Source organism: Archangium lansingense (genome assembly GCF_026626635.1).
GTDB classification, from domain to species: Bacteria; Myxococcota; Myxococcia; order Myxococcales; family Myxococcaceae; genus Archangium; species Archangium lansingense.
In genome coordinates this window covers 1,778,162-2,008,847 of record NZ_JAPNKA010000001.1, presented here as the reverse complement: position 1 = coordinate 2,008,847, position 230,686 = coordinate 1,778,162, and the positions used below count along the sequence as shown (strand labels likewise).

Genomic DNA, 230,686 nt, shown 5'->3' with positions numbered 1-230,686 from the left:
GGTTGACGAGCGCGAAGTCGGCCCGGCCCAGGGTGGTGCCCAGGCCATTGTCGAGGCCCGTCCACGAGCGGCCCACCGCTACCTCAATGGAGCGGTCGAGCTGGTCCACGGTGAGCCGGCGAGCGGAGCGCCCCACCCGACCATCCTGCAGCTCGGGGTCCGGCAGGGGGTCGGCCATGTCCCCATGAGGGTTGGCCACTGGCTCGAGCTGTCCATCCAGCGGGGGCGGAGCAGCGGGGGTCTTCTCACACGCGGCTGCGCCGAGCGCGAGCAGCGCGAACAGGAGCAGGCGTCGCATCAGTCGATCCTCCGGTAGGCGTCCGACATCAACACGCGCTCGATGAGCGCCTTGAAACGGTGGCCGTCCCGCGCGAAGTCGTCGGCGAGCGGCTGGAGATAGAGGCGCTGCTCCTCCACCGACATGGGCCGGCCGAGGAACTCCTGCCAGACGCGCCGCACGGTGCAGCGCTCCAGGTCGCCCGTCTGCAGCATGCGCTGCACCAGCAGGGCGGGGCCGCTCTCGATGTTCTTCTCCTCGTCCGCGGTGCGGTAGAGGTACGTCTTGAGCAGACCCAGCGAGTTGGCGCCGTCGCCGTCATACGCCTGCATCACGTACTGGCCGCACTCGCCACCGCACGAGGTGTTGCCCGAGAGCGCGCAGTCGCGGCACTTGGGATCGTAGCGGGGGAACTGCTCCGGCTGGAGGAAGAGCGCGGCACGCTCGGCGTAGCGGCCCCAGTGGGCGCCGGTGGGCTCGATGGTGGCGTGGCAGTAGTTGCAGCCACAGCGCTTGGCCAGGTTGTTCTCCCGGTTGCACGCATCCTCGGCGGGCGGCAGGTTGGCGTTGTCCGGCGGCGTGAAGGCCTTGCAGAGGAAGGCCGCGTAGAAGTGGTTGACGCGCGCGCGCTGGGTGGGGAAGCGGTAGAGGAACGAAGCCGTGGTGAGCACACCCGAGTGCTCGCTGTCACGCACGTACTCCTTCCAGGTGTCCGCCTGTGCGAAGGGGAGGTTGGGCAGCACCTCGGGAGTCGCCGGAGCCGTCGCGCTGAAGACGCCCACGGCCTGCTGCGGATCCCTGTACATCTCCGACAGCGGGCCGTTGAGGAAGGAGCGGCGCGTGGTGAGGATGTTGAAGTAGGGCTCGTCGCGGCGCACCACCGACTCGGCGATGAGCTCGGGCTCCGCGCTGATGGCCTTCACGCGGGCATCGTGCGTGCTGCCATTGGTCGCCTCGCAGCGGCGCATGCCCTCGCCGCAGCCGCAGCTCCGGTCCCCGTTGAAGCGCGCGGTGGTGCAGGGCTCCAACGTCCACGGGTTGGCCGAGCGCGTCTGCGCCTCGATGGCACACACCCTCACGTCCGCGGTCCCGGCGTTCCAGAAGGGAGCGGGCCGCGTGACGTAGCCCTCGCGATGGACGCAGCCGCGCTGCGGCTCGTAGGAGCCCTTGATCTCCACGCCATTGCTGGCGCGCTTCTGGCCGAGCGTCAGCCCGCAGCGCTTGAGCGGGGCGTTGGACGTGACGGTGGGATCCTCATAGGAGGTCACCCGGTTGCCGTCCGCCGCGTCCGCGACCGGCTGATACGTGGCCGTCCTGGGCTTGCACTCGTGCGGAACCAACGTCGGCACCGCCGGGCTGCCAACGTTGATGCGCCGCATGTCGCAGAAGTAGATGCGCTCCCCGTTGTCGCCGAGGCGCTTCGCGGCGGCCGCCTCCTGGCAGGTCTTGACGGGGGTGCCGTCCGCCAGGTTCTGATCCACCCGGGTGCAGTTATAGAAGTTGGTGTCGTAGTCCCAGCTCACCGGCTTCGGCACGCCGCGCTCGTCGTAGCGCTCGGCTGAGCAGGCCGCCGTCGTAGCGGGGAGCGCGGGGTCCGCATGCGGATCCTGCCGGGCGTTGCACACGTCCTGGGCCATGTAGCTGTCACAGCCCTGGCCGTTGGCACCGCGCAGCGGGCGGCTGCTGTTGCCGCGCAGGGAGAAGGCGTCCGTGGCCGAGCCCGCACCGCTCAGGCGCGAGTTGCCGTTGTTGAAGACGCTGGCGCTCACGTTGCTCCACAGGAGCGCGCGGTGGTAGCCGCGGATTCGCGCGTAGAACTCCTCCTTGTCCATCAGCGCGCGGACATCCTCGACCGACACCTGGCCCTTGGCGCGGGCGGCCTGGTACTCCTCATAGGTGGGGGGGCGGCCGAGCAGATCCAACGTGAGCTGGCGCAGGTGGCGCTCGAGCGGAACCTTCGAGACCGGGGCACACACCGGTTCTTCCGCGAGGGCAGGGAGAGAAGCCAAAAGAACAGCTGTCGCCAGGGGGGCGAGGAAGCGTCGTGCGAATCGCACGGGTACCTCCGGGAAAGCGCAGCGGGGGGACTGCATTTCCCCTTATGCCAGGAATTCCCACGAATGGCTACACGCTTGCTCATGCAACAGAGAAGCAAACTTCGCGAGTTGCATGCGGGGCACAGTCGGGACAGAAAGCTACGCCATGTCTGACGCCACGACTGCCCCGCTTTCCCGCGTGAGCGACCGCGGATTCTACGTATTCACCGCGGTGGTCTCCGCCGCTGCTCTCTCATTTCTTGCGTACATTCTTCTCATCCGCCGAGGAGGCGCGGTGGGCGGAGTAGACCTGCGCTTCCTGCCTGCGGTGAACGCGAGCTTCAACGCGCTGGCGGCGGCGTTCCTGACGGCGGGCTGGGTGGCCATCCGCCGCAAGGCGAGGCGCGTGCACCAGTACCTGATGGTGTCCGCCTTCGCATCCTCGGGGCTCTTCCTGGTGTGCTACCTGGCCTACCACTTCGTCCACGGCGACACGCGCTACGCGGGCACCGGCGTGATGAGGACGGTGTACCTCACCATCCTGGCCAGCCACGTGCTGCTGTCGCTGTTCGTGGTGCCGGGCGCGCTGCTGGCCTTCTACTTCGCGTGGCGCAAGGCCTTCGAGAAGCACCGGAAGGTGACGCGGTGGCTGGCGCCCATCTGGCTCTACGTATCCGTGACGGGCGTGGTCATTTTCTTCATGCTGCGCGGCAGCCTGCCCGCGGTGCACTGAGGCCCCTGTCCCGGAGTCCAAGCACCTGGGACGCTCCGTGCGAAATGTCTGACACCCATCCTGGTACTTCATAGGGACAACGTCAGCGTGTCGTCGTAGGGCCAGAGGTCATTGTCCGCCTTCCGTGTCCGGACGAAACACCGGTGGACGAGGAGCTCCACCCGCTCCTCGGGGGTGAGGCCTCCCAGCCGCTCGGCATCTTTGGCGGTGAGTGGTGCATGGGGCGCGAGACGACCGTCCACGTTGAAGCAGACCGTGCCCCCGCGCCGGTAGTCTCGCCGGAACTGCGTGCGCCACTGCGAGTTGCTCCCCCAGCCGACGGAGAGGTCAGTGGTGGGGCGATTGGCTCTCCGGTGCGCCCAGTACAGGGGCGAGCTCTCGGCGATGGCAGGCACGAGTTCCCGCGCGCCCGCACGGGCCGTCACTCCGGCACGCGAGAACATCAGGTCGCCGAGCATGAAGCAGGGCCACCTCGACTCCACGAGCGCGATTCCGTCCACGGGCTGCTCGGACGCCTGCACCGAGACGATCTCGTGAAAGAACGGGTGGAAGCCCCCGTGCTCGACGCGCACGAAGCCGAGCGCCTCCAGGAAGGAGATGTACTCCTCCAGCCGCAGATCGAGCCCGTGCCAGCCCTCGCGCCGGAGCGGCTGGAAGCGCAGGAGCAGGACGTCATTGACCCGCGACACCGCATAGAGGCGGCAGAGGTCCTCGTCGCTCATGGTCGGCCAGGGCTCACCGGGGCGGGCCCCGAGTTCGCGGAGCCACGTGCGCTCCGCGCCGTTCCGCGCGAGCCACGGGCCGAGCACCTCGTCCGAGACGCGCCGTCCCTCATACGCGAGGAGGGACTCGTAGAGCGCCCTGAAGGGCCGCTGGCTTTCGAACATGCGCCAAAGCTACCCCAGGTGGTGGGAGCGCGCCCCGAGAGCATTCCACTCAACCACCTCTCGCACCAGACAGCCTTCCACCCTTGATTCGTTGGTCATGAGAGCCATCCTCATTCCCGCCTCATGCGCTGAAACCGTCCATCGCGCGCAGCCATTTCCAATCCACCTCCAGGTGGTGGATATCTTCTGGAAGATGTGCTTCCTCTGCTGCTGGTAGCAACCCGGCAGCAGCGCGAAGACTGATATACGCAACTCCCCTGAACTCGGAGGCCGCGCTTTCATCCAACGCGACACGCGCAAGCGACTTGAACGACTGTTCATCAGGTTGGCCACATCGCTGGACCATTGAACCCACGGAACGGGCAACGATGATCTGCACCTCAAGATCCGTCTCCTGTCCCTCCAGCATTGACCGCAGCATGGGGAGCGTGCGCATGTCTCCCCAATGGAGACACAGGGCCCAAACGGCCTCATACCTCGTCTCGGGATCAGGGCTCTTCATCAACTTCAGCCCGGCATCCACAACCTCTTCGGATGGTGGCGTCTCCTTATCCAGCTTCAACTCCCGAAGGGCCTCCAAGACCTCTTCACGGTCATGAGAAGCCAGGTGCCGTACTCGCTCTCTATTGTCCACGCGGCTCTCCTCCGGAAAGAGCTTCCTCCATACGGGAGATCATGGCACGGGCCTTGTCTATCGCCCTCTGTACATATGAGCGAACGACAGATGAGTGTGCCGGACTCTCCAGGCTGCCCTCAAGAGCCCTGACGTGCCTTTTGAGATCCCTGATGGACTGGAGCATCTCGCGCCGATGATCCCAGTAGCCGCCACCAGGCTTTGGAAATTTCTGACCAGCAAGCTCTTTGGCGACCCCTTCAAAATCACTTGGCTTGGCGTGATCGCGGATAATATTTTCTATTTTCTGGATATGTTTGGCCTGCGAATCAAGCAATGCCTGCGGAGGTTGCGCATCGAGACTGTCGTTGGCCTGTAACTTCTGGTCGGGTGGCAAACTGCCCCCCGGCCCCATGGCCTGGGAGGCCACCGCCGTGGGCGCCAGTCCCACCACCAGTTCCCTGGCGCCCAGCACCACCGTCCTCACCTGCCCCGCCGCCTCCAGGCTCACCCGCGTGCGCACCGGAGAGGCCAGTGCCGCCTGGCGGAATCCGGGCAACTTCGGCCCCCTGCCCACGAAGCGCGTCTGGCCCCCGATGGCCGCCGTCGCCAGCAGCAGGAACACGCGCATCCCGTTGTCCCCCAGCACCCGGCCAAAGCGCTGGCCCGCCCCCCTCACTTCCTCCACCGTCCTCGCCCGCCCGGCCTCCTCCAACAACACCCACCCCGCCTCCACCATGGACCATACCGGCCCCAGCCCCAGGTAGGCCACCAGGTACACCGTGAGCACCGCCGCCAGTCCCTTCGTCACCGGGTCCGGCAGCATCAACGTCAGCAGATACGTGCTCAGCGCCGTATAGACCATCACCTTGAAGGCCAGCGGATCGACGTACTCGCTGAGCGGAACCGCCGCCCCTTCCCAGATGCTGTCCATGGCGAACGAGAGCGCCAGCCGCAGGCGCGCCAGCGTCTCCGGAGGCGGCGCGTTGCCCGGCAGCACCAGGCACCCGTCCTCCGGCTCCGAGGGCGCGCACTGCCCGCGCAGCCGCTGCTGCACCCCCTCCTCCTCCCCTCCCCACGAGGCGAGCACCACCCGGCCCGCCCTCCGCGGCAGGGAGAGCTTCAGCGGCATGTGCAGCACCAGCTCCGTCAGGGCCCCCACGAGCTCCTCCATGCCGACCTGCACCGGCGGGGGCTCGGTGGCCGGGGATACATGGACGATGGGCGGGCCCTCGCCCGTCTCCAGCCGAACCCTCGGCCCGCTCACACAGCCCGCCAGCCAGGGCACCAGCAGCAACAAACCGAGTCCACGCCATCCGTTGCGCATGTATGACTCCCCGCCCCTATTGGGTAGGCAATGTGATGCAGGACTCTAAAGAGCACCTCCGACATGACATGCGCTGGGAATTCGCGCGAACCTCGCCGCCCTACCGCGAACGTGCTATCGCCAGAATCGCAATGGAAACCTGAAGGGACGTCCTCCATAAGAGGCACCCGGCCCTGGGAGGAAACCATGAAGCAGGAAGACAAACCCTCGAGCGGAGAAACGCTGGGGCCGTATCACATCACCCGGCGCTACCGCGGTATCGGCGGAGGGGTGGGGCGCCTGTACGAGACTCGCAACAACGAGACGGGCAACGCGGCCCTGGTGCTCTCACCCGGACCAAAAGGAGAGCTGCGGCCAGAGAATGTCTGGCAGGTGCGCGCCATCTCCAGCGTAACACCCCCCTACCTCGCGCTTGAGGTGGAGCATGCACCCGAAGGAGGTCAGGTCACGCAGCTCGCATGGATGCTCGACCGGTGGACGACGGCCCTACTGCGCCTCGATGAGCGGCCCGAGGCCCAAGCCCACTTGACCGGAGGCCCGAAGGAGCCGCGGTCTCGTCCGGGTGGATGGCTCCGTTCACCCCGTATTGGTCTGGCGATGGCCGCGCTGCTTGCGCTCCCGGTGGTCCTCTGGCCACGGTCCACCGTGCATCACCAAACGGTGAACGCCATGGTGGAGCGGCCAGTCTTCACCCGTCCGAGCGATGAGTCCGCGACAGGGATTCAGGGCTTCCCCATGCCCAGCAAACCCTTCGAAGGGCAGAAGAAGCCTCCGTGCGATGCAAAGCGTGCCGAGGTGGAAATCCACGGAGGCTGCTGGATGGAAATCGCCAGACGCCCGCCCTGTTCCGAAGGCGCTGCCGATTACCAGGGTAAGTGCTACGTAGCGGTGGGAACCGCGCCGCGTGTGCCCACCTCCATCGGCCCCTGAAGCGTCAGGCCGACTGCTCCACCTGGGACTCGCGCGCGCCCATCCCTCGTGGCAGCCGCACGGTGAAGGTGGAGCCCTTGCCCTCCTCGCTCTCGACGGTGAGGGTCCCGCCGTGCAGTTCCACCAGCCGGTGCGCGCTCGCCAGTCCCACGCCACTGCCGGAGATGACCGGCGCCACGTTCCGGCCCCGGCGGAAGCGCTCGAAGATGTGCGGCAGGTCCGCCGCCGGAATCCCCATCCCCTGGTCCTGCACGCGCAGCCGCACCCAGCCCTCCGGGCCTGGAGACTCCTCGCTCAGCCACACGTCGATGGAGCCACCCCGCGGGCTGTACTTCACGGCGTTGCCCAGCAGGTTGTCCAACACCCGCTCCAGGCTCGGCTCGTCCCAACTGCCCTGGAAGTCCGTGCCCTCCACGTGCAGGTGCACCGGGTGCGTGGCCATCAACGGCCCCAGCTCGCGTACCTTGGCGCGCACCAGCGCGAACAGGTCCACCGGCTCGCGCTTCAGCGGCTTCTCCCCTCCCCGCGTCACCTCCAGGAAGTGGTCGATCAGCTCGCCCATGCGCTGCGTGCCACGCAGGATCTGATCCAGCCGCGTCTTCACCCCGGCCGTCTGCGCCTCCGGGGGCAGCTGACGACGCAAGAGCTGGGTACTCAACAGGATGCTCTGCAGGGGCCCCTTGAGATCATGGGTGGCGATGGCGAAGAACTCGTCGCGCACCGCGAGAGCCTCGCGCGCCGCCCGCGCAGCGCTCTCCGCCTGGCGGCGGTGCTCCTCCAGCTCGCGCACCATGCGCACCGCCTCCACCGCATTGTGGAGGCTGTGGCGCAGGCGCTCCGGCGAGAAGGTCTCCTTGAGGAGGTAGTCGTGGGCCCCTGACTTCATCGCCTCCACCGCCACGGCCTCGCTGCCGCTGCCGGTGTACACCACCACCGCGGGCATGCGCGCCTTGCACCGCTCGCGCAGCTCGCGCAGCAGCGTCACCCCATCCATGCCCGGCAGGTGGAAGTCCAGGACGAGCGCGTCGGGCACCGGCTCGTGCCGCATGCGCTCCAGGGCCTCCTCGGCGGAGCTGGCCAGCTCCACCTCCCACTGCACCTCCGTATCCTTCTCGAGCGCCCTTCGCAGCCCCCGCTGATCCGCGAGGCTGTCGTCGACGAGCAGCACACGCAAGCTCATCCCTGGGGCTCCTCCAGTCCGGGAAGCAGCACCGCGCTGACCGTGTCCTCCACCAGCAGCAGGGGCCGTTCCATCAACGAGGCCTCTCTCCCAGCGTGAAATAGAAGGTGGAGCCCTGGCCGGGCGAGGACTCTACCCACAGCTCGCCCCCGTGCAGCCGGACGAGCCGCCGTGCGATGGTCAGGCCCGCCCCGCTGCCGCCCCCATAGGAATGGGCAGGGTGCAGCCGGCGGAACATCTCGAAGATGTCCTCGTGGAACCGCTCCGCGATGCCGATGCCGTTGTCCCGCACGTAGAAGACGTATTCATCCGGCCGCCGCCGCGCTGGGGAAGAGAGGGGCTCGCCCGGGCCATAGAAGCCCAGCTCCACCCAACGCGGCCCGCCCGTCTGGTGGTACTTGGCGGCATTGGTGAGGAGGTTCGCCCAGACCTGCTGGATGCGGACCCCATCACACTCCACCCGAGGCAGCGGCCTGGGGGTGCGCACCTCCACCTGATTCTCCTGCAAGCGGGCGGATACGGTCAGCAACACGTCTTCCACCAGACCCTGCATGTCCACTTCGCCCCAGGCCAGCTCCACACGCCCAGCCCGGCTGTATTCGAAGAGGGCATCCATCTGGCCTTGGGTGCGTCCGGCCAGCCACCGCACCTCCTCGAGCTGCCTGCGCCCGTCCTCGCCGAGCTGCTCGCCGTAGTCCTCGAGCAGAAAGCCCGCGTACTGCTGGATGCCGCGCAGCGGCTCCTTGAGGTCGTGCGCCACGGTGCCGCTGAAGGCATCCAGCTCCACGTTGGAGCGGGCAAGGGCGACGGCATGGCGCAACAACACGCCCACCAACGCCCCGCGGAAGCCCATGGCGGCGGCCACGTCCTCGGGAGTCCAGGGACTGCTCGCCCCGCGCACCGTCTCCTGCCAGGCGTCGAAGGAAGCGCGCGGGTGGAGGCGGCTGGCACCGGGCCCAGACACCACGGGCTTCTGGGGATTGCCGGCCCAGGTGACGGTGCGCGCCACCTCCGGGCGGAACCAGAGGACGAAGCGGGGCGTGACCGCATCCAGGCGCACCGCGAGCAGACCGCTGGCCACGTCCGCGTACTCGGCAGCCGGCGGGTGGAGCCGGCCGAGCCGCTCCGTGTGAAAGGTGCCGTCGAAGTGCTGCCCGGCGAGCCAGGCGGCCAGCTCCACCACGTCCTTGGAGGAGGGCGTAGCGCCCAAGAGCACGGGGGCCTCGCCCAGCAGCAGCGCCGCCCCACCCGCCCCGGTGATTCCGAGAAGGAGGTCCGCCTCTCGGGAGAGCGCCGAGGGCAGCGTCCCCGCCTGCTCGGAGAGCCGCTCCACCAGCCGTGTCTGGAGGTGGGCACGGCGGGCGAGCTCGGCGGACACGCTGGCGCGCTCCTCGGCGGCGAGCTGCAGCGACACCAGCCGGGACAGCACGTCACAGGCGCGGCGCGTGGCGGCCGGTACGAGGAGGGGCGTGCGGTGGTGGCACGCAATGAGGCCCCACAGGCGGCCGTCCCGCAGCACGGAGATGGACATGGAGGCGCCCACCCCCATGTTGGCGAGGTACTCCAGGTGCACAGGGGACACGCTGCGCAGGGCCGCGCCGGACAGATCCAACGGACGCCCCAACGAGGGCAGAACGGAGGGCACCAGCGACACGGGCGCGGCGCGCGCATCGGCGATGAGCCGCAGCGTGTGACGCGTGTAGAGGGCGCGGGCCTGGGCGGGGATGTCGCTCGCGGGGAAGTGCAGGCCCAGGAAGCCGTCCATGGCCTCGTCGCGGCTCTCCGCCACCACCTCACCATGCCAGTCCACGTCGAAGCGATACACCATCACCCGGTCGAAGCTGGTGAGCGCGCGCACCGCCTCCGCCGCCGCCTGGAGCAGCCCCAGCGGCCCCTGAGCGCGGGCCAGCGGCGAGAGGAGCAGGTCCACCATGCCCAACGCCTCCTCCTCGCTGAAGTCCGCCTCGGTGGGCTCCAGCTCCAACACCGCCAGTTCGTCGCTCCGGTGCAGCAGACCCATGAAGAAGCGACCCGCGGCCTCGAGGCGCAGGGTACCGTTGACGGGCTGGGACAGCGCCCGGGTGAGCAGGACGAGAGAGGAGAAGTGGAGGACTTCTGCCAGCGGCCGACCCAGAAGTGCCTGCGGTGGGCGCCCCAGCCAGGCCTCGGTGTTGGCGCTCACCAGCCGCAGGGTGAGGTCCGGCTCCGAGAAGGCCAGCAACACTCCATGGGGTTGAATGCCCCCCAGCAGGTGGATGGGCTCACGCTCGCACTGGGAGAGGTCCGCTTCAGAGACTGGAGGGCGCATCGGCGTGGACCTCACGGAGCCAGGCCTCGAAGGCCTCGAAGGTGTCCTGGGCGCCCCTCACCACCCGGGGAGTCAGTACCGGGTCCGGACAGGCGCACAGCAGGGCCTCGCCGAAGGCTCTCCACATGGGCCCTACAGACTCTCCATAGGCCCGGAAGAAGGAGAAGCCACCCGCGGCCCCCCGCTCGAAGTGGCGCGTGAGGTGACGAAGGATGAGCTGCCCACCGAGCGTCGCGCCCTCCAGGACGTACAGCGTCCCGAGCGCTTCGGGCACTCCAGGCAGCGCGGGCGGGCAAGAGTAGACCGGCAGGCGAGCCAGCGAAGCATCGTCATGGCCGAGTGCCCGGAGGTCCGCCTCCAGCAGCGGCAACTTCCACCGATCGGCGAGGCGCAGCGCGGGGAAGAGGCCCTCCAAGCATGAAGCGAGGGCGGCTTCCAACGGCGCGTAGAGGCCGTAGAGGGCTTCCAGGTGACGACGGTAGCCGGACAGGGTGAGGTCCGGTGACAGCAGGCGCACCACGCGCTCAGCGCGCTCATGGTGGGGGCGGGTCTCCGCCTTCAAGGTCTGTAACAAGGTGCGGGGCTCTGGGGGAAACAAGGCGTCTCCGAGCATGTCCATCGTTCCCCGATGCGGGGAACGAAGAATGCATCCGAGTGTCAACCTTCCGCCAGCCCGGAGGGCAGGCGAGCAAGGGGGAACAGGCCCCTGCCGCCCTGTCCGTGTTCTCAGAGACAGCCGCGCGGGGGACCCGGCCTCGGACAACAGCCGGGTCACCCCTCATCCTCCCGTCAGGGGATGTCGCACGCCCCGCCGCCAGTGCCGTCGTCGTAGCAGACGTAGCCCGAGCGGCACGTGCCCTGGCCACCAACGCCCGTGCAGGTGGCGAAGCAGTAGGCCGCAGTCTCCGCGGTGTTGAAGTAGCACTTGGAGCCCGCCGGGCAGCCAGAGGAGAGGCAGTCCTGCGTGCAGTACCCCCCGGGGTAGCCCTCGGAGGCCGGCACGCACAGGCCCGCCGTGCCGCATTGCGCGTTACTGGTGCAGGGCTGTCCCACCGTCGAAGTCGGCTCCTCCTCAGTGGACCTGTAGGGCACCAGGGTGAAGCTGATGTCCTTCACCACCTGGTCCTTCTTCACCTCGATGGGCTCGAGCTCGGTGGCGTCGCGCCAGAAGCCCACGCGCTCCCCCTCCTCGAAGAACTCGCCATCCTCGTCATCGTCGATGGTGGCCAGCGCGTAGTAGGTCCGCGAAGGGAGCTCGAGGGCGTAGCTGTAGCCGCTGTCCGCCGGCACCAGCGCCACCCCCTCTTCATCCACCTTCCACTCCCCGAGCAGGTTCTTGTAGGCGAAGGCGATGACGGCGTCCTTGTCCTGCGAGGCACCCACCCGGAACTTCACCAGCACTTCGGCGGAGCCCGTCCCGGTGGTGGCCTTGAGGGTGAGCTGGGCCACGTAGTTGCCGTTGGACAGCGCCCCCGGGTTGACGTTCACCGTGAGCGGGACGGACTTGTAGGCGGGAATCGACAGCGTGCTGTTGGAGAGGGACACCGCGGAGGCCTGCGCCCCGGCGACGCTCGCGCTCACCTGGAGCGTGCCGCCTCCCACGTTGCGCACCGTGAGCTGCTGGGAGCCGTTGCCCGTGAAGGAGAGCTGGGTGGTGCTCACGCCGAGCTTTGGTGGCGCACTGGGGTCCGAGGCGCCCTTGGCCCGCAGCACGGCGGCCTGGGCGTTGACGAGGCCCGCGCCACAACCCTCGGTGCACTGGCTGGCGGTGTCGGCCGTCTCCTTGAGGATGGACTCCACCTGGGCGGAGGTGAGCGACTCGTTCACCGCCAGCATCAGCGCCACGATGCCCGCTACGTGAGGGGCCGCCATGCTCGTCCCGTTGTACCAGTCGTAGCCGGGCTGATTCCGGGCGTCCGGCAGGGTGGAGAGCACGCCGTCCGGGTAGCTGTCGCCGTTGCGGTCCTCACTGGTCTGGCCACCCGTGGCCATGACGTCCACCGGAGAGCCGTAGTTGGAGAAGCTGCTGCGCTTGCCGTTGAAGCGCACCGAGCCCACGCAGATGACATTCTGCATGTTGCACGGGAAGGTGTTGGTGGCGTTCTGGTTCTCGTTGCCCGCGGCGATGACGAAGATGGAGCCCCGCGCCACGCCGGCGTTGACGATGTCCTGCACCGACTGGGGCGCGGTCCCTGTGCCACCCAGGCTCAGGTTGACGACACGCGCGGGCGAGGTGTTGGCGGGCACGCCGGGTACCGAACCGCCCGAGGCCCAGTTCATCCCGGCGGCGATGTCCGCCAGCGAGCCACCCGAGGTGCCCAGCACGCGCACCGCCTGCAGCTTCCCCTTCCAGGTGACGCCGGACACGCCCAGCCCGTTGTTGGACACCGCGCCGATGGTGCCGGCCACGTGCGTGCCGTGGAACGAGGAGCCACCGTTGGGCGAGTCCTTGCCCATGTCCGTCGGGTCGTTGTCGACGCCGTTGCCATCCCCCGCGTTGGTGGAGTCCGAGATGAGGTCCATGCCCGGAATGATGCGGGAGTCCAGGTCCGGGTGCCGGACGATGCCGGTGTCCACCACCGCCACCACCATGGAGTCATCACCGGTGGTGATGTCCCAGGCGGCCGGCAGGTTCATGTTCGGGTAGTGCCACTGCCGGGAGTAGAGCGGATCATTCGGGACGGAGAAGGCCTTCACGCGCAGGTTGCTCTCCGCGTAGCGCACCCCAGGAATGGCCGAGAGCCGCTGGACGAGCGAGGTGTGCTCCGCGCTCGTCAGGGCGCGCACGGGTGCCGAGCCCTGGGCGCCGGACTGGGCCTGCACCCCCGTGGGCTCGTAGCGGATGACATGCAGGTGCTCGCTGATATAGCCCTTGTGCACGGCGCGGTAGCCAGAAGCCCGCACCCGCTCGAGGACCGTCTCCGCGGGCAGGTTCGCCTCGTTGAAGCGGACGATGACTTCTCCAGTGATGATGGACTCCTGCGCCGAGAGGGGGCTCGCCGGGTAGCCCGTGCGCAGCACCCCCTTGGAAGCCAGGGCGCTGGCAACCGCCCGCGACAGTTCCCGAGCCCCCGCTTCCTCCAGAAGAGGGGAACGGGTGATGTGGACCCCAGCGGACTGCCCCTGGAACGGGGTGAGGGCTCCCTGCACCGAGCCGGAAGACACGGGCAGCGGGATATCATCATCGTCATCGATCTCGATGAAGGGACAGGCCGTGAGGCCCAACAGCCCCAGGACAGCAAGGCGGCGGATCATTCGGGTTCCTTGGATGAAGGAGAGGTGTTTCAGGCCGGACGCTAGAGTGCCGTGAGGCAGCGCGTCCAGAGCACCCCCCCCAGCTACCGGCGCTGCCCGCTCTCCTGATGCTGGACCCGGCGAGAGCCTTCTCCCTACGATGCGCCCGCGGTCACTCACGGCGTAGCGCATCGAGGGGAAACACCGGGTGAGGCACGGCATCGAGCTGGAGAACGTCACACGCGTGGTGGAGGGAGAGACACACCTCGCGGACATCCACCTGAAGCTCGAACCCGGCACCTTCCACATCTTGCTGGGTCGCACACGCGCGGGAAAGACGTCGCTGCTGCGCCTGATGGCGGGGCTCGACAAGCCCACCACGGGGACGCTCCGCGCGGACGGGGTCGACGTGACGCGCGTAGACGTGCGCCACCGCAACGTGGCCATGGTGTACCAGCAGTTCGTCAACTACCCCTCGCTCACCGTCTACGAGAACATCGCCTCGCCGCTGCGGCTGGCGGGGAAGCTCAGCAAGCAGGAGCTCGATCGGCGCGTGCGCGAGACAGCCGCCGCCCTCCGCCTGGAGCCCTACCTGGAGCGACTCCCCTCGGAGCTGAGCGGTGGGCAACAGCAGCGCACGGCCATGGCCCGCGCCCTGGCCAAGGACGCCTCGCTGCTGCTGCTGGACGAGCCCCTGGCCAACCTCGATTACAAGCTGCGCGAGGAGCTGCGCACGGAGATCCGCCAGCTCTTCCGCAACCGCCCCGCCGTCGTGGTGTACGCCACCACCGAGCCCACCGAGGCGCTGCTGCTCGGCGGGAGGACCACGGTGCTCCACGAGGGCCGCGTGCTGCAAACGGGCCGCACCCTGGAGGTGTACCAGTCCCCCGCCACCGAGCGCGTGGGGCAGATCTTCAGCGATCCGCAGATGAACCTGTGGGACGCCGAAGTCTCCCCGGACGCGGGAGCGCGCCTCTCGCCTGAGGTGGCCTTCCCACTGTCCGGGCACCTGCAGGGCCTCGCGCCCGGCCGCTACCGCCTGGGCGTCCGCGCCCACCACGTACGGCTCGCGCCCAGCACCCCCGGGGACATCCGCATCCCCGCGCATGTGGAGGTGGAGGAGGTGAGCGGCTCCGAGACACTCGTGCATGCGGCGCACGGCTCGCTCGCGCTCACCGCGCAGGTAGAGGGCGTGCACCGGCACCCGTTTGGCGCGCCGGTGGAGCTGTTCGTCTCGCCGTCCCGGATGTTCGTGTTCAGCGCTGAGGGCCGGCTCGTGGCCGCGCCTTCCTTCACTTCCGAGGAGCCCGCGCATGGCCAGGATTGAGCTCCGCAGCATCGCCCACGCCTATGTGGCCGTCCCCGCCTCCGAGCAGGATTACGCGCTGCGCCCCCTGGAGCTGGTCTGGGAGGACGGCGGCGCCTACGCGCTGCTGGGGCCCTCGGGGTGCGGAAAGACGACGCTGCTCAACATCATCTCCGGCCTGCTGCGGCCCACCCGGGGACAGGTGCTCTTCGACGGCGTGGACGTCACCGAGGCCCCGCCGCAGCGGCGCAACATCGCCCAGGTGTTCCAGTTCCCAGTCATCTACGACACGATGACCGTCTCCGAGAACCTGGCCTTCCCGCTGCGCAACCGGGGCCTGGGGGCCAGCGAGACGCGGGCGCGGGTGGAAGAGGTAGCGGAGCTGCTGGAGCTGACTCCGGACCTGCGGCTGCGAGCCAGCGGGCTGTCCGCGGACATGCGCCAGCGAATCTCCCTGGGCCGAGGGCTGGTGCGCCGGGACGTGGCCGCCATCCTGCTGGACGAGCCCCTGACGGTCATCGACCCGCACGTGAAGTGGCTGCTGCGCCGCAAGCTGAAGCAGGTGCACGAGCAGTTGAAGATGACGCTCGTGTACGTGACGCACGACCAGGTGGAGGCGCTGACGCTCGCGGACCGGGTGGTGGTGATGAACCAGGGGCGCGTGGTGCAGGTGGGCACGCCGCAGGAGCTCTTCGAGCGCCCGGCGGACACCTTCGTCGGCTACTTCATCGGCAGCCCGGGGATGAACCTGCTGCCGTGCACGGTGGAGGACGACGCGGTGGTGGTGGAGGGGCAGCGGCTGGCCCTGGACGCGGGCGTGTGCGCACGGGCGCGGTCGGCCGGGGGTGAGCTGCGGCTCGGCATCCGTCCCGAGTTCCTCCGGCGCGTCCCCGAGGGTACGCCGTCCTCGGTGCGCGTCGAGGTGACGCAGGTGGAGAACCTGGGGCGGCACAAGCTGGCCACCGCGAAGCTGGGAGCCCAGGCCCTCAAGGTGCGGCTGCCCGAGGAGGAGCGGCTCGCGCCCGGAGAGAGCTGCTGGCTGGAGCTGCCGCCTCGCTGGACGACGCTGTACGCCGGAGGCCGGGCCATCCCATGAGCAAACCCACCAATCAGAAAGCCTGGCTGCTGGTGCTGCCCGTGCTGGTGGCCGTCGCCTTCAGCGCCATCATCCCGTTGATGACGGTGGTGAACTACTCGGTGCAGGACATCCTCGGACCGGACCAGCGTGTCTTCGTGGGGACGGAGTGGTTCCGCAAAGTGCTGAGGGACCCCGAGCTGCACGGAGCCCTGCGGCGGCAGCTCGGCTTCTCCCTGGCGGTGCTGGCCTTGGAGATTCCCCTGGGCGTGGCGCTGGCACTCGTTCTCCCGAAAGAGGGGCGCGCCGCGTCCTTGAGCCTGGTGCTGCTGGGCCTGCCCCTGCTCATCCCCTTCAACGTGGTGGGCACCATCTGGCAGATCTTCGCCCGCGGTGACATCGGCCTGCTGGGCGTGGTCATCACCGAACTCGGCTTCCAATACAACTACACGGCCAACGCGCTGGATGCCTGGCTCACGGTGCTGCTCATGGACGTCTGGCATTGGACGCCCCTGGTGGCCCTGCTCTGCTACGCGGGCCTGCGCGCCATCCCCGAAGCCTACTACCAGGCGGCTCGCATCGACGGCGCCTCGGCCTGGGCCACGTTCCGCTTCATCCAGTTGCCCCGGCTGCGCGGAGTGCTGACCATCGCCGTGCTGCTGCGCTTCATGGACAGCTTCATGATCTACACCGAGCCCTTCGTCCTCACCGGCGGCGGACCCGGCAACGCCACCACCTTCCTGAGCCAGTACCTCACGCGGCTCGCGGTGGGCCAGTTCGACCTGGGCCCCGCGGCCGCCTTCTCGCTGGTCTACTTCCTCGTCATCCTGCTGCTCAGCTACATCTTCTATACCGCCATGACGGGCTCGACGGGCTCCAAGTCGGGCTCGCAGGAGGCGCGATGAGACGCCTCGCAGTTCCCCTCTACCTGCTGCTGAGCTTCGTCCCCATCTACTGGCTGGTGGGCATGTCGTTGAAGACGAACGAGGAGATCTTGGGAGGCTTCACGCTCTGGCCCCGCAATCCCACGTTCGCCAACTACGTCACCATCTTCACCGACCCGGACTGGAGCAACGGCTACATCAACTCGCTCACGTACGTGGGCATCAACACCGTGCTCTCCGTACTGCTGGCGCTGCCCGCCGCCTATGCCTTCTCGCGCTACCGCTTCCTCGGTGACTCGCACCTCTTCTTCTGGCTGCTGAGCAACCGCATGTCGCCCCCCGCCGTGTTCCTCCTCCCCTTCTTCCAGCTCTACTCGAGCATCGGCCTGTTCGACACCCCGTGGGCCGTGGCACTCGCGCACATGCTCTTCACCGTGCCCCTGTCCGTGTGGATTCTGGAAGGCTTCATGTCCGGCGTGCCGCGCGAAATCGACGAGACCGCGTACATCGACGGGTACAGCTTCCCCCGCTTCTTCGTGCGCATCTTCCTGCCCCTCATCCGCTCGGGCGTGGGCGTGACGGCGTTCTTCTGCTTCATGTTCTCCTGGGTGGAGCTGCTGCTGGCGCGCACGCTCACATCCGTGGAGGCCAAGCCCATCGTCGCCACCATGACGCGCACCGTGAGCGCCGCCGGCATGGACTGGGGCCTGCTCGCCGCCGCCGGAGTGCTGACGCTCGTGCCGGGCGCGGTCGTCATCTACTTCGTGCGCAACTACATCGCCAAGGGCTTCGCCCTGGGAAGGGTGTGAGCCACCATGGACCTGGAATGGATGGCCTGGACCGCGCCCACGGCCGGCTTCTTCGTGGTCATCGCGCTGCTGCTCGCCGCCTATACCGTCTGGGGAATCCGCTCCCCTTCCCTGCCCCGCCGCGGCCTGCTGCCCATGGCCACCACCCGCGGAGACCGCCTCTTCGTCGGGCTGATGGGCAGCGCCTTCATCCACCTCGCGTGGGTGGGGCTCACGGATGCCTCTGTCTGGTTCGCCGTAGGTCTGTCGTTGCTGTTCATGCTCTTCATTGCTCGCTGGGGGTAACCCGTTGAAGAACGCGTTGAGATGGACGCTGGCATTGGCCGTGGCAGTCCCCGTCGTCGGGTGCAAGAAGGAGTCGAAGCCGGAGGACGGTGCGAAGCCCGCCACCACCGCGCAGCAGGTGGACGTCGCCGCGCTGGAGAAGGCCGCCGAGAAGTGGGTGGACCAGGAGTTCACGCCGAGCACCCTCACCCGTGAGCAGCAGCTCGCGGAGATGAAGTGGTTCCGCGAGGCCGCCGCCCCCTACCGCGGACAGACGATCAACGTGGTCTCGGAGACGATCGACACACACGTCTACGAGGCCAAGACGATGGCCAAGGCCTTCGAGGAGATTACCGGTATCAAGGTCAAGCACGACCTCATCCAGGAAGGCGATGTCATCGAGAAGCTGCAGACCCAGATGCAGTCGGGCCGCAGCATCTACGACATGTATGTGAATGACAGCGACCTGATTGGCACCCACGTCCGCTACGGACACGTCGTGCCGCTGTCAGACTTCATGGCGGGCGAGGGCAAGGACGTGACGCTGCCCACGCTCGACATTGACGACTTCATGGGCAAGAGCTTCGTCACCGGCCCGGACGGGAAGATCTACCAGTTGCCGGACCAGCAGTTCGCCAACCTGTACTGGTTCCGCCAGGACTGGTTCAGCCGGCCGGAGCTGAAGGAGCGCTTCAAGAAGAAGTACGGCTACGAGCTGGGCGTGCCGGTGAACTGGTCCGCCTACGAGGACATCGCCGAGTTCTTCACCAACGACGTGAAGGAGCTCGATGGCGTCCGGGTGTACGGCCACATGGACTACGGGAAGAAGGACCCGTCCCTGGGGTGGCGCTTCACGGACGCGTGGCTGTCCATGGCGGGCGTGGGCGACAAGGGCCTCCCCAACGGCAAGCCGGTGGACGAGTGGGGCATCCGCGTCGAGGGCTGCAACCCCGCGGGCGCCTCGGTGGCGCGCGGTGGCGAGGCGAACGGCCCCGCCGCAGTGTACGCGCTCACCAAGTACATCGAGTGGTTGAAGAAGTACGCGCCGCCCCAGGCCGCCGGCATGACGTTCTCCGAGGCGGGCCCGGTCCCCGGCCAGGGCAACGTGGCCCAGCAGATCTTCTGGTACACGGCCTTCACCGCGCCGCTGACGAAGGCGGGGCTGCCGGTGGTGAACGCGGACGGCTCGCCCAAGTGGCGCATGGCGCCCTCGCCCCATGGCCCCTACTGGGAGGAGGGCACGAAGCTCGGCTACCAGGACACGGGCTCGTGGACGATGCTCAAGAGCACCCCGCTGGAGAAGCGAAAGGCCGCGTGGCTGTACGCGCAGTTCACGGTGGCCAAGAGCACGTCGCTGAAGAAGTTCTTCGTGGGCCTGACGCCGATTCGTGACTCGGACATCCGCTCCGAGCACGTGACGAAGGTGGCGGACCGGTACGGCGGCCTGGTGGAGTTCTACCGGAGCCCCGCTCGCGTGGCGTGGACACCGACGGGCACCAACGTGCCGGACTACCCGAAGCTGGCGCAGCTCTGGTGGCAGAACATCAGCCTCGCCGTCGAGGGCGAGAAGACGCCGCAGCAGGCCATGGACTCGCTGGCCGAGCAGATGGATGACGTGATGGGACGGCTGGAGCGCGCGGGTATGCAGAACTGCCCGCCGAAGCTCAACCCGGTGAAGGACGCGAAGACCTGGTTCGACGCTCCGGGCGCACCCCATCCGAAGCTCGCCAACGAGAAGCCCAAGGGCGAGACCGTGCCCTATGAGCAGCTCCTCCAGGCGTGGAAGGAAGGACGCGTGAAGTAGCGCGCAGTCCTGCTGGGGAGCGCGCATGCCATGAACGTGTGCGCTCCCCATTTCCCCCGAGACTTGGAAGCCCGGCCGGTTCGCATACACTGGTGCTCTCGATCGCCGTTCCACGGCGGAGAAGCGAATCGCATCCGTGAATGCTTTGGCCGTCCTCGTCTCCACCATCCTGGTCGCGCAGACCTCGATGGTCTCCGTCTCGTTCGACCTCCGCTCGCTGTCCGAGAAAGACTATCGGCAGCTCGACGGGCTCTCCCTCGAGCGCAAGGTATCGCTTCGCCTGACCCAGGAGGGGTTCGCGGTGGTCTCCCCGGACCACCCGGCCGCGCAGATTCGCGTGAGGGCCCGCCGGGTCGAGAACAGTCTGGTGGTCGAAGCGCTCGGGCCGGCCGGGAGCCTTCAACGGGTGGTCCGGCTCGATGCGGGCTCACTGGACGCGCTTCATTTCGAGGTGACCCAGAAAGTCGCGGAGCTGTCGCGAGCGATGGACGTGCCATCACCCGAGACAACTCCTCCGCCGGTGACGGCTCCTGCTGCGGAACGCGGCTCGCCGCTCGAGTTGTCACTCGGCGCGGGTGCCCTCTGGCGCACTGGCGCCGTGGACCCGCTCCTGCTCACCTCCGCACGCCTGGGGCTGGGGCGAATCGGCCTGGACCTCGAGGCGGGCATCTCCGCGTCGCGCGGGCTGGACATGCACGTGTTCGAGACTCAGGGGAGCGTGGGGCTGGGTTACCGGTTCGCGCTTGCCGGCCCCTTGCAGGTCGAGCCCAGCGCCGCGTTCGGCCTGGTGTTGCACGGCTACCAGGTGACGGACCCGTTCGCGGCCGCCAGCGGGGGCACCCTCGTCGGGCCCGCCGGCTGGGCCCGGTTGCGGGCGCGCTGGGCCGTCGCAGCGCGCCTCTCCCTGGAACTGCGCCTCGCCCTCGGCCTCTCCACGCCGATCGAACATGTGAGTGAAGGGATGACGCTATGGACGAGAGGCGGTCTCCGGGGGGAAACAGTCTTGGGCCTGACGTGGGCGCCGTAGCCGGGCCCACTCCAGGCGGCCCCGAACGTGGTACCTTTTGCTGAAGGTGTCGCCCGCTTCTCCTGCCGGAAAAATGAGTCCAGGCCCGCCCGAGGGAGCGGTCTCCTTCGAGGCGCTCTACGACGAGCACGCGGACCAGGTGTTCGTCTGGGCCATGCGCTATGCGCAAGGCCGAAGAAGCTGGGCCGAGGACATCACTCACGACGTCTTCGTCAAGGCCTGGGAGCATCGCGCCTGGCTTCGCGAAGAGGACGTGCGGGGCTGGCTGTTCCGGGTGACCCAGAACGTTGCCTTCACCGCCCTCCGGAGGGAGAGCACGCTTGCGGGCCGGCTTCAGAGCGCGGTGGACTCGCTGCTGCGTCCCGCGACGCCCTCGACCCCCGAGGAGCTCCTGGCGCGTCGTCAGACGATGGACTCGGCCACCAGCGCGCTCGAGCGGCTGCCCCCCCAGGAGAGGGTGGTCATGGCCCTGAAGACGATGGACGACCTGAGTCAGAGAGAGATCGCTCAGCTCCTGTCCCTCTCGGAAGGTTACGTCTCCAAGCTGCTGGGCCGGGCCAGGGCGCGGCTCACGTCATGGGGTTGGAGGGTGGATGATGTCGCACCGTGACTTTCGCGCCGAGCTGAAGCAGGAGGAGACCCTCCGAGCCACGCAGGGAATGCCGGTCCCGGCACGCCACGCGGTACGCCTGCGCCTGCAGGGCACGCTCCAACCCCGGGCCAGGCGGACCGTACCCCGTTGGATATGGGCCGGGGCGTTCACCATGGCGATGGTGGTGGTGTTGTTGGTGTTGGGGAGGGCTCCCCCCACGCCGGAAGCGCTCGGGCGATTCCAGATCGTGTCGGCGTCCCGCGAGCTGACGACCCGTCAGCACGCGGAGGACCTCGAGATCGAAAAGGGCCAGGCCACGCTGGTGGACGCCGAGAGCGGCGTCACGGTGCAGAACCTGGGGCCGCTGGTCTTCCGACAGGAGTCCGGCGGGCTTCGGATTGTACGCGGAGGGGCCGAGCTGTCGGTCACGACGCGCCTCGAGGGCTCGGCCCCCGCCGTGGTGCGGGTATCGGACGGGGAGATCCAGGTCCTGGGAACACGTTTCACGGTCCAGCAGGGAGAAGGCAGAGGGACGGTCACGCTGCACGAGGGCGCCATCCGCTTCGTTCCGGCGCGGGGGGGCTCCGAGGTCCGGCTCCAGCCGGGGCAGAGCTTGGATTGGCCGTTGCCGGAGGAGCCGGCCGTGCCGGGCCCGCCGCCCCCCATCAGTACGCTCCCCGCTCCTCCGTCCAATGGGCCGCGGTCCTCGAAAGCCAGGCCACCGGGCGAGCCCAAGACTCCGCAGCTCTCGGCGGAGGAGTTCCTACGGGAGGTGGACGTGCTGCGCAGCCGGAAGGAGTTCGAGGGCGCGGCCCGGCTGCTCGGGGAGGGCCTGCGAACCCAACCGCCCGCCATGCGCGAGCTCCTCAGCTTCGAGCTTGGCTCGCTCCTGACCTATCAGCTCCGCGACCCCCGGCGCGCGTGCACTCACTGGGCATGGCATGGGCGCCAGTTCATCCGCGGCCGGTACGATGCCGAAGTGAGCCGGGCCCAAGCCGTTCTCGACTGCCCGCGGGATGGGCAAGAGCGCGAACCATGAGGCTCCAGAGATGGAATCTGGCCTGGGCGCTGCTGGGCTCGCTCACCGCCTGCGATCCGGCCGTCGTCGACCACTCCCCCACGTCCAACCTGCTCGACGCCGAGACCGCCTCGCTCGAGGCGGGGGTGGGCCACTGGACGGCCTGGTACGGGACGAAGATCTCGCGCGCCCCGGGCGCCGCCAGGCAGGGGGAAGCGAGCCTGCGAATCGAGCTCACCGAGCCCTACGGCTGGGGAGTCGCACTCGACAACTACCCGGGCTTTCCCGCCACGCCGGGAGCGCACCGGGCGACGTTCTGGGCCCGAGCCGTTCGAGGAAGCTCGCTCAGGGTCGAGATGAGGGTGAGCTGGCGCGACGCGAGGGGGGAGGAGCTCCAGGCGCACCGGCTGGCCGGCCCGGTGTTGGGGGCCGACTGGGCGAACGCCCGTCTGGAGATGGTCGCACCCGCCAACGCCGAGCGCGTCAGCGTGGACCTGACCGGGAGCGAGGGAGACCCCGGCGACGCCCTCGAGGTGGACGGGATCTCCATCCACTCGCAGCCTGACCGCTAGGCCCGGAGGTACGGGAGCACGTCCCCCGCCGCGGACCAGACGCTGTCCGGCCAGGCCTGCGCGCCGGTGTAGCGCCCGTAGGGGTTGTCCGGGTTGTCCTTGGTGGTCTGGACGTAGCGCTTGCCGTAGCCGTCGTGGTCCGGCTCCTGGTACTCGGTGCGGGGCACGCCCATCGCCTGGAGGCTGGTGCCCATGAGCTGGTTCCAGGTGAGGCCCGGCGCCATCCCCACGGAGCTGTCGATCACCTTGCTTCGGTTCCGGTAGTCACAGTAGCTCCCGGTCCGGAGGAAGCCTCCGGCCCTGCCCACGGTCACCACCGGAATGTTGAATCCCTCGTGGGCCAACGGCCCGTGCTCCTGCATCCAGAGGATCAAGCTCTGGTCGAGCAAGGTGTTTCCGGCCCCGTCGCTGAGACCTTCCAGCCGGGTCGCCAGGTCCATCACCACGCCCGAGAAGAATTGTCGCTGCGCCGCGACCAACCGTTCCTGCCCGGTGGCGGTGGTCTCCGCATGCGCGACCTCTTCGTGCCAGAGATCCCTGGAATAGGCGTAGAAGGTGTTGACGTACGCGTCCCCCATCACCGACGCGACGCGCGTGACCCCACAGTTGAAGCCCAGCGCGATGACCTCGTTGAGGAGCTGGAAGTACCTGACCTGGGTGTCCGGGTTGAGCTGGTACGACGAGGATGGGTTGCCCAGGGAGCCGCCAAGGAGCGAATGATTGCTCTGGGTGGGGCGCGGAGCCGAGCCGCAGGACACGGGCACGGTCGCCAGGCGGCGCTCGAGCTCGTGGACCCGTTGAACGTGCTCGTCGAGCCGCTGCTTGTCCGCGGCAGAGAGCCGGGAGTTGGAGCGGAGGCGCGAGTAGCTTCCCAGGACGAGATCGACGATCGGCTTGCGCGTCGGCTGCGTTCCGCCGACGTTGGGGAAGAGCCGGTCGAAAATCTGGAGAGAGCTGCTCTGGTCGGAGACCGGTTGAATTCCGCCGCTCCGGCCGATGGGATCCGCGTACTGGTACGAGAAGACGCTGTTCTGGGTGGCGACGATGGAGCGCTGCCGGACGCCGGTGAGGTTCGGGTAGAAGGCGCTCGACCAGGCCATCACCTGATCGATCGACGGGCGCGGAAAGCTCCGCATCGGGTGGGGGTCGTTGGTGGCGGCCAGGTTTCCCAGCGAAGCCATCCCGTAGTGGTGGGCGATCAGGAAGGTAATGTCCAACCCGCGCAGGACGTTCAGCTTGGAGACCAGGTTCGGACTCAGCAGCGGGCTGGTGAGGACCGGGCTCAGGGCGGTCGAGCCGGTGTTGAGCGCCCCCCGGTAGATGGTGTGCCCCGCGTAGGACATGGATTCCGTCAGCGTGGCGTCCGCCGGGAACATGTTGCCCGGCTGGATTCCGCCGTGCAGGGTCATGAACCCCACGAAGCACTTGTTGGCCGTCGCCGCCTGGGCACGCGCCTCCGAGGTGCTGAGCAACGAAGGCAGCACGGGCAGGGCGAGCACGGCGCCGCCCGCGCCCTTGAGGAAGAATCGCCGCGTCGGGCGGAAGGACAAATCACTCACGGGAATGACCTCTTCTTGAACTGCTCCAGGAAGGCGACTTCGCGCCAGATTTCCATCAGCGGCCGGTTCTCCAGCGTGAGACTCTCGAGCCGGGACAGGCTGCACCCATCCCCGTCCTGCTCTTTCCGCCCGAAGCTGAAGCGAAAGGCCATGCGGGCAAAGCAGCTATGGACGTGCCCGCTCTCGTCGAGCAGGCGAGCGACGTCGGCGGCTCCCTCGGACGGCGTCACGTCACCGCTGAGGATCCGCGGCACGGAGTCGGTGCGCACCGGGCGCTCCGCCACCTTGTTCCCCGCATCGTCGAAGATCGCTTCCGAGGTTCGCTCGCGCCCGAGCCCGTCAAAGGCCTCGGTCGCGAACCCGAGCGGATTGATCCGGCCCATGTGACATCCCGAACAGCCGGAGCCGGGGGATTGGGTGACCAGCTCGACCCTCTCACGTGTCGTGGCGTCCGGACTCGGGTCCACCGGGACCGACGTGGCGTCCGCGGGAGGCGGAGGCAGAGATTCGCACAGGAGATCCTGACGTATCGTCACCCCCTTCATGATGGGGCGTGTCTTCGCGGCCCCGGTCATCAGGAAGGCCGCCCGGCCGATGAGGCCGGGGCGTGCCTGCGAGCCGAATGCCGGAGGGGCGCTGGCTCCGTCCCAGACTGGCGCTCGATAGATGCGGGCGAGCAGGGGATCCTGGGCGAACGAGTACCGGTTGTTGAGGAGGTCCGAGAGGCTCCCCTGCCGCCTGGCCTCGTAGCGCACGGCGGCGAGCACGTCCTCGATCACCGCCTCCCGGGTGTCGGGGCCCGGGGCGTCCGGGCCAGCGTAGGCCGCGAACTTGGGCGTGACCAGGAGGAGATCCAGCTCGGGGAGGTTCTCGAGGTGGAGCCAGTGTTTGAAGAAGTCGTCCATGGCCACGAAAGCGCGCGGCGAGCTCGAGAGCCGCTCGACCTGAGCCCGGTAGCCGGCGTCGGTGAGGAGCTCACCGCTCGCGGCTGCGTCCCACAGGGTGTCGTCCGGTGGCGCTTGCCAGAAGTGGTACGAGAGGCGGCTGGCGAGCTCGTAACCGTTCAGGTCCGCCTCGGCGCCCTCCTGCCCCTGCTCGACGAAGTAGAAGAACTCCGGCGATTGGACGATGAGGCTCACCACGTCAGCCAGGACGGCGGGAGCGACAGCGGACGTGTCCGCGGGCCTCTTGGCGGTCCTGAAGAACTGGACCTCCTCGGAGGTGAGCGGACGCCGCAGGGCGCGCGCGCCAAAGCTCTGGATGAAGTTGCTCAGGCAGCGCTCATCGTCGCTGGTGTCGGCGTTGGTCGCGCAGGCCTTGAAGACCTCCGTTCGCCGCGCCGTGGTCCGGGTGAACTCCGCGCCCAGAACACCGCCCAGATCATAGAGCGCGTCGGCGTGCTCCTGCTGTACGGCTTGATCGAACTGGGCGAAGCCGCCGTGGGACCGGATCGAGCCGCTGCGGAGATCCTGGGGAAGGCGATTCAACGCGGTCCCCATCGCCGTCCACACCGTGCCAGCGGAGGTCGGAGCGAACTTCGAGCTCAGCTCCTGGAAGGTGTTGCGGACCTGGGCCCGGGTCATTCGCCGGAGCGGCTGAACCGGGGGCGCCTGGGCCGGATCGCACTGATAGAGCGGCGCCCGGGCCACGTTGTTGAGGGAGGGATCTCCTATGACGTCGCCATTGGGGCCAGGGGCATTGGGGCCGGGGGCGTTGGGGTCGGGGAACCCCCCCACAAAGCCCGCGTCACACCCGGAGGCCAGCACGGCGAGCGCCGCCCAGCAGGCGTTGATGAGCTTCCTATCGAACCGCATTCGAGCAGTCCTTCGTCGAGAGTGCGGTGTCTCTACGAACGAGGCCCAACAAACTTTCCAGGGAATTTCGGCCATGGCCGCCCTGGGGTGATGGTCCACCCTCCTTTAGAGGTGGAGGTGGTGAAGTCAGTTGGTCTGGGCCGTGTCGCCGGGGCTGGACTCCTCCCCTTCCTCGTCGTCCCCTTGCGCGTCGAAGCCCTGCGGCACTCCGTCCACGTAGGTGACCACGTTCCCCACTGTCGCCGCCACTCGCGGGCCCGGCGTCACCACGCCCGTGAGGTTGAGCGGATCCACCGCCGACAGTTGTACTCGCACTCCCGAGGGCGCCTGCCGCCGCACCGCTCGCGCCACGTCCACCGCCTCCGGGAGCGCGAACTGCTCTCCCACGAAGCCCGCTACGAAGCGGCCTCCTCGGATTTCGCCTCGCGCCTCCATCCGCCGGTACACGTACAGCAGCTCGCGCCAGGTGGGGGCCAGCGACTCGCGCATCACCAGATCCCGCCAGACGATGCCGTAGCGCTGGAGGAACAGCCGCGCGAGGGACTCACGGACTTCGTCCTCGCCCTTCGGCTCCGAGGGCACCAGTAGGCTCCACCGGCCCGGGCCTCCTCGCTGCAACAGCTTCTGCCGCTTGCGCTGCGCAGGGCTCTGCAGCACTCGCAGGTTCTGCACCGCGTCCGCCGTCACGAGTCCTCGCGCCACCAGCTCCCAGAGTGCGTCCTCCACCTCCGCGGGCAGACGGCGTGAGCGCGAGCACAGGTCGTTGAAGAAGCACGCGCCTCGCTGCTCCAGCACCGACACCACGTCCTTCGCCGGCCCCGACAGGTCCGGTGGCACCCAGACGCCACCGTCCGAGAGCACCGCGTTCGGCCTCGCCGCCGAGAGCATCCAGTCCAGGTCCTCCCGGCGTACGAACGTCAGGCTCGCGTTCCGGTTCGGTGTCGCCGCTCGGGACCGGGGGGCCTCGGGCTCGGGCGGGGTTGCTGGGGCTCCCCGGCGCGGGCCGGGCACGGGCTTCGCGTCCTTCTGCGTGAGTCGGCCCCACGCGACTTCGCCCGAGTAGCAGGCTCGCTCCAGCAGGTCTCCCAGGTACCCCTTCATTCGCGCGGGCAGCAGGTAGCGCTCCCATGCGGAGGCTGGCGCTTCGTACCCTTGCAGCAGGCTGATGGCCTTGGAGAGTCCCGTCGAGCCTCGCAGCGCGTCCAGCTCCTCCAAGTGGTGCCACCGGAAGAGGAAGCGCATGAAGTCCTGTGCACTGAGGGGCTCGATCTCCTTGCGCAGCCGTCCCACCGTGAGCCGGTGGATTCGCTGCAGGAGGCGCCGATCGCACCACTCCACCACGGCCGGGGAAGAACTCGAGGTCTCCGACACCCTCACCCCGTCCCTCTCCCAGGGGGAGAGGGGATCTGTCTGTGGTTGGGGCTGAGGCTGGGTCCGTGATTGTTGGTGGTGATGGTGGGAGGGAATGACCGGACGGAAACGGCCTCTCAGGATTCCTCCCGTTGCCTCCAGCTGGTGCAACGCCATGAAGACCTCGGACTCGTCCAGCGCCGTCTGCGCCGCGAGCTCCCCCGCCGTCGTCGGCCCCAGCAGCTCCATCCACCCTCGCACCACTTGCTGCACCGCCGCATCCCGCTCCACGGGTTTGTCCCCAGGCAACGGCTGCAGCTCCGGTTGCAACGGCACCTCGGGGAAGAGGACCCGGATTGCGCTCTGCCGCTCCGCTGGCACCAGGAACCGCGTCCCGCCCGCCTCCAACCACGCCACTCGCCGCTGCGCCACCAGGCTCGCGACGAAGTGCCTCGGCACCTCCCTCTCCGGCAGCAGCACCAGTTGCAGCAGCGCGTCGTGCAGCTCGTCCTCGTCCCGCATCGGCGGCGCCGCGTCCTGCACCACCTGCTCGATGGCGTCCGCGTCCAGCGCTCCGAACGACGCCGCGTCCTCCGCCGGCAGCGTCCGCCGCAGTACCACGTTGCGCACCCGACGCTCCTCCGCCGGAGCATCGTCCAGGAACGTGTACGGCTGGCTGTTCACCATCTGGTGCGCGAACACGCTCGGCTCCGGCACGTCCTTGGCCACCAGCTTGATGCGCCCGTCCTTCATCCTCCTCAGCACCTCGCGCAGGCCCTCTACGTCCATCGCCTCGCGCAGGCAGTCCTCCATCGTCTGCTTCACCAGCGGATGCTCTGGCAGCTCGACATCCGCCCCGCCGTGGTTGTCCTGGCACCCCACCTGCGCCGGGAACACCGCCGCCAGCAGGTCCTCGCTCCTCGCCCGCTGGAGGTTCGGCGCCACCCGCTTGCCCCCTGAGAAGCGCGACAGCGACAGCGCCCGCGTCGCGTTCCACCGGAACCGAGTCCCGAACAGCGGGACCTGTAGCACCGCCTGCACCAGCACCTCCTCCACGTTCTCCGGATTGAGGAACTGGAAGATGTCCTCCAGCGGGAACGAGTGCTGCTCGCCCAGCGACAACAGCAGCCCGTCCTCCGTCGCCGCCGCCTGCAGCTCGAAGTCGAAGGTGCGGCAGAAGCGCTTGCGCAGCGCCAGTCCCCACGCCCGGTTCACCCGGCTCCCGAAAGGCGCGTGGATGATGAGCTGCATCCCGCCCGCCTCGTCGAAGAAGCGCTCGGCCACCACCGTGGTGTTGCTCGGCACCGTCCCCAGCACCTGCTGCCCCGCTCGCAGGTACGCCAGCAGCGCGTCCACCGCCGGCGGTGGCACCCTCAGCTCCTTCTCCAGGAACAGCGCCGCGTCCTTGCGCGCCGTCAGCTCCTCACGCAACCGCCCCACGTGCACGCTCAGCTCGTCCGTGCGGCCCGGGGCCTCGCCTCGCCAGAAGGGCACTGTCGGCGGCTGACCGTGCGCGTTCTCCACCATCACCGACGCCCCCATCACCCGCTGGATTCGCCACGCGGTCGTCCCCAACAGGAAGATGTCTCCGGGCGTCGACTCCACCGCGAAGTCCTCGTCCAGCGTCCCCACCACCTTGCCCTCGGGCTCCGCCACCACGTTGAAGGTGAACGTGTCCGGAATCGCTCCCCCGTTCGTCAACGCGGTAATCCGCACGCCCCGGCGCGCCTTCAGCCGCTGGTTCACCCTGTCTCTGTGCAGGTGCACCCCCGCCCGCCCCCGCCTCAGCGACACGCCCTCCGAGAGCGTCTCCAGCACCTTCTCGTACTCCTCGTACGTCAGGTCCCGGTACGGGTACGCCCGGCGGAACAGGCTGTACAGCGCCCGCTCGTCCCACTCCTCGCATGCGCACGCCGCCACCACCTGCTGCGCCAGCACGTCCAGCGGCTTCTCCGGCATCCGGATCGCGTCCAGGTCCCCCTCTCGCACCGCGTTCAGCAGCCCGACGCACTCCATCAGCTCGTCGCGCGTCATCGCGATGAGAATCCCCTTCGAGATTCCTCCCTTGTAGTGGCCCGCACGGCCCACCCGCTGCAACAGCACCGCGATGGAGCGCGTGGTCCCCAGTTGCACCACCAGGTCCACGTTGCCCACGTCGATGCCCAGCTCGAGCGACGCCGTCGCCACCATCACCGAGAGCTGTCCCCCCTTCAGCCGCTCCTCCGCCGACAGCCGCATCTCCCTCGACATGCTGCCGTGGTGCGCCGCCACCTTGTCCGTCCCCAGCCGCTCGCCCAGGTCGTGCGCCACCCGCTCGGCCATCTTCCGCGTGTTCACGAAGACGAGCGTCGTGCGGTGCTCCCCCGCGAGCTGCACCAGCCGGTCATACACCTGGCCCCACATCTCGTTCGTGGAAAGCGAGCCCAGCTCCGCGTCCGGAATCTCCACCCTCAGGTCCCACGGCCGCTGGTGCCCCACCTGCACCATCCGGCACTCCCCCGCCCTCTCCCCCGTCAGGAAGCCCGCGATGGCTTCCAGCGGCTTCTGCGTCGCCGACAGGCCGATGAGTTGCGGCCTCACCTCCGTGAGCGCCTTCAACCGCTCCAGCGACAGCGCGAAGTGACTGCCCCGCTTGTCCCGCGCCAGCGCGTGGATCTCATCCACGATGACCGTCCGCACCGAGCGCAGCGTCGCCCTCGCCCGGTCCGCCGTGAGGTACAGGTAGATGGACTCCGGCGTGGTGATGAGGATGTGCGGCGGCCGGCGCACCATCTGTGCGCGCTCGGAAGCAGACGTGTCCCCCGTGCGCACCTGCACACGCAGCTCCTGCGGCGAGAAGCCCGCCGCGCGGGCCCGCTGGAGCAGTTCCTCCAAGGGCTGCAGCAGGTTCTTCTGCACGTCGTTGCCCAGCGCCTTGAGCGGCGACACGTACAGCACCTGCGTCTGGTCCGGCAGGCTCCCCTCCAGCGCCAACCGGAAAAGCCGGTCCAGCGCGGCAAGGAAGGCGGTGAGCGTCTTGCCGCTGCCGGTGGGCGCGGCGATCAGCACGTCCTGCTGCGCCTGGATGAGCGGCCAGCCCTCCACCTGGGGGCGGGAGGGCTCGCCGAGCCGCTCGGTGAACCATCGCTGCACCACCGGGTGGAACGACTCGAGGGCCGGGTGAACGGGCTGCTGGGACGACGGGACGAAATCGAGGGCAATCTGGGGGGCCATGGCGCTCTCTTCCTCAGACTGAACACCGGTTTAGGGGGAGCGTCAATGTGAACGCCCGCACGTGGGGTGGGCAGCCGGCAGGAAGTGGGGGCCGTTCTGGAAGTGGTAAGCCCCGCCTAGAAGGCGGGGATCACCGCGCCGCCGTAGGTGGACTCGATGTGACGCCGCACCTCCTCGGAGCGAAGCGCCTTCAGCAGCGTCTGCACCTCGGGCCGTGACTCGTCTCCCTTCCGGACGACGAGCACGTTGGCATAGGGGTTATCCTTGGCGGACTCGCGGGCGAGCACCTTCGCATCCAGCTTGAGATTCTTCTGGGCCTCGAGGAAGTAGTTGCCGTTGATGACGGCGGCGGCCACGTCCTCCAGGGTGCGGGGCTGCTGCTCGGCGTCGATCTCCCGCAGGTCCAGCTTCCGGGGGTTGTCCACCACGTCCTTCACCGTCGCGGCGACACCCACGCCCTCGCGCAGGCGGAGCAGCCCCTGCTGGGCCAGCAGGTGGAGGGCGCGGCCCGCGTTGGTGGGATCGGCCGGGATGGTCACCCGAGCGCCCTCGGGCAGCTCCTCGAGGCGCGCGTACCGGGTGGAGTAGAGCGCCAGGGGCTCGAGGTGGACCGCGCCCACGCTGGCCAGCGCGAGCTTGCGATCGGCGCTGAAGATCTCGAGGTAGGGCACGTGCTGGAAGTAGTTGGCGTCCAGTTGCTTGTCCGCCAGGGCGATGTTCGGCTGGATGTAGTCGGTGAACTCCACCACCTCGACGCGGACGCCCTCGCGTGCGGCCAGGGGGATGGCCACGCGGAGGATCTCCCCATGGGGAACGGGGTTGACGCCCACCTTCAGCGTGAGGACACCCGGAGTCCGCTGCTCGGCGGGGGCATCGGACTTCTTGCAGCCGGGCAGCAGCGCCGTGGCGGAGAGCAGGAGGGCGAGGAGCAGTGTCTTGGGAGGGTGCTTCATGGTTTTGGAATCTCCAGGAAGGAATCAGTCGCGCGAGCGCGCGGAGCGGGAGGCCGTATGGTCGAAGCGGGCGGCGAATCCATCCCCGATGAGCTGGACGAGTTGCACGAGCACCAGCAGCACCACCAGACAGCCCAGCATGACGTCGGTGCGGAAGCGCATGTAGCCATACTTCACCGCGAGGTCGCCCAGGCCGCCGCCGCCCACCGCACCCGCCATGGCGCTGTAGCCCAGCAGGCTGATGATCACGAGCGCCTGGCCGCGGATGAGCGACGGCAGGGCCTCGGGGATGAGCACGCGGAAGATGATGCGCGAGTGCGTGGAGCCCATGGCGACGGCGGCCTCCACGAGTCCGGGCTCGACCTCCCGCAGGCTCTGCTCCACCACGCGTCCCATGAAGGGGATGGCCGCCACCACCAGGGGCACGATGGCGGCGGTGGTGCCGATCGTGGTGCCCACCAGCAGACGGGTGAGGGGGACGATGGCCACCATGAGGATGATGAACGGGACGGAGCGGCCCACGTTGACGAGCGTCCCCAGTCCCCGGTTCAGCATCGGCCGCTCCCAGAGCCCACCCCGGTCGGTGACCACCAGCAACACGCCCAGGGGCAACCCGGCCAGCAGGACGAGCACCGCGGCCACCGACGTCATGTAGAGCGTCTCGCCCGTGGCGACCCACAACGAATGCAGCAGCTCGTCAGACATGGGCGCGCTCCTCGGGTGACAGGCCCTGCTCCTGGAGGAAGGCGAGTGCCTGCTCCACCGCCTCCGGTGCGCCGGTGAGCTCGAACAGCAGCCGGCCCATCCGGGCTCCGGCCACCCGCTCCAGCGAGCCCTCCAGCAGGTTGGCGTCCACGCCGAAGCGGCGCGCCATGGTGGTGACAACGGGCTGGGTGGCGCTCTCACCCTGGAAGTTCACCTCCACCAGCCGGCCTCCGGGGCTCACCCGCCAGTCTCGCGCGGCGAGCGGCGGGTAGCACAGCTCGTGCAGTCGCGTGCCGGGCCGGGCGAGCAGCTCGACGACCTTGCCCTGCTCCACCAACCGCCCCCGCTCCAGCACCGCCACCGAGTCGCAGATGTCCTTCACGACCTCCATCTGGTGGGTGATGAGCAGGATGGTCAGTCCCAGCTGGCGGTTGATGTCGCGCAGCAATCCCAGCACGGAGCGGGTCGTCTCTGGATCCAGCGCGGAGGTGGCCTCGTCGGACAACAGGAGGCGGGGCCGGGGAGCCAGGGCCCGGGCGATGCCCACCCGCTGCTTCTGACCGCCGGAAAGCCGCGCGGGGTAGGCGAGGGCCTTGTCCGCCAGCCCCACCAGCTCCAGCAGCTCGCGCACGCGCTCGCGGATGCGCTCGCGCGGCCAGCCGGCCACCTCCAGCGGGTAGGCGATGTTGCTGGCCACCGTCTGCGAGGAGAAGAGGTTGAAGTGCTGGAAGATCATCCCGATGCCCTGCCGGGCCAGGCGCAGCTCCCGAGGACCGAGCGCCATCATGTCGCGGCCGTCCACCCGCACTTCGCCGGTGGTGGGACGCTCCAGGAGGTTGATACAGCGGATGAGGGTGGACTTGCCGGCGCCGCTCTGGCCGAGCACTCCGAACACCTCACCGGGAGCCACTCGCAGCGACACGTCGCGCAGTGCCGCCACCTCCCGCCCGTCCTGCCCATACACCTTGCTCACGTCACGAAGCTCGATCACACACCACGACCACTCCGGCTCCCGCACGGTCGTCGAGGCCCAGGTGATGACGAGGCCTCTCGTCGCCAACGCGCAGAGGGGAGCCGGAGGGGGCTGCGCGGCTGGAACGAAAAGGGGTTTGGGCACAGTTGCCGTCATGCCGCATGATGTCAAGACAGGTGGGACGAGGCGGTCGTCCGCTCGGATGGGCCGTGGCGGACCTTGAGAACGCCGCGCCCTCTTCTCGAGACGGGGTCTGTTCGTTGGGGGCCATATCGATAGGACCGCGAAGCGGCCGCGTGGCTCGGGGTGCTTTCGATGCCCGGTGGATCAGTCGAGAGGCTCCGCGGGTTCAACCATGGCCCTCACCGCCAGCAACAGCTCGAAGCCGCCCATCCCCAGTAGGACCACGCAGAGGACTCCCATCATGTAATCCCCGGGGACGAGACCCGAGTAGGCGTTGGGGTTCCTGCCGCTCCTGTCGAACACCTGCTCGGCGAGCCGGAGCCCCCAGCCCAGCTTCGCCATGCCCACGAGCAGCCCCAGAATGATGGGTACGGGCCGCCGGTACTCCCGGTGGTTCATCATCAGGGTCACCACGCCCACGATGCCCAGCACCAAGAACATGAGGGTGCCAACGGCCAGGTCGACCAGGAACCCGACGGCGTTCTCCGTGCCCTGTGCCCAGGCCCGGGTCGCCAGCAGGAGCACGGCCCCTCCCAGTGCCAGCGGGAGATGGGAGCTCGCGCCCCTCCTGGAAAGGCCGGAGCGTGGGGCGGCGAGTGAGCGCGCGTGGCGCTGACGGGGTGACAACAGGCGCATGAGCAGGATGCTAGACGCCGCGAGCCGAGAAAACGATCTCCGCAGCAGGTTCAGAAGCCCGGCAGACTGCCACGGGCGTGTCCGGCGGCCGGGGCGCCCCGCCGCCCGGGTCATCGGGTGCCCGTGCCCACCAGGTCGATGACGGCGATCTCCGGCCGGCAGAGGAAGCGGAGGCGGGGCACATGTGGCTCGACGCCGATGCCCCGGCTGACGAACAGCGCCGTGCGCTCCACCTGGTACAGCCCCATCTCGTACTTCTTGTCGAAGCGGGACAGGGTGAGGATCGCGCCGTAGATGGGCATGCGCACCTGTCCTCCATGGGTGTGGCCCGCGAGGTAGAGGTCCGGTCCCAGCGGGGCCAGCTCCTCCACGAGATCCGGTGTGTGGTAGGCCACGAGGCGCAGGCCCGCGGGCTGGGTGGCCCGCAGGCAGTCCTCGATGAGTCCGGGCTCGCCATAGGGCGCGCCACAGAGCACCACGCGCCCCTCGGCGCTCACGCGGGCCTGGCCCCGGAGCTCCTCCGCCACCCCTCCCCCGAACAGGTCCAGCGCCCCCCAGCGTGCGACGTCATGGTTGCCCTGGACGGCGTACCGCCCGTAGCGCGTCTGGATGCGCGAGAGCACCTCCCGGAGCACCGGCAGCCCCTCGGGCGCATTGAGCGAGTCCCCCGTGAAGACGAGCAGATCCGGCTGGAGGGCATTGACCTCGTCCGGCAGACGCTCGAGCCCCCGCGTCCAGCCATCGACGTGGAGATCCGACAGGTGGACGACGCGTAGCGAGCGGCCCTCGGGCAGCTGGTCCGTCCGCACCTCCACCCGTGTCACCTGGAGCCAGTCCGGCTCGAGGACGAACGCATCCACCAAGGCGACGAGGCCCGCGAACAGCAGACCCGTGAAGAGGAGCAGCAGCCCGCGCGGCACGCGACGCCGGCGCCCCTTCATCACGAGCAGACACCTCCCCAGCCCGAGCCACGCCCCCACCGCGAAGAACACGAGCAGGCCGAACACGAGCAGCCGCTGTTGCTGAAGCTGGATGACCTCGTCCATGGGGCGCCTCCCGGCGGAGCGCGACTCTACCCCGCACTCAGGACAGGACTCCCACCTCATCTATCATTCGGAGTGGAGTGAACCTGCTGGCGTGGACCACCTGTCGTGCTGATCAGCACCGTCTCTTATTGAGCTCAGTGGGCCGGGGTGATCTTCAGGCGAGAGCCCGTGGCCGCGTCGAAGAACGCCACCAGCGACCGGGCGATGGCCTCCGCGCGCTGCACGGCTCCGAGAGGGTGTCAAAGAATTCGCGCGACACGACCCGGCACGACACGCGGCGGGAAGGAGTAGAGAGGAAAGCTCGCCGAGAAGTCCCCCCGTCTCCACCGAGCCGCGAGCGCGGCCCCCCCGCGCCCACACCAGCAGGTGGAAGTGGTTGGAAGCGAAGGTGAAGGCGTGCAACCGCACGTTACCGGCGCTCTGCTGGACGGCTCTCGCCAGCACCCCACCCACTACAGAAAGACTTGGGAGTCGGTAGGTTCACCCGTCCATGCCGCGTCTCATTCTGGCTCGAGTCCTTCGGCTCGAGTCCTTTGACACCGTCTCCGGCTTCCAAGTGCAGGTGCAGTAACCCCGCCGCACGGGTGCACGCCCCTTCTCCCCTGGGCTCCTCCAGCGGATGATGCGGGTCATGACACAGACTCAATCCGTCGCGGTCATCGGCACGGGGAACATGGGGCGCGGACTCGCCCGGATACTCGCCGCCGCGGGCCATGACGTGTTCCTCGGCTCACGGGAACCCGTGCGGGCCCGTCAGCTCGCCACGGAGCTCGGCGCCGGACGCGTGCAGGGAATGGGCAACGTGGAAGCCGCCTCGCGGGCCTCCCTCCTCTTCCTCGCCTACCACTCCAACGACACCCTGCTGGAGGAACTCGCCCCCGTCACCGAGGGCAAAGTGGTGGTGGACATCTCCACGTACCACGAGGAGCCGCCCTCCGACTTCAACCCGCTCACCCAGGTGCCCTCCTTCGAATCCCCCCAGGAGCGGACCGCCCGGCGGCTGCCTCGCGCGCACGTGCTCGGCGCCTTCCAGGTGACGTGGGCCCAGCTCTTCGACGCGCCCCTGCTGGACGGGTGCAAGACTCCCGTCTTCGTGCTCGGAGATCATGTGGGCGCCAAGGCCGAGCTCCTGGCGCTCATCCGCACCCTGCCCTTCGAGCCGGTGGACGCCGGAGGGTTGCGGCAGGCGCGCACCGTCGCCGCCATGTACTTCCTCGTCACCCGGCTGGCCCACCAGTACGGCTTCCGGGAGCACGGCCATGACTGGCGCACCAGCGTGCGCGCGCTCAACACGCTCCTGCCTCCCGCGCTAGGGCTCGCGCCCTGACGGCCCCCCACGCCATCGCCGAGTTGAGCAGCCAGGGCACCTCGCGGCGGGCTGCTACGCAGGACGTTCGCGCTGGATGTGTTCGCCTGCCCTCGGTGTGGAGGTCGGCGCAGGGTGCTGGCGTACTTGACGGCCCACGGTGGAGTGCGCGCCATCCTGGAGCACACTCCTCGTCCGTCAGTTCCCCTCTACCCACCGCACTCATGGCAACTTAAACGGTGGGCGCGGCTGTACTGCGTTGCAAATAAGCCCCAGGCGTCAGGGCTGGCTCTGGCCGGAGTAGTTCATGCCCCAGCACGCGACCGTTCCATCCACCTTCACGCCACAGGTGTGGAACGCGCCCGCGCTGACCCGCGTGAAGCGGCCCGCCGGAGCCGAGGACTGGCCGTCCGCGTTGGCTCCCCAGCAGCTCAGCGTCCCGTCCGTCCTCACTCCGCAGCTATGTGACCAGCCCAGGCTGACCTGGGTGAAGGTGCCCGCGGGCGGTGAGGATTGACCGTCGGAGTCAGCGCCCCAGCACGCCAGCGTGCCGTCCGTCTTCACTCCACAGCTGTGGCTCGCGCCCGCGTTGACCAGGGTGAAGGTGCCCGCGGGCGGTGAGGATTCACCGTGGTAGTTGTATCCCCAGCACGCGACCGAGCCATCCGTCTTCACTCCACAGGTGTTGCTCATGCCCGCGCTGACCTGGGTGAAGGTGTCCGCGGGCGGTGAGGCTTCACCGTTGTAGTTGTATCCCCAGCAGCTCAGCGTCCCGTCCGTCTTCAGTCCACAGCTGTGGTACGAGCCCATGCTGACCTGGACGAAGCTCTCCGGCGGCGGCGTGCTCTGACCATCGCTGTTGTCTCCCCAGCACACGAGGGCTCCGTCGCTCTGGATTCCGCAGGCGTGAGAACCGCCCGCGCTGAGCTGCGTGAAGCTGCCCGTCGGCGGCGAGGACTGGCCGCTGGGATTGTCTCCCCAGCACGCGATCGTCCCGTCCGTCTTCAATCCGCAGCTGTAGAAATAACCCACCTCCACCTCCGTGAAGAAGGAGGGGGCCGAAGCCTGCCCCTGCTCATTGAAGCCCCAGCAGGCGACCTCTCCGTCCAGCGTGACGGCGCAGGAGTGTGTCGAGCCCGCGCTGAGCTGGGCAAAGGTCCCCGCGGGTGGCGAGGTCTGGCCGAACCACCCATCCCCCCAGCAGCTCAGCGTCCCATCGGTCTTCAACCCACAAGTGTACCAGCCGCCCGCTTCGACCTGGGTGAAGGTGCCCGTCGGCGGAGAGGACTGACCGTCGTAGTTGAACCCCCAGCAGCTCAGGGTCCCATCGGTCGCGATCGCACAGGTGTGCCCGCTGCCCGCGTTGACATGGATGAAGGTGCCCACCGGCGCGGAGAGTTGACCTACGTCGTTGTAGCCCCAGCAGGAGATAGACCCGTCCGTCTTCAACCCGCAGGTGTGGTCCGCCCCTGCGCTGACCTGGGTGAAGAGACCCGCCGGTGGCGAGGTCTGGCCATAAAAGTTGGAGCCCCAGCAGGCGAGGGTTCCGTCGCTCTTGATGGCGCAGGTGTGCATGCCGCCCGCACTGACCTGGAGGAAGGTGTCCGTGGGCGGAGAGGACTGGCCGTCGTCGTTGTACCCCCAGCAGGCCGCGGTGCCGTCATCTCGCAGGCCACAGGTGTGCCTCCAGCCCGCGCTGACCTGGGTGAAGGAGCCCTCGAGGGGAGAGGCCTGGCCCCAGGCATTGCTCCCCCAGCAGAGCACCTGGCCATTTCTCACCATGCAGGTGTGCTCGCTGCCCGCGCTGATAGAAGCGCTCTGGGTGAGCAGGCCCGCCTTCGAGAGGCGCCGCGCTTCTCCCTCTGACTCCGCTGGTGCTCCTCCCGAGCCGCATCCCAGCAGTTGAAATGCACCCACCAGCGCCAGCAGGCACAGTCCCTGGACCGTGCCGGGTGTGGATGAAAACAGGCTCTTCGGACATAGCTCCCGCATCAGCATCAGCTGCATCTCCTTTGGACCCATCGAGTTGTCGTATGGGAATTCCGGCTTCCGGCCCAGCAGGTGGATACGGCGAGCGAGGGACGGGCGGTCGGTCTTCTTATTCAAGCTCGAGTTGCAATAAGGGCTCGGGCCGCGGCCGCACAACGTCCGTGGAAAAGTCTAGCAACCCCGTGAGTTGCCACACTCACTTCGGCTCTGGCCCGCAGGCCCTACGCGCTCCCCTCAGCACCGGGCTTCAGGCGCTCCGCGATGCGCGCGAATTCCGACTTGGGACACGACACATGCGCACCCGCTGCCAGGAGAGCGGCATTGCCCTGCTCGTGCGAGGAGATGCCCACGATGCGTCCTCCGAACCCCGAACTCTTCAACTCCCGGACGAGAACATCTCCTTTCCCGTCATCCAGGTCGAAGTCGACGAGAACTCCATCGAACAAGCCTCCCCGAAGCCGCTCCCGTGCTGCCGCGAGGCTCGGGACAATGACCACCTCGTGCTCGCCGAGGAACTGACGGCTGACGATCGCGGCAAACGTCGCGTGGTTTTCCACCATCAGCAGCCGCACATCGCCTCCTCGATTCCGAGCCCAGAGCATGCTCCCCTGCAGTCCGGACTCCAACCGCTCGCGCAGGGGGGCAGTGGAAGAGTGTGGCTGGCGATGCGCGAGAGTCCGAGGAGGCGCGCTACACTGTTCCGGAAGGTCCTCCCCACGCCTCCCCCGGAGATATCGATGCCGCGTCACTCCCGCTGCCTCGCCGTGCTCACAGCACTGGTTTCCCTCGCCGCTTTGGATGTCTCCGCACAAACCCTCCAGGACGGGCCACCGCCGCAGCACCGGTTCGTGTACCGCAATTTGATGGTGGCCCGCCTCAATCCCCTGGGCCTGCTGGACGAGGCGCGGATCAGCTATCGCTACCGGCTCTACCGCAGTGAGTCACTCGCGCTGCGCGACAACTTCGTGAGTGTTGGCCTCGCGCCCGCCCTCAGCCCCGCGTTCGGACGGCTCGGGGTGGTGGTGGAGCTCCAGCCGCTCAGCATCCTCCAGGTCTGGGGCATGTATGAGTTCATTGGCAACTTCGGCTCCTTCCGGCAGCTGCAATCCTTTCCCTCGGCGCATTCGAACTTCAGCGACACGGAGCTGAATGCCCTTGACGTGCTCCCATCAGGAGACACCCGGCGGCCCTATTCCAATATGGGCTCGCAACTCACGCTCGGCGCGACACTCCAGTTCAAGGTGGGTCCGGTGGTTGCGCGCAGTCTCTTCCGTCTGGTCCGCCCCGACATGGTCCTGCGTGAGGGAAACCGCGTCTTCTATGACATCTATTACGACGTGCTCGCCCCCAACCAGGGCTGGTATTTCGTCAATGACGCCGACGTGCTGTACCAGACGGGGCGTGGCCTCACGCTCGGGCTCCGATGGGCGTCCTCGCACGCCTTCTACGGTCCGAGCCACTTCTCGCCCGGCGAGTCCCAGGCGAATCTCAACACGACCCACCGCCTGGGCCCCGTGGTGGCCTATACCTTCGCGGAGCAGGACGGCGCGCGCTTCAACTCGCCCACCGTGCTGCTGATGGTCAACTGGTGGCTCGCCCACCGCTACCGCACGGGCGTGGACTCCTCTCCGTTCTTCCCGTATCTGGCACTCGGATTCTCCTTCTCCGGCGACCTGATGCCCGTGCCCTCGCCCGCGGAACGGTAGAGTGGGCACGGTGGTGTGAGCCGGAGAGGGTGTGTCTGCCGAGAGGGTGTCAAAGAATTCGTGCGACACGACTCGGCACGACACGCGGCGGGAAGGAATAGAGAGGAAAGTTCGCCGACACGCCGATGTTGTGGAACTGGTCGTCGCTCAGCATGGGGCCCTTGTGGCACGCGCTGCACTGGGCCTTGCACACGAAGGTCTTCAGTCCCAGGTAGGCCGGGTCCTCCTCCGCCTTGCCGACCTCCACCGCCTGCAGGAAGCGGAGGACGTCCTGGTCGAACGGAGCGTCGTGGCGGTTGAGAGTGCGCGCTCGTACGCGGCGATGGCCTTGCCGAAATGGGCCAGCAACTGGTTGTCGTCGGTTTCCTCCGAGGGCAGCTTGCCGAAGATGGCGCGGTACTCCTCCTCGTACTCCGCGGACAGCCGGGCGAGCAGGAGGCTGGCGTTGGAGTTCATTTCCACGGGGTTGAGCAGCGGCAGCAGGGCCTGGTTCCACAGTCGGTCCGCGCGCCCGTCCCACATGAGCCAGGTGCTGTCGCCCGCGTTCAACACCGTGGGCGGGTTGCACCCGGTGAGCTTGCCGTCACAGGCCTCGGCCACGGCCGTTTCCACCGAGCGGCCCTCGCCGTCTCCCCCAAGAGGGAGCGGAGCCGAAGCCGCAAGAGGCGAGCCCTTCGCCAGAGGCAGCGGCGAGGGCGAAGCCGAAGAAGGAGCGGACGCCACCAGTGGATTGGGCCGGGCTGATACTCAGGACGTTCGCGCTGGATTGTTCGCCCGCCCTCGGTGTGGAGCCAGGCACAGGGTGCTGGCGTACTTGACAGCCAAAGGCGGGGGGCTCGCCCTCCTGGAGCACCTGCGACTGCCCACGCGGCCTGCTCAACTGGTCGCGGCTCGAGGGACACCCCAATGCGCCTGGTGTTGAGCCCGAAGTAGCAATTGCCCTCAGACCCAAGCTTGCTGTCGCTCTACACCTGTCTGTCCCATGTTCCTCAGCAACTCCCCTGTCTGTCCTATGCGCCCCTGAGGTATCTTGGCGGTGGAGCGGAATCTCTGTAAGGATTCACTCAGGGTGCCACCTGCGCTCTGGGGCGAACCCTCCTGGGGCTTCACGGCAGGGGCGGGGAGTGCGGTTTGAATCTCATATCTTCGAATCTCTCGTTCTTGGAGCACGGGCTTCCCGCGTTCGTCCTCCGATTGCTGCTCGTGGCTATCCTCGCGGTGGAGAGCACCGGGTGCGATGAACCCGACCCGGTCCCACGCCCAGTCTCACTCAAGGCGGTGAACATCGGCTTCCCGCCGAATGTAGGGGGAATGGGCTCGTTCGCCGTGTCGCCCGGGGGGCGCGTCTTCGTGCTCATGTCCACCCTCACAGCCAGCAGGTTGTCGGAGCTCGAGGGCTCGCTCGAGGAGGACTCCCAGGTCTGGGTGCGGCGCGAGCAACCCGTCATGATGTCGCGCTTTCTCCGCGGCTTCGTGGAGGGCCTGGGCCTCATCGGGGCCGGCATCCGCGACGGCAGATGGGCCCACCTCGCCATCACCGATCAGGGCACCACGCAACTGCCCGGGCTCGCGGACGGCACGCAGATCCAGCCCCTGCTGGTGGCGGAGAACGGCGCGGTGATTGGCGTGCCGGAGCCGGAATACGGCAGCACGAACTCGAAGCTTCTGCGACTCGCTCCGGGAGCATCGGCGTGGGTGGAGATTCCCGGCACCGATCCGAGCACGAGGTCGGGGCCGGCGCCCGCGAGCGCCGTCCGGCATCCCAACGGGAAGATCTACGCCATGAACGGCTCTCGCATCTTCGAGCTCGCGGGGGACCTGTCGAGCGCGACGACGCTGTTCGATTGCGACACGCGCGAGCTCGGCCCCTGCGGCGAGAGCTGGCTGCTCGTCACCGGGGGACTCCGGCTCGGAGGAGATGGCGTGCTGACGTTCGGGAAGACGAACGACGAGCCGGAGCTGTACTCGTTCCGGCCGGGAGACAGCGAGCTGACGAAGCGCGCGGTGCTCCGCTCGCCCATCAACGAGCAGGGGTACTTCGGTAGGCCGCAGGGACTGGTCGTCGACAGCGAAGGCACCGCCTACGTGGTGATGCGCACAGAGGAGCTCGGTGGTGAGGGGCACGTGCTCGCCCACCGCAGCGGCGATGCGCCGGACGAGTGGGTGACGGTGGTGACCGGGCTGCCGAGCGCGCTGCAACTGCAGATAGACGGCAAGGACGGCATCTGGCTGTGGGGGCACAGCAGCGAAACCTATACGGGCCTGTGGAAGCTGGTGCCCTCGTCGACGGAGTGCCCCAGGTGTGCAGGGGGAGACGGCAGCCGGTGAGCGAGAGGGTGTCGGTGACCTGAGGCATCCCCTCATTTTCGCAAGTGCCCGTAATTGCCGGGGATTTCCGCGGCATGTCTGGTTTGTAAGCCTTTGAAATCACTGGGCTTCGTCGAAATGAGGGGATGGTTCAGGGCAATCACCGGTGGGCTGCGGGGATGGGCGCTGTGCAGGCTCGGGCAGACACGGGAAGGCATCGAGGCCCTACGCCATGGCATCGAGCTGATGAGGAAGTTGGGCGCCAGGATCTTGCTGCCCTATCACCTCCACCTGCTCGCAGACGTGTCCGTCCTGCTGGGGCAGGTGGAGCAGGGACTGGCCGCGGTGGGGGAGGCACTGGCGCTCATCGAGGAGACAGGGGCGCGCGTGTTTGAGTCCGAGCTGCGCCGGCTCCAGGGGGAGCTGCTCCGAATGGCCGGAAGGGAAGAGGAGGCCCTGCTCAGTTCGCTCCGGCCTACTCCAGACTCTCCACCGAATCCCCCTCGCGAATCTCCCCCAGGCGCCGCACGATGACGTTCTGGCCGAAGGCAAGGACGCTCGCCTCTACACGGTGGGCTTCGACTTCACGGATCCGAACCTGAGCGGCGCGGTGTTGCGCTTCAACGGACGCACCAACATGCCGCTGCCCTCCCACGGCAATCCTGGCGCCCTCTTCGTGCTCCCCACGTCGACGCTCGTCCGCCCCATCGGCATCGTCTACTCGGCGCGGTAGAGGGCCATCCCGGGCGGGAGGCAGTGGACCCGCTCAGTTCGTTGGGACGCTGGCCGATTCGCGGAGACGAGGTGTCGGAACGAGTCCTTTGACAGCTTCCCCGGGCTATCGCCCCCGCCTGGTGACCCCGGACACCAGGTGGTGAATGCCGTCACCATGCCGCGCGATGCGGGAGGACGGGCGTGCTCGTCCCAAGTGACTGATTTTCCGAGAGGAGGGGGCCCGGGCATGCGCGGGCGGAGGGGGCAGAGGGCTGGCATGCGTCCTGCTCCTGGTCCTCTCATGTCTATCTGCTCCGTCTCCCACCGTCCCGTCATTGCCCCCCGCCTCGAGCCTGTGTCCTCGCCAGTCCAGCGGGTGGCGAGCACCCCCGTGTCGCGGCCTGGGAATGACCTGCGGCAGAAGCTCATGACCGACTCCTTCGAGCAGGGCCCGAGCAGGCTGGGCGGGGTCTCGGGTGCCTTCACCAAGTCCTTCGCGGGTCCCGGGTTCGGCGCGCCATCCGCCGGGTCCACCGAGCCGGTGAATCCGAGCGAGCCCTGGCTGGCCAAGAACAACGTCGGCTCGCCCTACAACAGCAACATGCTGTTCATCGAACCGAGCCAGAAGAGCCAGTTCAAGTACACGAACACGTTCACCAACAACACGAACCAGCCGCAGACCATCACCCTCTGGAACAAGACAGGCGAGAACGGCAACCCGAACGACGGACAGAACTTCGACAAGAGCACGCCGAAGACGTTCACGCTGCAGCCCGGTGAGTCGCAGCTCGTGGCGTTCGACAACAACAGCAGTGTGGCGTGGTGCGCATCGAAGGACGGCACGGCGAAGCCGGGCGCGAACTCCGGGCAGACCTGGGGCGAGGCGACGTTCGCGAACGCCGCCACCGGTTGGAGCGGATACGACACCAGTCAGATCAGCCCCGCGGGCCACAATGGCAAGATGTCCATCACGAACGAGGCCACGGGCCATACCGTGACGGAGACCAACGCCTGGCAGACGCCCTCGGATGACCCCGCGGGCCGCGATGTGGGTGTCCCCGCCGGCCCGCTGAACCTGGTCACGACCCTTGGCTAGAAGTAGCGGGTAGGCTCCCTCGGGTCAGACGAAGGCAAACATCGGCTCAATCGCGCGTTCCCTGACCACCACCTTGTACGACGTGTAGCGCGGCGCCTGCGCTTCCCACAGGCTGAAGCCGAGCGTCGCGTACCGGACGTCCCGCAGCCAGCGATGGATGCGCAGGTCGGTCCGAGCTCCGCTCCCGAGCAACCTCGCCAGCTGGTCGAACTCGATGATCGCCTCGTCATGCCTGCGGATCAGCACCTGGATGGCCTCCTCCACCGACAGGCCACGCTCCGCCATCAGCGTCGACACGAGGTTGGGCTGCCGCTGCGCCTGGTCCTTCGCGAAGCTGAAGATGTCGTTGCCCACTCCCACCAGCTCGTTGGCGAGCAGATTCAGCCGCCGCACCGTCGGCTGCTGGTGGAACTTGTACGGGAGCTCGGTCTCGTACCCGCTCTCGAGCAGATACAAGGTCACGTACATTCCGATGGTCGCGCTCCGCAGCTCGAGCTGCCGCTCGAAGCGGGGAGGGACTCCAGTCTCGCCATAGTGCCGCATGGCGGTGGCCTCCTCCACGGCGGCATCGCTCCAGGTGGCCATGGCCTGACAAATACCCCGGCTCCACCTGGCGCTGCGCCCAGCGGCGAGCTCCTCGAAGAGCTGCCACCACCCCTCGTCGAAGCGGGTCATCTCCGGTGGGCGGCGCCCGGTGAGCACGTGCTCGGCTCCGATCCTCCAGCGGTGCTCCAGGTTCTCCACATGCATGTCATCCCAGAGCAACCAGAGGGAGAGGAACCTGGCGAAGAGGACCGTCTTCTCCTGAGAGAGCATCGGGAACGGCACGCCGACGTAGCCCGCGATATCGAACGCCCTCGCTCTTTCGAGCTCCTCGGACGTGCAGCCGAGCGCGGCGAACCACTCGAGCACGCGCCCCTGGGCCTCACCGGCGAAGGGATTCCGGGCGACCGGTGACCGCCATGCTTCCGGCACACGAAACTGGAGGCGCGCCGAGTCGTCGCGCGGGAGGCTCGCCGCCGCCTCGGCGGAGACGATGGTGAAGGAGCCGCCCATCGGCGAGCGAATCCGTCCAGGAGAGATGTTCGACATGGGCTCGCCCTTCGTCTTGTTCATCTCGACTTCACAGACAAGCACGGCAAGTCCAATTATTAACACGTCCAGACCCTGCCTTACGCATCCAGCCCGCCAGTTCCAGTCAGAAGGGCATCTTCCAATCACGGTCAGCATTCACTCCCTGGGACTCTTGGTGTCAGCGGTGAACCTTGCCCAGTGCGTCAAGAAAGTGGCTATCATTGCGCCAGGGCCGTGGCCTGCCGTCCCGCATGCGGCATGGCGGTATCATTCTCCCCGGAGTACGCATGAGCGACAGCGATACCGCACGGGATGTTGTCCTTGAGTTCGGCTCGCGCGAGGAGTTGGCTCAGCGCCTGAGCCTGGCCCCTCCCAGAGACATGGCGCGAGGCTTCATTTTCACCACCACCCTGAACGCAGTGCGGAACGAGGCGGGGGAGGCCGTGCTGAAGCGCTGCACCGAGGCGGCCGAGGGGGAGACGTTCATCCCATTCTTCAACTACCCCATTCGCTCGCTGCTGCGGCTGTTCTACACCGCGGCGTGGGAGCTGGGCGCCAGGCACGGGGGATTCGAAAGGGCGATGTGGCATCTGGGAGCCAGGTCGGCTCCGGAGTTCTTGCAGTCCGTCGTGGGCAAGACGCTGCTGTCCCTAGCAGGCGCGAACGTGAAGCGGCTCGTCGACGGCATCCCGGTGGCGTACCCGACAATCTATAGCCATGGCTCGTGCTTGCTGAGCTGGACGGAGGAGAACAGCGGCCAGCTCCGCCTCCACGGCAACCTGCTCCCTGCTCCATTCATCGAGGGAGCGGTGTTCCATGTGCTCCGGGCCCTCCACCCCTCGGCACTCTTCGTCCAGGTGCGGCGCACAGCCCCCATGGAGAACGTACTGACGCTCTCCTGGGAGTGAGCGCCGCGGACCGCCCAATCGCTCACGTCGCGAGCGTCACTGCATCTTCTCTCGCAGGTAGGCCTCGAGCTCGGAGATGGCAACACGCTCCTGCGCCATGCTGTCACGGTGGCGCACGGTGACCGTGTTCTTGAGCGCCGCGTCCTTCCCCTCTCCGAGCGTGTCGAAGTCGACCGTGATGCAGAACGGTGTGCCGATCTCGTCCTGGCGCCGATAGAGCTTTCCAATCGCTCCGGTGTCGTCGTAGACGATGCGCATCGCGCCGGTGGACTGGAGCTTCCTCCGGATGCTCTTCGCGGTGCTGACGATCTCCGGGTGGTTCTTCTTGAGCGGAAGCACCGCCACCTTGATGGGCGCCAGGTGCGGCTTGAAGTGCAGCACCGTCCGGTAGAACTCATCGATTACCGGGTCCACCTGACCGCGCAGCTTCTTCGCCACCTCGATGCCCTCCGCGCCGGGCATCGACAGGAGCCCCGCGATGGACGGGAGCCGCTCGCCCAGTGACTGGGCGATCCGCTCACCCTCGGCGAGGAGGGCCTCCTTGGCCTGGGCTGGAAGCTTCTCGTTGCGACCCACCGACTTGAGGAACGTGCCGAGCGCCTCTTCCACCGGCTTCAGGCGGTCCACTGGGGCGGGCTTCACCTGCTCCTCCGCGTAAGCCTCACTCAAGAGCGCGAGCACGCCGCGGTCTACTCCCGCCGACGGCTCGATCACGAAGGGCACCACATGCTGCTTCGTCTCGGGGTCGAAATAGGTGAGCTTGTCGGTGCTGTGCGAATTGGGGCTGACGCGCGCCTTCAACCCGAGCGAGCCCTGGTCCTTGCTGTGCGACCCCAGATCGTAGTCGGTGCGGTTGGCGATGCCCTCGAGCTCTTCCAGGCCATGCGGGAAGCGGTAGAGCAGGTCCACCGTCGCCTTGGCGTAGTGGGCAAGCTCGTTGGGCTTCTGGTGGTACGGCTCGAGGTTCTCCCGGGACAGGCCCACGGACAGCCACCAGTTGATCCGATCCTCCACCCACTTCTTGTGCCACGCCTCGTCTTCGCCCGGGCGAACGAAGAACTCGATCTCCATCTGCTCGAACTCGCGAACCCGGAAGATGAAGTTGCGCGGGGTGATTTCGTTGCGGAACGCCTTGCCAATCTGCGCGATTCCGAACGGGAGCTTGCGCGAGGTGGAGTCGAGGACGTGCTTGAAGTTGACGAAGATGCCCTGCGCCGTCTCCGGCCTCAGGTACGAGAACGACTCGGGGTCCGGCACCGGCCCGATCTGGGTCTTGAACATCAGGTTGAACGGACGCGGCTCGGTGAGCTCCGTCGACGCGCAGTTGGGGCACTTGCCGGAGATCTGATCCGCACGCCACCGCATCTTGCAGTTCTTGCAGTCGACCATCGGGTCCACGAAGGTCTCTTCGTGGCCGGAGTAGCGCCAGGTCAGCTTGTTCATCAGGATCGCCGCGTCGATCCCCTCCATGTCCTCCCGCTCCCAGACGTTGGCGCGCCACCAGGCAAGCTTGAGGTTGTTCTTCAGCTCGACGCCGAGCGGACCGTAGTCGTAGGTGCCCTGAAGACCGCCGTAGACCGCCGAGCCAGGAAAGATGAATCCCCGGCGCTTACACAGGGAAACCAACTGCTCCATCGTCTGCGCGGCCATCGCTGTATCGCTCCTTCACATGCCAGATTGGCAAGGGGTGGCAGCGTACACCGATTGAAAGGCGAGAGCAGGCGGGAACAGTGAAGCGGTAGACAACCTCCGGGTCGCCCCTGCTGAAGCCCTTGAGCACCTCGTGCGGAGTCTCCTTGCCGCTCAGGTAGGTGAGCCCGCCGGACGCGAAGCCCATCACCGACAGCTCGAAGTAGATGTGTGGCCGGGGCACGCCCGTGATGCGCAGCTCCACCACGTTGCCGTGGAACTGTGCCGACAGCTCGCCCTCGGTGAAGTAGCCCTTCCAGATGCCCGGGGTGAACAGCGCGAAGCGCCGGTGCTCCCCCTTGCTGAAGATCGCCTTGAGCTGGCCCTGGCTCAGCGCGTACTCGGCAGACTTCAGGCCGTATTTCCAGTAGGCCTGCGGCTCCCCCGCGTAGAGAGGAACCCACCGCCACCCGGTAATTCATTGGGCGGTTCGTTCGGCGCCGCAGCTCCAGCTCGGTGTGAGCTTCTGAAGCCACCTGGCGGCACAAGCTGTCCGCCTGCGCCGCCGGACACCAGGCAGCCGGACAGCGCCTCGCAACCCCTCTGTCCTGGAAGGCCGCACAGGCGATGCACTCCGCCAGGGGCATGGGCTCGCGGGGCCGAGAATGGCAAGGCACTGTGGGAATGCTCACGATAGGAGCAGCGGCAAGCGCTGAGATTGAGCAATCGGTGCGGAATGGGAGAGGTCCGCCCCATGATCGATTTCGATATGAGGCTTCTTGGGATGAGGGAGCCCCTCGTGGTCGTCCTCGACCCCGATGGGCGGATCCTCCTCTGGAACAGGGCGTGCTCGGAGGTGTCCGGGTATGACTTCGAGGAGGTCCGGGGCCGGAAGGCCGGGGAGCTCAAGCCCTCCTCAGAGGGAGCCGAGACCACCAGGCGGATGCTCGCCCAGATCCTGAGCGGCAAGCCCATCCCTCCGGAATCCCTCGTGGTCACGAAAGAGGGGGAGCACCGGTGGATTGCCTGGTCGGCGCAGGTGTCGAGGCTCCCCGATGGAAGGCCGGAGTTCATCTATCTGGTAGGCGTTGACCGGACGGGCGCCAAGCTCGCGGAGGAGGCGCTGCGCACATCGGAGGCGACGTTCGCGGGGATCGTCTCCATTGCCCTGGACGCCATCATCTCGGTCGATGGGGAGCAACACATCGTCATCTACAACGAGGGCGCCGAGAGCATCTTCGGCTGGCGGCGTGACGAGGTCCTCGGGAAGCCGCTCGACCTGCTGATCCCAGCGCGTTTCCGGGACATCCACCGGAAGCACATGCATGAGTTCGCGGCCGGGCCCGAGAGATCGCGGCGCATGGGCGAGCATCGCCCCTCCATCTTCGGCCTGCGCAAGAATGGCCAGGAGTTTCCGGCGGAGGCCGCCATCTCGAAGATGGAAGTCGGGGAGAAGGTGTTCTTCAACGTCGTCCTGCGCGACATCACCTACCGCGCCCGCCTCGAGCGCAACCAGCGATTCCTGGCGGAGGTTGGAACCGTCCTCTCCACGACCCTGGACTACCAGGAGGTCCTCACCCTCATTGCCCAGCTCGCGGTCCGCTTCCTGGCGGACACCTGCATCCTCGACCTCGAGGAGGAGGGGCTGGTCCGCCGGCTCCGAGTCGTTCACCGGGACCCTGCCAGGATGCAGCTCGCCACCGCGCTCGAGCATGTGCCTCTGGACCGCTCCCGTCCTTCTCTCGACTCGCAGGTCTTCGAGACGAAACGACCGATGCTGGTGACCAACGTCTCCGCGGAATTCCTCCAGTCCGTTGCCCAGGGGCCCGAGCACCTCGAGCTGCTCCGCCAGCTTCACCCCGCCTCCCTCATGGGGTTCCCGCTCCTGGCCCATGGGCGATTGCTGGGAGTCCTCCTGCTCGTTTCCTCGAACCCGCACTGCCACTACGAGCCGGAGGATCTCAGGCTCGGCGAGGAACTGGCCCACCGTGCGGCCCTGGCGGTCGACAATGCGCGCCTCTACCGGGCCGCACAGCAGGCCATTGCCGCGAGAGACGAGGTGCTCGGTATCGTCGCGCATGACCTTCGCAACCCGCTCCACGCGGTCGGGCTCGCCGCGGCGTCGCTCCGGCACAAGGTGCCGCAAGACGGCATGGGGAGAGCCATCCACAAGACGGGGGAGTCCATCCAACGCTGCATCGACCAGGCGAATCGCCTCATCGAGGATCTGCTGGACGTGGCGCGAATCGAGCAACAAGGGCTTCACATCGAGCGTGGTCGCGTGGCGCCGGGGGAGCTGATGGCCGAGGTGACCCCGTTGTTCACCGCGGCGGCGTCCAACGCCTCTCTCGAGCTGTGGACCGAACTGCCGGAGATGCTTCCGCAGGTCATGGCGGACAGGGACAGGATTCTGCAGGTCTTCTCGAACCTCCTCGGCAACGCCGTGAAGTTCACGCCCCCTGGCGGCCGCATTCGCGTCGGCGCCGAGCTCCGCGACAGCGAGGTCTGCTTCCTGGTCGCGGATACGGGCAAGGGAATAGCGCCAGCGCACCTCTCGAGGCTCTTCGACCGATTCTGGAAGGAACGGCCCACGGACCGGCGAGGCGCCGGCCTGGGACTCTACATCGCCAAGGGCATCATCGAGGCCCATGGGGGACGCATCTGGGCGGAGAGCACGCTCGGGCAGGGCACTACGTTCTTCTTCACCCTTCCTATCGCACCCGGCATCGAGCGGAACGAGAAGGTCCCCGCCTCCATGCGCGCCCCCCGCTGAGCGAGGCACCGCGGGCCCAGGCATGAGGCCTGTCTCAGAGCCTGCTCGGGTCAGCGCGGCCCAGACGACCCGGGGCCATCGCAATGGACCGCGCCGCCCCCTGCGAGGTTGTGCGACGCCCCCCGAGCGCCCCAGAATCGTCACCTTGCGAACGTGGCGCCCCCCTTCGTGGCTCGTGCTGCTCGCGCTCGGCACGGCCGCCGGCTGCGCGAGGAACCTCGCCCCGGTCCCATCCGAGAGCGCAGTGGCGAGGCGCTTACGTTCCTGGCCGCCGATGGCGTCACGCCTCTCCATGGCGTGCTCTACAAGCCACGCGATTTCGATCCCACCCGGCACTATCCGGTCATCGTGTACATCTACGCCGGACCGTTCATCACGGCAGTGCCCTGGAACTTCATCGGCAACGCCATGTCGCGCATCGCCAACGCCATCGCGCAGATGGGCTTCGTCGTCATGATGCTCGATGCCCGGGGCACGCCGGGCCGGAGCAAGGCCTTCCTGGATGTGAACCATGGCCGGGTGGCTGGTGGACGCCTACGCCCGCTATCAGCGCATCACACCTCGAGCCGCGGGCACGGTCTTCTCCAGGCTTTCCCAGCGTCAGGTGGTGGCATCGCCGCAGCTCGAATCCGCCCCTACGGTGCAGCCGAAGCAGTGACATGCCCCCCCTGGAGCGGAGGGGTGCATATCCCGCCGCTCCATCCTCGCGCCCCTACCCCACGAGCCTCTGTCACCGAAGGCCCCGGGGCCGGAAGAGAAGTAGGACCATCCGGGTACTCAACAAGGTACTCCGGCAGCTCCTAAGCGCCCGGACATCAATTCTGTCTACCTGCCCCGCCCCCTGCGAGGTAGCGCAGCAGGAGCCTCACGCCGGAGGTGTACAACATTCATGTCCGGGCGCTTAGGCGTCAGGGCTGGCTCTGGCCGGAGTAGTTCATGCCCCAGCACGCGACCGTGCCATCCGCCTTCACGCCACAGGTGTGGTACGCGCCCGCGTTGACCCGGGTGAAGAGGCCCGCCGGAGCCGAGGACTGGCCGTCCGCGTTGGCTCCCCAGCAGCTCAGCGTCCCATCCGTCCTCACTCCACAGCTATGTCCCCAGCCCAAGCTGACCTGGGTGAAAGTGCCCGCGGGCGGTGAGGATTGACCGTCGTAGTCGGCGCCCCAGCACGCCAGCGCCCCGTCCGTCTTCACTCCACAGCTGTGGCTCGCGCTCGCACTGACCTGAGTGAAGGTGCCCGCGGGCGGTGAGGCTTGACCGGAGAAGCTTTCCCCCCAACACGCGACCGAGCCATCCGTCTTCACTCCACAGGTGTAGCCCATGCCCGCGCTAACCTGGGTGAAGGCGTCCGAGGGCGGTGAGGATTGACCGTGGTAGTTGTATCCCCAGCAGCTCAGCGTCCCGTCCGTCTTCAATCCGCAGCTGTGGTACGAGCCCACGCTGACCTGGACGAAGCTCTCCGGCGGCGTGCTCTGACCATCGCTGTTGTCTCCCCAGCACGCGACGGCTCCGTCGCTCTTGATTCCGCAGGCGTGATGACCACCCGCGCTGAGCTGCGTGAAGCTGCCCGTCGGCGGCGAGGACTGGCCGTGGGAATTCTCTCCCCAGCACGCGAGTGTCCCATCCGTCTTCAATCCGCAGGTGTGCCAGGCGCCCGCTTCGACCAGGGTGTCAAAGAATTCGTGCGACACGACCCGGCACGACACGCCGAGAGGGTTTCAAAGAATTCGTGCGACACGACCCGGCACGACACGCCCGAGAGGGTTTCAAAGAATCCGAGAAGGTGTCCGAGAAGGTGTCAAAGAATTCGTACCGGGTGCCGGACTCGATTTACCTGTTTAGATCGATTTGCATGTTGACAACCCGGTTTCGGCGCTCGCAATGTGAGCCCGTCGCCGAGGCTGGCGACAGGGAGCGCGCGCACGGCGCGCATCGAGGCCACCGCGTCCATGACGCTCATCGCAGGGGATTTCACAATGCCGAAGTCGAAGAGCTTCTTGTCCTGCATCCGTTCCGCCCGCCAAGCCTGGCCGAGGCTCACCGCCCTTGCCTTGGCCGCGGCCACGTCGGCCGCCCATGCCGATTCGGCGGTCTACGGCGGCGGCCCGTTCTATTCCGGCGGCACCGCGGTGATGGACGACCTGCGCAACTCGGGCTTCACCACCGTGATGTTGTGGAGCTTCCACATCGAAGACAACGGCGACCTCGTCTACAACGACATCCCGGTGGTCAAGAACGGCGCCTACGTTGGCGACCCGGCCTGGCCGGCGCGGCTGGCCACGCTCAAGACCGCGCCGACCTCGGTCAATCGCATCGAAGTATCGATCGGCGCCTGGGGCGTTCCCGATTTCGAGCGCATGATCAAGCTGGTCAACGGCACCGCCGCCGGTTGCGGCAGCACCCTCGTCTGCGGCACCGGCAGCAACAGCATCCTGTACCGCAATTTCCAAGTGCTGAAGACCGTCACGGACGCCACCGCGGTCAACTTCGATGACGAGAGCGCCTACAATCTCGCCCCGACCACCCAGTTCGGGCAGATGCTGATCGGCCTGGGCTACAAGATCACCTTCGCGCCCTACACCAATCAGAGCTTCTGGAGGAGCCTCAAGGACAACCTCGGCAGCGCGGTCGATACCATCTACCTGCAGGTGTACGACGGAGGCGCCGGCAACAACCCGGCGAGCTGGAACACCGCGATGGGCATGACCGTCGACCCGGGCCTGTGGTCGCGTCACGGCTCCGGCTGCAGCAGCGGCGACAGTCCGGCCACGGTGCAGAGCAAGATGAGCAATTGGAAGGCCTCCGCCGGCATCTCTGGCGGCTTCATGTGGCTGTATGACGATATCCAGGCGTGCGGGTCTCAGGGTACGGCCGCGCAGTACGCGGCGGCGATCAACACCGCTGTCAGCGGCAACACCCCGCCAGTGGCCAATTTCGGCGTCACCGTGAGCGGATTGACCGCGACCTTCAGCGATGCCTCTAGCGACAGCGACGGCAGCATCACCTCGCGCAGCTGGAATTTCGGCGACGGCAGCGGCTCGACCGCGACGAATCCCAGCCGTGTCTACGCCAGTGCCGGCAACTACAACGTCAGCCTGACCGTGACCGACAACGGCGGCGCTAGCCACACCAAGACCCAGACCGTCTCGGTTGGTGCTGGCTACGCCAACCTGGCGCTCAACAAACCGGCGACCGGCTCCACCGCCTGCAACAGCAGCGAGACGCCGGCCAAGGCGGTCAACGGCAGCGTCTCCGGCGGCACCACCGACAAGTTCTGTTCATTGAGCTCCCCGTCCTGGCTGCAGGTTGATCTCGGCTCGGTGCAGACGGTCAGCAGCTTCGTGGTCAAGCATGCTGGCGCGGGCGGTGAGTCGAGCACCTGGAACACCAAGGCCTTCACCATCCAGACCTCCAGCAACGGCACGACCTGGAGCACCCCGGTGACGGTGACCAACAACACCGCCAGCTCCTCGACCCACTCGATCAGCGCTACCTCGGCGCGCTACATCAAGTTCAACGTGACCACCCCGTCCCAGAACGGCGATCCCGCGACGCGCATCTACGAGTTCGAGGTGCGCTGACCCCACCGATGTCTTCAACCGCTCGCTGGGTGGATGCCCTACCCAGCGAGACCTCGCCCCGCCTCACTTTTCAGCCAGCTGAGAACCTCCGAGCCGCCCGGTGAGCAGGACGCTGTGTACTCCCTGGGCAAAGGGTGTACGCACGTACAGCAGCACACAGCGCCCACCCAGGACTGTCACCTCCCCATCCATTCCCAGCTCGGCGTGGGGGTGGCCGCGCGACCCGCCTGGAGGGCCCGTGCTTTCGTGCGGGGTGAGGAGTCCCGCATGCACCCCCCGAGCAGCCGCTATGCCTTCGAGGCCCTCAACCCGGATGGATTCCTCGCCCTTCGTCCGGAGGGAGAGGGAACCGGGGCACCCGAGGACTTCGTCTGCGAATACGCAAACCCGGCCTCCGAGACACTGCTCGAGGAGAACCTGACGGGCCGGCGATTGCTGGTGCGGCGGCCCGAGCTCTCCGAGGTGATGGGGAGTTGGGGCCAGGTGCTGGCCACGGACGCACCCAGCACGAACATGCTCGCGCTGGGCCGAGGCCTCGCAGCGCGCCGGGTGCTGGCCCGAGCAGTGCGCGTCGAGGACGGACTGCTCGCGGTGTGGCTCTCCGACGTGACGGACACCGAGCGCTTCGTGAGTGAGACGGCTGCCTTCGAGGAGCGGATGCTCTCCTTCATGGAGTGCATGCCGGAGCCCTTCCTCGCGCTGGATCGGCAATGCCGCTTCTTCTACGTCAACCGCGCCGCGGAGCGGCTGCTGGGCAAGCGGCGCCAACTGCTCGTGGGGCGCAACCTCTGGCAGGAGTACGCCGAGGAGCCCGGCTCCGTGCTGCGCGCCCAGGTGCAGCGAGCACTCGCCACCGGCGCCCCTGTGGACTTCGAGGAGCGCTTCAACTCCCTGCACCTGGAGGGTACGGCGGTGCCCTCGGATAGCGGGGTGCTCGTCTACTTGCGCGACATGACCGCGCACCACCGGGCCTCGGAAGTCGCGCGGCGCGCCAGCGCCCTCTTCAACGCCGTGCTCCAGGGCGCCACCGACGCCATCTACACCAAGGACATGCAGGGCCGGTACACCCGCATCAACGCGGCCGGCGCACGGCTGATGGGCAGGCCCGCCGAGGCCATCGTCGGCAACACCGACGCGCAGCTCTGGTCGCCCGAGGCGGCGCGCGCCACCACCTCCCATGACCGAGAGGTGCTCGCCTTCCGGCAAACCTTCACCTACGAGGAGTCCGAGTCAGGGCCCGTCAAGCGGGTGTGGTTGTCCACCAAGGGCGTGCTGCGCGACGAGACGGGCGTGATGTTCGGCCTCTTCGGCATCTCTCGAGACATCACGGACCTGAAGCTGCTGGAGGAGGCCCTGCGGCAGAACGAGGCGCGGGTGCTGGAGGCCCTGTCCGCCGCGTCGATGACGCTGTGGGACCTGCGGCTGCCAGAGGGGCGCCTGCGCTGGGAACGCGGAGCCTCAGCCTTCTTCGCGCTCAAGGCGCTGGGCTCCGAGGAGCCGCTGGAGACCTTCCTCGCACGGGTCCACCCGGAGGACCGGCTGTCAGTGACCGAGGGCCTCGCGCGCTGCGCCACGAGCACGGGTGAGGTGTCACTCACGTACCGCGTACTGGCCCCGGATGGCTCGGAGCGGCGGCACGCGCTGCGGGTCCGCGCAGGCACCGGCAACGAGCGCCGCGGCCGGATACTGGGCGTGCTGGAGGAGCTGACAGGCCGCATCCCGGCCCAGGAGTCGGTCTCGCAACCCCGTCCCCCGCGCAACGTCGTGCGAGCGGTGCCCAGCGAGCCAGGTCTCCACGGCCACCGACCCAGCCCCGTGCAGCAGGAAGAAGCCCGGAAGGGCGAGCATGGCGAGCGGGATGATGTTGGCCTGATCGGCAGTGCCGCGATGGGTGATGGATAGACCCGGGAGGAAGGGCTCGTCAGCCGCTCCGGAACTCACCTATGACCTGTCCCCCAGGGAGGATTCCGGAGTGAGCCAGATGAACCTCGAGCAGGTGAAGCAGGTGGCCGAGTACGCCAGTGCCGCGAGGCAGAAGTACGCGCAACCCGCCAGTGAGCACGTCTCGCTCGGGAGCCAACTTCGCCTGGTGGTGTTCCTCGTGATGTGGCTGGTGCTCACCGGGCTCTTCACCCTCCTGGGCGGAGCGTTCGGGGGTGCCGCGGGCCTGGGGGTGGCGCTGCCCCTGGGAATGGTGCTCGCGGCCATCCCCGCGTTCCTCATCAGCCGCATCGTGCGTGTGGCCGCTCAATGGGAGCGCGCCGTCATCCTCCGGCTCGGCCGCTTCCATGGCATCAAGGGCCCGGGCATCCTCTTCGTCTTCCCGGTGGCCGACTACGCGCGCTTCGTCGACACCCGCCTGCTCACGCTCGACATCCCCCACCAGCAGGTCATCACCCGCGACAACGTCCCCGTCCAGGTCGATGGCGTCATCTTCTTCCAGGTGCAGGATCCGGAGCGCGCCGTCGTCACCGTGCAGGACTACCGCTACGCCATCAGCCAGTACGCCCAGGCCAGCCTGCGCGACGTCATCGGCAGCATGACGCTCGACGAGCTGCTCTCCGAGCGCGACCAGATTCAATCGCGCATCGCCCAGGCGGTGGAGGAGCGCAGCCGCTCGTGGGGCATCCACGTGGACTCCATCCGCCTGCTGGACATCAACATGCCCGAGGACCTCAAGCGGATGATGAGCCGCCAGGCCTCGGCCGAGCGCGAGAAGCGCGCCACCATCACCAAGGCCGAGGGCGATCGCGAGGCCGCCATCAACCTCGCCGCCGCGGCCGCCACCATGGCCCAGAGCCCCGGCGCCATGCAGCTGCGCACCCTCCAGACGATCGACGGCCTGGGCTCCTCGCCATCCAACACCGTGCTGCTCGCCGTGCCAGTGGAAGTGTTGGAGCTGGCCAAGACGCTGGCCACCGGAAAAGCAGACGCCCGGGACCTGACCGTGCTCAGCGCCGCGTCAGCCCCACCGCGGCCGGCCGAGTAGCAGCGTGCGTCCAGGTGAGGCGGAAGGTGGCGGCCGTGCCGTCGAAGGCCACCGGGTGCACGGAGATGTCACCGGCCCCAGCCGCGCGCAGCGTCTCGGAGAGGAAGCCGCAGGCGAAGAAGGGGTTGTCCGCGGCCACGTCCTTCATCCACAGCGTGGCCGCGTGCGTGCCCAGCTCATCCACCCGCACCTCGTTGAAGTTGTTGCCAGCCCGCACGTTGTGCGGCACGCGCTCCAGCGTGTGCCGGGGCCCCAGCCGCGTGACGAGCGACATGCTCGCCCGCCCCTGCGCCGTCTGCCGGTAGCCCTGCAGGTAGCGCTCGCCCAGGCCACACCACGCCTCCTGCGGCGAGGCCGCCGGGAAGACGTCGCTCACCGCCACCCGTAGGAAGCTCTTCCACAGCTCCAGCCCATAGGCCGGCCGCAGCGGCTCATTCAAATCCAGCCCCACGTCCTTCAGCCGGCGCCGCCCCTCCCGCGTGAGGTGCGGCCCCAGGGCACGCACGAAGAGGGCATCCACGGACTGCGCGAAGACGAGTTTCTCGGTGGTCGGCGTGGGACGCATGCCCGCAGGGTGACAATTCCCCCCGACTTCCAGCCATGCCTCCTCCTGCGAGTCTGTGCGCTGGTGGAAACTCGGGGAGCCGGAAGGTCCCGGATTGTCCGCTGGTGCGCAGGAGCCGCGCTCACACCTGCATCTTCAGCCGCGTCTCCTGCACCTCCGCCGAGGTGGCCACCTTCTCGCGCTCGGCCTGGCGCAGCAGGCGGAGGATGGGCGGGCCGAGCACGTCCACCTCGGTGGAGGCGAACGTCTCGGAGCCGAAGCGGCGGATGGTCTCCGTCTGGCGCTCGAGGATGCGCGCGTCCTGCCCGAAGATGTGCAGGGCCACCGGGGTGATGAAGGGCTTCACCAGCCAGTGCGGCAGGGGGATGCGGAAGGTGACGACGGCGTACACCACCGTGTCCCAGTCGTCCGCGGGCGTCATCGCCGAGGTGATGATGACGTGGCTGTCGTCACCGAGCCGGTACTCCACCTGGGCGATGGAGGGCAGCAGGAAGCGGTCGAAGTGCTGCACCACGCCGCCCCCCGGGGCCAGCAACCGCGCGGCGAGGCCTTCCGGACGGGGCTCGCCGATGTACTCGGCCTCCACCCGGTCCGCGCCCCGGCGCACCACCACCTCGATTTCGTTCTTCTTCTTCTCGGTGCGGAACAGGCCGCCGTGGAGGAAGGACGTATGGGGCACATCCAGTGTGTTCTCCAGCAGGGCGTGGAGCGAGCCCTTCGCGCGCAGCACGCGGCGCACGGTGCTGTAGCCATGGGCGTCCAGCAGGGGGAAGCGGTAGGGCTCGGACGTGGGCTCGACGCCGGGGGTGGAGTACACCCAGACGAAGCCGTCCTGCTCGCGCGCGGCGTGCCAGGAGGCGCAGCGGGACTTCGCGCCCGGCTCGCCAATGAGGCCGGGGATGGCGCGGCACTGGCCCGTCGTGTCGAAGCGCCAGCCGTGGTAGCCGCACTGGAGCTGGCCGCCCACCACCCGGCCCATGGACAGAGGCACGTTGCGGTGGGGGCAGCGGTCCACCAGCGCTGCGGGCTTGCCGGCCTCGTTGCGGAAGAGGACGAGCGGCATGCCCTGCAACATGCGCGCGAGCGGCTTGCGTCCCAGCTCGCGCGAGGAGCAGAGGATGAACCAGCTCTGGGGGAGCCGGACCACCGAGACGAGTCCTGACGGCGCGGCGGGGCCCCGCCCTTCCTCACGAGAAGAAAACATGGCCCCAGTCTAATGGGACGCCCAAGGAGTGCACGCTTCCCGGCAGGTGAAGCCCTCAGAAGGCGCTGACCGCCCTCTTCCTCATTCCAAGGCCCACGAAGCACAGGACGCTTCCCAGCAGAAGGGGCAGGAGCGCCATGAGGCACCCGTCCCAGAGCGCTTCCACGGCGACACGTTGGTGGAAGGTGTCGGCATCGAAGAAGGCGGGGGAGTAGATGGGCACCAGGAGGAGAACGGGCACGATATGGGCCGCCACGAGGGGAATCACCCACCACCGGCTCCCACTCCGGCTCAGGAAGAAGAGCAGTGAGGCCAGCAGCAGCGTGAGGAAGCCCACCTCGGCGAGGAAGTACAGAGGGACCCGGTTACTCGCGAAGGAGACCGGCCGATCCGCGAGGAAGGACGGTTGGACGTCCGCGTCCGTCAGGGGACGCCCGAGCTCCTTCTCCAGGGGCGCCCTGTCGAGGCGGTGCTCGGAACAGGCGGAGCTCCAGTTGGCGGAGATCAGGCCATACGTCTTCCCCGCCCAGTTCACGGTCCCCGCCCGCTCGGGGCCCCCGGCTCCAGGCAGCAGGTAGTAGCCCGTACGCAGGACGACGGTGTCCGCATCCATCCGCACGAGCGCCGCACCAGGGCGCCCATCCAGCTGCCAGGAGGACAGGAGCGCGGCGGCTTCCTGTGCCGTCGGAGCCCGCAGGGGGTGGTAGGCGTCATGCGCCGTCCGCGCCCCTTCCCAGCGCAGCGGCACGAACGCGGCGACGAGCAGCAGGGCCGCCGGAAAAGCCATCAGGAGTGCTCGGTGGGGCCGGAGTCGTCGTTTCAGGAACATGAGGGCAGGGCCCAACCTACCGCCAAATCCGCGCAGGTGCGGCGGTAGCCCCGCCCCGGTTGTCCACCTCGAACCATCTCCATTGCGCTTAATTCTTGATTTTGATTCTCATTATCAATATCTCCCCGTGAACTCAGTTTTCCGGAGCGTGTCGTGACCGTAGCCCTCTCATCTCGGCGGGAGCACTGGGTGCTCTTGCTACTGGCCGCCGTGCAGTTCACCCACATGATGGACTTCATGCTCGTCATGCCGTTGGGGCCGGAGTTCATGCGGCTGTTCGGCATCTCGGCGGCGAGCTTCGGCGTGCTGGTATCCGCGTACACGCTGGCCTCGGCGGGGATGGGACTGCTCGGGGGATTGTGGCTGGATCGCTTCGATCGCAAGCGCACGCTGCTGGTGCTGTACGCGGGCTTCCTCGCCGCCACGCTGCTGTGCGGCGCCGCGGACGGGTACTTCGGGCTGCTCGCCGCGAGAACGGTGGCGGGGGCCTGCGCGGGACTCATGAGCGCCGTCATCCAGGCCATCATCGGAGACCTCATCCCCATGGAGCGCAGGGGCCGAGCCATCGGAACGGTGATGGCGTCCTATGGGCTGAGCGCGGTGGCCGGGGTGCCCTTGGGGCTCGGGCTCGCGACTCAGTGGGGGTGGCGCTCGCCCTTCTGGGTCATTGGTGCGCTGTCCGCGGGAGCGTGGCTGGGACTGCTCGTGCTCCTGCCCGCGGTCAATCGCCACCTGTCCCCGGCTCGTGAGGCCTCCAGCTCCGCTGTGCCCGCTCCCGCGTGGACGCCCGGGCTCGCGCTGGGCTGGGTGTTGACGTTCAGCGTGGTGTTCTCCGGCTTCCTGCTCATCCCCTACCTGAGCCCCTTCATGGTGGGGAACCTGGGCCTGCAGCTGTCGGATCTCTCCTGGATATACCTGTGCGGTGGCGCGGCCTCGCTCGTGAGCGCGCGGGGCATCGGCCGCCTCGTGGACCGCTACGGCCCGGCCCGCATCCTGGGGGCGCTGCTCGTCGGCACGATGGTGCCGCATCTGGTGTTCACACACCTGTCCGCGTCACCCCTGCCCGTGGTGGCGGGAGTCTTCGTCCTCTTCATGGGCCTGACCTCGGGCCGAGCCATTCCCACCATGGCCCTGGTGGCCTCCCGCGTGCCGCCCGCGCTGCGCGGCCGCTACCTCGCGATGAACATGGCGGCCAGCGATGGTGCATCCGGGCTCGGCGCGTGGGTGAGCGGACTGCTCATCACGGTGGCACCGGACGGCGCGCTGGTGGGTTTTGGTTTCGTGGGATGGATCGCCGTGGGAGTCACCGGCTGCGCGCTCTTCACCCTCTGGGTGTTCACCCGGCGCGCCGTGGCACTGAGCCCCGCTCCGGCCTGAGAGCGCTCCCCCGGTGACCGCCCCCAGAGCATCCGGTGAGGGCCGGGTGCTCCGGGGGCGGACCGTCAAGGGCTGGAGAGCCCTACTCCATCAGCCCCGGCGGCGGCGCGGAAGCCAGACGGCTCCGGCCAGCGCGAGGGCCCACACGGACGAGTTCCCCGCCGTGGAGCAACCACCACGAGGCGGATCTTCGGGCTCGTCACCCGTGCCAGCATCGGGCGTGCCCGCATCAGGCGTGCCCGCGTCGGGTGTGCCCGCGTCGGGCGTGCCGTTGCCCACCACCACCTGCCACTTCGAGGTCGCGGCGCGATCGCCACTACCGCGCTGGTCCCCGTCGGCGGAGTTGCCAGCGCCGAAGAGCGTGAGGGTGACATCCCTGGCGGGCGCAACGAGGGAGAAGTCGAAGCGGAGCTCGTTGCCCTCGAAGTCCCTAGGCTCGGAGTGGCTGAGCTCCACGCCCAGCGTCTTCGTGCCCACGCCCGGCTGGAGGAGGGCATCCGAGTGGCTCACGGCGATGTCCACGCCGCCCTTCTTCGCGGGCCCTCCCCGAATGATGAAGCTGTACTGACCCGTGGCACCGGGCACGAGCGCCGAGGGGCCCGTGAACTCGACCTCCGGCGACGTGCCACCCTTGTGACAAGTGTTGCAGGTCAGCCCGTCCTTGCCGGACTGCCCAGAGATGCCCGTACTGGTGGCGAGGGCCGGAGTCGACAGCAGGCAGACGACGGCCATGCCCGCGGAATGGAAAACGAAACGCATGGGATTTCCTGAGATGGGGGCGGCTAGCGCAGCTGGAGGAAGGAGAAGGACAGGCCCTGCGTGGTCACGGTGGCCCTGCCGTTGTCGCCCAGCACGTGCAGCGTCGTCGCGGAGGAACCCGCCGCGAACTCGGAGTAGAGGATCTGATTCTCCGACTCAAAGAGGAACACGCTGCCCGTGGTGGACGGGAAGGCCGGCATCCGGGTCGCGGTCAGGGTGTCGAGCTTCAGCTGCCACCACTGCCAGCCGGCCCCGCTCGCCACGAGGCGCGGATGGGTGCCCTCGTTCACGGGGGCCACGGCCTCGTCGAGCACGCGCACGTAGGCCGTCCCCTGGGGACCGGGGATGAGCGCACCCGCGGTGCCGCCACCCACCAGCTCGCTCAGCGTCTTGTAGAAGGAAGGATCGAAGGTGCGCGTCTGGGGATCAAACTTGAGCAGGCAGGGCGCCGGCGTGTCCTCCCCATGCTTCACCCGGTACACCGCCGCCCCGTAAGCCTCCGTCGCGATGTAGACCTTGCCGTCAGGGCCCACGGCGGCGTCGTGCGTGTAGCCGCACCGGTCATCCGTCGCGATGGTGGCCACGTCGGTCTGGGTATCGATGGAGACGACGGCCGCCTTCTTGGTGATGCCCACGCCCGTGGCCGGGCGCCAGCCCACGGGCATGATGACCTGGTTGGTGAGCTGCACGGTCGCTCCCGAGAAGGACAGGGTCGCTCCCGCGATGGCCAGCGAGTCCAGGGGGATGCTGCCCGTGACCGTCATCTCGGTGGGATTCCAGATGATGACCTGGGGGGTTTCACCATCGAAGTAGTACGCCTTGGTCGCCGAGACGAACTGGAAGTTGTTCTGGTACTCGCCGAGCGACGAGACGCCCTTGCCCGCGAAGCTCACGGTTCCCGACTTCTCCAGGGTGCCGCTGCTCGTGAGGGTATACCGGACGACCGTCGCGTTCTCGTCGGTCACCACGTAGAGCGAACCGGACTTGGGAATGCCCACGCCGAGCGCGCGTCCGGGCACCTCGATGGCGTTGTCCAGAGAGAGCGTGCCGGCCTCCTCCGCCTTGTCCGTCACGATGATGTAGCTCTGGGGCGTGTCGGTGGTGAGCAGCTGCGTGGTGATGGCGTACAGCGGCCCGTCGCCATTGCCATCCGGATCGACGGGGTCCTTCTCGCAGCCAGCGAGCAGGGAGAGAGCGAGGAATGAAATGAGACGCTTCATGGGTACGGCCTTTCTGCTTGGGGGGAAATGGGGGGTCAGTGCTCCACCAGGAGCTTGGCGAAGAGACCTCGCCCGGGGCGTTGCACACCGAAGAAGTCGTACGCGGGGGTGTCGGTGAGGTTCTCCACGTCCACCGTCCAGCCCAAGGTCACGGCCGCACCTCGGATGACGTAGGAGAGCGCCAGCGAGTGCAGCAGTTGGGAGGGAATCACCTGCTTGGAGTCCTTCTGGCCCACGCCCTCCCAGGACCGGAAGAAGGCGTGCACGTAGCGCGCATGCCACGTCAGGGACAGCTCGTCCCGGTCACTCATCACGCCACTCGCCTGGAGCCGAGCGCTTCCATGGGCCTGCAGGTAGGGCCGGTTGGGAATGCGCTGACCCTCGAAGAAGCCGAACGCTCCCTCGCGCGAGGTGTTGCGGAAGTCCTGCCAGGTGACATTGCCTTCCAGGGTGAGGTACTGCCCCGGAGAGGTCCACGCGCCCGTGCCCGCGACACCCAAACAGCGGGCCTCGAAGACGTTCTGGTAGGTGAAGAAGTTCTCACGTCCGATGAGGACGATGAGCTGGTCGGCGAGCCGTCCGAAACCCACGAGGCTGGCGCGCACCGCCCCCGCGCGGCCCGGCGCGCCCTCGAAGGCCAGCTCGAGGTTGAGGTTGTGGCTGCGCTCGGGCTGCAGGTCGAGGTTGTCATTGACGAGCAATCCATCTCCGAAGAGCTCGCCCGGGCGGGGCAGGCGGGTGGCGAATTCGTAGGAGGCCTTCGCGTACAGCCCGCGCACCAGCCGTACCCGCACGCCGTCCCCCACGCCCACGCCATGCAGGTCCCGGTCGATGGGTAAGAAGACGCCGCTGGGCAACAGCTTCTGCGCGCTCGCCAGCTGCAGGTAGTCCTTGAGGAAGACGATGTTCTCCAGCCGGTCCTCGAGCGCGGAGAGCGTGTACTCCACGCCCGTGACGAGGGAGAACAACCCGCGCCCCGGAGCCAGGGGATCCACCTGTCCCAGTGCGGTCAGCTGCCGGTCCTCCCCTGTGCGCGTCACGGCCGTCGGCGCGAGCGAGAGCCGGAGCGTCTGGGTCTCCGAGGGCGCCCATTCCAGATGGAGCCGTGCGAAGCCGGTGCCCTGGTTCACCCGCCGCTCCACCGCCCGCGCCCCAATCTCCCCCGGTTGGGACCGCTGCCGCACGCAGCGGCCATACCAGTCGTAGGAGCACGTACCGAGGTCGTCGAAGCGCGTATGCCGGAAGGTGTAGCCCCCCACCACTTCCGCGGACAGCCCTCTCGAGAACCCCTGCGCATAACGGAGGAGAGCGCCGGCCGATGACGCTCTCGTGTTCACCGCCCCGTAGGGGACCTCCATGGTGATGTTGTTCTGCAGTTCCTTCTCGTAGTCGTTCGCGAAGACACGCAGCAGCAGCCGCCGCGCCCAGGGCTTGTCCAGGAAGCCCCCTTCGAGGCTCGCTCCCCACGCACGGTAGGCATCGTGGAAGCGGTGCACGCGCGCCGGGAGCAGCCTCCCAGAGTCGTCGGGGACCTCGACGTCGATGGAGTAGTCGTTCTGGGTGCTGTCGAGGAAGGCTTGGGCCCGGAGCAGCAATCCACTCGGAGCATCCAGGTGACGTGCGCTCGCGGTGAGGCGATGCGTGTCGAAGGAGCCCACCGCGTAGGAGGCGGCGGCGCCCGTGCCCTGCACCCGTGAGTCGGTGAGCAGGTGCACGGCGCCTCCCAGTGCATCCGTTCCGAACCGGATGGGCACTACCCCCTGGTAGATCTCCACCCCCTGCACGAGGTTGACGGGCACGTTGGCCAGCTCGGGCCCCAGGCCCGCCAGCTCCAACGGCACCCCATCCACGAAGAAGCGCACCTGCTCGTCCGTGAATCCGGTGAGCGAGAAGCGCGTGGCGCTGCCGAGCCCTCCCGCGCGCCGCACTCCCACTCCCTCGGTGCGCGCCAGGGCCTCGCCCAGGTCCGCCGCCTCGCGCTGGACATGCTCCGTGTCGAGCACCTGGACCGACTCGGCCGACTCGCGCCGGCGCTGCTCCACGGACGTGCCCTCGACGGAGATCTCGATGGCCTCCTCCGCTTCGCCAGTGGGCTCGGACGTCTCTTGCGCCCACCCTGCCCTGGCTCCGGCCAGAAGGCAGAATATGAAAATGATAACCATTCTCATTTTCAAATTGTGTTACGACCAATGGCGGGCGCTGTCAAGATCGATGCTCAGCGGTGGCCACCGGCCGGAGCGAGGCGGAGGTACACCATGCCGCCCACCGGAGTGCGGCTGCCGTAGAAGGGTTCGAGCCCCTCCGGCACTACGCTCAGCGCGCCGCGTACCCCGACCCCCGGACGCACCGGTCCGAAGGGGCCAAGGTTGTAGACGTAGCCCAGCACCAGGTTGCCTACGTCGAAGACGGAGTGCTCCAGCGCCTCGGACAGCACCAGGTCGTGCCCCGCCTTCTGCACGTACTCCGCCCGCCCGAAGACGACGTGGTGCCCGTCCAGGTCCAGGCTGCTCTCCAGGAGGAATGCGTTGGTCGGCACCTCCTCGCTCTCCACGTTGCGGCCAAAGACGGCCGTGGTCGCCCAGAAGCCGTTGCTTCCAAAGCGCGCGTGGTACGTGGCCGACGCCGTGAGCCGGTGCACCGACACGTCCGGCTCGAGGAGCTCGGGGCTCTTCAGGTAGCCGTAGGACACCTGCGCGCTCACCCGCGCCGTGGGATTGGCCGACAGCCGCAGGGAGAACGAGTCAGGCACCCGCAGGTCCAGATCGTAGCGGTCCTCGTCGGGCTCGCGGCCGTTGAACCAGGAGACCTCCAGCTTCGCCTTCGGCGTGAGGATGCCCGCCGTCAGCACCCCAAAGGAGATGTGCGTGGCGTCCTGCCAGTGGTGCCCCAGCGCCGCCAGCGGGTCGTACCAGGCCGACACCCGGTGCGGAAAGGCCACGGGGCCCAGTGCTGGCTCGCCCGCGGGCGCCGCGTAGAGCATCAGCCCCCAGGTGTCCGAGAAGTAGTGCGAGTACGAGACGGCCAGCTCCATGAACAGGTCATGCGGGTGCTGCCGGTCTCGCAGCGGCTCCCCGTTGTAGGTCTCTCCCGTCTGGAGCAGCAGCGGGTAGCCACCGTCCGCGCCCGCGGTAAAGGGCTCGGGGCTCAGCATGACGCTCGCAACGAACTGCCCCGAGGGCAGCTCTCGGTTCGCCATGAGCATCAGCCAGCCGATCCCCGCGAGCGCGCTGTCCCCCCGGGGCCCGCCCTGCACGTCGTAGCCTCCGAAGAGCACGCCCTGAAACATGAGGCCCCACCCGGCCACGTCCCAGTGCAGCATCGACCCCGGGATGAGGTCCGGCTGCCAGGACGTGCCCGAGCCCCGCCGCATCAAGGGAATGTCCCGAAGCGACTGGACCTCGCGAGCCTCCGCTCCCGCATGCCCCATGTGACCGGTGCTGTGCTCGCCTGGGGCAGCGGGCTCACCGGGAGCTTCGTGCTCGCCCTGGGCCGGAGGAACACCATGCGCTTCGTGTCCGTGCTCCGAGTCCTGCGTCTGTGCTTCTCCAGGAAGAGCCAGGAGCAGGCCCAGAAAGAGGAGCGGCGTGCGCATATTCCACCTCGCCCCGAGACGCTGGTGCTCGCCTCGTCGAAGCGGGAGGTACCGGGCTCATCGCCAGCCCGTGGAGAGAGCGAGCGGACAAGCCATCCCCCCACCCCTCACCCGGCCCACGCGCCTCCATCACATCTCGCCTGGACGGCCTCCTCCTGACGTGGGTCTTCGCACCCGACCCCCCAGGGACCGTCCATGTCGAACAAGAAACTCCTCCCGCTCTCCCTCGCCGCGCTGGGCCTCGTCCTATCGACGGCGGCCCTCGCGTCGCCGCCCGCCATTCAAGAAGGTCACCTCCGGGATGCCACTTCCGGCCAGGTCCTCGAGGTGCGGTACACCGATGACCGTGGCCTGGCCATCCTCGAGGACGACATCGTCCTGGGGCCCACTCGGTTGATGGAGAAGGCCGAGGAGCGGGTCCGCGCACCTACGAACCGCTCGTCGCGCTTGGAGGGCATGGGCATCCTCTCCATCCGCCAGCCCTGGCCCGAGGGCGTCATCCCCTACACCGTATCGCCGGACCTGCCCCACCCGGAGCGCGTCACCGCCGCCCTCCAGCAGTGGCAGCAGCAGACGGGAATCCGCTTCGTCCAGCGGACCCATGACAACGCCTCGCGCTATCCCCACTACGTGGCCATCACTCGTGGCGAGCACAGCCAGTCCTACGTGGGACGCGCCGGCGGCGAGCAGCCCCTCACCCTGACGGACACCTCCGGCACAGACGACGTGCTCCACGCCATCGGCCACACCATCGGCCTGGGGCATGAGCAGGTCCGGGTCTCCGACGGGCACCTGGACGGCGGCTCCATCGAGGCAGTCGCCCTGCTCTACGCCCGTAAGTGAGCACCGCTCGGGGTCGCGCCCTCAGTGCTTGCCGAACTCCAGCGGCACGCCCTTACGCTTCGCGTAGATGTAGGCCTCCATGGCTCGCATCTTCGGGTCATCGTCTGCCAGCGGCTTGCCGCGCACCGGGTTCTCGATGCACCAGTTGATCATGTCCCGCAGCAGCGCCACGCGACCGAACTGGACCTGGTACTTCGGATAGGTCTCCGGGTGCGTGTTCGCCGCATCTGGGTGGCACATGTCACAGGACACCGCCACCTTGCTCCCGAGCGCCTCCGCGTCGTGGAAGACCCGGTTGCCCTCTTCCACGAAGGCCTGTGTAGAGGCGGCCCAGATCTCCTCGTCCCGCTGGCTGAAGGCGCCGTAGGTGTGACCCGTCTGGACGTTGGCGTCCTTCCCCGCCGCCACCCCCTTGGCACCCGAGGACGTAGTGGGGCCCTCCGCCTGGTTCGTCTTGCCCGCGGAGGGTTTCTGCGGCGTCTGCGGCACCGCGGGCGGGCTGCGTGCGCCCTGGGGATTGGGGCTCGGCGGCGGAGTAGGCGCGGGAGCCTGCGCCACCACGTCCCAGCGCGCATCCGGGTTCTTGCGGCGCCACTCCTTCATCAACTGCGCGGTCACTTCCAGCGCCTGCTCCCGTGACAGCGCCTCGCCCTCCTTCACGCCCTTCACCTCCAGGGACGTCTCGCCGTCGCACAGGCCGAGCACGAGGTTGCCATCCTTGGAGGGCGGCAGGACGTGGCGGGGGCGCTCGCCAGGAGCGGAGTCGGTGGCCAGCGCCGCGCCGCCCACTCCGGACAGCAGCGCGCACAGGCCGATGAGGAGCTTCTTCCGGTAGGTCATGGCTTCCTCTCGGGGGTACTCGCTAGTAGCTGGGCAGCGTGGGGCGGGGGGGCGCGTCCTTCTTCCCGTTGGACGCGAGGTAGCTCGCCTTCACGGAGATGGGGGCTCGGTCCCACAGCCTGTACAGCTTGTCGACAGCGCCGGACTCGAGCACATCCACCCGCCCCGTCCCCATGCCATCGAAGTTGCTGAAAGGATCCGGACGGTTCATCTGCACGGTGAGCGAGGGCAGGCCCTCGGGCGCATAAGGCCAAGGCCATGCGGTGCTCAGCATCCCGTGGAAGTCGATGTTGCCGATGCGGTTGGTGAGCAGCTGGTGCGTGTGCCCGTGGATGACCGTGACTTGCTGGAAGGGACGCAGCAGGGCCTGCACCTCGTCCGCGTCATCCGTCCAGAAGTTCCACGGCCGGTAGTATTTGTAGAGCGGCGAGTGGCTGAAGACGATGACGGGCGTCTTCTTGTCCACCTTGGCCAGGTCCTGCTTCAACCACTCACGCTGCTCGGGGCCCACCTCGAAGCGGGACTGGATGGCGTTGTCCAGGCCCGCGACGATCTTCATGCGCTCCATGGGCGTGTAACCTGGCTTCGTCCAGAAGTCCTTCTCCAGAATGGAGTTGAGGACCACGAAGTGCACGCCCTTGTGGTCAAACGAGTAGGTGGGCGCGCCGAATAACTCGCGCCACGTCTCGCCCATGTCGAGGAACCAGTCGTGCTCGCCCACCATCATCTTCACGGGCGCCTTGACGGCCTTGAGGATCTCCGCGCCCAGCTTCAGCTCCTCGCGCTGGCCGAGCTGCGCCAGGTCCCCTCCGAAGAGGACGAAGTCCGGCTGGGGATCCAACCCGTTGACGTCGTCCACCGCGCGCATGATGGAGCGCACGAAGCGGTCATTGAGCTCCTTCGTGTAGAGGTGCGTGTCCGAGATGTACGCGAAGCTGAAGCGCTGCTTGGAGCCCTGCGCCTCGGCGACGCGGACGAGCTGGAAGCCGTGCGGCGTCACCAGCCCCATGCCCGCGGCGATGCCGGCGGAGAGTCCCGCCACACGCAGGAAGGCCCGGCGGTCCAGCTTCCCCAGCTCGTCGAAGAAGGCGGCGCGCTCCTCGTAGTACTTCGTCTCGATGCTCTTGTGTCTCTTGCCCATGAGCCGTGCGCCTCCTACTTCGCCGGTGCCTTCGCCTTGTCCGCTACCTTGCCCGCCTCCGTCTCGCCGCCGTACGCGCCGACCTCCGCGGGATTCTTCACCTGCACGTTCGGGCTGAAGCCGATGTCCCCCAGGTTGCCCTTCTTGCCCATGGCCAGCGCGGTGTCTCGCTCCGGGCGCACGTTCTTGCGCGCGCGCTGCCTCGCCTGCTCCTTCGCATTGAGCTTCGCGAAGCGCTCGTCCGTGAGGGTGAAGAGGAAGGCCACCACATCGTCGATCTCCTGCTCGGTGAGGCCCAGCCGCTGCATGCCCCCGTCCAGGAAGGGATTGGCAATGCCTCCCTTGTTGTAGTGGTCCATCACGTCCCACAACGTGACCAGCGAGCCGTCGTGCATGTAGGGGCCGGTAATGCCCGTGTTGCGCAGGGTGGGCGTCTTGAAGCTGCCCACGTCGTTCTCGTGCTTCGTCACCAGGAAGCGGCCCAGCTCGGAGAACTCCGTCTGGATGGCCAGCTCGTCGATCTGCTTCTCGTCCCCGGTGCGCACCACCCGGAGGCCCTGCTGCGCGAGCTTCACGAAGTCCTGCTTGTGCGCCGCGATGCCAATGTTGTGGAACTTCTGATCCGAGAACAGCGGCGAGGTGGCGTTGGCCGCGTGGCACTGGTTGCAGCGGGCCTTGCCGTTGAAGAGCGCCCAGCCGCGCTTCGCCGAGGCATCCAGGGCCTTCCCGTCCCCCTGGAGGAGGAACCGGTCGAAGGGCGCGTTGCCGGAGAACTGGGTGCGCTCGAAGGCGGCGATGGCGGAGGCCAGATCGTCGTAGTTCACCTCGCGCCCGAAGACGCGCTGGAACTCCGTGGCGTACTCGGGAATGCCACGCAACCTGGCCACCACCGCCTCGGGCGAGGGCATGGCCATCTCCACGGGGTTGAGGATGGGAAGCTTCGCCTGTTCCTCCAGCGTGGCCGAGCGCCCGTCCCAGAACTGGGTGGCATTGAACATGGCATTGAGGACAGTAGGGCTGTTGCGCATGCCCTTGCGCTTCTCGACCCCCTCGGAGACGGTCTTGCCGTCCACGAAGCCCTTCTCCGGGTCATGACAGGTGGAGCAGGAGACGGAGTTGTCGAGCGACAGCCGCTTGTCGAGAAAGAGCTTCTCGCCCAGGGCCACCTTCTCCGGAGTGGGTTCGGAGCCAGGAGGCACGGAGACCTTGTACAGAATGGCGGAGACACCGGGAGGCAGCTTCGGAGGCGGAGCGCCCTTGGGAGGCTCCTCCGCGGAAGCTGCCCCGGCGAACAGCAGGGCAGCGATCATCCAGGAAACACGGGCCCCGGGCCTCATCGACGTCCCTCCAGTCGTGCGCGTCCGCTGCGCACCGCCAAGCACGGCTCAAGCAATAAACCCGAGCAGCGAAGGCTCCAACCACGGAACGATGGCGATGTTCAGTGTCAGGTGCTGTCAGCGAGACGACACGGCACCGGATGAGGGGCACGACAGGGGTTACAGCTCCAGCTTGCGCAGCCGCAGGGCGTTGGCAATGACAGACACCGACGAGAGGCTCATGGCCGCCGCCGCCAGCATGGGGCTCAGCAGCAGCCCGAAGAAGGGGTACAGCACGCCCGCTGCGATGGGCACGCCCAGCGTGTTGTAGATGAAGGCGAAGAAGAGGTTCTGCCGGATGTTGCGCAGCGTCCCCCGGCTCAGCTTTCGCGCCCGGGCAATCCCTCTCAGGTCCCCCTTCACCAGCGTCACCGCCGCGCTCTCTATCGCGATGTCCGTTCCCGTCCCCATTGCGATGCCCACGTCCGCCTGCGCCAGCGCCGGCGCATCGTTCACCCCATCCCCCGCCATCGCCACCGTGCGGCCCTCGGCCTGCAACCGCTTCACCACGTCCCCCTTGCCCTCGGGCAACACCTCCGCCACCACCTCGTCGATGCCCAGCTTGCGCGCCACCGCCTCGGCCGTGGTGCGGCTGTCCCCTGTGAGCATCACCACCCGCACGCCCTCGCGGTGCAGCGTGGCCAAGGCCTCGGGTGTCGTGGCTTTAATGGGGTCCGCCACCCCGAGCAGCCCCGCCGGCTTCCCATCCACCACCACGTACATCACCGTCTGCCCCTCGCGCCGCAGCTCCTCCGCGCGAGCCCGCAGCCCCCCCGCGTCCACGCCCAGCGCTTCCAGCAACGCCAGGTTGCCCAACGCCACCTCCGAGCCTCCCACGCGCCCCGTCACCCCCTTGCCCGTCACCGAGCGGAAGCCCTGCGCCGCCGACAGCACCGCCCCGCGCTCCTCGGCCCCCGCCACCACCGCCGCCGCCAGCGGGTGCTCGCTGCCCCGCTCCAGGCTCGCCGCCAGGTGCAGCAGCCGCGCCTCGTCCATCCCCTCCGCCGCCACCACCGACACCAGCCGCGGCTTTCCCTCCGTCAGCGTGCCCGTCTTGTCCACCACCAGCGTGTCCACCTTCTCCAGCAGCTCCAGCGCCTCAGCGTCGCGAATGAGCACGCCCACCCCAGCACCCTTCCCCGTCCCCACCACCACGGACATGGGCGTGGCCAGGCCCAGCGCGCACGGGCAGGCGATGATGAGCACCGCCACCGCGTTCACCAGCGCATGCGCCAGCCGCGGCTCGGGCCCGACGAGCGCCCAGACGAGGAAGGTGAGCACCGCCACCGCGATGACCGCCGGGACGAATACCGCCGCCACCTTGTCCGCCAGCCGTTGAATTGGTGCACGAGAGCGCTGGGCCTCGCTGACCCGCTGGACGATGCGCGACAGCAGCGTGTCTCGCCCCACCCGCTCAGCCTTCATCACCAGGCTGCCCGTGCCGTTGACGGTGCCACCCGTGACGCGGGCTCCCGGTACCTTCTCCACCGGAATGGACTCCCCCGTCACCATGGACTCGTCCACCGCGCTCTCCCCCTCCACCACCACGCCATCCACCGGCACCTTCTCGCCAGGGCGCACGCGCAGCGAGTCCCCGACCTTCACCTGCTCGAGGGAGATGTCCTCCTCACGACCGTCCTCGCGCATACGCCGGGCCACGGACGGGGCGAGGCTGAGCAGCGCACGCAGAGCCCCCGAGGTCGCACGACGGGCTCGCAGTTCCAGCACCTGCCCAAGCAGCACCAGCGTGATGATGGTTGCCGCCGCCTCGTAGTAGACGGGCGCAGCGCCACCATGGCCGGTGAAGGCATGCGGCAGCAGCCCCGGCGCCAGCGTGGCGAAGACGCTGAAGAGGTACGCCGCCCCCGTGCCAATGGCGATGAGGGTGAACATGTTGAGGTGCCGATTCCTCACTGACGCCCAACCACGCTCGAAGAAGGGCCAGCCGCCCCAGAGCACCACCGGGCTCGCCAACGCGAATTGCACCCACGCCAGCACCCGCGGGTCAAAGGCGCGCTGCACCGGTTGGCCGGGAATCATCTCGGACATGCCCAGGAAGAGCAGCGGCAGCGTGAGGACGACGCCTACCCAGAAGCGCCGCGTCATGCTCAACAACTCGGGGTCCGGTTGCTCCTCGGGCAGCACCGTGCGCGGCTCCAGTGCCATGCCGCAGATGGGGCACGCGCCCGGCTCGCTTCGCACGATCTCCGGGTGCATGGGGCACACCCATTCAGTACGAGCCGTCAGCGTTACCGGCTGCTCGGGCTCCAGCGCCATGCCGCACTTGGGGCAGGCACCCGGATGGTCCTGGCGGACCTCGGGGTCCATCGGGCAGATCCACATCGTGCCCGGAGGGGCCGCCACAGGCTCGGGCTCCGCCTTCTTCGCCTCGAGGAACTTCTCGGGCTCGGCGGCGAAGCGCTCACGGCATTTCGGGTTGCAGAAATGGTAGGTCGCGCCCTTGTGGACGTGGCTGCCACCTTTGGCGGTCGCGGGGTCCACCGTCATTCCGCAGACCGGGTCCAGCACCTTGCCTTCACCGGTAGAAGGAGGGCCAGGCGGGTAGGCAGCAGGGGAATGGTGCAAGTGGGTGTGCTCGTGGGCCATGAGAAGGGACTGCTCCTTTCACCCGGGCTGACGGAGCTCCCGCCAGACCCTTACAGTGGTCACGCTCCGCGGCCCGGCTCAGACAGGTGGGTCACCGCGGCCCCCTGCCCATCAAGCGGGCGGCTTGCCACTGCGTCCCGGCTCGCCAACCGTGCCACCGGAAGAGTCCGCGGACTCTTCTGTCCCGAAACAGCGCGGGCGCTGGGATTGAGACGCCTCAGGGGCCCGTCCGTGGATTGCCCCACCGGCATCTCTCTTGATATCGACTCCACCATGGCCATCCAGCGCGCCCTGCTCCTCATCGCGGATATCGGTGGATACACGCGCTTCCTGAAGACTCACTCCATCAACCTGGCCCATGCCCATGACATGGTGACGCAGTTGCTGGAGGCGGTGATCGACGGTGCGGCCTCGCCGCTCAAGCTGGCCAAGCTGGAGGGAGACGCGGCCTTCTTCTACGCCCCGCTGTCCGAGGACTCCCGGGTGGACGTGGCCCCCGTGGTGAACGCCATCCGCTGGGCCTTCGAGCGCCGCAAGGAGCAGCTCCGCATCGACCGGTCCTGCACCTGCGAGGGCTGCACCCAGGTGGAGCAGCTCACCCTCAAGTTCGTCGTGCACCAGGGCGACGTGGCCTTCCAGCGCATCAAGCGCTTCACCGAGCTGGGTGGCGTGGACGTCATCGTCGTGCACCGGATGCTGAAGAACACGGTGCCCATCCGCGAGTACGTGCTGATGACCGACACGCTGGCCCGCCAGCTCACGCCCGAGCTGCGGGAGCGGGCCCTGTCCATCCAAGAGGACCTCGAGGGCCTGGGCCAGTACACGCTGCGCTACGTGCCGATGGCCGCCATCGAGCCGTCGCAGGTCCTGTCGCTCCAGTCGTCCTCCCTGAAGCGGGTGGTGGCCTGGACGCGGATGACGTGGCGCTCGCTGCCGTACATGCTGAAGCTCAAGCGGCCCTGTGTTGGCTTCCGCAACTTCGACGTGCAAGCCGAGAGCGTGGTCGGCGCCCTCCAGCCCTGACGCCCCCCGTCACGCCGACGGCTTGCAGCCCCCACCCGGCTTGCCGCACGTGCAGTCCAGACACCCATGCGCCGCGCAGGTGCCGCAGCTCCGCTCGAGCTGCTTCTTGAGGGCCTGCCGCGCCCGGTGCAACCGCACTCCCGCGTTGTTCGCGGTGATGCCCGCCTCCCGGGCCACCTCGGGGACGCCCCGCCCCTCCAGGTCCACCTGCCGCACCATCTCCGCGTACTCGGGCTTGAGCGCGGGCAACAGGTCGTGGATGCACGCGCAGACCGTCTGCGTCAGCTCGGGGTCCGGCCCCAGCTCGGAGACCTCGCGCGCCTCTCGCTCCAGGGCCCGCCCCTCGGCCCCCTGCCGGCGGTAGTGGTCCACCAGCGCGTTGCGCAACAGCCGGTAGAACCACGCGACGGCTCCCTCGCCCTCCTCCAGCTCCCCGCCCTTCTCCAGGGTTCGCACGTAGGCGGACTGGAGAATCTCCTCGGCCTGGGCCCGGCTGCCTACCCGCCTCTCGAGGAAGCTCAGAAAGCGCCGGTGGTTCCCCACCAGCGACTCCACCACCGCCGGATTCAACACCCCCTCGCCAATGTCTTCCCGCATGCCGTGCCTCGGACGCACCGGGCGCGCACCTCGCGCAACCCGTCTCCCGTCTACTACCCGAGGCACGCCAGGATTCAACCCGTCAGAACAGGCGGTTGAGGCCGTTGAGCGCCGCCACCCGGTACGCCTCGGCCATGGTGGGATAATTGAAAGTGGTGTTGATGAAGTAGTCGATGGAGTTACCCGGCCCCTCCTGCGACATGATGGCCTGGCCGATGTGGATGATCTCCGAGGCGTTGTCCCCGAAGCAGTGGATGCCGAGGATCTCCCGCGTCTCCCGATGGAAGAGCATCTTGAGCATCCCCACCGTGCGGCCTGTTATCTGCGCGCGCGCCAGGCTCTTGAAGAAGGCGTGACCCACCTCATAGGGCACCCCATCCCGCGTGAGCTCCTGCTCCGTGCGCCCCAGGCTGCTGATCTCCGGGCTGGTGTAGATGCCGGTGGGCATGTCCTTCACCAGCTTGATCTCCAACCGCCCCTCGACGATGTGCGTGGCGGCGAAGCGCCCCTGGTCATATGAGGCGCTGGCCAGCGAGGGGGCTCCCACGACGTCTCCCACGGCATAGATGTGGGACACGGCCGTCTGGTACGCGTCGTTCACCGGGATGTTGCCACGCGAGTCCGGCTGGACGCCCAGCGCCTCGAGCCCCATGTTCTGCGTGTTGCCGGTGCGCCCGTTGGCCCAGAGGAAGATGTCCGCCTTCAGCCGCTTGCCGCTCTTGAGGTGCAGCACCACGCCGTCCTCGCGCGTCTCCACCCGCTCCATCATCTCCTGGTGGCGGATGAGCACGCCCTGCTCGCGCAGGTGGTAGGAGAGCGCGTCGGAAATCTCGTCGTCCAGGAAGGACAGCAACCGCTCGCGCGTGTTGATGAGGTCCACCTTCACGCCCAGCATGCGGAACATGGACGCGTACTCGCAGCCGATGACGCCCGCGCCATAGATGATCATCGTCAGCGGCGTCTCACCCAGCGTGAGGATGGTGTCCGAGTCGAAGATGCGCGGGTGTTTGAAGTCCAGGTCCGGAGGGCGGTAGGGGCGCGAGCCCGTGGCCACCACGAAGGCCTTGGCGGACAGCAGCTCGCTGGCGCCCCGGGACTCGCTGACCTCGACCGTGTTGGCATCCACGAAGCGCGCCTGCCCCACCACCAGCTCCACCCGGTTGCGCTCGTAGAAGGTCGTGCGCAGCCGCACCTGGCGCGACACCACGGACGTGGCCGTCCGCATCATGTCCTTGAACTTCCAGCTCTTGGCCAGCTCGACGCGCAGCTCGGGATGGTCCACCTGCACGTCTACCAGCCGCTGGATGGCGTGACGCAGGGCCTTGGAGGGGATGGTGGCGGTGTGGGTGCAGGCCCCGCCCACCAGCGGGAGCCGCTCCACCATGCACACGCGCTTGCCGGACTTGGCGGCCTTCATGGCGGCCCCCTCGCCGCCCGGTCCCGAGCCAATCACCACGATGTCGAATTGCCGCACGCTCATGGCCGGATTCTCTCCAGCCCGGGCGACGGGGGAAGAAATCACCCGGCCGAGAATGGTGTCGAGAATGGCGAGAATGGTGTCCGAGAATGGTGTCAGACGACTCGTAGGGACGACTCGGATACCCCGAAGTGTCGAAACGAGTTCTTTGACACCTCCCGCGGTGAATTTGACCTCCCCGCAGCCCCACATGACGATGCCAACCGAGCCTGAATGGCATGTTGTGGCGGCACGAACAGCTTGAGCCATGGTGCCAACCACCCGCCTCATCACCCTCCAGACACACCAAGGCACGCTCGATGGACCAGAACCCGCGACCCACATTCGCTCGGAACCCGCCCCTCAACCGCCAGGGCGCTCCGGGGGCACCGCGAGCAGGCGTGCACATGTCACGCTCTTCCGTCCCTCTGCCTTCGAGTGTGCTCGGCCAGCTCCAGCCCGGGAGCGGCAAGCCGCTGCCGCCCTTGCTCCTACGTCATATGGAGTCGTACTTCGGGGCGGACTTCTCTGGGGTGCGCCTTCACCTGAGCCCCGAGCCGAAGCGGCTCGGGGCGCGGGCGTTCACACTGGGCTCCCATATCTTCATCGACCCGCAGCAGTACCAGCCGGACACGGCTTCCGGCCGCGAGCTCCTGGCGCATGAGCTCGCGCACGTGTTGCAGCAGCGCTCCGGCCGCGTGTCTGTCCCCGCAGGGGTCTTGCCCATCGTCTTCGAGGACCGAGCCCTGGAGGCGGAGGCCGCCTTCATGGGAGCGCTCGCGGGAACGCTCCGCCCCGCCCCCAAGGCCTTCGCCACGCCCCGTGGGGACTCGTCGCGGCGAGCAACCGAAGCCACGGGCATCCCAGCCGGCGTGGTGCAGATGGCGCGGTTCTCCGCCGACGGGTCCCTGCTCAACTCCTTCTCGAGCAAGGTGTACAGCTACCACGACACCGAGAGCCCCAAGGCGTTCGGTGCCTGGATCGACTACCTGCAAGCCCAGAACGCCCAGCAGACCCTTCACAAGCTCCGCACCTCCCTCGCCCAGCTCCGAGGGGGGACTCGGGGCGAGCGCATCGCCGCGAGCCGGGTGCAGCACGCGCTCGACGTCCTCAGCTGGGCCCCCTTGAACGGTGGTTATTCCGCCCTGGCCCGACTCCCCCGGCGGCGGTGGTGGAAGATATTCATCGAAGGCAGGCACCACGCCGAGCCCAACGGCCCGCTCTACTTCGATCTCGATCAATCTCCCGGCTTCTACGACACGATGACCCGTGCGTTCGAGCAGGAGCTCCTCCCGAAGCAGGGGAACTCGCTCATTGACGCCAAGAAGTATGACGAGCTCCACCGGCTGGTCGTGGATGGTGTCCTGCGCAGCACCGACTCGAAGAAGACGAACTTCGAGCCGGTGCCGCACCAACAGAGCAGCAACTCCACGACTTTTCCGATGACGTTGCCGCCCCAGGTGCCGAACGCGTTCGGGCTCCAGGAGATGGAATTGGCCGGCGAGTTGGGCAAGAAGTCCTCCAGCACGACAGCCACGTCTCTCTACGAGAAGGTGCTGACGAGGCAGGGGGAGCAGTATGTCATCCAAACCAACTACCGGGCGAGCGAGATGCCCAGGAAGGTGCAGGCCCTGCTCGACCGGTATTACAAAGATCTCGAAAGCGCGGCCTCGACTCGCGACCTCGTGAAGAGGGTGCAGGAGCTGAAAGCACAATCACGGACGCTCTACCAGAGTTCGAGTTTCTTCAGCAGAACCCTGAGCACCTTGAGTAGCACCTTGAGCGGGCATGACGAGAAGGATGACAAGGAGGAGAATGAAAGGCAGCTCAAGAACGCCGAAGAGGATTACTCTCGCAACGTCCTTCGCGCCATCGTCCGCCTCGTCCGCGCTCTGCACGTGGGGCACTTCTACACGGACGCGAACGGTCGCCTCAACACGATGCTCCTGCTGAACAAGCTCCTGCTGCAGAATGGCTTCTCGCCGGTCATCCTGAATGACAACGCGATCTTCGGCGGGAGAATGAACATCGAGCAGCTTCGACTCCAAGTGGAAGCCGGCCTCAAGGCCTTCGACGATGAGGTCAAAGACGCCAGCACTGAGTTGCAAGTGCAGCTCGTCGCGGGTGAGGTCGCGGCTACGCAATCACTGCTGCGCCAGGTGGGGATCAATGTTGGCGTGCCGGTGCTCGGGGTGTTGGTCACGTACTACTTCTGGCCGTCTTGAACCCAGGCACGCTCCTCGCGTGCATTCCCCATGAGTCGCCGGCCGTGTGAGAAGTCCCTCTGGTTGCTGGCCGTCTAGAACATGCCTAGGCCCAGGCCCAGCCCACGTGCCCATCCGGGCGGAGCAGCAGTCCGCTCAGCCCACGGAGCTCCTCGCAGTCATCGCCTGGATGAGCCTGAACGACGTTCGTCCAGCCCTTCCACGCCGGGTCCAACGAAACGTTGGGGCCGTGGCCGCCCCGGAGCTGCAGCACCAGCCACTTTCCCTCATGCATGAAGGAGTAGAGCCTCCTCACGACCCCATCGAGCAGCTTCAGCTCCAGGTCGGGGAGCCTCTTACCGGTCAAGGCCGTCACGAGCCCTCCCTCGAAGCGGGGAGCGGGCACGTCCAGGTCCGGATAGACCACGTCCATGGCTCCCAGACGCTCCGCCAGGGAGCGATTCAAGGCCGGGTCCTTCAAGAAGCCCGACAACATGTCGCGCAAGGCCAGGACGGAGGGTGAACAGGCCATGAGGGCGGTCTGCGCCTCCGTGTTGCGCGTGAGCGCATGGCCCACCGGGTAGCGCTCCCGGTGGTAGCTATCGAGCAGCGACACCGGGGCCCGATCTCGCAGCACTCCGGCGAGCTTCCAGCCGAGATTCATGGCGTCCTGCAAACCGACATTGAGGCCCTGCCCTCCAGCAGGAAAGTGGATGTGCGCGGCATCGCCAGCGAGCAGCACGCGGCCGGCCTTGTAGGTTTCGGCGATCCGCGTCTCGTTGCCAAAGCGAGACAGCCACTGGGGGTCCCTCATCCCGAGGTCGGTGCCACAAATCCTCGTGACGCTCCGCCGCAGCTCGTCGAGCGTGACGCCCTCCTTGACCGGCACCTGCATGCGTTCGGGGTCGAAGAGGATGAGCCGGTGGATGCCGGGGCTGAGCGGGACGATCATGATGCCGCCCCGGGTGTTGATGGTGGAGAAGGCAGGCGTCGAGGGGGGTTCGGAGAGGACCACGTCGCCCAGCATGGCGGTGACCGAGGTGTCCGTTCCCACGAAGCCGATCCCCGCGAGCTGCCGGACGATGCTGCGCGCCCCATCCGCGCCAACCACATAACGCGCGCGGCAGCGGAAGGCCTGACCCGAGGCCGCTCCAACGAGGTCCACACCTTCGTCATCCTGCCGCAACTCCCGCACCTCGTATCCGCGCCGGATGTCCACCCCGAGCAAACGGGCGCGCTCCTCGAGCAGCATCTCGGTGACGGCCTGGGAGATGAACAGCGTGAACTTGAAGGCCGTGTCGAGCGCCGAGAAGTCGAGCCGCGTGTCGAGCATGCCGAAGTGGCCGGTCGGCAGGGGCTTGCCGCGCTCCAGGAAGGGCCCCTCCCATCCGCGCAGCGCCAGGACCTCGAGCGAGCGCGGATGGAGCGTCAATGCGCGCGATTGCTGGACCGGCTCATTCCTGCGCTCGAATACCGTCACGGCAATGCCCGCCAGGGCCAATTCACAGGCAAGCATCAATCCGGTCGGTCCACCGCCAACGACGGCGACCTCGATGACATCCTTCATGTTCAGCTCCATGGCAATGATTGTTCATGCATCACCATAGGGCCCGGCATGTGTGGCGTGGTAACGTCATCCAGCCAAAGAATACCGATCTTCCGCCAACATGCCGAAGCCGAGTGCGCACATCATCGCTGCCATCGAGCGTCCGGACGAACCGACGCTCATCGCCATTCCCATCCACTCGGGCCAGGAGCCCGAGCTTGCCCGGCACCGCCATGAGAGGGGACAGCTGTTCTCCATCCAGAACGGGCTGCTCGTCATCCATACCTCGCGCGGCAACTGGCTCATGCCTCCGGGAATGGCCGGCTGGATTCCTCCCGGCACATGGCACTCGGCGCAGTGGCACGGCCCAACGAGCGGATGGAGCGTCTATGTCTCGGCCCGAGCCTGTGAACGGCTGCCCGGGGAAGCCCGTGTCGTGCGGATGTCTCGGGTACTGGAGGCCGTTGTCGAGCGAGCCACGGACTGGGAGCCCGGTGCGCCGCTCAGCCCGCCTCAGGCCCGTCTGGCGGAGATCGCCATCGACGAGCTCCAGGTCGCGGAAGAGGAGCTGGCGCTGCGTCTACCCATGCCGAGAGAGCGGCGGCTCGCCGCCATCGCCCGGGCGCTCCTCGCGAATCCGGCCGACGCGCGAAGCATTGGAGCCCTGGCCTCCTGGGCGGGCATCAGCGAGCGATCCCTCACGCGCCACTTCAAACAGGAGACGGGCATGACCTTCGTGCACTGGCGGCAGCAGGCGAAGCTGGCGCGCGCCCTCGCGCTGCTGTCAGAGGGTGAGCCTGTTGGGAACGTGGCCTTCGCCCTGGGCTACGAAAGCGTGAGTGCGTTCATCGCCATGTTCAAGCGGTTCCTCGGCACGACCCCGGCACAGTGCATGGCCAGGCGGCGGAGCACTTCTATTTGATGCTGCCACTGGTGCAACGGGAGAGGATTCCACCTGGGATACCTCCGCTCCCCTGCGTCTCAAAGCCCCACGAACGGGTCGAAACGCGTCCCCTGGGGAGCCCAGCTCACCTCGACACCTTCCGTACGTCCGCGCTCGCGAAGAAAGCGCATGGTGACATCGAGGTCATCGAGCAGGCGAGGAAAGGGAACCAGCGGCTCGTCGAGGGGCCCGAGAGAGTGTCAAAGAACTCGAGCCAGCGAGAGAGTGTCAAAGAACTCGAGCGACGCGACCCGGCACGACTCGCGGAGGAAAGGAGAAAAGCGGAAAGGGCGCTGAGAAATCCCCCCGCCTCCACCGAGCCGCCGCCTCTCGGAACGCCGCGACGAAGGCACCGTACTGCTCACGCAACTCCCGCAACGCCTGGCGCGTGGAGGCATGCCCCAACGGCCGCGGGCTGCGCTTGAGATGTTCGGGCCGGGTATGCGGGTGCTGTACTCTCACGGCGCGCTCCCCAAGCACTGGCTTGTCGCGTGCGCGCGCCTCAGCTTCTACCTCCTCCACCAATCCCTGCACCGCACGCCGCCTCGACTCCTCCCCCAGTCCGTTCCAACACGGAAGGGGCGCCACCTCCAACTCCACAGGCTCGGCCCATTGCTGCGCGAAGCGCTCCTGCGCTCCAGCCATGTCTTCGCTCCCCCTCTTGTTCCAGCGCTTCGTCCAGTTGAACCACTTGAACAGTCGCCGCGCCGGACCCAGCAATTGTGGCAGACACGTGAGGCCCGGCCACTCGGCGCACCTTTCCACCAGTCCCTCTTTCACCCCATGGGCGAGCACGTAGCGTAGCCGGCCCACCAGTGCTGTGTCGTCCAGCACCGGCTCCGCCGAGTAGCGCCTCTCCCAGAACCCCCCACTCCAGTCCACCAGCCTGCCTACCTTCTTGGACAAATTGGAGCGCAGGTACTGCATGAAGGACGCAAGCGCGGCACCGCGCGCCCACACCAGCAGGTGGAAGTGGTTGGATGCGAAGGTGAAGGCGTGCAGCCGTATGGTGCCGGCACTCTGCTGGACGGCTCGCGCCAACACGCCCCCCACCACCTCATTGACCTCCGCGCTAGGACGCAGCAACAGACGTCCCTGGAAGCACCTGGACGTGACGAAATAGAGCCCCTCCTCTTGGAACATCCTCAACGGCCAGCCCATCCCCATCCCCTGCGTGCGTTACGCCTACGCCAGGAGGAATGCACCCTGTGGGCCAACTCCAAGTCCTCAGAAAGACTCGAAGCGCGGTCGGTGACCCATCTACGCCGAGTCTCATTTCTCGTTCAAGAACCTCGTTTCGAGTCCTTTGACACCATCTCCGGGAATCCTTTGACACCGTCTCCGGTCTCCGGTCGTGTTGAGTTCGCGCGCGCAGCCGCAACTGAGGAGTCATCATGCATGGAGTCAGGAAGTTCGCTGTTGCAATGGTGTTGGGAGGGCTCATGGCTTGCACCGCCGGGCCCAAGGGTGAGCCGGGACCGGCCGGTCCGGACGGGCCCGCTGGCACCGCCGGCCCGCAAGGGCCCACTGGCCCCCAGGGCCCCTCGGCCACTTCTCGTCCCGCCGTATGGCGGGATGCGAACAACACGTACGTCGGCCCGGTCCTCACGAACGAGGAGGTGCTCTACTTCGATGCCGGGGGGCGTGTCTGGTTCGTGGATCCGTCTACCGGACAGCTCCAGGCTGAATCCCTGGACATCAAATACGACGCGGCGGACTGCACGGGCAATGCCTATGTGAACGCCACGCTGCCTCGCCTTGTCTTCCAGGTACCTGGCGATTCCGCTGACACGCTCCGGACCCAGTCCGACACGTACACCGCCACGAATCTCCAGCTCAAATCCACCCGGACTGGCACGTCGTGCTTCAACACCGGCCATGAGCAAGCGGTAGTGCCTCTGGCAGACACGCTGCCCACCACGCCCATCGTCAAGCCCGCCGTCACCTTCGTGGGCCCCCTCCATCTGGCCTTGCAGTAGCCCCGAGTGTGTTTCAGGAAACCCATGTCTTGCCGCGCTGGAGGAGTCCGATGCGGGCTCTCGCGCGCAGCCTTCACTAAGGAATCATCATGCGTAACGTCCATTCATTTGCTGGGGTGATGTTGTTGGGGGCGCTCATGGCCTGCACGGGTGCTCAAGGGCCCAAGGGAGACCCGGGGCCCACTGGTGCGCAGGGGTCCACTGGTGCGCAGGGGCCCGCTGGCCCTCAAGGGCCCGCCGGCCCTTCGGTCCCCACCGCCGTGTGGGAGGATGCGAACAACACGTTGGTCGGCCCAGGCGTGCTCTTGGATGATGGGGCGGCCTACTTCGATGCCAGGGGCTTCATCTGGACCTTGGACATGATCACCGGCCAGTTCAGGACCGACAAGATGACCATCCACTACGACGCAGCCGACTGCACGGGCAATGCCTATGTGGGCCGCAACCTGTCTCGCCTTGTCATCCAGGTGCCTGGCGATTCCGCTGACACGTTCCGGGCGCTGCCCGACACGCTCACCCTCACCACGGTCCAGCTCAAATCCTCCCGGTACGACGAGAAGACGTGCTCGAACAACAACAACGAGCAAGGGGTGATTCCTCTGGCGGACACGTTGCCCGCCACGCCCATCGTCAAGCCCGCCGTCACCTTCGTGGGCCCCCTCCATCTCACCATGAAGTAGATGACGGGCGTCTTCATCAACGGCTTCATGCACTTCGAACGACGAAAGCCACCGGCTTCACCAGTTTGAGCGGCTCGACGGAGGGGTGCAGCACCGTCCCGTTGGCGACGCGAGCTGGAATCCTCAGCCAGAAGGACACCAGCTCGCGCTCACGACCGGTGCCGGCGCACCGCTCACAGCCACTCCCGCGAGTGGCCGTGCAGCGCTGACAAACAATGTCGGTCTCGAATGAGAGGGTCGCCGCGCCCCCCTGTCAGAGCTTCATCCTCCTGGTTTTGCCGCACAAGAAGTGCTCGGTTGTGCGGCTGGACCTCAGTCCCGCTGGCGGCAGCCAGCACCCTGTCCCCGCATCGCAGTCCTGGGTGCTGGCCGGCGCGCCTCGTTCTACTTCAGCGGCAGAGACACATAGGACGGGCTGCTCGACGGCGAGGAGAACGTCAGCGTGGAGAGGGCCGGCGCCTTGTCTGCGTAGAGCGGATCGACAGTATCGATGACGAGCGAGAGGCGATGGCCGCTCGGAACGTCATAGGCCGTCGCCGGGAAGTCCACGTCCACGGCACGGGGCTGGCCGGCAACGGCGTCTCGGAGCGTGACCGCGACGTGCGTGACGAGGCTCCCCGTCCCTGCCCAGTCCGTATCGAAGAGGTAGGCGATGACCGTCGTCTGCCCGGAACTGCCCGGAGTGACGGTCAGGCGCAGGTGCGGGGACCCGCGCACGCGTCGCGAGCTCGTCAGCCAGTCCGACTGCCAGACGGCCGCGTTCGACCGGTCCACCACCGGAATCCATGCCGTGGGCGGCTCACCCGTGATGGCCTCCACGCCGTTCGTCAGCAGCACCACGCCTCCGTTGGCGACAGTGTCAGCGCCCGCGAAGATCGTCGCGCTCCAGCCCGTCTCCGAGCCCGTCTTGAGGTCGCCCTCGTTGTTCCACCAGTGCACATCGCTCAGGTTGTAGCGCGCGGTGCTCGTCGAGACGGCGCCCCACGACGGGAATGACTCGTAGGAGCCCTGGCCCCGGATCTGAAGCTGAACCGGATTCTCCGCGGCAATGCCCGTGTTCACGCCGCGCAGGTACTGGTCGAACCAGCGGCGCGTGCTCGTCCAAGCGTCGTTGGGAATGCCCAAGATGCCGGTCAGCTCGGGGATGGCGTGGTCACCCGGACGGAGCTCGAGCCGCTTCGGCCCCGACAGCCGGGTAAAGAAGTCAGCAAGCTGATTCGGCTCGAAGAAGGTATCGCCGTAGGCATTGGCCATGAGGATGGCGGGACGGCTCGCGTTGACGCGATCCAGGTACGTTGCGGCACTGCGGGCCTGAGCGTAGGAGATGACGCCATCCAGGTTCTGGTTGGCGAAGAAGTCCGAGAGGGCCTGCCGCAGCTCCGCAGAGGGCTTCCCGGTCAGCTCCGCCGAGAGCCACAGCAGCCCGGCGCTCTGTAGATGGCGCGTCTGGTTCGCGAACAGCGAGTTCGTCAGATCCGTCCAGCAGCTCAACGCGGCCACGGCGCGAATGCGCGAGTCAAACGCCGCGCCGATCAACGAGATGCCCGCGCCATAGGAAACCCCCGCCGCACCGATGCGAGCCGGATCTGCGGGAGTATTGGCCAGCGCCCAGTTGATGACCTCGGTCACATCGCCGATGTCCTTGGGGCCAGCCGTGTCGATGGCTCCCCCCGAGGTCCAGAAGCCTCGCGGGGTGTACGAGACCACGACGTACCCGGCATCGGCGAACTGCTGCGCCTGCGCGAGGTACTCCAAGCTGGGCAGCGCCCAGCTGGTGATGAAAATGATTGCCGGATATCGCCCCGGCGTATCTGGCGTGAAGACGTTGCCCTTCAGGGTCACTCCATCACGCGTGGTGATGTCGATGAGACGGAAGGACGAGGAAGCGGACGCAGGACCAGCAATGACGCACAACGACAACACTGCGGATACAGCGATTGCTCGTAGCCAGGACAAAGCGCTCCTCCTGCAGAGGGGGTGTCCGGGAACGATAAATAATGATTAAAACTAATGTCAAGAATAAGCTGCTTAAATATTGTGTAACAAAGAGGTTCCGACCCCTTCCCTGTCCCCGCGAAGCCTCCGCCCTTCGTCAGTTCGTCTGCTGCGCGGGGGCGCACAGCCGCTCGCGCAGCGTGGCCACGGGGGTCTCCCAATGGTGCTCGAACCAAACGTCGAGAAACTGAGGGGACGCGCGGCCACGGCGGTACGCGGCCCACAGCCGCCGCAGGTACTCGGACCCCCCGATGCCAGACCGCACAACATTGAAGAGCTGAAACGAGCTCATCAGCAGGATGAACGCCGCGGTCCGAATTCCCAGGTTGCCCAGGGCGTACGCCTGCAGCTCCATCTCGCCCACCTGGTCCGTGGCGTAGCCCGTCAGCACGTGCAACAGGTCATGCGTCTCGCGGTAGCGCTTGCCGATGTAGTCGATGTCGCTCTTGAGCTCGAGCGTCGTCTCGAAGGGCGAGATTTTGTTGTCGCGGTAGTAACGCGCGAACTCATAGCCGAGCGTTCCCTCGGGCAGGCTCTCCAGCACGGCCAGGTCCAGCACCTTGCCCTGAAGGGACGGGCGCTCGGACAGCAGGCGTCGTCCCCCCTCGCTGTGCTGGAACTGCTGGACGATCGAGGCGTAGACGTTGAGGTCCAGGCAGATGTTGATCAGCTGGCCGCAGTTGGGATTCGTCGGGTCGTCCTTGAGCACCTCCAGGCACTGGCTCGCCACGCGCAGGCGGGTGAACAGGGAGGGGTCGTCGGGCAGGGACAGGGTGTTGGGGTCGACCATGGGAAGCGCTCCTTCCTATTGCGGCAACAGGGCTCTCATCTGATTGAGGATGAACCGTGCCGCGCGCTCGGGGTGCAGTCTGTAGACAGCGTCCATGAGCCTGGCGTCGGAGCCCACCAGGACGCGGTAGCGGTTGTTCTCGATGCCGTCGAGGACGATCCGCGCGGCCTTGTCAGGGGTCAGCATCTTCACCGGCGGCGCCTCCCCGGCCTTCATCTGCAGGGTATTCATCACCCCCGAGTTCTCCGCGATGTTCGTGCCCATCGCGCCCGGGAAGACCACCGTGACCCGCACGTTCGTCCCCTGCAGCTCCGAGCTCAGACCTTCCGTCATCAGCTTCACGGCCGCCTTGGAGGCTCCGTAGATGGTCTGTCCCGGCACGGGCAGGAAGCCGCCCATGCTGGAGATGTTCGTGATGTGCGCTTCCGGGCGCGCGAGCAGGTGCGGCAGGAACGCCTTGATCATGTAGAGCGTTCCGAACAGGTTGACGTTCATCACCCGGTCGATTGCCGCGTAGTCGAGGTCCTTCAACTTGACGAAGGGTTGAATCACGCCCGCGTTGTTGATGATGCCGTCGACAGCCCCGAAGCGGGAGATGACCTGCTGGGGGAGCGCATCCACCTGGGCCCGGTCCGCGATGTTCACGGTGTAGGTGGCCAGGTTGGCGCTGTTCATCCCCGCCAGCTTGACGGTCTCCTCGAGGGCAGGCGCGTTGATGTCCACAGCGGCGACGCTCGCCCCCCTCGACAGCAGAGCGAGGACGAGCTCCCTGCCCAGACCACTTCCGCCGCCGGTCACGACGACGATCTTGTTCTGGACCTTCATGGCTGTGCCTTCTCCGTGACGGGGGCTGACGCGGGAACGAACCGGTAGAGGGCGCTCTCCACGTCGGACGACAGATAGATGGTCCCCGAGCCGCCCACGGCGACCCCCGTGGGGATGTACCCTGGCGGAAAGCCCTTGCTCTCGGGCAGCCCGATGCGCAAGCCGCTCGCGATGACAGTGGAGCGTCCCGTGGCCGGATCGATGCGCACCAACCGCTTGCCGCCCACCTCGGCGACAATCAATCCACCATCGGGATGCCGGGCAATGCCCTCCGGTGCCTTCAGGCCCTTGGCCACCGTGCTCCGAGCCCCATCCGAGAGGCGCACCCGGGTCACCCGCCCCGAGCGCACCTCGGTGACGTACACCCCCGGCTCCTTCGCCTCCGTGTCAGCCACGAGCCCCACCGGTCCCTCGAGGCCCTCGGTCAGCACCGTGGTCCCCGCGGACTCGGAGGCATCCACCCGAACGAGCCTGCCCGTGGTGCCCTCGGCGAGGAGCAGCGTGCCATCAGGGAGCTCGATGGCGCCCTGGAGGCCATTCTTGTTGGGAATCGTCCGCAACACCTCTCCGGAGGCCCGATCCAGGACCTGCACACCGCTCAGGTCTCCCAGATAGCTGGTGCTCAGCACCACGTGCTTCGCGCCCACGCTCACGTGCATCGGGAAGGCCACCCGGGAGGAGAGGACACGGGTCGTCTGGGCAATCTTCCCATCACGCCCTCCCACCCGGCGAAAGGCATACACATCCGCCACGTACACGTTCTCGTCCGCATCATCCGGCGCGACGGCGATGCCAGAGGGCACGCTCAAGCGCGCCTCGACGAGCGGCCGGATGGAGCCATCCGCGGGATTCACCACGCGGATGTCGTTGTCCACCATGTTGGACACGTACACCTGGTCGTCGGGGCCGACCGTCAGGTTGTCGAGCCCGGTGGGCAGCTGCGCGACGACCGTCTTCTCTCCCGTGGCCACCCGGACGCGGACCAGTTGGCCCAACACCGAGTCCACCACGTAAAGATTCTCGCGGCTCGAATCGAAGTTGGTGGCGACCGGCATCCCGAAGCCTTCCGCCACGGTCTCGATGGCCCCCGTATCCACGTTGATACGGGCAATCTGCCTCTTGAGCAGGAGCGGGCCGTACAACTTGTCGTCCGGGCCGAACTCGAAGCCGTTGAGGAAGCCGTGCCCGGAGAGGATCTGCCGCCGAGGCTTCTTCCCGTTCGGATCCACCTCCCACAGCACGTCATCGCCCCGGCCGAGCTGGGTGACGTAGAGCCTGCCATCGCGGCGGAAGGCCAGCGAGTTGAGGCCCGGCAAATCCTTGGCGATGACGCGCGTCTTTCCATCCGGGGTGCGCCGCATCAACTGCCCGGAGAAGAAACCCGTCCAGTAGATGGAGCCATCCGGGCCCAGGGCCACGTCATCCGCGCCGCCCATCGGCGGCCCCACCAGGGTGCTCACCGCGCCGGTGCTCAAGTCGATGGAGTGGACAGACTGGCCGAGCAGATTGCTGGCCAGCAGGTGCCCCTTGCCATCGAGCGCCAGCCCATGGACGCCCTGGAAGGGAGAGGCGGCCACCACCACCTCCTGCCGATAAGCGGAAGGAGGGGCGGAGAGCGCCTGGCCGCTCACCAGCAGCAGCCCGGCCGCCAGGGTCTTGGAGAGGAAACGCGGCATCACGGGTTGTTCCCTCCCCGGGTGAGCTCCAGGCCCGAGAGCTCACCGCCATCGCGCCACTTCCGCAGGATGTCGATGAACCCGAGCGTGCCGCCCGCGAAACCCGCGCTGCGAATCAGGCTCAAGTCAGGCTTGGCGCCCTCGTTGTTGATGTAGCCAGGCGTGCATTCGGCACCGCCAAAGGCGTGACCCCCCTGCTGGAGGCTCGCCATGATCGTCGCCCACCACTGCTCCTGCGCCTGCTCCGTCGGTTCGAGCGCCTCGACGCCCCGCTTCAGGCTCTGCTCGATGAGGTAGGCGGCGTGCCGCGCCTGCTCGCTGAGGATGTGGACGAAGTTGATCGCCCAGCTGCTCTGGATGAGGCTGATCATCAAGAGGTTCGGATACCCGCGGCTGGTCATGCCGTGGAACGTCGAAGGACCGTTGGCCCAGGCGTCACGCAAGGACTTGCCGCCGCGCCCGCGGATGTCGAAGCCCAGCTTGCGGGTGTAGTCGCCCGTGACCTCGAAGCCCGAGGCGTAGACGAGGCAGTCGACCTCGTATTCCTTGCCATTCACCACCACGCCGGTGGGAGTAATCCGCTCCACGCCCTTGCCGTCCGTATCCACGAGCTGGACGTTGGGGCGGTTGAACGTGTTCAGGTATTCGTCGTGGAAGCAGGGCCGCTTGCACAGAGGATCGTAGTAGGGCTTGAGCGACTCGGCCGTCACCGGATCCTTGACGATGGAGGCCACCCGCGCGCGGACCTCTTCCATCTTGCGGTAGTTGGCCATCTGGTGAATCTCAGCCGCCTCCTCGGGGCTCTTGGCGCGGCGAGTCTCGGAGGCATCGAAGAGATAGGTCCACCCATCCCGCACCAGGTCGACATCCGCCTGGAGACCGGAGACGAGCGCGGTGAAGTTGCGGATGCGCTCCTCCTGCCAGCCGGGCTTGAGCGACTTCGCCCAGGCCTCGTCGGTGGGCTGGTTGGCCCGCACACCCACGCCCGAGGGCGTGCGCTGGAAGACGTACACCTGCTTCGCCGACGCACCGAGGTGGGGGATCGCCTGGACCGCGGTCGCGCCCGTGCCGATGATGCCCACCCGCTTGTCGGCCAGCCGGGTCATGGGGCTCGTGGGGCCACCGCCGGTATAGCCATAGTCCCACCGGCTCGTGTGGAAGCTGTGGCCCTTGAAGGTCTCGATGCCCGGGATGCCAGGCAGCTTCGCCTTGTGCATGATGCCACCAGCGATGACCACGAACCGCGCCGCGAGCTTGTCGCCCCGGCTGCTCGTGACGTTCCAGCGCCGGGTGTTCTCGTCCCAGTCCATCTGCTCGACCTGGGTCTGGAACAGCGCCGCCTTGTAGAGGTCGAACTGCCGGCCGATCCGCTGGCAGTGGGCGAAGATCTCCGGCGCCTTGGCGTACTTCTCCGTCGGGATGTAGCCGGTCTCCTCGAGCAGCGGCATGTAGATATAGGACTCCACGTCGCAGGCGGCGCCCGGATAGCGGTTCCAGTACCAGGTGCCACCGAAGTCGCCGCCCTTCTCGATGATGCGGAAGGAATGGACTCCAGCCTGGCGCAGCCGCACCGCCGCCAACATGCCGCCAAAGCCGCCGCCGACAACCAGCACGTCGATCTGCTCGGTTAGCGCCGGACGGGTGAAGCCGGGCTCGACGTAGGGGTCCTTGTCGAAGTCCGCGTAGAGGCCGCTGAGGTCGCGGTACTGGGCGTTGCCGTCAGCACGCAGCCGCTTCTCGCGCTCGAGCCGGTACTTCTCCCGCAGTGCTTCCGGAGAAAAAGAGGCCTCACCCTTCTTCGACGCAATCATCCGTACACGTCCTTTCGACCTGACAGCCGCAGCGCATGTACACGGCTGTGTACATGTCTGGACATAACTCAATTCCTGTCGTAAGTAAACGGCCGTGTACATGTCCGGCCCAACCGAGCCCAAGAGATTGACGCGCCAGCGCGATGCCGAGCGCACGCGTGCTGCGATCCTCACCGCCGCACGAACCCTGTTCTCCACGCGGGGCTACGCTCACACCGGCGTGCGCGAGGTGGCGGAGCTCGCCGGGGTGAACTCCGCGCTCGTCGGCCGCTACTTCGGTTCGAAGCTGGGCCTGTTCCGGGCGACGTTGGAGGTGCTCGACATCACCCCGATGTTCCAGCTGGAGCGGCACCGCTTCGGCGTGGCCATGGTGGCGGCCTTCTTCGACTCACCGGACGCACCGGGCCCGCTGGCGATGATGCTCCTCTCGGCGGCCGACCCCGAGGCGCACGCGGCGAGCGTCGAGTTCCTCCAGAAGAAGGTGCTCACCCCGTTGGCCCGGTGGCTGGGTCCCCCGGACGGCGAGGGCCGTGCGGCGAAGCTCAGCATCCTCTGGAACGGCTTCCTTACCAGTTGGAAGCTGCTGCCCCTCCCGGCGCTCACCGGGGCACGCCTCGCTTCTACCCGCCGCTGGCTGGAGGCTCAGACGCAGGCAATCGTCGACGAAGGCGAGGCCTGAGCTCCACCGCCTCCCCCACCCGCTCCCACGGAGGCGTGCCCGCGTACCGCTCCACCAGGAAGGAGACGAAGGCCCTCACCTTCGAGGGAACCAGCCGCCCCGGCGGATGCACCGCGAAGATGCCGGTGTCGGGCACGGACCACCCCTGCAGCACCCGCACGAGCCGCCCGGCGCGTAGATCCTCCGCGATGAGGAACGTGGCCAGCACGGTGACGCCACAGCCCGCCACCGCCGCCTGCCGCAACGCCTCGGCGTTGTCCGCGACGAGCACCGGGCGGCCTCGCGCAGTCACCTGCTCCTCCCCTCGCTGGAGGTCCCACGCCCGACCGCCCGACAGCGGGCTGAAATAGAGGCAGGCGTGGTGCGCGAGGTCCTCCGGCTTCGCCAGCGCCCGCCGGCCCCGGAGGTAGGAGGGGGCCGCGACGAGGAGGCGGTGGTTCGTCGCGAGCCGGCGCACCACGAGGCTGGAGTCCGTGAGCGCACCGATGCGGATGGCCATGTCGAACCCCTCCTGAACGAGGTCCACGTAGCGGTCCATGAACGAGAGCTCCAGTCCGATGCGCGGGTAGCGGCGCAAGAAGTCCGGCAGAAGCGGCGCCACCTGGAGCTGGCCGAACAGGTTGGGCACGGCCACCCGCAGCCGCCCCCGGGGCTCCCCCGCCAGGCCCGAGACGAGCGCCTCCGCCTCCTCCACGCGGGTGAGCACGTCGGTGCACCGCTCCAGGTACAGCGTCCCGGCTTCCGTCAGCGACACGTGGCGCGTGGTGCGCCTCAGGAGCGCGGTGCCCAGCGCGTCTTCCAGCCGGGCGATGCGCCGGCTCAGGGCGGAGGCGCTGATGTCCAGTTCGCGCGCCGCGTCCGCGAAGCACAGCGTCCGCGCCACCGCCGTGAAGCTGAGCATGTCCTCCAGCCTGTCCCTCAGTGCCACGCGCTCCATGCCCTGCGCCTCCGCATTGTTGCGTGCGGTGCAAGAGTCTAGTGCGGCGCCCCGCGATGACGGGACGAAAGCCCTGCGCTACTCATGCACCGCACGCCACGGAGAGCACGGGGGCCATCCGGGCCGCGTGTGTTTCCGGGCTCCCACGGAGTGCAGGCACCATGGCAGACACGAAGGGTTCGAAGTCGTTCCAGAAGAAGATGAGTGGCCTGCGCGTCCTGGGAGCCGCCCTCACCGCTGCGCTGCTGACTGCCGCATCTCCCGCACAGCCCCATCGCGAGCGGTTGCCGCTGCCCGAGGGCTTCACGTACCCCAATGGCATCGCCCACGCGGAGGACGGGACGCTCTTCATCGGCTCGGTGTCGAACGGGCGCATCCTGCGCCGGACCCCGGGAGGCGAATGGACGGTGCTGTTCCCTGGCTCCGAGGAGCTCTTCGCCGTGACGAGCCTTCGGCTCGATGCGCCGCGCGGCCTGCTGTGGGGCACCTCGCCCGACGTCATGGGACTGCTGCGTCCGGATGGCACCCTGGGGAAGCGTGCGCCCCGGCTCTTCGCGGTGGATGCGAGCACGGGCGAGGTCCGGCGCATCGTCCCCGTACCGGAGGGAGGCCTGGGCAATGACATCACCGTCGCTCTCGATGGCGGCCTGTATGTGACGGATAGCTCGCGGGCCTCCGTCCTCTACCTGCGTCCCGGGGGTGAGCAGTTGGAGACCTACGTGTCCGATGCCCGCTTCGCGTCCAAAGCGGCGGGGCTGTCTGGCGTTGGCCCCGCCGGCATCGCGCAGGCACCAGATGGGCGGACGCTTGCCATCAACACGTATGGGCCGGGCCGGCTCTTCCTCGTGCGTCCGGGAGCGGAGGGAGCGACCCCTTCCGTGAGCGAGGTGGAGCTGCCGCGCCGGCTGGAGAATCCGGATGGAATGCGCTTCGCGCGGGATGGCCGGCTGATCGTGCTGGAAGGGGCGGCGAACAGTGGCGATGGGCGCGTGGTCCGCATCGACGTGCTCGGAAAGGCCTCCGGCCCGAGGCCCATCGAGGTGCTGGCCTCCGGGATGGAGTCTCCCGTCAACCTCACGGTGGAAGCGAACGGCCGCGTCTGGGTGACCGAGGCCAGGCTGCGCGACAGATTGCTGAAGGGCGCGGCGGCGAAGGTGCCGGACACGTTCTGGGTGACGAAGCTGGTGCTCGGAGATTGAGCCGAACGCCTCGAGGGGCTCCTCGGGGTGTCACCGGAGTGAGGCCCCAAGGGCCATCACTTCAGCAGCGGCGCCAGCGCGGGCCAGACATGGTCGCGCAGCTTGGGCTGCACGGCGGCGACGGGGTGGATGTTGTCGGCCTGAAAGGAGGCGCGGTCCATGGCAATAGGCTCCAGCAGGAACGGGAGCAGGGCCACCTGGTGCGCCTCGGCCACGGTCCGGAAGTTGGCCGAGAAGCCCTCCGTGTAGGCCTTTCCCAGGTTGGGCGGCATGCGAATGCCCACCAGCAACACCCGGGCACCAGCGGCCTTTGCCGCGCTCACCATCTTCTCCAGGTTGGCCCGAGTCTGCTTGAGCGGCAGACCCCGTAGCCCGTCATTTCCTCCCAGGGCGATGACCACCACCGCAGGCTTGTTGCGCGCGAGCTCGCCTTCGATTCGCGAGGCGCCTCCCGCGGTGGTCTCACCGCTGACGCTGGCGTTCACCACCCGCCAGCCAGGCGTCTCCTTGGCCATCCGCTCTCCCGTCAACGCCACCCAGCCCTCCTCCGGCGCGAGCCCGTAGGCAGCGGACAACGAGTCCCCCATCACCAGCACCGTCCGCACGGGCCCGGCCTCCGCGGTCGATGCGCCCAGCGCGGCCAGCCCCACGGCCAGTGTCACCACCAGGTAACCGAGCACACCGGCGGTCCGGGTGCGCTCCCTCATGTATCCTTGGCTCATCCGCTGAAACTCCTCCGGGCCGCCGTTACAAGCCTGCTCCTCGAGCAGACGCTCCCCTGACGAAGAACTCAAATATGCCCCACGACCTCGCGATGCACACCAAAGTCCAGCCCGACCCCCAGCGGTTGGCCCTCCAGGTGTCGGAACTGGGCAAGCGCGTGCCCCTGCCGTCCGGCGCGCTCACCATCCTCGACGGAGTGGGCTTCTCCATCTCCCATGGCGACACCGTGGCCATCGTCGGGGCCTCCGGCTCGGGAAAGAGCACGCTGCTGTCGCTGATGGCCGGGCTGGACACGCCCAGTTCCGGGAGCGTGCTGTTGGACGGCGAGCCGCTGTCCGCCCTGGACGAGGACGGCCGTGCACGCGTGCGCGGCGAGAAGGTGGGCTTCGTCTTCCAGAGCTTCCAGTTGCTGCCCTCGCTGACGGCGCTGGAGAACGTGATGCTGCCGCTCGAGCTGCGCGGAGACGCGGACGTGGAGACGCCCGCTCGGGCCATCCTCGACAAGGTGGGGCTGGGCGAGCGGCTGGGCCACTATCCGCGCCAGCTGTCAGGCGGAGAGCAGCAGCGCGTCGCCCTGGCGCGTGCCTTCGTCACCCGACCAGCGGTGCTCTTCGCCGACGAGCCCACCGGCAACCTCGACACCCGCACCGGCCAGGCCATCGTCGAGCTGCTGTTCTCGCTCAACGCGGAGGCTGGCACCACCCTGGTACTCGTCACCCATGATGAGCACCTCGCGGCGCGCTGCGGGCGGCGGCTGCGGCTCGACGGGGGCCGCCTGGTCACATCGGAGCGGCAAGCATCATGAGGCTGCTCAAGATGGCCTGGCGCCAGCTGCGCCGTGACTTCGCCGCCGGCGAGCTCCGCATCCTCCTCGGTGCCCTGGTGCTCGCGGTGTTGGCCGTGACGGCCATCGGCTTCGTCACCGACCGCGCCGAGCGCGCGCTCGCCCTCGAGGCCAACCGGCTGCTCGGCGGTGATGCGGTGGTGCTCGGCGACACGCCCCTCGGCGGGGGAGTGCGCGACGCAGCGGGTGCGCCCGGGCTGCGAAGCACCGAGACGCAGGAGCTGCCCAGTATGATTCGGGTCGGCGACGCGGACGACGAGCGGCTCAAGCTCGGTGAGCTCCGGGCGCTCGGAGAGGGCTTTCCCCTGCGGGGTCGCTTCCGCATCGTGGAAACAGCTGGCGGCCCCGAGCACGACGCCATGGGCATTCCCGAGCGGGGCAGCGTGTGGATGAGCCGCGCTGGCGCGGACGCGCTGGATGCCAAGCTGGGGGACATGATTGGCATTGGCGAGTCGCAGCTGCGGCTCGCCGCGCTGGTGGTGCAGGAGCCGGACGCGGCCATCGACTACTTCAACATCGCTCCCCGGGTGTTCCTCAACCTCGCCGACCTGCCCGCGACAGGGCTGGTTCAGGAGGGCAGCCGGCTCCGCTACCGCCTGGTGGTTGCTGGAGAGCCGGACGCGGTGGAGCGCTTCGTGCGCACCGCGCAGGAGGGACTCGCACGTGGCCAGCGTCTGGAGACGGTGAAGGATGCACGTCCGGAGATGCGCTCCGCGCTCGACCGGGCCGACCGCTTCTTGAGCCTGGCGGCGTTGGTGTCGGTGGTGCTGGCAGCAGTGGCCGTGGCCATGGCCGCGCGCCGGCACAGCGAGCGGCACCTGTCGAGCACCGCGGTGATGCGGTGTCTGGGCGCGAGCCAGCGCACGTTGGTGGCCACCCACGGTGGCGAGCTGCTCCTCCTCGGGCTCATCGCGAGCTCCATTGGCGTTCTGCTCGCCTTCTTCATGCAGTGGCTGGTGGGCAGGTGGCTCTCCGAGGCGCTGAAGCTGGACATCCCGGCGGCCGGCTGGGTGCCCGCGGTGCAGGGGTATGGAGTGGGCCTGGTGGTGCTGCTGACCTTCGGTGCACCCCCCATCCTCGCGCTGCGCCGGGTGCCCGCGCTGCGCGTGTTGCGGAGGGACCTCGACCGCACCGAGCCGAGCTCCTGGCTGGTGGGGCTCGCGGGCGTGGCGGGGCTGGCCGCACTGCTGTGGTGGAAGGCCGGCTCGGCGAAGCTGGCGGCCACGATGCTGCTCGGCCTCCTCGCCACGCTGGGCGTGCTGGCCGTCCTGGCGTGGGGACTCATCTCCGTCGTGCGGCGGCTGCGCTCGCGGCTGCGCGGGAGCCTGCGCTATGGACTGGCCAATGTGAGCCGGCGCGCGGCCACCAGCGTCGCGCAGGTGTCGGCGCTCGGCCTGGGGCTGATGGCGCTGCTGCTGCTCACCTTCGTGCGCACCGACCTGCTCGACCGATGGCAGGTGGCGCTCGCCAAGGAGGCGCCCAACCGCTTCATCGTCAACGTGCAGGAGGATCAGCAGGAGCCGGTGCGTGCGTTCATGGCCGAGCAGGGATTGCCCGCGCCGGACCTCTTCCCCATGGTGCGCGGCCGCCTGGTGGCTCACAACGGCGAGCCGGTGAAGGTAACGCCCGCCGAGGGTGCGCCCAGCTCCGAGGAGGAGCGTCGCGGACAGCGGCGGAGGGACCGCGAGTACAACCTCTCCAGCGCCGCCACGCTTCGCGACGACAACCGCGTCACCGCGGGTACTTTCTGGGGACAGCAGCGCCCGGAGAAGCCAGAGCTCTCGGTGGAGGAGGGCTTCGCCGCCGCCATGGGCTGGAAGCTCGGTGACCGCGTGGCCTTCGACATCGCGGGCCAGCAACTCGAGGCCACCGTCACCAGCCTGCGCAAGGTGGAGTGGGAGAGCTTCCGGCCGAACTTCATCGTGCTGGTGTCGCCGGGCTCGCTCGCGGGCTATGCGGCCAGCTACATCACCGCGGTGCACGTGCCCCCCGAGCGCACGCGCTTCACCTCGGAGCTGGTGGCCCGCTTCCCCAACCTCTCCGTGGTGGATGTAGATGCGCTGCTCAAGCAGGCGCGCAGCACCGCGGACCAGGTCTCCACCGTGGTGGAGGTGGTGTTCTACTTCTCGCTGCTCGCGGGCTTGTTGGTGCTGATGGCCGCGGTCAGCGCCAGTCAGGACGAGCGACTGCTGGAAGGTGGAGTGATGCGGGTGCTGGGCGGCAGCCGCCGGCAGTTGCGGCTCGCGCAGGCCTCGGAGTTCGCGGCCATTGGCCTGCTGTCGGGCCTCACCGCGGCGTTCGCCGCCTCCGTCCTCGCCGGGGTCATCGCCACGCAGGTGTTCGAACTGCCGTGGCAGGCGGACTGGCGGATGGTGGGAGTCGGTGGCGGGTTGGGGGTGCTGGCGGCTGTCAGCGCGGGGATGTTCGCCACCCGGCGGGTGCTGGACGCGCCGCCCTCGGTGACGCTGCGGGAGTTGCAGAGCTGAGTGGTGGGAGCGGCGGGAATCGACCCCGCCGCTCCGGCCCGTCGATGAGCCGCGGTAAGCGAGCCCTCAGTCTCGCTGGCGGTAGAGGCGCACGGGCGTCCCCGGGCCCCCGCTCACCGGGACATAGAGGAAGCCGTACTCCCCGGCAGCCACGGTGGTGGCCTCACCAAGCCGCGTGTTTGCCCTGGGCTGGCCGAAGCCATTGCGCCCCAGGCCCTCGCAACGCGCAGTGGTCGCCACGCACCAGTCCTGACCCGTGAAGTCCGAGCGGCTCGCCGGCTCGTCCACCGCCGTGCGGTACACGACGACCCCGTCCACCGCGTTGTCGAAGCCCACGTACAGGGCTCCACCGCTGACGGCCAGCAGCGTCAGCCGGGTGTTGTGCGGGTTGTCGAACTGGGTGAGTTGCACATCCCCCTGCCCGTTGGCGGCGACGAGCACCCAGTCCCCCGCATCGCAGTCCTGGGCGCTGGCCGGCGCCGGGCCGGAGACACGGGCAGGGTCACACCGCCAGAGCTGCGGGCCCGCGGTGGTGTTGCGGCCCAGGTACACGTGGCCGTTGAAGACAGCCATCCGCGACCAGGCCCGGTCAGACGGATCGAGGTCCAGGTCCGTGTCCGTGGTGATGGACTGCTTCGCGCGGTACTCCGGCGCGCTCGGGGTGATGGACACCCAGTGCGAGGGCGAGCTCTCGTAGTCGAGCGGCTCCTCCACCGTGGCGCGGACGAGACCTCCGTTGTTGCCCAGGTAGAGCTTGTCATTGAACTCGCCGACGAAGTCGATGCCTACCGTGTGCGCGGGGTTGGCGGGAGAGCCCGCCGCGCCAATGCCCGGCATCCGGTGCGCCGCCAGGTTGCACAGCTCGTGCGTCGAGGGATTGCACCCCCCCACCGTGGTGCTGTTGCTCCGGGCCTCCAGGCCCTCGGCCGTCTCCGCCGGAGCGCGCAAGAGCGCGAGGAGCTCGGGCCGGCGCGTCCCCCCCGTGATGGGAACGCCCAGGTAGGCCCGGCCCCCAAGGAAGCCCAGGGCGGAGAAGCTCCGCGCCGACGTCCCGTCCAGCGCCTGCCCCAGGTCCACGTACTTCAGGTCCAGCGTCGCGTCGTCGTCCCGGGACATGTACACGTAGTCGAGCCCTCCCCCGCTCCGGGTGCCGCTGACCATCAACCACTCGGTGCCACTCAGGGTGCCGGAGGCGAAGAGGGCACGGCCGTCCTCGTTGTCCGGACCGCACTGGTACGAGTTCTCCTGGCAGCCGGCGAAGCCGATGGACGGGAAGGGCGCACCGACGGTGTTGGAGCTGCGCGCGCCGGAGAGTCGCTGGGTGTCCTTCCGGAAGCGGAAGGCCAGGTCATCGGGCCGGACACCATCCTGGTCCATGCCCACCGCGCGCGTGCCATTGGCATTGGGGCCCACGTACACGCGGCCCCGGTACGCGACAACCGACGTGGAGGCGACGCCATCCGAGAATGGATCTACCTGCACCGGCCCCTCCTCCACGGTGCTCACGAGTGGGCCGAAGCCAGTGAAGGTGACCCGGTCCAGCGGGGACGCACCCAGGCGCTCGCCCCATACGGATTGCAGCCCTTCACCGCCCTCCACGTTGGCAGCGAGGACGGTGTACTGCCCGCCGCGCTGGAAACCCTCGTGCGTGAGAACCACCTCGTTGTCACTCAGACGGTCAAGCACCTTGGCGGAGAGCACGGCGCCCAGCGAGGTGGAACCCGTCAGCCGATAGCGCGAGGTACAGGTGGCAAGCGAGGTGCAGCCAGCACTCCCCGAGACATCCGGCCCTGGCAGCAGGGGACGGGAGAAGGTGAGCACGACGCGGTTCCGCCCCAGGGAGGTGGCACTCAGAAGGCGCAGCGGCCCCCCTACCTCGAAGTCCGCCTGGCGCGGCCAGCCCAGCTCGTTGTCGGCGCGGTCCACCATGCCGGACACATGCACGGTGTACCGGCCCCCTCCCGGCGCGAAGGGCAGCTCGATGTCGACGGTGCTCGGGTCCACGACGGTGAGGACGCTGCCCAGCCAGAAGGCATCCGAGGGCGTGCACTCGTGGGGCGTCTCGTCCGTCAGCTCCACGCAGTAGTTGTCGGGGTTGAGCATGCTGGCGGCGGAGTCGTCCTGCCGCATGGGCTCGGAGAAGCGCACGCGGAGCACCGTGCTGCCCGGCAAGAAGGCCAGCTGCACCCGAGGCGAGAAGTCGTCATCCTCGCAGCCGCCTGCCCGACACTCGAAGCCGGGCGCGCACTGCGCGCTCTCCGTGCACCTCGCGCACATGCCCTCGAGGCACAGGAGCGCGGACTTGCAGTCAGCGTTCCCCCCGCAGGTCGCCCCCATCGAGCACACGGGGCAGGAGCCGCCACCGCAGTCCACGCCCGTCTCTGTTCCGTTCTGAACTCCGTCCGTGCACGAGGGCTCCGCGCACGAGTTCCCCGTGCAGCTCGCCGGCTCCGGCTGGCAGACGCCACTCCGGCACCCGCCACCCGGGCAGTCCGCGTCGTCCTGGCAGAGGTCACCTCGGCCGCCGGGCACGCCGCTACCCGGCATGCTGTAGGTGACAGGTGGATCTCCACACCCGCTGCAACCCATCTGGACCAGAGCAACACCCCACGCCAACGCCACCACCAGCAAGCGACCAAGTCGCATGGCTCCTCCAACCCTTCCTTCCCCTTCCCACGGTGGGAATTTGTCTTCATCCCGAGGCGCCCGTGCACGGGGGCTCGCCCGCATCTGGTCAGCAGGCGAAAGAAGGGAGGTCGCCGGTGTCCCCATTGGACAGTCCTCCAGTACCCCGAGTGAGCAAACGCGTTCCCACATCGTCCTTGCATCCGAGGCCAGCACCGGAACAAGACAGGGCATGGGCCCCCTTCGCCCGGGCCCGCGGGAGAGCCTCATGGCCGCACGCTTCAAGAACCTGGATGGCAGCCTCCCCCACCCCCTCGGCAACGTCTTCAAGTGGGCCGTGGGGGACAAGCTGGCAGGCAAGCGTCGCAAGAGCCCGGACACCTGCCCGATGCGCCGCGTGGAGCCGGACCTCGCCGCACTGGCCACCCCGCCGGCCCCTGGAGAGGGCGCGCGCCTCACCTGGCTGGGTCACGCGAGCTGGCTGGTGCAGCTCGATGGGGTGTCGCTGCTCATCGATCCCGCCCTGCGCGACACCATCACCGGCTTCATCCGCCGCAACGTGGCCCCAGGCATCCCCCTGGAGAAGCTGCCCTCCATCACCGCCACCCTGGTGTCGCACAACCACTTCGATCACCTGGACATGCCCACCGTGCGCCAGGTGGGCGCCCCCGTCATCAGCGGCCTGGGCATGGCGCGCTACTTCAGCCCCGGCTCGCCGCCCGTCACCGAGCTGGACTGGTGGGGCACCACGAAGGTGGGCTCGGTGACAGTGCACTTCGTCCCCGCCCAGCACTGGAGCCGCCGCGGCCTCAACGACGTCAACGAGACACTCTGGGGCGGTTTCGTGGTGGAGGGCTCCAGCGCGAGCATCTACCACTCGGGCGACACCGCGTACTTCGACGGCTTCAAGGAGATTGGCCGGCGCTTCCCCGGGTTGGACGCGGCCATGCTGCCCATTGGTGCATATGACCCGGGCTGGTTCATGGAGAAGCAGCACATGAACCCCGAGCAGGCAGTGCGGGCCTACGAGGACCTCGGGGCCCGGCGCTTCCTCGCCATGCACTGGGGCACCTTCAAGCTCACCGACGAGCCCCTGGACGAGCCGCCCCAGCGGTTGGACGCCGAGTGGGGCCGCCGGAAGCTCCCCCGCGAGCCACTCCATGTGCTCGCCGTGGGAGAGAGCCTCGCCGTCCGCCGCGCGGGATGACGCTCCAGGGTTGAGGGTGGGCGAACGGTGTGCTGTGAGGGGGGTGCCATGCTCCTGCCCGCCCTCCTCGCACTCACCCTCCACCAGGCTCCCCTCACCACCGTCGCCGAGCAGAGCGGCTGGGCTCGCACCGGCCGCTACGCGGAGGTGGAGTCCCTGTGCCGCGCCTTCCCCCAGCGCTACCCCGGCAAGGTGCGCTGCGACACCTTCGGCACCACCCCCGAGGGCCGCCCCATGCTCGCCCTCGTTGCCAGCGCGGATGGCACCCTCACCCCTGCCGCCGCCTCGAAGAAGGGCCGCCCCGTCGTCCTCTTCCAGGGCGGCATCCACTCCGGGGAGATCGACGGCAAGGACGCCGGCTTCTGGCTGTTGCGCGACCTGCTCGACGGCAAGGCGCTGCCGGGTGTGCTCAAACAGGTGACGGCCGTCTTCGTCCCCGTCTTCAATGTGGATGGCCACGAGCGCTTCGGCCCCAACAACCGCCCCAACCAGGTGGGCCCCGAGCAGATGGGCTGGCGCGTCACCGGGCAGAACCTCAACCTCAACCGCGACTACGTGAAGGCCGATGCCCCGGAGATGGTGGCGCTGCTCAAGCTGCTGCACTCCTGGGACCCGCTCTTCTACGTGGACCTGCACGTCACCGACGGCGCCAAGTTCGAGCACGACGTGAGCGTGCAGATGGAGCCGCAGGTGGTGGGCCCGGAGGCGATGCGCACCCTGGGCGTGAAGCTGCGCGAGGAGCTCTTCACCGAGCTGGAGGGCAAAGGCCACCTGCCCCTGCCCTTCTACCCATCCTTCCGGGAGAACGATGACCCCACCTCGGGGGTGACCTACGGCGTGTCGCCCCCGCGCTTCAGCCACCAGTACTGGGCAGCCAACCGGCGCTACGGCGTGCTGGTGGAGACACACTCCTGGAAGCCCTACGCGCACCGCGTGGCCACCACGCGCCACGTGCTCGAAGGCCTGCTGCGCCTCACCGCCCGGGACAACCAGGCGCTGTTGTCGGCCGTGAAGGCCGCGGACAGCGAGGCCACGTCCGGCAAGGTTCGCGAGGTGGTGCTCACCTGGGACAACACGGAGAAGCACCGCCCCTTCGCCTTCCGCGGCTACGCCTACGAGCGCTCGCCCTCCGAGCTCACCACCCTGCCGTGGATTCGCTACGACGACACGAAGCCCCAGGTGTGGACCATTCCCTACTACGAGGAGCTGCGCCCGGTCCTCACCGCGGCGCTGCCCGCGGGTGGCTACCTGATTCCCCCGGCTCACGCGGGGTGGGTAGCGGAGAAGCTGACCACCCACGGCCTGCGTTTCCAGCGAATCGGCCAGGACCTCCCCTCGACCACGGTGGAGGTGTTCCGCGCCACCGAGGCGAAGTTCCGCCCCTCCTCCGTCGAAGGCCACCAGGCCTTGTCGGTGATGGGCAGTTGGAAGAAGGAGCCGCAGCCGCTGCCCCGGGGAACGATCTACGTCCCCATCGCACAGACGAACGTGCCCCTGCTGGCGCACCTGCTCGAGCCGCTCGGGCCGGACTCGCTGCTCGCCTGGGGCTTCTTCAACAACCACTTCGAGCAGAAGGAATACGTCGAGGAATACGTGCTGGAGCCCTTCGCACGGGAGCTGCTCGCCAAGAACCCCGCCGTGAAGGCCGCCTGGGAGGAGAAGTTGAAAGACCCGGAGTTCACCAAGAACCCGCGCGCCCGCCTGCGCTTCTTCTACGAGCGCCACCCGGCCTACGACTCACGCTTCAACCTCTACCCTGTCTTCCGCACGGACTCGGCCCCCGCGGGCCTCTCTCCAGTGCGCTAAGGGCGCTCCTCACTCCATGTAGGTGGCAGGCCCTGATCCTCCCCGTTATGCTGGTGGGTCGAGAGCCGGTCATGTGGTGAAATACGGCCCATGCCGGCTCTGGGAGGACGATGAGCAAAGAACGCGACCTGCTCGAGCAGGGCATGGCCATGCTGGAGGCCCAGCGCCCCATCTTGGGCCATGAGGCCACCGAGGCCGCGCTCGCGGCTCTTCGCGCACGGCTCGCGACCCTCGCCTCCCGCGTTCCCCTGGAGCGCCGACACGTCACGGTGCTCTTCGGCGACCTCTGCGGCTTCACCGCCATGAGCGAGCAGATGGACCCGGAGGACGTCAGCGAGCTGATGAACCAGCTCTGGGCGCGCGTGGATGCGGCCATCGTCCGGCACGGGGGGCGCATCGACAAGCACATCGGCGATGCCGTGATGGCGCTCTGGGGCGCGGACGGCGCGCGCGAGGACGACGCGGAGCAGGCCCTCCACGCCGCCCTGGACATCCAGGCCCAGCTCGACTCCTTCCTCGCCGGCCCCCCCGAGGGCCTGCGCATGCGCATCGGCATCCACACCGGCCCTGTCCTCCTGGGCGTGGTGGGCACACTCGGCGAGCTCACGGTGATGGGAGACACCGTCAACACGGCCAGCCGCCTGGAGCAGGCCGCCCCCGAGGGTGCCATCCTCATCTCCCACGCGACGTACCGCCTCGTGAGCGGCGCCTTCGAGTCCGAGCCCCGGCCGCCCCTCCGGCTCAAGGGCAAGCAGGAGCCGCTCCAGGTGTACCGGGTGACGGCGGCCCGGCCGCGCACCTTCCAGCGCCAGGGGCGCGGCCTGGACGGCATCTGGGCCCGGCTGGTGGGGCGCGAGGATGAGTCGCGCCACCTGCGCACGGCCCTGTCCGCGGCGCTCTCCGGGGAAGGTTGCCAGCGCGTCACCCTCACCGGCGAGGCGGGCATCGGCAAGTCCCGGCTCCTCGGCGAGTTCGAGACGTGGCTGGAGTCCCTGCCGGAGCCGCCTCTGTGTCTGCGCGGCCGCGCCAGCCCGGAGATGCGCAGGCACCCCAACGCCCTGCTGCGGGACTTGTTCTCCTTCCACCTCCAGGTCCAGGAGAGCGACCTGCCCAGCGTGGTGCGTGCCCGGCTGGAGGAGAGCTTCTTCGAGGCGCTCGGCCCGGAGACCTCCAGTCGCTTCCGCGCCCACCTGGCGGGCTCCCTCATCGGCTTCGACTTCAGCGACAGCCCCCTCTTGAAGGGCACGCCCCTGGACGAGCAGGGTCTCCGGGCCCGCGGCCTCGTCGCCCTCAGCGAATACTTCCAGGCCCTGCTCAGCCGCGAGCCCATGGTCCTCTTCCTGGAGGACATTCACTGGGCCGACGACAGCGCGCTGGACTTGCTGGAGCGCCTGCTCCAGACGCTCGCGCCGGCGCGGCTCCTCGTGCTGTGCACCGCGCGGCCCGAGTTCTTCGAGCGGCGTCCGCAATGGGCCACCGCCCCACACCACGTCCGGCTCGAGCTGCGGCCGCTCTCCCAGCTGGACAGCCACCGGCTCGTGGCGGAGCTGCTGCGCAAGGTGGAAGCCATCCCTCCTGCCCTCCACGAGCTCGTGGTCTCGCGCGCCGAGGGCAATCCCTTCTACCTCGAGGAGCTCATCCAGATGCTGCTCGAGGAAGGCGTCATCCTCACGGAGGGGGAGCGCTGGCGCGTCGAGCCACGCCGGCTCACCTCGCTCAAGGTGCCCTCCACGCTCAGCGGCGTCCTCCAGTCCCGGCTGGACAGCCTTCCTGCCCATGAGCGGGAAATCCTCCAGCGGGCCTCGGTGGTGGGACGCATCTTCTGGGACGAGGCGCTCGAGCGGATGGGCCAGGGCGAGGAGCCCCACATCCCCGTCCACGAGGCCCTGGCCGCCCTCCAGGAGCGCGAGCTCATCTTCGAGCAGTCCACTCCCGCCTTCGCCGGGGCACGCGAGTACATCTTCAAGCACGCCATCGTGCGCGAGGTCACCTACGACACGGTGCTCAAGCGCGAGCGGCGTACCTTCCATGGACGCATCGCCGAGTGGCTGCTGGCCCGTGGAGGCGAGCGCTCCCGGGAGCACCTCGGACTCATCGCCGACCACCTGGAGGCCTCCGGACAGGGAGCCCGGGCGGCCACCTACCTGCGGCGCGCAGGAGAGGAAGCGCTGTCCCTGTTCGCCAACGCGGAGGCACGCGCCTTCCTGGACCGGGCCCTGGACGTGACGTCCGAGGCGGACCTCCCCGAGCGCTACGCCATCGTGGCCGCACTCGAGAAGGTCCACGGCGTGCTCGGCGAGCGACAGGCGCAGCGGCTGGACCTGGAGCTGATGGAGGCGCTGGCCGAGCTGCTCGGCGACGTGCGGCGGCAGACCGAGGTGGCCCTGCGCCGTGCCCTCTATGCCGCGGAGATTGGGGAGGTCACCGAGGGCGTGGAGGCGGTGCGCAAGGCCATCCAGCTGGCCCAGGAGACAGGGGACGTGGCCAGCGAGGCACTCGCTCACCTGCGGTGGGGACGGATGCTGCGCCACCACCAGGGGGACTTCGAGAGCGCCCGGACCCAGTTCGAGCGAAGCCTGGCACTCGCCGAATCCACGCGGCTCGAGCAGATCGAAGTGGAGAGCGTGCTCAACCTCAGCGCGACCCTCAACGAGCTGGGAGACCTGGAGCCGAGCCTCAGCTACATCCAGCGGGTGCTCCCCTTCTGCCGGGCCATGGGCAATCGCTGGCTCGAGTTCTCCGCCATGCGGCACCTGGGGTATGTGCGCAAGACCCTGGGCGACTTCTCTGGAGCCAGGGCCGAGCTCGAGCAGACCCTCCAGTTCAGCCGCGTCATCGGCTACCGCTTCTGGGAGTGTGTGGACCTCAGCATGCTGGCGCTCATCCTCCACCACTTGGGGGATGCTTCCGCCACGCTCGAGACCGCCGAGCACGCCCTGCGCATCAGCCAGGAGGTTGGCAGCCCTCGCTACCAGGGCTATGCGTGGATGTGCCGAGGCCATGCGCTGTTCTCCCTGGGGCGACTGCCCGAGGCCCGGGAGTCGTACCAGCAGGCCCGTCGAATCCGGGTGGAGACGCGCATGCGGCACCTGGAGATGGAGTCTGTCGCGGGCCTGGCCGCCGTGGCATTGGCAGCCGGCGAGCAACAAAAGGCGCGAGAGTACGCCGAGGAGCTCCTCACGCACCTGGAGCAGGGCCCCCTCCGCGGGGTGGAGGAGCCCTTCGGGATGTGGCTGACGTGCTTCCGTGTCCTCCGGGAGTTGGAGGACACCCGCGCGGCCCGGCTCCTGGAGACGGCCCATCGTCAACTCCAGGAATGGGCGGAGAAGATTCACGACGAAGGGCTGCGGCGCTCGTTCCTGTCCATCCCCGCCCACCGCACGCTCATGGAGGAGGCCAGCCGGCACACCGAAAGCTCGACGCGTCAGGGAGATAGACTAGCGTAGGTGCTCCTCTCACCGAGGACACACTCATGCTCAAGAACGCCCTGAAGCTCCTGCTGCCTGCCCTGCTGCTCACCACCACCGCCTACGCCGCCGAGGCCACCGTGAAGGTCGGCACCGGGGTCGAGAAGTACGAGATCGTCGGCACCTCCGACAGCTTCACCGTTGCCCCCAACACCCGCATCTACGCCGCCACCAAGCTCACCGACGTGGAGCCCGGCACCGTGAACATCATCTGGTCCAAGGACGGCAAGGAAGTCTCCAAGACGGAGCTGAAGGTGCCCCGTGCCTCGTACCGCACGCACGCCTACCGCACCTTCCGCGCGGGTGACTCCGGCGCCTGGACGGCGAAGGTCGTTGGCACGGACGGCGCCGAGCTGGGCAGCACCAGCTTCCAGGTGCAGGTCCAGTAACACCCCTCGGCCGCACGGAAGAGACCGCTTCTCCCCTGGACTCCCCCAGGGGAGGATGCGGACCCCGCCCGGCTTCACTCCCTCACTTGCCGGCCACGCGCCGCCCGCGCACGTCGACGACGAAGTAGAGCTCGTCCTTGTTCTTGAAGAGCCCGCCCATCATCGAATAGGGCTCGAAGCCGAAGTCCGAGTGGCGAGTCGTCAGCACGCCCCGGGCCGCCACCTGCTCCTCGTCCACCGCCACCTCCAGCGGCAGCTTCACCTCGCGGGTGACGCCACGCAGCTTCAGCTCTCCCGTCACCTCCACCCTCGAGAGCCCGGCCGCCCCCTTCTCACCGGTGAGCGCACAGGACTTCGAGGTGAACTCGAGCGTCTTGTGCTCCTCCAGGTTGAGCTGGTCCTTGGCCCTCAGGTGCTCGCGAATCTGATCCCGGTCACTCTGGGAGACGCGATCCTGTCCCGTCAGGTCCCGCATCTCATCACGCTCGGGCTCGAGCCCCTCCACCTGCACCGTCACCGAGACAGCACAGCCAGACAGGTTGGCCGGGTCAAAGGCAAGCGAGCCCCACCAGTCCGTAGCGCGGACCACGTGGTCATGCCCGAGCGAGGCGCTGAAGATCTGCACGTAGAGGTGGCTCCGCTCCAGGCCTGGATCGAACGTATAGGTGCGCGAGAGGGAAGACAGGGCATCCACGCTGCTCAGTCCCGGGAAGTCGTCGCGTGCGGGGAAGGTGACGCGCTCCAGATCTTCGGCGGGGGTGGTGCCACAAGCGGACAGGGAGGCCGCGCCAAGCAGCGTCGCAGCCAGGGCGAGGGGAAATCGGCTCTGCATTGATGAGCTCCGTAACAGAGTGGGGGGCCGGGCTTCCGGCGCGGGTGACTCTAACAGCCCCGGCACATGACTTTCCCGTCGGCTATGGTCACGCCCGCACCCGCCGTGCGGGAGAGGGAGGAAGACATGAGTCACGAAGCGGAGCCGACAGTGCCCAACACGGGCCGGATGTTCGACTACTGGCTCGGAGGCAATCACCACTACCCCGTCGACGTGGCGGCGGCGAAGGCCTTCGAGGCTGTCTTCAAGGACTTCCGTCCGGTGTTCCGCGCGTTGAGAGGCTTCATCGGGCGGGCCTCGCGCTACATCCAAGCCCAGGGTGTGGATCAGTTCCTCGTGCTGGGCGCCGGCCTGCCCACGCAGGGCAATGTCCACGAGACAGTGCCCGGAGCGCGCGTGCTGTACACGGACATTGATGACTCCAACGTGGCGCTGGGCCAGCGCATCCTCGCTGGCGTGCCGGGCACGGGCTACATCCGGTGCGACGCCACGAACCTGTCCACGCTCGACCTGGGAACGGTGAGGCAGGTGCTCGGCCCCCTGCGCCGGCTGGGCATCATCGTGGTGGGCGTCGAGGCCTTCATGACGGACGAGCAGGTCCGCGCCTCGTTCCAGCAGCTCTACGACCTGGCGCCGCCGGGCAGCTTCATCGCCTTCGACTGCGACAGCCCCAAGGCCCTGGATCATCCCGAGCTGGTGAAGATGATGGGCCCTGGCTTCCACATGCGCACCGCGGAGCAGCTCGCGGCGGTGCTCGGGCCGTGGAAGCTCACCGAGGACGGCATCCAGCCAGTCGCTGTCTGGCGCAACCCGGAGCCGCCCGCCGACATGCCCCCGTACATGAATGGCGGAGTGGCGACGAAGCCCTGAAACACCGCGGGCCGGAGACCGCTGAGCTTCAGCGGCTTCCGGCCCGGTCTCTGAACACCCCGGCGAGCGATGAGCCCGCCGGGGCTGCTCCTCGAGGGAGCGCTCAGTTCAGCTTCGGCTCGCAGCGGCAGAGGCTCTGGCTGCAAGCCAGGCCCGGACCGCAACCACCGCAGTTGTCCTTGCAGACGCAGGCGCAGGCGTTGGCGTCGGCCTGGTAGGTGGCGCCGCAGTTGAGCGCCCCCGTGTCACAGACGCAGCCGCAGGCCGCCGGGTCGAACTTGAAGCCCGGCGCGCACGTGGCGCTCTGCACGCACTGGCAGCTGCACGTGTTCATGTTGCACGCCTGGAAGCTGCCGCAGGTGCCACCGCAGTCCGCTGCGCAGGTGAAGTCGCACACGTCCTTGCTGGTGTTGCACACCTCGCTCGCCGAGCCGCCACCGCCGCAGTCCGAGGGGCACTCGCACCGGTTCGTCTGCCGGTTGCACGTGAGGTTGCCCTTGCAGAAGTCCGCCTGCGACGGGTCGTAGTAGCCCGTGTCCGTCGAGCAGGGCGGCGGGTTGCCATCCTTGTTCGGCGTGAGGTCGCTCCAGTAGCGGTAGGAGATGGCGGCCTTCGTCGTGCCCGCCGTGGCCGGACGGCACGCGCCGTAGAAGGCCAGCGCCCGGCTGACGCCGTCCACGTCGAAGCCGTTGACGCGGCTGCGGGGCAAGTCGCCCGGCGGGCACAGCGTGGAGTTCTGCACCGCCTCCATGGCCACCCGCACCGAGGCACCAATCGGCGGCTTGAGCGTCCGGTAACCCGTGGAGCCAATCACGCTGTCCATGATGGCGTTGATGGTGTTCTGGATGGACGTGGTCGTGCGGATGCTGCCCACGAGGCCGCCCGTGGCCTGGATGACCTCCACGTGCCGGAGATCATTGATGGGCTCGCCCGGGTAGCACTCGCCGCCACCGGCGGGGTCACAGATGATGCCGTGCATCGGGATGAGCTGGGTGATGGGGTTGGCGCCCATGAAGTAGTCGATGTACGTGCTGACGGGCGTGCTGTCGCCCGTGTCGCGCACGTCGGTGAGGATGATGACCACCAGCCGGGCCCCGGGGCGGTACCTCTTGGCCGCGGGCGTACTGGCGTTGGTCATGTAGTCCACTGCGGCGCGCGCACTTTGCAGGGTCCGCTCATCGCTGGAGCCGTTGGTGCCAATCCAGCAGCCCTGGGTGGGGTCGGGGCATGGAGGCGTGGGGTTCTCCTGCAACCACGCCTTGAACTGATTGATGTTGGTGGTGAAGCCCCGGAACACGTTCGAGTTGGCAGCCCCCGACTGCGTATAGGTCGAGGTCACCATGGCGATGCGCCAGTCGAGCGTTGAGTTGCCCAGCCGGTTCTCCACGGCGTTGGCGGCGTCGCCCAGGGCCTTCTGGGACGTCGCCATGGAGCCGCTGTCATCCACCACGAAGAGGAAGTCGGCCATGCCGTTACCGGTGGTGAAGGTCTCGCACTGCACCGCGTCCGCGTCACCGAACTGGGCCAGCGCCGTGCCGCCCGAGGTGTCGTTCATGACGAAGAGCCCCGGCTCCTTGAAGAGGTCACGGTTGGTGATGGCCACCACCACCAGCACGCTCGAGTTGGAGCGGTGGACATACTGCACCTGGAGCTTGTGCGGCCCGGCCACGTTCGAGCCACCCGTGAGCGTCCCGGCCCCCGCGCCGACGAGATCGTTGGCCACATCGTTGGCGTAGTCGCGCAGGTTGGTGCCCGCGCTCTGGTCGTAGACGGCCTGCAGCGCGGGATGGCCGTCCCAGGTGGTGAAGGTCTGGGTGGTGGCCGACGTCACCGAGGGAGAGAACTGAGCGCGCACGAACGCTTCGTCACCCACCACCGTGGTGGAGGATCCCGCCTGGCCCCGCTTGTAGGCAACGAAGGCCACCTTGTTCGTATCGTCGTAGCCGACGTAGCCACGGCTATTGCCGCCGATGACGATCTGCTTCACCTCCTGGAAGGTGGGCCGGAGCGCCAGGCGGATGTCCGCGCCGCTGTCCTCCTTGAAGACGACCTGCCGCAGGTTCTGCGCCGCGCAGGCCTGGCCGGCCGGGGTGGTGGGAGCACCGTCGGAGCCGTTGCGCGGATCCAGCTCGCCCGGATCCTTCTGGCCGTTCTGGTTCGAGTCCTCGGCGCCATCGGCGATGCCGTCGTTGTCCGAGTCGGCGTCCACCGGATCCGTGGTGGTGGTCGGGTCCACGTCGCCCGGGTAGCCGCAGGTGGTGATGGGCGCCGAAGCGGCGGAAATGCCGCGCTCCACGCCATCCAACAGGCCGTCCCCGTCCGTGTCGCGATTGGCCGGGTCCGTCTCGCCCGCCTCACGCGTGCCATTGCCGTTGGTGTCCTCGCCCTTGTAGGAGGCCTGGTCCGCGCCGTCGAGCAGACCGTCGCAGTCCGTGTCCTTCAGGCGCGGGTCGCTCTCGCCCGAGTCCACCAGGCCGTTGCGGTTGCGGTCCTCCACGCCGTCCTTCAGGCCATCCCCGTCCGTGTCCGCGTTGTTGAGGTCGGTCTCGGTCCCGTCCTTCACGCCGTTACCATTGGCGTCCTCGATGTGGTCCGGCACGCCATCGCTGTCCTTGTCCTGGGAGGCGCTCCCGCCGCAGTCGTTGCTATCCAGCGGGTTGGTCTCGCCCGAGTCCTTCTGGCCGTTGCCGTTGATGTCCTCGGCACCGTCCCGGCACGAGTCCCCATCCGTGTCGGCGACGAGCGGATCCGTCCCGGTGATGTTCTTCTCGATGGAGTCCGAGAGGCCATCACCGTCCGTGTCGCGCATGCGCGGGTCGGTCTCGGTGGAGTCCTTCTGGCCGTTCTTGTTGGCGTCCTCCACGCCATCCACCAGACCGTCACCGTCCATGTCGCGGTTGGCCGGGTCCGTCTCGGCCGAGTCCACCTTGCCGTTGCGGTTGCGATCCTCCAGACCGTCGAACAGGCCGTCTCCATCCGTGTCCAGGATGGTCGGGTTCGTCCGGCTCGACGGCTCCGTGTCCGCGAGGAAGATGGCCTGGCACTCCGCGCTCCCGTTCACCGTGGAGGTGCGGCCCGCCTCGACACCATCGCGAATGTTGTCGCCGTCGGTGTCCCACTTGCTCGGATCGGTCCTCAGACCGCCGGGATAGACGTTGCCGTACTCCTCCTCGTCCGTGAGACCGTCGCAGTCCGTGTCGATCCCTCCGTTGGTGGGATTCTTCGGGCCCGGAGGGTCACCGAACGGATCCTCCGGAAGCGGATCCGGATTCACCGGGTCGCCACCGCCGCCATCGCCGCCATCCGTACCGCCATCGCCATCGCCTGTACCGGCGTCACCTCCTGCATCCACACCAGCGTCTGGCTGAGGGTTGGGCGTACCACCACAGTTACAACCCGTGACAAGAGCGGCCATGAGCAAAGCGGCCGCGAAGAATCGGGAATGAGTACTCATGGCAATCAACATTAGCTGAAAGGGGGAGAAATGGGCCCGCGAAGCTGGGATGGAGTTCCCCCGTTACCCAGGTGGGAGTCTAGGCGCACTGCTCCGCTTTGACCCGGGCCGAACGGAATGCGTCCAGGCAGCCCCCAAGTCTCTTGTGCCCGCCTGCTGGCGAAGCGTTCAGTAGTGGGAAATGCACGATGGTTGACCCACCCCAGGGCGGGCTCGGCTATTGTCCGTCGACGTGCCTGTGTTCGGTCTCGCGGCGTTGTGGAATGGCTCAGCCCGTGCAGAGCGGGTGAGAGAGCTGGTGGAGGGGTTGGGGGCGTTGCTGCCCTCGCCGAAACCGCCGGGCATCCTCGTGGCCTTGAGGGAAGCCGAAGCCACCCTGGAGTTGAAGCTGGAGGCACCCAGCTACCCCCGCACCGCGCTGGAGTCGCTGAGCCAGCAGGTGCAGCAGAGCGGTGGCACCCTGGTGGAGCTGTGGCGCCTACCCAAGGCGGTTCGTGACGAGTTCCGCACACACTCGCTCACAGGCCCGGACACCCACGAGCTGGAGGACTTCGAGGCCGCGGCCATCGTGCTGCACGGACACCTGCAGCAGCTCGCCGTCCGGGAGCCCGTTCCCGAGGGGCCACCGTCAGGGCCTGCTTCCGTCACCATCGACTTCTTCGCCAAGGGGGCTCAGGCCCCTGCACAGCCCGAGACGGCCAAGGAGCCTGAAGCTCCCGCCCCCGCCCAGGTGGAAGAGGAGGACCAGGAGGGCACCCGGACGTACGAGACGTTCGACACGCAGCGGCAGGGGCGCCGCTTCGCGGTGAAGCTGGAGATGGAGTTCCGCACGGAGCTGGACTTCGTGCGCGAGCACGCGACGAACATCTCCAACGGGGGCCTCTTCGTGCGCACAGCGCACCGCCCTCCCGTGGACAGCGTGGTGACGGTCCAGGTGAAGCTGCCCAACGGCGAGCGCCTGCAAGGAGACGCGCTGGTGGTGCACGTCGTGGATGATCCGTACAAGGGAGGCGTGGGGCTCGCCTTCCTCAACGACGAGCCCACCTTCGCCGAGACGCTGGACCGCTACCTGGCGAGCCTGGCCAGCACCCCGGCGAGCTGAAGCCCTACCCCACCGACGCCGTAGGCCGTGACTCGGGGGCCGAAGAGTCCAGGAGGCCCGCCTCTCCCATCACGACGAGCCGGCTGCGTCCGGCGCCCTGCTTCACCACGCGCACCTGCGCGCCGATGCGCTCGGCGAGCCCGGACACGTGGGAGATGATGCCCACCTGCCGGCCGGTGGCCTGGAGCGCGTCGAGCGTGGCCAGGGCCATCTCCAGGGTTTCGGGGTCCAGTGTGCCGAAGCCTTCGTCGATGAAGAGCGTCTCCACCTGGGTCGTCTCCGAGGAGAGCGAGGCCAGGCCCAGGGCGAGTGCCAAGGAGACGAGGAAGCTCTCTCCACCCGAGAGGCTGGAGACGCCGCGCACCTCGTCGCCCATGTCGCCGTCCACCACCTGCAGGTCGAGGTCGTACTTCGGCACCCGCATGAGGCGGTAGCGCGGGGCCAGCTCCTCGAGGTGCGCATTCGCGTAGTGCAGGAGCGCGTCCAGGGTGAGGCTCTGGGCGAACACCTTGAACTTGCGTCCATCGTGCGAGCCAATGAGCTCGCTGAGGGTGCGCCACACGCCGCTGGCGCGCTGCTTCTCCTCGAGGAGCCGAGCCTGCTCACCGTGGCGGCGACGGGCCTCGTCATCCTGGTCGAGCTGGGCCTTTATCCTGGCAGCGGCCTGGCGTCGGGCCTCGGTATCGTCGCGGGCCTGCTGGCAGGCGGCCGGGGCGTCCACCTCGGCGATGGAAGGGAGACCGGAGGCTTCATGCCGGGTGCGCTGCGCCTGGCGCTCCGTCAGCACGGCCTGGGCGTGCTCCTGTGCCTGACGAAGCGCCGACAGGGCACGCTCCTCGGCCTCGCACCAGGCGGCGTCTCGCGCGAGCAGGAGACGCGTGGCCTCCAGCGTGAGACTCCGTGCCGACAGCAGCGCCGAGAGCGCGGCCTCGGCTTCGGCCTTGGCGGTGCCCGCGGACTCACGGGCTTGCTCCGCGCCCTGAGCACGCGCAGCGGCGGCGGCGGCCTCCTGCTTCGCCTGCTCGGCCTGGGCGCGTACGGACTCGAAGGCCTGGGACGCGTCCTTCAGCTCCCGGTGGAGCCCATCACGCACCTCGGCGGTGGGACGCCCACCGAGCACCGCCCCACGCGCGGTCTGCTTCTCCCGCAGCGACTCCCGCGCCCGAGAGAGCGCCTGGGCACAGTCCTCGGCCTGGGTGTGTTTCAGTCCGGCAACCGCCTCCTCGGAAGACCGCTTCTCCTTCGCCTGTGCGACGCGGGCCTCCGCGTCCTGCGCTGCCTGCTCGCGAGCGTTCCACTCCCCCACCCGCTTCGCGCAGTGCGCACGGAAGTCCCCCGGCTTCGCGGCCAGCGACTCCTGCCAGCGCGGCAGTTCCTTGAAGGGAGCCGCCAGCACCTCCAACACCTCCTGGCGGACGCGCGCGGCCTGCTCCACCTCGCGCCCGGCGGCGGACTCGGCCTCGGTATTCTTGCGCAGCGCCTCCTCGGCCTGACGCAGGGCCTTCTCCACCACCTCCAGGCGCTCGAGCGCGGCGGTGAGCGCGGTGCGGGCTTCCTTCGCAGCACGCTCCAGCTTCTCTGCCGCCTCCTCCTCGGCATTCAGCGCGGCCTGCAGCGCCTTCACTTCCGCGAACGCCGCCTCCAACCAGGCCTCGAGGCCCTCGGCCTCTACATCCTCCGGGGGCAACGTCCCCGAGAGCTTCGCACGGGCCTGACTCCACGCCGTGCGCTGCTGGGCTCGCTGCTTGGCCGCAGCCTCTCTCCGGGCGTCCGCCTGCGACGTGCGAGGGCCTGCCGCCGCCGCCCGTGCAACGGCCTCGGCCTCCGCCCGGGTCACCACCGCGGCCTCCCCTTCCAGCTCCTCCACCCGCGCCCGCGCCTTCGTGGCGAGCCCCTCCAGCGCGGTTCCAGTCTGGCGATAGGGATGCTCGGTGGCACCACAAAGCGGACAGGGCTGTCCCGCCCGCAGCTCCGCACGGTGCTCCGCGAGGTCCAATGTCGCCCGCGCCTCGGCGAACGCCCGCCGTGCCTCCTTCAGCGCGGCTTCCCGCTCGAGGCGGCGAACCTTCGCGGCCTCAGCCTCGGCCGTCGCGGACGCCTGTTCCGCGCGGGCCTTGCCGGCCTCCTCGGCAGCCTCCTGCTCCGCCCGAGCCGCCTCACTCGTGCCCCTGCGCGCGTCCGTCAACGCCCGCAGCCCCTCCTGCCGGGACTGCAGCTCCACGCGACGGGCCCGCCGTTCCGCACCGGCCTCCTTACCCTGCGCAGCCTCGACCTCGACCACACGGGCCTTTGCTGCCTCCAGGGCTTCTCCCGCCTTGCGCTGCTCCTCGCCCCGGCGCTCGAACTCCGCGCGCAGCGCTCCGGCGCGCGACTGCACCTGCACGAGTGACTCGCGCGCCTTGGCTTCGTCCTGGGCCGCGCGGCCGTAGCGGACGAGCTCCGCCTCCCACCGAGGCCACTCGCGGGCCATCGCCTCCAGGCGCCCGTTCTCGCTGAGCCACGCCCGCGCCGTCTCCACCTCCGCACGCGCGGCCTCCTCTTCCCGGGCCACTCGCGCCAAGGACTCTCGGGCCACTCGCTCGGACTCGCGGGCGGTCTCCAGCTTGCGCGCCGCCTCCTGCTCATCGTGCTGCGCCCGCCCCAGCTCACCGTCCAGCTTCAGCGCCTCTTCCAACGCCGGGCGCGCGGCCACCTCCGCATCCACCGCCGCAGTCCGCCGCGCATCCGCCTTCGCCCGCGCCTCCTCGCCCACCTGCGCCGAGGCCCGTGCCGCTTCCGCCTCCGAGCGCCGAGTCACCAGCGCCGCTTCCGCCGCCGCCAGCCTCCGGGACTCCTCATCCGCCCGATTCAGCGGGGCCCGCAGCACCTCCGCCGCCCGCACCCGCTCCAGCTCCGCCTTCCGAGGCTCCGCGGCCTCCAGTGCCTGCACCGCACGCTGACGCGACTGCTCCGCCTCGGCCTCCTGCGCCACCAGCCGCGCGCGCTCTGTGTACCAGTGCTGCGCCTGCTCGGCCCGTGCCTGCACCGCCTGCGCCTCGCCCAGCGCCGCCTCCTCACGCCCCCGCCCTTCTTCCGCCGCCGCGCGCTCCTCGTCAGACAGCCGGGGAATTGCCGCCACGCCCTGCTCCAACTTCGTCAGCTCCTCCTGCACCTCCTTGTGGCGCTGGTGCGCGGCCATGGACACCCGGCTGTACACCTCCGTCCCCGTCATCCGCTCCAGCAGCTCCGCACGCTCATTGGCGTCCGCGCGCAAGAAGGCGGCGAACTCGCCCTGCGCCAGCAGCGCCGAGCGCCGGAACTGGTCGAAGGACAGGCCCAGCCGCTCCTCAATCGCCTTGAGCACCTCGGACTTGGTGCGCCCAAACTGCTGCTGGGTGGCCACGTCCGTGAGGGTCATCTCCTGCGGCCGGAAGCGCCCCTCGGCGAGCTTGCGCGCACGCCACACGGACCAGCGCGCGCGGTAGCGCCGGCCGTCCCTGCCCAGGAAGTCCACCTCGGCAAAGCCCTCACCCGCCCCGCGTCGCAGCACGCCGCGCACGTCGTTGGCCATCAGCCGCGCCTCTTCGTCCTCATCCGCGCGGCCCACCGGGACGCCCCCGCGCTCGCCCAGCCTCGGGGTGCGGTCGAAGAGGGCCAGGCACAGGGCATCCAGCAGCGTGCTCTTGCCCGCACCGGTGGCACCAGTGATGGCGAACAGCCCCATCTTGTCCAGCGGCGGCTGGTCCAGCTCCAGGGCGAAGTCACCCGCGAGGCTCGTCAGGTTGCAGCCACGAATGGCGAGAATCCTCATGACGCGTCCTCCTGCACCTGGGTGAGCAGCGAGTGGAAGGCCTCGAGCAACGCGGGCTCCAGCGGCTCGGTGTAGTCGCGAGCGTAGCGAGCACGGAAGACGTCCTCGGGGGTGCGCTCCTTCAAGGAGACGCCCGGCCGCGTTTCCGCGAGCGTGTGGCCGCTGCCGGTATAGGCGGGAGTGAGCTTCACCAGCCGCGCGGCTTTGCCCTCCAGGGCGGCCTCCACCCGTCGGCGCAGCGCGGGCTCGGGGCGAGGCAGCGCGATGCACACCTCCAGATAGGGGCGCCGCCAGTCGGGCGCGTCCTTCTCCAGCTCGGGCAGCGCCTCCAACATCTGCACCACATCATCCAGCGTGGCCGCATCGCGCTGGGGCACCCGCTGAATCTCCACCCGGCGCGGCACGTGCAGCGGCCGCACGGAGGAGAGCTGCTCGCCCTCCAGCTCCACCAGCAGCACCTGGTGCGCATAGCTGGCCTCGGAGAGCGACAGGGGAATGGGCGAGCCGCTGTAGCGCACGCCCTCGCGTCCTCCCACCCGCTGCGCCTTGTGCAGGTGTCCGAGCGCCGCGTACGCCACCTCCTCGGGGAAGATGTCCACCGGGAGCGCGTGCTGGTTGCCACCGAGAATCTTGCGCTCGCTCAGCGCGGACAGCTCGGTGCCCACCATGTAGCAGTGGCCCATGGCTACCAGTGCCTGGCCCGGCTTGCGCTTCGCGCGAGCGGCCTCCAGCACCTCGGCGTATACCGAGCGCACGCCCTCGACGAGCTTGTCCCCTGCTTCATCGGAGACGAGCGGCAGGTCCGCGGGCCGCAGGTACGGCACCGCCGCCACCCATGCGCCCACCTTGCCCTGGGCGTTCTTCAGCGGCACCAACAGGCGCTCCAGGTCCACCGAGCCCCGTGCTTTGGGCAACCCGCCCACCACCCGCACGTCGAGCGCGGCGAAGAGGGGGTCGGGCGCATCCAGCCGGGCCGCCGAGTCATGGTTGCCGCCGATGACAACGAGATCGAGCTTGGGGCAGCGAATCCGGGCCTGGGCGACGAACCGGTACCAGGCCGCCTGGGCCTCGGCGCTGGGGTTGGCGGTGTCGAAGATGTCGCCGGACACCAGGAGCGCATCCACCTTGTGGGCCTCGAGGGTGTCGAGCAGCCACTCGAGAAAGGCCGCGTGCTCGGCCTCGCGCGAGGTGTCGTACAGCGTGTGCCCCAGGTGCCAGTCCGACGTATGCAGCAGGCGCATCCGTGCGCTCCCCTCCTGTGTCCGCTACGAGCACCGGAGAGGAGCCCTCCCCCTGCTCGTACGTTCAGGCGGCGCGCAGTCTGCCCGCTGGGGGGCGCGGCGCCAACAAGGGGGATGACACCTACATGGAGAACCCGTCGGGGAGCGGGCGAATGCAGGCGTTCTGTAAAAGTGCCGCACAGCCGCCCGAACAGTTTCACTTCTCGCCGGCGAGAAGTGGAATGCGCCTCCCCCCGCATTCCGGTTGTCGCCGACGACAAGTGGAATGCGCCTCCCGCATTCCGGTTCTCGTCGGCGAGAAGTGGAATGCGCCTCCCCCCGCATTCCGGTTGTCGCCGACGACAAGTGGAATGCGCCTCCCGCATTCCGGTTCTCGTCGGCGAGAAGTGGATTGGGCCTACAGGGTGATGTGGCCTTCGAGGTACAGCACGGCCTGGCCGGAGATGCCCACGCGCTCGCCGCGGTCCTCGCACTGGAGCACGCCGCCACGGTGGGAGATCTGATGCGCCAGCAGCTGCTTCTTGCCCAGCTTCTGCGCCCAGAAGGGCACCAGCGTGCAGTGCGCCGAGCCCGTCACCGGATCCTCCGGCACGCCCACCCGAGGCGCGAAGAAGCGCGAGACGAAGTCCGCCTCCGAGCCCCTCGCCGTCGCCGTCACCGCGAAGTACTCCAGCTGGGCCAGCTTCCCCATGTCCGGGGCCAGCGCCTGCACCTGCGCCTCGGTATCGAAGACGGCCAGCAGGTCTCTCGACAACAGTGTCTCACGCGGCTCGGCGCCCAGGGCCTCCACCAACCCCTCCGGAATCGGGCACGGCTCCGGCGGACGCGAGGGGAAATCCATCTCCATCCACTCCCCCTCCTGCTGCGTCACCACCAGCGGCCCCGAGCGCGAGTTGAATTGCGCTCGCTCCAGTCCCGGCGCCAGGCGCGTGAAGAGGATGTAGGCCGCCGCCAGCGTGGCATGACCGCATAGGTCCACCTCCTGCGTGGGGGTGAACCAGCGAATCTGCCAGCCGCGCACCTCGTCGCGCAGCACGAAGGCCGTCTCGGAGAGGTTGTTCTCCGCGGCAATCGCCTGGAGCACATCGTCCGGCAGCCACGCGTCGAGCGGGCAGACCGCGGCGGGATTGCCTCCAAAGACCTGGGAGGAGAAGGCATCGACCTGGTAGAGGCGCAGGCGGGTGGGCATGGGTGACCTCTTTCTTTAGCTCAACCCGAGGAGTCCTGCGAAGCCAGGGCCTGGAGGAAGAGGTCGCGTACCCGGTCCGCCAGCGCCCCGTCATCCCCGCTGAAGTCCTCCGGACGCACCGGCGGTAGCACCCGGATGCTCACGCGCGCATGGGGGTTCATCCACGGGCCGTCTCCCTCCACCAGCTCGGTGGTGCCTCGCAGCAGCACCGGCACCACCGGCACCCGCGCATCCAGGGCCAGCCGGAAGGCGCCTCGTCGGAAGGGCAGCAAGCGACCTTCCTCGGCATAGGTGCCCTCGGGGAAGATGAGCACCGGCATGTCCCGGTTCAGCCACTCGCGGCAGACGTCCATCATCCCGCGCATGGACTGGAGCCTCCCGCGCTCCACGCGCACGTAGCGCAAGAGGCTCATCATCCACCCCAGCAGGGGTATCCGGAAGAGCGAGGCCTTGGAGACGAACTTGAACGGGTGGAACAGGCCCATGGCGGCGAAGATGTCCGCCATGGACTGGTGGTTGGCCACCAGCACGCATGCGCCTCGGGGCAGCAGCTCGCGGCCCTCCACCCGCGCACGCCACCCCGGCCAGACGCGCAGGTACTGAAAGCACCAGCGGCACACGTACGCGTGCAACACGCGCCGGTCCGGGTCAAACGGCAGCAGAACGAGCCACAATGCCACGCCCACCAGGAACCCCGGCACCAGGGTGATCCCGAAGACGACCCAGAACCAGAGCGTGGCCAGATACCTCACTTGCCGGATTGGGTGAGAGCGCTGGCGAACTGCATGGCGTAGTTCACCTCCAGCCCTCCATCCACCACCAGCGTCTGACCATTCACGTACGAGGAGCCCTCGGAGCACAGCCACTCGATCGTCTTGGCGATCTCATCCGCACTGGCCACGTAGCCCACGGGCACGCTGTCCTTCACCTTGGCCTCGAGCGCAGCCCAGGCCTCGCCCATGTAGAAGCGGCTGGAGTCGGTGTCGATGTAGCCCGGGTTGACGGCGTTGACGCGCACGCCGGAGGAGGCCAACTCGGCGGCCAGGTACTTCACCAGAATCTCCATGGCGCCCTTCATCGCCCCGAGGAAGCCGTGGAAGGGCAGCGGCATGCGCGAGTCCATGCCGGACACCATCACGATGCGGCCCTTGCGGCCCTCCATCAACGGCGCCGCACGCTGGGCGCCCAGCAGGAAGCTCTTCACCGTGACGTTGAACGTCTTGTCCATCTGGTGCAGCTTCATCTGCATCAGCGGGGTGAAGGCGGTGGAGGCCGCATTGGCCACGAAGACATCCAGCCCGCCGAACTCCTGCTGGACCAGATCGAAGGCGGCATGGAGGCTGGCCGGCTCGAGCTGGTCGGCGATGACGGAGCGGCAGCGACGGCCGAGCGTCTCCACCTCCTTGACGAGGTCGGCAGCGGCCTCGGCGTCACGCCGGTAGGTGGAGACAATGTCGTAGCCCGCCTTCGCGAGCCGCAATGAGAGGGCGCGGCCCACGCCTCGCGAGCCGCCAGTGATGAGCGCCACGGGTGCAGTCATAGGCCTGAGGGCATACCACCTTCCGGGTGGGGCGCGCCTCCCGGCCATCCACGGGGTGTCCTGCTTCCAATCACCCTCGCGCCTCGCTGTCCCAATCCGAGACAGGGCCGTGCTCGGTTGATTTCCAGAGGGAATCCCTGTGGTTGAGCCCCAGAGTGCATGGCCGCTTTACAAAATCTCTGCGCCACCATGTTCCAGGCGCTCCAGGGCCGAGCCGGCCCGTGCGAGGAAATCCGGGCACTTGGAGGTTGGCACGGCCGGTGCTCAAGGAGAGCGCGTCAGTCTGTGATTCGCGTCGCGCGTAGCCGCTGACGCGAGCTGGAGGGCTCCGGGTTTCCCACCAACCCGGGGCCCTCGTCCTTGCGGGGGATAGAGTGCGCGGGCATGAACGTCCCCCCTGGCCCGTCCTCTCCTGCCGGCCCCCGCTGGCTCTATCTGCATGGCTTCGCCTCGGGGCCCCAGTCCGCCAAGGGCGTGGCGCTCGCCGAGCACTATGCGCGCCAGGGCATCCACCTGGAGCGGTTGAACCTGCGGCAGCCCTCGCTCGAGCACCTGAGCTTGAGCGCGATGATGCGCACGGTGCGTGACGCCATGGGCAGCGAGCGGGACAGGGCCATCGTCTTCGGCTCCAGCCTGGGCGGGCTGACAGCCTGCCGCGTGGCGGAGGAGGACGCACGGGTGTGCGCGCTGGTGCTGCTGGCTCCCGCCCTGCGAGCCCCGGAGCAGATGCGGCGCACCGTGAGCGAGGAGGGCATGCGCCGCTGGCAGGAGACGGGCTGGCTGGAGACACAGGACTACGCGGAGAAGCGCAAGACGCGCGTGCACTTCGGCCTCATTCACGATCTCGACACCATTGAGGCCCGCTCCGGAGGCTGGCCGGACGTGCGCGTGCCCACGCTGCTCATTCACGGGCGCCGGGACACGACGACGGACATCCGCTACTCGCGCGAGTGGGCGCGCGGCAAGCGCCACGTCCGGCTCGTCGAGGTGGATGACGGACACGAGTTGGTGGACTCGCTCGGGCGCATCGCCGCCGAGGCGGATGATTTCCTGCGCCCCTTCCTCGTCCAGACCTCGCCCTGACACCCGAGGGGCAGGAATCCCGGCAGGACAGCAGCCGGGCACCCGGAGCGTGAGGCTCCCTCAAGGAATGCCTGGGGAACGCCTCCGTTGGTGGCCCCACGATGCACAAACGAACCCGATTGCTCTCATCCTCGTGTCTGTTGGGCGTCCTGCTCATCACGGCCTGTGAAGCCCCCTCCATCCCTGCTCCCTCGGCGGCCCCCGAGGCAGAGGCCCCTTCGACCCCGGCACAGCCTCCGGCTGAACCGCCCTCTACCAACGCGCCCGCGACCGATGGCCCCGCCGGGAACCTGGGCAGCGCCGAGTCCGCACTGACCGTGACCAACTGCCGCACGCTCACCACCACCCTGGCGACCGCCAGCGGTGATGACGGCACTGGCAGCGTGGCCGCCAATACCCAGGATGACAACCTGGCCACCCGCTGGAGCGGCCCCGGCAAGGGCGCGTGGCTCAGGCTCGACCTGGGCAGCTCGCAGTCGCTCGCCGGTGCCGCCATCGCCTGGCACCAGGGCGACACGCGCCAGAACCACTTCACACTCGAGACCTCCGAGGACGGCACCACCTTCACCCAGGCGTACGCGGCCGACAGCGCGCTGACGACCACGGCCCAGACGTACCGCTTCACCGGCACGCGCAAGGCCCGCTACCTGCGCGTCACCGTCAACGGCAACACCGTCAACGACTGGGCCTCCATCACCGAGGCGCGCGCCTGTGGCGAGGACACCACCACGCCTCCTCCAACGCCGACGCCGCCCACCACGGACTCGGGCCCCGCACTGCCGCGCCTGCCGTACCTGCAGAGCGTGAGCACCACCAGCGCCCTGGTCGCCTTCCGCACCGGTGTGTCCTGCACGCCCTTCATACGCTTCGGCGAGGGCTCGGACATCTCGCGCACCGCCACGGCCACGGCGGCCGGGTGGCAGCACGCGGTGAAGCTGACGGGCCTGCTCCCGGGCCGGACGTACAGCTACGTCGTCGAGGCCTGCGGCTCCGTCACCGGCGTGCGGCGCTTCCAGACGGCCACCGGCCCCGAGACGAAGCGCGTGCACTTCACCGCCATGGGTGACTTCGGCACCGGAGGCACCAACCAGACCAAGGTGCTCCAGCAGCTCACCCCGGCGCGCGCCGGCGAGTTCCTCCTCACGCTCGGCGACAACGCGTACTCCTCCGGCACCGAGGCCGAGTTCCAGAGCAACATGTTCAAGCCCATGGCGGCCCTGCTGCGCGAGGTGCCCCTCTTCCCCACGCCGGGCAACCACGAGTACGTCACCAGCGCGGCCAAGCCCTACCTGGACAACTTCTACCTGCCGGCCAACAACCCGGCGAAGAGCGAGCGCTACTACTCCTTCGATTGGGGTCCGGTGCACTTCGTCTCGCTCGACTCCAACTGCCGCAGCTTCACGATCGCCGACTGCACCACTGCCCTGCAGAAGGCATGGCTGACCCAGGACCTGGCCGCCACGAGCCGTCCCTGGAAAGTCGTCTTCTTCCACCACCCACCCTGGTCCAGCGGCGAGCACCTCTCGAGCACCGCCATGCGCCGCGACTACAGCCCCATCTTCGAGCAGTACGGGGTGGACCTGGTCCTCACCGGCCATGACCACAACTACGAGCGCTCCAAGCCGATGAAGGGAGACGTGGTGGCCCCGGCGGGAACGCGCGGCATCCCCTACATCGTGGTGGGCAGCGGTGGCGCCACCCTGCGCCCCTTCCCTGGCTCGCAGCCGAGCTGGTCGGCCTTCCGCGACAACACCAACATGGGCTACCTGGACGTGGTGGTGGACGGAGGCACGCTGACCGCGAAGTTCCTCAACACCAGCGGTGCGGTGCGCGACACCCTCACGCTGACGAAGACGCTGCCCGCCGCGGTGGCTTCGCCGTCCAGTGTCTCGGGAATGTCCACGGACACCCCTCCGGGCCCGGCATACGACCCCACCCAGCTGCCCGAGTTCCTGCGTAACCAGAAGCCGGTGCCGCCGGCCGACACGCTGGAGTCCGTGGCGGACGAGCCCGAGCCGGTGCCCGCCACCGCCCTCGAGCAGCAGTAGCCTGGTACTTCCGGTTGGAATGCCGCCCGGACGCGGCGAGGATGCGGGCGGCATTCCCCAGGAGTCCCAAGAGAATGAATCGCATGCACTGGTTGGACGCGCTCGCCGCGAGAGTCACGGTGGCGCGCCAGCCCCGCTTCTTCGAGGACGGCTGGGGCTCCAACGCACTCCTGGAGAAGCTCACTCGAGGCCCTCAGGGCTTCGCCTTCCCCGAGCTCTCCGAGGTGACGCTGCGCCAGGCACGGCGCGAGGGGCACCTGCTCGTCCAGGAGGGCCGCTTCCCCAGCCCCGCCGCCGTGGGCTCGCTGCCCGAGGCCTGCCGCGAGGCGCGCTTCCAGTTGCTGCTGCCCCACGACGCGGGCCCACGTCCCCCGGTGTGCGTCTTCCTGGCCGCCTCGGGTGACGAGGGCTTTGGCCTGCGCCGCTTCATCGCGAAGGAGCTGGCTCGGGAGGGCGTGGGCGCACTGCTGCTGGAGAATCCCTACTACGGCTCGCGCCGTCCGCACGGGCAGAAGGGCGCCGCGGTGCGCACGGTGGTGGACCTGCTGCTCATGTTCCGCGCCACGGCGGTGGAGGCGACGGCGCTGCTCGGGTGGCTGCTGGCGACGGGACACCCCAAGGTGGGCATCTCCGGCTACAGCATGGGTGGCAGCATCGCCGCCTATGCCGCCGCGATGTTCCCCCTGCCCGCGGCCGTCATCCCCCTGGCCGCCGCGCACTCCTCGGCGCCCGTCTTCACCGAGGGCGTGCTGTCCGCCGTCCCCGACTGGGAGGTACTGGGCCGCACCAACGGAGGCCCCGAGGCGGCGCGCCAGCGGCTGGGAGAGCTCCTCTCAGCGGCGGCCACCACCGCACTGCCCCCGCTGTCCAACCCGCGCCGCGCCATCCTCATGGCCGCACGCCAGGATGGTTTCGTTCCCTCCTCCTCCACCCTGCGTCTGCTGCAGCACTGGCGCGGAGCAGAGCTGCGCTACCTGTCCGGAGGACACGTGAGCGCCTTCTTCACAGGGAGGAGCGCCATCATCCGCGCCATCCTCGATGCCTTCTCCCGCATCGAGCCCCTCCAGCTTCCCCCCGAGGAGCAACCCGCGTGAGCGCATGCCTCTCGGGGTGGGCTGGCCGGTAGAACACCGCCTGACGCATGCCGGGCCGGGCGTCCGCGAGAGGCCGAGTCCGGCGGAGTACCGCTCAGGGCTGATCGCCGCCCTGTCCCTGCCCCCGCCACTGCCCTCCGCCCCGGGGACGCTCCTCGCGCCGCTCCTCGCGCCGCATCTCCTGGTACTGCGCCTGCTGCGACTCATCGAGCACGGCCGCCATCTCCTTGTCCGTCTGCTGGCGGAGCTGGCGGACCTCCTGCCGGGCATCCCGGGGTGACTTGGCGCCCGACCGCACCGCGTCGAAGAGAGCCTGGCGCTGGGTGTCCTCGGACTGCATGCGCCGCGAGAGCTCCTGCTCCTGGGTGTAGTTCAACTTCGCGTCGGAGGCGAACTGGCGCAGGCGCTCGGCGCGCCCTGCCTGAGACTGGGCCTGCGCCTGCAGCATCTGCTGCTGCCGGAGCTCCCGCTGCTCGGTCCGCATCTCCTCCTGCACCGAGCGCACCGCGTCCTTGAGGTAATCGCGCCCGCCCTGGGAGTTCAGGGCCTCGCCGGCGATCATGCCGCGCACCTCCGAGCGGAGCTGCTCCACGTCGGCGGCCAGGGAGGCAGGGACCGCGGCCACCACGCCTCCATCGGAGGCCACCATCGGCCGCTGCTCCAGCAACATCAGCCGCTTGGACAGGCTCAGCGAGGTCTGCTCGAGGGACTCCACCCTCCGTTCAAGAGCCTCCAGCTCCAGGGCAGTGAAGGTGTCGGCATCGGCAGCCGGCTCACTGGCCGGAGGGGCGGCCACCGGCTCGCTCCGCCCGCCCAAGAGAGCGATTGCGAGCGCCAGGACGGAGAGACCAAGGGAGGCGGGGCCAAGAAATCGGTTCATGAGCGTCTAGACGGAGGATCGGGCTGTGTATTCCAGGATTCTACGGGCCCGAATGATCTCATGAGTGACGTCTTCGACCAAGCCATCGACCGGGTGCTGAGCCGGAAGAACCGCGAGGTGTACGAGCTGCTGCAGCGCAGTGGCCTGTACGACAACGTGGCCACCGCCATCCGGGGCCGGAAAGTGCTGGTGCGAGGCAAGTGGCTAGCACCCCTACGGCCCGGACGCGGAGCGCTCAGTAGAAGAAGCGGGTGGAGAAGATGAGGCGCACGGCGTTGTCCGCGGCGCCGTCCTTGTTCTCCCGCCGCCCGAAGAGCAGCTCCGCGCCGAACGTGACGGAGCGCACTGGGGTCACGAGGAGGTTGCCGGAGAGGTAGTGCGTGCGCTTCAGCGTGCCGCCCGGCTGGGCCTCCAGAGGAAACATCTCGAGGTAGCCGTAGACGAACGAGGAGGTGAGGTGCTCGTTCCAGTGCGGCTCGATGGAGGCGAACACCCCAAAGGTGGGCACCGCCTCCAACCTGCCCGGAGCCACCACCACGGCGTCGAGCCCCAGCCCCGCGACGTCGGACGTGTAGGCGCCGAGGCCGGAGCCGTAGTGCACCTGGGTCGAGGCACGCCAGCCCGTGTCGCCCCATGTCCAGAGCCCGCTCAACATGCCGCCCCATCCCAGCGCCGTGCCGTGGACTCCGCCGGCGTCATAGTAGGTGAGCCACCGCGCGACGCCCGCCGCGCGCACGTGACGACCCTCCCCGAAGTTCCACTCCACCGCGCCCGTCACGTCCGGCAAGGGTGTGCGCGCCTCCTGCGTGTCCGCGTTGGAGAGCGTGAGGTCCGGCAACGGCCGCTCCAGCGCCACCTGCACCAGCAGCGGGCCAAAGGTGTTTCCGTAGCGCAGCACCTCGCGCCGTGTGGCCAGCATGGAGCCCGGCCCCTGAAAGTCGAGCGTGTCCGGCACGGCCTCCAGGTCCATGAACGTCGTCCACTTCCGCCCTGCCAGCAGCGGGCCGACGAGGGCGTACGCCTCGTAGACGCGGAAGTCACCGCCGCTGGAGCCCTCGCCGTAGAAGTCCGCGGAGATGTGGCCGATGAGCGGCCCCAGCAGCGTCAGCTTCCCTCCCTCGAAGAAGATCCGGGTCTGCTTCGCGTTGAAGTTCAGGTTGGTGCCCCGGGGATCCGCTCCCACCGGGATGGAGGCCGGGACGAAATCCTCCTCGTTGAGGATGGGCAGGAAGTCGTAATTGAGGTCCACCTTGAGGCGGGCCCGGAAGGAGACATAGCCGCGCTTCAGGTCGTCCTCCGAGGCCGGGCCCACCTTCATCACCATGCCCGTGAGGGAGGGGTCCACCACCGCCGGCTCCGAGCCCGGAGACTCTCCGAAGGGCCGCGCATCTCCTGGCTCCGGTTCCGGTTCCTCGGGGGACTCGGGAGTCTTCACACCGCCGGGCGTCTCGGGCGCCTCGGGGACAGCGGTGTCCTTGGATTGTGCGGAGACACTCCCTCCGGCGAGCAACACCCCCAGCAGCACTCCGAGACGGCCGAGCCTCCACATGCGGCGAGCTCCTCCCCGGCAAACTGCATCCGCGAACAGGAGAGCACGGGGTTTTCGCTCCCGGGCAGCGCTTCCGGCTCGGGGCTGGCTTCACTGTCGCGGACAGAACCCTCCTTTTCGACGCACCGCACCAACCGAAGAGGGCTACAAACGAACCGGTTTCCCGCCGACAATCCCGGAATCCCGACACAGGAGCCCTCCATGCAGAAGCGTCTCTTCTCCTCACCCCGAGTGCTGGCAGCCGTGGTGCTCGCGCTCGCCCTGGGCGCCTGTGACACGAACGCCCCCGACGAGGAGACATCCTTCTCCACGCAGAGCGCCGCGCTGACCGACCCCTGCGCGACCAACCAGAGCTTCCAGGTGGGCGCGGGCCTCTATGACATCACCGGCCCGGCGGCGGAGATCGGGATGATGGGCTACGCCATGGTGAATCAGAAGACGGCGGGCATCCACCAGCGCCTGCGCTCGCGCGCCTTCGTCATCTCCTCGCCCTGCAACGGCAAGCGCGCGGTGTTCGTGAGCGCGGACCTCGGCCAGGTCTTCCAGGGCGTGCGGCAGCAGGTGGTGGAGAAGCTGCGCGCGAAGTACGGCAACCTCTACACGGACGAGAATGTACTGCTGAGCGCCACGCACACCCACTCGGGGCCGGGCGGGCACTCGCACTACGCGCTCTACAACCTCACCACCCTCGGCTACGACAAGCAGGGCTTCGACGCCATCGTGGACGGCATCTTCCAGTCCATCGTCCGCGCTCATGACAACCTGGCGCCCGGCAGCATCCGCGTTGCCTCTGGGGATCTGCTCAACGCGAGCATCAACCGCTCCCCCGAGGCCTACCTGCGCAACCCCGCCACCGAGCGCGCGCAGTACACCCATGACACGGACAAGCGGATGACGCTGCTGCGGCTGCAGGGAGATGATGGGAGCGAGGTAGGCCTCATCAACTGGTTCGCCGTTCACGCCACCTCCATGGGCAACGACAACCTGCTCATCAGCGGCGACAACAAGGGCTACGCCTCGTACCTCTTCGAGAAGCTCAAGGGGACGAACTACACCGCCCAGCGCACCTTCGTGGCGGCCTTCGCGCAGAGCAACGAGGGCGACGTGACGCCCAACATCTACGGTGGCACCAACGGCGGCGGCGCCAACGACTTCGAGAGCGTGGAGCTCTCCGGGAGCAAGCAGTTCAACCTGGCGAAGACGCTCTATGACACGGCCTCGGCGCCGCTGACGGGCGGAGTGGACTTCCGGCACACCTACGTGGCCATGGACTCGGTGCAGGTGGCACCCGCGTACACGGATGGCCTGTGGCGCACCACGTGCGAGGCGGCCATTGGCGACTCCATGCTGGCGGGCGCCGAGGACGGCCCGGGCTTCGGCTACGAGGGCTCCACCTGCGAGAGCATCCGGAACGTCTGGAGCGTCTTCAACTGCACCCTCTTCACCACGTCGTGCCAGGGGGAGAAGCCCATCGCCCTGGAGATGGGCACCATGCAGCCCTACCCGTGGACGCCCGAAGCGCTGCCGCTGCAGGTGGTGAAGCTGGGCAACGTGGCGCTGGTGGCGCTGCCCTTCGAGCCCACCACCATGGCGGGGCGGCGGGTGCGGCAGCAGGTGCTCGCACAGCTCTCGTCGGTGGGGGTGAACCAGGTGCTCATCGCCGGCCTGGCCAACGCCTACGCGGGCTACCTGGCCACGCGCGAGGAGTACGCGAAGCAGGACTACGAGGGTGCCTCCACGCACTTCGGCCCGTGGACGCTCGCGGCGGTGCAGCAGGAGGTGGACAGGCTGGCGGTGGCCCTGCGCACGGACACCACCGTGGCGGCGGGCCCCACTCCGAGGGACTTGCGCAACAACCAGTCCACGGTGCAGACGGGCGTGGTGTACGACGACAAACCGCTCACGGCGAGCTTCGGCGGCATCGTCACCAACGCGCTCGCCAGCTACACCCGGGGCCAGACGGTGAGCGTGAAGTTCTGGGGCGGCCACCCGAAGAACAACCTCCGTCGCCAGGGCAGCTACCTGCAGGTGCAGCGCAAGTCGGGCACCTCGTGGGTGACGGTGGCCAACGACTGGGACTGGGAGACGAAGTACCGCTGGCAGCGCTACGACTGCGCCCCCACCTTCGGGTGCTCGTACGTCACCACCGAGTGGAAGATTCCGGCGGACGCCACGCCGGGTACCTACCGCATCCGCCATGACGGGGACTGGAAGTCCGGCTGGGACGGGCTCATCCGCGCCTACAGCGGCACGTCGCGCGAGTTCACCGTGAACTGAGCCGCACGGGTCAGCGGACCTCCAGCTCGTGGAAGAGCACTCCATCCAGCTCCAGGCGCCGCACCGTCTCCACAAAGCGCTCATTGGCGACGATGAGCGTCGCGCCCTGCTTCAAACGAAAGAGGTCGGGCTCCGAGGGGAGTGAAGCGGCGTCGAGGATGATGGGGTCCGGGAGCATGAGGAAGTCATTCCCGCAAGTGGGACATGGGGGCTGGAGGTCTGGCGGCAGGCAGTCGGGGTGGAACTGGCCGTGCAGTTCCATCTGCATCTCGAGCAACGTGGGGGCATGTTTGGTGCGGAAGCGGATGCGGGTGGGGCACCCCTGCAGGCCCCGCACGCCCGTTTCCAGCAAGCGCTCCAACGCCTCGCGGCGCAGGCACAGCGCCCAGGGCACATACAGGTCCAGCTGGCCGAAGTAGCCCACCCCGGTGCCTTCCAGGGGCCCAAACAGCGTTCCTGGCTCCAGCATCGCGTCCTTGGGGACCAACGGGCGCACCACCTCCCGCAGCCGCTCGATCTCCTTGAGTGGAACGGGCCAGAAGTCGGACAGCTTCTTCAACTCGTGCGGTGGCAGGCTGGACAGGTCCACGCACGGGTATTCGAGGCCGCTCCCTGCCCCCCCGCATCTGCATGTCGGACAGGGCTCCAAACCGGGTAACCCCAACTTGTGCGCGGCATTCAGATAACCCGTGTAGCGCGGCGAAGGGTCTCGCTCGAGTCGATAGAACTTCATGCGTTCGTGTCTCCATCCTCGGCGGTCACGGAGCGAGGAGTTGGGGGCCTGGTGGGGAAGCCGTGGCGGAGTACGGCAGGAGGGGACCGACGATGTCGAAGCGAAAGGCGAACTCGAAGGCCGTGCGCAGCAACTCCTCCGGCGGCACACGTCGATGCCGGTTGGCAATCCTGAATTGCTCCCACGCCGCATTCCATGCACCGCCCCGCGCGCCACGGTGGATGCGCAGGTGCACATGCTCCGGAATGAGCATCGTCCACTGATGGATGTCGATACCTTGGAGCTTGAACCACGTCGCCAGTTTCTCCTGCTGCGGGAACAGGTGGTGTTTGATCAGCCTGCCTTCGAGCCGGGGAAAGGCCGGAAGGTAACCGTGGCGGTATTCGAAGTGGAACGTCATGCGGGGCCGGACACCATCCCTGAGCCCAGCACGCCTCCAGTTGCGCTGCGTACCAGGAGTGCGGAAGGAAGGGCGGTAGCCTCGGACCAGTTCCGCACCATGGTTCAGCGGCGCACGCGCGACCGCCTCCGGCTCCACATCCTCACAGCCGAAAATGCCGCACTCGCCCTCCTCACATGCCAGCACGACACATTGATCGGCGTCCGCGTCCTCACAGGCACTGGCGTCGTCATGCTCGGCGCTCTCCCACTCACGCACCGCAGGTGAAGAAGTGGAGCACGCGGCCAGTAGCAGCGCGGAGAGGGACAACGACAGCACGGCACGAAGGGGGAGGAGTCTGCTCATCCGCTCCCAGGGTATCAATGGCGCAGAGGCACCGCGACGCCCCCTTACACCCATGCTGCCCCCCTCGCGCTGTCTGGCATGATGGGGGCGTGAGCATCCACCGCCGGAAGCCATGCCCTCCTCCCCCACTCCCGTCCCCGTCGCCGTCCGGGGGCGGGCAATGAGCGCGCTGGAAACAGCCCTGGCCGCCTGGCGCGCCGCGCTGGGTGAGGAGCACGTGGTCACCGAGCCGGAGGCCCTCAAGGCCGCGGAGACGGCCACCTTCGCCACCACCCAGCGCATCCCCGCCATCCTCCGCCCGGCGAGCACCGCCGAGGTCCAGGCCTGCCTGCGCATCGCCCAGGAGCACCGCGTCCCCGTCTATCCCGTAAGCGCCGGACGCAACTGGGGCTACGGCTCTCGCGTGCCACCCAAGGACGGCAGCGTGTTGATGGAACTGGGCCGGATGAATCGCATCCTCGCCCATGACGAGAAGCTCGCGTACCTCACCGTCGAGCCCGGCGTCACCTTCCGTCAGGCCCATGCGTGGCTCCGAGCCCAGGGCTCCCAGCTCTTCATCACCAGCATTGGAGGCTCGCCGGACGCCAGCATGGTGGGCAACGCGCTCGAGCGGGGCGACGGGCGCGGGCCGCACGCGGACATCTTCCAGCACGTGTGTGCCCTGGAGGTGGTGCTTCCCACAGGCGAGCGGGTGGAGACGGGGCTGGCGCGCTTCCCCGGCGCCCGGGCCGCTCCTGTCTTCCGCTGGGGCGTGGGCCCCTCCCTGGACGGACTCTTCAGCCAGTCCTCGCTGGGCGTGGTGACGCGCATGACGTTCTGGCTCGCGCGCAAGCAGCCCTACTTCCGCGAGTTCTTCTGCGCGGTGGACGAAGAGGCACAGCTCTGGGAGCGGCTGGACAGGCTCCAGGAGCTCGCGCTCGACGGCACGCTGCGAAGCAGCTTCTTCTTCTGGAACGACCTCAAGGCGCTCAGCGTGATGCAGCAGTACCCGTATGCCGCGACCCTCGGGCGTACCCCTCTGCCGGGCTGGCTCCTGGACCAGTTCCGCGAGGGTTTCGGCCGCTGGGCCATCAGTGGTGCCCTCCATGCCCCGGACGAGGAGCTGGGCGCGGTGCTGGAGCGCCGGTTGGCCGCCGCGCTCGAGGGAGTGCCGCGCCCGCTGCAGTTCGCCCCTCCCCCGCCGGACGGGGAGAGCCCCTTCCAGGGAGTCCCCACCGACATCAACCTGGCCATGGCGTACTGGCGCAAGCGCACACCCAAGCCGGAGGATGCGCACCCGGACCGGGATCGCTGCGGCTTCATCTGGTGCTCGGTGGCGGTGCCCTTCACGGGTGAGGAGGCCCAGCGGGCCGTGGGCCTCGCGGACCGCATCCCCCGCATGTTCGGCTTCGAGCCCAACCTGGCGCTGCTGGCCCTCTCCCCCCGCTGCCTCTACCTGGTCGTGGCCCTCGCCTTTGATCGCGACAAGCGCGGGGAGGATGAGCGCGCCCTGGCCTGCTACCGGGCGCTGGCGCGAGAGCTGAGTACCGCCGGGTACTACCCAACCCGGCTGGGCCTCCAGTCGGCGGAGGACGCCCTGCCCACCGGAGATGACTCGCCCGCGCTTCTGCGGCGGCTGAAGCAGGCGGTTGATCCTTCCGGAATCCTGGCCCCGGAGCGCTATGTGCCCGGATTTCCCGGGGAAGCCCCAGAACAAAGCAGTGAAATGCAAAAATAATCAGCGGCTAGGAAACTTCCCGCGGCCTCCCCCGATAACCCATTCAACGCCGCACTCGCCCAAAATCCCCCTGGAGTCCCGTCATGACCTCGATCTCGCGTTCCGCTGAGTTCAACCGCTACCGTCCTGTGTCGCAGACCCGCGCTGAGCCGGGTGCGGAGCGGAATCAGGCGTACCGCGAGGTGCAGCGTGACTTCCGCGCCGACAACAACCCGGCGCGCCAGGCGGAGCTCGACGCCGCCGTCGCCAAACAGAAGCGCGGCGAGACGCTCAACCCGCACGAGCAGGGGCTGATCGACGGGCAGCGCCGCACCACCAGCACCACGCAGACCAACAGCCCGGGCCAGACGGCCACCCAGAAGACGCTGGAGACGAGCGGCTTCGAGCAGGAGCTGGTCTCCGGCAACGTGAGCAAGGAGTGGGCGGCCTTCCAGGGTTCGCACACCTCGGGTGATGTGAACGGCTCCTTCCACAACACGGTGGAGGGCCAGGCCCTCACCGCCGGCGCCAGCGCCAACGGCTCGGTGGCCTTCGACCCGGCCAACGGCAAGGTCATCGCCTCGGGCGGTGCCGAGGTGCAGGCCAACCTGGTGCGCGGCTCCGTCGAGGGCCACGTGGACAGCCCCGTGGGTAAGACGTCGTGGCAGGCCGAGGGCAACGTGGGCGCCGAGGCCAGCGTGACGGGCCAGGTGGTGGTGGATCCGCTCCACGGCGACGTGGCGGCCCAGGTGGGCGGCGAGGCGTTCGCCGGCGCCCGCGCCAGCGGTGAGGTGTCGCAGGAGATTGGTCCCGCCACCGCCACGGTGGGCGCGGAGGCCTTCGCCGGTATCGGCGCCGAGTTCGAGGCCAACGTGGGCCTGCAGGACGGCAAGCTGTCGGCCAACTTCGACGTGGGCGCGGCGCTGGGCATCGGCGCCAGCGTGGAGTTCGGCGTCGAGCTGGACGTGGGCAAGGCCGTGGACACCGTGAAGGACATCGGCGGTGGCATCGCGAACGCCGCCGAGAAGGTCTTCAGCGGCTGGTAATCCACTTCAGTTCGTCGTTCTCTCAGGGCCTCGCTTCGGCGAGGCCCTTTGCATTTCCAGCACACGCTCGACAGCCCCCAGTGCCTGGGGGAGACTCAACAGCCATGAATCCTCTCGAGAAGCTCCTCGCGGCGGGGCAACTGCCCCAGGCTCATGCAGAGGCGAAGAAGGTGCTCGCCCGCCAGCCGACGAACCGGGATGCCCTGGTGGTCATGGCCAAGCTGGCCCTGATGGATGGCAAGCTGCCCCAGGCCGAGGAATTCGTCACCAAGGCCGAGGCCCAGGGCGCCACCGGGGACACCCTGCTGGTGCGCGCGAACGTGGCCGCCCAGAAGGGTGAGCTCGAGCCGGCCCTCAAGCTCTATCAGCAGGCGCTCGGTAAGGATCCCAAGCGCGCCGAGGCCCACTTCGGCCGCGGGCTGATGCTCATCAAGCTGGGCAAGACGGAGCAGTCGCTGGAGGCGCTCGCCCAGGCCGTGCAGCTGGCCCCCACCAACGCCGCATTCCGCTACCGGCTGGGCCAGGTGCAGCTCGAGGCGGGCAAGGACGAGGAGGGCATCGCCTCGCTGCAGCAGGCCATCACCGACATGCCCCGCTTCGTGCCCGCGTACCTCAGCCTGACGCACGCGCTCGCGTCGCGGGACGACCTGCTGGGCGCCAAGCGCGTGCTGGAGAAGGGCCTCAAGGAGCTGCCCCGCAACTCCCGACTGCTCGCGTCGCTCACCGTGCTGAGCATGGCGCTGCGCGATGTGAACGCCTCCTACAAGGCGGCCTCGGCGCTGGCGGCGAATCGGCCCAAGGATCCTGACGCCCAGGCCAACCTGGCGCAGCTCATGCTGGCGCGCGGCCAGTACCAGCAGGTGCTCCACCTGTGCCGCACCATGGACTCGCTGGGCCTGTCCAACGAGTCCCTCAAGATGGCGGAGGCCACCTGCTACGAGTCGGAGGAGCCGCCCGCGTACGACAAGGCGGTAGCGGCCTACGAGGCGGGCATGGGCCTGGCGCCCGACGGCTGGCGCGCCGCGAACAACCTGGGCCAGCTCCTGCTGCGCATGCCCGCCGAGCCGGCGGAGCAACACCTCCCCCGCGCCATCACTGTGCTGGAGGAGGCTGTCCGGCGCGCCCCCCAGCGGCCCGAGCCCCTGCTCAACCTCGCCCTGGCCCTGTCGCGGGCGGGCCAGCAGGCCAAGGCGCGCGAGCAGGTGAAGAAGGTGCTGGCCCTGCCGCTGCCCGAGACGGATGAGGTGCGACAGGAGGCTGCCCGCCTGGAGCAGGCGCTGGCGAAGGCCTGAAGCACCGGCGCGCCCCAGCCCTCCTCCCTGCCCGGGTGTAGAATCGGCCTGACAGGAGGCCGGTATGAGGAGCGCGCTGCACGAGCGATTCCGCACCCTGGGTGAGCGTTACCGCGCCGAGCGCACAAAGGAAGGGCGCAAGCGGCGCGGGGGCGAAGGCGTGGCCCCGGGACTGAACCGGGCGGCGTTCCGGTGGCTGGGCGACGCGGGCCTGTTCCGCGTGGCCCTGGAGCCGGCCATGGGGGGCGAAGGGCTTCCCGGTGCGGTGCATGCCCTCGCGGGCTTCGCCGCGGGCTCGGGAGACCTGGGGCTGGCCACCTCGCTGCTGGCGCACCTCGTCTGCGTGCGGCTGCTGGCCCGGGCCGGCACGGAGGCCCAGCATGCCCGGCACCTGTCCCGCCTCCTATCCGGCGAATGGGTGGGCGCATTGGCCAACACCGAGCCGCGCGCGGGAACGGACATCCTCGCACTGCGGGCACGCGTGGCGCCCGTACAGGAGGGCCTGCGGCTCGACGCGCGCAAGTGCAGCATCACCAATGTGGGCTCCGCGGACCTGGCCATCGTCTCCGCGCGGCTGGCCGGCGTGCCTCCAGCGCACGCGGTGAACCTCTTCCTGGTGGAGACGGCCTGGCCAGGCATGCACCAGCGCCCGGTGACGGACCTCACGGGCCTGGCCACCTCCGCCACCGGCAACCTCATTGCCCGCCGGGTGACGCTGCCCTCGGATGCGCGGCTCGGCGAGCCGGGAGACGGCGTGCGCCTGCTCCGCGCCACCTTCACCGAGGAGCGGCTGCTCACCGGCGTGCTGTACCTCGCGGCGGTACGTCGCTGTCTGGATCGCGGACTGGCCCACGCGCAGTCGCGCCGCACCTTCGGCGAGCCCCTGGGGCGCCACCAGTACATTCAGGAGCGGCTGGTGCGCATGCGCGTGGCCGAGGAGACACTGGAGGCACTGCTCGACTCGGCGCTCGGCGCGCTCTCTCGGGGCGAAGAGGTATTCGGCATCCTGTCCATCATCAAGCTGCACGGCGTGGAGGCTGCGGTGGACGCGGCCCAGGGCCTCATGCGGGTGCTCGGGGGCAAGGGGCTGCGCCGCGGTGAGGGCGCCGAGGGGATGCTGAGGGACTTGCTGTGCCTCTCCGTCTTCGGCGGCACCGTGGAGTTGCACAAGGTGGTGCTCTACAACGAGACGGTGAAGACACGCGGGAGGGCCCGTCCCTCCGCGAGCGTGGACGAGACGCTCGAGGTGCACGACACCCAAGCGCTACCACCGGGGCTGGAGGCGGAGCTGTGCGCGCTCGTGGCCCGCTGCTTCCCGGGGGAGACCTCGGTGCAGGGCCGCTACTACTACGACACACGGCCGGACCGGGTGGTGACGGTGCGGCGAGGCGGGGTGCTCGCGGGCTTCCGCACCATCACCTTCCGCGAGGTGTTGCTGGGAGGCCGCACGGTGAAGGTGGCGGGCCTGGGCATCGCCGTGGCGCCCGAGCACCAGCGGCAGGGACTGGGGACGCGCCTCACCCAGCGCGCGCTGGCGCTGCTCGCCGAGCACGGGGTGGAGCTCGCCCTCGCCTTCCTCATTGGCCGCTCCGCGGAGAAGCTGCTGCGCGCCTCCGGCTTCTCCCGCCTCACGGCCCCGGTGACGTACCTCGCCCGAGACGATGGCCGGCTCGTCACCGAGTCCATGCCCGCCTATGGCCTGGCGCTCGGCGGCTCCGCGCTGCTGGAGGAAATCGAAGGCCGCGGCGGGCTGCACCTCGGCGTCGGCACGTGGTGAGCTGGACACCCTTCCTGTGCCCCCCTGCCCTCCCAACTCCGTGCTCAATCCCATGGTGAAGTGCTTGAGAAGGCCCAAGACAATCGCGCTCTTTCTGTTCTTCATCAGCGTGTCAGCCTCCTTTGCGGCTCAACCGGATGTCGTGGTGGACGGCACACAAGACATCTGGCACGTCGGGCAGAGCCTGTTCGTATTGGAGGATGAGTCTCAGGCCTTGACCATCGGGGATGTATCTCGGGCCGAGTTTGCCCATCGCTTCATCCGCTCGTCGATGGACCCGCCGACCTATGGTTTCTCGCGGAGCGCCTACTGGGTGCGCTTCTCCTATCTCAGAAAGGATCTGGCACCAGAACGGCGCTGGGTCCTGGTTGTGATGGACGCGCCCCTGGAGCATATAGACGTCTACTTTCAGCGGCCAGACGGGTCTTTTGATGTCCGGCGTGGTGGGGCGCAGGTTCCATGGGCCAGGCGGGAGGTCGCCCACCGATTTCATGCTTTCCACCTGCCTGAGGCCAGCCCCGAACCGGTCACCGTCTACATCCGTGTTCAAACTTCGTCCCTCATGAAGCTGCCCGTGGAAATCCTGACTGGCGACAAGCTGACACGAGTCGCTGCATCCCTCCTGGTTCCATGGTGGATCTACGCCGGCATACTGGCCAGCATGGTGCTGTTCAACGCGGTCTTGTACGTCTTTCTGAAGGACCGGGCATACCTCTACTACGTTCTCTATATCGTTTTCTTCGGCCATTTCATCCTGTTGAGATTTTCAGGGATTGGCTACGAATACCTTCCCGATGGTGGCCCCTGGCTGGTGCGGATCCCTCAGTCTCTTGCGCATCTTGGGGGGCTGTTCGTTGTGCTGTTCGCGCGCTCGTTCTTGCATACCTCCAGAACGGTGCCCAAGCTGGATCGGCTCCTGCGCGTATGGGTTGCAGCCTGCGGCGTCTCGATGCTGCTTGCTGCGTTCGTGCCGGTTCGAATGTCACTCATCATTGGGAATACATTGGCTCTGGTGTCTGGGCCGTTGCTGCTCGTGGTTTCTATTGTCGTTTGGAGGCGTGGCTTCCAGCCAGCGCGCTTCTTCCTTGCTGGCTGGAGTACGCTCTGCATGGCCGTTGTTCTTGTTCCCATCTCCAATCAAGGGTGGCTGCCTGCAAGCTTCGTTACCCGGCACCTCGTCATGATTGGCTCGTCAGTGGAAATGATTCTATTTGCGCTTGCGCTGGCAAACCGAATCAACGAGGCCAGGAAAGAGAGCGAGGCGGCCAGGCGCCAGGCGCTCGAGGGCGAGATCTACCGGTTGCGGAGTATCGAGCTCCGGCAGGCCAATGAGGAGATTCTCCGCAAGCAAGAGCAGCTTGTTCAGGCGGAGAAGCTGGCTTCAATGGGGCAGCTTGCGGCGGGAATTGCGCATGAAATCAAGAACCCGCTCAACTTCGTCAACAACTTCTCGCTCTCGCTGGTGGATATGACGGATGAGTTGTTGCAAGAACTCAAGAGCTTGCCAGCAGACAAGCAGGCTGACCTGGAGGTGCTCGCCAGCGACTTCAGACAGACAGCCCAGAAGATTGCCGAGCATGGAAAACGCGCGGATGGAATTGTCCGCAGCATGCTGGAGCATTCAACCGTGCGGCCAGGAGCGCGGTGTATGGTCGACCTCAACCGGCTCATCGAGGATCACATCGGACTCGTCCTTCAGGACACAAAGGGCCAGCGGTCCGGATTCCATGTCTCGGTGGAGCGGGTTCTCGAGCCGGGACTCCCCCTGGTCGAGGTCATTCCTCAGGAGCTAGGGCGCGCACTGCTGAACCTTCTGCTCAACGCCTTCCATGCCGTCGGCGAGCAGCACAAGAAGGGGCTCAGCGGATATGTCCCGGCCGTTCGCATTTCCACCCTCCACCAGGACGGCCGTGTGGTGATTCGCATCCAGGACAACGGGACCGGGATTCCGGCAGCGGTTCGCGAAAAGATCTTTGAACCGTTCTTCACAACAAAGCGGCCTGGGGAAGGGATCGGGCTAGGGCTGTCGCTCAGTCATGGCATCATCACCAAACGGCATGCGGGCACACTGGAGTTTGATAGCACTGAGAATGAGGGAACTACCTTCGCCATCACCTTGCCATCCCCCCCTGAAGCAGCCGTGAGGCAGGACCTTCCGCGTTGAACACCGCGTCGGCCTTGGGACAGGCTCACCGCCCCGCCTACGGGAACGTGACCTTGGGAAGGGTGATGGTGCGTCCTGCCTCGTCCCACAGCGTCAACGTCAACTCGCCGCGAGCCTGCTCATGGGCCGCATCCACCTCCACGATCACCGGATTGATCTGGCCGGGCGTGATGACCTCGTCCTGCCGGAACTTCATCCCCTTCAGCTCCACGCCCCGAGCGTCCATCAGGGAGCCTCCAGCGACCCGCCACGGCTCTGACCCGGAGTTACTCAGAAACACCTCCGCCGCCACACCTTTTTCCCCACGGTAGCTGACCCCACTCACCCAGGAGAGGCCTCCTTCTGACGGCCCGGGCACTTTCAATTGGAGCCGCTGAGCCTGGATCCCGTCAGGACCCATCTTCCTGCTGGCAATGAGACTCCTCAGTTCCCCCGACTGCTCGAGCAGGGCCTGTGCTCGCGCGAGCGCTTCGCGCAGTTTCGCGGTCCTGGCACGCTCCTGGAACAACTCCTGCTGCAAGGACTCCCGCGTGCGCTCGTCCCGGTACACCTCCACCTGGTGCGTCGCCTGCCCCGAATGGCCCACCAGCATCAACGTGATGCCACTCGAGGATGGCGCCCCTTCGAAGCGCACCGTGAGCCGCAGCCGTTCCCCTGCAACCATGTCTGGAGGCGGCATCAGCGTGAGAAGTCTGCGGTCACGGACCACCTCCTCGAAGCGCACCTCGTCCTGCAGGTCCACCATCGCGGGAGCGTCGAAGCGCAGGCTCGTCATGAGACCCGGACTGACGCAGATCTCCCGGCTCACGACAGTGGGGGCGAGTGCCAGTTCGATGCGCTGCACGTCGTCGCAGGCGGCCTGCGCGGGTAGCTCCAAGACGGGCTCACCTCGAAGAAGCACGAGTGCCAGGAGGGATGAGAGAGAGGATGGGAGCACGAGATGTGGCCTCCAACGCTGCGGCTAGCGGAATTTGGGCGTGGATCGGACGCGAGGGTCCCACCAGATACGAGCCTCCTTCGCCGTGCTACCCGGCTCCATCTCCCAGCCGAGCCCGGAGGTGGACACCCACTCCAGGCAGATCGGCACGATCCCCCCGTCGGGTAGAAGGGCCTGGGTGAACCGGCCATAGACGCGCCCCGCCCCGAAGATGGCCTGGCCCCTGAAACGGGTGCGGTGCGGCAGCCGACCCCAGGTGCCGATCATCTCGACGGTGACCTCGCCCTCCCGGATCACGGCGATGCGGGTCTTCTCGAAGGCGGGAAAGATGGTGGGCTGGGTATCCCCGATGCTGATGCCGAACCGCTCGCGGGTGGCGTCGGCTCCGGGGGGGCACTCCGCCGGCTCGGGAGGCGGACGCTGCTGGGGACCGCCCGCGCAGGCGGAGCCAGCCAGGCAGCCGGCGGCGAGCAGGGAGCGGGTCGTCTGGGATTTCTTCATCGCGGGTTCCTCGCTTCGCGTCGTCGCACCGGCGACGAGCGCGGGAGTGGGTGACGCCTCAGGTGCCGCGCCCAGGCCAACGTCTCCCGTCGTCTGGGGGGACGCTATTTCCTGGCGTGGGACAGCCTGCTGCGGCGGGGTATGGGTGGTGGACTCAGTACGTTGGGTGGCGGAAGCAACCTTCAGAGCGGGCGCCTCCGCCACGGGAGCGCGCCGCCCGAAAACCATCAGAAGAAGGCCCACCACCACGGCCGTGCCGAGCCCGGCGGCCCAAGGCCACCAGCGCCGCACCGCGCGGGCGTGCACCACCGGAGCCAGAGCAGGAGCCTGCTCGGGGCGCTTCGCCACCTTCCCCCCTGGGAACAGCGGCAAGCGCCAGGACTCATCCGCCAGGGCCTCCGCGTCCGTCAGGGCCTCTTCGAGCGCCACGGCGTCGGCGTAGCGAGCCTCGGGGGCCTTCTCCAGCATGCGCAGGCACAGCGCACTCAGCGCCGGAGGCACGCGAGGGTTGAGCGCCTGCGGGGGCACAGGCGTCTCCTCGAGGATGACCCGCACCAGACCCGGGCCGTGCCTGTCTCCAAAGGGGAGCTCGCGCGTGAGGAGCCAATAGAGCACGACGCCCAGCGCCCACAGGTCGTCTCCGGGGCCGAATGGATAGGGCTCGCCCTCCCACTGTCTCGCGAAGCGCAGCGCCTCGGGGCTGCGGTACTCCGGGGTGCCCGGCGGCAACTGCATCGTCAGGCGCCGGGCTCCCTCGTACGCGGCGGCTCCGAAGTCCACCAGCACCGGCTGCCCATCCGCCTCGCGCATGATGATGTTGGCTTCCTTCACGTCCCGGTGCACCACGCCCGCGGCATGGACATCGGCCAGGGTGCCCGCCAGGGGCAGCAGCACGCGGTGGAGCAGCTCGAGCGCGGACGGGTTCTCCTCCCGGACCCACACGTCCAGCGGGCGGCCCTCCACCAGCTCCAGGGCCAGGACGAGAAAGCGGGGCTCGTCATCCGGCCAGAGGCTGTAGCCGAGGAAGCTGACGACATTGGGGAACTGAGCCCGGCGCAGCGCATCCACCTCGCGCTCGCCGCGCGGGCCCAGGCGCACCAGCTTCACGGCGAAGGAGCGCCCGTCCCGGGAGGCCTTGAAGACAGTGCCGAAGCTGCCGGTGGCGATCTTCCCCTCGAGGGTGAAACCCGCCACGCGCTCGCCAGGACCCAACTCCAGCAGGGGCCACCCACCGGCCCCGCCCATCTCATCGTGCATCCACCCCACCTCCGGCGGTGAGGTTACTCGACCGGTGGGTGGGGGCCCCGGACGTGCTGGGTAGGGCCTATTTCACAGGACGTTACCGAGAAGGCTCAGTCCACCTCGATGGCGGTGACGGCGAGCCCCGTCTGCCCGAGCTGCTCACCATCGGCGCTGCCGCACACGGGGCAGCGCAGCTGGTGGTGCTCGGGGGCGTAGGTGCGGCCACACGTCCGGCAGCGCACCTCCACGTGGATGAGGTTGAGCAGGAGCCGAGCCCCCTCCGCTCGCGTGCCCCGGGCGTGGGTGGCGAACTGGGAGGACAGGCTCTCAGGGGAAAGGGACTTCGTCTCCGCCACCCAGCCCCGCACGACGCGGATGCGGGAAGTCCGGAGGAAGACAGCCTGCTGGAGGACGGTCTCGAGCACCTGCCGGGCAAGCGCGGACTCGTGCATGGCGACACTCTTGGGTCGGAGGCGTTGGGGCCACCGAGGGGGGGTAAGGACTCGGGGGTGTACCGTCCGAGCGTAAACGCCCGCCCCGAGCACCCGCGAGAGGGGGGGTTTGGGCACGTCATCCGGCCAACGCTTGTGCCGCCCCCATCTGGCATCGGACGGCGGTGTCGGCCGTGTGGGAGGGGGCCCGTGACGACGTATTGATGCGCCCGGGGAGGCACGAGCGCATATGTTTCCCGGCATCCGCGGTTCCGGAGGGAGACATGGACGAGCAGGGCGTGCACATCGAGACCCATCCCCGCGAGGGAGATCCACTGCTGCGAGCGGGCAGGCCGGACCCCTGCATCATGGTCCTCTTCGGCGCCACGGGGGACCTGGCGCAGCGCAAGCTCTTCCCGGCGCTCTTCGAGCTGGCGCGGCAGAGGCTGTTGCCCCAGCACTTCGCGGTGGTGGCCTTCAGCCGCTCGGAGCACAACCTGGAGCAGTTCCGCGCCCAGGTGAAGGAGGGGCTGAAGAAGTTCGCCCGCACGCAGCCGCTGGACGAGGCCACCTGGGAGCTGCTCTCCTCCAAGCTGGACATGATGACGGGGGCCTACGACGACCCGGCCTCCTACCAGCGCCTGCGCGAGCACCTGGAGCGCATTGGCGAGCGCTTCGGCACCCAGGGCAACCAGCTCTACTACCTGGCCACTCCGGCCTCCACCTTCCCCTCGCTGCTGGAGGGGCTGTCCGGCTCCGGGCTGCTGTACCGGGAGAACCCCGAGGTGAAGCGGCCCTGGCGGCGGCTCGTCATCGAGAAGCCCTTCGGCAGGGACCTGACGACGGCGAAGGAGCTCAACCGCTCGCTGGCGGCGGTGCTGGACGAGAAGCAGATCTTCCGCATCGACCACTACCTGGGGAAGGAGACGGTGCAGAACATCCTCGTCTTCCGCTTCGCCAACGCCATCTTCGAGCCGCTGTGGAACCGGCAGCACATCGACCACGTGGAGATAACGGCGGCGGAGAAGATTGGAGTGGAGGGGCGAGGGCGCTTCTACGACGAGACGGGCGTCATCCGGGACATGGTGCAGAACCACCTGTTGCAGGTGCTGGCGCTGTGCGCGATGGAGCCGCCAGTGTCGTTCGCGGCGGAGGACATCCGGGACGAGAAGAACAAGGTCTTCCGTGCGCTGCGCCCCATGGTGGGCAGCGAGGTGGAGAAGTACGTGGTGCAGGGGCAGTACCGGGGCTACCGCGAGGAGCAGGGGGTAGGAAAGGACTCGAGGACGCCCACCTACGTGGCCCTGAAGACGTACATCGACACGTGGCGTTGGCAGGGGGTGCCCTTCTACGTGCGAGCGGGCAAGAGCCTGAGCAAGCGGGTGACGGAGGTCTCCATCCACTACAAGTCCGTGCCGCACTGCCTCTTCAACACCAGCGACACGTGCCAGCGGCTGCAGCCCAACGTGCTCACGCTGCGCATCCAGCCGCGCGAGGGGATTGCCCTGAGCTTCGAGTCGAAGGTGCCGGGCGAGGACATCAACATCGCCGGAGTCACCATGGACTTCGACTACGCCAACAGCTTCCACAAGCCGGTGCCGGAGGCGTACGAGCGGCTGATGCTGGACTGCATGCGGGGCAACACGACGCTCTTCGCGCGGCAGGACAGCGTGGAGCAGGCGTGGGCATGGGTGACGCCCATCATCGACTCGCTGGACTCGGGGAAGGGAGGAGCGCTGCACACGTACGAGCCGGGGAGTGCGGGGCCGGACGCGGCGGCGGCGCTGCTGTCTCGGGATGGAAGGCGCTGGATGGAGCTGAAGGGATGAGGCCGACGCCCATCGTGGTGGAGAAGGAGGCGCTGGCGGAGGCGGGCGCGGACTGGGTGGCAAGGCAGCTCGTGGAGGCAGTGGCGGGAGGCCAGCGGGTGAGCCTGGCGCTGTCGGGCGGAAGTACGCCGGGGCCGGTGTACCGGGAGCTGGCGAAGCGGGACGTGCCGTGGGCGCTGGTGGACTTCTACTTCGTGGACGAGCGCTTCGTGCCGCCGGACCACCCGGAGAGCAACTACCTGCTGGCGGAGGAGGCGCTCTTCAAGCCGCTGGGGGTGCCGCCGCATCAAATCTTCCGGATGCAGGGCGAGCGGGCGGACCGGGAGCAGGCGGCGAGGGACTACGAGCAGTTGCTGCCGCCGGAGCTGGACGTGGTGGTGCTGGGCATGGGTGAGGACGGACACACGGCCTCGCTCTTCCCGGGCCACGAGGCCTTGCAGGAGAAGGAGCGGCGGGTGCTGACGGTGGTGGGGCCCAAGCCGCCGCCGTGGAGGATGACGCTGACGCTGCCGGTGCTCCAGTCGGCGCACCAGGTGCTGGGGCTGGTGAGTGGGGCGGGCAAGCGGGACATGGTGCGGCGGATGCTGGCGGGCGAGGACCTACCGGCGGCGAAGGTGGAGCACGCACAGTGGATGATGGACCGGGCGGCGGCGGACCAGGACAAGTAGCCATACAGGAGTCAACGCAATGACCACAGCACAGGGGCAGCAAGGGCGAGCGCAGTTCGGGGTGGCGGGGATGGGGGTGATGGGGCAGAGCCTCGCGCTCAACGTGGCGGACCATGGCTTCCGGGTGGCGGTGTGGGACCGGCATCCCGAGCGCTTCGATGAGCTGCGCAAGAAGGGCGCGCCCGAGAGCCTGCAGGGCCACGCGAAGCTGGAGGACTTCGTGGCGGCGCTGGAGCGCCCGCGCCGCATCCTGCTGATGGTGACGGCGGGGGCGGCGGTGGACTCGATGATGGAGAAGCTGGAGCCGCTGCTGCAGCCGGGGGACGTGGTGTTGGACGGGGGCAACTCCTGGTTCCTGGACACGCGCAAGCGAGAGGAGGCGTGGAAGCAGAAGGGGCTGCACTTCATGGGGGTGGGAGTGTCGGGCGGAGAGGAGGGAGCGAGGTACGGCCCGTCGATCATGCCGGGAGGGTCGGTGGAGGCGTATGCGCAGGTGAGGCCGGTATTGGAGGCCATCGCGGCGAAGAGCGAGGCAGGGGTGTGCGTCACGCACGTGGGCCCGGACGGTGCGGGGCACTTCGTGAAGATGGTGCACAACGGCATCGAGTACGCGGACATGCAGCTGCTGGCGGAGACGTACGATCTGCTGCGCCGGGGCCTGGGGCTGTCGGCGGACCAGTTGGCGGACCTCTTCTCCAAGTGGAACGAGGGCATTGCCGAGTCGTTCCTGCTGGAGACGACCATCAAGGTGCTGCGCAAGAAGGACGCGGAGACGGGCAAGCCGCTGGTGGACCTGGTGCTGGACAAGGCGGGCCAGAAGGGGACGGGGAAGTGGACGGTGCAGGTGTCGCTGGATCTGGGGGTACCGGTGCCGTCGATCGCGGGGGCACTGGACGCACGGAACCTGTCCTCGATGAAGAACGAGCGTGTGGCGGCGAGCCGCATCCTGCGCGGTCCGCAGGGTGAAAACCTGTCGGCGGAGGAGAAGACGAACCTGGCGGCGTGGGCGCATGACGCTCTGTACGCGGCGCGGGTGGTGACGTACGCGCAGGGAATGCGGCTCATCCAGGCGGCGTCGAACGAGTACAAGTGGAACGTGTCGCTGGCGGAGATGGCGCGCATCTGGCGAGCGGGGTGCATCATCCGCGCGAAGCTGCTCACGCCGTTGCGCGAGGCCTTCGAGAAGAAGCCAGACCTGCCGAACCTGATGCTGGCGGACAGCCTGGCGCCGGTGCTGGAGAAGATGGCACCGGCGTGGAGACGGACGGTGGCGGTGGCGACGCGGCTGGGGATTGCGGTGCCAGTGTTCAGCGCGAGCCTGGCCTACTTCGACAGCTACCGGAGCGCGGAGCTGCCGCAGAACCTCACGCAGGCCCAGCGCGACGCCTTCGGCGCACACACCTACCAGCGCCGCGACAAACCCGAGGCGGGCTACGTCCACACGGACTGGAGCTGACGCGAAGAAGCCCACGCCCCTAATTCCCCTAACGCCCCTCTCCCTCTGATTAATCGGCTATTTCAGACTCTTCCTGCGAGGTCTTACTGTGCCTAACCTTGATATTGTTTACGGGGATGTCACCAATCCCCCCCTGCTTCGAGGGTTGGTCAGCGTCTTTCGGCAGCTTGATCCTGTCGGCACGCTATACTTGGGCTACCCCGTTCTTGCTTCAGCAGATTCACGGGTGAGTGTCGATGCGATGCTCATTTCGCGGCAGTATGGGCTTGTTGCATTTCTCTTCGGTCAAGCCCCCATGAATGGGGAGCGCGAAGGATGGGCTGCATTGCGCCAGCAACAGGATGAGCTTTACGGAGCATTGGAAAGCTACCTGGGCCGACATGCTTCTCTTCGCGCTGGCCGCAAGCTTGCGTTTGAAATAAATACAGTCACATTATTGCCATCGCGGCCGCCTGATGCTGCGGGACTTCACGGAGCCGAAGGGCACTATGTCAATTTGGAGGAACTACCAAGCGTATTGAGCAGTCTGGCGCAGATTCCCGAAGCTGTGCAGCGAAACCTTGATTCGGCTATCAACAAGGTTTTGACAATCCGTCCTGCAAAGAAGCGGGCCAATGTCACTCGGGAGGATTCTCGTGGATCCAAGCTGAAAGCCATGGAGAAGGAGATTGCGCACCTTGACCAATGGCAGAAGCGCTCCGCAATCGAGGTTCCCGATGGTGTCCAGCGTGTCAGGGGCTTGGCTGGTTCCGGCAAAACCGTCGTCTTGGCTCTCAAGGCTGCCTATCTCCATGCGCAGCATCCGGATTGGAGAATTGGGCTGACTTTCTATACTCGGTCGCTGTACCAGCAGATGGAAGATTTGACTCGTCGGTTCTCATTCGAGCACATTCTCGATGAGCCTGACTGGAGCAAGCTCCAAATTCTTCATGCTTGGGGGTCCATGCGTGAAAAGGCAGGCGTTTATACGACTTTGTCCACCCATCTAGGACATCCAGTGCGCGATTGGTCCTATGCTAAGGGGCTGTCGCAAAATAAGTGTAATTATTTCACCAGCTGAGCGCTCGCTTGCCGTCTCGGAGAGAGCGAGTAGTTCCATTCCCCGTGAAACCGCTTCTTTCGGATGTTCAGTTGCCCAAAGTCCGCTGCGCTGACGCGAACGCCAAGGGGGTACTCCCTCGTATCCAGGGCAGCCCGAACACACAGTCCCGTGCGTGTCGTGGTGCTGCCGATGAGATTGATGACAACTTGATAGCTCGTTAGCGGTCGGCCTCGCCAGTTGAGCGTGATCTGGGCAAAGAGTCGATGCTCGATCTTGTTCCATTTGCTCGTGCCCGGAGGGTAATGGCTGACGGAGACCTTCAACCCCGTGGCATCTGCAAATTCTTGCAGGCACTTCTTCCATACCCGCGACCGTGCCGAGTTCGAACCCCCAGCATCCGCTACCACCAGAAGCTCTCTTGCATGAGGATATGCATGCCTGCCCATCGTGAGCCACCAACGCCGAAGCGACTGGACTGCGAACTCAGGAGTGTCATGGTCCGTCCCAACGTTGACCCAGCCCTCGTCACGGGCCAAGTCATACACTCCATAGGGAATCGCTTTGCCCTCAGCCATATCCGGAAAATCGTAGGCGTTGACTCTGGGCGCTTGGCCTTGGAGCTGCCACTCCCGACCCGGGGTCTTGAAGTTTCCAATCAACTCCTTCTTCTTCGAGTCGACGGACACCACTGGTTGTCGGCGCCGCTGAAAGGCCTTCGCTTGTCGAGCGATGTAACGAAACTGTGCATTCCTATCTGGATGGCTGCCTCCCTCTTCCTCCTTACGCGGAGCCTGCAAGCTATACCCCGCTTCGTGCAGCATCCGCGCGACGGTGTCGCTACTCACCTCATGCCCTCGCTCTCTCAACTCCGACGCAAGGTGCCTCACGCTCTTCGTCGTCCATTGAAGCGGCGATTGCGGTTCGCCGCGCGTCACCGGCTCGAGCAGCGCCTGGAGGTCACCCAGCAACCTCGCGTCCTTTGCGCTCAGGCGCCTTCTTCCTCCTCCTGGCCGACGCACTCGCGACGTTGAAGCCCTTGAAGGCGGTTGCCGCCGAAGCTCCGCCAGCTCTTTCTTGCCCTTCCAGATGCGACGACCACTGATCCCCGTTGCCCGCTGGAGCGCTGCGGTTCCTCCGCGTCCAAGGCTTTCCACTTCAGCCGCAGCCCACAGGCGGCTGACCCTCTCGTCCATGATGGGGGCCAGGGCCTTGAACTTGGCGCGCAAGGCTTCGAGATCTACTTTCACGCATACAACATGCCCACGAAATGCCTCTTACGCAGCGACCAGCCCCATGGCTGCCTGCCTGGTGGGCTCATTATCACTTTCATTACACTTATTTTGCGACAGCCCCTAAAGCTACCTACGGAGCTGATAACGCCTTTGCTGGGATTTGTAAGGAGCTTCTGGATGTGGCCCGCGCGCGCAAGACGATCGAGCCCATCTTTGATGCTGTGCTGATCGACGAGGCGCAAGATCTGCCACAAGAATTCTTCGAGCTAATCGCTCTATTTACTCGTATGCCGCATCGGATTGCGTTTGCTTATGACGAACTGCAACAACTGAACGCCGCGTCTGTCCCATCCGTTGAGGACCTATTCGGCCGGAATGAGGTCGGTCAACCAAGACTCCGTTTGCATAGTGGCAGTCATGCTCGCACGGATGTGGTCCTGCCAGTGTGTTATCGCAATCCACCATGGACGCTTACCGTCGCACATGCTCTCGGCTTCGGTATTTACCGAGAAGGGGGACTCGTTCAACACTTCGACAAAGCCTCTCTTTGGAAGGAAGTTGGGTACCGAGTTAACGCTGGTCAACTTGAGGATGGCCAGCAAGTCGCACTCTCTCGTGACCCAGATTCATTCCCCCGATTTTTTGCTGAGCAACTCACTCCGGAGGATGCGGTTCAGTTCCAGGCGTTCGCTGCCGATAATGAACAGTTGGCTTGGGTTGCGCAAAACATCAGGGAGAACCTGGAGCGTGATGAGCTTGATGCTGATGACATCCTAATTGTGCTGCCGAATACCTATACAGCCAAGCGGCGCGCAGTGGAGTTGGTGCGTGTTTTGGCGCAGCATGGAATCTCCGCTCATCATGTTGGGGCTACGTCGAGTCAGGATTTGATGTTTAAGGAGGGGTCGGTCGCCATCACGCATATCTACCGCGCCAAGGGGAATGAGGCGGCAATGGTGTACGTGATTGATGCTGAGTATGCGGTTCTTGACCAACGCTGGGCATCCGCTACTGGACTCGCTAGCCGACGGAACGTGCTCTTCACCGCGATTACACGGGCCAAGGCATGGGTGCGAGTTTCTGGTGTGGGCGCAGAGATGAATGCTCTGCTTGCGGAGTTCCAAAGGGTGGTTTCTGAAGATTTCCAGCTTCGATTCAAGATTCCAACTGAAGAGGAGCGTAAGCACCTGCGTCAATTGCACCGCGATCGTAGCGAGGCTGAGAATGCTAGGCGCCGGGAGGCTATCCGGACTGTTGAAACGGCCCTTGAGGCTTTGGACCGAGGCGACATCGAAATGGATGAACTCCCGGAGGACATGAAGCGGCGTCTCGAACGGCTCGCAAGGCTTCCCAAAATGTCTGAGTAAATGCCCATGCCGAGTCCTCACTATTTTCGATCGTCTGTGGCAAATATTTTGGATGTGTTGGGTGATGCCGGGGTCTTCCTACTATGGAATAGGGTCGGGTTAGAGGAGAGCGAGGGAATTTCGCGTATTAGCTGGCTTCCGCCTGCGCCTGGGGAACTGTTCAGGCTTGCCGGTGACCGGCTTGACAGCTATGCCGCCTGGGTTTCTGCGAACGCCTTTTCAGGCCTGCTTTTTGACGGAGCGCTCATCCAGTTGACTTGGAGCATTGCTGCTGGAGATGTTATTGGACATCGTCTCGCTTATGTCCCTTGCCCGCTCATTTTGGATCAAGAACTCCTCCGTACTGAACCGGTTCTTGACGTGTGGGAACTTGCCAGAGACTCTCCTCGTCCCGATATCGTGCTGCGAGGAGCGGTGAGGTTTGACTACGACCCAGTCGCTGCAAAGCCAGGACATCCTGCGTCACACTTCACATTTGGCGACCCTGAAACCAGAATCCCTGTGGCATATCCGCTCGGTCCGAATGAGTTTATTAGATTTGTTTTCAGAAATTTTTATCCGGACGTGTGGAATAGGATGGAGTATTTGAGGACGCTTAAACCCTCATTCGAGTGGAGCAAGACTCTTCTCGACGAGGAGCATGAGGAGGTTCACCTTCGGTGGGAGCAATATCCTTCCACCTTCCGGTGAGTACTACTCAGTCACTTCTCTCGGCGACCCAGTAATTCTCCGCAGGAAATCCCCTCGGAGAAACACAAAGTGACCAAGTAGTACTCCGGGAGAGGGACGGGGTGAGGGTATCGAAGCTCCCGGGTTGAGCCCCAACGAACCGAAGAACCGAGCCAGGACTCCGCACCTCGTCATCGCCCCTGTGTTCTCGCATTATGGGTTCAAGAGCTGGACCCTGATCTTCCTGCCAGAGGAGATCATCGGTGTGCCGCACTCCCCCTGGCCGATCATCCTCAAGACGGGGTTCTTCGCCGCGGTCCTCATGCGCGCTCGTGCCTACGCCGTGGACTGGAAGCAGGGCGCCAGGGCGCGCGAGGAGTGGAGCACTATCGAGAGCACCAAGCTCCCGAAGAACGCGTGGAGGATTCCCCTGAGCTCCGTGAAGCGGATCGAGCTTCGGAGGCAGCTCTTGTCCGCGAGCGAGCTCCGCATCCAGCAGACGGGGCAGCCGGAGTTCCTCTTCGGCATCTACGACCCGTCGGAGCTCGGGCATTGCGCGGAAAAGCTCCGCCGGGCGTATCCGCGCATCTACTTCGAGCAGTAGCGGCTCGGAAGCCCGCTCAAGCCATCGATCGAATGGCGGCGAGCGTCTTCTCCACCTCGTCGGGGGTGTTCTGGATGCCGAAGGCCACGCGCGCATACGGCACAGCGTAGGGCGTGGTCGAGGCCAGAATCCTGTTCCGCTCGGCGAGCCGCTGCACGACCTGCTGAGGCGACATGCCCTTCACGTCGAAGCAGACCATGCCCGACGAGAGCTCCGTGGAGCGAGGCGTGTACAGGGTGACGTGTGGCATCTTGGCCAGCCCCTCGCGCATCTGCGTATTCAGCTCGTGGATGCGCTCGGTGATGCGCTGCGAACCGATGGCCTGATGGAACTCGAAGGCGGTGGGGACGGCCCAGTAGTGCTCGAAGGCCTGGAAGCCGCCGGGGGAGAACCAGGTCGCGCGAGCGGGCATCTCGGGAGGCTTCTCGCCGGCCCAGGCGAAGAACAGCTCGGCGGACGAGGTGCTCGGCATGAGAGGCCGCATGACGGACCACAGCTCGGGCCGGGCCCAGACGAAGCCAGTGCCGCGAGGGCCGAAGATCCACTTGTGCGTCCCCGCGGAGAACGCATCCATCCCCATGGCCACGATGTCCGGCGACTCCACGCCGAGGCCATGGACACCATCAACGACGAAGAGGACCCGGCGCTCCGGTGCGCGCTCGCGATTCACCACCGCGAGAGCATCGGCGATACGCCGGAGCGGCAACTTGAGCCCGCTGCTCGAGTGCACCCACGTCACGCCCACCACACGCGTCTCCGGGCGGATGGCCTTGCGCAGACGCTCGACCATGCCATCGGCGGAGATGGCGTCATACGAGTCGAAGAGTGGAACCTTCCGCCACGTCGCGCCGCTGCGCTCGACCGCGAGGCGGATGGCCTCGTGGTGCACGAAATGGTCATGCGAGGTGGTGAGAATCTCATCGCCCGGCTTCAGGGGCAGCCCCTGGTAGATGACGGCGAGGCCGGTCGTGGTGTTCTGCGTCAGGGCAATGTCATCAGCGCTCCCGCCAATGTACGAGGCAATGGCATTGCACACCTTCGCCGGGATGTAGTCCTGCGGTCCGCCGAAGACCAGACGCTCCACGGTATGGAGCGGGTTGGCCTCGAGCTGGCGGCGATAGCTCTCAATGGCCTCGCGCACGGAGCGTGGATGTGAGGCAAGAAAGAAGAGCCCGAGGTGGATGTAGCGGGAATCCAGCTCGAACTGCCGCCGCACGGCCCCCCAGTCGCGCAGGTCATCGGTGGAGGCCCGCCGCTTCTTCTCCGCGGCGGATCCGGTGGGAACAGCACCCGCCCCCGCGGCGAGCGCACTGGTGAGGAGGAAACCGCGCCGGCTCAGCATGCACGCAACTCCTTCCAAAGCTTGTCATGCAAAACCTATCGGAGCGCATGTGGATTCACCATGCCCTCCACTCACTTCGCCCAATTTTGCAAGTGTTTGATGCCACTGGCTCCGCGTTCACCGGGACTCGGGGGAATTCCCGAGCCGGCGCCTGCGGACCCACCTGCGAACAGGCCAGAAGCCCAGGAGCAGCGGAGGCAACCAACTCGGGACGCCCACCCAGAACGATCTCGCATACGTCGCGGCTTGCACCGGGACGGTCGGCTTCGGATGCTCGCCGCGGAAAAGCCAGAACCCCACCTTGTTCCACGCGGAGCGCTGCTTCGGCCGGCGCGGTGCCTGGAAGAAGGCACCTCCCAGGTCGAAGGGGTCCACGGGCTCCGAGTCCGGCAGCCAGAACGCCTCGCCCCCCATCCAGAAGGAGCCGTCTCCCGGCCAGCGGAGCCGATGATGGCTCCGCACCCGAGAGCCCTCCTGGACCCGGTCCATGTCGATGCCGAACGAGGTGTAGAACCCGTAGCTGAACGGCCACATCACCAGGAAGGCCAGACACGCCAGCCACGAGAGCCCACGAAGGGCCTCGGCCAGGAGACGAGCGGGGGGCACGGTCTTCTTCATGCGGAGCCTCATGCTGATGGCTCTGGCGGCGAGCATCAATGCCCGGAGGGGTGCATCCCACGGAATGCGCACCTGGAGTAGCGGCGAGCATGGGGGCAGGCGCAGGGGTGCGAACTCGATCTGCCCGCCCATATCCCTGGGGTATCGTCCACCCGGACGGAGGCGAGAAAGCAGGACATCCGCCCCCCCGGGAGACACATGAAGCTCATCATCAATGACCGGGAGTACGAGGTCCCCGACGAGAACCCCCACCGCGTGCTGCTGTGGGTGCTGCGGGACGAGCTGGGGCTGGTGGGCACACGGTTCGGCTGCGGTGCCGGCATCTGCGGGGCGTGCACCATCCATGTGAATGGGGTGGCCACCCGGGCGTGCATCTCGCCCATCTCCGCGCTGGCCGGCACGCGCATCCGCACCGTGGAGGGCCTGTCCAGCCCGGGGCCGGATGGCAAACCGAGGCTGCACCCCGTGCAGCGGGCGTTCCTCGACGTGCAGGTGCCCCAGTGCGGCTGGTGCATGAGCGGGCAGATGATGACGGCAGCCGCCCTGCTGGAGCACAACCCGAGCCCCACGCCCGAGCAGGTGGTGGAGGCCATGGACCGCAACTACTGCCGCTGCGGCACCTACTGCCGCATCAAGAAGGCCGTGCTCTCGGCGGCGAGCCAGCTGGCCCAGGAGAAGGAGCCATGAGCGACCCCGTAACCCCGAAGAAGGGCTGGCGCCCGACGCGCCGGCAGTTCCTGGTCGGCCTGGGCGTGGGCGGTGTAGGCAGCGTGGGAGCCCTGGCCCTGGGCCTGCCCGCCATCCGACTGGGCGTGGCACGAGCCGTGGACGACGGCCTCATGCCCTCTGGAAAGAGCCTTGACCCCACCGTCTGGTTCGAGCTCCTGCCGGATGACCGCGTGCGCCTGCACCTGCCCAAGGCGGAGATGGGCCAGGGCATCCACACCGCGCTGGCGCAGATCGCCGCCGAGGAGCTGGAGGTCCCCTGGGAGCGGCTGGAGGTGGTGCACGCCAACACGGCCCATGGCCCGGTGGATCCCCGTGGCACCTCGGGCAGCACGACCGTAGCCGGCCTGTACCAACCCCTGCGCGAAGCCGCCGCCAACCTCCGGGAGATGCTGCGCGCCGAGGCCGCTCGCCAACTGGGCGTTCCCGCGGAGTCGCTCGTCGCCGCTGGCGGAACGATGAGCGTGCGCGGCCAGCCCGAGCGGACGCTGCGCTATGGCGAAGTGGTGGCGCGGCACACGGGGGCGTGGGAGGTACCCGAGCAGCCCCCTACCCTCAAGCAGGCGAAGGACTTCCAGTTCATCGGCCAGTCGATGCCGCGCGTGGACCTGGAGGCCAAGCTCACCGGCCAGGGCGTGTATGGCTATGACCAGCGGCTGCCCGGCATGCTGTATGGCGCCACGGCCCGGCCGCCACGGCTGGGGAGCACGCTGCGCGCGGCTCGCGAAGGACGGGCACGCCAGCAACCGGGCGTGGTGGAGGTGGTGATAGGGGAAGGCTTCGCCTCCGTGGCCGCCGAGTCCCGCGAGCAGGCCCACGCGGCCCTGGCCCACCTGGAGCTGGAGTGGTCCGAGGGTGAGGCCCTCCAGCAGGCGGACATCGAGGCGCTGACGACGGTGAAGGATGGGGAGGGCGTGCTCGTCCAGGACGAGGGCGACGTGCCGGAGCAGCTGGGGCGCGGCAAATCCCTGAGCGCCGAGTACCGCACGCCCCTGGCGGCACATGCGCACCTGGAGCCGCAGGCGGCACTGGTGGAGGTGAAGCCGGAGCGGGTACGGGTGTGGATGTCCACCCAGATGCCCCTGAATGTCCGCAAGCAGGTGGCCCATGCGCTGGAGCGCGAGGAGGAGAGTGTCGAGGTCACTCCCACGTACCTGGGTGGTGGCTTCGGACGGCGCCTGGACGCGCATGCCGCCATTGAGGCCGCGAGGCTCTCGCGGGCCACGGGCCGACCGGTGCACGTGGGGTGGACGCGCGCCGAGGAGTTCCGCCAGGGGTTCTTCCGTCCGCCCACGCACCACGTGCTGCGCGCCTCGCTGGAGGAGTCCGGCAGGGTGCTGGCCTTCGAGCACCATCAAGCCAGCGGGGACGTGCTCTTCTCCCTGTTACCGGAGGCCGCGAGCGCTGTGCTGGGAGCGGACTTCGGCGCCTGGCGAGGGGCCAGCATCCGCTACGCCATGGCCCACCGCCGGGTGCGAGCCCAGCGCGTGAAGCTCCCCGTGCCTACCGCCACCTGGCGAGGACTGGGGCTGCTGGCCAACACCTTCGCGCTGGAGAGCTTCATGGACGAGCTGGCCCACGCCGCTGGCGAGGACCCGCTCGCGTTCCGGTTGAAGCACCTGGGAGAGGACGAGCTGGGACGCCGCATGCGCCGGACACTGGAGGCCGCGGCGAAGCAGGCAGGCTGGGGGACGGCCGCTCCGGAGGGCCGGGCCCGGGGCCTCGCGTGCTCCGTGGACGCGAGGACCGTGGTGGCCCAGGTGGCCGAGGTCTCGGTGGAGGAAGACCGGGTGCGGGTGCATCGCATCACCTGCGCCGTGGACTGCGGCCTCGTCATCAACCCGGACGGAGCCATTGCCCAAGTGGAGGGCGGCATCACGATGGCCTTGGGCTCAACCCTGTCCGAGCAGATTGCGCTCAAGGATGGCCAGGTGGAGGCGGAGAACTTCCACCAATACCCGCTGCTGACGATGCGAAACGCACCGGACATCGACACGCTGCTGGTGGGCGACGGTGACAAGCCAATGGGCCTGGGCGAGCCGCCGATGGGACCGGTGGGGGCCGCCGTGGCCAATGCGCTCTTTGCACTCACCGGGAAGCGCTTGCGGAGCCTCCCCCTGAAGCTCTAAGGCCGCACCATGCCCCTCCCGCTCCAAAAGAAGGTCGTGCTGGGACTCCAGCACACCATCGCCATGTTCGGCGCCACCGTGCTGGTGCCGCTGCTCACCGGCCTCAATCCCAGTGTCGCCCTCTTCGGAGCGGGGCTCGCCACCCTCCTCTTCCACGTGCTCACCGGGCTGGGCGTGCCCATCTTCCTGGGCAGCAGCTTCGCCTTCATCGCCCCCATCATCACCGTGCTCAAGGCCGAGGGCCTTGCCGCCTTGGGCGGTGGGCTCGTCGCCGCTGGCGCCATGTACCTCGTCTTCTCCGCCCTGGTGAAGGTCGTTGGCATCCGGCGCGTCCAGCAGGTGTTTCCGCCCATCGTCACCGGCCCCGTCATCATCGTCATCGGGCTCAGTCTTGCCGGCGTCGCCGTCAATCAGGCGCAGAGCCACTGGGGGCTGGCGCTCGTCACGCTGCTGGCCGCCATCCTCACCAGCGTCTTCGCTCGCGGCCTCTTCAAGATGATTCCCATCCTCATCGCCGTCATCGCCGGTTACGTAGCCGCGCTGGTGCTCGGCGCTGTGGAGCCCGCGAAGCTCGACGCCATCCGCGACGCCGCGTGGGTGGGCCTGCCCCCCTTCCACGCCCCGAGCTTCTCGTGGAGCGCCATCTTCGTGCTCGCCCCGGTGGCGCTCGTCACCTTCATCGAGCACATCGGCGATGTCATCGTGAACGGCCGCGTGGTGGGCAAGAACTTCCTCGAGCGCCCCGGCCTGCCGCGCACCCTCTTCGCCGATGGCATCGCCAACATGGCCTCCGCGGTGCTCGGTGGCCCCGCCGCCACCACCTACGCGGAGAACACTGGCGTGCTCGCCGTCACCCGCGTCTATGACCCCGCCGTCCTGCGCATCGCCGCCGGCTTCGCCATGCTCTTCGGCCTCTCGCCCAAGCTGGCCGCCGTCTTCCAGAGCCTCCCGCCCGGAGTGCTCGGCGGCGTGAGCATCCTGCTCTTCGGGATGATTGCCTCCGTGGGCATCCGCACCCTCTCCGAGGCTCAAATCGACTTCGCCCACAGCCGCAACCTCATTGTCGTCAGCCTCATCCTCGTGCTCGGCCTGGGCGGCGCGAAGATTCCGGTGACGTTCGGCGAGGTGCACATAGAGCTGCACGGCATGGCGCTGGCCGCGCTCGTCGGCATCCTCGCCAACGCGTTCCTGCCGGCCTCGCTCAACCGAGAGGAGCTGGATGCCCAGCCCCGGGAGGAGCCCCCGTCCGACTCGCGTCCGTGACGGGGGCGCTCGTGACCTTCACCCGTTCCTAGGGAGGACTCCCCCAGTCCTGGGAGGGCACGCAGGGAGGGCGCGAAGAGATACGCGCCCCCTGTCGGGATGACCCACTGCGCACTCACGGAGAAGGACTGGCTGGTGCTGGCCTTGGGCCTCAGGGCCCTGAAGTCCTTCGGCCCATGGTGGCCCGAGTCCGTGTTCTGCCCGACCAGGAGATCGAACCCCCCCGTGGTCGGCGCCTCGGACTGGTTCATCCAATCGCTGTTGAGCACCTCGAACTGCCGCTTGAGGGAGCGCTGGTACGCGAGGAACAGGAGCCCTCGCTCCCGCGTGTTGTCGGCGTGGCCGGGGACATCGTGGTGATACGGCGGGCCGAAGGGAATTCCGCGCCGCAGCATCTGGAAGCCTCGTGTCTCCGCTTCGCCGCCCTGTTGCGAGCGCCTGGCGCATCGCCTCCAGCAGTTCCTCCTTGTCACGCCGGCCCCTGGAGAAATCCACGCCCACGTCGACCTCCGAGGCGTTGACGTCCTGGGCTCCCCCAAGCAGGTGAGGAGGAGGCGAGCGTGGCGCTTGAAGCAGCGGCCAGCAAGGAGCCGATGAAGGAGAGGCCGTCGGGAGTGGACCAGGCGGAGGTGCTCAGGAGGACGTTCGACTTCGACGTATTCGCCTGCGTGAGGTGTGGAGGCCGGCGGCGGCTCTTGGCGTACGTGAAGCAAGCGGGAGCAGTGCGAGCTATTCTGGAGCACCTGGGCTTGCCCACGGCAGGTGCCAGCCTGACCCCGGCGCCAGCGCCACCCCAGTCCGCGTGGTGTTGAGGCTCGCGCCGCCACAGCCAACAGGCCCAAGCCCCCTGCTCCCCTGCGCTGCCCCTGCTGGCAGGACGGCCGGGGCCGACGTGTGCCTCAAGGCCGCCGCACCCTGCGTGCACTGGCATGGCTCACTTCTCTTGGGCTCCCGTCAGCTGCCTTCCCCCGCCTCTCTGCCCCAACCCCCTGCCCTCAACCGTGCCCCTATTTCTCTTATGCGCGGCCGCGCAGCCCCCTTGGGTACACGCCAGCCCAGGCCGCCCTCCCATGAGGTGCGCGGCAGGGGCCCTGGGCCTCTTGGCTGTCTTGCGCTTCAACACCACGCAGCCTGGGGTGGCCCTCGCCCAGGGGCCAACCGCGCACTCGCCGTGGGCAACCCCAGGTGCTCCACAATCGCTCTCCCCCCTCCTGAGCTCACACGCTCCACCGCCGCAAGAACGAGCGGAGGAGCTCATTGAACGCGCCGGGAAGGTGGAGCGGCACGTAATGACCGCCGTGCTCGAATTCGTGATACTGCGCCCGCGGGATCTCTCGTTCCATGTGGCGGCCGTATCGCCGCACGGTGAGCGTGTCCTCACCTCCCTGGACCACGAGCGTGGGCGCCTTGATTCCAGCGATGCGATCGGCCGCATCGAAACGCAGGACCTCGGCCAGGTAGTCGAAGCTGCGCTCATAGCCCGCGTCGCGCTGCGATGCTTCGAGCGCCATGGTGCGGCGCGCGAGCGTCGAGGGATCCTCTTCGGGCGTTGTCCGCCGGAGATCCGCGCGCAGCCTCCGCATCATGTCCTCCATGTTCCGGACGCTGTCCTCCTCCTCGAGGTGAGAGGTCGTATTGACCAAGGCGAGCGAGCGGACGCGGTGGGGCAGCGCGAGCGAAAACTCCTGCGCGACCATCCCGCCCAGGGACCAGCCCACGAGGTGCACGGCCTCGTGGACGCCGAGCCCATCGAGCACGGCGGCGATCCGCCCCGCGATCCGCGCCGGCGACAGCGAGCCATGGGGCGCCGTGCTCCGACCATAACCCGGGTGGTTCGGGACGATGACCCGAAAGTCACGCCGGAGCTCTTCGATCTGGAACACCCAGATCGGGATTGACGCCATGATGGGGGGGAGCAGCACGAGCGGAGCGCCCGTGCCCGCGCACAGGACGTCGATGATCTCTCCGGAGGAGAGCGTGACCATGAAGGCTTCGAGGGGAGTGCCCGAGCCCACGCGCGCCCCAGGGACGTGCGTGATGTTCACATCGCGCTCGACCCGCTCGACCGAGAGCGCCGGCTCCTCTTCCTCGGCCTTGCGTGACGCTGCGGCGCCATCGCCGACCTCGTCCGGAGAGGGTCGCGTGAGCGTCGCCTGACGGATTCCGAGGAGCAGGTTCGTCAACGTGCTCAAGGTGAGAGTTTGGCGGGATGCATCGGATCGCAGGGCCATCTGTGCGGACATCGTGACGCCGAATGTCTGCTCTGCTCGTCGAAGCATCTGGAGATACATCAGCGAGTCGACACCGACGCTCTGGAGAGAGCGGTCGGAATCGATTCCTGCATCGTCGCGCAAGGTCACCTGGCGAAAGATGCCGCGGATGAGCCGCTCGACCGTGGCCGGATCGTCGAGGTTCTGCTCTTCGTGGCTCGCCGTCAGCGCCCGGCTCCTCACGAGCAGCGGGTTGGAGGCTTTGGGCAGCGTCACCTGGTTTGCCTGATAGAGCGGTTCAGGGCGCGAGGCGAGGGCGCTCCGGAGCTGCGCCTTCGATGCGGGTGTGGTGCGGAGGGCGTCCACGGATGCGACTGGCTCGCCCAAGGCGTCGGCGATGGCAAGCGAGACCGTCCCTTCGCCATCGCGGCGAGAAAGGCGCACGCGCAGGCAGGAGGCTCCGGTCGCGCGCAGGGAGACGCCCACCCAGGAGGCGGGGAGCGCCACCTCGCCTGCATCGGGAAGAAGGGAATCGAGCGCGAGCGCGTGAAGGGCAGCGTCGAGCAAGGCTGGATGCAGACCGAAGTGGTCGGCCTGCTGCGCGGCCTCTTCGGAGAGGTGAACCTCGGCAAACAGGTCGTTGCCCTGCTTCCAGGCGGCGCACAGGCCCTGGAAGTCGTGGCCATAGGCGAGACCCGCGTCGGCGAGGCGATCATAGAGGCCGTTCAGGTCGAGCGGGGCGGCTCCCGCCGGCGGCCATGCGCGTAGGTCGAAGGAGGCCGACTCCGTGGTGGATCCAAGGGTGCCAGTGGCATGGCGGGTCCATGGAGTGTTGGGCGGGGCGTTCTCGGGCCGGGCGTGGAGGGTCACCGACCTGCGGAAGGCCTCATCCGGGCTGCCAACGGAGAGCTGAAGATGGACCGCGCCCTTCGAGGGCAGCACAAGCGGGGACTCCAGGGTGAGCTCCTCGATACGGTCGAGCCCCACGCGGTGGGCGGCGACGAGGGCGAGCTCGACGAAGGCGGTGCCAGGCAGGAGGACCGTATCGAACACCCCGTGTCCGGCAAGCCAGGGGTGGCTTTGCAGCGAGAGACGGCCGGTGAAGAGCAGGCCAGCGGCATCAGCGAAGGGAACGGCGGCGCCGAGAAGCGGATGCTCGGCGGAGACAAGGCCGGCGGAGGCCACGTCGGCGCTGCCGGCCTTGGAAGCGTCGAGCCAGTAGCGCTCGCGCTGGAAGGCGTAGGTGGGCAGCTCGATCCGACGTGCGCCGAAGGGGGCGAAGAAGGCCTTCCAATCGAGCTCGTGTCCGCGGGCGTGCAGGCCCCCCAGGGCGGCGGTGAGCGTTTCAACCTCGGGACGGTCATTGCGGAGGGCGGGCAAGAAGAGAGCGCGGGCCTGGGCCTCGTCGGACAGGCAGTCGTGGGCCATGGCGCAAAGCACGCCATGAGGTCCGAGCTCGAGGAAGGTGGTGACGCCTTCGGCCTCGAGGGTGCGCACGCCCTCGAGAAAGCGGACGGCGTGGCGCACGTGAAGTACCCAGGTTTCGGGCGAGCCGAGCTCCTCGGCGCTGGCACGCTTTCCAGTGATGTTGGAGATGATGGGAATGCGCGGCGGATGGAAGGTGAGCCCCTCGACGACGTGTCGAAACGCGTTCAGCATTTCATCCATGCGAGGGGAGTGGAAGGCGTGGCTGACCCGCAGAGGTGTGGTCTTGCGGCCGAGGGCTTTCACCTGCCTTGTGACCTCGATCACGGCCTCTTCGTCCCCCGCCACCACGGTGGACAAGGGGCCGTTGAGCGCGGCGATAGCGACGTGGGCCTCGCGTCCGACGAGCAGCGGCGCGACCTCGGCCTCGGAGGCCTGGAGCGAGACCATGGTGCCACCCTGGGGAAGGGCCTGCATCAGGCGAGCGCGTGCGACGACGAGGGTGCAAGCGTCTTCGAGCGACAGCACGCCGGCGACGTGGGCGGCCACGAGCTCGCCGATGGAGTGGCCGAGCAACAGATCGGGCTTGACTCCCCAGCTTTCCGTGAGCCGGAAGAGGGCCACCTCCAGGGCGAAGAGGGCAGTCTGGGTGAAGGCGGTCTGGTGGAGCAGGGCAGCATCTTCCGAGCCTTCGGTTGCAAACAGGATGGGACGCAGGGGCCGCTCGAGCTGCGCATCGAGATGGCCGCAGACGTTGTCGAGGGCGTCGCGGAAGATGGGGAAAGCATCGTAGAGCGCCCGGCCCATGCCGGGATGCTGACTTCCCTGTCCGGTAAAGAGCAGAGCGAGCTTGCCCTGGGCCTTGGCTTCGCCGAGCACCACGTTGACAGCGGAGCTGCCCTGAGCGATGGCGCCGAGCGCCTCGAGAAGGGCTGCGCGGCCCTTCGCGACCACCACCGCGCGTCGTTCGAAGTGCGTTCGCGTGAGCGCGAGCGAACAGGCCACGTCCGACAGCCCGAGGTCCGGATGGGCCTCGAGGTGTGCCCGCAGCCGCTCGGCCTGCGCCCGTAAGGCCGCTTCGGTCTTGCCCGATACGAGCAACGGCAGCGCCGCGGGCACCTCGGTTCCTGCTGCCTGTTCGGAAGAGCCCGGAGTGGGCCCGTCCTCGGAGGATGGCCAGAGCTCCGGGAACGCCGCGCCGGACGGCCGCTCTGCCGGGTAGAGCTGCCGCCAGGCCACCTGCTGGCCGCGGGTGTAGAGGATCCCCAGGGAATCGAGGAGCACCGCCCGTCCTGGCTCCTCGCGGCGCATCGAGGGCAGCGCGAGCCCAGGTTGGACGATGGGGCTCCGGGTCGAGCCAGCATGCGCGAGGCATTGCTCGACGGCCCGCACGAGGACCGGATGAGGATTGACGTCGATGAAGACGTCATGCCCGCTGCCGGTGAGCCGCTCGATCGTCTCCGCGAAGAGCACCGGCTTCCGGAGGTTGTTGCACCAGTAGTCGGCGTCGAGCTCCGAGCCCTCCAGGCAATGGCCCGTGACGGTCGAGTAGAACGGCACCAGGGCGCAGCGGGGTCGTATCCCTTCCAGGGCCGAGAGGAGATCCGGCAGGAGAGGATCCATTTGCGGACAATGCGCCGCAACATCGACGTTGATCCTCCTGGCGTACACGCCCGAGCGCGCGAGCTCGGAGAGGAGCTCGTCGATCGTGGCCGGATCGCCCGAGATCACGACGGAGCTCGGGCTCATGAGCCCCGCGACGGAGACCTTGTCCTCTCGCCCCAGGAGGGTGCGCCGCGCCTCCTTCAAAGACAGCTCGACGAGCGCCATGGTACCGCGGCCGGCGGTGCGCTTCTGGAGCCGGCTCCAGACGCAGATGATGCGCGCGGCGTCCTCCAGGCTCAGGCAGCCGGCGACGGTAGCCGCGGCGATCTCGCCCATGCTCTGCCCGACGACGGCCGCCGGCTCCACGCCCCAGGACCGCCAGAGGGCCGCGAGGCCGACCTGGACGGCGAAGATTGCGGGCTGGACCCACGCAATGTCCTCGAGCCATGTCGCGTCGCCCGAGAGCAGCGCGTCCAGCAACGATCCGCCGAGGTGGGGACGCATCACCCGATCGCACCGCTCGAGCGACGCGCGGAAGGCAGGCTCGCGTAGCAGGTCCGCGCCCATGCGGCGCCATTGTGACCCCTGCCCGCCGAACACGAAGACGGGGCCGAGGCGCCCCCCGCGGGCAATGCCTGCCACCGCGCCCGGGAGCGGGCGATCCTGCAGCAGACCGTCGAGCCGCGCGGCGAGGTCGTCCCGCGTGCGCGCCGTGACGGCGATCCTCTGGTCTCCTTCGCCCGCGTGAGGGGCCGCGGCAGCGCAGAGCTCCGGGAGCGAGAGAGGTCGAGAGCCATCCAGGCAAAGGTCCCTCACCCTGGCCGCGAGCTGTCGGAGACGCTCGCCGTCCATCGAGGCGAGAGGCACCAGAGAAGCGCTCTCCAGACGAGCGCCCTCGAGGACGACATGACAGTTCGTCCCGCCGAAGCCAAAGGAGCTCACGCCCGACAGGGCCCTTCCATCTCGTTCGGGCCAAGGCTCCTTGGAGGTCGGGATCTTCAGGTGGAGGGCGTCGAACGCGATGTACGGGTTCGGGATCTCGAAATGGAGGTTCGGCGGAACGGTCCGGTTCTTCAGCGCGAGGGCCGTCTTGATGAGCCCCGCGATCCCCGCCGCGGTTTCGAGGTGGCCGATGTTCGTCTTCACCGACCCCAGGAGTAGCGGCCTATCAGCGGGCCGGCCTGCACCCAGCACGGCCCCGAGGGCGCTGGCCTCGATCGGATCTCCGAGCACGGTCCCTGTCCCGTGCGCCTCGACGTACTGGACGTCCCGCGGGTCGACGCCCGCGTTCGCATACGCGTCCCGGAGCACGAGCTCTTGCGCAGCGGGGCTCGGCGCGGTCAGGCCGTTGCTGAAGCCATCATTGTTGATCGCGCTCCCGAGGATGAGGCCATCGATGCGATCGCCGTCCGAAAGGGCACGGGACAGGAGCTTCAAGACCACCACGCCCCCGCCCTCGCCGCGGCCATAGCCGTTCGCGCGGGCGTCGAAGGACTTCGAGCGGCCGTCGGGGGCCAGCGCCCCGAGCTTGGCCATCGCGACCATGCTCTCGGGCCCGCTCATGAGGCTCACGCCGCCCGCGAGCGCGAGCGTGGCCTCCCCGAGGAGCAGGCTTTGACGGGCGTAGTGGACCGCGACCAGCGCGGACGAACAGGCGGTGTTGATGGCGACGCTCGGGCCGCGCAGGCCGAGCGTGTACGAGACGCGCGCGGGAATGATGCTGAGATCCTGCCCTGTGGCGCTGTGCTGCGTGAGGCGAGCGAGGGAGCTGCCAGACAGCCTGGCATAGTCTTGCCACATCGCGCCGAAGAACACGCCGGTCCTGCTGTCTTTGAGAGAGCGCGGCGGGACGCCCGCGTCTTCGAGAGCCTCCCAGGAGAGCTCGAGCATCAGGCGCTGCTGGGGATCCATCTCGGCGGCCTCTCGCGGAGAGATGCCGAAGAACGTCGGGTCGAAGCGGTCGATCCCCTCGATGAAGCCACCCCAGCGCGTGCCCACCTTGCCGGGCGCGAGGGGATCGGGATCGTAGAGCACGTCGGTATCCCACCGGTCAGGGGGCACCTCGGTGATCGCGTCTACCCCGGACTCCAGGAGTCTCCAGTAGCTGTCCAGGTCCGGCGCCCCGGGGAACCGGCAGGCCATCCCGACGATCGCGATGGGCTCGTTCTGCGTGGGACTGCGTTCGGCACGTTCGGCGCGTCCGGGCACAAAAGCCTCGAGATCGCTCGCCCCACCGGCCAGGTGACGCGCCAGCGCCTTTGGGGTCGGGTGTTTCCACACCAGGACGGGCGACAGGGGGCGCCCGAGCGCCTGCGCCAGGTCCGCGAGCATGCCTGTCGCGCCCTGCGAATCGAGACCATAACGATTGAATCGTTCACGGACATCGATGGATCGCGGCTCGATGCGCAGCCGCTCCGCGAGAAGGGATGCGATCAAGGTGCGGAGGTCATCCTCCGTCAGCGCAGGCGGCCGCGGATGGGTCAGCTCGTTGGTCATGCTGTTGCTCTGGTGTTGTGGGTGCCGCAGACGGGGCGTCATTCCACGCGATGCAGGGATGCCCCACGGGCTACCCCTTTCAGATAAATGCCGTCAAGGGATTCGAATGAGGTACGCGGCAGGGGCTCTGCCAGGGGCAGCGGGCTCCGCGAGGAAGCGCTCGCGGAGCCTCACGGCCATCCCTCACCAATTCGTTTTGATGGCGAATTTCGTGGTGGCGAGAACGGTGGACGGCTGGGTATGCGGACGACAGCTTGGCAGGCGGTTGTAATAGAAGGTCTCCACCCATGCGCGCTGCAACTGGAGCGAGAAGGCCGCGCTGAAACTGACATTGCACGTGCCGCAGGCTGCGTCCCGGTAGCCATCCCAGATGGCCTCGGCGCGGAATTCCGTGCCCGCCGCCTTCCGGGCAGATGTTCACCGTGGCGAGGTTCAGGGAGCCTTCCAGGCACTGCTTGCCTCCCGTGCATTTGCCGGTGATCAACGTCCCATGGCGCCGCGCTCCCTTCTTGAAAGCCTTCTCGCTGATGAGCGCCTCGACCCTGGCCGCCTTCTGCGCGCTCGTCGGCTGGGAAGCCGCCGCGGCGAGGGCCTGCGTGGGCTGGCGCGAGCGGGCCGTCTTCTGTTGGGCCTCGTATTGCTCGAGCTCTTCCTTCAACTTCTTGTTCTCGGGCCTGCGCTGAGCGGGGGGCTCGACGGCCTTCACGGGCCCTGTTTCGGGGTGCGGCTGACGGCCCGCGCCAATGGCTCCATCACGCACTGGGTCCGGGTGACGGACGTGGCGGGCAACACCTCCGCCTGTCACGTGCTCGGCACGTACGTGCACGACGACATCGCGCCGGCCACGCCCTACCTCTCGTCGGCGACCGAGCCCGCCTCGCCCAGCAACCAGACGGACTCCCCGGTCTTCTTCGGCTACGCGGAGCGCGGTACCACCGTGCTCCTCGTGGAGGACTCCTATTCGTGCTCGGCGGAAGTTGCCCGGGCCGCGGTGAACGGCACCACGGGCGCCTTCCGCATCCAGACGAAAGGTGTTGAGGGAGAGGGCAGGAGCCGAGGGGACGAGGAGGGCTGCTGACGGGTGCCACGAGGGCTGTGAGCCAGGCCGGTGGAGAAGCGGTGCAGCCCCATGGGGCACACGCCGGCCCAGTGACCTCCCCAGGGGGAGGTAGCAGGGGCGTGGGCGTCTTTGGCACCGTGACTGCTCGAGGCTCAACACCACGCGTGCTGGGGTGGCCCTTGCGCTGCAGCCAGCGCAAGCAGGCCGCGTGGGCAGTGACAGGTGCTCCAGAATGGCGCGCACTTCGTTGGGGGCCGTCAGGTACGCCAACACTCGGCGCCTGCCTCCACACCAGGCACAGGTGAAAACATCCAACGCGAACGTCCTGCGCAGCAGCTTCGCCCAGTCCTCTCGCGGCATCCGCTCCTTCTTCGGCTCCTTCCTGAGCTCTGCCTCAGCTGCCACGCTCGCCCCCTCCTCACCTGCTTGGGGGACCAGAAATGGCCGCAATTTCGAGCCTGGAGCGAAGACGCCGTGGAACCTCGTGAGGTTTGCCCGAGGCGGAGGCACCAGGGACGCCACACGCCGTAAAAACTCCAGCCCGGTGAAGAGCAGGTGCGTGGTGCCGTCCGGCAGCGGGCGCTTCATCCGATAGGCGATGCGGCCGTCCTCCGCTCGTGACAAACGCTCCAGAGCCAACGCTCCGCGTGCTCCATAGCGGCACAGCCGCTCCACATCCCATTCGCAGACTACGACACATGCAGGGCCGGTTTCGGGCTGCGTGACCATCACCCTGCCGACTCATCCGCTCCAGGGCATGCAGCTGCCGGTCATCAGCACCGCCCGCAGCCAGGACGGCAGGCGGTACATCGACGTGGAGCACCCACCTGGCTGGTGCAGGAGACTTCCCATCGAGTGGACGGACCGCTCCTCACCTCTGGTCCCACCCAGCATCGGCGGTCGTGAGGTTCGCCTCGGCATTTCCGACCTGCTCAAACTCGCTGATGCTGTAGCGGTAGCACTTCGCCGGGAGCCTGCCCCGCCGCCTGCTCATGACTCAGCGGCTGAGCATAGCTTCATCCAAGTCGCCTCGGTCGACACGGCCCGCGGCAATCCGACAAGCTCTTCTCGGAGCGTGGACACCCCTCTTGCACCAGGTGCTTCACGCCGAGGCCGCAAGCGCGGAGGAAAGCGATGAACGATAAGGGCGCGGCCATTCCAAAACCCGTTTCCGAGAAGAGGGGCATTATGCATAGCGCACCCAGACCCTGCCTGTCGTTGGCATGCAGATGCGTGTTGGCGTGCAAGGAGAATCCCTCCATGAAGGCGCATCGGGGCTGCTTGGTGGGAGGGGGCCGGATGTCCACCTCCGTCCAGCGCAGCCGCTGCTGCAGCAAGTGCGCCTGATACGCCTGCAGCGCGTCCTCGGGCCCTTGCGCGGGCAGGGCCCCTCTTTTTTCCAGGAGGCGCAGCACCCGGTGGCGCACGACCTTCAGCAGCCGCTCCACCTCGCCTTGCGTGGGCGGCGGCAACGGCTCGAAGCGCACGCCGCCTTCTCGCGGCACGAAGACGCCGTCCGGTACCAGCGGGCGGCCGTGGTGCAGCTCGCGGTGCCGGTGGTGGCGGCGGTGGGTGGCGTGCTGCTGCTCGGCGAGTCGCTGACGCCCCGGCTGGTGGGCGCGGGCTCCGCACTGCTGTGCGGCGTGTTCCTGGCGCTCCTCGCGCGCCAGCGCAAGGCCCCCGCGCCCTCGCGGTGAGGGTAGTCTCCCGCGCATGCGCAAATCCGAGCTGGTGGCGCTCGTCGACATGGACGGGACGCTGTGCGACTACGAGGGCACCATGGCCCGGGACATGGAGCGGCTGCGGAGCCCCGGAGACCCGGCCATGTTCCCCGAGGACGAGGAGCACAACCCGTGGCTGCGCGAGCGCCGCGCCCTCATCCGGCGTCAGCCCGGCTGGTGGCGCCACCTGCCGAGGTTGAAGCTCGGCTTCGACGTGCTCGGCGAGCTCCAGTCGCAGCACTTCGAGGTGCACGTGCTCACCAAGGGCCCGGCCGCGGCCCCCAGCGCGTGGACGGAGAAGCTCGAGTGGTGCCAGGAGCACCTGCCCGGAGTCCCCGTCACCATCACCATGGACAAGGGGCTCGTCTACGGGAAGGTGCTCGTCGACGACTGGCCGCCCTACGTGGAGCGCTGGCTGCAGTGGCGTCCGCGCGGGCTCGTCATCCTCCCCGCGCAGCGCTGGAACGAGGGCTTCTCCCATCCCAACGCCCTGCGCTACGACGGGAGCAACCTCGCGCAGGTGCGTGAGGCGCTGGCTCGCATCAAGGAGCGGGCCGAGGCCGGGTAGGAGCGGAGCTCAGCCGTGACGTCCCGGACGGCGCCTCGCCGCCTGCCGCACTCCGGGCAGCGGCCGGACCACGGCGTCCAGATGCGCGGAACGGAGCGGTCTCGCGGCCTGCGCGCCCACCGCGTTCCCATCCTCGGGCAGCGGCCTATCCTCCTCCCGCCGCTGCGCCGGCTTGCTGAGCAGGCGGGAGTCCGGCTGCCAGTCGAACAGCAGGATGGCGATCAGCACCATCAGCACCACCGTGCGCCGGAAGGACGGCGAGTCCTGAAGGAGCAGTTGCGGATTCATCAGGGACACAACACCCCCGTCCGGCGGTTTCATGCGCCTCCCGCATTGTCGAGGCCGCCGGGAACAACCGCAATCGGCTCCCTGTCGCCACTCCGTACCGCTCGTCGGGTGGAATCTCGAGGCTGGAGAAGGGGAGCAGGTGGGAGTCCGATAGGGCGCATCCGGACGAGGCCGCTCATCTCCCCTTCCGCCTGTCCTTCCATAGGGAGCGCGAAACGATAGCAATATACAGCACGGCGCCGAGCACGCCGCCGACTTTTGCTAGCAGCTCCCGCCTGTACTGCCGCTTCGCGAGAATGGGCTCGATGAGGCTGTCATGGCTCAGCTCATAGTAGACCGAGTCAGCATGCGGCTCCGCCCGCAGGAGCCGCTGCTGGGTGAGTATTCTGAGTGTCTCCACGGACAGGTGGAATCTCCGCTCGATCTCGGACTCCTCCAGGCTGAGCCGGCGTCCGGTGGGGCTGATCAGCGCGCGCTCACACAAACTCCGGGCCGCGCTTCGGCTCTGTATCGAGGGAATCAGGTTGAGCACCCGCACGTAGAAGTCCGAGAGGATGCTCTGCAGCCCGCTCTCGCCCCCCAGGTCCTGCAGCGTCACGGCGACCCTGTCAGCGCCACCTGCCTGACGCCGGGCCGCGAGCTCCTCGATGTGCTGGCAGAGCAACTGGAGTTGGAAGAGCTCGATGGTCGTGCGGGACTGCGCTTGTTGCACATGCGACGGCCCCCTCCGGGACAGGATTTTGAGCACCTGCTCCACGGTCTCGGAGGGAATGTCGAACGGCCTCGTCGCGAAGGCCGCGTCGTCGACCCGGGACGGCTCCTGGAAGGCGCGCATGGCGGCCGCCTCCGAGAGCGGCACCAGGCGGAAACGCTGGGACAAAATCTGGGGGAGGACATCTGCGGCCTCCTCCAGGAAGCCGAGGAAGTCCTCCCGGAGGGACAGGACCACCCGCGCCGCGGGGGGTGAATCAGTGATGTCCTGTCGCGCACCGGGCACCTCACGCGCGCCGCCCGACCCCTGGGCCGCCGAAGGCCGGACCCCTCGAACCAGGGCCCCCAGCCCCTCCAGCAGTTCCTTGCGGAACTCAGGAGGCTGGAGGGTGAAGAACTCCTCGAACTGGTCGAAGATGAGCACGGGCGTCAGCAGGAAGTCCCCCCGCCACAGCTCCGCCGTCTTGACGAAGAGCCAGAGGGAATCCATGCGGCCGGGCACATACTCGATGCCCTGCCGCGCGGCCTCGCGGCCTATGCTTTCGTTGATGAGCTCGAGGGGCTTCCTGCCAACGACGTTCACCCGGATGAACAGCGGGAGGAATCCCTCGTCACGCAGATGCTGCGCCACCCCGGCCTTGAGCAGGGAGGTCTTTCCCGCGCCCGATCTCGCGTACACCACGACGAGCCGGTTGGTGATGATCTGATCGCTGAGGACGCACGACTCCCGCTCCCGCCCGAAGAACACCTTCCGCGAGGTCTCGTCGTCCTCGAAGGGCGGAGCGCCCGGATATCTTTTGTGGGATCCATCCATGGCCCGGCTACTGGCTTCGTCGCTGGAATTCGCGCGTCATCAGGGAGACGAGTTGCCCGACGTCCTGCTCGTACTGCTCCTCACGCAAGACCATCTCATGATACCCCTGGAGCTCCTTGATCCGCTCCTCGTTGGTGAGCTCCACCGTGCGCAGCGGGACCAGGAACTTCCCTCGGACATACTTCGCCCGCTCGCGTGCAAGGCCGATCTCCTTGTTCACATACCCATCCCACTGATGGATCAACGCTCGAGAGTAGATGACGAGCACGAAGTCCGTGTCGCTCAGGCCGCTCTCGATCTCCTGGTCCCACGGGTCTCCGCCCTCGAGGGATTGCTTGTCGAACCATGGGTCGAACGACTTGCTCTTGAGGGTGGAGTACAGCTTCGCCGCCAGCGGCTCGTCCGCCCGCGTATAGCTGATGAAGACCTTGGGCCGCGTGCCCCTCGAGGGCGTTGGCCCCCTGTACCCTCCCTCGGCAGCCAGCTTCTCGCCGAGCAGTTCGAAGAAGCGGGGGATGGGGGGATCATCACAGAACAGGATCTGCGTCCCGCGCTGATAGAAGAGGATCATCTCCTCTCGGTCCGCTCGCGGCAGGCTCTCCAGCGGCTCCATCACGAACCGGATGCTGGCGCTCGGCAGGTTCAGGGCCCGCACCAGGAACTTCAACAACACCCGGAGGTACGAGTACCTGATGCCGAAACCCACGAAGAGGAAGCTCAAGGCGTGCTCGAGGACCTTGACGAGGTTGTTGGGGAGCGGCGGATTCTTGGAGACGACGGCAATCAGGAAGTCGAGGAGGTCGTTCTCGCTCAGGACGAGGGAGTAGGGGTCCCTCGTGCTTCCGAAGAGATGGTAGATCTGCGGAGAGCTGGGGCTTCCAAGAGCAGGCAGCTCCGGGTTGTCACGCCTATCCCCCCGGAGGTGATAGAAGGCGACGTCAGGATGCTTGTGCTCATCCCACATCGCCTGGGTGATCAACTCGTCGTGGCTGGTCGAGAGGACGAGGTTGAACGGAAGCTTGGCCAGCAGGCGATGCGTCGCGGAAGGCTTGAGCCCGCACGTCCGAGCGAACCTGGCCGTTTGGGACTGCAGGCTGTCGGGCCCGAAACCGCGCTCATCCTCGTACTGCTGCGCAACGGCCATCAGGGCCCGCTGGGGAACGTTTTTCTTCTCCTCCAGCAGGGCGTTGGTCAGGTGCTCGGCCAGCCGATCCGCCCAGGTACAGGCCGACCCCGCCTGCGCCTCACCGGCAGGCGGCTCGACCTCGATTTCCGGCCCCAGGACCAGGACGCACCGCCCGAACTGAAGGTTGGTCACCAGTTCTGTCCAATGCCGGTCGCGCAGCTCTTCCATCACGCGTTCCTTCACCCGGGAGACCTTCGACGAGCCGTCGAGACGACGGCCCATGCTGTACCGGGGCTCACTGCTGCCTGGTCCGGGGGTCCCGATGGCCGTGCTGGCCTCCTTCAGCTCCAGCTCGGCCTGGAGAGTGATGCTCAAAGGAACGATGTATCCCCTCCAACGCGTCGGCATGACATGCCCGGTCCCCCGTGTTCCCCTTTGCGTAGAAGGGCAACGTGCGGTCAGCCCTTCACAAGGCAAGGAGGAGAGCCAGGGCTTGTCCCAGTGTGAGAAGGCTTCACTCCACGGGGCGGCACGCTCGGCGGCCCACGGCAGTGCCCGTAGGTCCTGGGCTCGGGGTCAGGATTCCGGTCGCTCGCTCTCCGAAGCGGCCCAGGCCTGGGGCTCCTCCTCGTTGGCCCCGGGGCCCTCGACATGGTGGGGAGTAGGTCCTCCGGAACCGGCTCCTCCTCTATTTCCCGCCCCCCGGGGGTGAGGTCGGCCTGCTGCTGAGGCGGAGGCTCGATCGAACCCAAGGTGGCCTCGGCAGGTGTCGCATCGTTTCCGGTGAGCTCTCTCGTCTTCTCCAGGTTCTCCGCGGGCGGAACGACGGGAGGGGAGGACGACCGCTCTGCCTTCCCAGGCTGCGCCAACTGGCGCTGAATCCCATCGATCACGTCAACGTAGGAGAGTATTCCCACCAGCCGTTCGCCCTCATCCACGATCAAGATCGCGCCGATGCGCTCGTCCTCGAAGATCTCCATGGCCCTCTGCACCGGCGAACCCGTCTTCAGGACGTACGGGTCGGGCGACATCAGGTTCGCGACCACGTCGCGCAGCTGGGTTTCAGCCTGGGGCCAGAGCATAGGAAGCAGGATGCCGAGCTCCTCGGACGCCTTGTTCACCACGGCGATGTCCACCCGCCCGTCCCCATCCAGATCCTCGACGGCCAGATCGCCGGGATGGGGTTGGATGGGGAAGGGGATGGGGGCGCCGAGCATCCCCTGCCCGTCATTGATCATGACGGCCACCAGGTTCCCGGTCAGCACCTGCGTCGGGCCGAAGACGCTCTGCATGACCAGGACGACGTCTCGTGCTCCGTCGCGGTTCACGTCGCCGAGGGCGAGCTGGCCCGCGGGGATGGCCCCCGTCGAGAACTCCTGCTTCGGCCCGAAGGTGCCGTCCCCCTGATTGGGGAGCACGGCCACGTTGAAGGCCGAGGTGAGCAGCTCCGGCCGGCCATCGCCGTCCAGGTCGGCGAGCTCCAGGGAGGCGGGCCCGGCCGTCGTGAAGGTGGCGTACCCCACGAGATAGGTCGTGCGGGTCCCGAAGGCGCCGTTGCCCGCGTTGAGGAACACGCTCACGTGGAGGCCTTCCGTGACGGCGAGGTCCACCTTCCCATCTCCGTTCAGGTCGCCGAGCGCGAGCCAACCGGCGTTGCCGTTCAGCGCCAGGACCGTGGGCGGGGAGAAGCTGCCCTCGCCCGTGTTGAGGTGGACCCGCACGGCCTTGTCCCCCGAGGTCACCAGATCCACCTCGCCATCCCCATTCACGTCCGCGGCGCGAAAGTCCGAGAGGGTGGCCCCCACCGGGAGCGAGGTGGGAGCGGCGAAGGTGCCGCCTCCCGTATTGCGGAAGACCCGCACGGTGTCGCCCTGTCCGACGGCGAGGTCCACCTGCGTGTCTCCATCCAGGTCCGAGAGGACCGCCGAGTGGAAGCCCTCCCCCCGCGCGAGGCTCGTCGGCGCCGACAGGCTCCCGTCTCCCGGGTTGAGGAGCACGTCCACCGAGTGGCCCACGGCGACCACGTCCGGTCGCCCGTCACCATTCACGTCCCCGGTCTCGACGCTGGCGTACGCCTTGATGTTCGTCGAGGAGGGCGTCAGCGGCTGGAGGGCCTGGGCGGCGAAGGTGGAGCACTGCGGGATGGCGGGAGGGGTAGTGTTCGAGGCAGGCCCGGTCCCCACGCTGTTGGTCGCCTGGACGGTGAAGGTGTAGGTCGTCCCCGCGACCAATCCGGTGAGCACGGCGTGGCTGTTGCCCACGCGGTGCACGTAGGTCGAGGGGTCCACGCTGACGGGCTGCTCGACGGTCACCGTGGCGCCACCGGGCTGCGCCGTCACCGTGTAGGCGGTGATGCACGTCAGCCAGGACATGCGGCCGCAGTACTGGGGGTCCGGGTTGTTGGCACCGGACCACCGCACGATGGCGTAGCCATCACCGAGGAGCGCCGTCACGTCAGAGCATAGGAAAAATGAAGGCCCTTTTGCGGGGTGGGGCCCCGGGCCCAGCGGGGTAGGAGGGCTGCTGCCGGGTGCCAGCCGAGCCGTTGGCCGGGCCGGTGTCCCGGCCCTGCAGGCGATGGAGGCACACCTGTGCTCAGCCTGGCCCCAGCAGAGGGAGGCGGCAGCGTCCTGGGGTTGCTTGGCGCCAGCGGCTGAGAGTTCAGCACCAGGAGCTCCGCGGGGGCCCCTGTGCCGGGGCCCGCCTCGGCGGCTGCCAGGCAAGGCCCAGGTGCTCCAATATCGAGCGCACCGCTCTGCGGGCCGTCAGGTACGCCAGCACCCGGCGCCTGCCCCCACAACGGGCGCAGGCGAAAATGTCCAAGTTGAACGTCCTCCTCAGCAGTTCCGCCCAGTCCACTCGCGGCGTCCTCTCCTTCATCCGCTCCTTCCTGGCCGCTACCTCAAGCCTCGCGCTCGCCTCCTCCTCTTGGGGGACCAGAAATGGCCGCAGTCTGGCGCCTGGAGCGAAGACGCCGTGGAACCTCGTGAGGTTTGCCCGAGGCGGAGGCACCAGGGACGCCACACGCCGTAAAAGTTCCAGCCCGGTGAAGAGCAGGTGCGTGGTGCCGTCCGGCAGCGGGCGCTTCATGCGATAGGCGATGCGGCCGTCCTCCGCTCGTGACAAACGCTCCAGCGCCAGTGCGCCACGCGCCCCGTAGCGGCATAGCCGCTCCAGACGACATCGACACACTGCCACGGGTCCTCCACCCTTGATTGAGCGCGTGACCGTCACGCTGCCGATTCATCCCCTCAAGGGAGTGGAGCTGCCAGTCGCTCGGTTCATCCGCAGCCAGGATGGCCGGCGCTACGTGGACGTGGAGCATCCTCCCGGCTAGTACATGCGCCTGCCGCTCGAGTGGACGGACCGTGCCCCACCCCTCGTTCCGCCGAGGGTCGGTGGCCGGGAGGTCCGCCTCTCGGTCCCCGCGCTATTGAAGCTTGCCCAGGCCGTGCAGGCGGCGCTCGATCAGAGACGCGGCTCGCCGGTCGTGCCCACTCTCGCGGACAGTCCTACGTTGAGACCTGCACGGAGGAGCACTTCACGCAGAGGCAAGGGACGAGCAGCGAAGCGATGAACAATGAAGTTCGAGAGAGCCCAGTGCTACATGTCAGGTGACTATGGGCAGGCTCAAATAAGTGCAGAGGAGGTGGGGCATTATGAGTAGGCCATCACGTACGCCAACACCCGCCGCCTGCCTCCACACCTCAAGCACGCGAACACATCGATCATCGGGACGCAAACGACAAAAACGGCCGGAGAGGGGGACGACATGCTCGATAGTGACGTCTTCCCCCAGCACGATGACCCGCTCGACGAGCAAGCGGACGAGGCGTTGGCGCCCTGCGAAGTCGAGCGCCTCCAAGCCGTCCCGGATGGCTGCGGCGAACGCCTCGAGGTCGGCACCCAGCCGCTCCATGCGTGCACCCTCGGCGTGTTGAGCCTCCAAATGCTCGACTCGCGCGCGCGTGGCCTGGAGCGAGGCCTCCAGCCGCTCGCGCCGGACCTTGAGTTCCTCTACCTCGATGGCGCCCTGTTGGTAGGCGTCGATGAGCCGGTCAATCTGCCCCTGCAGGTGCCGGCAGGCCCCTTCCAGCCGCGCTCTCTCCTGGTGCGCGGCCTGCGAGTTCTCACGGCGCTCCTGCCAGGTTTCCACCTCCTTCTGAAGCATTTGCGGCTGCTTGAGCCAATCACATAAAGCCTTCCACACCACCGCATCCAGTTCCTCTGCTCTCACGCGCCGGGCGGTACAACGCTCGGCGCGGCCGGTGTCCACCGCGGACCGACGCTGGCAGGCGTAGTAGTGGTACTCGTAGGGGTGTCGTTGGCGATGGGTCAGGTGATGGCATTCCATCCTCAAACCGCACCCGCCGCACACCACCAGCGAGCGCAGCAGGTAGTCGTGGCGGACATTGCGCGGGCTCAGCAGCTTGTTGCGCGCCAGACGCTCTCGCACTTCGCGCTGCTCTTGCTCTCCCACCAGGGCAGGCACAGGCACCAGCAGCCATTGCGCCCTGGGTCGCGCCCGGTGGCTGCTCTTGGGGTTCTTGCGGTACTTGCCAGGGTGGCGTGGCCGGGTGGGCTCCACCGGCTCGCGTTTTCCGTAGGTGGCCATGCCCGCGTAGGCCGGATTGGTGAGAAGGGTATACACCGTGGACTGGCGCCACAGGCTAGCCTTGCGCGGGCGGACACCTTGGGCATTGAGGCGTCTGGCCACCTGGCGCGCACTGAGGTCTTCCTCCAACACCCAGCCGTACATCTGCCGCACGTGCGTGGCCTCCACTTCGTCGACAACAACGACTCCCTGCGGCACCTGGGGCGTGCGCACCACCCGGTAACCGTACGGGGGATTGTAGAAGGGCAGCATCTGCCCGCTTTTCACCTTGTGCAGGCGTCCGCGGCGCGTGCGCTCCAGAATCTTGGCCCGCTCGTACTCGGCGATGACGCCCTGCATCTGCACCAGCAGCAGGTCCTCGGGTTTCTGGCTGACGGGCCGCTCCAGGAAGTGCACCTGGACGCCTCGCTTGCCCAACTCCTCCAGGACAATCTGCTGGTGGACGTAGTTGCGGGCCAGTCTGTCGGGGGCGTACACCAGTACCAGGTCGAGCAGGCCGTCAGCGGCCGCGTCCCGCAGCGCATCCAGGCCGGGCCTGTCCAGGCGCGAGCCGCTGTAGCCCTCATCCACGTAGCGGTGCTCGGCGGCCACCACCAGCCCCATGCCCTCAGCGGCCTTCTCCAGGGCCGCCAGCTGCGAGGCCACCGTCCTCTCCTCCTGCTGGCGCGTCGTCGACACGCGCGCATACAACGCCGTCCTGTGCGTCATGGCCCTCCTCCTGGGCGTCCTCCTCGCCCCTTGGCTCCTGGTTGCGCGACGCGGCCCCGGGGCCTGTCCTTCTTGCCGACGAGGCGCTGCGGGCTGCCTCCAGCAGCAGCCTGACGGCCCTGCTCAGCCGCTCCTCGCCGTCCGGGGTCGGGCGCGCCCTCCACTTCACCTTCCAAACACGCTTGCCCATCCAGTCGGCCTGACGGCCTCTGCTGCTGTGGACATGGGTCGCCTGGCTGGGCGGCTACGCGCGAAGCCGACGAGCGCCTGGACAGCCTGAAGACCCGGCGGTGGAGCGAGAAGCGGATGGGGTTTTTGCCGTTTGCGTCTTGAACACGTCCAATGCGAACGTCCTGCGCAGCAGCTTGGCCCAGTCCACTCGCGGCATCCGCTCCTTCTTCGGCTCCTTCCTGACCGCGGCCCCAGGTGCCACGCTCGCCCCCTCCTCACCTGCTTGGGGGAGCGGCTGGAGGAGCCCCGGCGCTTCGTCCTTCCCACGCTCGCGCGCGTGCGGACCCTCGTGGGGGAGTCACCGGAGTTGGGCGAGCTCCTCTCCGACGTGCTGCTCGCGGGGCGCGACTCCGGGCCTCCCTCGGGATGCGCCGCGAGGGCCCTGCTGTGCGCGGCGGCCTTCGTCGATCAGGTCCAGTGTGCCGAGCCCGCAGTGGCCGAATCGGTTCGCGCGCTCGGCCGTCTGCGGCAGGATCCGCGGCTCTCGCCCGAGGCCCTGGAGGCACTCGCCGCCGGGCTGGGGGTAGAGGCGCCTCGTCAAGCCCGGCGGGTGGAGGCCACTGCTTCCGCATGACCCCGTCGCGCAGGGCTGGGGAAGTGGTGGAAGTGGTACACTTGGGCAGGCCGCAGAAGAACCGCTCGGCGATACAACCAGAGTAGGAATGCTTTATTTCTTGTGTGGTGATGGGGGCATCTTGTCGAGCCGCTGGGCTCCTTCTCGCCAACCCAGGTACCCCAATACTGTTTCTTTTCCTGAAAATGGGACCACGAAGAAAAATAAAAAGGCACAGCCCGCTGCCAATGTGAGCACCGTCAGGAGCAGCTCCGATTGACTGACCGGATCAGGAAAGAGAAAACGACGCCCGAAGTAGTAGGAGACGCAGGACAATGCCAGTCCGGTAAGCCAGCGAAAGACGAATGTCCTTGCACGTTCGCCGAAGGTCCACTTACGAAGCTCACCGAATCGCCTTGGTTTTATTGCTGAGTTTTCCGCCACGAGCAACTTCAAGTTTGGAGCAGGCGTTTCGACGGTCAAATGAATGGAGACGACTCCTTCGGCGGGAAACCCCTCGAAAACAACCTCGATCTGGGTTCGAGTCAGGTCCTTTGGGTTGTCTTTGACCCATGGGCCGCCGAATACTTCCAATGAAGTTATGCCGCAGTCTGACGACACCACGAGCCTCAATTCCCCCTCGAGATCAACAGGCTCGAAGCTGCGCACGAGGAAGCAGAGAGACTTCCCGTTGTCCTCGTCGCGTTGGAAGGAGTGGTACCCGATGTTTGGCTTGGAGTAATGCGCAAGCAGGTACCCCAGGAGTACGCTCAGGCATCCTGTTGGAAGAATCCAATCGAACCAATTCTCAGGCATTCGTGTCTCGTTTGATTTGATTCTGGAGCTGAGCGATCATGATTCCGCTCGCGGGTTCGAATATCCCGAACAAGTGTCGGTCTCTGCGAGGTCTGATGAGGGGTGTTCCGGATATGCGGAACCATTGGGCGCCGAGATCCTTTACGTGGATTTCGGCGTAGTATTCGCTTGCTATTCCCTTGGAACGCATTTCCTCTATGTCTTTGTATGTGATTTTCCGGAGTCTCCCGTCTGGCTGTGGTAGATAGAGTTGATTTTGGTCCTTGAGTAGCTGCTTGAAGATGATTGTCCTTTGATTGGTGTCGGCCTGCTCTTTGGAACTCCGCCTTTCCTCGTTCCTTGCCGTGTGGTGCACGAGCGAGGTGACTCCCCATCGTGGCAAGCGGCGACGAAGCAGTTCTTCAGCGCGGTCGTTCGCGGCAATGATTCGTCCGTGTTTGTCTATCCGTAGAACGCCTACAGGGAGTCCACGGAGCAGGGTCGCCTGTCTGCCTGAGTCCTGGGTGTACCGCGCGCAAGCCACCAGGACGGCCAGGGAGAACAGGCTTGTGACCAGCGCGACGACGCTCCCCCAACTGGAAAAATTCCCCTTGACGACTTCTACAACGGCAACTTCGTGTGCCGTGGCATAGTCGTTTTTGGGTAGGGTGCCGACTGTGATTGCGAACAGTAGGCTGTTGTTTTGCTCTTGTTTTATAACAAATGGATCCGCGGCGCCCGATGATGATGTTTTTTTGTAGAGATCCAATGCCCAGTCGCGTGCGAAATCGCGTATCTTTTCCGGGGGGCGGGTATCCGTGGTTGTGAGTTGTTGGCAGCTCTTGTCTTCAAAGCCGCAGAAGAGCGCTTCGGCCTTGTTGCCGCTCTTTGGAACTTTTGTGGACAACAGAGTGGTGTGGAATATTTTTGAGTCCGCCAGATGTTTCAAGTATGCGGAACGGGGGAGGCTGATGTCGGCGCAGAAAATTCCTTCTGGAACTGATTGGCTGGTGATTCTGTAGCAGATCGTGACAACGAATCCACCGCCCGTCAGATCGAGATACGGGAGGGAATGATACCGGCGTAGCAGGGGCCCTCCACAGCAGCGACGTTCGTCACATGTGTCCTGCGATAGAGTGTTTATGAAATAACTGCTGCCGTGCATGACTTGATGCGGTGTCAGTGCCGTTTCGAGGCTGGGGTATATTCTCAGGATTCCATCCAGTGAGATGAAGTAGATGGACTCTGTTCTCGCTGGGCCCTGGTGTGTCTCGATGGGGCGGCCGACAAATCCGCGGAATGAATGAATGGCTTGAGAGCGCTCGATTGCCCTGTCGATGCGTGGGAGGCTTCCGTGACTGAGTGCGATGGAACGCAGGGTGCTGGGGACGTGTAGCGTTGATAGTGGGCTGCCGTCAGTCAAAGAGGGTCCGAGTTGTGGAGAGCCAGCGTCTGTGTCTTTGAGTTGAAGCGGTGGAAAAGCGATGTCTCCCTGCCATCCGGCATCCGGGTGGATTTGTATGCCTGCATCTGCTGAGTTTATTGTTTCTATGTATTGTGGCGAATGCGTGTGCTCGCCATTGTAGAGGTCGTCGAATGCGAGTGCGATGTCATCCAGTTGTGAGACGAATTGTCGGTTTTCTTCGCAGAGGTTCCAGCGAGTGTCTCCAAGCACTGCCTCTGCGAGCGCGGGATACGAGGTCGGTCGTAGCGGTTCCTGCTCCGCTTGGAGGATCGTTCGGAGTTCCTTGTCAGCGCTGCTGGCGCGATTCGCTTCGTGGAAGACCTCGCGTGCGCAGAGCAGAGCGAATGCGAACAGGATGGCGGATATCAGGTACACACCAATGCCGTTGTTGAGAGCAGGGCCTGCTCTCTGGGTGAGAACCGCAAGCCGTTCCTTGTTTTCGATTAGCCAGTTCAGAGCGGACTTGATATTTAGGGACATCTGTTCACCGGGCGATGTTGTTGGAGCGATGTTATTGGCGGTTGGCACGCAACAGCAAAATAATGCAATGCGTTGTTTACTGGGAGATGTTGTCCTTACATCCTGCGGGGTTGTCGACGGCTATGGAGCGAGCCCAGGCGCTGCGTATAGAGGAGATGAAGCGGCCAGGCAGCCACGGGGGCGTGGAGGTCCACCGAGCCCTACATTGCGGCGGCGAGGACGTGACCGCCGGAGTGGGGGGAATGGGAGATGGAGTACATCGGCATCGACGTGCACAAGCGGGACAGCCAGGTGTGCATTCTGGGCGAGGGTGGAGAGGTGGTGCTGGAGCAGCGCATCCGCACGCAACGGGAGCGGTTGGGCGAGCTGCTGAGCAAGCGGCCGAAGGCCCGGGTGCTGTTGGAGGCCTCCACCGAGAGCGAATGGGTGGCGCGGTGCTTGGAGGAACTGGGCCACGAGGTGGTGGTGGCCGACCCCAACTTCGCGCCCATGTACGCCACGCGCAGCCGTCGGGTGAAGACAGACAAGAGGGATGCTCGCAGCCTGGCGGAGGCGTGCAAGTTGGGAGCGTACCGGCCGGCGCACCGCACCTCGGACGCCAAGAGGCACATGAGGGCGCAGCTGGCCGTGCGCGAGGCGCTGGTGCGTACGCGCACCCGCTACATCTCCCTGGTGAGTGCCCTGGTGAGGCACGAGGGGTTGCGGATAGCGGATGGGGAGGCGGAGTCCTTCGTCAAGCGGGTGGCGGCCCTGTCGCTGCCGGGCAGGCTCATGGCTCAGGTGGCGCCGCTGCTCAGTCTCATGCAGCACCTCAACGAGCAGATTGCCTTCATGAATGGGGTGCTCGAGCGAGTGGCCCAGAAGGACGAGCAGGTGTCGCGCCTGTGCACAGTGCCCCAGGTGGGGCCGGTGACGGCGTGTGCCTTCGTGTCCGCGGTGGATGAGCCCGCGCGTTTCAGCGGACCGCACCAGGTGGAGGCGTACCTGGGGCTGGTGCCGGGAGAGAAGAGCTCGGGAGAGAAGCAGCACAGAGGCCCGATAACGAAGACAGGAAACAGCCGGGTGCGCTGGCTGCTGATACAAGCGGCCCTCTCACTGCTGCGGGTGAAGAGGCCAGAAACGGCCCACCTGCGAGAATGGGCCGAGAAGATTGCCGCCCGGCGCGGCAAGAAGATTGCGGTGGTGGCACTGGCACGCAGGCTGGCCGGAATCCTCTTCGCCATGATGCGCGATGGGACGCAATACCGGCCACCCCAAGCACAGGAGGAAGCGAAGGAGGCCGCCTGAGCTGAGGAATCAACGGCCTGCCGCCTGAAGGTGAGCGGCTTCTCCAACAGGTTTCGACGGGCGGGTGAGCGCGTATTCCGCCTTTGGCCAGCAGCACAGGGCCGAAGCATAGAGAGCGCCCCCGCCATCGAATCTCCGTATCCGTCCGGCCGGTGACGTGCTGCGGGGCTTGGCTGGGGTGAAGGCGGCGGCGGACCCTGCCGGCCATGACAAAGCGCAGTGAGAAGCCGGAGTGGGTCCGCGTCGCGGAGGAGTACGAGGCGAGTGGGCTGACGCAGAGGGAGTTCGCCGAGCGACGGAGCATGACGCTCAGCACGTTGCAGTCGTGGGTGTAGCGCCGCAGGCACCAGCAGAGGGCGACGCCGGCCCAGCCCGTGCGATTACTGCCGGTGCAGGTGATGACGGCGACAGCCCCGGTGGCGGGCACGGGGGCGAGCCTGGAGGTGCTGCTGGGTAGCGGTGAGCGGGTGCGCTTCGTGGCGGGCACGGATTGTTGGCGTTCACGAGGAAACGCGGAAATTTGGACTGGGACGCTGGAGGTGTGCCGGGGGTCCGGCATCCCGGTCCGAGGTGAGGCTCAGCGCTTGGACTTCGCCCTCCTGGTCGTCGCGGCCTCCTCGGCCTCGCGGCGGCGGTAGCTCTCGCCTTCGATAGCGAGGACGTCCGCGTGGTGGATGACGCGGTCAATCAGCGCGGTGGCGCACGCGGCGTTGGGAAAAATGGTCGGCCAGTCCGAAAACGCCAGATTCGTGGTCATCACCAATGAGCGTTGTTCATACCTGCGCGCCACGACTTGAAAGAGGAGGTCCGCGTTGCGCGCGTCGTAGGCGAGGTAGCCCATCTCGTCGATGACGAGCAGGCTGGTGCGGCTGGTGTAGTGGCGCAGGCGGCGGTCCAGTGCGCGGCTGGTGTCCTGGGCGCCCAGGTCGAGCAGCAACTGGGAGGCGGTGACGAAGAGAGCGGAGTGCCCCTTGAGGACGGCCTGGTGGGCGATGTTCTGCGCGATCATCGTCTTGCCCAGTCCCTGAGGGGCGACAATGACGACGTTGCGCGCGCGCTCCAGGAAATCCAGGCGCAAGGCGGACTCGACGGCCTCGCGGTCAATCTTCTTGGGCCATCCCCAGTCGTAGTCCGCCATGGGCTTGAAGCGGCCAAGGCGGCTGCGAGACAGGCGCCGCTCGAGACTTCTGCGGCCGCGTTCCTTCTGCTCCTCGTCGGCCAGGTGCTCCAGCAACTCGGTAGCGCCCCATCTGGCCTTCGTGGCGCGGGCGATGAGGTCCGCGAGGCCCTGGGAGGTGGCGTGCAGCCCGAGGGAGGCCAGGCGGTCAGCGAGTGGAGTCGTCATCGGCGGAGTCCTTGTTAAGGAGGCGGTCATAGTCGGCGAGGGAGTGGGGGCGGGTGCGGGAGGCGGCGATGCGCGGGTCATCCGGCAGCACCACGGTGAGTGGTGGAGGCTGACGCTGGCGGCGAGCGCGCTGCTCCAGGAGGTGGGCCACGGCGGGGGCGCTCACCGCCCCCTTGCGCAGGGCCTCGGCGAGGGCCTCATCCAGGGCGCGTGCGCCGTGGAGCGTAAGTAACTTCAGCAATTGAGCAGTGTGGTGTGACAGCGAGAGGTCGCGCTGGGCGAGGGCCGCGAGGAAGCCCTCCGCCTGCTGGCAGGAGGCGCGCAGCAAGTCCCGGCCGCGCAGCTCGTGCGCGCGGGCCTTGGCGTCGGCGAGAGCGGCGAGGTGGCCGGGCTGCTCCAGGGTGCGGCCCTTCTCGAAGCAGCGCGGGTGGGAGGCCACCTCCTGGGAGCCGTCCAGCACGCGCACGCGTGTCTCGGAGGCCACGAGGGTGAGGGGCTTCTTCACCAGGGTGTGTGGAATGGAGTAGTCGTTGGAGTCAAAGCGCACGTAGGGCGTCTTGCCGGAGGCGACGGGGCGCACCACGTCCGTGGGAAACGGGTGTGCGGGCAGGGGCAGCAGCCGCGGGCGTTCCTCCTCGAGGGCCGTGGCGACGGTGCGCCCGGTGACGTCGCCGGGCAATTGGCGCGCGTGGGCCACCTCGGCCGCCCACCGCGCCGCTTGCGCGTTGAGGTCATCCACGCCGCTAAAGGTGCGCGCGGCGAAGAAGGAGTCGCGCAGGTAGCGGATGGTGCGCTCCACCTTGCCCTTCTCGTTGCCGCGGTAGGGGGCGCAGGGCTTGGGTGCGAAGTGGTAGTGGCCAGCCAATTCCAGCAGGCGCGGGTGGAAGCGGATGGCGTCTCCGGCGCGCTCGAGCACCACGGACTTCAAGTTGTCGTACAGCAGCGCGCGCGGCACGCCCCCCAGCGCCTGGAAGGCCAGCACGTGGCCCTTGAGGAAGCTCTCCAGCGTCATGTCGAGGAAGAAGCGCGCATAGAGGGCGCGGCTGTGGCCCAGCACCATGACGAAGCAGCACAGAGGGCGGCGCGTGTTACCCACGGGCAGCGTGCCGAAGTGCCCCCAATCCACCTGGGCCTCCTCGCCCGCAAGCGTGCTGCGGCGCAGGAAGGCCTCGGCGCGAGAGGTGGGACGCACCGTGCGCACGTAGCGGCGCACCTGGAGCGGGCCACCCACGTAGCCGCGCGCCTTCACCATGTGGAAGAGGCGCATGGCGGTGAGGCGTGGGTGGGCCTCCAGGGTGGCTTGGATGAAGCCCTTGTAGGCATCCAGCAGCGTGGGCCTGACGGACTTCACCCCCGTGCCGCTGACGCGCTCGAGCGTCAGGGCGCGCCGGACGGTGTCGTGGTGCACGCCCAGCTCGGAGCAGATGGTGCCCACCTTCCAGTGCTCGGCGAAGTGCAGTCGGCGGATGCGGGCGGCGAGCTCGGGGGAAATCATGGGCCCACCTCACGGCGGACGGGCAGCCCTGAAGCGCCGGCCCACGTGGGTGCGCGCAAGGGTGGTGTGGCGCAGGAAGGGACTCTGACGCCCGCACCAGGTGCAGGCGGGGATGGATGGCGGCGGTGCATGCGGCAGTGGCCTCGCTGCGCTCGGCTCCGCGGCCACCTGCGTGGCGGCCGGGGCCGGCGCGACGGGCACACTGGCTGTCCGCGCCGCGGCAGCGGGAGACTGATGCGTCACTTTCTCTCGCCGCCGCTCCCGCCAGGCCGCCTGCCGCGCGGCATGTGCGTGCCGTCCGTCCCGGGTGCGCTGGTAGCGCGCACCAGCCGCGCGCATTGACTCCGCCCGCGCCCTTCGACTGCACGGCGGCCCGCAGTAGCGCTGGCCACGGTCGCACGCAGAGCAGAGGAAGAACACCTGCCGGCACTCGGGCCGGCCGCACACCACGAAGCGCAGCGCCTCCAACGGGGGCTCCTCGCACGCGCCTGCTTCTGGCGCCGCGCCCCGGAGTGCGCTACCTCTTGCTCACCGGCTCGCCCCTCTCGCACACCAGGGCGCGCCTCCAAGGAGGGCCCTCCAGCCGCTACTGGTGGGCCTTCCGTCTTTTCAGGACGCGCGCGACCGTGGACTCCACCGGCGCACTCTCCCCCCCTCAACTTCTCGGCCACACCCATCTCAGGGAGTGGTCTTGAAGTCAGGCAACTCCCGGCGACCCATGACCAGGAACCTGCGCTTCCTGGTGACCATCAACACGGATGTGGAGTACGTGGCCAGACTGGTGGCCGCGCTGGAGCGCAAAGCGTGCTGACGCTGCCGGGTTCGGTGAGGATTCTGCTGGCCACGCAGCCGGTGGACATGGAGAACAGCATTGACGGGCTGATGGGGCTGGTGCGCACCGGCTGGGGCGAGGATGTGTACTCGGGCCACCTCTTCGTCTTCGTCAGCCGCAAGGGCGACAGGGTGAAGATTCTCACCTTCAGCCGCGGGGGCTTTGTCCTCTACTACAAGCGCCTGGAGACGGGCCGCTTCCGCCTGCCGATGGTGGATGCCGAGGCCCGGGCGGTGCAACTGGACGCCACGCAACTGACCATGCTTCTGGACGGCATCGATGTGCAGCGAGTGGAGCGCCCGCGCGCCTGGACTCCTGGCCGCCAGCCTTCCTCGGAAGTCGCCCCGGAAACGTTACCGCCCCGGTAGTGTGTTGGCGGGGGCATGGCTCGCTACCTTCCCCCGGACCATTTCTGCCCCTGGCGCGAGGAGGCCGAGGAGTTGCACCAGCGGCAGGTGGTGCTCGAGGCGAAGGTGGCGGCGCTGGAGAAGCGCGTCTTCGGTAAGAAGAGCGAACGGATGCCGACGGTGCAGCAGCAGTTGCGACACCAGCAGGCTGGCGCGGACACCGAGACACGTCGGCAGCAGGCACTGGAGAAGCGGCGGCAGCGAGCGGCACGCCGGGCCGAGGCACCCACTCGCGAGGTACACCACCTGGTGCCCGAGGCGCAGCGCATTTGCCCCGCGTGTGGCAGCGACGAGCTCAAGCCGCTGGGACAGGGGCGCACCACGGTGGTGTACGAGTACATTGCGGCCCGCTTCGAGAAGCAGGTGCATGTGCAGCAGACGCTGGCGTGCGCCTGCGGAAAGGGCGTGGTGATGGCGCCCGCACCGCCGAAGGTGGTGGACAGGGGCGAGTACGGGCCTGGCTTCATCGCCCACGTAGTGGCTTCCAAGTGCGCCGACTCCATGCCCTTGCACCGCCTGGCACAGAGGCTGGAGCGCGGCGGAGTGCCCATGAGCCGCAGCACCTTGACGGACTTGTTCCACCTGGCGGCCGAGGTGCTGTCGCCGGTTTCAGTGCGTCTGTTGCAACACATTGCTCGCGCCGAGGTGGTGTGGGCTGACGAGACGCCCGTGCGTGTGTTGGACGTGAAGAAGGCGAGCCTGGGCTACCTGTGGACATTCCTCACCTGGAATGAAAAGGGCGAATGGCTCATTGGCTATCGCTTCAGCATGGGCCGGGCGGGCAAGACGCCCAAGGATGTGTTGGGGGGCACCACGGGCCGCCTCGTGGTGGACGCGTACACCGGCTACAACACGGTGACGATGCCCAAGGGCCGGGTGCGTGTTGGCTGTTGGTCGCACGTGCGCCGCAAGTTCTTCGACGCGCTCTCCAAGACGCCCGAGGCCCAGACAGTGCTCGACTCCATCCTGGCGCTGTACCGGGTGGAACATGAGGCGCTCCAGGCCGGCGTGGTGCGCACGCTCGCCCACCGCGCCCTGCGCCAGAACAAGAGCCGTCCCGTGCTGGAGGCACTGCACACCTACCTCACGGAGCAGAAACCGCTGCACCTGCCCAAGGGACCCATGGGACAGGCCATCGCCTACGCTCTCAACCAGTGGGAGACCCTCTGCCGCTTCGTGGATGATGAGCGGCTGCCACTGGACAACAACCGCTCGGAAGCCGCGCTGCGCAAGGCCGCGCTGGGCCGCAAGAACTTCCTCTTCGTCGGGCACGAGGCGGCGGGTGAAAATCTCGCGGGCCTCTACGCCTTGGTGGCCACCTGCGAGGCGAACGGAATCAACCCCGAGACGTACCTGGCGGACTTGCTGCTGCGCGTGCAGACGCACCCCAACTCGCGCCTCGACGAGCTGCTGCCGCACGAGTGGAAGCGGCTGCGCGCCGCGGACTCCTCCTGAGCGCTCCTGCGCTCGTGCCCGCCCGCCCTGCTCATTGCCACCAGCCAGCTCGCGCCCTCCGCCGAGCACGGCCCTCGTCCGCCCTCAAGCTCCCTCAGCACGTCGTCCGCCGGACGGATACGAATCTCCCCATGCGCCGGCGGCACAGCCCGCCCTCGGTTGAGCGCGAACAGAAGGATGAAGAGACCTCGCGGAGAGGAAGCTGTAAGCCAGAGGGCGCACAGGAGGCACTGCCCCTTGGGGTCGTCGCCGCGGCCGCGCCCGCCCCCACACGTGGGGCCAAGGGCGAGGCGGGCGCGGCCGCGGCGACGAGGGGCCGAAGGAAAGTATTTGGGTAGGGGTGTCTGTTGTTGAAAGTGAAACAGGGCGAGGTGCCTGCATCGGGGGGCCGCTTCACAGAAGGCGGGATGGGGCCCTGTTGAGGGTGAGGGATGGAGCGGAGGGGGCGAGGAAGGCCGCTGAGGGGGGCCGCCAGGGCTGTGCGCCGGGCCGGAGGAGAGGCGCTGCAGCCCTCTTGAGGCACACGCCGGCCCAAGCGGCCCACCCAGCATGGGGGGCGGCAAGGAGCGTGGGCTTGTGGGGCAGCGTGACGGCTTGGGGCTCAACACCACGCGCGCTGGGCGAGCCCCTGGGCTTTAGCCTAGCTCGCCCTCGACGTGTGCAGCCCCAGGTGCTCCAGAATGGCGCGTACCCCACCGGGTTGCCGTCACGTACGCCAAAACCCGTCGCCTGCCTCCACACCTCACGCAGGCGAACACGTCCAAGTCGAACGTCTTCCTCAGCACCTCCGCCCAGTCCACTCCCGACGTCCTCTCCTTCATCGGCTCCTTCCTGGCCGCTGCTTCAAGCGCCACGCTCGCCTCCTCCGCACCTGCTTGGGGGAGCCCAGCGCCTGATCCCCAAGCCGCCACCCGCTCCCACGCCTGGAGGAACCACGGAACGAGGCGGCGGATCGCCTCTTCGACCTCGGCCGAGGAGTGTCTCACGCGCGCCGGCCGAGCGGGTCCGGGCCCTCAGGCAGCGGGACTGTGAGTTCGGGCCGCAGCAAGAGGCGCGCGTTGGCGCGCGAAGTGGCATCCGCGGCGGCCAGTCCCGCGGCCTCGTCGCCCTCCTTGTACTCGTTGGCCGCGCCGATGAGCTGCCGGTAGAGGGGCAAGTCGAAGCCACCTCGGGTGCGCGCGAGGTAGCCGAAAACGCTCTCCCCCGCCTTCACCGAGGGGATGTATACGCCCGGCGGGGGCGCGGGCGGCTGCTCCTCCTTACACCCCAGGAGAGCGATCGGCATGCAGCGTTGTCCCTCGGGCGCCGGAGCGAGGGCTCGTGACGGCGCACGCCGAGGCTGCATCCGATACATCGTCTTCATATGGCCACCCCTCTGTGGACCAGAACGGGCCGCCGGGAGCACCTCATCCAGACTGAAGACTCGCGGGAATTCCACGTGGAGCCCTGACACGACAGACCAGGCGGCCCTGTCTGACATTGAAAATGAAATCAGCCGCGAGGACGGCAGGTTGATCCTCATGGAGGAGGGGTGGGTCATGACGATGCTCGCGCCCAAGCACTGGCAGTTCCCGCCGGGTCGGCTGGAGGAGGGCTTCGAGGACAAGAAGCCTCTCTACGACGAGGCCGAGGCCATGGCGGAGGCCACCCGCTGCCTGTACTGCTCCGACGCCCCCTGCATCCAGGCGTGCCCCACCACCATCGACATCCCCACCTTCATCCGGAAGATTGGCACCGGGAACCTCAAGGGCGCGGCACGGACCATCCTCTCGGCCAACCTGCTCGGGCAGAGCTGCGGCCAGGTCTGCCCGGTGGAGGTGCTGTGCGCGGGCGCCTGCGTCTACAAAGCGTGGGGGCGCGAGCCCATCGCCATCGGGAGGCTGCAGCGCTATGCGGTGGAGACCACCCTGGCCCAGGGCCCCACGCTCTTCCAGGCTCGCTCATCCACGGGCAAGCGGGTGGCGCTGGTGGGCTCCGGCCCCGCCTCCATCACCGCCGCGGGCCTGCTCGCGCTCGAGGGGCACACGTGCACCCTCTTCGAGCGCCAGGCACTGCCAGGCGGCCTCGACTCCCTGGGCATCGCCCCCTACAAGCTGAAGGGCCCGGAGGCACTCCGGGAGCTGGAGTGGGTGCTCTCGCTCGGGCGCATCGAACTGCGGACGGGGGTGGAGGTGGTGGAGCGGGCCTCGGGGCCGGGCCAGGTGACGGCCGCCGAGCTCCTGGAGTCCCATGACGCCGTCTTCCTCGGCCTGGGGTTGGGCGTGGACTCGCACCTGGGCATTCCCGGCGAAGCGGGCGAGGGTGTCCACGGCGCCCTGCACCTCATCGAGCGCATCAAGGCGGAACCCGGGCTCCGACTGGAAGGGGTGCGACGGGCCGCGGTTGTCGGCGGAGGCAATACCGCCCTCGACATGGCCCACGAGCTGGCGCTGCTGGGCGTGAAGGTGACGCTCGTCTACCGGCGCTCCGAGGAGGAGATGAGCGGCTATGCCCATGAGCTGGCGGGCGCACGCCTGGATGGAGTGCGGCTGCTGGAGAACCGTCAGCCGCTGGAGGTGCTCCGCCAGGAAGGCAAGGTGGTGGCGGTGCGGCTGCTGGCGACAAACCGGGACGGCAAGCCCCTGCCGGACACGGAGGAGCTGCTGACGGACCTCGTCGCGGTGGCCATCGGTCAGGAGCGCGCGCCCCGCGTGTCGCTCGCCTTCCCGGGCGTGGAGCTGGACGCCCAGGGCCGGGTGAAGGTGGAGCCCCTCACCCACCGGACCGGCAACCCGAAGGTCTGGAGCGGGGGTGACTGCGTCAACGGCGGCAAGGAGGTCGTCAACGCCGTCGCGGAAGCCAGGCTCGCCGTCCAGTCCATGCACCGCTACCTGATGGGGGAGTGACAGACGATGGCCGAGCTCTCGATCGACTTCTGCGGCATCCACAGCCCCAACCCCTTCTGGCTCGCCTCGGCCCCGCCGACCAACACCGCGGGCCAGGTGATGCGGGCCTTCGACGCCGGCTGGGGTGGCGCGGTGTGGAAGACGCTGGGCAACCCCATCGTCAACGTGTCCAGCCGCTTCGGTGGCCTCGACTACGGCAATGCCCGACTGATGGGGCTCAACAACATCGAGCTCATCACTGACCGCCCGCTGGACGTGAACTTGCGCGAGATACGCGAGGTGAAGAAGCGCTACCCCCGGCAGACCCTCGTCGCCTCGCTGATGGTGAACACCCGAGAGGAGTGGCGGGAGATCATCCAGCGCTCCGAGGACGCCGGGGCGGACATGCTGGAGCTCAACTTCGGCTGCCCGCACGGCATGTGCGAGCGGGGGATGGGCTCGGCGGTGGGCGCCGAGCCCAAGGTGCTCGAGGAGATCGCCCGGTGGGCCGTGGAGTTCGCCAGCGTCCCCGTCATCGTCAAGCTCACGCCCAACGTGGGCGACATCCTCGAGCCCGGTGAGGCGGCGTTGCGCGCGGGCGTGCCAGCGCTCTCGCTCATCAACACCGTCAAGTCCCTCATGGGGGTGGACCTGGAGCGGATGAGCCCCTTGCCTCGGGTCGGGGACGCCGCCACCAACGGGGGCTACTGCGGCCCGGCCGTCAAGCCCATCGCCCTCCACCTGCTGGCGCAGCTCGCCCGCCACCCCCAGTGCGGCAAGCTGGCCCTGTCGGGCATCGGCGGCATCTCCAACTGGCGGGACGCGGCCGAGTTCATCGCCCTGGGCGCCACCTCGGTGCAGGTGTGCACCGCCGTCATGCACCATGGCTTCCGCATCATCGAGGACATGCTCGAGGGCCTGTCGGACTTCCTGGACTCACGCGGGATGAAGTCCGTCAATGAGCTGCGCGGCCGCGCCATCCCCCAGTACCGGGAGTGGGGCGAGCTGGATCTGTCCTACCAGGTGGTGGCCAACATCGACGTGGACAAGTGCATTGGCTGCCAGCTCTGCTACGTGGCCTGCATGGATGGTGCGCACCAGTGCATCCACCTGCCAGGGCGCTCCGAGGAGGAGGCGCGCCGCGCCGGGCACACGCACATCCCCGAGCACATCCCCCAGCGCCCGGTGACGGCCCGGGGTGGACTCCCTGGCGCCCGCGTCCCCTTCGTGGACGAGCCGGAGTGCATCGGCTGCAACCTCTGCCACCTCATCTGCCCGGTGCCCGGCTGCATCAGCATGGTGGAGGTCCCCAACGGGAAGCCTCGTGAGAGCTGGACCGACCGCATCGCCAAGGGAACCGATCATGTCCCTGGGGGGCTTTCTTGATGTTACCGCGTACGCTTGTTGATGGAGATTTCATAAAAACCCCATCCGCTTCTCGCTTCACCGTCGGGTCTTCAGGCTCTCCAGGCGCCCGTCGGCTTTGCGCGTAGCCAGTCAGCCAGGCGCCCCCTGCTCTCATCGGCAGGGGCCATCAGGAGTGCGAGTGGAGGCGGGAGCCAGCCAGGCGCTGGTGGAGCGTGTCCTGCGGGCGGTGAAGGAGGTGGAGGGGTGCTGAAGCTACCGGAGGGAGTAAGAATCTGGGTGGCGAAGGAGCCGTGCGACATGCGCAAGCAGGCCGACGGGCTGAGCGCGCTTCAAAATCTGGGTAAGGTCGAAGAACGAGTCCTTTGACACCATCCACGGCCTGTCCGGTGCCCACGCATTCACATGAGAAGGGTCCAGTTCATGCGCGCACTCACCCTGTTCGTTCCCCTGTTCCTCAGCTCAGTGCTGCCCGGTTGCATCCGGCACGTCGCCGTTCCACATTCGGCCGAGGACGGGCCTGTCGAGGAACCGCCGCCGGGCATGGTCTCGGTGAGCGTCGTCTCGGAGCCTGAAGATCAGGTTTGGGACGTCTACGCCGGCAGGGACCTGGTCTGCACCACGCCGTGCACGCAGTGGTTCAGCCCGCGGCAGCATCTGGTTTTGAAATCGGGGAATGGTGACAAGCTCTTCATCCCCGGTGTCGGCCGGGAAGCGCTGCGGGCGCGCCACGCCATTCTGGTGGCAGAGGGCACTTCGTATGCGAAACGAGTGAATGGAATCGTCTTCACCACGCTTGGAGGCATGGGCGTGGTCACGGCCATCACGTTCACCGCGGTCGGGTGTAGCCAGGTGCAGGAGCGCGGAGGAATGTGCACGGCTGGGCTGATTACGGGCGGTGTCTCCGTCCCGCTCACTGCTTTTGCCCTGTGGATGCTGCTTGACTCTTCTCCGAAGGCGCACGTCCTCCCGGCATTCCAAACCAAGGCTCACCATGGACAACCGCCCGTGACGTTCTCTCTTGCGCCCAACGGAATCGCCGGGACGTTCTGACGAGAAGAGCCGGAGCCACGTGTCCACGAAGTTTTTGGAGTCACTCCTTCAGGTACAGGGCCTCGCCCAGGGCCGCCTGCTGCACCTGCTCGGATGAGAAGGGCAGCGCTACCCACTCCTTGCGCGAGTAGCGACGGGTCTGATCCACGTAGTGGGGACTGGCCGGGTCGGCGGACTGAGAGAAGCCGAGCAGGGCGGTGGCGACCGGACCCGCGTCATCGAAGGTGACAATCTGCATATAGGTGGGGCCCTGGATGACGGGCGTGTACTCACCCTTGGCATTCGGCCCTGGCGTGGTGGCGACGTTGAAGACCCCCTCGCCGTGCAGCCCTCCATGCATGGGGATGCGCTCACCGTGGGGCGTGCCGTCGGCGGTCACGTACTGCAGGCTGCCCAGCGTGGCGTCCATCGCCACCCCGGCCTGCTGAAAAAGGCGCACCGCGTCCCCCAGTGCCGCCCGCGTCGCGGCGTTGATGACCAGCGTGTTCGGGGTCTCGACGGGCTTGCTGGCATCGAATGGCACCGCCCATACCGGATTCGTCACGCGCCGCCAGAACTCGCGGAAGACGTGCGCCCCGCGGCTATCGATGTTGTTCGTCCGGTCCCAGGCCGCGAGTGCGGCACAGGCGGCCGTCACGTCCACGGTCTGCCCGCCAGAGGCCGGCCAGGCCCGACGGGTTGCCTCGTCCGCGCCATGGCAGTCGGCGAGCACCTGGTCGAGCACCAGCTCCGCCGCATAGCTGCGATTCCCGAAGAACACCGCCTGCAACTTCTCGGGGGAGAACAGGTTGCCACCGAGCCCGTCGGCGTTGCTGAAACGGTCCTGGACCTGCACCAGCCCCATGCGCGTGCGCAGAGAGCGTTCGCTCGTCTCGGGCTGCAGCATCTGGCTCCGCATCAGCGGCGAGAAGCCGGTCAGGGGGGCCTGTGGGTTGCTGAGCCAGTAACTGTCGTTGGAGTTGGTGACGTAGTCGCGCCGGGTCAGTACGGGCAGGTTGCCCGGACCGAAGGTGCCCTGCTGAGGCGAGTCCGCGTCGCTCCCCCACTCGCAGGCGGCCGTGCTGCCGTCTAGCGCCGGCAGCCCCATGCTGGCGAGCGCCTGCCGGATGGGGTTCGAGCCCATGCATGCCGTGAACTTCTCCTGGGTGACGTGAGGCACGGTGGAGAGGTCCGCGTACAGCGCGTTGCCCTCCCGGTCGGCGGCGATGGTGTTGATGAAGGACAGCCCCATGAGGGTCCTCACCTTCTGCTCGAGGTCCGCCACGCTGGTGGCCTGGTTCATCCGCCACCACTGCTCGATGCCACGCAGGTTTTCGCCGGCCGCATCGCGGATGGAGAAGGCAACGTTGTTCGTCCCCCAGGCAGGCAGCTGGTTGGAGAGCGAGTTCAGCTCCACCATGGGCCCATAGTGGGAGGTGTAGATGACGCCGGTGTGGCTCCCGCCGTTCGGCAGCGCCACGGTGACCTCGTGGCGCTCAATGGAGCGCTGCTCGGTCTCGCCGCTGGCGTTGCGATAGATGTACTTGAGCGGCTGCCCCTCGACGAGCTGGAGCTGGTAGAGGGTGAATCGCCGTGCGAAGGAGACGGTGTGGCTCCAGGCCACATCCTTGTTGAAGCCGATGTTGACGAAGGGCTGTCCCTGCTGGCCCGCGCCCATCACGTCCAGCTCGCCCGGCAGGGTGAGATGGAACTGGTAGAAGCGCTGCACGCCCTGCCAGGGCTCATGCGGGTTGCCCAGCAGCAGGCCGCGACCATTCTCACTCGCCTCCGCGCCAAAGGCGTAGGCGTTGCTGCCACCCGTGAAGTCCCCTTCCTGGTTGATGCGTGCCAGATCGATCAGCGGAGTCGCACTCGAAGCGAGCGTCGAGATGCGGGGGGCTGGCCCAACGCCGCCCCCCCCTGTACCCGTCGGAGGGTGCGCGCTGACGATGGCGTCGGTGAAGTTGAGCAGGCCGCCCCGCGTAGCGGCCCTGTTATAGACGGCCGCCAGGTCCAGCTCGGAGATCTCTCGCACCCACGGGGAGCCGGCACAGCGCGCGTCGACGTTCGCGGGCCCCGTGTCACGCACGTAGCGGCTATAGCCTGCGGCGTAGCCACGGATGGCGGCCCGCACCTGCGCGGGCCGCGCATTCAGGAAGGCGGTGAGGGTCTCCTGCCGGTTGCGCCAGGTGTAGAAGACGTCACTGAGGATGTTGGCTTGGCTGGGCTCAAGGTAGAGCGCCCGCTTCCCGGTGGCGGTGACGATCTCCTCAGCGAGCGAGCAGAGGTTGTCCTGCGCGAACGAGTAGCCCACGCCGTAGCCGAGGCTGCCGTAATCCTCCGCCAGCACGTGGGGAATACCGAAGGCCGTGCGCTGTACCTTGACCGAGTAGGTGGCACCCGGGCTGCCGCCATCGCCCGGATCGGGGCAGCCCGCAAGAGCGAGTACGAGGCCGACCTTCATCCACCGGCTCAGGGCATTTCTTTTTTGGATGTGCATGGAGGTTCTGTGAGGAGGACAAGAGGGCGCAAGGTACCGGGGCCCCAGACCCCGGACGATGCGACCCAGGGCGGGGTGAACTGCCATGTGCGCGACGCTTCCACGGGTGAGGACGAGCCAACCCGGGTGCCAGAGGCGAAGCGCTCCGCGCTACTCACCAGGAAGGGTGTCAGACGATTCGTAGGAGACGAGGTGTCAGCACGAGTCCTTTGACACCTTCCCCGCCCCCAGAGTGCACACGCAATCCGGGCTCGTACCTGGCTGATTCGCCCGCTCACTCCTACAGAAAGCAAAGGGCCGAGTCCCAGAAGGAACCCGGCCCGCGCAGGTGGTCAACGATACGTTCGCCTACTCTTACTTGCGTATGCAGCCAGATTTACTAGTGATTGCGGATGGACAGGTGACCTGCTTGAAGCTCATGGTAGGATTATCCGCGTTCATGAACCAATCGAATCGCCACTGACAGCCCGCCCTCAATTGAGCCGGCAGCTGGCTGCATTGATCGCGACTGCTGACGCCGCCGTATCTGGCACCCCAACCATCGGCTGGAGCACCCCACTGACTCGTACAGGCGTTGAAAAGGCCAACACCCCCGCCAGGGATTAGCAGGTCGAAATGGTTTTGACCCAAATCCCCTCCCGTATTAACCACCTGAACCACCATCGTCTTGCCCGTCACGGGCCCGCTGGTGAATTTCAATTCGTAACAGGCGCAGCTCCAAGTGGCTTCTGACCCGCCGCTCACCCAAGCTGCGGCAAACCCATACGACAAATTTGCATTCACAGCCCACGGCTGATTGTTGTTACACGCGAAGGCAGTACCACCATTCGACCCGCTTTGCGCATCCGGACTGATCGCGGAGACGCCATCCTTGGCGCAAGCGATAACCGGACGGGTAACTGAGGCTTTCCCAGGCCACGAAGCGCTTCCTTTGCCACAATCCCAGTATCGGGTCGTTTTGCCCGTTTGTTGAGCCTCAGCCTCGTTGCCGATGCCGAGCAGGAGCGCGAACGCAGTCACTACAGTCAGCGCTTGTCGAAGGGAGCCTCTGTCACGAGTATTTGGCATCGTCGCAGCGTGGCCGTAACAGCGCGCGAGTGTCAAGGAGCGACGCTGCCCCACGCTTCACACCTCGTGCGTACCCGGCAATGCGCTGTTCGGCACGACCACCCCGCACCAGTTGAACCCACAGTAGGAGGGCGCTGGCATGCTGCCAGACCTCAACCGCCAGCCCATAAGAGGAATGGGGGCAATGGCGAGGGCAGCGGGTTGGAGCAGAGAGGCAGAGGAAGGCCGCTGACGGGAGCCCAAGAGCCGGAACGAGTCCTTCGACTGACCGTACAGAGGGCCTCCCACGGGAACGTGGTGTAGAGGTCGATGGGGCCCTCGCTTCAGGCGCCGCACGGCCGTGGTGAAGCTCGTCCCCAGCAGCGTCGACAGGGTGGTGAGACGTCCCAGGTGCCTTCCCCCTGGTCCGCGCATGGTGCATCAGGCGCAGCTCAGGGACTCACCACTCCCGGCACCTCACCACCGGAGAGCTGCTCCAGCAGCAGCCTCGCCTCCGCGAGGTCGGCCGAGTCCACACCCACCTCGAACCGGCCGAGGATTCGCGACAGGAGCCTCCGAGCCACCTCCGGCCGACCCGTGTCTCTCAGCAACCGGCCCAGTCCCACCGTCGCGCGCAGTTCCAAGAGGAGCGCCCCCTGCTCCCGGGCCACGGCGAGGGCACGGAAGAAGGCGCTTCGCGCCTCGCGCTCCCGCCCCCCGACGCGCAGCAACTCTCCGCGCACGCGGTGCATGTCGGGCTCGTAGCCGAGCATTCCCTTCTCCCGCACCTCGTCCAATGCCTCGTCCACCGCCCTCAGCCCCTCGCCGGCCTGACCCAACTTCAGGTGGGCATATGCGAGCATAAAAAGGCAGTAGGGCAGTAGGTCCTGGAGCCCCTGGGCTCTGCAGCGTGTGACTTTCTGTTGCACGAGCATCAGACCCTCTCGAGGCTGCCCCAGCCCGACCAGGAGCCCACCCCGAGTGGCATTCACCCACACCGGCAAGAGCCAATCGCTGCGCTCGCCGGATATGGCGAGGGACTCGTCCGCCAACCTCAGGGCTTCCTGAACATCCCAGCGGATCACGCAGGCAAGGAGTGTGTAGAGCAGCACCACGGGCAGAACGAAGGGTTCGCCGGTGCTCCGGGCCAGGGACAGCGCCTCCCGCCCAGACTCCCGGGCCTGCTCCAGCCTGCCTGACACCGATTGGAGGTTGGAGGCAAGGGCCAGCGACCTCGCCAACAACCTCCCCCGGTGCGCCTCGGGGACGGAGCGCGCACAGGCCATCGCGCGCTCGTTGGACTCCAGAGCGGACCGCACACGGCCCTTGGAACCCAACTCGCTCGCCCTCATCTGATAGCCCATGGCGAGCAGTTCCGGGCTTCGCTGGCGCTCTCCCTGGCGCACCACCTTCTCGGCCAGCTCGTGGCACAAATGCAATTCCGCCCGGCAATGGTGAAAGGTGAAGATGTTCCAGAGACTCGATTCGAGCTGGGGCGTGAGCTCGTCCATCCGCCGCACCAGCTCCCAGACCCGCGTATACGTCCGCGTCACTTCCGGCGAGCCGAACCCTTGCAGCCTTGATTGGGCATAGCCCAGGCCAGTCAACAGCCGCAGCTCCTGGACAGGGGGGCCAAGGGGCTCCGGCAGGCCGCGCAGCAGTGCCTGTGCCCGCGAGAGGTGCCCCGCCATTTCCGGTATGGCCATGCGCTTGTAGGCGAGCATCCCGGCCTGATACCAGGAGGGGATGGCCAGCGCGGGCTCTCCCGCTTCCGTGTAGTGGTAGGCGAGCACTTCGGGCCTTGCCTCCACCACCGCGGGGAAGCGCGCCACCAGCACTCGCGCGATGTGCTGGTGCTGCTGTCTCCTCTCGCTGCGCGGCAGGGATTGGTACGCAGCCTCCTGGAAGAGCGTGTGCCGGAACTGGTACTGGGGCTCGTCCGTCTCCTCCCGCTCCTCCCCCAGCAACCCCGCCTCCACCAGCCCCCCGAGCTCACGCCGCAGGTCGGAGTCCTCGCGCCCCGTGACGGCCGCCAGCAGGGCCAGTGAGAAGTCCCTCCCCACCACCGCCCCGAGCTGGGCCAGCGTCTTCTGCCGTGAGGGAAGCAGATCCAACCGCGCCAGCAGCAGCTCGTGCAGGGTGACCGGGATGGATGCCAGCGCCCCTCCCTCCAGCACCCAGCGCGTCATCTCCTCGAGGAAGAGCGGAATGCCATCCGTCTTCCCCACCAGCTCCCGCACCGTTTCTTCCTGCAGCTCACGGTCCCCGGCCGCTTGCCTCACCAGCTCCATCGCGAGCCCGGCCGGCAGGCGCTCCAGGAAGAGCCGGTGGAACCCGCCGCGGGAGGGCCACGCGGGCTGGAACTCGGGGCGAGCACTGAGCACGACGAGCAGGCGCGCACTCTCGAGGCGCTCGAGCAGGGTTGCGAGGAACTCGAGCCAGGAGGAGTCCGCCCAGTGCAGATCCTCGACGGCGAGGAGCACCGGGCGCTGCCTCGCCATGCACAGCAGCACGTCCACCAGGGCCTCGTACGTCTTCTCCTGCCGCCGCGCGGGGGTGAAGCGGTAGACCGGAGAGCCCTCGGGCACGGGCAGCGAGAGGAGCAATCCCAGCAACTGAATGTCCTCCTCCGGCAGGCCCCTCTCGCCCAGCTGCGCCTCCAGCTCCTCCAGGTGCCGCTGGGGCGTGCCCTCCGGGGAGAAGCGCAGGAGGCGCTGGAGTACCTCGGCGACCGGAGGGAGCGCGCTGGCGCCGAGCCGCGACCAGCACTGGAACCGCCAGCGCGTGGCGGTCTCCGGGGGCACGCGCTCGCGCAGCTCCTGGAGGAGGCGGGATTTGCCGATGCCCGCTTCGCCGCGCACCAGGACGAAGGCGCCCCGCCCGTCCCTCGCCCCGTCCCAGAGCTCCAGAAGCCGCCGCAGCTCGGGCTCTCTCCCCACCAGGGGCGTGAGGCCACCGGCCATCAGCGTCCGGTCGAAACGGACCCGCACCTCCCGCTCGCGCAGCACGCGGTGGACCTCCATGGGTGCCGGCCCCGCCAGGCCCATGAAGTCACGAGCCCCGAGGCTCTCCGTCTCGAAGGCCCCGCGCACCTGCCTCCACGTCGCCTCGCTGACGAGCACCTCCCCGGGCTCGGCCTGACCCGCCAGCCAGGACACCACCCTCGGGGCCTCGCCCTGCAGGGCGCGCGTGTCCAGCACCATCCGGTCCGTGTGCAGGCCCACCTTCGCGCCCAGCCCGGAGAGCGACAGGAGCGGCAGCTTCCGCTGGAGCAGCTCCGGCACCGCCTGGGCCAGGTGCAGCGCCGCACGCACCGCGCGCTCCGCGTCATCCTCCCGCACCTGCGGACAGCCGAAGCAGGCGAACACCTCGCCTCCCATGGACAGGTTGATGGTCCCGCCATGCCGCTGGATGACCTCCGCGCAGCCCTGCTGGAAGGCCGCCTCCAATTCTCCCAGGTCCTCGGCATCCACCTGTCCCACGAGCCCGGACAGGCCCGTGAGCTGGCAGGAGAGCAGCACCAACTGCCGGCGCTGCTGGCTCCTGGGCCTCGCCTCCTCGAATCCAGGCCGGGCGAGACGGACCCGCAGCTCGCGCACCTCCCGCAGGAACTCGCGAGCCGTGGGGAAGCGCCGGGCCGGGTCCTTGGCCAGTGCCGTGGCCAGGAGCGACTCCACCTCGGGCGGCACCTCCGGATTGCGCGCACGCACCGGGGGCATCGGCTCCTCCGACACCAGCCGCTCACGCAACTCCCCCAACGTGCCACCCACGAAGGGCGGCCCTCCGGTGAGCATCTCGTAGAGCACCACGCCCGCCGCCCAGGTGTCGGTACGCGCGTCCTGCGCCTCGCCCCTCCACTGCTCCGGCGCCATGTACGCCGGCGTTCCCGCCATGGGCAGGTGGGGCGCGAGCCCCACACGGGCCGCCATCAGGTGCGACAGGCCGAAGTCCAGCAGCTTCACCGTCCCCTCCCGGGTGAGGAAGACGTTGCCCGGCTTGAGGTCGCGGTGGACGATGCCCCGCTCGTGCGCATGCGCCAGCCCCTCGGTGATGCTCTCGAGAATCTCCAGCGCGCGCCGCACCTCCAGCCGCCCCCGCTTGAGCAGCGCGGCGAGCGACTCTCCCTCCAGGCACTCCATCACCAGGAAAGGGATGACTGGCTCGTCGGGGATGCCGCTCCATGCGGCCACGTCGAAGATGCGGACGATGTTCTCCTGGTCCAGCCGCGCCACCGCCCGCGCTTCCGCGAGCGCCTCCAGCTCGAAGCCCGGACGCGGCAGCAGGAACTTGAGGGCCACTTCCCGTCGCAGCGTCTCGTCGCGTGCGCGGAACACCTGGCCCATCCCCCCGCCACCCATCCACTCGAGAATCGTGTACCGCCGGCCATCCGGGCCCCCGAGTACCCCGCCGGGTACCGGCAGCACATGCAGCGGCTCGGACTCACTCAGCTCCCGCAGGAAGGAGTCCTCGAAGTCCGAAGCTCCCGAGGAGGCTTGCTGTCCACTCGTGGGCAGGCCCCCGTGCTCTCCCTCCTGTGTGGCGTCCCTGCTCATCCCGTGCTCCGACGGCGCCGCTTCCTCGTCCCCGGACAGGGGCCTCCTCTGAGGTAGGACTCCGGGAGCCCGGATGTGACCCGTGAGCCAACTCAGGGTGTCCGATACCCTCACCCCGCCCCTCTCCCGGTGGGAGAGGGAGGAAGGGAGCAAAGCAGCTCCAGCGCCCGGGTGAAGTGGCCCACCACCGCCGAGAGGGCCATCCGGTGTGCGGCGAACAGTCCGGTCCCGACTGCTCACGGGCTTCCGCGTCTCGAGGCCGCCCGGGTTGTAGTGGAGGCCGCGCCTCAAGCGGTGGGAGGGTTCCGGACGTTCATCTGGTCCCTGGAAACGAGTCGAGCCTCATCGACAAGAGCGAACCTATTCGGGCGCACGCGGTTGCCATAGGACTTCCAGGTGCGGCACTCCCAGAGTGGGCCTGGCGGAGTTTCATTGGGTGGCGATGGCCTCGACCTGTCCGCGCAGACGCTCGGCGATCCACGACGACTTCAGCACCAGCGCGGCGGCCACGAAACCGAGTGCCACCTTCAAGGCACGGTGAGCGGTGCGGCCCAAGCCCGCCTCCTCAGTGTGCAGGTGCGGACGCGGATTCCGTAGGCAGTACCTGGTGCAGTTGCTCCACGGAAACGGAGAGAACGACCGCGTCGCTCACCGATTGGACGATTCGAAGCGGGATTTCAATCGTCCCCGCGTGGAAGAGCGACCGCGACGCGCCAAGCTGCTCAGCGGCCTCTCGGCGCAACTTCACCTGAAGCGCTTCAATGTGCCACGTCTGGCTATCAATGAAGAGGACGGACACTTCTCCGAGTGCCTGTCCATCAGCGGTAACCACCGTCAGCCCCACGAGGTTCTTGTCGGAAAGACGCATCCCCCATCTCCTTCCCCTCAAGAAAAATGGGCACAGCGCCGACCCGCGACAACGGAGTTGGCAGTGGGGCGCTGGCCCGCCTCATAGGAAGGCCTCTGAGGTGCTCGGGCCGGGGAAGCGGGTGCTGTGGTCCCTACTCATTCTGTTTGGCTCTCGGAGATGGCGCCAGCAGTCCGGCCAGTCCGCCTGCCGCCGCGGAACCCAGGGCGACCAATCCCTGCGGAATCTCTTTGCCCAAGCCAGCAAGCAGGGCCAGGCAGATGACGGCCAGGACCACGGTGACGCCGAGGAACCAGATCACCCATCGGTACAGCCAACGGTCCGAAAGGGCCGGCGAATTCTTACGGACCTCGTCAACCAGACTCTTCTTTTGTTCCGGGGTAAGGCCCGGGTCGGTGAGTATCGTCTTGAGCAAATCCGTCATCGATACTTCACGGCCTTGATTGTCGTCAGCCATTCTTCATTTCCCCCCATTCGCGGATTGCAGGAGCTTTTACCAGCTCGCTTCGAGGCGCCGCCCTCGCCGCTGCCATGGGCCGCGGGGCTCGCATTCCCAGCTTGAGGCTACTCACGCCGCATCGAGGGAGCCGGGCCGCGGACCCCCAACGTGAACCTCGCTGATGGGGAGGAGGTGGTAAGAGGCGAGCGCCTCCTCGACGCCCACCTCCACTACCGTGAAGCCGTGGGAGGCGCCGTTGACGAAGGCGATGCCCGGGTTGCCCTCGCGGAAGGTGGCCTCCTGCTCGGTGACGACATAGCGGAACACAGCCGAGCCGGGCGGGAAGCCCGCCGCCGTCACCGCCTCCGCGGCCTCCTCGGAGGTGACTCAGTGGGGCGCGACGCCCGGCGGCTCACCGCCGGAGAGCCGCGCCAGCAGCGTCCGCGCCTCCGAGAGGTCGACCGAGTCCACGCCCACCTCGAACCGGCCGAGGACTCGCTCCAGGAGCCTCCGCGCCACCTCCGGCCGCCCCGTGTCCCCCAGCAGCCGGCCCAGGCCCACCGTCGCGCGCAGTTCCAAGAGGAGCGCCCCCTGCTCCCGGGCCACGGCGAGGGCACGGAAGAAGGCACTCCGCGCCTCGCGCTCCCGCCCCGCGACGCGCAGCAACTCTCCGCGCACGCGGTGCAGTTCGTCCTCCATGCCGAGCATTCCCTTCTCCCGCACCTCGCCCAATGCCTCATCCACCGCCCTCAGTCCCTCGCCGGCCTGACCCAGCATCAGGTGGACATGCGCGAGCACAACAAGGCAGTAAAGCAGTGCGTCCTGGATCCCCAGGGCTCTGCAGCGTGTGACTTGCTGTTGCACGAGCATCAGACCCTCTCGAGGCTGCCCCAGCCCGGCCAGGAACCCACCCCGAGTGGCATTCACCCACACCGACCAGAACCAATCGCTGCGCTCGCCGGATATGGCGAGGGACTCGTCCACCAACCTCAGGGCTTCCTGGACATCCAAGCGGAGCACGCAGGCGTAGAGTGTGTAGAACAGCACCATGGACAGAAAGAGGGGTTCGCCGGTGCTCCGGGCCAGGGACAGCGCCTCCCGCCCAGACTCCCGGGCCTGCTCCAGCCTGCCTGACACCGATTGGAGGATGGAGGCATGGGCCAGCAACCTCGCCAACAACCTTCCCCGGTGCGCCTCGGGGACGGAGCGCGCACAGGCCATCGCGCGCTCGCTGGACTCCAGAGCGGACCGCGCACGGCCCTTGGAAGACAACTCGCCCGCCCTCATCTGATAGCCCATGGCGAGCAGTTCCGGGCTTCGCTGGCGCTCTCCCTGGCGCACCACCTTCTCGGCCAACTCGTGGCACAAATGCAATTCCGCCCGCTGCTGGTGAAAGTTGAAGATGATCCAGAGACTCGATTCGAGCTGGGGCGTGAGCTCGTCCATCCGCCGCACCAGCTCCCAGACCCGCGTATACGTCCGCGTCACTTCTGGCGAGCCGAACCCTTGCAGCACTGCTTGGGCGTAGCCCAGGCCCGTCAACAGCTGCAGCTCCTGGACAGGGTGGCCAAGGGGCTCCGGCAGGCCGCGCAGCAGTGCCTGCGCCCGCGAGAGGTGCCCCACCACTTCCGGTGTGGCCATGCGCTTGAAGGCGAGCATCCCGGCCTGATACCAGGAGGGGATGGCCAGCGCGGGCTCTCCCGCCTCCGTGTAGTGGTAGGCGAGCACCTCGGGCCTTGCCTCCACCACCGCGGGGAATCGCGCCACCAGCACTCGCGCGATGTGCTGGTGATGCTGTCTCCTCTCGCTGCGCGGCAGGGATTGGTACGCCGCCTCCTGGAAGAGCGCGTGCCGGAACTGGTACTGGGGCTCGTCCGTCTCCTCCCGCTCCTCCTGCAGCAACCCCGCCTCCACCAGCCCCCCGAGCTCACGCCGCAGGTCGGAGTCCTCGCGCCCCGTGACGGCCGCCAGCAGGGCCCGTGAGAAGTCCCTCCCCACCACCGCCCCGAGCTGGGCCAGCGTCTTCTGCCGTGAGGGGAGCAGATCCAACCGCGCCAGCAGCAGTTCGTGCAGGGTGACCGGGATGGATGCCAGCGCCCCTCCCTCCAGCACCCAGCGCGTCATCTCCTCGAGGAAGAGCGGAATGCCATCCGTCTTCCCCACCAGCTCCCGCACCGTTTCCTCCGGCAGCTCACGGTCCCCGGCCGCCTGCCTCACCAACTCCGTCGCGAGCCCGGCCGGCAGGCGCTCCAGGAAGAGCCGGTGGAACCTGCCGCGGGAGGGCCACGCGGGCTGGAACTCGGGGCGAGCACTGAGCACGACGAGCAGGCGCGCACTCTCGAGACGCTCGAGCAGGGTGCCGAGGAACTCGAGCCAGGAGGAGTCCGCCCACTGCAGATCCTCGACGGCGAGGAGCACCGGGCGCTGCCTCGCCATGCACAGCAGCACGTCCACCAGGGCCTCGTACGTCTTCTCCTGCCGCCGCGCGGGGGTGAAGCGGTAGACCGGAGAGCCCTCGGGCACGGGCAGCGAGAGGAGCAGTCCCAACAACTGAATGTCCTCCTCCGGCAGGCCCCTCTCGCCCAGCTGCGCCTCCAGCTCCTCCAGGTGCCGCTGGGGCGTGCTCTCCGGGGAGAAGCGCAGGAGGCGCTGGAGTACCTCGGCGACCGGAGGCAGAGCGCTGGCGCCGAGCCGCGACCAGCACTGGAACCGCCAGCGCGTGGCGGTCTCCGGGGGCACGCGCTCGCGCAACTCCTGGAGGAGGCGGGATTTGCCGATGCCCGCTTCGCCGCGCACCAGGACGAAGGCGCCCCGCCCGTCCCTCGCCCCGTCCCAGAGCTCCAGAAGCCGCCGCAGCTCGGGCTCCCTCCCCACCAGGGGCGTGAGGCCACCGGCCACCAGCGTCCGGTCGAAACGGACCCGCACCTCCCGCTCGCGCAGCACGCGGTGGACCTCCATAGGTGCCGGCCCCGCCAGGCCCATGAAGTCACGAGCCCCGAGGCTCTCCGTCTCGAAGGCCCCGCGCACCTGCCTCCACGTCGCCTCGCTGGCGAGCACCTCCCCGGGCCCGGCCTGCTCCGCGAGCCAGGACACCACCCTGGGGGCCTCGCCCTGCATGGCGCGCAGGTCCAGGACCATCCGGCCCGTGTGCAGGCCTGCCTTCGCCCCCAGCCCCGACAGGGGCAGGTGTGGCAGCCTCCGCTGGAGCAGCTCCGGCACGGCGTGGGCCAGGTGCAGCGCCGCGCGCACGGCCTGTTCCGAGTCGTCCTCCCGCACCCGCGGGCAACCGAAACAGGCGAACACCTCGCCCCCCATGGACAGGTTCCTGCCGCCGCGCTGCCGGATGACCTCCGCACAGCCCTGCTGGAAGGCCACCTCCAGCTCTCCCAGGTCTTCTGCATCCAGCCGCCCCACGAGCCCGGAGAGGCCCGTGAGCCGGCAGCAGAGCAGGACCAGTTGCCGGCGCTGACTGCTCACCGGCTCCGGCTCCTCGAAGCCGGGACTGGCGAGGCGCGCCCGCAGCTCGCGCAGCTCGTGCCGCAGCTCCCGCACCGAGGGGAAACGCCGGGCCGGCTCCTTGGCCAGCGCCGTGGCCAGGAGCGACTCCACCTCCGGTGGCACCTCCGGGTTGCGCGCGCGCACCGGGGGCATCGGCTCCCCCGACACCACCCGCTCGCGCAGCTCCGGGAGTAGGAGGCGTGGGAAGGGCAGCTCCCCGGTGAGCATCTCGTAGAGCACGACTCCGGCCGCCCACACATCCGTGCGTGCGTCCTGGAGCCCGCCGCCCCACTGCTCCGGCGCCATGTACGCCGGCGTCCCCGCTCCCGCATGGTGCGGCACCCGCGGGTCGCTGGACACCATCAGGTGCGACAGGCCGAAGTCCAGCAGCTTCACCGTTCCTGGCGGGGTGAGGAAGACATTGGCCGGCTTGAGGTCCCGGTGGACGATGCCTCGCTCGTGCGCGTGCGCCAGCCCCGCGGCGATGCCGTCCAGCACCTCCAGCGCGCGCCGCGGCTCCAGCCGTCCCCGCTTCAGCAGCGTGGCGAGCGACTCCCCTTCCAGGCACTCCATCACCAGGAAGGGCAGGCCCGGCTCGTCCGGACTGCCCCGCCACTCGGACACGTCGAAGATGCGGACGATGTTCTCGTGGTCCAGCCGGGCCACCGCCCGCGCTTCCGCGAGCGCCTCGGCCTCGGAGCCCGGGCGCGGCAGGAGAAACTTGAGCGCCACCTCCCGCTGCAGGGTCTCGTCCCGGGCACGGAAGACCTGGCCCATTCCCCCGCCGCCCATCCAGGCGAGGATGAGATACCGGCGGCCATCCGGGCCCCCGAGCCGCGCCCCTGGGGGCGGGAGCCCGAGCAACGGCTCAGACTCGCGCAGCTCCCTCAGGAAGGAGTCCTCGAAGTCCGAGGCTCCCGAGGAGGCCTCCCCCTCGTGCGCCTCCTCCCGCGTGACGTCCCTGCTCATGCTCATCCGCTCTCCCAGCGACGCCGCTGCCACGCCGTTCGAGCAGTGGTCCACTCTGGAAGGTATGAGTCCGGAAACGTCAGATGCGACGCTCAGTGCCGCGTGACGCCCGGCGCGGGGGCGAGCCTGCGGGGGCCCAGCCGGGCGCGGTTGTGCTCGGCGAGCAGGTCCACCTGCGGCCCCATCGGGATGAGGCGCGAGGGATTCACCGAGTCCTGGCTCCAGTAGTAGTGCATCTTTGATTGGGCTTACCTGTCGAGGTCTGTCCGCCGTCGGCACAACGTCCGTCCGCAGTGTCCATCATGGATGTCAGGGGGCACAGCTATGGAACGACGCATACGCGGACGCTCTGCAGGGCGCCGTCCATGGGCAATCCTGCTCGTCTGTCTCTCGTTCGCCATGAGCGGTATCGCATCCCGGTCGGCGATGGCGCGGCCGGAGGACCTGCCAGCGCTGTCGGGAATGAAGCTCGACGAGGCGACGGAGGCCCTGAACACCTGGCGTCAGAATCAAGAAGGAGAATGGCAGGTCAATATCACGCACAAGCCGGAAGTTCCCGATGGCGCGAATCGTGATCTCATTCTGGTCCACGAAGGCGAAGGCAGCGGAGACGAGTCCTTCGAAATCCCGAGCAGGACCACCAGGACAGTGAGCATCCTCTACGTCACCCTCGTGCTCGAAACGAAGGTCCCGGACCTGAAGGGCCAGACATGGCAAGAAGCCACGCGCATGCTGCGCGAGCACGGCCTGACTCCCAAGGCCGAATCGACCCCAGGCGGAGACGATTGGCTCGTGACGACTCAGTCCCTCGGGCCAGGAGCGCTCGTGCGACTGAATGAGGAGGTGAGCCTCGGCTTCAAGCCGCCTCCCCCGCCTCCCCCGCCACCTCGGCCCACCCCGTCCCCCCCGCCACGGCTCGTGCGTGTTCCCACGGTGTTGGGGATGCCGGTCGCCGAAGCCAGACAAACCGCCAGGAAAGCGAGGCTCCAGTTCGAGAGCCGGCCGTCCGGCCAGGGGAGAGGCGCCGGCCGCGTGCTCTGGCAGAAGCCTTTACCAGGCACTCTCGTGCGCCCGGGAACCAGGGTGGCCGTCGTGGCCAGTCCCGCGATTCTGACCCCCTGGCTGGTCACCGGGTCCCTTGTCGTCGTGCTGTGGCTCCTGCTCACGGTGATCCGTGCCGTTCGCGCGAACCGCGCCCGGCGCGAGCGGGAATGGGTCCATCAACACGTCCAGATCAAGTCGCAGGTCACACTCGGAGAGCCGAGAATCGAATCGCGCGAGGAGCAGGGGCATTCCGTGACGGTCGTGCTCCAAAAAGATCGCGGTTCTCAAGTGTTCGAGAAGGGAACACCCCCATGATGACCAAGACGATCGATCACCCCCTGACCGTCCGCGAGCTCCTCTTCGGCGGAATCGATGGCGACCCCCGCGTGCTGATGGGCCGCCTGGAAAAGCGCAAAGCCTTCGATGAGCTCGGCGGTGTCCTCCATCACCTGTCGCGCATCACGTTGAAGGCGCTCGAGGGGGAGATCGCGACCACCCTTACCGGGTTGCTCGAGATGGACCTCGGTGAGCTCATCCTGATGGGGTTTCTGAAGTACCGCCGGCTCAAGGCCGCGGCTCGGAACACCGTTGCCGACCCCGACCGCACCGAGCTCGTGACCCTGAACGAGCCGCATGTGTTCACCTCGGTCCACAAACTTCGTGCGGAGCTGCTCATCGACGGCAGGCGTCGGTACGTCCTGCACTTCAAGCTGACGGTGACGCTCACCGTGAAGAACCTCGTCGCACGCGTGAGCGACGGCAGACTGGTCAGCCTCAGTGGAGGGCAGGGCGACGCGGAGGCCACCCTGAAGTGGGAAAGATTCGAGCTGGCGAGGGCGGGAGTACCCCTGAAGTTGCCGCTGGTGGTCCGCCTGGGCGACGGGTTCCCCCTGCTGACCGAAGAAGAGCGGGCGCAGGTGGAAGAGGACCTGGACCAGGAACAACCCGCGCACTAACCCCGAGAGACCCGAGGGAGGGTGTCGAGGGAAGGTGTCCAAGGGAAGGTGGTCGGGTCGAGTGAGCCTGCCAGCGTCACTGCACGCGGAGCGTGCACGTGCCGCCGTGTCGACGGAGCTCCGCGTTCATGCCGTCGCGGAACTGACGCAACGTCGCCCCATTACCGACGATGCCGATGCAGCCTGCGGTGCCGATCGAACCACCGTCCGGGTGGATGCGCAGCAGCGTGCGCATGCCGTCCGCCTTGTCGCGCCTGTCAGACATCGCGTCAGAGTTGGGGCGGTGTGCGTCCTCGATGAGAAAGCTGAAGCCGACGCCATCACGCACGAAACCTGGCTCGGAGCGGCTGTTGCGATGCGCCCTCACGCGGTACGTGCCCTGCGGCACCGACAAGAGTTTTCTCGAGCCGGAGTTGAACTGGTACGTGCGGCCGTCCACCGTGATGGAGCCGGTGGCCAGCCCGGGGCCGTTGGGCTGGTTGTTGAGGCGCGCGGTGAGATGAGTGCCGCCGTTGGTCTGCGTGGCGCCCAAGGTGGCGCCAGCGACGCCCAGGGCGGCCCACGTCTTGGGGCCGACGACGCCGTCCGCGGCCAGGCCCATGGCGCGCTGGAAGGCAATCACCGCCCCCTTCGTCTTCGGGCCGAACGCGCCGTCCGCCGCTCCGACAGGGAAGCCCTTGCTATTCAGCATGTTCTGGAGCTGGACCACCGCGGGGCCTCGAGAGCCCTCGCGCTGCGTGTTGGTAGCCATGGAGCTGACCTCTTCTTTCTATGAATAGGATTCATAAAGGCAGAGGAGGGAAGTGCCGGATGAGACGGAGAGCCCCCCGCTCCCTTCCATCTTTGACACCCTTTCTGGGGTCCTTGAGTGACTCAGTACGTCATGCCGGGGATGAGGCCTCCGGTCGTCCACTTGCGGTTGTGAGCGCTGAAGATGCCTACGCCGTACTTCTTGCCCTTGGCCTCGATGGTGCGCCCATCCCCCAGACTGATGGCGACGTGTCCCGGCCGGAAGAGCAACGCCCCGAGTGTTTTGATGGCCTGGGCGACAGAGATCGTCTTGTTGTTCCGCTTGATGTACGGCAGCTGGTTCATCGTCCCGTCCGGGAATGTGACGCCCACCTGGCGCGCCGCCCACTCCACCAGCTCCGAGCAGTCGAACACCTTCGGGTTTGGATCGTTCGGGTTCGCCTCCGCGCCGAGTCTGTACTGGTCACCATTCTGTGCCAGCGCCTTCGCCACGAAGGCCGCCGCCGTGCCCTGACCGGGCTGTGGCGAGGTGTGCGTGGCGCCCAAGGTGGCACCAGCGGCGCCCAGGGCGGCCCACGTCTTGGGGCCGACGACGCCGTCCGCGGCCAGGCCCATGGCGCGCTGGAAGGCAATCACCGCCCCCTTCGTCTTCGGGCCGAACGCGCCGTCCGCCGCTCCGACAGGGAAGCCCTTGCTATTCAGCATGTTCTGGAGCTGGACCACCGCGGGGCCTCGAGAGCCCTCGCGCTGCGTGTTGGTAGCCATGGAGCTGACCTCTTCTTTCTATGAATAGAATTCATAAAGGCAGAAGAGGGAAGTGCCGGATGTGACGGCGAGCCCCCTCGCCAGTCCACCTCGCTCCCTACGCGTCTCCGACACCTTGGAGCAGACACCTTGGAGCAGCACCGCCTCGTCACCGCCAATCCGGTAGAGCGCGAGCGGTTCGTTCCGCACTTGTGGCATCATCGAAGGCCAGCAACTTCGGAGGGAAGGTCCGGTGAGCGTCGCAACCCTCGAAGAAGGCCTCTTGCTGGGTCCGAGCTTCTTCCTCTCCCGGACGGCGCTCCGCTCTGTTCAGGTGGCAGATTGGATCATTTTGAGTGTCGCGAAGGCTGGTGCTGACCGCGATCCTGCTGGCCACGGCGCCCGCTTCCGCCGCCATGGAGGGTCCTGGGGTCCACCAGTTCCTTCAGGCCGGGCGCGCTACCGCCCCGGTCCGGCTGGACGGTCTGCTGGATGAGCCGGTCCCTTCCCCGCCTGGGCTGGGACCGCGGTGCCTTCGCCGAGGCGGGTGACCGTCAACGTCACCGTTGTCACCCCGCCGGTCGTCGTCCGGTTGCACACGGCGCGGTACCACATGTTGCGTTCGAGCACCTGGGTGGCCTTGGCGGTGAGCGTCGTGGTCTGCTGGCGCAGGACACAGCTGGGCGTCCCGGTCGCGGTCGAAATGTGCGCGGGTGCCGCGACCGCGAGGTTGCCAGTGCCCCGACCGGCGGCGACCTTCAACACGCCACCGTTGGCGTACAGCGCGGTCCCTTTCGGAACTTCGTTTCTCTTCACAGACTGCCGGCGTCCCAGCAGCATCACTTCAGCGCGCTACGACGTCCGCAGTGCGCGGGTCGCGAAGCAGCTCGTGGAAGACGCTGAGCTGAGCCCCCTGGAGCATCCACCCCCCCTTGGGCGAGTTCAGGTTCGAGTCGAAGGCGGCCAGGCCGATGACTCTTGCCCCCTTCCCGTCGGCGTTCGAGCCGGCGGCGTGGTTGTACCAGGCGCGCACGCGCTGGCCCGCGGCGGTGTCGGAGCCGTGCATGCCCCACTCGCCCACGGCCACATCCACACCCCGTACCGCGGCCCACTGGCGCACGCGCAGCCAGTTGTCGGTGATGAGCGAGCCCTCGCCGTGGTTGTAGATGTCGACCCCAAGGAAGTCGTAGATGCCGGGCGCCCACCACGCGTCGGGGTTGCGGCCCGAGCCCTGGGTCCACGTGTGGGCCATCAGGATGGGGGCCAGGGCCACGTTGTCCACGCCCAGCGCCGTCATGCGCTGGCGCACCCGGCGGTTCATCGCGAGGTGACCGGCGGGGCCGGCCGGATCGTCCGGCGTGTTGACGCCCTCACCGCCCTCGGGTTCGTGGTGGAGGGTGAGCCACACCGGCCCCGGCAGCGCTTTGAGCGCGCGCAGCAGTTCATCGATCTCGCCGTCGTGTTGGCCCGCCCCCATTGCCGCCCAGGAGGGCGTCTTCACCGAGACCCAGGGCAGCCGGTGGTGGGCCAGGTCATCGCGCGCAGTGGTGACCAGGCCACCGGTGCGCTGGTTCCACTGCCAGAAGGTGCGACGCAACGCGAGCGGGTGGCCCGCCACGCTCTCGTGGCGTGCGACCGGGTCCCCATTGCCCTGGATGGACGCACCCCACACGAGCTTGCCCGCTGGCGCGCGGCCCGGGAAGGTCCGGCTCGCCGTCGTCAGGGTCGCGTTCAGCGTATACGCGGTCGAGCCCTTCGTGCTCTTGATGCCTAGCTGGTAGGTCCCCGGCGTGCGCGCCTCGAAGCGCACGCGCTCCGGCCGAGGGGTGACTTCATTCGCGAAGGCCACCGTCTCGCCGCTCGGAGCTTTCAGGAACAGGTTCAGGTCCGCGGAGGCATTGGTCCAGCCCAGCGTCGCGGTGATCGTCCCCGGCGAGGAGATCGCGAACTCGTGCGTCACCCAGGACGTGCCGCTGGCCGCCACCTGCCCCGTGTACTGCTTCTTCAGGGCGAGCGAGACGGCCGTCGTATCCAGCACGTCCTCGGCACATCCCGTCCCCTCGCTTCTGCACCGCTCCTGCACTTGGGCAAAGCCCGCCGCAACCACCGCCACCAGCACCACGCCCAGCCACATCTTTCGCGTCTGGTGAGTCTTCATGAAGAGCCTCCGCGGTATTCAGGCCAGCGGACGTGCTGGCCGTTGTCTCGTCGTGTCGCGCGAATCCTTTGACACCCTCTCCGCGCCGGTCAGGCGGTCACCCGTTGCGCACCGTGATGAGGATGGGCGGGCTCTTGACGACCGTGCGGGTCGTGCCCTCCACCCTGACGGCATGGGCTCGGAGCTCGTACGAGCCGTCGGCCACGGCGGTCGTGTTCCAGACGACGGCGTATCCGAACCCCCGGTTGACCGTCGAGCCCACCTTCGTCGCCGTCATGGAGCCGACCCGGTTGACGTGGTACTCGACGCTGGTCACCCTCGCCGGGTCCGGCACGTTGGTGGCCAGGGCCACGGCCGGGCCACCCACCGTCGACCCGTAGGCCGGTACGCGCAGTTGCAGCGTCGGCCACGCCAACGCGCCCCGGTCGACGGGTGCCGGGGCGGTGGGCACGCCGATGGCGGCGGCCACAGCGGCCGACAGCGGGTCCCCGCTTGCCCGGGCCGGGCTACTGGCCAGCAAGGAGAAGTCGCCGGCCGCCGCGTCGACGAAGAAGGGGTCCGCCGCCTGATCAAAGGCCAAACCGTGATCCTCGGTCGCGGTGAAAGCCTGCACCGACGCCAGGCTGGCGTGGTCGACGTGGAAGGGGCCACCCTGGGCCGCCGGGCGGGGATGGAGCCATCCGGCGAACGTCGGCGGCGTGGGCGGGCCGCCGGCGGCGGTCGGCCGGTGGTAGCCGTTGTGATCCATGGCGGTGATGAAGGTGTCGGCGGGCACCCGAGCTGCCAGGTTCGCGACGCCCGTGGAGGAGTTGAACAGCCGCCGCGAGCCCGCACCGCCGGTGAGGTTGTTCCTGATCACCACGTTGCGGGTCCGCCACCGCTCGACGCACCCCGTCTGAGGGGGACAACCGGGTCGTTGCAGATCGAACACGACCAACTCGGCGCCGAACAACTCACCGGGTCGGGTGTCGGCGTTGCCGTACAACGTGTTGTTGTAGATCTGCACCCCGTCCGCCCCGCCGATGGACAACCCGGCTTCGGTGTTGCCGGTCAGCACGTTGGAAGCGATGATCGCCCGCTGCGAGACCTCGTAGAAGATGCCGTTCCCGATGTTGTTGCGACTGACGTTGCGGGTGATGGTGGCGTCGGCGCAATCCAGGTCACACCAGAAACCGCTGCCGTCGTTGTGGTCGAAGATGTTGTCCCGAACGGTCAACGGCGAAGTGGAGGTGATCTTGACCCCGGCGGCGCTCTCGGCCTCGCCACCGGTCAGGGTGTCGTGCAGACCCTCGGTGTTGTTGCGGAAGACGCGGTTGCCGTCGAAGGTCAGCCCGCCAGCGGTACCGGTGATGTTGGCGCCGACAAAGCCGTTCTCCGCGAGCAGGTTGTCGCGGATCACCGCGCGGGTGGCCTTCACCGCGGTGAGGGCGGTGGAAGCGGATCGCGTGATGGTGTTGTTCTCCACCCGAGTGTTCGAGACGTTGTCGAGCAGCACGACACCGCCCTTCGGCGGGCGCTCCGTCGACTGCTTCGCCGTCTGCTGCTCGGAGGCGTAGTGCTTGAACCCGAGCCCCTGGATGACGGTTCCGCTACCGCCAGTTCCCGGACCAAAGCCCGAGACGTGCAGGGCCAGGTCGCGATTCGAGGCCTCGATCCTGGCACCGGTCGGCGAGTCACCGATGTAGAGGTGTCCGAGCGCGGTATCGACGAAGAACCGACCGGGGCCCACCTCGGCGAGGGTCCTCACCTGGCGCAGCGGTTGATCATTGCGGAACACCATGTCCTGGGCACCGGCCATGGGATAGGTCGGGTTGTTCAGTGAAGGGTGCTTGCAGAACGGGTCGCTGCCGCCGTCGGTCGGTCGCTGGCAGAAGCGGGTGGTCCACCCGGTGCGGCGCCAGCGGTTGGTCCCAACCGAGGACCAGCCCGTGACCATGACACTGCCCTTCATCCAGACCTTCTCGCCGCGGTGGGGCTGGATCGTGACGGGGAAGTCGATGGTGTAAGCGCCGCTCGGGCCCGCCGCCGCGGCCCCTTCTTCGTAGGTGCCGGCCCGCAGGACGACGGTCGCCGGTCGGGGGCCCGCCCTGGCCACGGTCAGCGCTCGGCCCAGGGTCTTGAACGGCGTGGTTTTCGAACGCCCATCGGCGGCGTCGTTACCGGTGGTCGAGACGAAGTACACCGACCCGACTGTGGGCACCGGGTAGTCGACGTTCTTGGGGTTGGGTTCGATGGTGGGCGCCTGAGCCATGGCCGGGTCGAAGGGCGCGAGGTTGTCAGCGAGTACCGCGGGGACGGCGACACTCACGCCGCCATCGACCGCAGCGGTGCCGTGGGCGGCTGTGCTGGCGACCACGGCACCGAGCAGGCTGACGCCCAGTGCGGCGGCGCTGGCCGTGGACTTCAGGAGCTTCATCATTGAGTACTTCTCTTTCGAGTACTTCTCTTTCGGAACTTCGTAGTCCTTCACTCAGATAGACGAGGCCCGAAAGAAGTGTGACGGCTTGCATACGGCTGCACGCCTTCACCTTCGCCTCCAATCACTTCCACCTGCTGTGCAATACCTGCGATCCAATCTCTCCAGGAAGGTGGGCAGGCTGGTGGACTGGAGTAGAGGCTTCTCCCGGCGCACGCGACGCAATAGGAGCCGACGGAATATTCGCGAGGTGCCCGGGTTCCCGGCCGGCCGCGAATACACCCCACCGTCCCGCCTCGGAGCCTTTCGTGAAGCTGTCTCTCCTGCTGCTCACCTGCCTCGTGTCCCTGCCCTCCTTCGCCCAGGGAAGTCCCAAGGACACCGCCGCCGCCCGGCAGCAAATCACCACCGTCGTCGACGACTTCCGCGAAGCCATCATCCAGAAGGACCGGAAGAAGTTTCTCGGCCTGTTCCTGCGTGGGGACATCACCTGGCAGTCCGTCGATGGAGACGAGCTCCTGAAGCGCCGCCGCCAGAAGAACCCCAAGGCCACCAGGCTCTCCATCGATGCGCGGCAGAACCCGACGACGTTCATCGATGAAATCGTGGCGGACGCAGAACGTAGCGAGGAGAAGTTCACCAACGTCCGCATCGACACGGACGGCACCATCGCCTCCGTCTCCTTCGAGTTCACCTTCCACCTGGGCGACCGGATCATCAATCGTGGCCAGGAGAGCTGGCACCTGGTGAATACGGACTCCGGCTGGAAGATTGCCTCCGTCATCTGGTCCAACAACTAAGAGGGTGTTGAACAGGGGCGGTCAGGCAAGCCGGCGTAGCATGAGCTTTATCATGCCCAGGTGGATGAAAGCTTCGGAAGACTCCTCCTTGCGCTCGTAGTCCTTGGACAGACGTCTCTCGCGATTGAGCCAGCCGAAGGTGCGCTCGCCAATCCAGCGCTTGGCCTGCACGACGAAGCCTCTGTCCTTGTCCGAGCGTTTCACCACCTCGAGGTTGATGCCACTCTCCTTGGCCACCTTCTCCACCTGTTCCCCCTGGTAGGCTCCGTCTGCCCACGTCTTCTGGAGCATGGGGTACTCCTGCGCAGCCATGGGGAGCACGGCTTGGACCGCATCCCTGTCCTGCACATCCGCCGTCGATATCCACGCCACCAGCACCAGGCCCAACGTGTCCACAAGCAGGTGGCGCTTGCGCCCCTTTACCTTCTTGCCTGCGTCGTAGCCCTTCGTTTCCGCCTCTTCCGTTGTCTTCACGCTCTGGCTGTCGAGGATGCTCGCGGTGGGTTGTGCCTTTCGGCCGGCCTTCTTGCGCACCTTGACTCTCAGCGCGTCGTGTATCCGTTTGAGGGTTCCGTTCTTCTTCCACAGGTCGAAGTAGTGGTAGACGAGCTGCCAGTCCGGCAGGTCGTGCGGCATGTAGCGCCACTGCGCCCCCGTGTGGGTGATGTAGAGGATGGCGTTCACCACCTCCCGACGCGGATGCAGCACCTCCTGGGGTCCGCACTCGCTGGCCCGGACAAAGGGCTCCACCAACGCCACTGCTCGTCGTTGAGGTCGGTGGGGTACGGCTTCCTGGCGGGCATGGGAAGGTCGCTCATGCCTCTTGAGGTAAGGACGCCTCCCCGAGGGCACAACTTGCCCGGTCATATCCACGACCCTACCTTTCTGGACGGTAACCAGGAGGTGGTGCGGCAGCGGACGTGGCGGCAGCGGCAGAGCAGGAGTCGTCCACCAGCGTGGTGGTCGGTACGGGTGCGTGCGGCATCAGGCGCATGCACTTCGTGCCCCGACCGCGAACAGTGGGCCATTGTTCGGAGCGATCAGTCCGCCCAGTTCAACAGCCTCTAAGCCCCACGCCCAACATGTCCTTCCACTCACCGTTGCTCTGGATTCTTGCCGTCGCGTACCTTGGCTTCGGTTCCAAGGCGCTGGGCGCGCCGCAGGGCACACCAGCCCACGCGGCGGCGGAGCGGATGCCGCTACAAGGCCGGGGGGCCGCAGCGCCCAGGCGGCCGGAAGGGTAGCGCCCACAGCTCGCGCCCGGTGACGCCGTCGTCCGCCGCGAAGAAGAGGTCCCAGCCCGAGCGGACGAAGATGCCCGGCGACGAGGACGCCGGTCCCGGAGCGATTTCGTCCAGAGGCGTGGCGCCGTCGATGCCTCCGTCATGCATCCATGGCTCGCGTCCACGGCCGGTGGTGTCGGCGCTGAAGAAGAGCCGCGTCCCATGGCCCACCAGCCCCTCCGGCGAGGAACCCACCGGCCCCAGCTCGAAGTCCTCCAGCAGGAGGGTGCCGATCTCCGTCCCGTCGCTGCGCCACAGCTCGCGGCCGTGCACGCCGTCGTCCGCGGTGAAGAAGAGGAAGTCCTTGAAGACCGTCAGTCCGCGCGGCACCGAGCCCTCGACACCCGGCCGGAGGTCCTTGACGAGCACCGTTCCGGACACTGTTCCGTCGCTGCGCCATAGCTCGTCGCCGGCGTAGTCCGGCTCATCGAAGAGGGTGCCCCGTCCGGAAGCGAAGTAGAGCTGCCCGTGGAACGCGGCCAGATCGTGGGGATCATCAGGGAAGAAGCGCAGGCGGCGCGTGCCCGCGGGCGAACCATCCGTCACGTAGAGACTCCATTCTGGTTCGTCGTTGTTGTGGATGAAGAACAGCCGGTCGCCCACCGCTGTCAGCGTGCGGATGGAGTTGTCCCTGACGAAATTCAGTAACTGGACGAAGCCGTCAGCGGTGCCGTCCGTCCTCACCAGGATCACGCGAAAGGTTATGTATTTGATGTAGAGGAAGTCGCCCGCCACGGCGAGCTCGTAGCCGGAAGCCGTCAAAGCATCCGGGGTGAGATTGTGCACCAGGCGCGTGCCGCCCGACGTGCCATCACTGCGCCACAGCTCGCGACCGTGCACGCCGTCGTCCGCGGTGAAATACAGCCGCCCTTTGAACACCGTCAGGTTCCTGGGGTCAGAGCCGATGGCTCCAGGCTGGATGTCCTTCACCCTTCTCGTCCCAGAGGGCGTGCCGTCCGTCTTCCACAGCTCGCGGCCGCTCGTTCCATCGTCGGCCACGAAGAAGACAGTATCCCCCACTCGGGTGAAGAGCGTCGGGTCCGAGCCCGCCGTCCCCGCGCGGAGATCCTTCAGCAGCCGCGTGCCGTGCCCCTCACCACTGCTGGACCAGGGCTCGCGGCCGTGAGTGCCATCATCCCCAGAGAAGACCAGCACGTCGTCGGCGTGGATCAGCCCCTCCGGGCTGGAGCCAGGCGGCCCCGGGTAGATGTCCTTCACGCGCTTTGCGGTGAAGCCGCAGGGTGCCCACGAATCCGTGCGGGCCTCGGCCTGCTCGACCGCCGCCTCGCCCGTGCCCCTACCCGCGATTTCCTCGTCCGGGACTGCGCCACCACATCCCGCGAATGCCACGACCGCGACCGCAGATGCCAGGATGCGCGACATCCTTTGCTCTCGTGCTCCCATGTCCCTGGATCCTCGCTCTGGCCACGGTCCCCAGGCAGTGGCCGGAGGGGAAGGTGGTCAAGGCCACGCGAGACCCAAGCCGTGCGCGGGTCGGACTCGAGCGTTGACACGGCACCCATCCGAGGAACAGCCCTTGTTCAAGCAGCGTATGGGAGGGATGGGAGCCCTGTGGAGGGAGAGGACTGGAGGCGAGGGGCCGAGGAGGGCCACTGACGGGAGTCCCCCGGGCTGTGCGCCAGGCCGGTGGAGAGGGTGTGCAGCCCCCTTTGGGCACACGCCGACCCAGGCGGCCCATTCTCCAGGAAGGACGCAGCAGGGGAGAGGTCAAGCCGCGGGTGCCTCGCCGAGGGTTACATACTGTCTATTCGCATCAGGTTGGTCGGATAAGACCTTGCCCAAATGGTCATAGAGCGGCAGGCATTGTTTGTAGCCGCCGTGTTCCTCGATGAACTGCTTGCAATTGACGACCCGGACGTTCGGGGAGTGCCGGACAATGCTAGCGGGGTCTTCGGGACCGTCCAAGCCCAGGGCGCGGTCGAATTCCGCTGCCCTGTACCAACGCTCCAGCACCGGATCCTTCCTGGAGTGGAAGACGAAGAAGAACTGGCAGGCCTGCGTGGCGGTGTAATGCTTTTCGCCGTATTGGATCGATTCATTGTCCACGGCGGCAGCCGTCGTGAACAGATTACGTACCACCGGCTTGTTCGCCGGCTGCTTCATCGTCGGATCCGACAAGGCCAACAGGGCCACGCGACCTCCCATGCTGTGGGTCATGATGTCGAACGCGGTGGCCTCTTCGCTCAAGACCCCCAGCCACGAGGCGACGCGGCGCGAAATGGCGCTGGCCTTGCGCCTGGCTGCAAAATAGTCGAGCGGGTCGTCGCCGCCAGGCCAGCTGTACCCGAGGATGTGGTCGTACTGCGTTCGGGTTCCCAGGTTGCTCGTCAGCATCTTCTCGATGATGGTGTAGGCACGGACGACATCGTCCTCCTCGCTGTTGTAGCCGTGGATGAGGAGGAGGACGCGCTTGCTGCGCAACACATTCCGGAGCTCATCGGTGCTGACCTTCTGGCCGAGCGAATCATCTGTGAGATCGACGTCGCGGATCTCGTCTGAGTCGGATAGCTCGGTGCTGCTCCAGAACTTCTCTCTCGAACTGATCATGTACATGGCATCCTCCGAGGGACTGGCTGAGCGCGAACGTCCCATGGCTCTCATCGAGCGGGCATGAGGCAGCCAAGATGGAAACCTCGGCAGGGGAGCGACAGCATCCCACCTGTCCATTCCGACTGTTGACGGCTTGGGACTGCCTGGCGCGCAACCCGGAGGAAAGTGCTCGCCATTGAATGATGAACCAGTCCTCTCCGGCGCTTCGCGCGGGAGTACGGGACGTCCTCGAAAGATGACACGGGCAAACACGAGTGGCTGGACTTCAACCTGGGCAAGGACGCGCAGGTGAACCTCTTCACCCGGGGGGTGGAAGCAGGCGTCGAGTTCCTGTGAGGTATCCCAGCGCTGCGATTCCTGTACTCACAGGCCTCCGCAGGTGCTCGCTCGGACGGCGCCTCGCGTTGCCCGAGCCCTCGACGGCTCCTAGCTTTTCCATGGTGGCCCATCGAGCCGCCGACGCAGTGAAACGGGGGAGCTATGCAAGGCAAGGCGGGCCAGCAGGGCGAGCAGGAGCTCTCTTCCATGACGGGGGCCTCTGTGAAGGAGTCCGACTTCGGGGATTCCCTCCTGGAGCAGGTAGCGCGGGTCCCACAGCCCTTCAAGCCGCTGCTCGGTGAGAGGCTGGGGGGCAAGGACGGCCGCCGGTTCGAGCTGCTGGAGCAACTGGGCCAGGGCGCCATGGGGCTGGTGTACCGTGCGCGAGATGAGGAGCTGCAGCGCGAGGTGGCCCTCAAGTTCCTGCTCCCCCGCGAGGAGGTGGCCAGGGAGCGCATGGTCATGCTGCTCCAGCGGGAGGCGAGAGCCATCGCGCAGCTCAATCACGAGAACATCATCCGCATCTTCGATGTGTCGGAATGGAAAGAGGGCTCCAGGGAGCAGCCGGTGCCCTTCCTGGTGATGGAGTACCTGCACGGTGAGTCGCTAGAGAAGCTGCTGCGGCGCGAGCGGCCGGCGCTGAAGCGGGCAGTGGAACTCATCGGCGGTGTCGCGGCGGGGTTGGCGCACGCGCACCAGCAGCATCTCATCCACCGCGACCTCAAGCCGAGCAATGTGTTCATCACGAGCGAGGGCACGGTCAAGCTGTTGGACTTCGGCCTGTCGTACGTGATGGCCGCCAGCTCGCCCGCCGTTCCGCTCCTGCCCACGGCGGGGACGCCGCCATACATGGCTCCGGAGCAGTGGCGCGGAGAGCCGCAGGATGAGCGGACGGACATCTGGGCCTTGGGAGTGATGCTGTACGAGCTGCTGACAGGAGCGCCGCCCTACCCGAACACCTCGCTGCAAGAGCTGAGGGAGCAGGTGACCTCGGAGGAGCCGGTCCCCTCGGTGCGCCAGCGCCACCCGGAGCTGCCCGAGGAGCTGGAGCGGCTCGTGAGTTCGGCGCTGGCCAAGCGTCCGGAGCGGCGAATCCCCTCGGCGCAGGAGTTCCGCGAGGAGCTGCGCGAGGTGGAGGAGCGCCTGGGGTTCCGGCGCGAGGCGCAGCGGGGCACCGAACCCCAGCGGCGGCACATGACGTTGGTGGCGTGCCGGCTGGTGGTGATGGCGGACCAGCTCGATTCCGAGGACTTCGGCGAGCTGGAGTCCGCTTTCCTGAAGAGCTGCTCCGAGATCATCCAGCAGCACGGAGGCGTCATCACCCTGGCGCTGGGTGACGAGGTGCTGGCCTGCTTCGGCCATCCCGTGGCGCGGGAGGAGGACTCGGCGCATGCGGGCCATGCCGGGCTTCAGCTGGTTCGGGGCGTCCCGGAGGCCATCCAGCGGCGGTTTCCGCGCCTGGCGTCCTCCAAGCTGGCGGTGACCGTGGGCGTGCATACCGACATGGTGACCGTGGACCGTCGCTCCCAGGGGCTCCAGGGCAGCGGGCTCGTCATCCAGGGCGAGGCCCCCAAGATCGCCTCCTGGCTGGCGAGGCAGGCCTCGCCCGGGACGGTGGTCCTCAGTGGCAAGACCTGGCTGCTGCTGCGCGGGGCCTTCGAGACCGAGAAGCTCGACTCCCGCGCCTTCGCGGGGTTGACGAGGACCTCGAGCATCGACCTCCACCGCCTGCTCCGGGAGAGCAAGACCGCGTTCCGGTTCGACCGGGCGCTGGCGACCCACGGCCTCTCGCGGCTGGTGGGGAGGGAGAATGAGTTACGACGGCTCCTCGAGCTCTGGAAGCAGACGCGGCAGGGGCAGGGCAGCTTCGTCCTGCTCAGCGGGGAGGCAGGCATCGGCAAGTCTCGCCTCATCCAGGAGCTGCGCCGCCGGGTGAGCCTGGAGTCGAGCCCCCGCCTGCGGTGCCAGTGTTGGCCGCAGTCCAGCGCCAGCGCCTTCCGTCCCATCATCGACATGCTGCAGCACCTCTTCCAGGAAGAGCTCCTGGACACGGCGGGCCCCCAGGGGCGGATGGGGGCGCTGGAGAAGCGGCTGGCGAGGCTCGGCCTGTCCGAGGAGCACGTGCAGATGATTGCCTCGCTCCTGTCACTGCCGGTGCCCGAGAACCTGCCCTTCCACCAGTTCTCCCCGGAGCGTCAGAAGGCGATGCTCTTCGAGGCGCTGGTGGACCTGCTGCTGCGGGTGACGCGGGCTCACCCGGTGCTCGGTGTCGTGGAGGACCTGCACTGGGCGGACCCGTCCACGCTGGAGTTGCTGGGCTACGTGCTGGAGCACACCGAGGGGACCCGCCTCCTGCTGCTGCTCAGCGCCCGCCCGGAGTTCCACCCGTCCTGGCCTCAGCGTCCGTGGTTCCACCGGATGACGCTGGAGCGGCTGTCCGCGGAGAGCACGGAGACCCTGATCAAGGAGGCGGCCTGGGCCCGGCCGCTGCCGGAGGAGACGGTGCGGCAGCTGGTGGCGAAGACGGACGGCATCCCGCTCTTCGTGGAGGAGATGACGAACATGGTGCTGGCGCGGGGGCCCGCCACGGGAGAGCTGCCAGCCTCCATCCCGGCGAGCCTGCACGAGTTGCTGCTGGCGCGGCTGGACATGCTGCCCTCCCGGCAGAAGGCGCTGGCGCAGCTGTGCTCGGTGGTGGGGCGCAGCTTCACGCACGCGCTGCTGGAGGCGCTGACGCAGCGCCGCGGGGACTCGCTCCGGCGAGACCTGGAGGAGCTGGTGGCCGCGGGGCTGCTGGAGCGGCAGGAGGAGCACGCGGAGCCCGGGTACCAGTTCCGGCACGGGCTCATCCAGGACGTGGCCTGTGAGTCCCTGCTGCGCAGCACCCGGCGGCGGCACCACCTGCGGATCGCCCAGGTGTTGGTGGAGAAGTTTCCCGAGGTGGCGGAGATGAGACCCGAGGTGCTGGCGCACCACTACACCGGGGCGGGAGAGTACGCGCTGGCCATCCCCCAATGGACGCGGGCGGGGATGCACGCCAGCCTGCACTCGGCCAACCTGGAGGCCATCAGCCACCTGAAGCAGGCGCTGAAGCTGCTGCGTGGCATGCCGGACGCCGAGCGCCGGAGGGGCGAGGAGCTCCAGCTCCTCATCACCCTGGGCATCCCGCTGGTGCAGGTGCAGGGCTACCACACGCCCGAGGTGGAGCAGACGTACGCGCGGGCCCGGGAGCTGTTCCAGGAGGTGGGCGAGGCGCTGCCCCAGCTGGAGCTGTCGTACTGGGGGCCCTTCGCCTACTACTTCGCGCGGACGGAGTACTCCATGGCCCAGGAACTGGGGGAGCGGCTGGTGGACCTGGGCCACCGTCAGCACAGCCGGGAGCTGCTCGTCCTGGGTTACCGGATGGTCGCCTCGTGCCTCTTCATCCATGGGCGGATGCGGGAGGCCCGGGATTACATCGAGCGCGCGCTGGCCTGCTCGGACTTCACGCTCGAGGAGCACCGGGCGCTGGCGGTGCGGCACTGGCTCAATCCCCGGGTGTCGGCGCTGGCCTATGCCGCCTTCGTCCTCTCTCCGCTGGGGGAGGTAGAGCTGGCCTCGCGCTACAGCCAGGAGGCGCTGGAGCTGGCCGAGCAGATCGGCCACCCCCACACCCTGGCCTTCGCGCTGAACTACCTGGCCCTGGCCTGCCAGCTCCGCCGGGACGCGGCGTGCGCCCTGAAGTGGGCGGACCAGTGCATCGCCCTCTCCAACGAGCACCGGTTCCGGCTGTGGTCCGCCTGGTCGACGCTCGTCCGGAGCTGGGCGCTGTCCGAGCTGGGGCAACCCCAAGAGGGGATGGCGCTCATGCAGCAGGCGCTCGCGCACTGGAGGGCCTCGGGCATCCCGGCGGGCATGAACTACAACCTCGCCCGGCTGGCGGAACTCCACCTGAAGCTGGGACAACGGTGGGAGGCGCTGGCGAACGTGGACGAGGCGCTGAAGCTCGTGGAGCAGGAGCAAGAACACTATTTCGACGCGGAGCTGCACCGGCTGCGGGGAGAGATCCTCCAGAAGCTCGGCTGGGAGGAGGAGGGGCGGGAATGCTTCGTCCGGGCCCTGCGCATCGCCCGCGAGCAGGGCTCACTCACCTATGAGCGCCACGCGAGGGAGAGCCTGGAGCGCGGGCATCCGGGGGAGTGGATGTCCGAGCAGGCGCAGCAGTCCTAGCGGAGCCCCGGTCCCTGCTTGCTCTCGCAATGCCGCGGTGCCACTGTCCTCGGTCTGGGCGACCGCCGCGACATCAATCGCGACGGCGTGAGCGACATCCGGGACGCCCGCGCACCGCGGCAAACGCGCTGAAAGAACCCATGAAACGCCGACGAGTTCCGGCCGTGGCCGCGGTCATCACCGCAGCCTATTTTGTGCTCAGTATCGGGGCAGTGGCATCCTTCGCACTGGGACCGCCGCGCTGGCTGGAGCAATGCCTGAGCGTGCTGGCGGCGCCCGCAGTGCTTCTGCTGCTGGTGTGGAATCCCATGCTCCGCCCGCTCGGCTTGACTTCCGGCGAGTGGGTCGCCGTGCCGAGCTGGCCGGCTTGTCTGCTGATTATTGCCATCTACGCAAGCCTGGTCTACGGCCTGGCCAGGCTGCTCTGCGGCAAAGCGCGCGGCTGATCCATCTCAACCCGCCGGCCGAAAAACAGGCCTCGGGAACCTCTGGCTCCTCCCGGTGTCTCTGCGGCGACACTCGCGAGAGGGAGCATGGCCATGACACAGGTTCGCCGTCAGCCAGGAGCGATTTTTCTAGTCGCACTCATCATGGGACTCGCCGCGCGTGCGGCTCCCGCGGCCGAGGGCACTCCGGAGCTCGTGGAGGCCACTCCCGATGCGCGACTCGCGACGCTCTGCCGCGTCTGGGGCGCGGTGGAGCACTTCCATCCCGCCCTGCCCTCCCGGGACATCGACTGGGACGCGGCGCTGGTGGAGACGGCGCCCCGGGTGATGGAGGCCCGCTCCCCCGAAGCCCTCTCCGAGACCCTCCAGGGGATGCTCGGCGGACTCGGTGACCCGGTGACGCAGGTCGCCCGGCAGGCACCGTCCGCCCCCGCTCCGAGCGCGGGGAGCACGCCCCTCTCACGGCAGGTGGGGGACGTGCTGGTGGTGGACCTCGATCGCCGCTTCGGGAACTTCCAGGAGCTCTACCTGGCGGTGTCCTCGCTGGGCCCCGAGCTCGCGAAGGCCCGCCGCGTCGTCGTGGACCTCCGAGCCAGTGGTGCCGACGAGGCCATCTGGATGGACCAGGCCCTGGGCTTCCTCGCGGGCGCGCTGCCCTCCGAACCGGTGACCGGCCCGGGTGAGCGGTACCTCCAGCACTCGGGCTACCGGATTCAATTCGGCGCCACCTCGGGCGGCTACGGCACCACGATGGACCTGAAGCTCGCCGAGGGCTTCGCCTCCGCGCCCGGTGCCCTCAAGCGCTCCGTGGCCTTCCTCGTCAACGCGCGCACCCCGCTCGTTCCGTTGCTGCTGGCCATGGTGGGCTCCTCGTCCCGCACCTTCCTCGTCGCCCAGGGAGCGCTCGACGAGAGCTCCGCCGTCAAGACGATGGAGTTGCCCCTCGCGGGTGGCCACCGCGCCGTCGTGCGCACCTCCGAGCTCGTCTTTCCCCAGGGCTCACAGGGCCTGCGCGCGGATGTCACCGTGCCCGCGAGCGCCGACGAGGGAGAGCAGGGCCCCGCCATCCAGGCCGCGCTGAAGCTCGTCCGCACGAGCAAGGCGAAGACTCTCGCGCGCCATGCCACACAACGGGCCGGAGTGCCCACGTGGCACGCGGAGGAGACCTACGCGGACCAGGAGTACCCATCCCCTGGGCTCAGGACGCTGGCCATCTGCCGCTTCTGGAATGTCATGCGCTACTTCCACCCCGACCCGAAGGCGCTCGGCGACTGGGACGCGGTGCTGCCCGAGTTCCTCCGCAAGGCCCGCGAGGCCACGGATGCCCGCGCCTACGCGCTCACGCTCTACGAGCTGTCCGCCCGCGTCCATGACGGCCACATCTTCCTGGCCGAGCGCGGCACCGTCTTCCGCACGCTGGGCGAGGCGACCGCTCCCATCCTCCCGCGCTACGTGGAGGGCCGCCCCCTGATGACGGAGCTCCTCGATGCCAACGTGGCTCGCGAGGCCGGGCTCGTCGTCGGAGACGAATTGCTCACCGTGGATGGACAGCCCGTGGAGGAGCGGGCCGAGTTCCTCCGGCGTCACCTCGCGGCCTCGACGCCCGCCGCCCTCTCGCTGAAGGTGGCGGAGATGCTGCTCGCCGGACCGGATGGCTCGCAAGTCTCGCTGCGCGTCAGGTCCGCGGATGGCAGGCAGAAGGAGCTGAAGCTGCCCCGCTCCCGCGCCTTCCTCGCGCCCTTCCGGAAACCTTCCGCCGAGGGCGAGCCCTACCGGAAGCTCGAGGGCAACCTCGGCTATGTCGACCTGCGGTTGCTCCGGGTGGAGCAGCTCGATCCGATGCTGGAAGCCTTGAAGGGGACTCGCGGCATCATCTTCGACATGCGCGGCCAGCCCCAGAGCACGGCGTGGGCGCTGGCGCCCCGCCTCAACGTGAAGGGCGCCAGGCACGCGGCGGTGGTCGCCCGGCCCCTGGTGTCCTCCGGCCAGCGCCAGGAACTGCGGTTCTCCGACACGGAGATCTCCCAAGCCACCCCACCGCGCTACACCGGCCGTACCGTGATGCTCGTGGACGAGCGCGCCTCCAGTCAGGCCGAGTACACCGCCATGATGCTCCAGGCCGCCGCGGGCACCCGGCTCGTGGGAGCGCCCACCGCGGGCGCAGTGGGAGACACCACCAACGTGTGCCTGCCCGGGGCCGTCTGCGTCCTCTTCACGGGCCAGCTCCTGCTCTACCCGGATGGCCGTCCGGTGCAGGGCGTGGGAGTCACTCCGGATGTGGAGGTGCGGCCCACCGTGAAGGGCATCCGCGCGGGACGGGACGAGGTCCTCGAGCGGGCGATCTCAACGCTTCGCGACTGAGTCGCGAAGGGCACGGCCCTCACATCCGGGAGGAGCCCCCGTCCGACTCGCGTCCGTAGGAACATCCCCTCTCCCTCTGGGAGAGGGTCAGGGTGAGGGTCTACACGCAGGGACTATCCTCACCCCCGCCCTCTCCCAGAGGGAGAGGGCGCTTCTGCTCAGAAGTTGAGCCCGAGCCTCAGCATTCCCATCGGTCCGGCGGCGTTGGAGGCACGCGGCATGTAATAGCCGCCCAGCAACGACAGCTCCGCGATGCCGATGCCGTAGCCCACCATCGCTCCGCTCATCAGCTCGAACTCACGGCCCGGGTGACGGCCCGCCTTCTCCGTCTCGAACTCGTGCTGGTAGCGCGCGTTGAGGCCCACCACCAGGTTCTCCATCAGCAGATAGCCCAGCCCCAGGTGGCCCTCGACATCTCCCTCCGGGCTCGACAGCTCGCGGCCTACCGCGAAGTTCGCCGTGGCCAGCACGTTCCCGAAGCGCTTGCCCGCCGCCACGAACGCCTCCGCCTCACCACCCGTCGACTGGAAGCCCTGCTGCTTGTAGCGCAGGCCCGCCGACATGTTCAGCCCCTGCTCCCCCTGCCGCAGGAACTGGTACTTCGCCTGAGCGCTCGGCGTGAAGCCATTCTCGGTGTTGCGCAGCTCCGCGCCTACGCGCAGCGACAGGCCCCGCACCACCACCAGCTCCACCCGCTGCGAGACGCCGTAGCCCATTCCCTCGCTCGACGTGGCCTGGCCCGCGGTCTCCGCGCGCACGTACGTGGGAGGAGTCGCCGCACTCTCCGAGAGCGGGAAGAAGCGATCCATGCTGGCGCGGTTCTCCTCCGTAGCGTCCGCCGGCTCTGCGAGGGCCACGGGGGTGAGCAACAACCCCGCGGCCAGGGTGAGAAAGCGAGCCGCCCCGGCACTCGGGCGCACGCTCATCACGGGGGAACCACGCTCCTGCGTCTTCTGCTGGTGTCTCTGGAACATCGCAACCGCCTCCAAGGGGGAGCCCCGGAGGAAGCACGCGGTATGCCAGACAGCGGGAGCCGCGCTCAGGCCTTGTCGTCCTTGTCCTCGGCGCCGCCGTAGCGTCGGCCCAGCTTGCGATAGATGGTTTTACGGTCCACGCCCAGGATGCGCGAGGCCAGGGTGCGGCTGCCCCCCACCGTCTCCAGCACACGCTGGATGTAGCGGCGCTCCATCTCCTCGAGTGAAACCAGCTCGGACACATCATCCCCCTGAGCGCGGTGACTCGGGGCGCGGTAGTCGCGGATGCGCTCGGGCAAATCCTCCACGGTGAGCTGCTCGTAGGAGGTGAGGGCCACGGCGCGCTCGATGCAGTTCTGCAGCTCGCGCACGTTGCCGGGCCAGGAGTAGGCCAACAGGCGCTGGGCCGCTGCGGGGCTGAGCCCCACCACGCGCTTGCCGCTGCGGACGGCGAATTGCTCCACGAAGCGCTGGGCCAGCATCAGCACGTCATTGCCGCGAGCGCGCAGCGGGGGCAGCTCCAGGCCGATGACGTTGAGCCGGTAGTACAAGTCCTCGCGGAAGCGCCCCTCCTCCACGGCCAGCTCCAGGTCGCGGTTGGTGGCGGCGACAATGCGCGCGCCGAAGGGCAACTCCGAGTCGCCTCCCACCGGACGCACCGTGCGCTCCTGCAGGGCCCGGAGCAGCTTGGGCTGCAGCGCCAGGGGCATCTCCCCCACTTCGTCCAGGAAGAGGGTGCCGCCATTGGCCTTGATGAAGAGACCGGTGCGCGCGGCCTTGGCATCGGTGAAGGCGCCCCGAGCGTGGCCGAACAGCTCGCTCTCCAGGAGCTGCTCGGGCATGGCCGCGCAGTTGATGGCCACGAAGGGCCCCTCGTTGCGCCGGCCGCGGGCGTGCAGGGCCCGAGCGGCCACCTCCTTGCCCGTACCGCTCTCCCCGGTAATCAGCACCGAGGTGTCCGAGTCCGCCACCCGGTCAATCAACTCGTACACCCGGCGCAGCGCCGGACTCTCCCCCACCACCCGCCCATCCGCGGACACATCCCCCAGGGCCTGGCGCAATCGGCGCACCTCCTCGCGCAGCGCCCGGTGCTGCACCGCCCGCTCCAGCACCAACACCAGCGCATCCACGTCCACCGGCTTGGTGACGAAGTCGTACGCCCCCGCCCGGATGGCGGCCACCGCCGTCTCCAGGGTGCCAAAGGCCGTCAGCACCACCACCGGAATGTCCGGACGGTTGAGGACGATGCGCTCGCACAGCGCCAGCCCGTCCATGCCCGGCATCCGCAGGTCCGTCAGCACGGTGTCGAAGTCCTCCTCCCCCAACAGCGAGAAGGCCTCGTCCGCGCTGCCCCGCCCCGTGGGGACGAACCCCCGGCGTGCCAGCCCCTTCTCCAACAGCGTGCGCATCTCGCGCTCGTCCTCGACGACCAGGATGCGGCCCTTCGTCGCACTCATGCCTCGGCCTCCTGAGGCCCGCGGGCCTCGGGTGGAAGGAAGATGGAGAAGCAACTCCCGCGCCCGGGCTCGCTGCTCACGGATATCCATCCTCCATGGTCCCGGATGAGCCCGTAGGAGACGGACAAGCCCAGGCCCGTCCCCTCGCCCACGTCCTTGGTGGTGAAGAAGGGCTCGAAAACGCGCGGGAGCGTCTCCGGGGAGATTCCCTCGCCCTCATCCACCACGTCCACTCGTACCCACTCGGCCTCGGGGCCGCCCAACTCCACCGGAGGCAAAGCGCGCGCACGGCCCAGCCGCACCCGCAGCGTCCCCGGGCGCTTCATCGCATGGATGCCATTGACGACCAGGTTGGTGAGCGCCTGCTGAATCTGCCCGCCGTCCACCTCCAGGAGCAGCGGCCCCTCGGCCTCGCTGGCGAGGATGATGCCGCGCCGCGTCGCCATCGGGTGCAGCAGCTTCAGCGTGCGCGCCACCAGCTCGGCCAGGTCCTCCGGGGCCCGTTGAGGCGTGCGCCGCCGGGCGAAGTCCAGAAGCTGGCGGATGATGCCCGTCATGTGCTGCACCTGCTGGGTGATGATGAGGGCGGACTCCTGCGTCTCGTCTCCCTCGGCCTCCCCGGAGGCAATCATCTTCGCCCGGCCAAGCACCACGTTGAGCGGAGTGCCCAGCTCGTGGGCCACGCCGGAGGCGAGCTTCCCCACCGTGCCCAGCCGATCCGCGTGCCGCAGGTGCTCGAGCGTGGCCAGGCGCGCCGCCGTCTCCGCCGTCACCTGCGCACGCGCGGCCGCCAGTCCACCCGCCATCTGGTTCATCGCATCGGCCAGGGTGGTCAGCTCGTCCTGCTGACGCAGGTGCACCCGCGCCTCCAGGTCTCCCTGGCCGATGCGCTGCGCCAGGCCCACGAGTTGCTCCACCGGACGGCCCACCAGCCGCCGGCCCATGGCCATGGCCACCACCAGGAAGGCCAGGAAGATGGCGCCGGTGGCCACCGCGGCGCCCACCACCGTCTGGCGCAAGTGCAGGTGCTGCTCGGTGAGGGGCTCGGCGATCTCAATGAGCCCCTGCCTGGAGCCGAGGCTCACGGGGGTGAAGGAGCGCAGCACGCCCGGCAACGGTCGCTCGTCCACGAAGGAGATGTCCCGCCCCGCGAGCAGCTCCGCCCGTTGCTCGGGCAACAGCGTCGCCACTTCGGGAGAGTCCAGCCAACGCCAGCGCAACTGCACCTGCTCCTGGAAGCGGTTGGCCTGCGACAGCAGCGTCAGCGCCTGCTCCTCACCTTCCAACTCCCAGG

The 230,686-nt window shown here is 67.8% G+C and carries 178 protein-coding genes and 2 pseudogenes (2 of these 180 cut by a window edge); 81 read left to right on the top strand and 99 right to left on the bottom strand.

Features of this window, described 5'->3' with window-relative positions; all coding sequences use genetic code 11:
• A protein-coding gene (locus tag OV287_RS08090) for a hypothetical protein (protein WP_267533411.1) crosses the window boundary here: on the bottom strand, nt 1–298 show its start. The gene continues 365 nt to the left of window position 1, outside the view; only the first 298 of its 663 coding nucleotides appear in the window; its start codon is at nt 296–298; its stop codon lies beyond the left edge, outside the window.
• Entirely contained in the window at nt 298–2,253 is a 1,956-nt protein-coding gene (locus tag OV287_RS08085) for a DUF1585 domain-containing protein (RefSeq protein ID WP_308809553.1), read from the bottom strand. The genes OV287_RS08090 and OV287_RS08085 overlap by 1 nt, the downstream gene beginning before the upstream one ends.
• A gap of 226 nt (nt 2,254–2,479) precedes the next feature.
• Here OV287_RS08085 and OV287_RS08080 point away from each other — a divergent pair, with 226 nt between their 5' ends.
• Nucleotides 2,480–3,046, top strand: coding sequence for a DUF420 domain-containing protein (locus OV287_RS08080; protein WP_267533409.1), 567 nt, complete (start codon nt 2,480–2,482; stop codon nt 3,044–3,046).
• A gap of 68 nt (nt 3,047–3,114) precedes the next feature.
• Here the strand turns inward: OV287_RS08080 and OV287_RS08075 are convergent, their stop codons facing one another.
• The 3 genes from OV287_RS08075 to sitA5 all read right to left on the bottom strand — a co-directional run bounded on the left by OV287_RS08075 (nt 3,115) and on the right by sitA5 (nt 5,873).
• Nucleotides 3,115–3,933 carry a hypothetical protein gene (locus OV287_RS08075; protein WP_267533408.1) on the bottom strand — a complete coding sequence of 273 codons (819 nt, stop codon included), beginning with the start codon at nt 3,931–3,933 and terminating at the stop codon, nt 3,115–3,117.
• A 121-nt stretch (nt 3,934–4,054) separates the two neighbouring features.
• Entirely contained in the window at nt 4,055–4,495 is a 441-nt protein-coding gene (locus tag OV287_RS08070; RefSeq protein ID WP_267533407.1) for a HEAT repeat domain-containing protein, read from the bottom strand.
• 61 nt (nt 4,496–4,556) lie between these two features.
• Entirely contained in the window at nt 4,557–5,873 is a 1,317-nt protein-coding gene (sitA5, locus tag OV287_RS08065) for a SitA5 family polymorphic toxin (RefSeq protein ID WP_267533406.1), read from the bottom strand.
• Nucleotides 5,874–6,059: 186 nt separating this feature from the next.
• Between sitA5 and OV287_RS08060 the strand changes: the two genes are divergently transcribed.
• Entirely contained in the window at nt 6,060–6,803 is a 744-nt protein-coding gene (locus OV287_RS08060; protein ID WP_267533405.1) for a hypothetical protein, read from the top strand.
• Nucleotides 6,804–6,807: 4 nt separating this feature from the next.
• On the opposite strand, the gene OV287_RS08055 is transcribed toward OV287_RS08060, so the two are convergent.
• The 4 genes from OV287_RS08055 to OV287_RS08040 all read right to left on the bottom strand — a co-directional run bounded on the left by OV287_RS08055 (nt 6,808) and on the right by OV287_RS08040 (nt 13,546).
• Nucleotides 6,808–7,983, bottom strand: a complete 1,176-nt coding sequence (locus OV287_RS08055) for a hybrid sensor histidine kinase/response regulator (protein ID WP_267533404.1) — start codon at nt 7,981–7,983, stop codon at nt 6,808–6,810.
• 73 nt (nt 7,984–8,056) lie between these two features.
• Entirely contained in the window at nt 8,057–10,291 is a 2,235-nt protein-coding gene (locus OV287_RS08050; protein ID WP_267533403.1) for an ATP-binding protein, read from the bottom strand.
• Nucleotides 10,272–10,865, bottom strand: a complete 594-nt coding sequence (locus tag OV287_RS08045; RefSeq protein ID WP_267533402.1) for a biliverdin-producing heme oxygenase — start codon at nt 10,863–10,865, stop codon at nt 10,272–10,274. Before OV287_RS08045 ends, OV287_RS08050 begins: the two co-directional genes overlap by 20 nt.
• 215 nt (nt 10,866–11,080) lie before the next feature.
• Nucleotides 11,081–13,546 (bottom strand): S8 family serine peptidase, encoded by a 2,466-nt coding sequence (locus tag OV287_RS08040; RefSeq protein WP_267533401.1) that lies wholly within the window; start codon nt 13,544–13,546, stop codon nt 11,081–11,083.
• Nucleotides 13,547–13,733: 187 nt separating this feature from the next.
• Between OV287_RS08040 and OV287_RS08035 the strand changes: the two genes are divergently transcribed.
• The 10 genes from OV287_RS08035 to OV287_RS07990 all read left to right on the top strand — a co-directional run bounded on the left by OV287_RS08035 (nt 13,734) and on the right by OV287_RS07990 (nt 22,876).
• The gene (locus OV287_RS08035; protein ID WP_267533400.1) at nt 13,734–14,852 is read left to right on the top strand and encodes an ABC transporter ATP-binding protein; all 1,119 of its coding nucleotides are present in this window, start codon (nt 13,734–13,736) and stop codon (nt 14,850–14,852) included.
• Nucleotides 14,839–15,927: an ABC transporter ATP-binding protein gene (locus OV287_RS08030; protein ID WP_267533399.1), complete on the top strand. Its 1,089-nt coding sequence runs from the start codon at nt 14,839–14,841 to the stop codon at nt 15,925–15,927. Before OV287_RS08035 ends, OV287_RS08030 begins: the two co-directional genes overlap by 14 nt.
• The gene (locus OV287_RS08025; RefSeq protein WP_267533398.1) at nt 15,924–16,811 is read left to right on the top strand and encodes a carbohydrate ABC transporter permease; all 888 of its coding nucleotides are present in this window, start codon (nt 15,924–15,926) and stop codon (nt 16,809–16,811) included. Before OV287_RS08030 ends, OV287_RS08025 begins: the two co-directional genes overlap by 4 nt.
• Nucleotides 16,808–17,599, top strand: coding sequence for a carbohydrate ABC transporter permease (locus tag OV287_RS08020; protein ID WP_267533397.1), 792 nt, complete (start codon nt 16,808–16,810; stop codon nt 17,597–17,599). Before OV287_RS08025 ends, OV287_RS08020 begins: the two co-directional genes overlap by 4 nt.
• A gap of 6 nt (nt 17,600–17,605) precedes the next feature.
• A complete protein-coding gene (locus tag OV287_RS08015) occupies nt 17,606–17,884 on the top strand; it encodes a DUF2160 domain-containing protein (protein ID WP_267533396.1) in 279 nt (92 codons plus the stop codon).
• Between the two features lie 4 nt (nt 17,885–17,888).
• Nucleotides 17,889–19,667 (top strand): ABC transporter substrate-binding protein, encoded by a 1,779-nt coding sequence (locus OV287_RS08010; RefSeq protein ID WP_267533395.1) that lies wholly within the window; start codon nt 17,889–17,891, stop codon nt 19,665–19,667.
• 136 nt (nt 19,668–19,803) lie between these two features.
• The gene (locus OV287_RS08005) at nt 19,804–20,694 is read left to right on the top strand and encodes an autotransporter outer membrane beta-barrel domain-containing protein (RefSeq protein WP_267533394.1); all 891 of its coding nucleotides are present in this window, start codon (nt 19,804–19,806) and stop codon (nt 20,692–20,694) included.
• Nucleotides 20,695–20,767: 73 nt separating this feature from the next.
• The gene (locus OV287_RS08000) at nt 20,768–21,304 is read left to right on the top strand and encodes an RNA polymerase sigma factor (protein ID WP_267533393.1); all 537 of its coding nucleotides are present in this window, start codon (nt 20,768–20,770) and stop codon (nt 21,302–21,304) included.
• A complete protein-coding gene (locus OV287_RS07995) occupies nt 21,288–22,325 on the top strand; it encodes a FecR domain-containing protein (RefSeq protein WP_267533392.1) in 1,038 nt (345 codons plus the stop codon). Before OV287_RS08000 ends, OV287_RS07995 begins: the two co-directional genes overlap by 17 nt.
• Nucleotides 22,322–22,876 carry a hypothetical protein gene (locus OV287_RS07990; RefSeq protein ID WP_267533391.1) on the top strand — a complete coding sequence of 185 codons (555 nt, stop codon included), beginning with the start codon at nt 22,322–22,324 and terminating at the stop codon, nt 22,874–22,876. Before OV287_RS07995 ends, OV287_RS07990 begins: the two co-directional genes overlap by 4 nt.
• Here the strand turns inward: OV287_RS07990 and OV287_RS07985 are convergent.
• From OV287_RS07985 to OV287_RS07950, 8 genes are all read right to left on the bottom strand, one after another.
• Nucleotides 22,873–24,435, bottom strand: a complete 1,563-nt coding sequence (locus tag OV287_RS07985; protein ID WP_267533390.1) for a DUF1552 domain-containing protein — start codon at nt 24,433–24,435, stop codon at nt 22,873–22,875. The two genes, OV287_RS07990 and OV287_RS07985, sit on opposite strands and share 4 nt — an antisense overlap.
• The gene (locus OV287_RS07980; protein WP_267533389.1) at nt 24,432–26,249 is read right to left on the bottom strand and encodes a DUF1592 domain-containing protein; all 1,818 of its coding nucleotides are present in this window, start codon (nt 26,247–26,249) and stop codon (nt 24,432–24,434) included. The genes OV287_RS07985 and OV287_RS07980 overlap by 4 nt, the downstream gene beginning before the upstream one ends.
• Before the next feature lie 126 nt (nt 26,250–26,375).
• Nucleotides 26,376–30,812, bottom strand: coding sequence for a DEAD/DEAH box helicase (locus tag OV287_RS07975; RefSeq protein ID WP_267533388.1), 4,437 nt, complete (start codon nt 30,810–30,812; stop codon nt 26,376–26,378).
• Between the two features lie 116 nt (nt 30,813–30,928).
• Nucleotides 30,929–31,765: a MetQ/NlpA family ABC transporter substrate-binding protein gene (locus OV287_RS07970; protein ID WP_267533387.1), complete on the bottom strand. Its 837-nt coding sequence runs from the start codon at nt 31,763–31,765 to the stop codon at nt 30,929–30,931.
• 24 nt (nt 31,766–31,789) lie between these two features.
• Nucleotides 31,790–32,470: a methionine ABC transporter permease gene (locus OV287_RS07965; protein WP_267533386.1), complete on the bottom strand. Its 681-nt coding sequence runs from the start codon at nt 32,468–32,470 to the stop codon at nt 31,790–31,792.
• A complete protein-coding gene (locus OV287_RS07960) occupies nt 32,463–33,461 on the bottom strand; it encodes a methionine ABC transporter ATP-binding protein (protein ID WP_267533385.1) in 999 nt (332 codons plus the stop codon). The genes OV287_RS07965 and OV287_RS07960 overlap by 8 nt, the downstream gene beginning before the upstream one ends.
• Nucleotides 33,462–33,770: 309 nt before the next feature.
• A complete protein-coding gene (locus OV287_RS07955; RefSeq protein WP_267533384.1) occupies nt 33,771–34,151 on the bottom strand; it encodes a hypothetical protein in 381 nt (126 codons plus the stop codon).
• Between the two features lie 221 nt (nt 34,152–34,372).
• On the bottom strand, nt 34,373–35,308 hold the full coding sequence (locus tag OV287_RS07950; RefSeq protein WP_267533383.1) for a metallophosphoesterase: 936 nt from the start codon (nt 35,306–35,308) through the stop codon (nt 34,373–34,375).
• Nucleotides 35,309–35,939: 631 nt separating this feature from the next.
• Here OV287_RS07950 and OV287_RS07945 point away from each other — a divergent pair.
• On the top strand, nt 35,940–36,635 hold the full coding sequence (locus tag OV287_RS07945; protein ID WP_267533382.1) for an NADPH-dependent F420 reductase: 696 nt from the start codon (nt 35,940–35,942) through the stop codon (nt 36,633–36,635).
• 258 nt (nt 36,636–36,893) lie between these two features.
• Here the strand turns inward: OV287_RS07945 and OV287_RS07940 are convergent, their stop codons facing one another.
• Both OV287_RS07940 and OV287_RS07935 read right to left on the bottom strand, forming a co-directional pair.
• Nucleotides 36,894–38,720, bottom strand: a complete 1,827-nt coding sequence (locus OV287_RS07940; RefSeq protein ID WP_267533381.1) for an RCC1 domain-containing protein — start codon at nt 38,718–38,720, stop codon at nt 36,894–36,896.
• A gap of 104 nt (nt 38,721–38,824) precedes the next feature.
• Nucleotides 38,825–39,175 carry a response regulator gene (locus OV287_RS07935; protein ID WP_267533380.1) on the bottom strand — a complete coding sequence of 117 codons (351 nt, stop codon included), beginning with the start codon at nt 39,173–39,175 and terminating at the stop codon, nt 38,825–38,827.
• Nucleotides 39,176–39,340: 165 nt separating this feature from the next.
• Between OV287_RS07935 and OV287_RS07930 the strand changes: the two genes are divergently transcribed.
• Nucleotides 39,341–40,309 (top strand): hypothetical protein, encoded by a 969-nt coding sequence (locus OV287_RS07930; RefSeq protein WP_267533379.1) that lies wholly within the window; start codon nt 39,341–39,343, stop codon nt 40,307–40,309.
• A gap of 201 nt (nt 40,310–40,510) precedes the next feature.
• On the opposite strand, the gene OV287_RS07925 is transcribed toward OV287_RS07930, so the two are convergent.
• On the bottom strand, nt 40,511–40,921 hold the full coding sequence (locus OV287_RS07925; protein WP_267533378.1) for a cytochrome-c peroxidase: 411 nt from the start codon (nt 40,919–40,921) through the stop codon (nt 40,511–40,513).
• A gap of 519 nt (nt 40,922–41,440) precedes the next feature.
• Here OV287_RS07925 and OV287_RS07920 point away from each other — a divergent pair.
• The 4 genes from OV287_RS07920 to OV287_RS07905 all read left to right on the top strand — a co-directional run bounded on the left by OV287_RS07920 (nt 41,441) and on the right by OV287_RS07905 (nt 44,426).
• A complete protein-coding gene (locus tag OV287_RS07920) occupies nt 41,441–42,637 on the top strand; it encodes a hypothetical protein (protein ID WP_267533377.1) in 1,197 nt (398 codons plus the stop codon).
• Nucleotides 42,638–42,754: 117 nt separating this feature from the next.
• Entirely contained in the window at nt 42,755–43,150 is a 396-nt protein-coding gene (locus OV287_RS07915) for a hypothetical protein (RefSeq protein ID WP_267533376.1), read from the top strand.
• 37 nt (nt 43,151–43,187) lie between these two features.
• Nucleotides 43,188–43,349, top strand: coding sequence for a hypothetical protein (locus OV287_RS07910; protein ID WP_267533375.1), 162 nt, complete (start codon nt 43,188–43,190; stop codon nt 43,347–43,349).
• 282 nt (nt 43,350–43,631) lie between these two features.
• Nucleotides 43,632–44,426, top strand: coding sequence for a hypothetical protein (locus OV287_RS07905; RefSeq protein ID WP_267533374.1), 795 nt, complete (start codon nt 43,632–43,634; stop codon nt 44,424–44,426).
• Nucleotides 44,427–44,450: 24 nt separating this feature from the next.
• On the opposite strand, the gene OV287_RS07900 is transcribed toward OV287_RS07905, so the two are convergent.
• Entirely contained in the window at nt 44,451–45,542 is a 1,092-nt protein-coding gene (locus OV287_RS07900) for a terpene synthase family protein (protein ID WP_267533373.1), read from the bottom strand.
• Between the two features lie 245 nt (nt 45,543–45,787).
• On the opposite strand from OV287_RS07900, the gene OV287_RS07895 reads away from it, so the two are divergent.
• Nucleotides 45,788–46,408 (top strand): TIGR02265 family protein, encoded by a 621-nt coding sequence (locus OV287_RS07895; RefSeq protein WP_267533372.1) that lies wholly within the window; start codon nt 45,788–45,790, stop codon nt 46,406–46,408.
• Nucleotides 46,409–46,444: 36 nt separating this feature from the next.
• Here the strand turns inward: OV287_RS07895 and OV287_RS07890 are convergent, their stop codons facing one another.
• Both OV287_RS07890 and OV287_RS07885 read right to left on the bottom strand, forming a co-directional pair.
• Entirely contained in the window at nt 46,445–48,058 is a 1,614-nt protein-coding gene (locus tag OV287_RS07890) for a glycine--tRNA ligase (protein ID WP_267533371.1), read from the bottom strand.
• On the bottom strand, nt 48,018–48,281 hold the full coding sequence (locus tag OV287_RS07885; RefSeq protein ID WP_267533370.1) for a hypothetical protein: 264 nt from the start codon (nt 48,279–48,281) through the stop codon (nt 48,018–48,020). The genes OV287_RS07890 and OV287_RS07885 overlap by 41 nt, the downstream gene beginning before the upstream one ends.
• A gap of 540 nt (nt 48,282–48,821) precedes the next feature.
• On the opposite strand from OV287_RS07885, the gene OV287_RS07880 reads away from it, so the two are divergent.
• Together OV287_RS07880 and OV287_RS07875 are read left to right on the top strand one after the other, a co-directional pair.
• Nucleotides 48,822–50,810, top strand: coding sequence for a PAS domain-containing sensor histidine kinase (locus tag OV287_RS07880; protein WP_267533369.1), 1,989 nt, complete (start codon nt 48,822–48,824; stop codon nt 50,808–50,810).
• A 511-nt stretch (nt 50,811–51,321) separates the two neighbouring features.
• Entirely contained in the window at nt 51,322–51,468 is a 147-nt protein-coding gene (locus OV287_RS07875; protein WP_267533368.1) for a hypothetical protein, read from the top strand.
• A gap of 250 nt (nt 51,469–51,718) precedes the next feature.
• Here the strand turns inward: OV287_RS07875 and OV287_RS07870 are convergent, their stop codons facing one another.
• Nucleotides 51,719–52,501 carry an RCC1 domain-containing protein gene (locus tag OV287_RS07870; protein WP_267533367.1) on the bottom strand — a complete coding sequence of 261 codons (783 nt, stop codon included), beginning with the start codon at nt 52,499–52,501 and terminating at the stop codon, nt 51,719–51,721.
• Nucleotides 52,502–52,786: 285 nt separating this feature from the next.
• Here OV287_RS07870 and OV287_RS07865 point away from each other — a divergent pair, with 285 nt between their 5' ends.
• The 3 genes from OV287_RS07865 (at nt 52,787) to OV287_RS07855 (ending at nt 57,380) form a co-directional block, all read left to right on the top strand.
• Nucleotides 52,787–54,391, top strand: a complete 1,605-nt coding sequence (locus OV287_RS07865; RefSeq protein ID WP_267542313.1) for a discoidin domain-containing protein — start codon at nt 52,787–52,789, stop codon at nt 54,389–54,391.
• Between the two features lie 267 nt (nt 54,392–54,658).
• Nucleotides 54,659–56,293, top strand: a complete 1,635-nt coding sequence (locus OV287_RS07860) for a PAS domain-containing protein (protein ID WP_267533366.1) — start codon at nt 54,659–54,661, stop codon at nt 56,291–56,293.
• 79 nt (nt 56,294–56,372) lie between these two features.
• Nucleotides 56,373–57,380 carry a slipin family protein gene (locus OV287_RS07855; protein ID WP_267542312.1) on the top strand — a complete coding sequence of 336 codons (1,008 nt, stop codon included), beginning with the start codon at nt 56,373–56,375 and terminating at the stop codon, nt 57,378–57,380.
• Here OV287_RS07855 and OV287_RS07850 read toward each other — a convergent pair.
• The 3 genes from OV287_RS07850 to OV287_RS07840 all read right to left on the bottom strand — a co-directional run bounded on the left by OV287_RS07850 (nt 57,343) and on the right by OV287_RS07840 (nt 59,936).
• A complete protein-coding gene (locus OV287_RS07850; protein WP_267533365.1) occupies nt 57,343–57,945 on the bottom strand; it encodes a DUF2378 family protein in 603 nt (200 codons plus the stop codon). The two genes, OV287_RS07855 and OV287_RS07850, sit on opposite strands and share 38 nt — an antisense overlap.
• 121 nt (nt 57,946–58,066) lie before the next feature.
• Nucleotides 58,067–59,149 (bottom strand): Rieske 2Fe-2S domain-containing protein, encoded by a 1,083-nt coding sequence (locus OV287_RS07845; RefSeq protein WP_267533364.1) that lies wholly within the window; start codon nt 59,147–59,149, stop codon nt 58,067–58,069.
• 55 nt (nt 59,150–59,204) lie between these two features.
• The gene (locus OV287_RS07840) at nt 59,205–59,936 is read right to left on the bottom strand and encodes a hypothetical protein (protein ID WP_267533363.1); all 732 of its coding nucleotides are present in this window, start codon (nt 59,934–59,936) and stop codon (nt 59,205–59,207) included.
• Between the two features lie 195 nt (nt 59,937–60,131).
• On the opposite strand from OV287_RS07840, the gene mxcK reads away from it, so the two are divergent.
• Complete coding sequence (mxcK, locus tag OV287_RS07835; protein WP_267533362.1) at nt 60,132–61,355, top strand: myxochelin export MFS transporter MxcK; 1,224 nt, start codon at nt 60,132–60,134, stop codon at nt 61,353–61,355.
• Nucleotides 61,356–61,445: 90 nt separating this feature from the next.
• On the opposite strand, the gene OV287_RS07830 is transcribed toward mxcK, so the two are convergent.
• The 4 genes from OV287_RS07830 to OV287_RS07815 are packed head-to-tail and all read right to left on the bottom strand — an operon-like array spanning nt 61,446 to nt 66,926.
• A complete protein-coding gene (locus OV287_RS07830) occupies nt 61,446–62,114 on the bottom strand; it encodes an MXAN_6652 family MXYO-CTERM-anchored protein (RefSeq protein ID WP_267533361.1) in 669 nt (222 codons plus the stop codon).
• Between the two features lie 23 nt (nt 62,115–62,137).
• Complete coding sequence (locus OV287_RS07825) at nt 62,138–63,334, bottom strand: DUF4374 domain-containing protein (RefSeq protein WP_267533360.1); 1,197 nt, start codon at nt 63,332–63,334, stop codon at nt 62,138–62,140.
• 35 nt (nt 63,335–63,369) lie between these two features.
• Nucleotides 63,370–65,496 carry a TonB-dependent siderophore myxochelin receptor MxcH gene (mxcH, locus tag OV287_RS07820; RefSeq protein WP_267533359.1) on the bottom strand — a complete coding sequence of 709 codons (2,127 nt, stop codon included), beginning with the start codon at nt 65,494–65,496 and terminating at the stop codon, nt 63,370–63,372.
• 53 nt (nt 65,497–65,549) lie between these two features.
• Nucleotides 65,550–66,926, bottom strand: a complete 1,377-nt coding sequence (locus tag OV287_RS07815) for a hypothetical protein (RefSeq protein WP_267533358.1) — start codon at nt 66,924–66,926, stop codon at nt 65,550–65,552.
• Nucleotides 66,927–67,121: 195 nt separating this feature from the next.
• On the opposite strand from OV287_RS07815, the gene OV287_RS07810 reads away from it, so the two are divergent.
• The gene (locus OV287_RS07810) at nt 67,122–67,769 is read left to right on the top strand and encodes a M12 family metallopeptidase (RefSeq protein ID WP_267533357.1); all 648 of its coding nucleotides are present in this window, start codon (nt 67,122–67,124) and stop codon (nt 67,767–67,769) included.
• Nucleotides 67,770–67,790: 21 nt separating this feature from the next.
• On the opposite strand, the gene OV287_RS07805 is transcribed toward OV287_RS07810, so the two are convergent.
• The 4 genes from OV287_RS07805 to OV287_RS07790 form a co-directional block, all read right to left on the bottom strand.
• The gene (locus tag OV287_RS07805; RefSeq protein ID WP_267533356.1) at nt 67,791–68,609 is read right to left on the bottom strand and encodes a c-type cytochrome; all 819 of its coding nucleotides are present in this window, start codon (nt 68,607–68,609) and stop codon (nt 67,791–67,793) included.
• Nucleotides 68,610–68,631: 22 nt separating this feature from the next.
• Nucleotides 68,632–69,750: a metallophosphoesterase family protein gene (locus OV287_RS07800; protein WP_267533355.1), complete on the bottom strand. Its 1,119-nt coding sequence runs from the start codon at nt 69,748–69,750 to the stop codon at nt 68,632–68,634.
• A 14-nt stretch (nt 69,751–69,764) separates the two neighbouring features.
• Nucleotides 69,765–71,087 (bottom strand): cytochrome-c peroxidase, encoded by a 1,323-nt coding sequence (locus tag OV287_RS07795; RefSeq protein ID WP_267533354.1) that lies wholly within the window; start codon nt 71,085–71,087, stop codon nt 69,765–69,767.
• A gap of 159 nt (nt 71,088–71,246) precedes the next feature.
• Nucleotides 71,247–73,733 (bottom strand): heavy metal translocating P-type ATPase, encoded by a 2,487-nt coding sequence (locus OV287_RS07790; protein ID WP_267533353.1) that lies wholly within the window; start codon nt 73,731–73,733, stop codon nt 71,247–71,249.
• A gap of 231 nt (nt 73,734–73,964) precedes the next feature.
• Between OV287_RS07790 and OV287_RS07785 the strand changes: the two genes are divergently transcribed.
• Nucleotides 73,965–74,756 carry a DUF2652 domain-containing protein gene (locus OV287_RS07785; protein ID WP_308809552.1) on the top strand — a complete coding sequence of 264 codons (792 nt, stop codon included), beginning with the start codon at nt 73,965–73,967 and terminating at the stop codon, nt 74,754–74,756.
• Nucleotides 74,757–74,765: 9 nt separating this feature from the next.
• On the opposite strand, the gene OV287_RS07780 is transcribed toward OV287_RS07785, so the two are convergent.
• Complete coding sequence (locus OV287_RS07780) at nt 74,766–75,353, bottom strand: RNA polymerase sigma factor (RefSeq protein ID WP_267533352.1); 588 nt, start codon at nt 75,351–75,353, stop codon at nt 74,766–74,768.
• An 82-nt stretch (nt 75,354–75,435) separates the two neighbouring features.
• Entirely contained in the window at nt 75,436–76,833 is a 1,398-nt protein-coding gene (gene sthA, locus OV287_RS07775; RefSeq protein ID WP_267533351.1) for a Si-specific NAD(P)(+) transhydrogenase, read from the bottom strand.
• Nucleotides 76,834–77,216: 383 nt separating this feature from the next.
• On the opposite strand from sthA, the gene OV287_RS07770 reads away from it, so the two are divergent.
• Entirely contained in the window at nt 77,217–79,034 is a 1,818-nt protein-coding gene (locus OV287_RS07770) for an eCIS core domain-containing protein (RefSeq protein WP_267533350.1), read from the top strand.
• Nucleotides 79,035–79,119: 85 nt separating this feature from the next.
• Here the strand turns inward: OV287_RS07770 and OV287_RS07765 are convergent, their stop codons facing one another.
• Nucleotides 79,120–80,580 carry an FAD-dependent oxidoreductase gene (locus OV287_RS07765; RefSeq protein WP_267533349.1) on the bottom strand — a complete coding sequence of 487 codons (1,461 nt, stop codon included), beginning with the start codon at nt 80,578–80,580 and terminating at the stop codon, nt 79,120–79,122.
• A gap of 100 nt (nt 80,581–80,680) precedes the next feature.
• On the opposite strand from OV287_RS07765, the gene OV287_RS07760 reads away from it, so the two are divergent.
• Nucleotides 80,681–81,481, top strand: coding sequence for an AraC family transcriptional regulator (locus tag OV287_RS07760; RefSeq protein ID WP_267533348.1), 801 nt, complete (start codon nt 80,681–80,683; stop codon nt 81,479–81,481).
• 249 nt (nt 81,482–81,730) lie between these two features.
• On the opposite strand, the gene OV287_RS07755 is transcribed toward OV287_RS07760, so the two are convergent.
• A complete protein-coding gene (locus OV287_RS07755; protein WP_267533347.1) occupies nt 81,731–82,663 on the bottom strand; it encodes a transposase in 933 nt (310 codons plus the stop codon).
• Between the two features lie 281 nt (nt 82,664–82,944).
• Between OV287_RS07755 and OV287_RS07750 the strand changes: the two genes are divergently transcribed.
• Together OV287_RS07750 and OV287_RS07745 are read left to right on the top strand one after the other, a co-directional pair.
• Complete coding sequence (locus OV287_RS07750) at nt 82,945–83,481, top strand: hypothetical protein (protein WP_267533346.1); 537 nt, start codon at nt 82,945–82,947, stop codon at nt 83,479–83,481.
• Between the two features lie 89 nt (nt 83,482–83,570).
• Nucleotides 83,571–84,161, top strand: a complete 591-nt coding sequence (locus tag OV287_RS07745; protein WP_267533345.1) for a collagen-like triple helix repeat-containing protein — start codon at nt 83,571–83,573, stop codon at nt 84,159–84,161.
• Between the two features lie 384 nt (nt 84,162–84,545).
• Here the strand turns inward: OV287_RS07745 and OV287_RS07740 are convergent, their stop codons facing one another.
• The 5 genes from OV287_RS07740 to OV287_RS07720 form a co-directional block, all read right to left on the bottom strand.
• Nucleotides 84,546–86,117 carry a CocE/NonD family hydrolase gene (locus tag OV287_RS07740; protein WP_267533344.1) on the bottom strand — a complete coding sequence of 524 codons (1,572 nt, stop codon included), beginning with the start codon at nt 86,115–86,117 and terminating at the stop codon, nt 84,546–84,548.
• Between the two features lie 136 nt (nt 86,118–86,253).
• Complete coding sequence (locus OV287_RS07735; protein ID WP_267533343.1) at nt 86,254–86,946, bottom strand: Coq4 family protein; 693 nt, start codon at nt 86,944–86,946, stop codon at nt 86,254–86,256.
• A gap of 15 nt (nt 86,947–86,961) precedes the next feature.
• Nucleotides 86,962–87,771: an SDR family NAD(P)-dependent oxidoreductase gene (locus OV287_RS07730; protein ID WP_267533342.1), complete on the bottom strand. Its 810-nt coding sequence runs from the start codon at nt 87,769–87,771 to the stop codon at nt 86,962–86,964.
• The gene (locus OV287_RS07725; RefSeq protein ID WP_267542310.1) at nt 87,768–89,447 is read right to left on the bottom strand and encodes a DUF6923 family protein; all 1,680 of its coding nucleotides are present in this window, start codon (nt 89,445–89,447) and stop codon (nt 87,768–87,770) included. The genes OV287_RS07730 and OV287_RS07725 overlap by 4 nt, the downstream gene beginning before the upstream one ends.
• On the bottom strand, nt 89,447–91,258 hold the full coding sequence (locus OV287_RS07720; RefSeq protein ID WP_267533341.1) for a flavin-containing monooxygenase: 1,812 nt from the start codon (nt 91,256–91,258) through the stop codon (nt 89,447–89,449). Before OV287_RS07720 ends, OV287_RS07725 begins: the two co-directional genes overlap by 1 nt.
• Before the next feature lie 100 nt (nt 91,259–91,358).
• Between OV287_RS07720 and OV287_RS07715 the strand changes: the two genes are divergently transcribed.
• Entirely contained in the window at nt 91,359–91,937 is a 579-nt protein-coding gene (locus OV287_RS07715) for a TetR/AcrR family transcriptional regulator (protein ID WP_267533340.1), read from the top strand.
• Here OV287_RS07715 and OV287_RS07710 read toward each other — a convergent pair.
• On the bottom strand, nt 91,879–92,874 hold the full coding sequence (locus OV287_RS07710; RefSeq protein WP_267533339.1) for a LysR family transcriptional regulator: 996 nt from the start codon (nt 92,872–92,874) through the stop codon (nt 91,879–91,881). The genes OV287_RS07715 and OV287_RS07710 overlap by 59 nt on opposite strands.
• A 161-nt stretch (nt 92,875–93,035) precedes the next feature.
• On the opposite strand from OV287_RS07710, the gene OV287_RS07705 reads away from it, so the two are divergent.
• Nucleotides 93,036–94,073 (top strand): SMP-30/gluconolactonase/LRE family protein, encoded by a 1,038-nt coding sequence (locus tag OV287_RS07705; RefSeq protein WP_267533338.1) that lies wholly within the window; start codon nt 93,036–93,038, stop codon nt 94,071–94,073.
• 56 nt (nt 94,074–94,129) lie between these two features.
• Here OV287_RS07705 and OV287_RS07700 read toward each other — a convergent pair whose 3' ends face one another.
• On the bottom strand, nt 94,130–94,795 hold the full coding sequence (locus OV287_RS07700) for an arylesterase (protein ID WP_267533337.1): 666 nt from the start codon (nt 94,793–94,795) through the stop codon (nt 94,130–94,132).
• Between the two features lie 92 nt (nt 94,796–94,887).
• Here OV287_RS07700 and OV287_RS07695 point away from each other — a divergent pair, with 92 nt between their 5' ends.
• Nucleotides 94,888–95,601 (top strand): ABC transporter ATP-binding protein, encoded by a 714-nt coding sequence (locus tag OV287_RS07695; protein ID WP_267533336.1) that lies wholly within the window; start codon nt 94,888–94,890, stop codon nt 95,599–95,601.
• On the top strand, nt 95,598–98,126 hold the full coding sequence (locus OV287_RS07690) for an ABC transporter permease (protein ID WP_267533335.1): 2,529 nt from the start codon (nt 95,598–95,600) through the stop codon (nt 98,124–98,126). Before OV287_RS07695 ends, OV287_RS07690 begins: the two co-directional genes overlap by 4 nt.
• Nucleotides 98,127–98,192: 66 nt before the next feature.
• Here OV287_RS07690 and OV287_RS07685 read toward each other — a convergent pair whose 3' ends face one another.
• Nucleotides 98,193–100,772 carry a hypothetical protein gene (locus tag OV287_RS07685; RefSeq protein WP_267533334.1) on the bottom strand — a complete coding sequence of 860 codons (2,580 nt, stop codon included), beginning with the start codon at nt 100,770–100,772 and terminating at the stop codon, nt 98,193–98,195.
• Nucleotides 100,773–101,019: 247 nt separating this feature from the next.
• On the opposite strand from OV287_RS07685, the gene OV287_RS07680 reads away from it, so the two are divergent.
• The 4 genes from OV287_RS07680 to OV287_RS07665 all read left to right on the top strand — a co-directional run bounded on the left by OV287_RS07680 (nt 101,020) and on the right by OV287_RS07665 (nt 107,620).
• A complete protein-coding gene (locus OV287_RS07680; RefSeq protein ID WP_267533333.1) occupies nt 101,020–101,958 on the top strand; it encodes an MBL fold metallo-hydrolase in 939 nt (312 codons plus the stop codon).
• A gap of 48 nt (nt 101,959–102,006) precedes the next feature.
• Entirely contained in the window at nt 102,007–103,764 is a 1,758-nt protein-coding gene (locus tag OV287_RS07675; protein ID WP_267533332.1) for a M14 family zinc carboxypeptidase, read from the top strand.
• A 110-nt stretch (nt 103,765–103,874) separates the two neighbouring features.
• Complete coding sequence (locus OV287_RS07670) at nt 103,875–107,210, top strand: ATP-binding protein (RefSeq protein ID WP_267533331.1); 3,336 nt, start codon at nt 103,875–103,877, stop codon at nt 107,208–107,210.
• Between the two features lie 26 nt (nt 107,211–107,236).
• On the top strand, nt 107,237–107,620 hold the full coding sequence (locus OV287_RS07665) for a DUF2914 domain-containing protein (protein WP_267533330.1): 384 nt from the start codon (nt 107,237–107,239) through the stop codon (nt 107,618–107,620).
• A gap of 82 nt (nt 107,621–107,702) precedes the next feature.
• Here the strand turns inward: OV287_RS07665 and OV287_RS07660 are convergent, their stop codons facing one another.
• The gene (locus OV287_RS07660; protein WP_267533329.1) at nt 107,703–108,452 is read right to left on the bottom strand and encodes a YceI family protein; all 750 of its coding nucleotides are present in this window, start codon (nt 108,450–108,452) and stop codon (nt 107,703–107,705) included.
• Between the two features lie 126 nt (nt 108,453–108,578).
• Here OV287_RS07660 and OV287_RS07655 point away from each other — a divergent pair, with 126 nt between their 5' ends.
• Entirely contained in the window at nt 108,579–109,322 is a 744-nt protein-coding gene (locus OV287_RS07655; protein WP_267533328.1) for an SAM-dependent methyltransferase, read from the top strand.
• Between the two features lie 103 nt (nt 109,323–109,425).
• On the opposite strand, the gene cglD is transcribed toward OV287_RS07655, so the two are convergent.
• The gene (cglD, locus tag OV287_RS07650; protein ID WP_308809828.1) at nt 109,426–112,737 is read right to left on the bottom strand and encodes an adventurous gliding motility lipoprotein CglD; all 3,312 of its coding nucleotides are present in this window, start codon (nt 112,735–112,737) and stop codon (nt 109,426–109,428) included.
• 325 nt (nt 112,738–113,062) lie between these two features.
• On the opposite strand from cglD, the gene OV287_RS07645 reads away from it, so the two are divergent.
• On the top strand, nt 113,063–113,878 hold the full coding sequence (locus tag OV287_RS07645) for a TIGR02266 family protein (protein WP_267533326.1): 816 nt from the start codon (nt 113,063–113,065) through the stop codon (nt 113,876–113,878).
• Nucleotides 113,879–113,882: 4 nt separating this feature from the next.
• Here OV287_RS07645 and OV287_RS07640 read toward each other — a convergent pair whose 3' ends face one another.
• From OV287_RS07640 to OV287_RS07620, 5 genes are all read right to left on the bottom strand, one after another.
• The gene (locus tag OV287_RS07640; RefSeq protein WP_267533325.1) at nt 113,883–117,668 is read right to left on the bottom strand and encodes an AAA family ATPase; all 3,786 of its coding nucleotides are present in this window, start codon (nt 117,666–117,668) and stop codon (nt 113,883–113,885) included.
• On the bottom strand, nt 117,665–118,909 hold the full coding sequence (locus OV287_RS07635) for an exonuclease SbcCD subunit D C-terminal domain-containing protein (protein ID WP_267533324.1): 1,245 nt from the start codon (nt 118,907–118,909) through the stop codon (nt 117,665–117,667). Before OV287_RS07635 ends, OV287_RS07640 begins: the two co-directional genes overlap by 4 nt.
• Nucleotides 118,910–119,306: 397 nt before the next feature.
• A complete protein-coding gene (locus OV287_RS07630; protein ID WP_267533323.1) occupies nt 119,307–120,098 on the bottom strand; it encodes a PhzF family phenazine biosynthesis protein in 792 nt (263 codons plus the stop codon).
• A gap of 20 nt (nt 120,099–120,118) precedes the next feature.
• Nucleotides 120,119–120,850 (bottom strand): lysophospholipid acyltransferase family protein, encoded by a 732-nt coding sequence (locus OV287_RS07625; protein WP_267533322.1) that lies wholly within the window; start codon nt 120,848–120,850, stop codon nt 120,119–120,121.
• Nucleotides 120,847–121,638 carry an SDR family NAD(P)-dependent oxidoreductase gene (locus OV287_RS07620; RefSeq protein WP_267533321.1) on the bottom strand — a complete coding sequence of 264 codons (792 nt, stop codon included), beginning with the start codon at nt 121,636–121,638 and terminating at the stop codon, nt 120,847–120,849. Before OV287_RS07620 ends, OV287_RS07625 begins: the two co-directional genes overlap by 4 nt.
• Before the next feature lie 384 nt (nt 121,639–122,022).
• Between OV287_RS07620 and OV287_RS07615 the strand changes: the two genes are divergently transcribed.
• From OV287_RS07615 to OV287_RS07605, 3 genes are all read left to right on the top strand, one after another.
• Nucleotides 122,023–122,721: a YqiA/YcfP family alpha/beta fold hydrolase gene (locus tag OV287_RS07615; protein WP_267533320.1), complete on the top strand. Its 699-nt coding sequence runs from the start codon at nt 122,023–122,025 to the stop codon at nt 122,719–122,721.
• 101 nt (nt 122,722–122,822) lie between these two features.
• Entirely contained in the window at nt 122,823–124,769 is a 1,947-nt protein-coding gene (locus tag OV287_RS07610; protein WP_267533319.1) for a metallophosphoesterase, read from the top strand.
• 74 nt (nt 124,770–124,843) lie between these two features.
• On the top strand, nt 124,844–125,863 hold the full coding sequence (locus OV287_RS07605; protein ID WP_267533318.1) for an alpha/beta hydrolase family protein: 1,020 nt from the start codon (nt 124,844–124,846) through the stop codon (nt 125,861–125,863).
• Nucleotides 125,864–125,957: 94 nt separating this feature from the next.
• Here OV287_RS07605 and OV287_RS07600 read toward each other — a convergent pair whose 3' ends face one another.
• The gene (locus OV287_RS07600) at nt 125,958–126,743 is read right to left on the bottom strand and encodes a hypothetical protein (RefSeq protein WP_267533317.1); all 786 of its coding nucleotides are present in this window, start codon (nt 126,741–126,743) and stop codon (nt 125,958–125,960) included.
• A gap of 60 nt (nt 126,744–126,803) precedes the next feature.
• Between OV287_RS07600 and OV287_RS07595 the strand changes: the two genes are divergently transcribed.
• Nucleotides 126,804–127,007, top strand: coding sequence for a hypothetical protein (locus tag OV287_RS07595; protein WP_267533316.1), 204 nt, complete (start codon nt 126,804–126,806; stop codon nt 127,005–127,007).
• Here OV287_RS07595 and OV287_RS07590 read toward each other — a convergent pair.
• Nucleotides 126,979–128,292, bottom strand: coding sequence for a DcaP family trimeric outer membrane transporter (locus OV287_RS07590; RefSeq protein ID WP_267533315.1), 1,314 nt, complete (start codon nt 128,290–128,292; stop codon nt 126,979–126,981). The two genes, OV287_RS07595 and OV287_RS07590, sit on opposite strands and share 29 nt — an antisense overlap.
• 201 nt (nt 128,293–128,493) lie before the next feature.
• On the opposite strand from OV287_RS07590, the gene OV287_RS07585 reads away from it, so the two are divergent.
• Nucleotides 128,494–130,569: a neutral/alkaline ceramidase gene (locus OV287_RS07585; RefSeq protein WP_267533314.1), complete on the top strand. Its 2,076-nt coding sequence runs from the start codon at nt 128,494–128,496 to the stop codon at nt 130,567–130,569.
• A gap of 10 nt (nt 130,570–130,579) precedes the next feature.
• Here OV287_RS07585 and sitI6 read toward each other — a convergent pair whose 3' ends face one another.
• Nucleotides 130,580–131,302, bottom strand: coding sequence for a SitI6 family double-CXXCG motif immunity protein (gene sitI6 / locus OV287_RS07580; protein WP_267533313.1), 723 nt, complete (start codon nt 131,300–131,302; stop codon nt 130,580–130,582).
• Nucleotides 131,303–131,327: 25 nt separating this feature from the next.
• Nucleotides 131,328–132,047, bottom strand: coding sequence for a SitA6 family polymorphic toxin lipoprotein (sitA6, locus tag OV287_RS07575; protein ID WP_267533312.1), 720 nt, complete (start codon nt 132,045–132,047; stop codon nt 131,328–131,330).
• A gap of 160 nt (nt 132,048–132,207) precedes the next feature.
• Here sitA6 and OV287_RS07570 point away from each other — a divergent pair, with 160 nt between their 5' ends.
• From OV287_RS07570 to OV287_RS07550, 5 genes are all read left to right on the top strand, one after another.
• The gene (locus OV287_RS07570; protein ID WP_267533311.1) at nt 132,208–133,764 is read left to right on the top strand and encodes an FAD-binding oxidoreductase; all 1,557 of its coding nucleotides are present in this window, start codon (nt 132,208–132,210) and stop codon (nt 133,762–133,764) included.
• An 83-nt stretch (nt 133,765–133,847) separates the two neighbouring features.
• Nucleotides 133,848–134,789: a hypothetical protein gene (locus OV287_RS07565; RefSeq protein ID WP_267533310.1), complete on the top strand. Its 942-nt coding sequence runs from the start codon at nt 133,848–133,850 to the stop codon at nt 134,787–134,789.
• Between the two features lie 104 nt (nt 134,790–134,893).
• Nucleotides 134,894–136,081 carry a tetratricopeptide repeat protein gene (locus OV287_RS07560; RefSeq protein ID WP_267533309.1) on the top strand — a complete coding sequence of 396 codons (1,188 nt, stop codon included), beginning with the start codon at nt 134,894–134,896 and terminating at the stop codon, nt 136,079–136,081.
• 64 nt (nt 136,082–136,145) lie between these two features.
• Nucleotides 136,146–137,858, top strand: coding sequence for a GNAT family N-acetyltransferase (locus OV287_RS07555; RefSeq protein ID WP_267533308.1), 1,713 nt, complete (start codon nt 136,146–136,148; stop codon nt 137,856–137,858).
• A gap of 64 nt (nt 137,859–137,922) precedes the next feature.
• Entirely contained in the window at nt 137,923–140,022 is a 2,100-nt protein-coding gene (locus tag OV287_RS07550; RefSeq protein WP_267533307.1) for a sensor histidine kinase, read from the top strand.
• Between the two features lie 37 nt (nt 140,023–140,059).
• Here OV287_RS07550 and OV287_RS07545 read toward each other — a convergent pair whose 3' ends face one another.
• The 3 genes from OV287_RS07545 to OV287_RS07535 form a co-directional block, all read right to left on the bottom strand.
• Nucleotides 140,060–140,923, bottom strand: coding sequence for a DUF2381 family protein (locus tag OV287_RS07545; RefSeq protein ID WP_267542309.1), 864 nt, complete (start codon nt 140,921–140,923; stop codon nt 140,060–140,062).
• Nucleotides 140,924–140,983: 60 nt separating this feature from the next.
• Entirely contained in the window at nt 140,984–142,717 is a 1,734-nt protein-coding gene (locus OV287_RS07540) for a serine/threonine protein kinase (protein ID WP_267533306.1), read from the bottom strand.
• A 95-nt stretch (nt 142,718–142,812) separates the two neighbouring features.
• Nucleotides 142,813–143,154, bottom strand: a complete 342-nt coding sequence (locus OV287_RS07535; RefSeq protein ID WP_267533305.1) for a hydrogenase maturation nickel metallochaperone HypA/HybF — start codon at nt 143,152–143,154, stop codon at nt 142,813–142,815.
• 263 nt (nt 143,155–143,417) lie between these two features.
• Here OV287_RS07535 and zwf point away from each other — a divergent pair, with 263 nt between their 5' ends.
• The 4 genes from zwf (at nt 143,418) to OV287_RS07515 (ending at nt 148,146) form a co-directional block, all read left to right on the top strand.
• Nucleotides 143,418–144,962, top strand: coding sequence for a glucose-6-phosphate dehydrogenase (gene zwf / locus OV287_RS07530; RefSeq protein WP_267533304.1), 1,545 nt, complete (start codon nt 143,418–143,420; stop codon nt 144,960–144,962).
• Nucleotides 144,959–145,630, top strand: coding sequence for a 6-phosphogluconolactonase (pgl, locus tag OV287_RS07525; RefSeq protein ID WP_267533303.1), 672 nt, complete (start codon nt 144,959–144,961; stop codon nt 145,628–145,630). The genes zwf and pgl overlap by 4 nt, the downstream gene beginning before the upstream one ends.
• Nucleotides 145,631–145,649: 19 nt before the next feature.
• Nucleotides 145,650–147,086 (top strand): NADP-dependent phosphogluconate dehydrogenase, encoded by a 1,437-nt coding sequence (gene gnd, locus OV287_RS07520; protein WP_267533302.1) that lies wholly within the window; start codon nt 145,650–145,652, stop codon nt 147,084–147,086.
• Between the two features lie 226 nt (nt 147,087–147,312).
• A complete protein-coding gene (locus OV287_RS07515; protein ID WP_267533301.1) occupies nt 147,313–148,146 on the top strand; it encodes a hypothetical protein in 834 nt (277 codons plus the stop codon).
• Here the strand turns inward: OV287_RS07515 and OV287_RS07510 are convergent.
• Nucleotides 148,131–149,321: an ISAzo13 family transposase gene (locus tag OV287_RS07510; RefSeq protein ID WP_267542308.1), complete on the bottom strand. Its 1,191-nt coding sequence runs from the start codon at nt 149,319–149,321 to the stop codon at nt 148,131–148,133. The genes OV287_RS07515 and OV287_RS07510 overlap by 16 nt on opposite strands.
• A 218-nt stretch (nt 149,322–149,539) precedes the next feature.
• Between OV287_RS07510 and OV287_RS07505 the strand changes: the two genes are divergently transcribed.
• The 3 genes from OV287_RS07505 to OV287_RS07495 all read left to right on the top strand — a co-directional run bounded on the left by OV287_RS07505 (nt 149,540) and on the right by OV287_RS07495 (nt 152,000).
• Nucleotides 149,540–150,727 carry a DEAD/DEAH box helicase gene (locus OV287_RS07505; RefSeq protein WP_267533300.1) on the top strand — a complete coding sequence of 396 codons (1,188 nt, stop codon included), beginning with the start codon at nt 149,540–149,542 and terminating at the stop codon, nt 150,725–150,727.
• A gap of 6 nt (nt 150,728–150,733) precedes the next feature.
• Nucleotides 150,734–151,417: a DUF2290 domain-containing protein gene (locus tag OV287_RS07500; RefSeq protein WP_267533299.1), complete on the top strand. Its 684-nt coding sequence runs from the start codon at nt 150,734–150,736 to the stop codon at nt 151,415–151,417.
• 124 nt (nt 151,418–151,541) lie between these two features.
• A complete protein-coding gene (locus OV287_RS07495) occupies nt 151,542–152,000 on the top strand; it encodes a hypothetical protein (RefSeq protein ID WP_267533298.1) in 459 nt (152 codons plus the stop codon).
• A 16-nt stretch (nt 152,001–152,016) separates the two neighbouring features.
• Here OV287_RS07495 and OV287_RS07490 read toward each other — a convergent pair whose 3' ends face one another.
• Both OV287_RS07490 and OV287_RS07485 read right to left on the bottom strand, forming a co-directional pair.
• On the bottom strand, nt 152,017–153,342 hold the full coding sequence (locus OV287_RS07490; RefSeq protein WP_267533297.1) for an aminotransferase class V-fold PLP-dependent enzyme: 1,326 nt from the start codon (nt 153,340–153,342) through the stop codon (nt 152,017–152,019).
• A gap of 117 nt (nt 153,343–153,459) precedes the next feature.
• Entirely contained in the window at nt 153,460–153,960 is a 501-nt protein-coding gene (locus OV287_RS07485; protein ID WP_267533296.1) for a hypothetical protein, read from the bottom strand.
• Nucleotides 153,961–154,158: 198 nt separating this feature from the next.
• Here OV287_RS07485 and OV287_RS07480 point away from each other — a divergent pair, with 198 nt between their 5' ends.
• Genes OV287_RS07480 through OV287_RS07470 form a run of 3 tightly spaced genes read left to right on the top strand, consistent with a single transcriptional unit; the run spans nt 154,159 to nt 158,078 of the window.
• The gene (locus OV287_RS07480; RefSeq protein WP_267533295.1) at nt 154,159–154,647 is read left to right on the top strand and encodes a (2Fe-2S)-binding protein; all 489 of its coding nucleotides are present in this window, start codon (nt 154,159–154,161) and stop codon (nt 154,645–154,647) included.
• Entirely contained in the window at nt 154,644–156,815 is a 2,172-nt protein-coding gene (locus OV287_RS07475) for a xanthine dehydrogenase family protein molybdopterin-binding subunit (RefSeq protein WP_267533294.1), read from the top strand. The genes OV287_RS07480 and OV287_RS07475 overlap by 4 nt, the downstream gene beginning before the upstream one ends.
• Nucleotides 156,816–156,824: 9 nt before the next feature.
• Entirely contained in the window at nt 156,825–158,078 is a 1,254-nt protein-coding gene (locus OV287_RS07470) for a uracil-xanthine permease family protein (protein ID WP_267533293.1), read from the top strand.
• Between the two features lie 254 nt (nt 158,079–158,332).
• On the opposite strand, the pseudogene OV287_RS56395 reads toward OV287_RS07470, so the two are convergent.
• A pseudogene (locus tag OV287_RS56395) lies at nt 158,333–158,551 on the bottom strand (hypothetical protein); the annotation flags it as partial.
• A gap of 744 nt (nt 158,552–159,295) precedes the next feature.
• The gene (locus OV287_RS07465) at nt 159,296–165,814 is read right to left on the bottom strand and encodes a type I polyketide synthase (protein WP_267533292.1); all 6,519 of its coding nucleotides are present in this window, start codon (nt 165,812–165,814) and stop codon (nt 159,296–159,298) included.
• A gap of 527 nt (nt 165,815–166,341) precedes the next feature.
• Between OV287_RS07465 and OV287_RS07460 the strand changes: the two genes are divergently transcribed.
• Nucleotides 166,342–166,497 (top strand): hypothetical protein, encoded by a 156-nt coding sequence (locus OV287_RS07460; RefSeq protein ID WP_267542610.1) that lies wholly within the window; start codon nt 166,342–166,344, stop codon nt 166,495–166,497.
• 38 nt (nt 166,498–166,535) lie between these two features.
• Nucleotides 166,536–166,892: a hypothetical protein gene (locus OV287_RS07455; protein ID WP_267542609.1), complete on the top strand. Its 357-nt coding sequence runs from the start codon at nt 166,536–166,538 to the stop codon at nt 166,890–166,892.
• 456 nt (nt 166,893–167,348) lie between these two features.
• On the opposite strand, the pseudogene OV287_RS07450 reads toward OV287_RS07455, so the two are convergent.
• A pseudogene (locus OV287_RS07450) lies at nt 167,349–167,603 on the bottom strand (transposase); the annotation flags it as partial.
• Here OV287_RS07450 and OV287_RS56800 point away from each other — a divergent pair.
• From OV287_RS56800 to OV287_RS07440, 3 genes are all read left to right on the top strand, one after another.
• Entirely contained in the window at nt 167,596–168,012 is a 417-nt protein-coding gene (locus OV287_RS56800) for a DUF5372 family protein (RefSeq protein ID WP_506344823.1), read from the top strand. The pseudogene OV287_RS07450 and the gene OV287_RS56800 sit on opposite strands and share 8 nt — an antisense overlap.
• A gap of 280 nt (nt 168,013–168,292) precedes the next feature.
• Nucleotides 168,293–168,571 (top strand): hypothetical protein, encoded by a 279-nt coding sequence (locus tag OV287_RS07445; protein WP_267533291.1) that lies wholly within the window; start codon nt 168,293–168,295, stop codon nt 168,569–168,571.
• Between the two features lie 16 nt (nt 168,572–168,587).
• Nucleotides 168,588–169,163, top strand: a complete 576-nt coding sequence (locus tag OV287_RS07440) for a 5' nucleotidase, NT5C type (RefSeq protein ID WP_267533290.1) — start codon at nt 168,588–168,590, stop codon at nt 169,161–169,163.
• 9 nt (nt 169,164–169,172) lie between these two features.
• Here the strand turns inward: OV287_RS07440 and OV287_RS07435 are convergent, their stop codons facing one another.
• The 5 genes from OV287_RS07435 to OV287_RS07415 form a co-directional block, all read right to left on the bottom strand.
• A complete protein-coding gene (locus OV287_RS07435) occupies nt 169,173–169,451 on the bottom strand; it encodes a hypothetical protein (RefSeq protein WP_267533289.1) in 279 nt (92 codons plus the stop codon).
• A 175-nt stretch (nt 169,452–169,626) separates the two neighbouring features.
• Nucleotides 169,627–170,976, bottom strand: coding sequence for an nSTAND1 domain-containing NTPase (locus OV287_RS07430; RefSeq protein WP_267533288.1), 1,350 nt, complete (start codon nt 170,974–170,976; stop codon nt 169,627–169,629).
• Between the two features lie 7 nt (nt 170,977–170,983).
• Nucleotides 170,984–172,477: a toll/interleukin-1 receptor domain-containing protein gene (locus OV287_RS07425; protein ID WP_267533287.1), complete on the bottom strand. Its 1,494-nt coding sequence runs from the start codon at nt 172,475–172,477 to the stop codon at nt 170,984–170,986.
• 83 nt (nt 172,478–172,560) lie between these two features.
• The gene (locus OV287_RS07420; protein WP_267533286.1) at nt 172,561–174,555 is read right to left on the bottom strand and encodes an FG-GAP-like repeat-containing protein; all 1,995 of its coding nucleotides are present in this window, start codon (nt 174,553–174,555) and stop codon (nt 172,561–172,563) included.
• A gap of 208 nt (nt 174,556–174,763) precedes the next feature.
• On the bottom strand, nt 174,764–175,300 hold the full coding sequence (locus OV287_RS07415; RefSeq protein WP_267533285.1) for a transposase: 537 nt from the start codon (nt 175,298–175,300) through the stop codon (nt 174,764–174,766).
• A gap of 13 nt (nt 175,301–175,313) precedes the next feature.
• Here OV287_RS07415 and OV287_RS07410 point away from each other — a divergent pair, with 13 nt between their 5' ends.
• The gene (locus OV287_RS07410) at nt 175,314–175,439 is read left to right on the top strand and encodes a hypothetical protein (RefSeq protein ID WP_267533284.1); all 126 of its coding nucleotides are present in this window, start codon (nt 175,314–175,316) and stop codon (nt 175,437–175,439) included.
• 273 nt (nt 175,440–175,712) lie between these two features.
• On the opposite strand, the gene OV287_RS07405 is transcribed toward OV287_RS07410, so the two are convergent.
• On the bottom strand, nt 175,713–177,425 hold the full coding sequence (locus OV287_RS07405; protein ID WP_267533283.1) for a recombinase family protein: 1,713 nt from the start codon (nt 177,423–177,425) through the stop codon (nt 175,713–175,715).
• A gap of 538 nt (nt 177,426–177,963) precedes the next feature.
• Between OV287_RS07405 and OV287_RS07400 the strand changes: the two genes are divergently transcribed.
• Nucleotides 177,964–178,230, top strand: coding sequence for a hypothetical protein (locus OV287_RS07400; protein WP_267533282.1), 267 nt, complete (start codon nt 177,964–177,966; stop codon nt 178,228–178,230).
• Between the two features lie 93 nt (nt 178,231–178,323).
• Here OV287_RS07400 and OV287_RS07395 read toward each other — a convergent pair whose 3' ends face one another.
• Nucleotides 178,324–179,025, bottom strand: coding sequence for a hypothetical protein (locus OV287_RS07395; RefSeq protein WP_267533281.1), 702 nt, complete (start codon nt 179,023–179,025; stop codon nt 178,324–178,326).
• Nucleotides 179,018–180,949 (bottom strand): PAS domain-containing protein, encoded by a 1,932-nt coding sequence (locus tag OV287_RS07390; protein WP_267533280.1) that lies wholly within the window; start codon nt 180,947–180,949, stop codon nt 179,018–179,020. Before OV287_RS07390 ends, OV287_RS07395 begins: the two co-directional genes overlap by 8 nt.
• A 249-nt stretch (nt 180,950–181,198) precedes the next feature.
• Between OV287_RS07390 and OV287_RS07385 the strand changes: the two genes are divergently transcribed.
• Together OV287_RS07385 and OV287_RS07380 are read left to right on the top strand one after the other, a co-directional pair.
• Nucleotides 181,199–182,236 (top strand): IS110 family RNA-guided transposase, encoded by a 1,038-nt coding sequence (locus OV287_RS07385; protein WP_267533279.1) that lies wholly within the window; start codon nt 181,199–181,201, stop codon nt 182,234–182,236.
• 206 nt (nt 182,237–182,442) lie between these two features.
• On the top strand, nt 182,443–182,571 hold the full coding sequence (locus OV287_RS07380; protein WP_267533278.1) for a helix-turn-helix domain-containing protein: 129 nt from the start codon (nt 182,443–182,445) through the stop codon (nt 182,569–182,571).
• A gap of 242 nt (nt 182,572–182,813) precedes the next feature.
• On the opposite strand, the gene istB is transcribed toward OV287_RS07380, so the two are convergent.
• The 3 genes from istB to OV287_RS07365 are packed head-to-tail and all read right to left on the bottom strand — an operon-like array spanning nt 182,814 to nt 185,415.
• The gene (istB, locus tag OV287_RS07375) at nt 182,814–183,581 is read right to left on the bottom strand and encodes an IS21-like element helper ATPase IstB (RefSeq protein WP_267533277.1); all 768 of its coding nucleotides are present in this window, start codon (nt 183,579–183,581) and stop codon (nt 182,814–182,816) included.
• Nucleotides 183,562–185,076: an IS21 family transposase gene (gene istA / locus OV287_RS07370; protein WP_267533276.1), complete on the bottom strand. Its 1,515-nt coding sequence runs from the start codon at nt 185,074–185,076 to the stop codon at nt 183,562–183,564. The genes istB and istA overlap by 20 nt, the downstream gene beginning before the upstream one ends.
• A gap of 9 nt (nt 185,077–185,085) precedes the next feature.
• The gene (locus tag OV287_RS07365) at nt 185,086–185,415 is read right to left on the bottom strand and encodes a hypothetical protein (RefSeq protein WP_267533275.1); all 330 of its coding nucleotides are present in this window, start codon (nt 185,413–185,415) and stop codon (nt 185,086–185,088) included.
• A 465-nt stretch (nt 185,416–185,880) separates the two neighbouring features.
• Between OV287_RS07365 and tnpB the strand changes: the two genes are divergently transcribed.
• Entirely contained in the window at nt 185,881–186,276 is a 396-nt protein-coding gene (gene tnpB / locus OV287_RS07360) for an IS66 family insertion sequence element accessory protein TnpB (protein WP_267533274.1), read from the top strand.
• Between the two features lie 15 nt (nt 186,277–186,291).
• On the top strand, nt 186,292–187,770 hold the full coding sequence (tnpC, locus tag OV287_RS07355) for an IS66 family transposase (RefSeq protein ID WP_267533273.1): 1,479 nt from the start codon (nt 186,292–186,294) through the stop codon (nt 187,768–187,770).
• Between the two features lie 982 nt (nt 187,771–188,752).
• Here tnpC and OV287_RS07350 read toward each other — a convergent pair.
• Nucleotides 188,753–189,055 carry an ethanolamine ammonia-lyase subunit EutB gene (locus tag OV287_RS07350; RefSeq protein ID WP_267533272.1) on the bottom strand — a complete coding sequence of 101 codons (303 nt, stop codon included), beginning with the start codon at nt 189,053–189,055 and terminating at the stop codon, nt 188,753–188,755.
• A 253-nt stretch (nt 189,056–189,308) separates the two neighbouring features.
• On the opposite strand from OV287_RS07350, the gene OV287_RS07345 reads away from it, so the two are divergent.
• The 3 genes from OV287_RS07345 to OV287_RS07335 all read left to right on the top strand — a co-directional run bounded on the left by OV287_RS07345 (nt 189,309) and on the right by OV287_RS07335 (nt 193,052).
• Nucleotides 189,309–190,655 (top strand): FAD-dependent oxidoreductase, encoded by a 1,347-nt coding sequence (locus OV287_RS07345; protein ID WP_267533271.1) that lies wholly within the window; start codon nt 189,309–189,311, stop codon nt 190,653–190,655.
• A gap of 6 nt (nt 190,656–190,661) precedes the next feature.
• Nucleotides 190,662–192,020, top strand: a complete 1,359-nt coding sequence (gene preA / locus OV287_RS07340; RefSeq protein ID WP_267533270.1) for an NAD-dependent dihydropyrimidine dehydrogenase subunit PreA — start codon at nt 190,662–190,664, stop codon at nt 192,018–192,020.
• 402 nt (nt 192,021–192,422) lie between these two features.
• Nucleotides 192,423–193,052, top strand: coding sequence for a hypothetical protein (locus OV287_RS07335; RefSeq protein WP_267533269.1), 630 nt, complete (start codon nt 192,423–192,425; stop codon nt 193,050–193,052).
• Between the two features lie 40 nt (nt 193,053–193,092).
• On the opposite strand, the gene OV287_RS07330 is transcribed toward OV287_RS07335, so the two are convergent.
• The 9 genes from OV287_RS07330 to OV287_RS07295 all read right to left on the bottom strand — a co-directional run bounded on the left by OV287_RS07330 (nt 193,093) and on the right by OV287_RS07295 (nt 207,141).
• Entirely contained in the window at nt 193,093–195,495 is a 2,403-nt protein-coding gene (locus tag OV287_RS07330; protein WP_267533268.1) for a penicillin acylase family protein, read from the bottom strand.
• Nucleotides 195,496–195,885: 390 nt separating this feature from the next.
• On the bottom strand, nt 195,886–196,599 hold the full coding sequence (locus OV287_RS56390; RefSeq protein WP_373371906.1) for a hypothetical protein: 714 nt from the start codon (nt 196,597–196,599) through the stop codon (nt 195,886–195,888).
• Between the two features lie 431 nt (nt 196,600–197,030).
• On the bottom strand, nt 197,031–201,131 hold the full coding sequence (locus OV287_RS07325; protein ID WP_267533267.1) for a protein kinase domain-containing protein: 4,101 nt from the start codon (nt 201,129–201,131) through the stop codon (nt 197,031–197,033).
• A 429-nt stretch (nt 201,132–201,560) separates the two neighbouring features.
• Nucleotides 201,561–201,686, bottom strand: a complete 126-nt coding sequence (locus OV287_RS07320; protein WP_267533266.1) for a hypothetical protein — start codon at nt 201,684–201,686, stop codon at nt 201,561–201,563.
• 10 nt (nt 201,687–201,696) lie between these two features.
• Nucleotides 201,697–201,999, bottom strand: coding sequence for a PRC-barrel domain-containing protein (locus tag OV287_RS07315; protein ID WP_267533265.1), 303 nt, complete (start codon nt 201,997–201,999; stop codon nt 201,697–201,699).
• Between the two features lie 133 nt (nt 202,000–202,132).
• Entirely contained in the window at nt 202,133–202,456 is a 324-nt protein-coding gene (locus OV287_RS07310; protein WP_267533264.1) for a hypothetical protein, read from the bottom strand.
• A 111-nt stretch (nt 202,457–202,567) separates the two neighbouring features.
• Nucleotides 202,568–202,798: a hypothetical protein gene (locus tag OV287_RS07305; RefSeq protein WP_267533263.1), complete on the bottom strand. Its 231-nt coding sequence runs from the start codon at nt 202,796–202,798 to the stop codon at nt 202,568–202,570.
• A 27-nt stretch (nt 202,799–202,825) separates the two neighbouring features.
• Nucleotides 202,826–206,905: a protein kinase domain-containing protein gene (locus tag OV287_RS07300; protein WP_267533262.1), complete on the bottom strand. Its 4,080-nt coding sequence runs from the start codon at nt 206,903–206,905 to the stop codon at nt 202,826–202,828.
• Nucleotides 206,906–206,997: 92 nt separating this feature from the next.
• Nucleotides 206,998–207,141, bottom strand: coding sequence for a hypothetical protein (locus OV287_RS07295; protein ID WP_267533261.1), 144 nt, complete (start codon nt 207,139–207,141; stop codon nt 206,998–207,000).
• Between the two features lie 88 nt (nt 207,142–207,229).
• Here OV287_RS07295 and OV287_RS07290 point away from each other — a divergent pair, with 88 nt between their 5' ends.
• Complete coding sequence (locus OV287_RS07290; RefSeq protein WP_267533260.1) at nt 207,230–208,264, top strand: PASTA domain-containing protein; 1,035 nt, start codon at nt 207,230–207,232, stop codon at nt 208,262–208,264.
• Nucleotides 208,261–208,905, top strand: coding sequence for a hypothetical protein (locus OV287_RS07285; protein WP_267533259.1), 645 nt, complete (start codon nt 208,261–208,263; stop codon nt 208,903–208,905). The genes OV287_RS07290 and OV287_RS07285 overlap by 4 nt, the downstream gene beginning before the upstream one ends.
• A 76-nt stretch (nt 208,906–208,981) precedes the next feature.
• Here OV287_RS07285 and OV287_RS07280 read toward each other — a convergent pair whose 3' ends face one another.
• The 5 genes from OV287_RS07280 to OV287_RS07255 all read right to left on the bottom strand — a co-directional run bounded on the left by OV287_RS07280 (nt 208,982) and on the right by OV287_RS07255 (nt 214,976).
• Nucleotides 208,982–209,656 carry a peptidoglycan-binding domain-containing protein gene (locus tag OV287_RS07280; protein ID WP_267533258.1) on the bottom strand — a complete coding sequence of 225 codons (675 nt, stop codon included), beginning with the start codon at nt 209,654–209,656 and terminating at the stop codon, nt 208,982–208,984.
• Between the two features lie 122 nt (nt 209,657–209,778).
• Nucleotides 209,779–210,420 (bottom strand): peptidoglycan-binding protein, encoded by a 642-nt coding sequence (locus OV287_RS56195; protein ID WP_308809551.1) that lies wholly within the window; start codon nt 210,418–210,420, stop codon nt 209,779–209,781.
• Nucleotides 210,421–210,858: 438 nt separating this feature from the next.
• The gene (locus OV287_RS07265; RefSeq protein ID WP_267533257.1) at nt 210,859–211,215 is read right to left on the bottom strand and encodes a hypothetical protein; all 357 of its coding nucleotides are present in this window, start codon (nt 211,213–211,215) and stop codon (nt 210,859–210,861) included.
• A 28-nt stretch (nt 211,216–211,243) separates the two neighbouring features.
• The gene (locus OV287_RS07260; protein WP_267533256.1) at nt 211,244–212,557 is read right to left on the bottom strand and encodes a hypothetical protein; all 1,314 of its coding nucleotides are present in this window, start codon (nt 212,555–212,557) and stop codon (nt 211,244–211,246) included.
• Nucleotides 212,558–212,654: 97 nt separating this feature from the next.
• On the bottom strand, nt 212,655–214,976 hold the full coding sequence (locus tag OV287_RS07255) for a right-handed parallel beta-helix repeat-containing protein (RefSeq protein ID WP_267533255.1): 2,322 nt from the start codon (nt 214,974–214,976) through the stop codon (nt 212,655–212,657).
• Nucleotides 214,977–215,281: 305 nt separating this feature from the next.
• Here OV287_RS07255 and OV287_RS07250 point away from each other — a divergent pair, with 305 nt between their 5' ends.
• On the top strand, nt 215,282–215,773 hold the full coding sequence (locus tag OV287_RS07250; RefSeq protein ID WP_267533254.1) for a Cif family virulence factor: 492 nt from the start codon (nt 215,282–215,284) through the stop codon (nt 215,771–215,773).
• A gap of 21 nt (nt 215,774–215,794) precedes the next feature.
• Here OV287_RS07250 and OV287_RS07245 read toward each other — a convergent pair.
• The 3 genes from OV287_RS07245 to OV287_RS07235 all read right to left on the bottom strand — a co-directional run bounded on the left by OV287_RS07245 (nt 215,795) and on the right by OV287_RS07235 (nt 219,630).
• Nucleotides 215,795–216,591, bottom strand: a protein-coding gene (locus OV287_RS07245) for an IS5 family transposase (protein ID WP_267533253.1) whose coding sequence is annotated in 2 segments (ribosomal slippage) — nt 215,795–216,528 and nt 216,528–216,591 — 798 coding nt in all. Because the reading frame shifts where the segments join, the coding sequence is not laid out codon by codon here.
• A 381-nt stretch (nt 216,592–216,972) separates the two neighbouring features.
• Nucleotides 216,973–218,439, bottom strand: coding sequence for an ELWxxDGT repeat protein (locus tag OV287_RS07240; protein ID WP_267533252.1), 1,467 nt, complete (start codon nt 218,437–218,439; stop codon nt 216,973–216,975).
• A gap of 345 nt (nt 218,440–218,784) precedes the next feature.
• Nucleotides 218,785–219,630, bottom strand: coding sequence for an alpha/beta hydrolase (locus OV287_RS07235; protein ID WP_267533251.1), 846 nt, complete (start codon nt 219,628–219,630; stop codon nt 218,785–218,787).
• Nucleotides 219,631–220,152: 522 nt separating this feature from the next.
• On the opposite strand from OV287_RS07235, the gene OV287_RS07230 reads away from it, so the two are divergent.
• From OV287_RS07230 to OV287_RS07220, 3 genes are all read left to right on the top strand, one after another.
• Entirely contained in the window at nt 220,153–224,154 is a 4,002-nt protein-coding gene (locus tag OV287_RS07230; RefSeq protein ID WP_267533250.1) for a protein kinase domain-containing protein, read from the top strand.
• A gap of 164 nt (nt 224,155–224,318) precedes the next feature.
• A complete protein-coding gene (locus OV287_RS07225; RefSeq protein WP_267533249.1) occupies nt 224,319–224,600 on the top strand; it encodes a hypothetical protein in 282 nt (93 codons plus the stop codon).
• 93 nt (nt 224,601–224,693) lie between these two features.
• Nucleotides 224,694–226,961: a S41 family peptidase gene (locus OV287_RS07220; RefSeq protein WP_267533248.1), complete on the top strand. Its 2,268-nt coding sequence runs from the start codon at nt 224,694–224,696 to the stop codon at nt 226,959–226,961.
• A gap of 158 nt (nt 226,962–227,119) precedes the next feature.
• Here OV287_RS07220 and OV287_RS07215 read toward each other — a convergent pair whose 3' ends face one another.
• From OV287_RS07215 to OV287_RS07205, 3 genes are all read right to left on the bottom strand, one after another.
• Complete coding sequence (locus tag OV287_RS07215; RefSeq protein ID WP_267533247.1) at nt 227,120–227,935, bottom strand: hypothetical protein; 816 nt, start codon at nt 227,933–227,935, stop codon at nt 227,120–227,122.
• A 65-nt stretch (nt 227,936–228,000) separates the two neighbouring features.
• Entirely contained in the window at nt 228,001–229,392 is a 1,392-nt protein-coding gene (locus OV287_RS07210; RefSeq protein ID WP_267533246.1) for a sigma-54-dependent transcriptional regulator, read from the bottom strand.
• A protein-coding gene (locus OV287_RS07205) for a sensor histidine kinase (protein WP_267533245.1) crosses the window boundary here: on the bottom strand, nt 229,389–230,686 show its 3' portion. The gene runs 166 nt beyond the window's last position; 1,298 of the gene's 1,464 nt are visible here — the last part of the coding sequence; the start codon falls outside the window, past its right edge; the stop codon is at nt 229,389–229,391. Before OV287_RS07205 ends, OV287_RS07210 begins: the two co-directional genes overlap by 4 nt.

What these genes read in the sequence shown, in the direction of transcription:
- OV287_RS08080 (WP_267533409.1), top strand. Translation starts at nt 2,480, where the DNA reads ATGTCTGACGCCACGACTGCCCCGCTTTCCCGCGTGAGCGACCGCGGA.
- OV287_RS08075 (WP_267533408.1), bottom strand. Translation starts at nt 3,933, where the DNA reads ATGTTCGAAAGCCAGCGGCCCTTCAGGGCGCTCTACGAGTCCCTCCTC.
- sitA5 (WP_267533406.1), bottom strand. Translation starts at nt 5,873, where the DNA reads ATGCGCAACGGATGGCGTGGACTCGGTTTGTTGCTGCTGGTGCCCTGG.
- OV287_RS08060 (WP_267533405.1), top strand. Translation starts at nt 6,060, where the DNA reads ATGAAGCAGGAAGACAAACCCTCGAGCGGAGAAACGCTGGGGCCGTAT.
- OV287_RS08055 (WP_267533404.1), bottom strand. Translation starts at nt 7,983, where the DNA reads ATGAGCTTGCGTGTGCTGCTCGTCGACGACAGCCTCGCGGATCAGCGG.
- OV287_RS08050 (WP_267533403.1), bottom strand. Translation starts at nt 10,291, where the DNA reads ATGCGCCCTCCAGTCTCTGAAGCGGACCTCTCCCAGTGCGAGCGTGAG.
- OV287_RS08040 (WP_267533401.1), bottom strand. Translation starts at nt 13,546, where the DNA reads ATGATCCGCCGCCTTGCTGTCCTGGGGCTGTTGGGCCTCACGGCCTGT.
- OV287_RS08030 (WP_267533399.1), top strand. Translation starts at nt 14,839, where the DNA reads ATGGCCAGGATTGAGCTCCGCAGCATCGCCCACGCCTATGTGGCCGTC.
- OV287_RS08025 (WP_267533398.1), top strand. Translation starts at nt 15,924, where the DNA reads ATGAGCAAACCCACCAATCAGAAAGCCTGGCTGCTGGTGCTGCCCGTG.
- OV287_RS08020 (WP_267533397.1), top strand. Translation starts at nt 16,808, where the DNA reads ATGAGACGCCTCGCAGTTCCCCTCTACCTGCTGCTGAGCTTCGTCCCC.
- OV287_RS08015 (WP_267533396.1), top strand. Translation starts at nt 17,606, where the DNA reads ATGGACCTGGAATGGATGGCCTGGACCGCGCCCACGGCCGGCTTCTTC.
- OV287_RS08000 (WP_267533393.1), top strand. Translation starts at nt 20,768, where the DNA reads ATGAGTCCAGGCCCGCCCGAGGGAGCGGTCTCCTTCGAGGCGCTCTAC.
- OV287_RS07995 (WP_267533392.1), top strand. Translation starts at nt 21,288, where the DNA reads ATGATGTCGCACCGTGACTTTCGCGCCGAGCTGAAGCAGGAGGAGACC.
- OV287_RS07990 (WP_267533391.1), top strand. Translation starts at nt 22,322, where the DNA reads ATGAGGCTCCAGAGATGGAATCTGGCCTGGGCGCTGCTGGGCTCGCTC.
- OV287_RS07980 (WP_267533389.1), bottom strand. Translation starts at nt 26,249, where the DNA reads ATGCGGTTCGATAGGAAGCTCATCAACGCCTGCTGGGCGGCGCTCGCC.
- OV287_RS07975 (WP_267533388.1), bottom strand. Translation starts at nt 30,812, where the DNA reads ATGGCCCCCCAGATTGCCCTCGATTTCGTCCCGTCGTCCCAGCAGCCC.
- OV287_RS07970 (WP_267533387.1), bottom strand. Translation starts at nt 31,765, where the DNA reads ATGAAGCACCCTCCCAAGACACTGCTCCTCGCCCTCCTGCTCTCCGCC.
- OV287_RS07965 (WP_267533386.1), bottom strand. Translation starts at nt 32,470, where the DNA reads ATGTCTGACGAGCTGCTGCATTCGTTGTGGGTCGCCACGGGCGAGACG.
- OV287_RS07950 (WP_267533383.1), bottom strand. Translation starts at nt 35,308, where the DNA reads ATGGACGAGGTCATCCAGCTTCAGCAACAGCGGCTGCTCGTGTTCGGC.
- OV287_RS07945 (WP_267533382.1), top strand. Translation starts at nt 35,940, where the DNA reads ATGACACAGACTCAATCCGTCGCGGTCATCGGCACGGGGAACATGGGG.
- OV287_RS07930 (WP_267533379.1), top strand. Translation starts at nt 39,341, where the DNA reads ATGCCGCGTCACTCCCGCTGCCTCGCCGTGCTCACAGCACTGGTTTCC.
- OV287_RS07915 (WP_267533376.1), top strand. Translation starts at nt 42,755, where the DNA reads ATGAGGGGATGGTTCAGGGCAATCACCGGTGGGCTGCGGGGATGGGCG.
- OV287_RS07905 (WP_267533374.1), top strand. Translation starts at nt 43,632, where the DNA reads ATGTCTATCTGCTCCGTCTCCCACCGTCCCGTCATTGCCCCCCGCCTC.
- OV287_RS07900 (WP_267533373.1), bottom strand. Translation starts at nt 45,542, where the DNA reads ATGAACAAGACGAAGGGCGAGCCCATGTCGAACATCTCTCCTGGACGG.
- OV287_RS07895 (WP_267533372.1), top strand. Translation starts at nt 45,788, where the DNA reads ATGAGCGACAGCGATACCGCACGGGATGTTGTCCTTGAGTTCGGCTCG.
- OV287_RS07890 (WP_267533371.1), bottom strand. Translation starts at nt 48,058, where the DNA reads ATGGCCGCGCAGACGATGGAGCAGTTGGTTTCCCTGTGTAAGCGCCGG.
- OV287_RS07880 (WP_267533369.1), top strand. Translation starts at nt 48,822, where the DNA reads ATGAGGGAGCCCCTCGTGGTCGTCCTCGACCCCGATGGGCGGATCCTC.
- OV287_RS07875 (WP_267533368.1), top strand. Translation starts at nt 51,322, where the DNA reads ATGGCCGGGTGGCTGGTGGACGCCTACGCCCGCTATCAGCGCATCACA.
- OV287_RS07865 (WP_267542313.1), top strand. Translation starts at nt 52,787, where the DNA reads ATGCCGAAGTCGAAGAGCTTCTTGTCCTGCATCCGTTCCGCCCGCCAA.
- OV287_RS07860 (WP_267533366.1), top strand. Translation starts at nt 54,659, where the DNA reads ATGCACCCCCCGAGCAGCCGCTATGCCTTCGAGGCCCTCAACCCGGAT.
- OV287_RS07855 (WP_267542312.1), top strand. Translation starts at nt 56,373, where the DNA reads ATGAACCTCGAGCAGGTGAAGCAGGTGGCCGAGTACGCCAGTGCCGCG.
- OV287_RS07850 (WP_267533365.1), bottom strand. Translation starts at nt 57,945, where the DNA reads ATGCGTCCCACGCCGACCACCGAGAAACTCGTCTTCGCGCAGTCCGTG.
- OV287_RS07845 (WP_267533364.1), bottom strand. Translation starts at nt 59,149, where the DNA reads ATGTTTTCTTCTCGTGAGGAAGGGCGGGGCCCCGCCGCGCCGTCAGGA.
- OV287_RS07840 (WP_267533363.1), bottom strand. Translation starts at nt 59,936, where the DNA reads ATGGCTTTTCCGGCGGCCCTGCTGCTCGTCGCCGCGTTCGTGCCGCTG.
- OV287_RS07830 (WP_267533361.1), bottom strand. Translation starts at nt 62,114, where the DNA reads ATGCGTTTCGTTTTCCATTCCGCGGGCATGGCCGTCGTCTGCCTGCTG.
- OV287_RS07825 (WP_267533360.1), bottom strand. Translation starts at nt 63,334, where the DNA reads ATGAAGCGTCTCATTTCATTCCTCGCTCTCTCCCTGCTCGCTGGCTGC.
- mxcH (WP_267533359.1), bottom strand. Translation starts at nt 65,496, where the DNA reads ATGGTTATCATTTTCATATTCTGCCTTCTGGCCGGAGCCAGGGCAGGG.
- OV287_RS07815 (WP_267533358.1), bottom strand. Translation starts at nt 66,926, where the DNA reads ATGCGCACGCCGCTCCTCTTTCTGGGCCTGCTCCTGGCTCTTCCTGGA.
- OV287_RS07810 (WP_267533357.1), top strand. Translation starts at nt 67,122, where the DNA reads ATGTCGAACAAGAAACTCCTCCCGCTCTCCCTCGCCGCGCTGGGCCTC.
- OV287_RS07805 (WP_267533356.1), bottom strand. Translation starts at nt 68,609, where the DNA reads ATGACCTACCGGAAGAAGCTCCTCATCGGCCTGTGCGCGCTGCTGTCC.
- OV287_RS07800 (WP_267533355.1), bottom strand. Translation starts at nt 69,750, where the DNA reads ATGGGCAAGAGACACAAGAGCATCGAGACGAAGTACTACGAGGAGCGC.
- OV287_RS07795 (WP_267533354.1), bottom strand. Translation starts at nt 71,087, where the DNA reads ATGAGGCCCGGGGCCCGTGTTTCCTGGATGATCGCTGCCCTGCTGTTC.
- OV287_RS07790 (WP_267533353.1), bottom strand. Translation starts at nt 73,733, where the DNA reads ATGGCCCACGAGCACACCCACTTGCACCATTCCCCTGCTGCCTACCCG.
- OV287_RS07780 (WP_267533352.1), bottom strand. Translation starts at nt 75,353, where the DNA reads ATGCGGGAAGACATTGGCGAGGGGGTGTTGAATCCGGCGGTGGTGGAG.
- sthA (WP_267533351.1), bottom strand. Translation starts at nt 76,833, where the DNA reads ATGAGCGTGCGGCAATTCGACATCGTGGTGATTGGCTCGGGACCGGGC.
- OV287_RS07770 (WP_267533350.1), top strand. Translation starts at nt 77,217, where the DNA reads ATGTCACGCTCTTCCGTCCCTCTGCCTTCGAGTGTGCTCGGCCAGCTC.
- OV287_RS07765 (WP_267533349.1), bottom strand. Translation starts at nt 80,580, where the DNA reads ATGAAGGATGTCATCGAGGTCGCCGTCGTTGGCGGTGGACCGACCGGA.
- OV287_RS07760 (WP_267533348.1), top strand. Translation starts at nt 80,681, where the DNA reads ATGCCGAAGCCGAGTGCGCACATCATCGCTGCCATCGAGCGTCCGGAC.
- OV287_RS07755 (WP_267533347.1), bottom strand. Translation starts at nt 82,663, where the DNA reads ATGGGCTGGCCGTTGAGGATGTTCCAAGAGGAGGGGCTCTATTTCGTC.
- OV287_RS07750 (WP_267533346.1), top strand. Translation starts at nt 82,945, where the DNA reads ATGGCTTGCACCGCCGGGCCCAAGGGTGAGCCGGGACCGGCCGGTCCG.
- OV287_RS07745 (WP_267533345.1), top strand. Translation starts at nt 83,571, where the DNA reads ATGCGTAACGTCCATTCATTTGCTGGGGTGATGTTGTTGGGGGCGCTC.
- OV287_RS07735 (WP_267533343.1), bottom strand. Translation starts at nt 86,946, where the DNA reads ATGGTCGACCCCAACACCCTGTCCCTGCCCGACGACCCCTCCCTGTTC.
- OV287_RS07730 (WP_267533342.1), bottom strand. Translation starts at nt 87,771, where the DNA reads ATGAAGGTCCAGAACAAGATCGTCGTCGTGACCGGCGGCGGAAGTGGT.
- OV287_RS07725 (WP_267542310.1), bottom strand. Translation starts at nt 89,447, where the DNA reads ATGCCGCGTTTCCTCTCCAAGACCCTGGCGGCCGGGCTGCTGCTGGTG.
- OV287_RS07720 (WP_267533341.1), bottom strand. Translation starts at nt 91,258, where the DNA reads ATGATTGCGTCGAAGAAGGGTGAGGCCTCTTTTTCTCCGGAAGCACTG.
- OV287_RS07715 (WP_267533340.1), top strand. Translation starts at nt 91,359, where the DNA reads ATGTCCGGCCCAACCGAGCCCAAGAGATTGACGCGCCAGCGCGATGCC.
- OV287_RS07710 (WP_267533339.1), bottom strand. Translation starts at nt 92,874, where the DNA reads ATGGAGCGCGTGGCACTGAGGGACAGGCTGGAGGACATGCTCAGCTTC.
- OV287_RS07705 (WP_267533338.1), top strand. Translation starts at nt 93,036, where the DNA reads ATGGCAGACACGAAGGGTTCGAAGTCGTTCCAGAAGAAGATGAGTGGC.
- OV287_RS07700 (WP_267533337.1), bottom strand. Translation starts at nt 94,795, where the DNA reads ATGAGCCAAGGATACATGAGGGAGCGCACCCGGACCGCCGGTGTGCTC.
- OV287_RS07695 (WP_267533336.1), top strand. Translation starts at nt 94,888, where the DNA reads ATGCACACCAAAGTCCAGCCCGACCCCCAGCGGTTGGCCCTCCAGGTG.
- OV287_RS07690 (WP_267533335.1), top strand. Translation starts at nt 95,598, where the DNA reads ATGAGGCTGCTCAAGATGGCCTGGCGCCAGCTGCGCCGTGACTTCGCC.
- OV287_RS07685 (WP_267533334.1), bottom strand. Translation starts at nt 100,772, where the DNA reads ATGCGACTTGGTCGCTTGCTGGTGGTGGCGTTGGCGTGGGGTGTTGCT.
- OV287_RS07680 (WP_267533333.1), top strand. Translation starts at nt 101,020, where the DNA reads ATGGCCGCACGCTTCAAGAACCTGGATGGCAGCCTCCCCCACCCCCTC.
- OV287_RS07675 (WP_267533332.1), top strand. Translation starts at nt 102,007, where the DNA reads ATGCTCCTGCCCGCCCTCCTCGCACTCACCCTCCACCAGGCTCCCCTC.
- OV287_RS07670 (WP_267533331.1), top strand. Translation starts at nt 103,875, where the DNA reads ATGAGCAAAGAACGCGACCTGCTCGAGCAGGGCATGGCCATGCTGGAG.
- OV287_RS07665 (WP_267533330.1), top strand. Translation starts at nt 107,237, where the DNA reads ATGCTCAAGAACGCCCTGAAGCTCCTGCTGCCTGCCCTGCTGCTCACC.
- OV287_RS07660 (WP_267533329.1), bottom strand. Translation starts at nt 108,452, where the DNA reads ATGCAGAGCCGATTTCCCCTCGCCCTGGCTGCGACGCTGCTTGGCGCG.
- OV287_RS07655 (WP_267533328.1), top strand. Translation starts at nt 108,579, where the DNA reads ATGAGTCACGAAGCGGAGCCGACAGTGCCCAACACGGGCCGGATGTTC.
- cglD (WP_308809828.1), bottom strand. Translation starts at nt 112,737, where the DNA reads ATGGCCGCTCTTGTCACGGGTTGTAACTGTGGTGGTACGCCCAACCCT.
- OV287_RS07640 (WP_267533325.1), bottom strand. Translation starts at nt 117,668, where the DNA reads ATGAGGATTCTCGCCATTCGTGGCTGCAACCTGACGAGCCTCGCGGGT.
- OV287_RS07635 (WP_267533324.1), bottom strand. Translation starts at nt 118,909, where the DNA reads ATGCGCCTGCTGCATACGTCGGACTGGCACCTGGGGCACACGCTGTAC.
- OV287_RS07630 (WP_267533323.1), bottom strand. Translation starts at nt 120,098, where the DNA reads ATGCCCACCCGCCTGCGCCTCTACCAGGTCGATGCCTTCTCCTCCCAG.
- OV287_RS07620 (WP_267533321.1), bottom strand. Translation starts at nt 121,638, where the DNA reads ATGACTGCACCCGTGGCGCTCATCACTGGCGGCTCGCGAGGCGTGGGC.
- OV287_RS07615 (WP_267533320.1), top strand. Translation starts at nt 122,023, where the DNA reads ATGAACGTCCCCCCTGGCCCGTCCTCTCCTGCCGGCCCCCGCTGGCTC.
- OV287_RS07610 (WP_267533319.1), top strand. Translation starts at nt 122,823, where the DNA reads ATGCACAAACGAACCCGATTGCTCTCATCCTCGTGTCTGTTGGGCGTC.
- OV287_RS07605 (WP_267533318.1), top strand. Translation starts at nt 124,844, where the DNA reads ATGAATCGCATGCACTGGTTGGACGCGCTCGCCGCGAGAGTCACGGTG.
- OV287_RS07600 (WP_267533317.1), bottom strand. Translation starts at nt 126,743, where the DNA reads ATGAACCGATTTCTTGGCCCCGCCTCCCTTGGTCTCTCCGTCCTGGCG.
- OV287_RS07595 (WP_267533316.1), top strand. Translation starts at nt 126,804, where the DNA reads ATGAGTGACGTCTTCGACCAAGCCATCGACCGGGTGCTGAGCCGGAAG.
- OV287_RS07590 (WP_267533315.1), bottom strand. Translation starts at nt 128,292, where the DNA reads ATGTGGAGGCTCGGCCGTCTCGGAGTGCTGCTGGGGGTGTTGCTCGCC.
- OV287_RS07585 (WP_267533314.1), top strand. Translation starts at nt 128,494, where the DNA reads ATGCAGAAGCGTCTCTTCTCCTCACCCCGAGTGCTGGCAGCCGTGGTG.
- sitI6 (WP_267533313.1), bottom strand. Translation starts at nt 131,302, where the DNA reads ATGAAGTTCTATCGACTCGAGCGAGACCCTTCGCCGCGCTACACGGGT.
- sitA6 (WP_267533312.1), bottom strand. Translation starts at nt 132,047, where the DNA reads ATGAGCAGACTCCTCCCCCTTCGTGCCGTGCTGTCGTTGTCCCTCTCC.
- OV287_RS07570 (WP_267533311.1), top strand. Translation starts at nt 132,208, where the DNA reads ATGAGCGCGCTGGAAACAGCCCTGGCCGCCTGGCGCGCCGCGCTGGGT.
- OV287_RS07565 (WP_267533310.1), top strand. Translation starts at nt 133,848, where the DNA reads ATGACCTCGATCTCGCGTTCCGCTGAGTTCAACCGCTACCGTCCTGTG.
- OV287_RS07560 (WP_267533309.1), top strand. Translation starts at nt 134,894, where the DNA reads ATGAATCCTCTCGAGAAGCTCCTCGCGGCGGGGCAACTGCCCCAGGCT.
- OV287_RS07555 (WP_267533308.1), top strand. Translation starts at nt 136,146, where the DNA reads ATGAGGAGCGCGCTGCACGAGCGATTCCGCACCCTGGGTGAGCGTTAC.
- OV287_RS07540 (WP_267533306.1), bottom strand. Translation starts at nt 142,717, where the DNA reads ATGCACGATGAGATGGGCGGGGCCGGTGGGTGGCCCCTGCTGGAGTTG.
- OV287_RS07535 (WP_267533305.1), bottom strand. Translation starts at nt 143,154, where the DNA reads ATGCACGAGTCCGCGCTTGCCCGGCAGGTGCTCGAGACCGTCCTCCAG.
- zwf (WP_267533304.1), top strand. Translation starts at nt 143,418, where the DNA reads ATGGACGAGCAGGGCGTGCACATCGAGACCCATCCCCGCGAGGGAGAT.
- pgl (WP_267533303.1), top strand. Translation starts at nt 144,959, where the DNA reads ATGAGGCCGACGCCCATCGTGGTGGAGAAGGAGGCGCTGGCGGAGGCG.
- gnd (WP_267533302.1), top strand. Translation starts at nt 145,650, where the DNA reads ATGACCACAGCACAGGGGCAGCAAGGGCGAGCGCAGTTCGGGGTGGCG.
- OV287_RS07510 (WP_267542308.1), bottom strand. Translation starts at nt 149,321, where the DNA reads ATGGACGAGAGGGTCAGCCGCCTGTGGGCTGCGGCTGAAGTGGAAAGC.
- OV287_RS07500 (WP_267533299.1), top strand. Translation starts at nt 150,734, where the DNA reads ATGCCGAGTCCTCACTATTTTCGATCGTCTGTGGCAAATATTTTGGAT.
- OV287_RS07490 (WP_267533297.1), bottom strand. Translation starts at nt 153,342, where the DNA reads ATGCTGAGCCGGCGCGGTTTCCTCCTCACCAGTGCGCTCGCCGCGGGG.
- OV287_RS07485 (WP_267533296.1), bottom strand. Translation starts at nt 153,960, where the DNA reads ATGAAGAAGACCGTGCCCCCCGCTCGTCTCCTGGCCGAGGCCCTTCGT.
- OV287_RS07480 (WP_267533295.1), top strand. Translation starts at nt 154,159, where the DNA reads ATGAAGCTCATCATCAATGACCGGGAGTACGAGGTCCCCGACGAGAAC.
- OV287_RS07475 (WP_267533294.1), top strand. Translation starts at nt 154,644, where the DNA reads ATGAGCGACCCCGTAACCCCGAAGAAGGGCTGGCGCCCGACGCGCCGG.
- OV287_RS07470 (WP_267533293.1), top strand. Translation starts at nt 156,825, where the DNA reads ATGCCCCTCCCGCTCCAAAAGAAGGTCGTGCTGGGACTCCAGCACACC.
- OV287_RS07465 (WP_267533292.1), bottom strand. Translation starts at nt 165,814, where the DNA reads ATGACCAACGAGCTGACCCATCCGCGGCCGCCTGCGCTGACGGAGGAT.
- OV287_RS07460 (WP_267542610.1), top strand. Translation starts at nt 166,342, where the DNA reads ATGAGCGCCTCGACCCTGGCCGCCTTCTGCGCGCTCGTCGGCTGGGAA.
- OV287_RS07440 (WP_267533290.1), top strand. Translation starts at nt 168,588, where the DNA reads ATGCGCAAATCCGAGCTGGTGGCGCTCGTCGACATGGACGGGACGCTG.
- OV287_RS07435 (WP_267533289.1), bottom strand. Translation starts at nt 169,451, where the DNA reads ATGAATCCGCAACTGCTCCTTCAGGACTCGCCGTCCTTCCGGCGCACG.
- OV287_RS07430 (WP_267533288.1), bottom strand. Translation starts at nt 170,976, where the DNA reads ATGGATGGATCCCACAAAAGATATCCGGGCGCTCCGCCCTTCGAGGAC.
- OV287_RS07405 (WP_267533283.1), bottom strand. Translation starts at nt 177,425, where the DNA reads ATGACGCACAGGACGGCGTTGTATGCGCGCGTGTCGACGACGCGCCAG.
- OV287_RS07395 (WP_267533281.1), bottom strand. Translation starts at nt 179,025, where the DNA reads ATGCCTGAGAATTGGTTCGATTGGATTCTTCCAACAGGATGCCTGAGC.
- OV287_RS07390 (WP_267533280.1), bottom strand. Translation starts at nt 180,949, where the DNA reads ATGTCCCTAAATATCAAGTCCGCTCTGAACTGGCTAATCGAAAACAAG.
- OV287_RS07385 (WP_267533279.1), top strand. Translation starts at nt 181,199, where the DNA reads ATGGAGTACATCGGCATCGACGTGCACAAGCGGGACAGCCAGGTGTGC.
- OV287_RS07380 (WP_267533278.1), top strand. Translation starts at nt 182,443, where the DNA reads ATGACAAAGCGCAGTGAGAAGCCGGAGTGGGTCCGCGTCGCGGAGGAG.
- istB (WP_267533277.1), bottom strand. Translation starts at nt 183,581, where the DNA reads ATGACGACTCCACTCGCTGACCGCCTGGCCTCCCTCGGGCTGCACGCC.
- istA (WP_267533276.1), bottom strand. Translation starts at nt 185,076, where the DNA reads ATGATTTCCCCCGAGCTCGCCGCCCGCATCCGCCGACTGCACTTCGCC.
- OV287_RS07365 (WP_267533275.1), bottom strand. Translation starts at nt 185,415, where the DNA reads ATGCGCGCGGCTGGTGCGCGCTACCAGCGCACCCGGGACGGACGGCAC.
- tnpC (WP_267533273.1), top strand. Translation starts at nt 186,292, where the DNA reads ATGGCTCGCTACCTTCCCCCGGACCATTTCTGCCCCTGGCGCGAGGAG.
- OV287_RS07350 (WP_267533272.1), bottom strand. Translation starts at nt 189,055, where the DNA reads ATGCCGATCGCTCTCCTGGGGTGTAAGGAGGAGCAGCCGCCCGCGCCC.
- OV287_RS07345 (WP_267533271.1), top strand. Translation starts at nt 189,309, where the DNA reads ATGACGATGCTCGCGCCCAAGCACTGGCAGTTCCCGCCGGGTCGGCTG.
- preA (WP_267533270.1), top strand. Translation starts at nt 190,662, where the DNA reads ATGGCCGAGCTCTCGATCGACTTCTGCGGCATCCACAGCCCCAACCCC.
- OV287_RS07335 (WP_267533269.1), top strand. Translation starts at nt 192,423, where the DNA reads ATGCGCGCACTCACCCTGTTCGTTCCCCTGTTCCTCAGCTCAGTGCTG.
- OV287_RS07330 (WP_267533268.1), bottom strand. Translation starts at nt 195,495, where the DNA reads ATGAAGGTCGGCCTCGTACTCGCTCTTGCGGGCTGCCCCGATCCGGGC.
- OV287_RS56390 (WP_373371906.1), bottom strand. Translation starts at nt 196,599, where the DNA reads ATGCCAAATACTCGTGACAGAGGCTCCCTTCGACAAGCGCTGACTGTA.
- OV287_RS07325 (WP_267533267.1), bottom strand. Translation starts at nt 201,131, where the DNA reads ATGAGCAGGGACGCCACACAGGAGGGAGAGCACGGGGGCCTGCCCACG.
- OV287_RS07315 (WP_267533265.1), bottom strand. Translation starts at nt 201,999, where the DNA reads ATGCGTCTTTCCGACAAGAACCTCGTGGGGCTGACGGTGGTTACCGCT.
- OV287_RS07310 (WP_267533264.1), bottom strand. Translation starts at nt 202,456, where the DNA reads ATGGCTGACGACAATCAAGGCCGTGAAGTATCGATGACGGATTTGCTC.
- OV287_RS07300 (WP_267533262.1), bottom strand. Translation starts at nt 206,905, where the DNA reads ATGAGCAGGGACGTCACGCGGGAGGAGGCGCACGAGGGGGAGGCCTCC.
- OV287_RS07295 (WP_267533261.1), bottom strand. Translation starts at nt 207,141, where the DNA reads ATGCACTACTACTGGAGCCAGGACTCGGTGAATCCCTCGCGCCTCATC.
- OV287_RS07290 (WP_267533260.1), top strand. Translation starts at nt 207,230, where the DNA reads ATGGAACGACGCATACGCGGACGCTCTGCAGGGCGCCGTCCATGGGCA.
- OV287_RS07285 (WP_267533259.1), top strand. Translation starts at nt 208,261, where the DNA reads ATGATGACCAAGACGATCGATCACCCCCTGACCGTCCGCGAGCTCCTC.
- OV287_RS07280 (WP_267533258.1), bottom strand. Translation starts at nt 209,656, where the DNA reads ATGGCTACCAACACGCAGCGCGAGGGCTCTCGAGGCCCCGCGGTGGTC.
- OV287_RS56195 (WP_308809551.1), bottom strand. Translation starts at nt 210,420, where the DNA reads ATGGCTACCAACACGCAGCGCGAGGGCTCTCGAGGCCCCGCGGTGGTC.
- OV287_RS07260 (WP_267533256.1), bottom strand. Translation starts at nt 212,557, where the DNA reads ATGAAGACTCACCAGACGCGAAAGATGTGGCTGGGCGTGGTGCTGGTG.
- OV287_RS07255 (WP_267533255.1), bottom strand. Translation starts at nt 214,976, where the DNA reads ATGATGAAGCTCCTGAAGTCCACGGCCAGCGCCGCCGCACTGGGCGTC.
- OV287_RS07240 (WP_267533252.1), bottom strand. Translation starts at nt 218,439, where the DNA reads ATGTCGCGCATCCTGGCATCTGCGGTCGCGGTCGTGGCATTCGCGGGA.
- OV287_RS07235 (WP_267533251.1), bottom strand. Translation starts at nt 219,630, where the DNA reads ATGTACATGATCAGTTCGAGAGAGAAGTTCTGGAGCAGCACCGAGCTA.
- OV287_RS07230 (WP_267533250.1), top strand. Translation starts at nt 220,153, where the DNA reads ATGACGGGGGCCTCTGTGAAGGAGTCCGACTTCGGGGATTCCCTCCTG.
- OV287_RS07220 (WP_267533248.1), top strand. Translation starts at nt 224,694, where the DNA reads ATGACACAGGTTCGCCGTCAGCCAGGAGCGATTTTTCTAGTCGCACTC.
- OV287_RS07215 (WP_267533247.1), bottom strand. Translation starts at nt 227,935, where the DNA reads ATGTTCCAGAGACACCAGCAGAAGACGCAGGAGCGTGGTTCCCCCGTG.
- OV287_RS07210 (WP_267533246.1), bottom strand. Translation starts at nt 229,392, where the DNA reads ATGAGTGCGACGAAGGGCCGCATCCTGGTCGTCGAGGACGAGCGCGAG.